The sequence below is a fragment of the Methylopila turkensis genome, assembly GCF_027922325.1.
Classification (GTDB): domain Bacteria; phylum Pseudomonadota; class Alphaproteobacteria; order Rhizobiales; family Methylopilaceae; genus Methylopila; species Methylopila turkensis.
Genome location: NZ_BSFL01000002.1, coordinates 55,900 through 277,731 on the forward strand (window position 1 = coordinate 55,900; position 221,832 = coordinate 277,731).

Sequence of the window (221,832 nt, forward strand, 5' to 3'; positions counted from 1 at the left end):
GCGTCATGGCCGTTCGGCGACAGCGAGACCACCAGCGGCGCGCCGGCGTAGTGGTGCCAGACCTCGACCGCGTCGACCTTGTGCCAGGCCGAGACCTCGCCTGCGGCCAGCAGAAAGTAGATCGCGGTCGAACGCGATCGTCCGCCGGCGTCGGTGGCGGGATCGCGGAACGTCTCGCGGAAATGCCCGCCCTCGGGATGCGGCTGCAGCCCGAGGCGGGCCACGACTTCGGCGGCGGACAGTCCGGTCAGGTCGCTCATCCGCGGTTCTTCCGCTCGCGCAGCTCCGCGAAGGTCGCGGCCGGATCGTCGCCCTCGAGCCCGACCGCCGCCGCCACCTTGCTCTCGGCGGCGCGGAGAAAGACGTTGGTCGCCTTCTCGGCGCCGATCGTGGACGGCACGGTCGGCCGCCCCGCCGCGCGATCGGCTTCGACCCGCTTCAGCCGCTCGGCGATCGCCGGATCGTCCGGCAGCACGCCGGCGCAGAAGCGCGCGTTCGAGAGCGTGTATTCGTGGCCGCACCAGAGCCGCGTCTCGTTCGGAAGCGCCGCGAGCTTGGAGAGCGAGCGCCACATCGCCTGCGGCGTGTCCTCGAACAGCCGGCCGCAGCCCATGACGAACAGCGTGTCGCCGGCGAAGAGCCAGCGTTCGGTCGGCTCGTGATAGACGATGTGGCCCTTGGTGTGTCCGGGCGTCGCGATCACCTCGAACGACCATGGTCCGACCTCGGCCACGTCGCCCTCGCTGAGCGTGACGTCGAGCCCCGGGATCGCGGCAGCCTCCGCGGCGGGGCCGAACACCGTCGGCGCGAAGCGGCGCTTCAGCTCGGGCAGGCCGTCGATGTGGTCCGGGTGCTTGTGGGTGATCAGCACGTGGGTCAGCGTCCAGCCGCGCGCGTCGAGCGCGGCCAGGATCGGTCCGGCCTCCGGGGCGTCGACCAGCGCGACCGTTCCGCTCTCCTGGTCGGAGAGCAGCACGGCGTAATTGTCGGACAGGCAGGGGATGAGGACGATGTCGGCGGGCATGCGGTCTCCAGCGTTCGCCGCCTAGACTGGGCCTTGCGTCCGGCAGGTCAAGGCGGCGGTCTCGTGAGTCGCCAGCGGGCGACCAGACCGCTACATAAGCCCCATGCCGCTCGACGTCGTCGACCTTCGCGATTTCTACGCCCGGCCGCTCGGCGAGATCGCCCGGCGCATCCTGCGGGCCAAGCTGCGCGCGCGCTGGCCTTCCGTGAACGGCCTGCGCGTGCTCGGCGTCGGCTACGCCAGCCCCTATCTCGGCGTGTTCCGGAGCGAGGCGGAGCGGCTGCTGTCGTTCTCGCCGGCGCAGCAGGGCGTGATCGCCTGGCCGGAAGCCGGCCCCAACGGCTCGGCGCTGGTGGAGGCCGACATGTGGCCGCTGCCGGACGCGACCGTCGACCGCGTCGTGGCGGTGCATGCGCTCGAAACCAGCGACGCGGCGGGCGAGGTGCTGCGCGAGGCTTGGCGCTGCCTCGCGCCCGGCGGCCGGCTCATCGTGGTCGCGCCCAACCGGCGCGGCGCGTGGGCGCAGACCGACACGACGCCGTTCGGCCACGGCCGCCCCTTCAGCCGCAGTCAGCTCACCGACCTGCTGCGCGAAGCCCTGTTCACGCCCGAAGGCTGGGAGGAGGCGCTGTTCATGTGGCCGGTCGAGCGCGGGCTGATGCTGCGCTCCGCCTTCGCCTTCGAACGGATCGGCGCGCGGCTGTGGTCGCCCTTCGCGGGCGTCCACATCGTGGAAGCGACGAAGCAGGTGATGCGCCCGCTCCCGGCGCGCTCGACCCGGCGGGTCGTGCGGTCACCTGCGCTCAATCCCGCGCCGGCGGGCGTGCCCGCGCCGGCGCCGGGCGGCTGACCGCGAGACGTCAGCTGCGGCTGAGCAGAAACACGCCCTGCGCGCCGAACAGGTTCCACACCCACCACGGCGCGTTGACCCGCACAGGACGGCCGGTGGCGTCCAGCGCCACCGCGCGCTCGATGCGCGCGCCCAGAAGCTCCACCAGATCTACGAAGTCGCGGATGGTGCAGAGGTGGATGTTCGGCGTCTCGAACCAGGTTTCCGGCAGATTGGCGTTTTGAGGCATCCGCCCGCGCAGGAAGAACTGGGAGCGCGTGCGCCAGTGGCCGAAGTTCGGGAACGAGACGATCGCCCGCCGGCCGATGCGCAGGAGATCCTCCACCACCGCCTTCGGCCGGCGCGTCGCCTGCAGCGTCTGCGACAGCACCACGTAGTCGAAGGCGTCGTCGGGGTAGTAGCCGAGGTCCGCGTCGGCGTCGCCCTGGATCACCGACAGGCCGTGGGACACGCAGGCGTTGACCCCGGACTGCGACAGCTCGATGCCGCGGCCGTCGACGCCGCGCCGTTCGATCAGCAGCCTCAGCAGCGCCCCGTCGCCGCAGCCGACGTCGAGCACGCGGGAACCCGCCGCGACCATTTCCGCCACCAGCAGATGATCCGGCCGAGGCGCGACCGCGAGCGTCTCCGGGGCGACGATAGGATCGGTCGTTGCGAGGGTCATCACGCTCATGTTCACGGCGACGCGACGGGAAAGGCTGGACGCCGCCGGCCTGTGTTCTAAACCCCGTGTGGATAATCGATCCTGCGCAAACCGCATAGACCGCCGACGCGCCCTCCGCGCCGGCGGTTCTTACATGTCGGACGACCCAAGGAGCCTAGCTGAATGACGACCGCCGACGACGCCGTGCCGACCGCCCCGCATGGAACCGGTCTCCCGACGTCCGATCCGGCGACGCCGGTCAGCGCCTGGGGCCTGCCGTTGCTCGGCCTCGCCTTCGTCGCCGTGCTGAAGCTCACGGGACTGGACGGCGGCTATGACGGCTCGGCGCTCAGCCTCGGCGTCGCGATCGCGCTCGTGCCGGTGCTGTTCGGCGCGGTGTTCGCCGCGGTCTACCACGCCGAGCTGATCGCCCACCGCACCGGCGAGCCGTTCGGCACCCTCGTGCTCGCCATGGCGGTGACGGTGATGGAGGTGGCGCTGCTCGCCTCCGCGATGCTCGGCGAGAACGCCAACCCGGCGCTCGCGCGAGACACCATCCTGGCGGTGGTCATGATCGTCGGCAACGGCCTCGTCGGCCTCTGCATCCTGATGGGCGGCCTGCGCCACAAGGAGCAGAGCTTCCGCGTCACCGGAGCCAACGCCTATCTCGCCGTCCTGATCCCGCTCTGCGCGCTCTCGCTCGTGCTGCCAAACCACACGGTGGCGGCGCCGGGCGGGGCTTACTCGCCGGTGCAACTCGCCTTCGCCGGCGCGGCGACGCTCGCGATCTACCTCGCCTTCCTTTACACGCAGACCGTGCGCAACCGGGAGTATTTCGCGGTCGTCATCAAGGACGACGAGGTCGCGGACAAGGCGCACAAGCCGAGCAACCGAGCGACGCTGATCTCGTTCGGCTTCCTGATCGCGTCGCTGCTGGTGGTGATCCTGCTGTCGAAGACCTTCACCGCGACCGTCGACGTCGGCTTGCAGGCCGCGGGCGCGCCGGCGGCGGTGGCCGGCGTCATCGTCGCGTTCCTGATCCTGCTGCCGGAATTCAGCGCGGCGGTGCGCGCCGCCCGCGCCGACAAGCTGCAGAAGAGCGTCAACCTCGCGCTCGGATCGGCCTGCGCGACCATCGGCCTGACCATTCCGGCGATCGCCACGCTCTCGATCGTGTTCGGCGCGCCGCTGGAGCTCGGGCTCGATTCGAAGGACACGGTGCTCCTGCTCGTGACCTTCGGCGTAGCGCTGCTGACCTTCGGCACCGGCCGCACGAACATCCTCTACGGCCTGATCCACCTGGTTCTGTTCGCGACCTTCTGCTTCCTCGTGGTCAAGCCCTGAGGGCAGTCACCACAGGGTCGTCGCAGCCTTCGCGGGCCATGCGCGGTCATAGGCCTCGCCGTCGATGCGGACGTCCGTGATCGCGGCGAGGATGCGTCCGGGCGTCGGGATGTCGCCCGGCGCCACAAAGCCGGCGGGGTCCCACAGTTTCGACCGGATGACCGCCCGCGCGCACTGGAAATAGACCGCCTCGACGGCGATCACGAGCGCCGTGCGCGGCGCGGCGCCGTCGACGGCGAAAGAGGCGAGAAGATCGGGGTCGACCGAGATCTCCGCCCGGCCGTTGACGCGCAGCGTCACGCCGGCGCCGGGGACGAGGAACAGCAGCGCGACGCGCGGGTCGCGGAGCACGTTGCGCAACGAGTCGATGCGGTTGTTGCCCTTCCGGTCCGGCAGGATCAGCGTCCGGTCGTCCGCGATCCTGACGAAGCCGCGGCCGTCGCCCCGCGGCGAGCAGTCGAGTCCTTCCGGTCCCGAGGTCGCGAGCGCGGCGAAGGGCGAGGCCTCGATGATCGCGCGGTACTCGGGCGTGAGCCGCGCGACCTGCTTGACGAGCGACGGTTCGGCGGGCGCGCCGTAGATCGCCTCGAGTTGCTCGATCGTCGCGACAATATTGGCTGACATTTAACCCGCGGACATCACGATGCGCACGAGGTCGGCGGCGTTCCGGGCGCCGATCTTCTCCATGATCCGCGCCCTGTGCACCTCGATGGTGCGGGGGCTGATGCCGAGCGCCCTGCCCGCTTCCTTGTTGGATTGGCCGCCGGCGATCAGGGAGAGCACCTCCTTCTCGCGCGGGGTCAGCGCGGAATTGCCCGAGAAGCCCGCCGCCACGCCGTCCTGCCGCGCCTCCGCCCGCGCCGTCGCGCCCGCAAGCGCCTCGTTCACCCGGCGCACGATGGTGGCGGGATCGAAGGGCTTCTCGATGAAGTCCAGCGCCCCGTGCCGGATCGCGTCGACCGCCATGGGAATGTCGGCCGAGCCGGAGATCATGATCACCGGCGCGCCGTAGCCGCGTTGGTTCAGCGCCTTGAGCACCTCGAGGCCGGAGACCACGGGCATCATCACGTCGAGAAGCAGGCAGGACGGCGTTTCAACCGTCGCGCGTGACAGGAAGGCGGCGCCGTCGCCAAACTCCTCGACCGCGTAACCATCGGCCTTGAACACGGCGGACAGCACGTCGCGGATGGTTTCGTCGTCGTCGACCACGAAGACGCTGCGTCCCGTCTCTGCTGCCGTCATAAGCGTCCCCACGCTTCGCCCGCGCGCATTAACTACGTGAAAACCCGCAAGCGTTCCATCTAACTGCGCGAACTGGACGAAAGGCGCAAGGCATTCGTTTAGCGAGTGTTAACGCCAACAGTTCATGAGCGCGCTCCGCCCGGAGCGCGTCTGCGGCGATTGGGTCGGCGCTGCGTTTGGCGCGTCAGGCCGCCGCGATCTCGGCGATGATCGCTTCGGCCGCGGCGCGGGGATCGGGCGCCGACAGGATCGGCCGCGCCACAACCAGCCGGTCGGCCCCGTTGCGGATCGCATCCGCCGGCGTCGCGATGCGCTTCTGGTCGCCGGCCGCCGATCCCGCGGGGCGCACGCCTGGCGTCACCGCATGGAACGGCCGCGGCGCGACCGAGCGGATCACCGGAAGATCGGTCGGCGCGCAGATCACGCCGTCGACGCCCGCCTCAAGCGCATGGCGCGCGCGGCGCGCCACAAGCTGCTCAGGCGTCTCGCTGAAGCCCGCCTCTCTGACGTCCCCCGCGTCCCAGGAGGTCAGCACGGTCACGCCCAGCACTTTGAGGCCGCTTGCACCGCGCCCTTCCGCCGCCGCCTTCAGCGTCTGCGGGTAGGCGTGCACCGTCAGATAGGTCGCGCCCAGCTTCGCGACCTGCCGCGTCGCCTTCTCGACCGTCGCGCCGATGTCGTGCAGCTTCAGGTCGACGAACACCTTCTTGCCCGAGCCGGCGAGCCGTTCGGCGAGCACGAGGCCGCCGGCCAGCGCCAGCTCGAAGCCGACCTTGTAGAACTGGACGGCATCGCCGAGCCGGGCGACCATGGCCTCGGCCTCTTCGACAGTCGCAAGATCAAGCCCGACGATAAGCCGGTCGCGCGCGTCGTCCTGCGTCACGCCACCTGCCCCGCCTGCGCGACGAGGCGCCCCACCAGCGCCTCCAGAAAATCGGCCGTGCGCGCATTGGCGAGGCCGCCCTCGGGCGTGAACGCGTCGGCGCCGCCGCCGACCGCCGCCATTTCCGGAAGCACCAGGGCGCCGAGGCCGAGCTCCATCATCGCGCGGAGTTGAGTCAGGCCACGGTAGCCGCCCATGGCGCCGCCCGACACCGCGCCGAGCGCGAAGACCTTGGTCTTGAAGGCCGGCAGCGGCGGCCGTCCCTCAATGTTCACGCGCGACATCCAGTCGAACGCGTTCTTCAGCAATGGAGAGAAGCTTGCGTTGTATTCGGGGCTCGCGACAAAGGCCCCCTGCTGGGCCACGAACAGATCGACCAGCCGCTTCGCCGCTTCGGGAACGCCCGACTGGCTCTGCAGATCGCCGTCGTAGATCGGCAGCGGGTAGTCCTTCAGCGAGATGTGGGTCACGTCGGCTCCGGCGTCGCGCAACGACCGGGCCGCGAGCGCGGCGAGCTTCTCGTTGAGCGACCCCGAACGGATCGAGCCGGCGACGACGACGATTTTAGGATTGGCCATGGCGTTCCGTCGTTGGGCGAACGCGCGGCCTGCGCGCGCCCTTGCGCAGAATGGATAGTCAGGAGCGCGCGTCCTCGCAACTTGCGCCGCGGATTCCCGCCTTCAAATCGGGCGACGGTAGATCCAGACGCGGGCCGGCGGCAGGTTGAGCCAAACGCGCGGGGAGCCGACGGTGGAGACTGAGCCGATCGCCTCGCGGGGTATCGGCGGCGCGACGCCATATGTGAACTGGATGAAGGGCGCGCCCGGACGGGACATGTCGAAGCACTGATCGAGCAACGCGACCCGCTGGCGCACGGGCTTTGTCAGCAGCGGCAGGCTGGAGACGGTGGCGATCAGCGGCGAGTCGATCCGGCCGGAAAGAGTTTCGGCGGCGGAATAGGCGTCGCCCTGCACCACCTTCGCGCCCGGAAAACGCTTCTGGAGCAGCGGCACGAACTCCGCGTTGAACTCGATCAGCACCAGCCGCTCGGCAGGCACGCCGCGCTGGATCAGCGCCTCCGTAACGGGTCCGGTGCCGGGGCCAATCTCGAGCACCAGCCCGTCTTCCGTCGGGTCCACGTAGCGCGCCATCATTCGCGCCAACGCCTTGCCCGACGGGCTCACGGCTCCGGTGACGAGCGGCTTGTCGAACCACGATTTGAGAAAGCGCGCCTCGTCCGCGAGATCGATGCCCTTCGTGCGGGCGCCGAGGCGGCGTTCGTTGCGCCTTGCGGGCTCAAGCATACAGGGAAGCTCCGTTACGACGCGAAGAGCACAATCCGGACGTTACGATGGTCAGTATCGCGACGGTGTGACAAGAGCCACGACGTCACGCTCCTCCGAAAAACTCCTTCACCCGCGAGAAAAAGCCGCTCGATTCCGGATGGTTGGCCTCGGAGGATTCGGCCGCGAACGATTCCAGCAACTCGCGTTGGCGGCGCGTCAGCTTCTGGGGAATCTCCACGACCGCCTGAATGTACATGTCGCCGAACTCCTTGGACCGCAGCACCGGCATGCCCTTGCCCTTCAGCCGGAACTGCATGCCCGACTGCGTCCCTTCGGGGATCTTAACGCGCGTCCGGCCGCCGTCGATGGTCGGGGCCTCGAACGAACCGCCAAGGGCGGCCGTGGTCATCGGGATCGGCGCGCGGCAGTAGAGGTCGGCGCCATCGCGCTGGAACAGCGGGTGCGGTTCGATCGACAGGAAGATGTAGAGATCGCCGGCCGGTCCGCCCCGGGTCCCGGCCTCTCCCTCGCCGCCCAGGCGGATGCGCGTTCCGTCCTCGACGCCCGCGGGGATCGCGACCTCGAGCGTGCGTTCGCGGGTGACGCGGCCCGCGCCCTGGCAGGCGCCGCAGGGGTCGTCGATGATCTCGCCGCGCCCGCCGCAACCCGGGCAGGTCCGCTCCATCAGGAAGAAGCCCTGGCTCGCGCGCACCTTGCCGGCGCCGCCGCAGGTCGGGCACTGGCGCGGCTTGGAGCCGGCCTTGGCGCCCGTGCCGGAGCAGACCTCGCAGGTGATGCTGGTGGGAATACGGATCTGCGCGGTCTTGCCGGAGAACGCGTCGTCGAGCGTGATCTCCATGTTGTAGCGCAGGTCCGCGCCGCGCTCGCGCCCGCCGGACGACCGCGCGCGGCCGCCGCCGCCGCCGAAGAACGAATCGAAGATGTCGGACATGAAGTCCGACATGTCGGCGCCGCCGGCGCCGCCCCCGCCGCCGAAGCCGCCCTGCTCGAAGGCGGCGTGGCCGAAGCGATCGTAGGCCGCGCGCTTCTGCGGGTCCTTCAGGCAGTCATAGGCCGCGTTAAGCTCCTTGAACCTGGCCTCGGCGGCCGCGTCGCCGGGATTGCGGTCCGGATGCCATTTCATCGCCGACTTGCGGAACGCGGCCTTCAGTTCGGCGTCGGTCGCAGTCCGCTCCACCTCGAGAATCTCGTAGAAGTCGCGTTTTGACATTCCGTCACCAGCTTTGGACCGCGCCCGACCGCACGGTCAGATAAAGTGAACAGGGTCGACCCGCAAGAACGACGGCGTCGACCGTGATGAACATGCCGCCAGACCATGCCTAAGGACGGTCCGGGCGGATTATGATCTTCGCGCAGACCGTCAAACCTGCCCGAAACGCGCCGCAACGACGTTGAGCCGGGTGCGCGCCGCGATCTCGTAGCCGTTCGACCTCAGCAGGCCGATCATCGGCGCCGCCTCGGCCTCCGAGCGCCCGACCTCGACGACCAGGGTGCGCGGCCAGACCTCGACCGGCGCGGTCTCGAACAGGCCTGCGACCACGTCGAAATCCATGCCCTCGACGTCGACCTTCATGGCGTCCACCACGGCGAGACCGTGGGCGGCGAAAATCGCGCCGAGCGGCTTCACCTCGACCTCGACGCCGACGCCATGCCCGGGCTCCGTGAGATGCGACTCGCCGCGATTGCGCGGGTCGTCGACCATGCGCGCCAACCCCGCGACCCGTCCGACGGCCGCGGGCTCGACGGTCACGTCCGCGCCGCTCGCCGCCACGTTGGCCTCGAGGCGCGCGCGGTTGACGGGGTCCGGCTCGATCGCGAGCACCGAAACGCTTCGCCCCGCTCGCCTGCCCGCGGACGCGAGTGCGAGACCATAGAAGCCCGCGTTCGCGCCGACGTCGACGAAGACGAAGGGCCTCGCCGGGTCCGCCGCGAGCAGCGCCGTCTCGAGCGCGCGCCGCTCCTCCGCGTCCCAGAGATGGGCCGCGAGGAACACGTGCTTCTCCGTCCGGTTGGTCGCCGGACGGAGGCGCGCATGGATCGTCGGGAACACTTCGACGTCGTATGGGGCCGCGCTCGCCGCGAAACACACGCGCCTCAGCAGCGAGGCGAGTCTGCGGCCGACCGCATTATCCGGAACGCCGTCGGCGAGCGACCGCACCGCTTCGACGAAGCGGGACGCGCGGTGCGCGCCGTAGGGCGGCTCGACGGTCGCATCGGCGATCATTGGCGGGGTCCAGGCAGGCGATCGCCGCCCGCCCCCAGTTCTCCGGGGACGGACGGCGTCAGCCTGATCAGGCCGACTTCTTCTTGTCGTCGACCTCTTCGAAGTCGGCGTCGACGACGTCGTCCTTCGCCTGAGCGGAGGCGTCCGCCGAAGCTGCGCCCTCCTCGTTCGCGCCCTGCGCGTACATGGCCTCGCCGAGCTTCATGGAGGCCTGAACCAGCGCATTGGTCTTGGCCCTGATGGCCTCGACGTCTTCGCCGCCCAGCGTCTCGCGCAGCTCCGCGACGGCGGCCTCGATCGCCGTCTTGTCGCCGGCCGGAGCCTTGTCGCCCAGATCCGCCAGCGTCTTTTCGGTCGAGTGGATCAGGGCCTCGCCCTGGTTCTTGGCCTCGACCAGCGCGCGGCGCTGCTTGTCGGCCTCGGCGTTGGCCTCGGCCTCCTTGACCATCTTCTCGATGTCGGCGTCCGACAGGCCGCCCGAGGCCTGAATGCGGATCTGCTGCTCCTTGTTCGTCGCCTTGTCCTTCGCGGACACGTTGACGATGCCGTTGGCGTCGATGTCGAAGGTCACTTCGACCTGCGGCACGCCGCGCGGCGCGGGCGGGATGCCGACGAGGTCGAACTGGCCGAGGATCTTATTGTCCGCCGCCATTTCGCGCTCGCCCTGGAACACGCGGATGGTGACCGCGGTCTGGCCGTCTTCCGCCGTCGAGAAGGTCTGGCTCTTCTTCGTCGGAATGGTGGTGTTGCGGTCGATCAGGCGCGTGAACACCCCGCCGAGCGTCTCGATGCCGAGCGAGAGCGGCGTCACGTCGAGCAGCAGCACGTCCTTCACGTCGCCCTGCAGCACGCCGGCCTGGATCGCGGCGCCGATGGCGACGACCTCGTCCGGATTGACGCCCTTGTTCGGCTCCTTGCCGAAGAACTGCTTCACCGTCTCCTGGATCTTCGGCATGCGGGTCATGCCGCCGACCAGAACGACCTCGTCGATCTGGCCCGCCGACAGGCCGGCGTCCTTGAGCGCGGCCTTGAGCGGCGCGACGGTGCGCTGCACCAGGTCGTCGACCAAGCTCTCGAACTTGGCGCGGGTGAGCTTGAGCGTGAGATGCTTCGGGCCGCTCGCGTCCGCCGTGATGTACGGCAGGTTGACGTCGGTCTGCGCCGAGGACGACAGCTCGATTTTAGCCTTCTCGGCCGCCTCCTTGAGGCGCTGCAGCGCCAGCTTGTCGTTGCGCAGGTCAATGCCCTGCTCGCGCTTGAACTCGTCGGCGAGATAGCCGACGAGGCGCATGTCGAAGTCCTCGCCGCCGAGGAAGGTGTCGCCGTTGGTGGACTTCACCTCGAACACGCCGTCGCCGATCTCAAGGATCGAGATGTCGAAGGTGCCGCCGCCAAGGTCGTAGACCGCGATGACGCCCGCGGACTTCTTGTCGAGGCCGTAGGCGAGCGCGGCAGCGGTCGGCTCGTTGATGATGCGCAGCACCTCAAGGCCGGCGATCTTGCCGGCGTCCTTGGTGGCCTGACGCTGGGCGTCGTTGAAGTAGGCCGGAACGGTGATGACCGCCTGGTCGACCTTCTGGCCGAGATGGGCCTCCGCCGTCTCCTTCATCTTCTGCAGCGTGAAGGCGGAGATCTGCGCCGGGGAGTAGGCCTTGCCGTCCACTTCCACCCAAGCGTCGCCGTCGCCGCCGGCCACGATCTTGTAGGGGACGAGCTTCTTGTCCTTCTCGACGGTCGGGTCGTCGAAGCGGCGGCCGATCAGGCGCTTCACCGCGAAAATCGTCTTGTCGGGATTCGTCACCGCCTGGCGCTTCGCAGGCTGGCCGACGAGCCGCTCTCCGCCATCGGCGAAGGCCACGATCGACGGCGTCGTGCGCGCGCCCTCGGAGTTTTCGATGACGCGAGCCTGCGTCCCGTCCATCACGGCGACGCAGGAGTTCGTGGTTCCGAGGTCGATGCCGATGACCTTGCCCATGTGTCCCATTCCTCTCATTCAGCGTTCAGCGAACCGAAGCGGCCCCGAAGCGGCCCGCTGCGGGGCGGTTCTTGCGAACGCCCGGCAGCACCTCGGTTCCTCGAAAGAATTCCCGCGTCCCCGCGGGGTCGGCGGGGATATAAGGAGGCGATTTCAGGGCCGCAAGTCGCGCGATGACGCCGGCGTGAGGGACGGGGAAGGCGGCGTGCGCCGGGAGACGGGCGCGCGGCGGCTGGCCCCGTCCTGTCCGCTCCGGGACATCGACCGTCAAAGCCGAGACGCGGGTCAGCGCGTCCTGGTTTCCCGGAGCTGGGCGCGCCGCGTCGTCAGATCCTCGTAAGCGAGCAGAAGCTCGACCCGGCAATCGGCGGCGACCTCCCGTGGCGCGCCCATCGACAGCGTCACGGGCGCTGACTCGCCGCCGCCGCGCAGAGAGACTTCGCCGCGACCAGCCGCGACCGACGTCACCGCGACCCGCCAAGTCTTGCCGCAGATCGGCGTTTCGGAGCTGTCGGCGAGCGTCATGACCCGCCCCGCGGCGAGCGCGGCGGTCTTGACGCGTGTCTTTTCGAGGTCGGCGTTCAACTGACGCGCGCGGTCCAGCATGGAGCCGGCCGGTGCGTCACCAGTCGACGGGGGCGGCCCGGCCGACATGGACGTCGAGGGCGGGAGCGCCGGCTTGGGCGGCGCGACGTCTGCGGCGGACGGCAGACCGACCTTTGGCGCGGGCGACGCGACCTCCGCTTTCCGCTCCACCTGCGGTGGGGCCGCGGCGCGATCAGACGGAGCGGGCGCCGCGCGTTCCGGCGTAGCGGGGGCTTGCGGCGGCGCCTCTCCGCTCCTGAGGAGGCCGGTGATCGACTGAACGAGATCGTAGGCGACCGTGTCCTTCGGCGCGCTCAGCACGTTGGTGAAAACGGTCCCGACGAACCCGGCGACCGCGAGGGCCGCGGCGCCGATCGCGCCCTTGGCGAGCGCGCCCCAACCTGCTTTCGTCTCCCCGGACGTGGTCAAACGCGTTTCCTCCCACGCTGATCCCTCTCCGTAATTCTACGGATCAATCCTGCGCGCCTCAACCTCACATGAAGTTTGCTCCCGGCCATCTCTCCCCCGACGAACAGGTCGCCCTGCTGGCGGCGCTCCGCGCGGCTCTCGCGGAAGCTCCGTTGTTCACGCCGACCATGCCGCGCACCGGCAAGCCGTTCTCGGTGCGGATGAGCAATCTCGGCCCGCTCGGCTGGGTGTCGGACCGCGACGGCTACCGCTATCAGGCGACCCACCCGGTCACGGGCCGGCCATGGCCGCCGATCCCCGAGAGACTGCTGACGGCCTGGGACGAGATCGGCGGCTACCGGCTTCCCCCGGACGCCTGCCTTCTGAACTGGTATGAGCCCGGCGCGCGCATGGGTTTGCATCAGGATCGCGACGAGCAGGATCTCGACGCCCCCGTAGTTTCGCTGTCGCTCGGGGACGAAGCCGTGTTTCGCATCGGAGGCCTGAAGCGCGGCGACCCGACCCGCTCCTTCCGACTGGCCTCAGGCGACGGGATGGCGCTAATCGGCGACAGCCGCTTGGCCTATCACGGCGTCGACCGCATCGTTCCCGGCACGTCCGCCCTGCTCCGCAAGCAGGGACGGATCAATCTGACGCTGCGCCGCGTCCGACGCGGCTGACCAGACGGCCTTAAGCCGCGATCTCGGCCGCCTCGCGCTCCGGCGAAATGCAGCCGATCGGCGAGCCCGCGGGATCGCTCAGGATCGCGATACGGCCGACGTTCGGAATGAAGGTGGGCTTGCGTAACACGTTCCCGCCGGCGGCGACCGCCGTCGCGCAGGCGACGTCGACGTCGTCAACCTCGACGTAGGAGAACCAGTGCTCCGGCACGCCGTCGAACTCCGCGTCGTGCATGTGATAGAGGCCGCCCACGACCTTATCGTCCTTGAACACCAGCCAGTAATCCGCCGCTTCGCCAGCCTGGCGGAAGGTCCATCCCATGGTTGCGGAATAGAACAATTTCGCGCTGTCTGGATAGCGCGTGTTCAACTCAGTCCAGTAAAATGACATTTGCGCCGACCTTCGATGACCCAGAAACGCCAGCCCAACTCCAGCGCAGTGTCCCCACAATGCCAACAATCGCCAAAAGCACAAGCTCTGTTCAATAACTGATGGTCGTAAACATGGCACATGGTCCGAAGCGGGGCGAAACCGATCTTAAATCTCGTATAAGGAATTCGATCTGTTCCAAAATGACGCAGTTGCAGACAGAATAAAAAGCAGCTGTTTGACGTGATCGATCCCACTCCACGTGATCAACCTAACACTTGCAGAGGGAGCGTATCGGCAGCGATCCGTCCGCGCCATTGCTGAGGGTAGCCGAGCGACACCTCCTCGTAGCGTACGCCCTCGACGAACGTGGTCCCACGCATGTGCAGGTGACCCGAGATCACGAGTTCGGCGCGGAAGCGGCGGGGCCAGTCCGCGGTGCGCCGCGTGCCGCACCACAGCGAGAACCGCGGCGCCCGCGGCACGCGCACGAGCCCGGCCAGCAGCGGCCAATGATTGATGAGGACCGTGGGCGTCCCGTCCACGCAGGCCGCCGCAAGCCTGCGCTCCGTTAGATTGCACCGTTCGCGGCACCAGCTCGGACGGTCCGGATGCGGCGACGGATCAAGCATGATCTCGTCCGCGCAACGGACGCCCGCTTCGCGCGCCCACGCCACCGCCCGCTCGAATGGGACGTCGTCGGGACGAAAGCTGTAGTCGTAAAGCGTGAACAGCGGGACGACCCGAAACGTCCGCCCGCCGAAATCCGCCAGAGGATAGTCGTCCTCCGGGGTAAGGGCTCCATGCGCCCGGCACAGCTCCACCAGCCGCTCATAGCGGGCGCGCCCGCGCAACGAACCGGGCGGCAAGCTCCAGAGTTCGTGGTTGCCGGGGGTCCAGACGAGCCGGGCGAACTTTCCGCCGAGGGTGTCGAGGGCGAAGCGCAGATGCTCCTCCGTCTCGCCGACGTCCCCCGCGATCGCCAGCCAATCGTCCGGACGTGGCGTGATGGCCGCCAGCGCATCCCGATTTTCCGTCGAACCGAGATGGAGGTCGCTGATCGCGTAGAGCTTCAAGCAAGCTCGCTGCGCGATCGCGCATAGGGAGCAACGCCGACTTGGCGCCCCTCGGCCGCGATGGCGCGCCGCAGCCAGAGCAAAGCTTCCACCCGGCGCGCGAGCGCGTTCATCGCGGCGCGCTGGCGCGCGTTAAGCCCGCCCGGGCGGGGGTCACGACTGGCGACGCACATCAGCCCAAGGATCAGTCCATCCGGGGAACGCAACAGGGCGTTGGCGTAAAAGCGGAGATAGGGCGGTCCGTTGACGAAAATGCTGTCCTGGGTGCGCTCGTCCTCGTTCAGATCGTCGATGACGACCATCTCGCCGCTCGCGAGACTGAGCCGGCAGATCGAGTCGGCGATCGAGATGTTTTCGAGGTTGAGCCCGACGATCGCCTTGAACCAGATGCGGTCGCTGTCGACGAAGTTGATCGCGGCGAAATCCGCCCCGCACAGCTTTCCAAGCAGAACGGCGATCTCGTCGAACTCGGATTCGCGCGGGGTGTCGAGGATGCCGTAGCTGCGGAGGCTCCGGAGCCGGCGTGCTTCGTCCAACATGATCGTAAGGTTCCGATCGGTCCTGCAGTTCGATACGGTTAGGGCGCGCAGCGGATGATCGGAGGCCAGCCAGCGCTGAAACGGGATTCATTTCCATCACAACGGGATGCGCCGCAAGGGCCGCCCCGAAAAATGTGAGTATAACAGACGCCCACGCGGCATTTCCCGGCCCGCGCGGCGCGGGCGCTGGACGGCTCCGCCAGCGGGCGATAGCTCAAGGACATGGCGCTGCTTATAGATCCGAGACGCGGCGACATTGAGGACGACGCGTCCAGCACCAAGCTGTGGTCGCTCGCCTCGCTCGCCGCCTGGGTCCTGGTGGAGGTCAGCCTCCCCAAGCTGATCCTGTCCTGGCTGCTTCTGATCGTGCTGCCGTGCCTGCTGCTCGGGGCCGCGCCGCTCGCCGTCACCGCTTGGCTCTCGACCTTTTCGCGACACGCGGTTGACGTTTTCAGCGGCCTCGCCCCCATGCTCGCCTTCACCGGGTTGCTCGCGCTGGCGGCCTTTGGCGGCCGGCCAGCCTTCCGTCTCGCGGAGCGCAGCTTCTGGTCGTTGAACGCGCTCGCGGTGCAACCGAGCTTCGTGCTGTGCCGCGAAGCCATGAGGCATTTCGTCGGACGGCGCCTCTCGGTCTATTTTCGCCGCGACGGACAGCGCGTCGGACAGGTGACGGCGATCGCCGCGGCGCTGCTGATGTCGCTCGTCTCCGGCGCGGCGGCCTGGGCCGCATGGCCGCATTCGCGCTGGATCGGATCCTGGGGAGACGTCGCCGAGCCGTTTACGCTGCTTGTCGCCGCCTTTGCGAACAGCGTCGTGCTGTTCGGGGCCTATGTCGCCTGCGGCTCGCTCGCCTGGGGCGCGGCGGACGCCGCGATGGGCCAGCCGACCGGCCTCGGCGGCTACGATCCCGACCCCGGTCCGGACGCGAAGGTGTGGCGGGTCGCCCATCTGTCGGACCTCCACACCGTCGGCGAGCGCTTCGGCTTCCGGATCGAAAGCGGCCGCAGCGGTCCGCAAGGCAACGCGCGCCTGGAGCGGACAATGGAGGCGCTCGCCCGCGTCCATGAGGCCGAGCCGCTCGACCTCGTGCTGGTCTCGGGCGACATGACCGACGCCGGCCGCTCGTCCGAATGGGCGGAGTTTCTCGTCGCGCTCGAGGCCCTCGCTCCGTCGCTCCGGGACCGGATGCTGTTCCTGCCCGGCAATCACGACGTCAACGTGGTGGACCGGGCGAACCCGGCGCGGCTCGACCTGCCGTTCTCGCCTGGCAAACGCCTGAGGCAGCTGCGCGCGCTGGCGATCCTCGCGGGGCTTCAGGGCGAGCGGGTGTTCGTCCCCGACACGGCCGGCCGGCCGAAGAGCACGCTGTCCGCCTGGCTCGCGCCTTACGCCAGCGCGATGTCGAGCTTCGTGCGGACCGGCCGCGGCAAGCGCGTCTCGGCGATCAGGGCGTTGTGGGACGAAGCCTTCCCGATGGCGCTCCCGCCCGAGATCCCCGGCGGCCTCGGCGTCATCCTGCTGAACTCGAACGCCGACACCCATTTCTCCTTCACCAACGCGCTCGGCCTGATCCCCGCCGAACAGGAGCGCAGGCTGGCCGCAATCGTGAAGGCGCAGCCGGAGACGTGCTGGCTGGTGGCCTTGCACCACCACCCCGTCGAATACCCGCGCGCGACCCGCTCGCTGTCGGAGCGGATCGGCACGGCGCTGATCAACGGCAGTTGGTTCCTTCGCCAGCTCAAGCCCGCCGCCGGGCGGATCGTCGTCCTCCACGGCCACCGCCACGTGGACTGGACCGGACGGTGCGGCCCGCTGCGCATCGTGTCCGCGCCGTCGCCCGTGATGGGCGAGCCCTATTTCTACGTTCAGCGCTTCGTCTCCGCGAGCGGACGGTTGGCGCTGCTGAAGCCGCAACGCGTCGACCTGGAGAGGAACGCCTCAGCCATCGAAGCCTCCCGGCCCGCCCCCGCCTGGGCGGAGGCGCGGGACGAAAGGGTGAAGGAAGCCTGAACGGAGCCTCTGCGTTTTCAGCGCATCAGGCCCGCGCGCCACGGTCGCGCGCCGCCATCTTTCGACCGCAGGACTCACGGCAAGGTGCACGCTCACGTCGCGTCCGCATCTCCTACCGCCAAGCCGTCCTTCATGAGCCCGCCGCCTTCCATCGCCTCGGTCGAAACCGCCGAGGCCGTCGTCGTTTCTCCGCCCCGCATCCGGCTTCCGCTTCCCTCCGCGGACAACACGTCGCTGGCGATCGGGCTGGTGGTGGCCTCGACCGCCTTCTTCGCGGCCGGCGACGTGACGGCGAAGCACCTCGCGGCGACGCTTCCCGGCGCTCAGGTCGCGTGGATGCGCTACGTCGTGTTCGCGACCATCATGCTTGTCGGCGCGTTGGCCGTCAGCGGTCCCCGCGCGCTGCGGCCGAAGCGCCCCGGCCTTCAGGCGCTGCGCGCCATCGCGGTCGCCGGCTCGGCCCTGTTCTTCATTCTTGGGCTGAAGAGCCTCGACGTCGCGCAAGCGACGGCGATCCACTTCATGTCGCCGGTGTTCATCACCGCGCTGTCGATCCCGCTGCTGGGCGAACGCGTGGGCGCGAGCCGATGGGCCGCGGCGGCGGCGGGCTTCCTCGGCGTGCTGCTGGTGGTGCAGCCCTTCGACGCCCGCTTCACGCTCGCGGCGCTCCTGCCGGCCTGCGGGGCGCTGTCCTGGGCGCTCGGCGCCGTGGTGACGCGCAAGATGGCCGACGAGCGGCCGGAGACCACGCTCGTCTGCTCCGCTGTGATCGGCCTTGCGCTGCTGAGCGCGCTGGTCCCGTTCGTGTGGCGCACGCCGAACGCGCACGAGATCGGGGTCGCCGTCGCCATGGGCGCGCTGTCGACCGCCGGCCACGGGCTGCTGGTGCTCGCCTTCCGCAAGGCCGCGGCCTCGGCGCTGGCGCCGTTCTCCTACGTGCAGCTGCTGTTCGCGGGCGTGATGAGCTACATCGTGTTCGCGCGCGTTCCCGACGTCTGGACGATCGTCGGCTGCGCCGTCATCGCCGCGAGCGGTCTCTACACCGCCCGCCGCGAGCGCGCCTCCGCCAAGGCGCCTAAGGTCTCCAGCCGTTTCGCGGTCGAGCCGCACGCGATCGCCGACACGGAAGCGGCGCGCTAAGTTCAGGCCTGCACAGATAGAAATGGAAAAAGGCGACGCCGGAGCGTCGCCCTTATCTGGTGCGTACTGACGCTTGTTAACCGCCAGACCGCGATCTCTGAAGGCTGAAGGATAACCGATCAGAGATCGCGGTCAAGCGGGCGAAGAGATCACGGTCCAGCGGCAGCTAGTCTCGCTTCGGGAGGCTTCGGACACCAAAGCATGGCCCGGAAGCGCAGACCAGCAGCGCGGAGCGCCACAGCGCACGCAAGCAGAACGCGCATTCGACTAAATAATTGATCCATGCGCTTCGAAATTCCCTAGTCTCGCTTAGAGACGTCTGCCAGATTTTCGATCTGGCGAGTGCGCTTGACGATGCAACCCAAAAGCGTGGCGGCACAAGGGGAGTCTGCGATGCGATGGCGGCTAGCGCTCGATCTCGGAACAAACTCGCTCGGCTGGATAGCTTTGTCGCTGGACCAGAAGACGAAGCCAGACGGCATCGTCGCCATCGGCTCCCGCATCTTTTCCGACGGCCGCGACCCAAAATCCGGCGCTTCGCTCGCGGTCGACCGGCGCGACGCCCGCGCCATGCGGCGGCGACGGGACCGGTTCAAGCAGCGGCAGGCGGCCCTCCTCAAGCACCTGACGCGGCTCGGTCTGTTCCCGGAAGACGCCGAGGAGCGCAAGGCGCTGGAAACGCTGGACCCTTACGCGCTCCGGTCCGCCGCGCTGACGGAAAAGCTCCCCACTCTCCATCTCGGGCGCGCGCTGTTCCACCTCGGCCAGCGCCGCGGCTTCAAATCCAACCGCAAGGCCGACCGTGGCAAGGACGAGGATGCCGGAAAGATCGCGATCGGCGTCGAACGGCTGCGCGCCGCGATGGAGGACGACGGCGCCGAAACGCTCGGCGATTTCCTGCACAAGCGCCGGAAGCGCGCCGAGGAAAAGCGAGAGGCTGGCGAAGAGCCCGGCCGTGAAGGCTGGGTGCGCACCCGCCTGCGGGACGCCGCCGCCGACGGCTACGACTTCTATCCCTCCCGCGCGATCGTCGAGGAGGAGTTCGAGACGATCTGGGAGCGGCAGGCGCCGCATCATCCCGCCGCGCTGACGGCGGAGGCGCACGACTGTCTCTACGAGATCATCTTCCATCAGCGGCCGCTCAAGGCGCCGAAGATCGGCCGATGCACGCTGGTCCCGACCGACGATCGCCTGCCCAAGGCCCACCCACTGTTCCAGACGCGGCGCCTGCTGGAGGAGGTGAACGCGCTGATGGTGGTGCGCGTCGGCGAGGACCCGCAGCCGCTGACGCTCGAGCAGCGCGACCAATTGCTGCGGAAGCTTGAGGCCGCGAAGACCGGAAAGGTCACGTTCAGGACGCTTCGAGCGACGCTGAAGCTCGATCCGGACGCGCGCTTCAACAAGGAAAGCGACAACCGCCCCGATCTGAAGGGCGACGAGATCATCGCCGAGTTCGGCGCCGCCAAACGCTTCGGCAACGTCTGGGCCCACCTTTCGCCCGCGGAACAGTGGGAGGTCGTCTCCCGCGTCCGCGAGTTGGAGACCGACGCTCAGGAGGCGGACCTCCGCGCCTGGCTGCAGGAGACGCACAAGCTCTCCCCTGAGCAGGCCAAGGCCGTTTGCAGCGCGCGACTGCCGCAAGGGTTCGGGCGCTTTGGACAGGAGGCGACCGAGCGGCTGATCGCCGAACTCGAGAAAGACGTGGTCGTCTACAGCGAGGCGGTGCAACGCGCCGGCTTCGGCCACCATTCCGATTTCCGGACGGGCGAAGTGTTCACCGACGAGAGCGGCCTCCCAGCCCTGCCCTATTACGGCGTCGCGCTCGAGCGCCACATCATGCCCGGCACCTCCGACCCCAATGAGACCGACGAGGCGCTGCGGATCGGGCGTCTGACCAACCCGACCGTCCACATCGGCCTGAACCAGCTGAAGAAGGTAGTGAACGCCCTGATCCGCGCCTACGGGCCGCCGGAGGAGGTCGCGATCGAGCTCGCCCGCGAGCTGAAGCTCGACGAGGACGAGAAGAGGAAGCGCAACCGCGAGAACAACGACAATCGCATCGCCGCCGAAGCGCGCGCCAAAAAGCTCGCGGAGCTCGGGCAGCGGAACAGCGGCGCGAACCGGGCGCTGCTGAAGCTTTGGGAGGAACTCAACCCTGAAAACTGCCTGGATCGTCGGTGCCCTTACTCCGGGCAGCAGATCAGCGCGGCTATGCTGTTCAACGGCGAGGTCGACGTGGACCACATCCTGCCGTTCACCCAGACGTTGGACGATTCCAACGCCAACAAGACGGTGTGCCTGCGCGAGGCCAACCGGCTGAAGCGCAACCGCTCGCCCTACGACGCGCGCGCCGGCTTCGCAGCGAAATGGGGCGCCGCCGCCGAGTGGGACGCGATCGCCGCCCGCGCCGCCAACATGCAGAAGAACAAACGCTGGCGCTTCGAGCCGAACGCTATGGAGCGCTTCAACAGCGACGATCCCGAGTTCGGCAAGGGCTTCATCGCCCGCCAGCTCACCGACACCCAGCACCTCGCGCGGCTCGCCCGCGAGTATTTGTCCGCGCTCTACCCGCACAAGGGCGACGGCAGCTCCCACGTCTGGGTGTCGCCCGGCCGGCTGACCGAGATGGTCCGCCGCAAGCTCGGGCTGAACGATCTGCTGCCCGACCACAACTTCGGCGGCGGCGCCGACCAGCCTAAGAACCGTCTGGACCATCGCCACCACGCCATCGACGCCGCCGTGATCGGCGTCGTCGACCGCGGCCTGCTGCAGGAGATCGCCCGCGCCTCGGGCGAAGAGGGCAAGGACGGCCGCGAGAGGATCGTCATTCCCGAGCCGTGGGACGGCTTTCGCGACGACCTGCGCCGCGCCGTCAACGCGATCGTGGTGAGCCACCGGCCCGACCATGGAACGGTCTCGAAGGCGAGCCTGCCCAAGGGCCGCGACGCCACCGCCGGCCGGCTGCACAACGACACGGCCTACGGCCTGACCGGCGAAAAGGACGCGCGCGGCAGTGAGCTCGTCGTGCACCGCGCGCCGCTGTCGTCGTTCAAGAAGGCCGCCGATCTCGAGGCGATCCGCGACGACGGCCTGCGCCAGGCGCTGAAGGACTGGACCGCGGGCAAGGAGGCGCGCGCCTTCGAAGACGCCATCCGCACGTTCGGCGACCCGGAGAAAGGCCCCCGCAGCTATCCCAACATTCGCCGCGTGCGGGTGATGAAAGCGCTCTCGGTGATCCCGATCCGCGACCGCAACGGTCGCATCTACAAAGGCTACAAGGGCGACTCGAACTATCGCTACGACGTCTGGGAGTTGAGTGACGGTTCTTGGAAGGCCGAAGTCATCTCGATGTTCGACGCGCATAAGGCGGGCTGGAGCTCAACGCTGCGCACAGAGAACCCGACCGCGAAGAAGGTGCTGAGCCTGCGCCAGGACGACCTGCTCGCTGTCGAAACCGAAAGCGGCCTCGTTCTGATGCGCGTGGTGAAGTTCAACCAGATGGGACGGCTGTTCCTCGCGGATCACAACGAAGCCGGAGCGCTCAAGGCCCGCGACGCCGACAAGTCCGACCCGTTCAAGTATCTCGACACTGGAGCGACCGCGCTCCGCAAGCTCCGCGCCCGCCAGGTGCGTGTCGACGCCCTCGGCCGCGTCTCGGATCCCGGCTTTCCCGCCCGCACCGCGGTCCGGCGGACGCGCAAGCGCGCCCTGCATCCGGAGATCGCAAAGGACTCTTAAAGCACTTTATGATTGCATAACTCAGATCGAACACCCTGAGGGCGAGCCGCCATGGAGCGCGTCGTCGACATCGCGATCGACGGCCGCCATCTTTCGGCCTATCGCGGCTTTCTCGTCGTCTGCGAAGGGCGCGCCGAGGTGGGGCGGGTGCCGCTCGACGACGTCGCCGCGGTCATCGTCCACGCCCATGGCGTGACCTGGACCACCAACCTGATCGCGGCGCTGGCCGAACGCGGCGCGCCGCTGGTGCTGTGCGGCGCGAACCATGCGCCGGTCGCGGTCTGCCTGCCGCTCGACGGCCATCACGGACAGAACGCCCGCATCCGCGCCCAGTGGGACGCGGGGAAGCCGCTCGCCAAGCAGCTCTGGCGCGAGGTCGTCATGGCCAAAATTCGCTGGCAGGGCGCGGCGCTCGCCGCTCGTGGAACAGAGGCCGGCGCCTTCGAGCTGATGGCGCGCCGCGTCCGTTCCGGCGATCCCGACAATGTGGAGGCGCAGGCCGCGCGGCGCTACTGGCCCGCGCTGATGGGAGCCGACTTCCGGCGCGACCGCAGCCTGCCCGGCGCCAATTCGTTGCTCAACTACGGCTATACGGTGATGCGCGCCTTGCTCGCGCGCTCGCTGGTGGCGAGCGGCCTGCATCCCTCGATCGGCGTGCACCACGCCAACCGCGGCAACGCCTTCGCGCTCGCCGACGACATGATCGAGCCGTTTCGCCCGCTGGTCGATCTCGTCGCCGTCGCTCTCGTCGCCGGCGGCGCGACCGACGTGACGCCAGAAACCAAGCGCGCCTTCGCCGGGCTGATAGCGCTGGACCTGCCGGGCGAGGCCGGCCTCACCACCGTGACGGTCGCCGCCCAACGCGCCGCGCAGTCGCTCGCCCGCGCCTTCGAGACCGGCCGGGCGGCCGAGCTTGCGCTGCCGCGCCCGCCCTCCCCGCTGGAGCTCGCCCGTCTCGGCGCCGCGGCCGTGCCAGCGGACGCCGGGCCATGAGCGCGGGCAAGGCCATCGCCGCCCCTCCTTCCTCCTCGGTCTCGCAACTCAGCGGCTATCGTCTCATGTGGATCTTCGTGATGTTCGATCTGCCTGTGACGACGAAGGCGCAATCGAAAGCCGCGACCAAGTTCCGTCAATTCCTGCTCGATGAGGGATTCGAAAAAAGCCAGTTCTCGGTCTATGCTCGGTTCTGCAACGGCAAGGAGCAGTTCGAGGCCTATATGCGCCGCATCGAGCGCAGCCTGCCCGATCGAGGCGACGTGCACGTTCTGACCTTCACGGACCGGCAGTATGAAAACATCGTCCGATTCTCCGGCCAGCGCCGGCGCCGCCCGCGCAAAAATCCCGACCAGTTGGCGCTGTTCTAGCTATGTCCGCGAAGCGGTCGAGCCGAACACGGCCGCTATCGCCTTTGTTTTGAAAGGGATAGAGGCCGATCCAGAATAGCCGCTCAGAGATCGCGGTCCAGCGGCAACTTATCGCGGTGTTGAGCGGTTCGACATCGAGAATAGCCGCTCAGAGATCGCGGTCCAGCGGCAACCCGCCGAACAGCCGGAAGCGCAAGGGTCCGAGAATAGCCGCTCAGAGATCGCGGTCCAGCGGCAACTCGCGCAAGCAGCCTCCGAATTTGGGGTCAAGAATAGCCGCTCAGAGATCGCGGTCCAGCGGCAACGGCGTTACGAACATCCGAAACACGGGCTCGAGAATAGCCGCTCAGAGATCGCGGTCCAGCGGCAACGCGCTCTGCAGCGATGCCTTCGTCTTGTCGAGAATAGCCGCTCAGAGATCGCGGTCCAGCGGCAACGAAGCCGCCCAGCGTGATCGTCTTCAGGATAGAATAGCCGCTCAGAGATCGCGGTCCAGCGGCAACAGGGCATCCACATCTACGACGACGGGACGAAGAATAGCCGCTCAGAGATCGCGGTCCAGCGGCAACCACGTGATCGTCCGCGCCGACGGCCGCGTGAGAATAGCCGCTCAGAGATCGCGGTCCAGCGGCAACAAACGCGGCGGTCGAAGCCTTCTGGCGCCGAGAATAGCCGCTCAGAGATCGCGGTCCAGCGGCAACGCGGCCGCGCCGCGGCTCTCCAGCACCAGCAGAATAGCCGCTCAGAGATCGCGGTCCAGCGGCAACTCGTCGAGCGCGTGCCGCTCGTCAAGGGCCAGAATAGCCGCTCAGAGATCGCGGTCCAGCGGCAACGTTCCCCGTGTCGCACAAGCGCGACCAACAGAATAGCCGCTCAGAGATCGCGGTCCAGCGGCAACTTTACGACCGGCGTCTCCATCTTTTATGCCAGAATAGCCGCTCAGAGATCGCGGTCCAGCGGCAACCGCCTGGCGCACGATGTCCTGATAGATCGGAGAATAGCCGCTCAGAGATCGCGGTCCAGCGGCAACTCTCGCCTCTGCCCGCCGATCCGGAGGTGGAGAATAGCCGCTCAGAGATCGCGGTCCAGCGGCAACACGAGACCCGCATCACCGCCCTGACTTAGGAACAGCCGCGCGGGCTCTCCGCTCAAAGATTTCGTCCGTTCCCGCCGGCCCTACGCTATTGCCGGCTCGTTACCGAGCTTCACCAGCAGGACCTCCGGCGGCACGCCGAAACGCACGGGCAGGCCGCTCATGCCGATGCCGCCGGAGACGATGAGGTGGCGGCCCTCCTCAACGATGTGGCCGTAGCGGAAGCGATCGCGGTAGGCGGAGGGGATGAACGGGTTGGTGAGGCCGGGGATATGCACCTGGCCGCCATGAGTGTGGCCGCACAGGGTGAGCGAGACCCGCGCCGGCACGGTCACGAAGATGTCCGGCTCATGGGCCAGCAGCAGGACGGGATCGTCGGTCTTCACCCGGGCGAGCGTGCCGGCCAGATCGTCCTCGCCGCGGAAGCCGCCGCGGCCGAGCCAATGCGCGAGCTGGTCGCCGAGACCCGCGAGCCAGAAGCGCCGGCCGCGGTGCTCGATCAGTTCGACGTCGTTCTCCATCACCCGCAGACGCGCGCCGTCGAGCGCGGAGCGGATGCTCATGTGGTTGTGCCACCAGTCGTGGTTGCCGAGGATGGTGTAGAAGCCGAGCGGGGCGGCGAGGTCGGCGTAGGCGGCGGCCCACTCCTGCGGCGGCACGCGGCCCGAGACGAAGCGGTGCGTCGCCTCGTGGTCGCCGAGATGCACGATCAGGTCGGGCTTCAGCGCGTTGACCGTCTCGACGATGCGCTTGACCCGGGCCATCGGCACGTAGGGCTCGCAGACATGCACGTCGGAGACGACGGCGATCGTGAGAGGCAGGTCGGCCGGCCAGCCGGGGGGCGTCAACGCGTATTCGGTGACGCCGAGCATCAGCGCCGGTTCGATCAGCCCGGCATAAGCGCCGCCGCTGGCGGAGACGAGAAAGCCTGCGCCCGCCGAGGCGAGCAGGGCGCGGCGGGTGATCAGCGGCATGGACGGCCTTGAAGCATACGCGACGGCGGCGTCGCGCCGTACATCTGCCGGCCGATCACGGCGACGTCGAGGCGCTCCGCGGTCAAAACCGCGGGAGGCCCGGCGGATGGTCGGACGGCCCCGGCGAAGGCCGGCGCCACGTCATGCCGGCCCGACGAGACGCGACGCGGCGGCGCTGGGCGCGGACGCGCTTACGCGGTCTGCTTGAGCGCTACGCCCGCCGACTTCAGGTGGCTCTGCAGCTCGCCGGCCTGGAACATCTCGCGGACGATGTCGCAGCCGCCGATGAACTCGCCCTTGACGTAGAGCTGCGGGATCGTCGGCCAGTTCGAGAACTCCTTGATGCCCTGACGCATCTCGTCGCTCTGCAGCACGTTCACGCCGGCGTAGGGCACGCCGAGGTGGTCGAGGATCTGCACGACCTGGCCGGAGAACCCGCACTGCGGGAACTGCGGCGTGCCCTTCAGGAAGAGCACCACGTCGTTGGAGGCGATGGCCTCGGCGATCTGGTCCTTGGCGGTCATTGGCGGTCTGCCTTTCGAATGACGGTCATCAGGCTTCGGGCGCGCTGGTCTGCAGCGCGAGGGCGTGCAGCGCGCCGCCCATCTGCCCTTTGAGCGCCTGATACACGATCTGGTGCTGCTGGACGCGGCTCTTGCCGCGGAAGGCTTCGGAGACGACGACGGCCGCATAATGGTCGCCGTCGCCGGCGAGGTCGCGAATCGTCACCGCCGCGTCCGGCAGGGCGTCGCGGATCAGCTCTTCGATCTCGCGGGCGTCCATCGGCATCGTCGGTCGTCTCCTTGGGTTGGTCGTGGGGGCTTCAGGCCTCGACGGCCGGGCCGGCCATGAAGGCCGGGAACCAGCTCTCGTGGGTCTCCCGCAGTTCGTTCAACAGGATGGGGGCTTCGCGGCCCGGAATCAATCGGTCGCCGCCGGTCGCGCCGATGCGCGTCACGGTGACGCCGGCCTCGCTGCCCGCGGAGATGACCAGCGACGCCTTGCTCTCCTCGACCGTGACGACGTAGCGGCCCTGGTCTTCGCCGAACCACCAGCCATGAGCGGGCGTCCCGTCCGGCGCGTCGTCGAGCTTCGCCCCGAGCCGGCCCGCGAGCGCCATTTCCGCCACCGCCAGCAGCAAGCCGCCGTCGGAGACGTCGTGGACCGCGGTGGCGGCGCCGCTCAGGATGAGGCTGCGCACGAAGTCGCCGTTGCGCCGTTCGGCCGAGAGATCGACCGGCGGCGGTGCGCCCTCCTCGCGGCCGGCGACCAGCCACAGCCAGCAGGAGCGGCCCAGCCAGCCCTGCGCGTCGCCGATCACGAGGATCGCCTCGCCGTCGCGCTTGAAGGCGATGGTGGCGCTCTTCGCCACGTCGTCGATCACGCCCACGGCGCCGATGGTCGGCGTCGGCAGGATCGCGCGCCCCTGCGTCTCGTTGTAGAGTGAGACGTTGCCGGACACGACGGGGAAGTCGAGCGCGCGACAGGCCTCGCCGATGCCTTTGATGCAGCCGACGAGCTGACCCATGATCTCCGGCTTCTCGGGGTTGCCGAAGTTCAGGTTGTCGGTGACGGCGAGCGGGCGGGCGCCCACCGCGGTCAGATTGCGCCAGGCTTCCGCGACCGCCTGCTTGCCGCCCTCGAACGGGTCGGCCTCGCAGTAGCGCGGGGTCACGTCGGCGGTCATGGCGAGGCCCTTAGGACCGCCGTTTACGCGCACCACGGCGGAGTCGCCGCCGGGCCTCTGCACGGTGTCGCCGAGGATGATGTGGTCGTACTGCTCCCACACCCAGCGGCGGGAGGACAGTTCGGACGAGCCTACGAGCGCCAGCAGCGCTTCGCCGGTCGGAACCGGCGCCTCGATCGACGCCGGACTGAGGACAGGCGCCTTCGGGGTCTCCACATGGGGCCGGTCGTACTCCGGCGCCTCGTCGCCCAACTCCTTGATCGGCAAGTCGGCCTTGAGCTCGCCGTTGAGGTAGACCTTGAAGCGCAGATCATCCGTCGTGTGACCGACGACGGCGAAGTCGAGGCCCCACTTCACGAAAATCGCGCGGGCCACCTCCTCCTTCTCCGGGTGGAGCACCATGAGCATGCGCTCCTGGCTCTCCGAGAGCATCATCTCGTAGGCCGTCATGCCCTCTTCGCGCACGGGCACGTTCTCGAGGTCGAGCCGGATGCCGAGGTCGCCCTTGGCGCCCATCTCGACCGCTGAGCAGGTGAGGCCCGCCGCGCCCATGTCCTGGATCGCGACCACCGAGCCCGAGGCCATCAGCTCGAGACATGCCTCCAGCAGCAGTTTCTCGGCGAAGGGATCGCCGACCTGCACGGTCGGGCGCTTCTCCTCGGAGGCGTCGTCGAACTCGGCCGAGGCCATGGTCGCCCCGTGGATGCCGTCGCGCCCGGTCTTGGAGCCGAGATAGACCACGGGCAGACCGACGCCGGTCGCCTTGGCGTAGAAGATGGCGTCGGCCTTGGCGAGGCCGACCGCCATGGCGTTGACGAGGATGTTGCCGTCGTAGCGGGTGTGGAAGCCGACGAGGCCGCCAACCGTCGGCACGCCGAAGGAGTTGCCGTAGCCGCCGACGCCGGCGACGACGCCCGAGACCAGATGGCGCGTGCGCGGATGCTGGGGATCGCCGAAGCGCAGCGCGTTCAGCGCCGCCACGGGTCGGGCGCCCATGGTGAAAACGTCGCGGAGAATGCCGCCGACGCCGGTCGCCGCGCCCTGGTAGGGCTCGATGAACGACGGGTGGTTGTGGCTCTCCATCTTGAAGACCACCGCGTCGCCATCGCCGATGTCGACCACGCCGGCGTTCTCGCCGGGTCCCTGGATGACGTGCGGGCCGGAGATCGGCAGCGTCTTCAGCCAGATCTTGGAGGACTTGTACGAGCAGTGCTCGTTCCACATCGCCGAGAAGACGCCGAGCTCGGTGAAGGTCGGCTCGCGGCCGATGAGGGCGAGGATGCGCTCGTACTCGTCGGGCTTCAGGCCGTGGGCTGCGACGAGATCGGGCGTGATGGCGGGCTCGTGTGCGGTCATCGGACTCGTGGCGCGTGGCGGACGGCGTCTTGCTACGCCAACGAAGCGCGTCATGCTAGAGCGCGCCTCCCGCGGGAACGGGATGGGAGGCTCTCGCTATCGCCTGCCCTTCGCGCCGCGCGGCCATTTGGCGGGCCAGCTCACCATGCGGTCCTGCAGGTCTTCTTCGGCGATTTCGGTTTCGGAGCAGAACACCTTGCCGCGCACGGAGACGCCGGCGGCGTGGACGGTCGCCGGGTCGCCAGAGACCAGCGGATGCCACCAGGGCAGATCCTTGCCCTCCTCGATCAGGCGGTAGGCGCAGGTCGGAGGCAACCATCCGATCTGCTCGACGACGCCAGGGGTCAGCGTCACGCAGTCCGGCACCTTCTCGGCCCGGCGCGGATAATCGGAGCAGCGGCAGGTGTCCCGGTCGAACAGCCGGCAGGAGACGTCCACATAGGCGATGCGGTCGGTGTCCTCGTCCTGCAGCTTCAGCAGGCAGCAGCGGCCGCAGCCGTCGCACAGGCTCTCCCATTCCGGCGCGGTCATCTCGGCGAGCCGCTTCACCCGCCAGAAGGGTTTTGGCGGGTCTGATGGGGCGGCGCCCGGCGTCGGGCGCGGGCGGAGGGGCGCGGTCATGGGTCGGCTCTTGCGCGCCGGGACGTAACAGGTCAAGCCATTCCGGGGCGGAACGGCGATGGGTGTGAGGCGAGACGCGTGTTCGGCCGGGGCTCAAACGGGGACAAGCTCGACGCGAAGCGCAGGCTGCTCGCGCTCGATTCGTGGCTCGACCACACCTTCTGGCGCATCTGGCCGGCGGCCTCGCGGCGCTGGGACAGCGTCTGCGCCGCCTTCGACGGTTTCCGCGCGCGCGGGTGGCGGCGGTTCGTCGCCGAGATTCTCGGCGAGGGGGTGACGCTCGGCGCCGCAGGCGCGACCCTGGTGCTGGCGCTCGCGACGCCGGCCTTCCGCGAAACCGGCCCGGACTGGCTGAACCGCGCCGACCTGTCGGTGACGTTCCTCGACCGCCACGGCGTCGAGATCGGCAAGCGCGGGGTGATGCAGAACGACGGCATCCCCTTGCGCGACTATCCGGACCACCTGATCAAAGCCGCGCTCGCGACCGAAGACCGGCGCTTCTATCAGCACTTCGGCATCGACGTCGCGGGCACCGCCCGCGCGATCGTGCAGAACGCGCGCGCGAACGGCGTGGTGCAGGGCGGCTCCTCGATCACGCAGCAGCTTGCGAAGAACATCTTCCTGTCGAACGAGCGCACCATCGAGCGCAAGATCAACGAGGCGTTCCTCGCGCTCTGGCTCGAGCACCACCTCACCAAGGACGAGATCCTCAAGCTCTATCTCGACCGCGCCTATATGGGCGGCGGGGCCTTCGGGGTGGACGCGGCGGCGCACTTCTATTTCGGCAAATCCGCCCGCGACATCACCCTCGCCGAGAGCGCGATGCTCGCGGGTCTGTTCAAGGCGCCGACCAAATACGCGCCGCACATCAACCTCGCGGCGGCGCGCGCGCGCGCCTCGACCGTGCTCGACAATCTGGTCGACGCAGGGTTCATGACCGAGGGTCAGGTGCAGCCGGCGCGGTTCCTGCCGGCGACGCCGAAGCCGACCGCTGTGGTTTCGAGCCCGGACTATTATCTCGACTGGGCCTATGGCGAGGTTCGCGCGCTGGCGGGCCAGGGCGCGTTCGGAGGCAAGCGCGTGCTGCAGGTCCGCACCTCGCTCGATCCGGCGCTGCAGCGCCACGCCGAGGCCTCGGTCGAGCAGATGCTGCGGCAGTACGGCGACCAGTACCGCGTCGACCAGGCCGCGGCGGTGATCATGGAGCCCGAGGGCGCGGTGCGGGCGATGGTCGGCGGGCGCGATTACGGCGTCAGCCAGTTCAACCGCGCCGTCGACGCCCTGCGCCAGCCCGGCTCGTCGTTCAAAACCTACGTCTATGCGGCGGCGTTCGCCTCGGGGAAGTACACGCCGGAGAAGGTCGTCACCGACGCCGCGATCTGCATCGGCAACTGGTGCCCGCGCAATTACGGCCGCCGCTTCGCCGGCCGCATGCCGCTGATCACGGCTTTCGCGAAGTCGATCAACACCATCCCGGTGCGCCTTGCGCTCGACGTCGGGCAGAAAAACGTCATCGAGATCGCGAAGCGCATGGGCATCCGTTCAAAACTCGACGTCGGCCGCGCCTTCGCGCTCGGCGTCGAGGAGATCACGCTGCTCGACCACACCTCGGCCTACGGAACGCTTGCGAACGGCGGCCGCCGCACCCCGCCCTACGCCGCGATCGAGGTGACGGACTCGAAGGGCGGCGTCCTGTGGCGGCACGACCGCGACACGCCGCAGCCGCAGCAGGTGCTCGGCCCGCACGTGGTGGCGGGCATGAACCGCATGATGCTCGCCGTCACCGAGGCCGGCACCGGCGGGCGCGCCCGGCTCGACGGCTACCAGGTGGGCGGCAAGACCGGCACCTCGCAGTCCTATCGCGACGCGTGGTTCGTCGGCTTCACCGGGTCGCTGGTCGGCGGCGTCTGGTTCGGCAACGACGACTTCACGACGACGCGGGAGATGACGGGCGGCTCCCTGCCCGCCATGACCTGGCGCGACATCATGGCCTTCGCCCATCAGGGCCTTGCTCCGCGTCCGATACCCGGCGTGCCGATGCCGACAGGACAGCGCCCCGCGGTCGCTTCCGCCGCGCCCGCTGCGCAGGAGGCGCCCGCGACCTTCACCCGCAACCTGTCGGAGCGTTCGACCCGGGTGCTGAACGCGATCCTGTCCGACGTGGCGGCGGCGCGGCAGGCGAGCGCCGGGCGCGCCTCGGCCGACCATGACCCAACCTTCGCGGCGGCTCCCTCGCCCGCCGCGCGCTGAACGGTCGCGATGCGGCTGATCCTCCAGGTGGTGCTGGCGTTCACGATCGCGGCCGGTCTCGGGCTTGGCGCGACATGGTGGTCTCTGACGCAAGCTTCGCCGCCGTTCGGCGCGCTCGCGATCGGCCCGTGGCGCGCGACGCCCGACGTCGGCGGGCTCGGCGCGGATCCCTACCTCCGGGCGTGGATCGCCCGCAGCGGCGAGGCGCCCCTGGCCTATGGCGACGGACTGAGCTTCGACGCCACGACCGACGACGCCGGCCGCCCGCTCGACGCGGCCTGCGACTACCGGCTCGAAGGCGACCTGCCGGCGGCCCGGCTCTGGACGCTCGCGGCCTTCACGCCGACCGGCGGTCGGCTCGCGAACCCGCTCGGACGCTTCGCGACCTCGAGCGCCGAAACCGTCCGCATGGCGGGCCGGCCGATCGCGATCGAACTCGCGCGCGACGCCCGTCCGGGCGACTGGCTGCCGCTCGGCGGCGAGGGCAGCTTCACCCTCCGGCTGGCGCTCTACGACACCGCGCTCGGGACGCCGCTCGCCCGCTCGGCGCCGACGGCTCTGCTCGCCATCATCCGCGGGACCTGCCGATGATCCGGCTCATCTACGCCGTAGCGATCGGGCTGGCGCTCGCGGGACTGATCCACGTGGCCTCGCTGCTCCGCGTGCCGCAGCTCGCGCCGAACGGGGCCTATGACCGGCTGGCGTCGCTCGAAGCGGACGGGCGGTTCGTGGTGCTGCCGGACGAGGGCGAGGCGGCGGACCGGCTGCCGTTCCGCGATCCTGCCTTCGTCACCGCCGCGTGCCGCTACGATCTTTCGCAGGGCCCAGTGACCGTGCGCGCCAACCTGCCGTCGTCCTACGGCGCCGTCGTGTTCCACAACCGCGGCGGCCAGCCGTTCTACGCGCTGAGCGATCGCGCGGCGACGAACGGCGCGGTCGAGGTCACCGTCCTCGACGCGGACGCCGCCGAGGAGGCCGAGGCGGACGAAACCGTCGAGGAGCGGCCGAACATCCGCATCGCCTCGCCGACGGAAACCGGATTCGTTCTCGTGCGTCTGTTCGCGCCGGCGCCGAGCGCGCGCGCCGGGCTGGCGGCGATCGCCGCCGGCGCAAGTTGCGCGCGCCGCGTCAGCCCTTGAACACGCCGCGGGGCGGTCCGGCCGGGCGCAGGCTGCGCAGCACGCTCTCCAACCGCGCGAGCGCGGCCTCCACGGCCACGGAGGCCCGGTCCGGCGTCTCGAGCACCAGCCGGTCGAGCGCGTAGCGGTAGGCGACGACGCGCTCCTCGAAGGCGATCTGAACCCAGGCCTCCAGCAGTCGGTTCTCCTCGACGCGGCCCTCGGCGTTCGCGACCTCGTCAGGCTCCACCTCGGGCACGGCGGCGAGCGCGCGCAGCCGGACGCGGTCGTCCTCCGCGACGCGCGAGGCGGCCTGGAAGAACGGCTCGACGCGCGCGGTGTCCGCCTCGATGTCCTCCTGCAGCCGGGCGTAGCGGGCGACGCTCGAGCGGTAGTCGACGCGGAGCAGCGCCCGCACGTAGTCGGCCTTGTCGATGCGCGCGCGCTCCTGCGGCAGGATGCGGGTGCGGCGAAGCTCCGCGAGCACGGCGCCGATCCGCTGGCCCTCATGCGCCGGCATGACCACCGCCCAGCCGAGCGCGCGCATGGCGTTCTCGTTGTCGGTGTAACGGTAGGACGAGACCGGCTCGCCGCGCGCCTGGGCGGCTTTGCGGCCGGCGAGCGGCAGCAGCCGGTCGTTGACGAGGCTCGGCTCGGCCCGGCCGAAGTCGCCCCGCGGCGGCGCGCAGGCGACGAGCGTCGCGGACAGGCAGGCGACGAGGGCGGCCGCTCGCGCTCCGGGCGCGAACGCCCGGAACGCGCGGGCGGTCACGAGGTCGGCTGCTCCGTCCGCGCCGGCGCGGACGACGCGGCCGACGCCCGGCCGGCGTCGCCGTGGCGCTCGTAGCGGACCCCGGTGAAGAACAGGATGTCGGCCCCGCGCCGTTCGGCGCGGCTGCGGTTCGCGGGCCGGGCGGACGGCCGCGGCGACGACTGGAATGCGAGCACGAGACCCATAATGGCTCTCCCTGCGGGGCGGGGATCGGATCGGTTCGTCTCGACCCGGGGCGGATCGACCGCCGGCGGGCCTTCTGAGGGGTAATTGGGCGACCGCGATGGTTAACGAGCGGTTACCGACGGGGTTAAGATCCCGATCACGCCTCCGGTGTGACCGCCGCGCCACGGCGAGGCCCCCTCCCCGGCGTCGGACTTGGCCGGTTTCCGACGAACATCCCGCTCTGGGACACTGGCGCGCGCTTTCCGTTCGCGCTTTAACGCGGCGCTAATCATAAGCGGCCTAGCGTTCCCGTACAGAAGCGACGGGATGGAACGCCGCCCCTCGCGCCCGCAGCGCCGGACAAAGGCTCGATGACCGACGAACTGCTTCCCGTCGAAGCTCTCGAGCGCCTGTCCCGGCAGGACGGCGTCGACGTCCGTCCGATCCTGCTCAGGGTGCTGACCGACCTGTTCATCCAGAAGCCGCACCACGCCCCCGAGGAGATCGCCCGCTACGAGGAGCTGGCGCTGCAGCTTCTGGATGTGGTCGGCGTCGAGACCCGCGCCGTGGTCGCCCGCAAGCTCGCCGGCGACCCGCACGCTCCGCAAGCCGTGATCGCGCGCCTGCTGAAGGACGACGTGTCCGTGGCGAGCCCGATCCTGGCGCGCTCGGACAAGGTCTCGCGGCATCATCTTCTGACGATCGCTCTCGACGGCGGCGTCGTGGAGGCGAGCGCGGCGGCGCAGCGCGCCGACATCGACGCCGACCTGGCCCGCATTCTCGCCCACCACAGGGACGAGCGGGTGGTCGAGACGCTGATCGCGAACCCCGCGCTCCAGCCGACGCCGCAGACGCTCGCGACGCTCGTCCGCCGCGCGCACTCGGCGCCCGTCCTCGCCGCCTCCCTGCTGCGGCGCTCCGATTTCGACCCGGCGGCGCTGTCGCCGCTCTATCTCGCGGCCGGCCCCGAGCAGCGCTCCCAGATTCGCGAGGCGATCGCCGCTCGCCCCGGCCGCGCCGCCCGCGCGGGCCGCATGACCGACCAGGCCGACGCCGCCATGGTGGAGGCCGCCGTCGCGAGCGGCGACCACGCGCTGATGGCTGAGGCGCTGTCGGTCGCGCTCGGCGTCAGCCCGACCGCCGCCGCGACGCTCGCCGCGGAGCCGAGCGGGGAGGCCTTTGTGTTCATGCTGCGCGGGCTCGGCGTCGAGCGCGACCAGATCGGACGCGCCCTGCTGCTGGCGCAGCCCGAGATCGCCCGGTCGGTCAACCGCTTCTTCCACCTGGTGGAGCTTGCCGAAACGACGCCCCGCGGCGTCGCGCTGGAGCTCGTGGGCGCCCTCGCCGGGCTTCAGGCCCCAACGCCGGCCGCGAAGCACGAGCCGCTGTTCGATCCCTCCGGCGCGCCTGAGCGGGCGGGCGCGGCCCGATCCGCGGCGCGGGTGCGCCGCCCGCTGACGCGGACGAGCGAGCCGAACCGCGGCCGCGGCTGAACGTTTCACCAGCGAGCGCTTGCGGCGCCGATCGCGTCAACGATGCGGAACGTTACTTGCGGGAGCTGCGACGAGCATGACCGACGACAAGACCAAAGGCCCGGCGTCCTATTTTCCGTCCATCGAGAAAAAATACGGAAAACCGATCGCTGAATGGAAGGCGCTGGTGCGCGCGGCACGGCCCGCCAAGCATATGGAGTTGGTCGCCCTCCTGAATGAGCAGCACGGAATGGGGCACGGCCACGCCAACGCGATCGTCGCCCATACGCTCGCCGAAGACGGCGCGTAGGCCGCGCGGACCTGTCTGTCGCCGGACATGGCTAGTCCAGAAACGCGCGTCCCTCGCGGTCTTCGATCGCCACGATCCAGACGTCGGGATCGAAGCGCAGCTCGCGCGCGAGCCGCGCCTCGACCTTGAGGCCGTCGACGCCCTCCAGCACGCGTTCGAACGAACGCGCGCGCGTATCATCGGCCTCGCTCTGCGCCGCCGGGACATAAAAGTCGTTGCGGCCGTCAAGCCGGTCGACGATCAGGAAGATCGCGCCGGCCTCCGCGGCGCCCCGACGCCGCACCATCGCGTAGGCGCCCTCGAGGTGGCACCGCCGGACATGGGCGGCGACCCAGAACTCCGACGTCAGCCGGGCGGTCATGACCTGGCGCCGGTCATTCCAGCGCCATGCCCGAGACGGCCTTCAGCTCCCGCAGCACCTGCGGGCCGGGTTCGCCGGTCTGCGGCAGCTTGCGGTCGCGCTCGAAGCTCAGCAGGGCGGCGCGCGTGGCGGCGCCCATCTTGCCGTCGATCGCGACCGGGCCGTAGCCGAGCCGCGCCAGCGCGCGCTGCACGGCCATGAGCTTCGGGGCGGAGATCGAGCCGGTGGTCGCGGGCTGGGGCTTTGGCGCCGGCGGCTCGGCGCGCGGCGGCAGCGGCGCGACGCGGGCCGCGTTCGCCGGCGCTACCAGCAGCGCCGCCAGCACGCGATCGGACGCGACGCCGGTCACGGCCGTTCCGGACGCCTGCTCGAAGGCCGAGATCGCCGCGCTGGTCTTCGCGCCGAACACGCCGTCGACGGCGCCGTCGTAATAGCCGCGGGCGAGCAGCGCCTCCTGGATCTGGGCCACCAGTTCGCTGCGCTGGGGCGCGGGCGCCGCGTCCGTCCGGGCGCCATGCTGGGCCGGCGCCTCGCGCTGAAGCGCCGCCGGGTGGCGACCCTGCTGCAGCGCCAGCGCATTCACGAGGATGGTGGCGACGCCGGCCGCGGCGACGAGGGCCGCGAGCGTGTCGACGGGCCGACGGCGGGCGACCGCAAACACCCTGCCCGCCAGCCCGGTCGTGGCCGACGCGTCGTCGTCATAGGTGCGGGCCATGGCTTTAGGCACTTTTCTTCACCTTCAACTCGAGCGGGGAAACCGGGCGCGAGCGGCCGAACGCGGGGCGCTCGACGGGGGATTCCGTCAGGGGCCGCGCGGGATCGAGCGGCAGGCTGACGGTCACGCGCGTGCCGCGGCCGACGACGCTTTCGAAGCTGATCCGGCCGCCGTGCAGGTCGACCAGCCCGCGCGTGATCGACAGGCCGAGGCCGGAGCCCTGGCGGCTCCCGCCGCCGGCGTTCGGAACCTGGAAGAACGCTTCGCCGAGCCGACCGACATGGTCGGGCGCGACGCCGACGCCGGTGTCGCGCACCACGATCAGCGCCGCGTCGCCGCTCGCGCGAAGCGAGACCGCGACCTCGCCGCCCGAGGGCGTGAACTTGATCGCGTTCGACAGCAGGTTGAGGATCACCTGGGTCAGCGCGCGACGGTCGGCCGCGATCTCCGGCACGTCGGCGCCGACATCCGCGACCACCCTGACGCCGCCTCGCTCAGCGTCGAGCGCGAGCAGCCCGACGCAGCGCGCCACGAGCGGCGCCAGCGCGCAGGGCTCGGACGCCACGGGAAAAGCGCCGGTCTCGATCTTCGCCATGTCGAGCACGCCGTCGACGATCTCCAGCAGGTGCTGGGCGGACTGGTGGATGAGCCGGCCATAGTCCGACCGGCGGCCGACCACCTCGGACGGCGCGGGGCTTTCGGACAGGATCTCGGAGAAGCCGAGGATGGCGGTCAGCGGCGTGCGGAGCTCATGGCTGACCGACGCGAGGAACCGCGATTTCTCGTCGGTGGCGAGCGCCGCGGCCCGCTCAGCCTGCTCGACGCGCTCGGCCAGCGCCTTGCGCTCGGTGACGTCGCGGAACATGGCGAGGGCGACGCCCGCCTCGGCGCCGGGGCGCGCGGTCATGTCGAAACAGCCGAAGCGCGGCGGGCAGCCGGCCGGCGCGGCCCGGCGCAGCCTGACCTCGACCGAGGAGCGGCGCTCGCCGGCGGCGGCCGAGGCGATGGCCTGAAGGAAGGCGGGGCGGTCGGCGATGTGGACGCGATCGAACAGGCCGGAGCCGTGCAGGTCGCGGGCGGAGGCGCCGAGCAGCCGCTCGCTCGCGGCCGAGGCGAAGGTCACGGCGCCGTTCGGGCCGTGGCGGGTGGCGAGATCCTCGACCGAGCCCGCGATCATGTCGAAACGCGCCTGCGCCTCCCGCGCCGAGGCGGCGGAGCCGGCGATGGCGGCGCAAGCGCGGACGGCGAGGCCGAGGGCGCAGAGCCCGGCCCACAGCGCGCCCGCCGCGGCGTAGCCGGGCGTCGCGGCGACCGCAGGCAGAACCGCGCCGGCCGCCGCGGCGGCGACGGCGCCGGCGAGCGCCGCGGCGACGCCGGCGAGCGTGATGCGGCGCGAGCCGGACAGCGCGGCCTCGAGCGGCGCGAGCGCGAGCCAGGGCAGCGCCGGCGAAGCGAGGCCGCCGGTCGCGGCGGCGACGCCCGCGATCAGGACGGTCAGCGCCAGCGACGAGAGAAGATGCGCGCGGGCGAGATCGCCGGTCGCGGAAAGCCGGAGAGCGATCACGATCGGCGCGACCAGCCAGGCGAGGACGCCGAGTTCCAGCGCGCCGGGCGCGCCGGCGAGCGCGAGCAGCATCGGCAGCGCCGCGAAGGGCAGCACGCCGGCGGCCATATGGGTGGCGAGAAAGGTCGCGTGCCGCGTCAGCGCAGCCGAATCGTCGGACGCCGAAGGATGGACCTTCGCGGCGACGTGCCCGGCCAACGCCTTGAGGGAAGCGAGCTGAAGCACGCGTTTACTCCGACGGCCGCGCCGCGCCGGAGCGCGTCGCGGAGGCCGCCCCGCGGGACGGCCGACACTCAATTCACGATCCGCAGACTGGCAGCGCAGGCTTAAGCGAACGCTAAAACGGCGAGGCGCGCCTGTCGCCAAATGCATTCGGCGAAGCCCGCGCGCCGGGCGCCGCCTCATACATTGACGAAAGCTTGATGAAAACTTTCAAAGGTCTGAACTGCTCGGGTCGAATGCAGCGCTTCCGGTTCAACGCGATTTAGGCCGACGGTGCTAGCGTCTGTACTCGACGCGCCGCAGGACGGGCGCGGGACGCGAAGTCAAGGTCCACGACGATGATGTTTCTTGTGCGAGCCGCCTTCTGGATTTGCGTGATGCTGATGATCCTGCCGGTCGCGGGTCCCAGCGCCGACGGCCCCACCGCTTCCGAGAAGGCCTCCATCGACGCGTTGTCGGCGCTCGCCGCCGCCGGCGCCACCGTCTCCGACGTCAAGGGCTTCTGCGAGCGCCAGCCGGGCGCCTGCGACGTCGGCTCCCAGGCGCTGAAGCTGATGGGCGAGCGCGTCGGCGTCGGCGCCGCGATGCTTCAGGACTATTTCGGCGGCGAAGCGACCACGGGGGCGGCCGCGACGCCCGCGGCGAAGCTCACGGCCCCCGCCCGCGACACGCTGACCCCCGCCGACCGCAAGCCGGCCTGGCGCGGCCAGCCCGCCGGCGCGCGCGCCGCCTGAGCGCTTTAGAGACCCCGCCGGACGCGACGGATCGGGGGCCGCCGCAGCCTTTTCCTTTGCAGCGGCGGCGCGAACGACTTACCTCGCGGGGAACAGCGAGGACGCCATGGCCGCCGGTATTGACGAGATCGTCGAGGGCTTCGAGTTCATCGACGACTGGGAGGAGCGCATCCGCTACCTCATCGAGCTCGGCCGCGAGCTCGAACCCCTGCCCGATTCGGCCCGCACCGCCGCGAACAAGGTGCAGGGCTGCGCCAGCCAGGTCTGGCTGGAGACCAACGTGGGCGACGGGCCCGACCCCGTGCTGACGTTCCGCGGCGACAGCGACGCCCATCTCGTGCGCGGGCTGGTGGCGGTGATGATCGCGCTCTATTCGGGCAAGCGCGCGGGCCAGATCCTCGCGACCGACGCCGGCCAGCTGATGGACCGCATCCAGCTCCGCGAGCATCTGACGCCGCAGCGCTCCAACGGTCTGAAGTCCATGGTGGAGCGGATCAAGCGCGAGGCGGCCGCCGCAGCCGGCGTCACGTCCGGCGCGGCCTGAGTTCGTCGGCCGCCGTCTCCGGCCAGCCGACGATCCGGCCGCCCCGGTCCGGGCCCGTGGCGCTGTCGCCGTAGCCGTAGTGCCGCGCGAGGCTCGCGAGCGCGAGGCCGAGCACCAGCTTGCCGCCGCGGGCCGGCCATCCGCGATCGCGCTCGACCGCCTCAATGCCCTTGAGGAAACAGCAGACGTCGAGCAGCGCGCCGGACAGCTCCGGCCCGACCGCCTGCAGCGCGCGCGTCACGCGGTCCCGCGCCGCGAGCGCCGCATCCGCTACCTCCGCCCCCGCGCCGGCGCCGCCCCGATGCGCGCGTCCCGCGCTGACGTCCCAGTTCGCGGTGACGCGCGGGCTCATCTGGCCGCGGGAGAAGTCGGCGCGCAGGCGCTCGCCCGCCAGCACCTCGTGAGATGCGAGCATCGGACGGCCGTCGCGGCCCTTGCGCCGGGCGAGCCAGGCGAGCGGGCTCTCGTCGAGATTGACCAGCGCCTCGGCGGTTTCGCCGTCCACCTCCACGGCGCGGCGCTGCAGCGCCTGATGCTGCGCCCGGAAGCCGTTCTCGCCTCCCGTCTCGCGGGCCGCCCGGGCGCGGCCGAGGGCGGTCGCGACGACGCGGCCGTCGGGCCGCCGCGCGATCAGCCCGCGCCGCGACAGCGCCTCCGCGGCCGCTTCCCCGACGTCGCCCGCCAGGCCTTCGGGGCCGGCGGCGAGAACGCGGCGCAGCAGCCGCCTCTCCGCGGCCTCTAGCCGGATGGACGACTCAGCGGCAGGGCGGCTCGGCGGCATCGGTGTTCTCCACAATCTATGAGCTATTATTCCTTTATAGGATTATATTCTAGACTCGACAAGCCGTCGGCTGGACGCCGGCGCGCTAACGAAAACGCCGCCCGGACCCGAGGTCCGGACGGCGTGGCGCACCGATCGTAAAGGTTGGTCGCCGCAAGAGGCGACCCGGCGGTCAGTCGCGCTTTCCGCGCTGCTGGCCGAGGCCCATCTTCTTCGCGAGCTCCGAGCGCGCGGCGGCGTAGTTCGGCGCGACCATGGGATAGTCGCTCGGCAAACCCCACTTCTCGCGGTACTCCTCCGGCGACATGTCGTACTGCGTGCGGAGATGGCGCTTCAGCGACTTGAACTTCTTGCCGTCCTCGAGGCAGACGATGAAGTCTGGCGTCACCGACTTGCGGACCGGCACCGCGGGCTTCGGCGCCTCCGCGACCGGCTCGGCATCGCCCTCGGAGACGCGGCTCAGGGCCACGTGCACGTCCGCGATCAGCGCGGGAAGGTCGGCCGCCGGAACCGAATTGTTGCTCACATAGGCCGACACGATATCGGCGGCCAGTTCAATGTAATTCGCGGTCGTCGCGTTCTCGCTCATAAAAACCCCAAATCCGTGCCTGTGAACGAGCCGGAGGTTCCGCCAACGGGACCGTCCGCTCGATGAATTGACGCAAGCATCTCTCGCAGGACGTCGCACTACGACAGCATTCCCAAATCCGGGGACGCTGCATTCCCGCCTTACATAGCTAGGGAGGCAAACGCCGGCAAGTTGTTCTGGTGCAAGCCTCCACACTTATTGCGCATAATCGCCGGAACACTGGCGCAGGTTCGCGAGGCGACCGAGCGCGACGCAAAGTCGCGGGCGCGGCCGGCGGTTCCTTGTGGCGGGGGCGAGCGCTGTCTAACGTCCGCCTCCCGCCAACGCACGCCCCGGAGCGCCTCGCCCGATGGTCGCCGCCCCCCTGCCCCCGCCGCCCGTGGCGGAACGCCGCCCGCATGTGACCGCCGCGCATGGCGTCCGCCTCGAAGACCCCTACGCGTGGCTGAGGGCGGACAATTGGCAGGAGGTGATGCGCCGCCCGGAGACGCTGCCGGCCGACGTGCGCGCCTATCTCGAGGCCGAGAACGCCTACGCCAAGGCGCTGCTGGAGCCGCTCGATCCTCTGAAGGCCGCGCTCGTCGCGGAGATGCGCGGCCGGATCAAGGAGGACGATTCCACCGTCCCGACCGCCGACGGCCCGTTCGCCTACGCCGTGCGCTACCGGACGGGCGGACAGCACCCGATCGTGGTCCGGCGTCCGGCGGACGACGCGTCCGCAGAGGAGACCGTACTGCTCGACGGCGACGCGCTGGCGGAAGGCCACGCCTTCTTCCAGCTCGGATCGTGGTCGCCCTCGCCCGACCACCGCCGGCTCGCCTGGAGCGCCGACGAGGCCGGCTCCGAGTTCCTGACCATCCGCGTGCGCGATCTCGCGACCGGCGAGGATCTGGCCGACGCCGTCCCCGACGCCACCGGCGCGGCGGTCTGGGCTGAGGACGGCTCGGGCTTCTGGTACGTGCGGCTCGACGCCCAGCACCGGGCGCTCGAGGTCTACCGCCATCGCCTCGGCGAGGATCCCGTTTCCGACGAACTCGTGTTCCGCGAGGCCGAACCCGGGTGGTTCGTCGGCGTCGACCGCACCCGCTCCGGCGCGTTCTGCGTCGTCACCGTCTCGGACCACGACACCTCGGAAGCCCATCTCATCGACCGCGCGACGCTCGACGGCGCGCCCCGGCTGGTCGAAGCCCGCAAGGCCGGAACCCGCTACGACGTGGACCACCATCCCGCGCTCGACGGCCGCTCGACTCTGGTGCTGCGCACCAACGCGGGCGGCGCCGTCGACTTCAAACTCACGGTGAAGCCGGTCGACGGCGGGCCGGAAAGCGACCTCGTCCCGCACCGTCCGGGCGTCTACGTGCTCGACCACGCTGTAACCGCCCGCCACGTCACGCGGCTGGAGCGCGAGGACGGCCTGCCCCGGATCGTGGTGCGGGAGCTCGCGACCGGCGCCGAGCACGCCATCGCCTTCGCCGAGGAGGCCTACGCGCTCGGCATGGACGCGGGCCCGACCTTCGACGCCGACCTCGTCCGCTTCGTCTACTCCTCGCCCGCCACCCCGTCCGAGACCTGGGACTACGATCTCGCGACGCGGGCGCGCACGCTGCGCAAGCGGCAGGAGGTGCCGTCGGGCCACGACCCGGACGCCTATGTGGTGCGGCGCCTGCAGGCGCCGGCTTCCGACGGCGCGCTGGTGCCGGTCACGGTCATCCACAGGAAGGGCCTCGCCCTGGACGGCCGCGCGCCCTGCCTGCTTTACGGCTACGGCGCCTATGGCATCTCGATGCCGGCGTCGTTCTCCGGCGGCCGGCTGTCGCTGGTCGACCGCGGCTTCGTCTACGCCATCGCCCACATCCGCGGCGGCGCGGACAAGGGCTGGGGCTGGTATCTCGACGGGAAGCTGGACAAAAAGACCAACACCTTCAGTGATTTCATCGCCGCAGCGGAGACTTTGGTTAACGAAAGCTTCACCTCGGCCGGACACATCGTGAGCCATGGCGGCTCGGCCGGCGGCATGCTCATGGGCGCGGTCGCGAACCTGCGGCCGGACCTGTTCGCGGGCGTGCTCGCAGACGTGCCCTTCGTCGACGTGCTCACCACGATGATGGACGAGAGCCTGCCGCTGACCCCGCCGGAATGGCCGGAATGGGGCGATCCGATCCGCGACGCGGCGGCCTTCGCGCGCATCCGGAGCTACAGCCCGGTCGACAACGTGGCGCCGCGGCCCTACCCCGCGATCCTCGCGCTCGCCGGCCTGACCGATCCGCGCGTCACCTATTGGGAGCCCGCCAAATGGGTCGCGCGTCTGCGCGCCGCGACCACGTCCGGCCGCCCGATCGCGCTCAGGACCAACATGGACGCCGGCCACGGCGGCGCGTCGGGCCGGTTCGACCGGCTCGAAGAGGTGGCGCTCGCCTACGCTTTCGCGCTCGCCGCCGTCGGCCATCCGGACGCCGCAGCCGCGCCGCCCGCCTTCGGCGCGGCCGGCTGAGGCGCGGAGCGCCGCGTTCTGACGACAAATCTCTATCGCCGCCTTGAGCGGCTAGGCGGGGTTCTTGGCGGTGGTCCGGTCGGAGGGTCTGAAGCGTCCGAAAAGCGACGACGACAAGCGCTGAGGACGCATGACGACTTCAGCTGAGCACGATCGGATGCAGCCAGTTGTGCACAGGCCAGGCGTTGTCCAGCCGCATGGGGTTTCCGGAGCTTCGAATGACGCCGCGCCCGCGACCATGATGATGACGACGGTGGGTGACCGTCGTGGCGTAAGCCAATTCGGGCGCGCCTATGATCTCGCGGCTAAATCTCAGAACGATCGTGTCCGGCGACAGGCTGTCCTGGAATTCCGGGCCATGAAGCACGGACTCGACTGTGAGAGGAAGGCCGCCGCGTATCGACTCGCCATCGCGCGCCGTCCATCCTCCGCCAGAGCCAAGCCCATAGGGCTCCTTAAATTTTACGATAGCGTTCGTCCAATCGACGGCCGCAAAGGTCTGGTCCGGCGTACGGAGCTGCACCAGAGCCGTGCGCGCGTCGAACATTCGCCACGTCTCGACGCTCGTCGCCACATGGCCGAGCCCCGCCATGCGGCGGCTGATGGCGTTGCCAATCTGAGCGCCCAGCATGCGGTATCCCATTACAGTGGGATGACCGCCTTTGCCGCTCAGCGTGTGCTGGATCGCATACATGGCGCCGGCGTTGACGTGCTTGAGCGGTGATAGCCGCCCCGCCTGTTCCGCCGCCATGGCCACATCCGGAAAGGCCCAACCGTCCGCGCCGGGCGGAGCGGTGTTGCCAGGATCCGTGTGGAACATGGGCACGCTACGGCTTTGCCCGGTGATGCTTCGAACAACATCCTCAAAGGCTTCCTGAAGCTGAAGGACCTGCCTCAAGCGGGTCCAGTGGCGCGTGCCGGTCTTGTGTTCCGCCTGGCCCTGCAAGAAAACGATCGCAGGCACGATCAGCCTTCTGCCCTGCGCCGCGGAAACGCGGTGGCAGCGTTCCACGAGCGTCGTCAACTGCGCGAAATAGAGGCCACCCTCGACGAACGTCTTGAACGCCCGGCCGCCCCGGCCGACCACCGCCATGACGATGCGGCTCGACACGTCGCCACGCTTCTCGAGGCCGACGACGATCTGGTGGCCGCACTCCGAGCAGATCGTCTCCGAAACGGCTGCGCCGTACAACTCGTCTCGGCGCCTTTCGACCAGCGGCTCATAGCTGTCGAACGCCCGGTCGGCCGGAAACACGTAACCCGGAGCTCCGGGCATCAGCAGGCGGTCGGGGTGCTTCGCTTCCTCATTGTAGGGCCTGTCGTCGCTGTCAATTAAGCCCAATGCGTAAGATTGACCGTAGACCGGGATTAAATAATCGACGCTAGTCATCTAGTCTCCGTCATGCGCGCACAGAGGAGATGCGTAAGCCGCCATATGTTGGCCTGCAAGTTTCCAGCGCGCGGCGCCTCGCCTCAGTCAGGTTCTGGCCCGAGCTTAGCCGAGATACGCCGAAAGGGCCGTAAGCCCGCCGCCAAGCGATCCGCGCTCCTCCGATTTCCGCCGTCTTCTCTTCCAGGCTGTGCCGTGACGACCAATCAGTTCGTACAGCTTTTGCCGACCAGGCCTTAGCGCGTCCTGTCAGGCCCCGCCGGTTCGCCGGACGGGCGTCCTTCGAGCGCCGCGAGCGCGGCCTCGAACTCCTCGTCGCCGCCACGTTTCGGATCGGGCGTCGGCTCCGGTTCGGGCTGCGGTTCCGGCTCGGCGTCCGGCTGGGGCTCCGGTTCGGACGCGCGCGGCGGATCGAGCGGTTCGGCGGCGTCCTCAGCCGCGGGAACGTTCTCCGCTTCCACAGTCGCCTCCGTTTCAGCCGCAGCAGGGTCCGCCGCGTCGTCTTCGTCCAGGCGGCCGCGCGCCGCGATGATGGTGGCGCGCAGCTCCTCGATCGAGGCGAACCGGCGGGCCCCGTGCTCGCGCTGGGCCTCGATCGAGCCGTCGGCGAAGAAACGGTAGAAGACGCCGTTGTGCTCGCCCTCGCGCACCACCTGCCGCGATGGATCGGTGTCGTCCGCGACCTCCGAGGGAGACGCGTCGTCAGGCTCCAGTTCGCGGGTCTCGGCGACGGCTTCCGCGGTCGCCGTCTCGGGCTCAGCTTGCACCGGCTCATCCGCGACCTGCGGCTCCGGCGCGTCGTCGTCGCCGGCGGGCCGGTCGTCGTCAGGCTGGACCTCAGGCTCCGACTGCGCGCGCGCTTCGCGGCGGGCGCGGGCTCGGGCGAGCCATTCCGGCACGCGCGGCTCGGGCTTCTCCGGCGCGGGCGCCGCAATGGGCTCCGGCTCGATGTCCGCCGCCACGGGCTCGACCGGCTGCGGATGCGCCGCAGGCTCCGGCTCGTCGGCCTCATGGCGGATGTCGTCCTGGCGCTCGCGCTCGGCGCTCGCCGGCGCGCCGGCGCCATAGGCCGCGGCCAGCACGCCGCCGCCGAGGATCGGCGCCACTACGGGCGGCGTCTCCACGATCGGCGGCGCCGGCTCGGCACGCTCGGCCGCCCTCGCCGGCGCGGGGACGCTCGGCGCGAGCTCCGCCACGCGCGGAAGCCGCGGCTCGCGCCGCCCGGAAGGAGCGACGGGCTCAGGGTCAGGCTCAAGCTCGCGCGGAGACAGGTCGCCGAAGGCGGGCTCGGGACGCGGCGGCGCGAGCGGTTCGGCCGGCGGGGCCGGCGGGGCGTGGCGGACGAAGGGCAAGGCCGGGGCGATGTCGGCGTGAGCCTCGACCGGCCGGCTGGCGACGGCGCGGGTCAGGCGCCCGATCGCGTCGGCCACCGCGCCGAGCCCGATCGCGAACGCGCCCGAGCCGGCGAGGTTGGCGGCGATGTCGAGCGTCGCGATCATGTCGCCGGTGACGAGCAGGAAGCCGCTCCACAGCAGCAGCAGCACGCCAAGGGCGTAAAGAACGACGGACATGAGCGGCGACCCCCCGTCATCCGGACTGATTCCAGCGGGCATGTTGCCGCCATCGTGGTTATTAGAGCGTAAAGCCTCGAATTCCACGGCTCGGGAACGGCGAACAGGCGTTGTCCCGGCCCGAATGCGGGCCTATGTACCGCGAGCACGCCGTCCGCCGGCGCGGTCGGCTCAAGAGACATCCGTTCTGGAGATTTCCATGTCGTTCAAGCTGCCTGACCTGCCCTACGCCTACGACGCGCTCCAGCCCTACATGTCCAAGGAGACGCTGGAGTTCCACCACGACAAGCACCACAACGCCTATGTCGAGACGGGCAACAAGCTGCTCGAGGGCTCCGGGCTCGAGGGCGCGACGCTCGAGGAAGTGGTGAAGCAGAGCCACGGCAAGAACGCGCCGCTCTTCAACAACGCCGCCCAGCATTACAACCACATCCACTTCTGGCACTGGATGAAGCCGAACGGCGGCGGCGCGATCCCGGGCGCGCTGGAGAAGAAGATCGCCGAGGATCTCGGCGGCGTCGAGAAGTTCAAGACCGACTTCCAAGACGCCGGCAAGGGCCAGTTCGGCTCGGGCTGGGCCTGGCTCGCGCTCAAGGGCGGCAAGCTCGAGATTCTCAAGACCCCGAACGGCGAAAATCCGCTGATCCACGGCGCGGTCCCGCTGCTCGGCGTCGACGTGTGGGAACACTCCTACTACATCGACTATCGCAACCGTCGCCCCGACTACCTCAAGGCGTTCATTGAGAACCTGGTGAACTGGGAATACGTCGAGAAGCTCTACGACGAAGCGAAGTGATTTTCGGGAAGGGCGGGCCGGCTTAGCGGCCCGCCCTTCCCTCCGCGTACAGAGCTAAGGCCGGAGACAGATGTCTCCGGCAGGCTGCAGCGGAAGAGCGCGGAACTTGATGGCGGCGCGGTAGTCGTCCTTCGGAGCGAGAGCGCCCTCGAACACCATCGCGACTTGCCCAGCCCGCACCAAAGCCAGATCGCTGTAACCCGCCCCACGCCGGTCGATCAGGCAGGACGACCACGTCCGCCCATCGTCGCGGCTCACCGACAGCGTCAGATCCTTTCGGTCGCGCCCTTTTGCGCGCCCGTTCGTCGGTCCGTCTGACGTCGGGTGCGACAGCGCCTGGACAGGTCCATCGACCAGAAATCCGGGCGTGACAGGCGGGATGGACAGATCGTCGTCCCGAGTCACCGACGCGTATGTCTCGCCGCCATCCAGGCTGACGGCCGAAATGCGATAAGGCCTGCCGTCGCCGGTCATCTGGAACGCCGCGCCGGTAGGGCGAAGACTGGCGACCAGGCGGACGCCGTCCGGCGAACCGATCACGGTTTCACCGCCCTGAAGCGCGCCCTCGCCGTGCGTGGTGGCCCCTTCGCGCCAAGTTCGACCGCCGTCATCCGACAGCAGCAGTCTGGGATAGGCCGGAACGACGATTCGCCCGCTCGCAAGCCGCACGCCATGGCCCGGTCCCGGCTGCTTGATGCGCGTGGACGGACCAACGAACGTCAGCGGCTCAGCCTTGGACCATGATCGGCCGCCGTCTGCGCTCCGCGACATCCACAGCGCCTGCTCGGCGCGCACCCCGTCGCATTCCGCCCTGTCGCTCGCCTTGAACCGTACGCAGCGGATGCTGTTACGCGGGCCCTTGGAGCGGTTTACGGAGAAAACCAAGAGAACATTGTCGTCGCCGGCCGGCGCCAGCGTGGCGTTCCCGGCCAGCGCCACCGTATAGCCATCGGTCATAAACGTCTTGTGGTCGACGACCACGCTCAGGTCGCTCCATGTTTCGCCCCCGTCGGTCGAACGTCGGGCGACGAGATCGATTGAACCGGAATCCGTGCAGCGTTGCACTTTGCGGCGGGCCGGCTTGAGATCGGCGGCGGCGGCGACGTCTTTTTCGTAACCGAAGCGGCGCTCCACGATGACGGTCAGCGCCCCTTTTGAGTTGATGAGGGCGGGAGCGCGATAGCAGACGCTGAACGATGACGTGAAGAGCGCCTTCTCCGGCGTCGCCGAACCGGCTTCCGACGGGGCGGCCAAGGCGAGCCCAATCGAGGCAAGCAGGGACGCCGCGACCACGATCGGTCGGAGCTTTCGCCGGCGCAGCGCAAACCAGCGCGGAGCGCGTGACTTCGGTAGGGCGTTCATTCGCTCTTCCTGATGCTGAACTTCGGCCCAAACGGAGCGAAGGACTGTGGCGCCGCCATGGTCCGGAGGGTCGCGCTCGGGGCGCGAATCGTCACGTTGGCGCGACGCCGCCCGCTTGCCCCGCCCGGCCCTGCGCCCTATCCAAAGGGATAAATGGTAACCCACCACCTGCAGGAGGGCTGATGAGGCTGCGTCTTCCGTCGCTCTGCGCGACCGTTCTGGCGCTTCTGTGCGCCTCGCCGGCCGACGCCGCGGGATCGACCGTCAAGCGCAGCCTCGAATTGCCGAGCGCGGCTCTCGGCCAGCCGCTGCGCTACTCGATCTACCTGCCCGACGGCTATGAATCCAGCGCCCGACGCTACCCCGTGATCTACCTGCTGCACGGCTTCGGCGGCGACGAGGTCTCGTTTCTCGACGACGGCGACTTGCAGGAGGTCGCCGACCGGCTGATCGCTACGGGCAAGCTGCCGCCCGCCATCCTCGTGACGCCGTCCGCCAAGAAGGGCTGGTACGTGGACAACGCCGCGACGGGGCGCTGGCAGACGGCGCTTCTGGACGACCTGATCGACGGCGTCGACGCGACCTATCGCACGGTGAACGCGCGCGAGGGCCGCGCCATCGGCGGCTACTCGATGGGCGGCTACGGCGCGCTGCGGTTCGCGCTTCTGGAGCCCGACCGCTTCGTCGCCGCCGGTAGCCTGTCGGGCGCGCTGTTTCCCGACGTGAAGGCGGCGAGCGACTTCCCGGCCTTCCAGCTCGCGTTCTTCGGCCACGCCTTCGGGCCGAATTTCGATCCGAAGGCGTTCAACGCCGCGAGCCCGTGGCGGAGCCTCGCGACCGACGCCGCGGCGGCCGAAACGCCAGCGCTCTACATGAGCGTCGGCGACGACGACATCAAAATCCTGCTCGCCGGCAACAACGCCTTCGACAAGGCGCTCGACGACGCCGACATCCCGGTCGTCTATCATGTGGTTCCCGGCCGGCACGACTGGAAGCTGTGGTCCTCGGAGCTGACGCCGATGCTGAGCTTCATCGGCGAGCGCCTGAAGAGCGCGCCGCCGGCGCCGGCCACCGATCCGGCGGCCCGCATCGCGGACCGGGTCGGGGCGGCCGCCCGCGTCGAGCAGGTCGGAGCGCCGGCGACGCCCGCCGCGCCCACGCCGCAGCCCGCGGCGAGGCCTATCGTGCTGCCCAGGCCGTAAAGCTACTCCGCGGCCTGCGCGTTGGCGTAGCCGAGCCGCTCGTTGAGCTGCGCGATCAGGCCCTTCGCGGCTTCGGCCACCACCGTGCCCGGCGGGAAGATCGCAGACGCGCCGGCCTCGCGCAACGCGGGGTAGTCCACCGGCGGAATGACGCCGCCGACCACGATCATGATGTCCTCGCGGCCCTCGTCCTTCAGCGCGTCGCGCAGCGCCGGCACCAGCGTCAGGTGGCCCGCCGTCATCGACGAGATGCCGACGACGTGCACGTCGTTCTCGATCGCCTGTCGGGCGGCCTCCTCCGGCGTCGCGAACAGCGGCCCGATGTCAACGTCGAAGCCGAGATCGGCGAAGGCGGAGGCGATGATCTTCTGCCCGCGATCGTGCCCGTCCTGCCCGACCTTGGCGACCAGGATGCGCGGCCGGCGGCCGTCGGCGCGCTCGAACGCGGCGACCAGCTTCTGCACCTCTTCGATCACGCCCATGTTGCGCGCCTCCCGCTTGTAGACGCCGGAGATCGACTTGATCTCGGCGCGATGGCGGCCGAACACATTCTCCATCGCGATGGTGATCTCGCCGACCGTCGCCATCGCCCGCGCCGCGTCGATCGACAGCGCGAGCAGGTTGCCGTCGCCGCGCGCGCCGTTCTCAAGCGCCGCGAGGGCCGCCTCCACCTTCTTCGGATCGCGCTCGGCGCGCAGCCGCTTCAGCTTCGCCTCCTGCGCGGCGCGCACCTCGGCGTTCTTGATCTGCCGGACCTCCAGAGTCTCGTTCTTCAGCACCTTGTAGGCGTTCACGCCGACGACGGTCTGATCGCCCGAGTCGATCCGCGCCTGCGTGGTGGCGGCGGCCTCTTCGATGCGGAGCTTGGGCACCCCGGCCTCGATCGCCTTGGCCATGCCGCCGAGGCGGTCGATCTCGGCGATGTGCTCCAGCGCCTTGGCGGCGAGGTCGTGCGTCAGGCGCTCCACATAGGCCGAGCCGCCCCACGGGTCGATGAAGCGCGTCGTGCCGCTCTCCATCTGCAGCACGAGCTGGGTGTTGCGGGCGATGCGCGCCGAAAAATCGGTCGGCAACGCCAGCGCCTCGTCGAAGGAGTTGGTGTGCAGCGACTGGGTTCCGCCTTGCGTCGCGGCGATCGCCTCCAGCGTGGTGCGGGTGACGTTGTTCCAAACGTCCTGGGCCGTCAGCGACCAGCCGCTGGTCTGGGAGTGGGTGCGCAGCGGAAGCGACTTCGGGCTTTTCGCGCCGAGGTCGGTCATGAGCTTCGTCCAGATGAGGCGCGCGGCCCGCATCTTGGCGATCTCCATGAACACGTTCATGCCGATCGCCCAGAAGAACGACAGGCGCGGCGCGAACGTGTCGATGTCGAGGCCCGCCGCCATGCCGGCCCGGACGTATTCCGCGCCGTCGGCGAGCGTGTAGCCGAGCTCCAGATCGGCCGTCGCTCCCGCCTCCTGCATGTGGTAGCCGGAAATCGAGATCGAGTTGAACTTCGGCATGTTCCGCGACGTATGCGCGAAGATGTCCGCGATGATCCGCATCGAGGGCTGCGGCGGGTAGATGTAGGTGTTGCGGACCATGAACTCCTTCAGAATGTCGTTCTGAATGGTTCCGGCCAGCTTCTCCTGCGGCACCCCCTGCTCTTCCGCCGCCGCGATGAACAAGGCGAGCACCGGCAGCACCGCGCCGTTCATCGTCATCGACACGGTCATCTTGTCGAGCGGGATGCCGTCGAACAGCGTGCGCATGTCGTAGATCGAATCGATCGCGACGCCCGCCATGCCGACGTCGCCGGCGACGCGCGGATGGTCGCTGTCGTAGCCGCGATGGGTCGCGAGGTCGAAGGCGACCGACAGGCCCATCTGGCCCGCCGCGAGGTTCGCCCGGTAGAACGCGTTTGAATCTTCCGCGGTGGAGAAGCCGGCGTACTGCCGGATCGTCCACGGCTGCGCGGCGTACATCGTGGGATAGGGACCGCGGATGAAGGGCGGCAGTCCCGGCCAAGTGTCGAGGCCCGCGAGCCCCTGAAGGTCGTCCTCGCCATAGAGCGGCGGCACGACGATGCCCTCGGGCGTGGTCCACGGCTCGCCGGCGCGCGCCGGCGGGGCCACATCGGGACGGCGCCAGTCGATCTCCGCGAAATCAGGCAGGCGGGCGGTCATCGGGCGGCTCCGGCGCTCTGGCGGTTCGGCAGATCGACGACGGAGCGCAAGATGTCGAGCGCGTCGTCGCCGGCCGCGACGAAGCGGGCTACGCCCGCGGCCGCGAGTTCGTCGCGACCTTCTCTCGGCTTGCCGGCGAGCCATACCGTCGCGCCGCGCGCCTTCAGGGCCGCGGCGAGCGCCGCCCCTACCTGGGCGTAGCCGTCGTCCGAACCGCACAGGATCGCGAGCGGGGCGCGCGTCGCGCTCCAGGCCTCGGCGACGGCCTCGGGCTCGGCGCCGACCGGCCCGTCGACGGCGTCGACGCCGCCGGCGACCAGCAGGTTGCGGATGAACCCGGCCCGTCCGGAATGGCGCGCGATCGGCCCGACAAGCGCGAGAAACGCCGAGGGCGGCGACGGCGCCGCCTCGTTGCGGGCCCGCAGCGTCTCGAACGGCTCGGCGAGCCGCTCGGTCGCGATCGGATGCGCCACCACGCTCGGGATCGGCTTCGACGCCGCGCGAATGTCCGCAAACGAGGCGCCGTCGTGGTACGCGCTGACCATGGCGTCGAACCCTGCGACGTCGTCGGTGATCTCGACCGCGAGCGGCTTCAGCGCCGGGGCGGCGGCGACCGCGGGCCCCGCCTCCGACACGACGGCGAGAGGCGGCCCGGCCTGCGGGAACTCGCTGACGCCGACGATCGGCGCGCTGCGCCTGGCGATCGCGGCGGAGCGGGCGGCGCGGGCGTCGGCGAGGCGCTGCTGCCAGCTCCCCTCGGTGAGCGCGGCGAGCATGCCGCCGCCGGCCTCCACCTCTCGGAACAAGCCCCATGCGGCGTCCGCCAGCGCGTCGGTGAAGGCTTCGATCGCGCCGGCGCCCGCGGACGGATCGGCCACGCGGTGGACGTTGCTTTCCTCGAGGATGATCGCCTGCGCGTTGCGCGCGATCCGGCGCGCGTCCCAGTCAGACGCGCCGAACGCGCTGGTGAAGGGCAGCACCACGATCGAGTCGGCGCCGCCGGCCCCGGCCGCGAAGGCGGCGATCGTGGTCCGAACCATGTTGGTGTGCGGGTCGCGCAGCGTCATCATGCGCCGCGACGTCTCGACATGGATGTGGACCGGGCGGTCCGGCAGCCCGCTCTCGCGCCGCCACGCCGCCCACAGCAGCCTCAGCGTCCTGAGCTTCGCGATCGAGGCGAACTGCTCGGCGTCGCAAGCGAGGGTGAAGGAGACCGCGTCGGCGGCGGTTTCGACGGACAGCCCGGCGGCGACGAGGCCGCGCACATGCTCGGTCGCGGAGGCCAGCACGCCGGCGAGCTCCTGGACCTCGCTCGCGCCGGCGTTGTGCCAGGACCGACCGCAGATGGTCAGCACCGGGCTCGTGAAGCCGCGCCGCGACAGCCCCGTGATCGCGCCGGCGACGCGGCCGCACATCGCCTCCCAGGAGCGCGGCAGCGCCCCGGTGCGGACGAGGTCGCGCAGCACGTCGACGCCGAACAGGATCGACACCGACGCCGGATCGATCTTGCGGCGCTCCACAAGCGCGGTCGCGAGCGCCGCGCTCTGCCTGCCGCCGAACGGCGCCACGTCGAGATGGATCGGCGCGAGATCGAGCAGCACGCCCTCGAGTGCCTGATCCAGCCGGTCCAACGTGTCGGCGGCGACGCCGGCGCTTGTCCCCGGCTCGCCGAACACGAGCGACAGACCGGCCGCGCCGTTGTTGAGATCCTCGAGCGCCTGGGCGTTGGCGGCGGCCGGATCGCCGATGTCGATGCGGGTCATCGCGACCCAGCGCGCGCCGGCCGGGCGACCGACGACGACCCGCGGCGGGACACGTTCCGTGATCGCGTCCACCGCAAGGCCGTCGAGCGTGCGGCGCGAGATGACGCCGTCGAGCGGGCGGCCCTTCAGCGCGGCTTCGGCCGCGGCGAGCCAGGCGTCGCGGCTCGCGTTCGCGAAATCTCCGGCGAAGGCGGTCGCCGACGCAGTGGTCGATGCGGTCGTCATACGGCTCTCATGTCGGCGGGCGCGCCCGCTTTCATCACGTTCCGGCGCACATCTTGGCGTGCGAAGAAGCCGGATCCGCGCGCCGAGGCTACGGCGGCGGCCGGCGACGCGCCATAATGCGCCGCAGCATAAGGAGCAGCATAGCGCCGCGCGCGACACCCGGCAGATAGTATATCGCCGAAGGGAGGAGAGCGCCGCGCCCTAGAACGACACGCCGAGCCGGCCGCGGGCGGCGTGGGTGGCGAAGCCGTCGCGGGATCCGTAATCGTAGCCGAAGTTCAGGTCCACGCCCTCGGCGAGCGACGTCCCGACGCCCAGTCCGCCGACCACGCCGCGCCCGGTCGGCGCGCCTTTCCACGACTGCCGGATGCTCGCGCCCGCCGCGGTCGACGCCCGCAGCGGCGTGCTGTCGAAAGCCAGCATCTCGTCCGCGCCGACGAAGGCTTCGAGCTTCACGGCGTGGGTCGGATCGACCTTGAACGAGCGCGCCGCCTTGAGCCGGAACGACCCGATCGCGGCCTGCGCCAGCCGGGAGCGGTAGCTGAAGTTCGTGGCGCCGCCGTGCTCCCTGTAGCCGGACAGGGCGTTGGCGTAGAGGCCGACACCGATCGAGGGCGAGACCTTGACGCCCTCGACGTCGAACGTGGCGCCGGCCTGCGCCGCGACGCGCGCGTTGCGGGCGATCGCCCGGCCGCGCGAGCGGCTCTCGTCAGGCCCGCGATCGATGGCGCGGAAGCCGATCACCGAGCCGCCAAACAGCAGCTTCGCGAAGGCGGAGCCCTTCTGCACGCGGCCATAGACGTCGACGTGCTGGGACAGCGTGCCGCCGACGAGATCGCCCGAGGACACCTCGCCGACCCCCGACGCCGTCATCGCGCCGAGGACGACCCCGTTGCTGACCTCCCGGTCGACGCCGACGCGGAACTGCGACGCGTTGCCGCCATATCCCAGACGCTCGCCGCGCTCGGCCTGGCCGAACGAGGCCGCGCCGAGATCGACGAAGGTCTTCAGCTCCGTGACCGGAGCCTTCTCCTTGCGCTCGGCGTCGAGACGGCTGAAGGCCGCCTCGGTCTCCGCGTGGGCTAGAAACACGCCGGCCTCGACCAGCGACTGGGCGCCGCGGAGGTCATCCGCCCGCGCGGGCGCCGAAAACGCCAAGGCGATCGCGCCGAGCCCGAGCCCCGCGCGTGTCCAAAACGAAAGCATTCCGCGACTCCGAAGATTCCGATCGGGCGGCCCGCACGGCGCGCCGATACGTGTCGTTCGCAGTCGCAGTATGAACGATCATTCAGAGTCCGCACCCCGCCTAGGGTCACAACCCTGTCATGCGGTAACCAGAGGGGGCTGATTGTGGCTTTTCGGACTCGGACCGGCTATCGGCCGACAGGATCATGCTGCATTGCAGCGTAACCGCTCAGGCCGCCAGCGCCGCAAGGATGCGTATCCAGGAGCGCGTTCCCTTTCGGAAACTTTCGAGATCATACTTCTCGTTCGGGGAATGAATGCGGTCGTCGTCGAGCGCGAAGCCCACGAGAAGCGTGTCGAGGCCCAAGAGGCGTTTGAAGTCGCCGACGACCGGAATCGAGCCGCCCGAGCCGATCGTCACCGGCTCGGCGCCCCATTCCTCGGCGAGCGCGGTCCGCGCCTTGGCGAGCGTCGGGCTGTCGAACGGCAGCCGGATCGCGCGCGAGCCTTTGTGACCTTCGAACTCCACCGCGCAGTCGGCCGGAAGCCGCTCGCGCACGAAAGCGCGGAACGCCTGCCGCACCTGCGCGGGGTCCTGATCGCCGACGAGCCGGAACGACACCTTGGCGTGGGCCTCGGACGGGATCACGGTCTTGGCGCCGGCGCCGGTGTAGCCGCCCCACAGGCCGTTGACGTCGCACGTCGGGCGGGACTGGATCTGCTCGATCACCATCCGGTCCGGCTCGCCGGCGGGAATGGCCAGCCCGATCGGCCCGAGGAAGCTGTCCGCGTCGAGCCCGAGGCCGCGCCACTGCTCGCGCACCTCCTCCGGCGTCTCGGGCACGCCGTCGTAGAAGCCCGGCAGCGTCACCTTGCCTTCCGGCCCGTGCAGCGCGGCGACGATGCTCGCGACCACGTGGAGCGGGTTGCGCGCCGCGCCGCCATAGAGCCCGGAATGCAGGTCGCGGTCGGCGGCGCGGACGGTGATCTCCTCATAGACCATGCCCCTGAGCGCCGAGGTGATGGCGGGGCGCCCCTCGCCCCACATCGCGGTGTCGCACACCAGCGCGACGTCGGCGGCGAGCTCGTCCTTCGCCTCCTCAAGGAAGCCCGGAAGGTTGAACGAGCCCGATTCCTCCTCGCCCTCGATCAGCAGGGTGACGCCGACCGGCAGTTCGCCGGTCGCCGCCTTCCAGCAGCGGCAGGCCTCCACGAAGGTCATGACCTGGCCTTTGTCGTCGCTCGCGCCGCGCGCCACGATGACCTTCCTGCCGTCTTTCGCCGTGACGATCCGCGGCTCGAACGGCGGCGTCGCCCACTTCTCCAGCGGGTCCACCGGCTGCACGTCGTAATGGCCGTAGAACAGCACGTGCGGCGCGGACGGCTTCGGCTGGGAGGCCAGCACGACCGGATGCCCCGGCGTCTCCCGCAGGGCGGCCTGGAAGCCGAGCGCCGCAAGATCGCGCTTCAGCCAGTCCGCGGCCTCGCGGCAGCCGTGCTTGTAGGCGGGATCGGTCGAGATCGAGGGAATCTTCAGCAGCGCGAACAGCCGCTCCAGACTCTTGTCGAGCCCTTCGTCGGCGGCCGCGAGCGCGCGATCGAGGTCGGACATTTGAAACATTCCTTCAGACGAGCGGGTGCTGACGCGACTGGCTTCGCGATCAGGCGAGATCTGTGTGGACGAAATCGTCGCCCTTGTAGAGCAACGGAACGGCGTGAGCCTGCGCACAGGCATAGGCGAAGCAGTCGCCCATGTTGAGGCGGGCGGGGTGGCCCGTGCCTTTGCCGTAGCGGGCGCGGGCGGCGACGGCGAGGCGGCCGATCTCGGCGGTGACGGGAATGGTTTCGACGCCGATGGCCTTCAGATAGCCGAGCACTGGAATTTCCGCCGCAGCGAAGGTCAGGGCGCGTCGCGTCGACACGGCGAGAGTCGTCTCGAATATGGCAAGCGGCGATGTGATCGCCGTCGAAGACGTCTCAAGCAGCCGGCGCTCCAGCTCGTCGCCGTCGCTTTCGGAAACCAGGATCGCGACCAACGCCGATGCATCGACAAACAAGACTTACTCGTCGTTCAGAGCGTCAAAGAACGCCTTGTCAGTTTTGACGCCGGTATCCGGCATCCCCGCCAGCTCCTCGCGGATCGCCCGCATGCGGGCATAGCGCTCGTCCTTGGTCATGTCGCGCCGGGCGTTCCGTAGCGCCTCGTCGCAGGCGGCGCGGATGGCCTCGGTCAACGTCACGCCCTTGGTCGCGGCGAGTTCACGCACGACCCGATCCGTTTCGCGATCCCTCACATGAAACGCCACCGTCTACACTCCATGGCTCTTCAGTGTAGATAAGTAGCGCTCGTTCGGGCGCCCATCAACGTCAGCGCTTCAGCAGGCTCCCGAGCACGCCGCGCACCACCGACCGGCCGATGGCGGAGCCGGCGGAGCCCGCGATCGACTTGCCGATCTGGGCCGCGATGTTGCCGGCGGTCTGGTTGACCACGGTCCGGGTGACGTCGCGGGCGATGGTCTGGGTGGGCGACAGCGTCTTCCCCCGGCCCGCGCCCGTACCGAAGATCGTCTTGAAGATGCCGCCGAAGCCGCCGGCGTCCGCCTCGACCGAGGCCTGCTCGGCGGCCACGGTCTCCTGCGCCTTGCGGGCGAGCATCTCGTAAGCCGAATCCTGATCGACGACCTCGTCGTAGCGGCCCGCGAGCGGCGACTTCTGGATCGCGGCGCGGCGCTCGTCCGGCGTCAGCGGCCCGATGCGCGCCGCGGGCGGACGGATCAGCGTCCGCTGCACGATCGAGGGCACGCCCTTGGCCTCCAGCGTCGAGACCAGCGCCTCGCCGACGCCGAGCTCGGTGATGACCTGCGCGGTCTTGAGCTCGGGGTTCGGACGGAACGTCTCCGCCGCCGCCTTCACCGCCTTCTGCTCCCGCGGCGTGAAGGCGCGGAGCGCGTGCTGCACGCGGTTGCCGAGCTGGCCCGCGACCTCCTCCGGCACGTCGATCGGGTTCTGCGTCACGAAGTAGACGCCGACGCCCTTCGAGCGGATCAGCCGCACGACCTGCTCGACCTTCTCGATCAGCGCCTTCGGTGCCTCGTCGAACAGCAGGTGGGCCTCGTCGAAGAAGAACACCAGCTTCGGCTTCTCGACGTCGCCGACCTCCGGCAGGGTCTCGAACAGCTCGGACAGCAGCCACAGCAGGAACGTCGCGTAGAGGCGCGGGCTCGCCATCAGCTTGTCGGCGGCGAGGATGTTGACGACGCCGCGGCCGTCGCGCTGCGTGCGCATGAGGTCGGCGAGCTCCAGCGCAGGCTCGCCAAAGAATTTGTCGCCGCCCTGTTGCTCCAGCACCAGAAGCTGACGCTGCACCGCGCCGACGGTCGCCTTGGCGACGTTGCCGTATTTCGTCGTCAGGGTCGCGGCGTTCTCCGCGACATTGGCGAGCAGCGCCTGCAGGTCCTTGAGGTCGAGCAGCAGCAACCCCTGCTCGTCGGCGACGCGGAAGACGATGTTGAGCACGCCCTCCTGCGTGTCATTCAGGTTCATCAGACGCGCCAGCAGCAGCGGGCCCATCTCCGACACGGTGGCGCGGATCGGGTGGCCCTGCTCGCCGAACAGGTCCCAGAACACGACCGGGAACGCGTCGTTGACGTAGGGCGTCAGGCCGATCTCCTCGGCGCGCTTCTGCAGGAAGTCCTTTGGCTGACCGATCGCCGCGATGCCGGACAGGTCGCCCTTGATGTCGGAGGCGAACACGGGCACGCCGGCGTCCGAGAAGCCCTCGGCCAGCGCCTGCAGCGTCACCGTCTTGCCGGTGCCGGTCGCGCCGGTGACGAGGCCGTGCCGGTTGCCGAACTTCAGATCGAGATACTCGCCCTTCAACCGAGCGCCCTTGGCGTCGAAACTCGTCCCGATGAAGATCTTGCCGTCCTGAAGCATCGATTCCGTGTCGGTCATGGCAGCCGTCCTGTTCGCCGGGTGGGCGAACCTGCCACGGAGCGCCTGCGGAACCAAGATCGCGTCCGCCGTTCGGACCGCTTGTCTTCGCCTCCCCCCAGTGCTCAACATGCGGCCCACGAAACGACGGGATGAAACCTATGGACGAACTCGTGACGCGCCTTTCCGGGGCGGCCCATATCGAGCCGGCCAAGGCCGTCTCCGCGGTGAAGACGATCCTCCTTTTTCTCGACAAGGAGGCGCCGTCCGACGCGGTTCAGGAGCTCGTCCAGGCGATCCCCGGCGCAGACGCGGCGCTGTCGGAGGCCAAGGCCGAACAGGACGAGGACGCCGGGTTCGCAGGCTTCGGTGCCATGGCCGCCTATCACGCGTTGACCGCGGTCGGCCTGTCCGGGTCGGAAGTGCAGATCGTCACCAAGGAGCTGCTCGCGCACGCCCGCGAGAAGGTCGGCGAAGAGACCACCGGCCGGATCGTCGGCGCGATCCCCGGGCTCGAGGCGTTCATCTGAACGCTCGGGGCCGCGACGCGCCCCGCGTTTGAGGCAGGCTCCGCGTCGCCCGCCGGGGTCCTTGCGTTCCGCAACGTGAAACCTCGCGCGGGAGGCGCAGACATGTCCTACCCCATCCTCTCCATCGAAGGCGTCGGCCCGGCCCTCGCCGAGAAGCTGAAGGCCGCAGGGATCGCCACCACGGCGGCCCTGCTCGAGAAGGCCAAGGACCCGAAAGGCCGCAAGGCGCTGGCGGGCGAGACCGGGATCGACGAGCGAAAGATCCTCAAGTTCGCGAACATGGCCGACCTGATGCGGATCAACGGCGTCGGCGAGGAGTATTCGGAACTGCTCGAGGCCGCAGGCGTCGACACGGTGAAGGAGCTCAAGACGCGCAACGTCGCGAACCTCACCAAGGCGATGGCGGAGGCCAACGAGACGAAGAAGCTCGTCCGGCTGGCCCCGTCGGAAAAGACAGTGGAGAAGTGGGTCGAGCAGGCGAAGTCGCTGCCGCCGGTCATGACCTACTGACGCAAGCGTCTTCAGACCGGCGCGCTTTGGCCTTATGAAACGACGCTGCGGGGGGGACCCCCGCAGCGTCGTTTCACGGCCACAGCGAGCCTCCATGACCTCCACAGCCCCCTTCGCCGCCGCCCGCCTGTTCGACCGGGCCGGGGGGCCGCGCGTCATGGGCATCCTGAACGTGACGCCGGATTCGTTTTCGGACGGGGGCCGGTTCGCCGCGGTCGAGCAGGCGGTCGCCCACGCGACCCGCATGGCGGCGGACGGCGCGGACATCATCGACATCGGCGGAGAATCGACCCGGCCGGGCTACCAGCCCGTCGACGCCGAGGAGGAGATCCGCCGCGTCGTTCCGGCGATCCGCGCCGTGCGGCGGACGACCGACGCGCCGATCTCGATCGACACGATGAAGGCCGCGGTCGCGGAGGCCGCGCTCGACGCCGGCGCGGCGATCGTCAACGACGTCTGGGGGCTGCAGCGCGATCCCGACATCGCCCGCGTCGCCGCCGAGCGCGGCGCGCCCGTCGTCGTCATGCATCATCGCACCGAGGTCGATCCGACGCTCGACATCGTCGAGGACATGAAGCGCTTCCTCGGCCGCTCGATCGACATCGCGCTCAGGGCCGGCGTGCCGGACCATGCGATCTGCCTCGATCCCGGCGTCGGCTTCGGCAAGACGGTCGAGCAGAACCTGATCGCGATCCAGCAGGTCGGCGCGCTCGCCGCCATGGGCTTCCCGGTGCTGCTCGGGACCTCGCGCAAATCCCTGATCGGACATATCATCCAACGCGCGCCCGAAGAGCGGGTTCACGGCACAGTGGCGACCTCGGTGCTCGGCTGGGCCGCGGGCGCGACGGTGTTCCGCGTTCACGACATCCGCGAGAACCGCGACGCCCTTCTCGTCGCGAAAGCCGTGCTGGACGCGCGATAGTTTCGAGTTTCGTCGGTCCGGTTAAGCCGCGGGCAAGACGTTTCTTCGGAGGGTGCGGACGGCAACCAGACATCGGACGCACATGAACCGGGTTCCCGAACGAGAGGCCGAACGCCTGACGGCGCTGCGCGCGGCGCATATCGTCGGGACGCCGACGGACCAGGCGTTCGACGCCATCGCGGACATAGCCCAGCGGGTCTGCGGAACCGCCATCGCGTTCGTGTCGCTGCTGGATGAGAAAGACGCCTGGCTGCACGCCCGGCGCGGCGTTGACGAGGTGAGTTGCCCGCGGGAGCAGGCGCTGTGCGCCACGACGATCCTCGCCGATGACTTGCTCGTGGTCGAGGACGCGGCCCACGACGAACGATTCGCCCGGCTTCCCATCGTGGCGGAGCGCGGCTTCCGCTTCTATGCCGGCGCGCCGATCCTCGCACGCCCCGGCGTCGCCTACGGCGCGGTCTGCGTGATGGACGTCGAGCCCCGCCTCCTGTCCGCCGAGGAGGCCCGCACGCTGACCGACCTCGCGACGCTCGCCGTCCGGCTGATCGACGAGCGCCGCCGCCGACGCGAGACGGCCGACGCCCACCGCGCGCTGGACGAACAGACCCGGGAGCTCGCCCTGCGCGCCCGCCGCTTCGAGCAGACGGAGCGGCTGGCCCACGTCGGCGGCTGGACCTTCGACCTCGACACGAACATCGGTGAGCTGTCCGAGGAGACGAGCCGCATCACGGGGTTCCCCGGGGGCGGCGACGTGCATTGGGACGACATCCTGCTGCTGCTCACGCCCGAGGATCGCCAGCGCCTTGACGCCGATCGTCGCCGGATCGTGGAGGAGCGGCGGTCCGTCAGCAGCGAGTACCGGATCAGGACCCCCGCCGGCGAGGAAAAGTGGGTCTACGTGATCGGCGACCTGGAGTGCGTCGACGGCGCGCCGCGCCGCCTGTTCGGCATCGCGCAGGACGTCTCGGAGCGCCGGCGCGAAGCCGACCTGCTGGAGCGCGCCGCCCAGACCGACTTCATGACCGGGCTTGCGAACCGGGCCCGGCTGAACGCCGTCGCCGAGGAGCTTCTGGCGCGCGACGGCCGGCCGTTCGGCCTGCTGCTGCTCGACCTCGACCGTCTGAAGACCGTCAACGACACGCTCGGCCACGCCCGCGGCGACGCGCTGATCCGCACGGCCGCTAGCCGGCTGGCCGCGGCGGTCGACGGCGAGGGAATGGCGTTCCGCTGCGGCGGCGACGAGTTCGCGGCCGTCCTGTACGATTGTCCGAACGCGGCGGCGCTGCGCGGCGCGGCGCGGCGGCTGGCGCGGGCCATCAACGTTCCGTTCGAGGTCGACGCCCAGACCATCGTGCCGGCGGTGACGATCGGCGGAGCGCTGTCCGGCGTCGACGGCTCCGATCTGGAGACGCTGACCCAGAACGCGGATTTCGCCCTGTTCGAGGCCAAGGACAACAACCGCGGCGGCTATGTGAAGTTCAAGCCGGGCCTCAGGACGACGATCACCCAGCGCATCACCATGGTCCGCGACCTCGACGCCGCGCTAACCGAGCGGCGGATCGTCCCGCACTACCAGCCGATCGTCGATCTCGCCACGGCGCAGATCTCGAGCCTCGAGGCGCTGGCCCGCGTGCGCACGCCGAAAGGCCGGCTGCTGTCCGCCGCCGACATCGCGCCTGCCCTGGCCGACCCGAAGGTCGCCTACCAGCTCACCAGCGCCATGATCGCCATGGTCACGAGCGACATCGCCGCCTGGGACGCCGCCGGGGTCGACTGCTCGCGGGTGGCGGTGAACGTCTCCATGGCGGACTTCCGAAAAGGCGACCTCGAGGCCCGGCTCAGCGCCGCCACGGCGCGGCATGGGCTGCCGCTGAGCCGCCTGACGCTCGAAGTCACCGAGACCGTCCTGCTGGACGGCGCGGACGCCAATGTGCCGCGCATGGTGCGCCGTCTGAGGGAGCGAGGCGTGCGGGTCGCGCTCGACGACTTCGGCACCGGGTTCGCCTCGCTCTCGCACCTCCGCACGCTTCCGGTCGACGTCATCAAGATCGACCGCTCGTTCACGCGCGCGATGGAGACGGACCGGCCAAGCCGCGCCATCGTGCAGGCGCTGATCGATCTGGCGCTGAAGCTGAACGTGAAGATCGTGGCGGAAGGCGTTGAGACGCCTGAGCAGGCCGACATGCTGCAGACGCTTGGCTGCCACTTCGCGCAAGGCTACCTGTTCGCCCGCCCCGCCTGCGCGGACGACACCCGTCGCATGATGGCGTTGTTTTCGCGCTCGGGACCGTCGGCGGGCGTCGGTTTCGAGCGGTGGAAGGCCGTGCGATCCTGAGCGTCAGGCGCCGATGCGGCGGCGCGGCGCGAAGCTTGCGCGGGCGCCGGCCATGGCGCGGCCGAAGCTCGCCTGCGCCGAGCCCGCGATTTCAGACGCGCGGCCGCGCAGTTCCAGCGCATGATCTCCGACCATGCGACCCCAGGCGCGCTGAAGCTTGCCCTTGAGCTGCTTGACCGAGCCTTCGAAACGATCGCGGTTCATGGCGCACTCCCTGGCGAGCTTGATTGCTCGATCATCGATTGTGCAGCGGAAACGTCGACGCCGTGATGACAGTTGCAGCGACGGGCGAAAATCGTCGCTGACTTTTGGCCCGGTCGCATGGCGCCGGCCGGTCTGTTAGCGTCCCAGTCGTTCCCATCCAGATCCGAACGGCCCGTTGAGCTCACACGCCTTTCCCCGCGACGCGTCCGACGTCGCAACCTTCGCCGACCGCATCCGTTCCGGAGACCGGGCCGCCCTCGCGCGGGCGATCACCTTTTCGGAATCGCGCCGCGCGGACCATCAGGCGGCCGCGCGCGCGCTGGTGCAGGAACTGCTGCCCGCGACCGGCCACGCGATCCGCGTCGGCGTGACGGGCGTTCCGGGCGTCGGCAAGTCGACCACGATCGACACGCTCGGCAGCCGTCTCACCGCGGCCGGCCGCAAGGTCGCGGTGCTCGCGGTCGACCCCTCCTCCACTCGCACCGGCGGCTCGATCCTCGGCGACAAGACGCGGATGCAGCGGCTCGCCATGGACCGCAACGCCTATGTGCGCCCCTCCCCCTCCGCCGGCACGCTCGGCGGCGTCGCGGCGAAGACGCGCGAGAGCATGATGCTGGCGGAGGCCGCAGGCTTCGACGTGATCCTGGTCGAGACGGTCGGCATCGGGCAGTCGGAGATCACGGTCGCCGACATGACCGACGTCTTCCTGGTGCTGATGCTGCCGGGCGCCGGCGACGAGCTTCAGGGCATCAAGAAGGGCGTGATCGAGATCGCCGACATCATCGCCGTCAACAAGGCGGACGGCGACGGCGCGGCGCGCGCCAGATCGGCGGCGGCGGATTATCGCGGCGCGCTGCGGATCCTGTCGACGCAGGGCGGCGCCTGGACGCCGGAGGTGCTGACCATCTCGGGGCTCGCCGACGAGGGCCTCGACGGGCTCTGGGCGCGCGTAGAGGCCTGTCGCGACGCTCGCCTCCGGACTGGGGAGCTTGCGAAGCGGCGCGAGGGCCAGCAGGTGCGCTGGATGTGGACCATGGTCGAGGCCCGCTTCCGCGAGCGACTCGCCGACGATCCCCGGCTTGCGGAGCGGGTTCCGGAGCTTGAGCGCGACGTCGCCTCCGGCGCGCTGGCGCCGACGCTCGCCGCCGACGAGATCGCCCGCGTGCTGGGCTTCTGACGCCGCGACGCGGTCAGCGTTTCGGCGACCACGCGGCGTGAGCCGCGCGAGCGGCGGCGTCGAGCAGGAAGCCGAGCGCCCCGATCACCAGCACGACCGCCGCGAGCTCGGAATAGGCCAGCCGATCGCGGGTATCGAGGATGAAATACCCGAGGCCTGCCGAGACGCCGAGCATCTCGCACGGCACCAGCACGATCCACAGAATGCCGATCGACAGGCGCACGCCCGTCAGCACATGGCCCGTCACGCCGGGCACGATCACGCGCGACAGGACTTCCCAGCGCGTGGCCGCGAGGCTTTCGGCGAGCAGCAGCCATCTGCGGTCGAGCGCGCGGACGCCGGCGGCGGTGTTGAGCAGGATCGGCCACACCGCGGCGAAGGTCAGCAGGAAGTAGATCGGCGCGTCGCCGACGCCGAGCGCCATCACCGCGATCGGCATCCAGGACAGCGGCGAGATCATCCTCAGCAGCTGGAAGGCGGGCGTGGTCGCGGCGTCGAGCGCCTTCGAGGCCCCGACCGCGAGCCCGACCGGCACGCCGATCAGCACCGCGAGGCCGAGCCCGACCGCGATCCGCTTCAGGCTGAGCGCGATGTGGGTCCAAAGATCGGAGCCGGAGGCGAGCTCGATCAGGCTGGAGAACGCCGCCGCCGGCGCGAACAGGCGGGCGAAGGAGCCCGGCGCCGAGCCGAACTCGATCGCCGCCCACCAGATCGCGACCAGCGCCGCGAGCCCGACCGCTCCGTAGACGGCGCCGTAGGAGCGCGCCCGGAGCTGCCGAACGGCCGTCCCGCCCGCCGCTGCGCCCTCCGCCCCGGCCGGGACCGCCGCTTGGCTCACGCGACGACGACCTCCTCGCGGGTCCAGGCGTCGGCGAGGCCGAAGCTCTTCAGCCCGCCCGCGGCCTCGACCGCCTTGCGCACGAAGCGGTCGTCGACCAGCTCGCGCGCCGCGACCGCGGGATCGAGCTCCGCGAGGAAGCGGTTGTCGCCCTCGATCGCGGTTTCCTTCAGCCGCTTCACCAGCTCCTCGGTGTAGCTCGGGAACGGATAGGGCTGGAAGTCGATGCGCCGCTCGCGCCAGTCCGGATGCTTGATCGCGCCGGATTTCACGTAGGCGTCGTAGTCGGCCTCGGCCGGCGCCAGCACCTTCTGGAGCACCGCCTTCGCGTGCGGGGTGTACTTGTTCTCGCCGTCCTTCGATAGCAGAGCCGCGGTCTCGGCGCGGTTTTCGCGCGTCCAGAGCTGCGCCTTGACCATGGCGTCGACGACCTTCTGCGACCATTCCGGGCGCTCGTTCAGGTCGCGCTCCTGCATGAACACGACGCAGCAGGCGTGGTCCTTCCAGACGTCGCCGGTGAAGCGCAGCACCTTGCCGACGTTGAGCGCCTCGGCCGCGGCGTTGAACGGCTCCGCCACGATGTAGCCCGCGATCTGCTTGGCCGCGAGCGCCGGGACCATGTCCGACGGCGCCATGATGACGAGCTGAACCTCGTCGGGCTTGAGCTCCCCGCCCTTCTTGGTGACGGGCGTCAGGCCGTTCTCCTTCAAGAGCGCCTGCAGCACGACGTTGTGGATCGAATACCAGAACGGCACGGCGACGGTCTTGCCGCCGAGTTGGCGGACGTCGGTGATGTCGTGGCCGACGGTCAGCCCGGAGCCGCCGGTGTGGTTCCAAGCCACCACCTTGGCGGGGGCCTTCGAGCCGAAGCGCGCCCAGACCGTGATCGGCGACAGCAGATGCACGACGTTGACCTGGCCGGAGATGAAGGCCTCGACGATCTGCGACCAGCTCCGGAACAGCACCGGCTTCTCGGCCTTGAGGCCTTCCTTGTCGAAGAAGCCCTTGCCGTGCGCGACCAGCAGCGGGGTCGCGTCGGTGATCGGAAGGTATCCGATCCTCACGGGCTCGTCGGGGCTTTGCGCGCGCGCCGCGGCCGCGCGCAGCAGCGGGGCGGCGCCCGCAGCCGTGAACAATGCGGCCAGCCGGACGGCGTCGCGGCGGGAGAAGATGAAATCGTCGGTGGGCATGGGACTGATCCGTCAGTGTCGGCGCACGGCCGAACGCAGGGCGGTGAGGATTTCGATGCGAAGCGCTCCGGTCTCGGCGATCGCCCCGTCGCGGGGATGGGGCAGATCGACCCGCCAGACCCCGACGACGCGCGCAGGAGCGCCCCCGAGCAGCACCACGCGGTCGGCGACGTTGAGCGCCTCGTCGACGTCGTGGGTGATCAGCAGCGCCGCGGCGCGCCGGCGCGCGACCACCTTGAGCAGCAGCGCCTGCATCGCCGCGCGGGTGACCTCGTCGAGCGCGCCGAAGGGCTCGTCGAGCAGCAGCACGTCCGGCTCGCGGGCGAGGCAGCGCGCGAGCGCCGCGCGCTGCGCCATGCCGCCGGACAGCGCTGCGAGATGGAGCCGGCGCGCCGCCTCCAGCCCGACCTCGGCGATCGCAGCGTCCACCAGCGCCCGCCGCTCGGCGGCGGAGCGCTTCGGCTGCCGGCGGAAATCAAGCCCGAAGGCGACATTGCCCTCAAGCGTCAGCCACGGCAGCAGCGCCGGGTCCTGAAACGCGACCGCGACGCGCGGATGCGGAGCGGCGAGATCCGCGCCGCCCGCGAGCACGCGTCCCGAACTCGGCTTCTGCAGGCCGCCCAGCACCCGCAGCAGGCTCGACTTGCCGACGCCGCTCTGGCCGAGCACCGCGACGATCTCGCCCGGCGCGACCGCGAGCTCCAGATCAGCGAGCACCGGGGCCGGCGCGCCGGGATAGCGGATCGAGACCCCGCGGGCCTCGAGCGCGGCCCCCGCCCCGCTCACGCCGCGCGGCCCGCGTCGCGCTGCGCCGCGAGCGCCGCCTTGAGCTGCACGAGGCTCGGCGTGATCACCGGCAGGAAGGCCGCCTCCCGCCAGCGCCGCGCGAAGCCCGCGCCGGGCTCGGTCAGGTAACATTTGCCGCCGTTGGCCTGCAGCTCCAGCAGGGCCGCGGCGGTGGCGGCGTCGCAGAGCGCGATGCGCAGCCGGAACAGCTCGGCCGGCCGCCCCTTGAACGAACCGTCGTCGAGGCCGTCGTAAAGCGCGCGGGTCGCCGCGGCCAGCCGTTCGCCGACGGCGTCGATCTCCGGCTGCAGCACGTGGCGGCCGGCGCCCGCGGCGGCGCGCGCCTCGGCGAGCGTCCGGCGGGCGAGGCCGATCGACATGCCGCACTGCAGCCCCAGGAAGGCCGGCCGCACCGCCGGCAGCCACGCCTGCGCGTCCGGCGCGATGACGTCGTCCCGCGCGATGGACACGTCGGACAGCCGGATCGCCGCCGTCGCGGTCGCGCGCATGCCCATCAGGTCGAGATCGGGAGAGCGCTCGACGCCGGCGAGATCATGCGCGATCGAGGCGACGAACGGCTTTCCGTCCCGTCGCTCGACGGCGGCTGCGACCACATAGCTGCCCTGCTGCAGGTTGGTGACCCACGGCAGCTTTCCGCTGAGACGGAAGCCGTCGCCCTCCGGTTCGGCGACGATCTGAAGCTCTTCGAGCCCGGCGAGGAACTTCATCGCGTTCGACAGCCCGGTCGCGCCCGCGACCTCTCCGACGAACAGGCCGTCGAGCAGCCGCTCGCGGAGAGCGCCGTTCGGGCTCTGCAGCAGATACTCGATGTAGGTCCGATGGCCCCAGGTCACGAAGCCCGCGGCGAGTGACAGCTCCGACACCTGCGCGAGCGCCTCGACGGCGCTGGAGAGCGCGCCCCCGGCGCCGCCGGCGTCTCGCGCCGCGCCGATCCGGAACAGCCCGGATCGGCTGAGCCGGCGCAGCAGCTCCGCGGGCTCGGCGGCCCCGGCGTCGAGCGCCGGCGCCGCGCCGTCGAGCCAGCCGGAGAGATCGCGATCAAGCGTCATGGCTGTCGCTCACTCGGCGGCGCGCGCTTTCGCGCCGTCCCAGCGGAAGGCTTCGAGCTGCGGGTTGAGCGGCGGCTGGCCGAGATTGTTGGCGAAGTTGCACAGCGTCGCGAGGCTGACGCCGAGCACGACCTCAAGCGCGGCCTGGTCATCGTAGCCCGCGTCCTTGAACGCCGCGAGGTCGGCGTCCGCCACCTTGCCGCGGGTCGCGATGACCGCGTTGGTGAAGGCCTGGACGGCGTCCAGTTTGGGATCGCCCGTGCCGTCAAGCGCGCGCAGCGCCTCGACCTTGGGCTCCTCGATCCCGGCCTTGGCGAGCGCGACCTTGGTGTGGCCAGCGACGCAGAAGCCGCAGCCGTGGGTCGCCGCCGCGGTGATCTGCACGACCTCCCGCTCGGCGAGGCTGAGCGACGCCCGGCCGTTGATGCCCCCGACCGTGAGATAGGCCTCGAGCGCGGTCGGCGCGTTGGCCAGAACGCGCAGCAGGTTCGGCAGGAAGCCGTTGGCCTTCTCGGCCTTCTCAAGCAAGGGCTTCGCCGCCTCAGGCGCGTCCTCGATGGTGCGAAGCGGAAGTCTGCTCACGCGAATGTCCTCGTCCAGATCCGAAATCCCATGGCGAAACCGCCCGCCGGACCAGCCGGACGCGCGGCGACGCCACCCTACGCCAGATCGGCGGGAAACGGGCTCACAATAGGGAGGAAATTCGGCCTTTAAACAATCGTTTTTGTAGAAATATAGGCGACGTCCGCAGGCCGGCCGCCTCGCCGCCCGCCGCTCGACAGCCGCGACCTGCGGTGCGACCCTGAGCCCGCGGGGGCGACGCTTCGGAACGGCATCGGACAGGACCCATGGCGAAATTCACGCTCTGCGCGCTTGGGGCCGTCGCGCTCGCCCTCGTCGCGGGCCAAGCGCGGGCGGAGGACCCGGTACAGGGCACCTGGTCGCCCACCTGCGCGCCTTCCCCGGCCCAGGAGATCGACAACAAGCTGGCGACCATCGTGTTCTTCCAGGGCGCCGTGAAGTTCCGCGACCAGGAATGCACGATCAACGGCTGGGGGAAGAAGCGCAAACAGGTCCGGAGCGAGATCACCTGCTTCGCGAGAAAGGGCGGCAAGCCCGCGACCTACACGATCGCGGTGCAGCCAGATGGCGAAAAGCTGCGCGTCATCGTAAGCGACCGCATGTACAAGCACGTGGTCGAACGCTGCGATCGGTAGCGCCCACGCCTGGAACGAAGGACGAGAGCTTGGCCCTGAACGACTGGAAGAAGCACCCCGGCGGCGGATTGGCGATCAACCCCATCGTCGGCTACGAGACCGCCGCCATGGTCGACGGCATGGCCGGCATGATCCGGCTGGAGTTCGCGCTCGACCCGACGATGCAGCGAAGCGACGCGGTTCAGCTCGTCGCGACGCCGAAACAGCTCGAGGATCTCATCCTCGCTCTGCGCGACCTCGCCGACAATCTGAACGTCTCGCAGGCCGTCGGCAGACCGGCGGGCAAGCTGAGCTGACAGGGCCTGAAACCGCGCCGCAAACACAAGATGCGGCCCGCCGTCGGCGGTCCGCGTTTGGTCTCGGATCGGAGTGTGCGGGAATGGTGCCCGGGGGCGGATTCGAACCACCGACACGCGGATTTTCAGTCCGCTGCTCTACCAACTGAGCTACCCGGGCGGGGCTGGCGCGCCGGTTCGGCGTGCGAGCGAGCCGCCTTATAGGGGGTCGCCCGCGGGCTGTCCAGACGTCCCGCGCGCGGTCTTCACAGCAGCAGGATTCCGACCGCGACGGTCGCGACGGTCAGCGGCGCGCCGACCCGGAGATAAGTCCAGAACGACAGCTCCACCCCGAGCTTGCGCGCGCGCTCGGCGACGATGAGATTCGCGACCGAGCCCACCAGCGTGAAGTTGCCGGCGAGCGTCGAGGCCATGGCGACGACGAGCCAGGCCCGCTGGGGGTCGGCGAGCGGCGCGACGAACGGCTCCAGCACCAGCACGGCCGGCACGTTGCTGACGACGTTCGAGAGCGCGGCGGTGACGAGGCTGAGGGTCGCCACATGGTCGAGGCCGAGGCCCGCGACCCAGGCGACGAGCTCGGGCGTGACCGCCACCTTCTTCAGCCCGGCGGTGACGACGAACAGTCCGGCGAACATCACGAGCAGAGGCCAGTCGATCTCGGCCCAGACGCGCGCGGGCTTCACCCGGCGCGTCAGCAGCAGGGCTGCGCCGGCGAGAATCGCCGCGGTCGCGACCGGCGCGCCTGCGAAGAAGGCCGCGATCATCGCGACGGTGACGAGCGCCGTCTTCGCGGCCAACGGCCGGTTGACGCGCGCCGGCGCCGCGTCGCCCGCCGGCGCGGGGAACCGGACGCCGGCGAAGAACTCGCGACGGAACGACAGCGCGACCGCCGCGAAGGCGAGCGCGAGCCCGACTGCGGCCACCGGCGCAAGCGCGGCCGCGAAGTCGAGATAACGCGCGCCCGACAGCGACCCGATGATCATGTTCTGCGGATTGCCCGTGATGGTCGCCACGCTGCCGATGTTCGAGGAGACGGCGATCGCGATCGCGTAAGGGACCGGGTCCCGGCCGAGCCTGAGCGCCAGCGTCACGACGAGCGGCGTCAGCACCACGCAGATGGTGTCGTTGACGAGGAAGGCCGACAGCACGCCCGAAGCCGCGACCACCGCGGCGAGCAGCGTCAGCGGCCGCCGCACGCGGGCGACCACGGCGCGGATCGCGAGCTCGAAGAAGCCCGAAAGCTGGAGATTGGCGGCGACGATCATCATGCCGAGGAGCAGGATGATCGTGTCGTAGTCGATCGCCGCGAACACCTCGTCATGGCTGAGCGCGCCGAGGCCGAACATCAGCGCGCCGCCGACGAGCGCGGCGCCCGCCCGGTCGATCCTGAGCGGCGGCGCGGCCCCGAAGGCGACGACCGCGTAGGTCGCGACGAACACGGCGATGGCGGCGAGGGATACGACGTCGTGAGGCACGGGGGACCGCCAGCGGGCATGCGCGGACGAGGCTCCGCGGCGGCCTAACTAGACGACCGCCGCTGGAACGCAACGTCCGGGCGCATCAGCGGCCTTCGGCGTCGTCCGCAGGCGGAAGCGCGTCGTCGTCGGTTTCGACCGCCGGCACGGCGTAGACGCCCTTCAGCCAGCGCGACAGGTCGATGTCGGCGCAGCGCTTCGAGCAGAACGGGTGGAACTCGGCGAGCGACATCTTGCTGCAGATCGGGCACGGCCGCGCCGCCGGCCGCCGCGGCGCTTCGGGGGCCGCGGTCATGCCCGCCCCGTCCATCCGCGGTGCAGCGGATAGCCCTCGCCCGCGAGCAGGTTCGCGGTCTCGCACAGCGGCAGACCGACGACCGCGCCGTAGGAGCCGGTCAGCTTGGCCACGAACGCTCCGGCGAGCCCCTGGATCGCGTAGCCGCCCGCCTTGCCGCGCCATTCGCCGGAGGCGAGGTAGGCCTCGATCTCCCTCTCCGACAGACGACGGAAGCGGACCCGCGTCTCGACCAGGCGGCTGCGCAGGCCGCCCTTGCGCGTCGTCAGGCAGATCGCGGTCTGGACACGGTGGGCTCGGCCCGACAGCAGGCGCAGGCAGTCCGCCGCCTCCTCCTCCGTCTCCGCCTTCGGCAGGATGCGGCGCCCGACGGCGACGACCGTGTCGGCGCCCAGCACCAGCGCGTTGGCGAGTTCCGGGTCCTGCGCGGCCATGACGGCGCCGGCGCGGGTCTTGGCCTCGGCGAGCCGCAAGGCCAGCGTCCGCGGGCGCTCGTTGCGCTCCGGCGTCTCGTCGACCGTGGTCGGCAGCAGAGCCGCCGGCTCGACGCCGATCTGCTCGAGGAGCGCGAGGCGGCGCGGGCTCGCGGAGGCGAGGACGAGTTTCACGCGATCCGTCACCGGGCTTGCGGGTTCAACGGGGCGGGGGCCGGCGTCGGAACGTCCCGGCCCGCTCCGCTCACTTGAAGCGGTACGTGATGCGACCCTTGGTCAGGTCGTAAGGGGTCATCTCGACCAGGATCTTGTCGCCCGCCAGCACGCGGATGCGGTTCTTGCGCATGCGGCCGGCGGTGTGGGCGATGATCTCGTGATCGTTCTCGAGCTTCACCCGGAAGGTCGCGTTCGGCAGGAGCTCGATCACGGTTCCGGGGAATTCGAGCAGCTCTTCTTTCGACATGTGCTCTCGGCGGTGCGTACGGCCGAAGCGCCGCACGATGCGGTGGTCGGTCGCAGTGAATACGATAGGGAGACGGGGTGATACCGGAATCCAGATGGTTCCACAACTCGGCAGACGCAAGCCCGTGAAGCGGGCCCCGCCTCACACCCGCGCCTTGGCGGCGTAGCGGAAACGGTCGCGGACGCGGTCGACCAGCGTGTCGCGCAGCGCGCGATAGGCGTTCAGGGTCTGCTCGCGCGATCCGCCGGCGGCGAGCGTCGGATCCATGGTGGGCCAGTATTCGACCTCGACGGGGTAGCGCGCGGTGAGGTCGAGCGCGGCGTGGTGCGCCTCCGGCGCGAGCGTCACGATCAGATCGAAGTTCAGGTCTTCGAGGTCTTCGAGCGAATGCGGCCGGTGCTTGCCGATCGTCAGGCCGAGCTCGTCGAGCGCCGCCTCGACGAAGGGGTCGTTGTCGCCCGGGCGGACGCCGGCGGAGGCGACGTAGAGCGAGCGGCCGAAGTAATGCTTGGCCAACACCTCCGCCATCACCGAGCGGATGACGTTCTGCCCGCACATGAAGAGCACCGACTGGGGGCGCCCCGCTTCAGGCCCTCCGTCGGCCACGAAACGTCAACCCTTCCAGCTGAGGGCGGCGATCAGCGTGAACAGGCGCCGGGCGGTGTTGTGGTCGGTCTCGATCTTGCCGGCGAGCCGCTCGACCAGCACCTGCGCGCCCTCGTCGTGCAGCCCGCGCCGTCCCATGTCGATCGCCTCGATCTGGCTCGGGCTCGAGGTGCGGATCGCGGCGTAGTAGCTCTCGCAGACCAGGAAGTAATCCTTGAGGATTTTGAGGAACGGCGTCAGCGAGAGAAAATGCGTCACCACGTCGTCGCCGCCCGCCGTTCCCACGTTGAGCGCGAGCTTGCGGTCGATCAGGCCGATCCGCAACGTGAAAGGCCCGTTGTCGGCCCCTGCCGGCGCGAACACGTTGTCGGTGACGAGATCGTAGATCGCGACCTGCCGCTCGTGCTCGATCTCCGGCGCCGCCCGGCCGATCGACGCCTCGTCGAGCGTCACCGAAACGAGCTTGCGGTTGGCGTCGGGGGCCGGGTCGGTCATCGCCGCTTTCGGTCCTAGTTCATACGGATCGCGACCGAGCGCGCGTGGCCGTGCAGGCCTTCGGCCTCGCCGAGCCGCATGGCCGCCGCGCCCAGCGCCCGGAGCTGTTCCGGGCCGCAGCGCAGGATCGACGTCCGCTTCAGGAAATCAAGCACCCCGAGACCGGAGGCGAAGCGCGCGGTGCGCGCGGTCGGCAGCACGTGGTTGGACCCGCCGACATAGTCGCCGATCGCCTCGGGGGTGTGCGGCCCGAGGAAGATCGCGCCGGCGTGGCGCACCTGCTCGCTGAGGCCGTCGGCGTCCTCGGCGATGATCTCGAGATGCTCGGCCGCGATGCGGTCGGCAAGCGCGGGAGCGTCCGCGATGTCGTCGACGACGATGATCGCGCCGAAGTCGCGCCAGCTCGCGCTCGCGATCTCGCGCCGGGGCAAAAGGGCGAGCTGGCGCTCGACCGCGGCCTCGACCGCGTCGGCGAGGCTCGGGTCGCTGGTGATCAGCAGCGACTGCGCCGCGACGTCATGCTCGGCCTGGGCCAGCAGGTCGGCCGCGATCCAGTCGGGATTGCCGGTGTGGTCGGCGATCACCAAAACCTCGGACGGCCCCGCGATCATGTCGATGCCGACGGTCCCGAACACCCGCCGCTTGGCGGCGGCGACGAAGGCGTTGCCGGGGCCGACGATCTTCGCGACCGGGCGGACCGTGGCGGTGCCGTAGGCGAGCGCGCCGATCGCCTGCGCGCCGCCGATGCGGAAAACCTCGTCGACGCCCGCGAGCTTCGCCGCGGCGAGCACCAGCGGCGACAGCTTCCCGTCCGGCGACGGCACCACCATGGCGACGCGTCCGACGCCCGCCACCTTGGCCGGGGCGGCGTTCATCAGCACCGAGGACGGATAGGCCGCGGTGCCGCCGGGAACATAAAGGCCGACGCTGTCGACCGCGGTCCAGCGATGCCCGAGCTGCACGCCGATCGGGTCGTGATAGGTCTCGTTCGCCGGCATCTGGCGACGGTGATGCGCCTCGATGCGGTCGCGCGCGAAGGCGAGCGCCTGCAGCGTCTCGGGATCGCAGTCGCCTTCGGCGGCGTCGATCTCCTCCGCCGTGACGCGGATGCCGGTCGTTTCGAGGTCGATCCGGTCGAAGCGCCGGGAATGATCCACCAGCGCGGCGTCGCCGCGGACGCGGACGTCCTCGAGAATGGCGGCGACGGCGGCGTCGACGTCTTCCGCCACCTCGCGCTTGGCCGCCAACAGCGCGTCGAAGCGTTCGGCGAAGTCGGCGTCGCGCGTGGAAAGTCGGATCGCCATGGCGTCAGGCCTCGCTGTCGTGGGCGGGCTCAGCCGAGGCCGCCCAGACCGGACCGAGATCGGCGGCCTGGCCTTCGACGCATTCGACGTCGAGCTGGAGGCTGGCGCCGCCCGAGAAAACGAACTCGATCACGCCCGAAGGCTCGTCCGAAGCCGTGAAGCCGATCGCGAGCAGGTTCAGCACCGCGTCGGGCCGCGAACGGTCGACGCCGCGCGCGCGCACCGCGGTGACGCGGTCGAAATGCGCGGCGGTCCGCCGGCGGCGCACCTCGCCGGGCGCGCGCCGGTCGATGCGGTTGCCGACGAAGGCGAGCCGCCGCTCGCGCGGCAGATAGACGATGTCGCCGACCTTGAGCACGAAGTCCTGCAGATGCGCCGACAGCACGGCGAGATCCTCGTCGTCGAGGGCGAGGAGCTTGAGCGGAGCGTCGTCGGCGGGATCGGTCATGGCTCTTGCGGCGTCTCGGCGGGCTGATGCGCACAGGTAGCGGCCGGCGGCCGCGACGGCAACCGGCCGCGCGTGGCCCGGTTCGCCGCCGTCAGCCCGAAACGCGCTCGATCGAGGCGCCGCAGCGGGAGAGCTTGGCCTCCAGCCGCTCGAACCCGCGGTCGAGGTGGTAGACGCGGTTGACCATCGTCTCGCCTTCCGCGACCAGACCCGCGATCACCAGCGAGACCGAGGCGCGCAGGTCCGTCGCCATCACCGGCGCGCCCTTGAGCGCGTCGACGCCCTCGATCGTGGCCGTGTCGCCGTCGAGCTGGATGCGGGCGCCGAGGCGGGCGAGCTCCTGCACGTGCATGAAGCGGTTCTCGAAGATCGTCTCGGTGATGGTCGACGAGCCCTTGGCGCGCGCGGTCAGCGCCATGAGCTGGGCCTGCAGGTCGGTCGGGAAGCCGGGATAGGGCGCGGTCGTCACATTGACCGGGCCGATCCCGTGGCCGTTTCGGGCGACGCGCACGCCGTCGTTGAGCTGAGTGATCTCGGCGCCGGCCTCGACCAGCACGTCGAAGGCGGCGTCGAGCAGGTCGCGCCGCGCCCCCTCAAGCACCACGTCGCCGCCGGCCATGGCGACGGCGATGGCGTAGGTGCCGGTCTCGATCCGGTCCGGCAGCACGCTGTGCCTGGCGCCGTGCAGGCGCTCGACGCCCGCGACCACGATGGTGGAGGTTCCCGCGCCCTCGATCTTCGCCCCCATCTTGATGAGGCAGTCGGCGAGATCGACGATCTCGGGCTCGCGGGCGGCGTTCTCGATCACGGTCTCGCCGCGCGCGAGCGCCGCCGCCATCAGGATGGTGTGGGTGGCGCCGACCGAGACCTTCGGGAACGTGACCCGCCCGCCCCTGAGCCCGCCGGGGGCCTTCGCGATGACGTAGCCGCGGTCGATCTCGAGCTCGACCCCGAGCGCCTTGAGGCCGGTGAGGAAGAAATCGACCGGCCGCGTGCCGATGGCGCAGCCGCCCGGCAGCGACACCGTGGCCTCGCCCATGCGCGCGAGCAGCGGGCCGATGACCCAGAAGCTCGCCCGCATCTTGGACACGAGATCATAGGGAGCGGTGGTGTCGACGATCTCGCGCGCGGTCAGGCGCACGGTCTCGCCAAGGAACTCGTCCTGGCCGGCGCGCTTGCCCTCCACCGTCACCTCGACGCCGTGGTTGCCGAGGATGCGCTTCAGCAGCGCGACGTCGGCGAGGCGCGGGACGTTGTCGAGGATCAGGGTCTCGTCGGTGAGCAGGCTCGCGATCATCAGCGGCAGCGCCGCGTTCTTCGCGCCCGAGATCGGTATGCGGCCGACGAGCGGCGGACCGCCCGTGATGCGGATGCGGTCCATCGGACCTCCTCGACAGTCTGGACGCGGACGGAGGAAACGAGGGACGGCCGCGCGAAAGCGTGGGTCTAGCGCAAGCGCCGCGCCCGCACAAACGGCGGGGCCGGCGTCGTCAGCCGCCCTCCCCGCCGCCCTCGTCTCGCGGCGCCGCGGCCTCCTTGCGGCCGCGCGCCTGCGCCTTGCGCTTCTTGAGGTTCTCGCGCAGCGCCGCGGCCGCGCGCTCGCGCCGCTCGGCCTCGCGGCGTTCGGCGTCGGGTCCGCGGCCGGGCGCGGCGGGCGGCTTGGGCGAATCGGAGCTCATCGGGCGCCGAGATTACAGCAGATCGGCGCGCGGCGGCGGGTCTCGCCCCCGGGAGCGTCCCGCGAGCCCGGCGCAAGCGCCTTCGCGTGGCATGGTTGCCGGCGAGTGAACCGCCCGGTTCCAGGTCCCGTGCGCCCGCGCGTCCGTCCCCAAGAAGGCCAAAGGTTTCGATGGTGAAGAAAGCTCGAATTTACGTCTCGTTTGAACTTCATTTAACTTGGATTTACGTCGACTTTTAATCGCATCGTATATGTCTGCGCTCAGACTGATCTTCGAGCCGGGGAAGCGCTCCCCCACCAAGTATTCGGCCGCCGACGGCGCAGGAACCGGGCGGACGGCCATGACGAAGGATCAGGTCCGATGGCGCGTTACGAGATGTCTTCGATCGATTGCGGCGCGATGGGCGCGGCGGCGACCGGCACGGTGCTGTTCCAGCTCGGCCTGATGTACGCGGTCGGCCGCTCGGTCCCCGTCGACCGGGTGGCGGCGCACAAGTGGTTCAACCTCGCCGCCCGCGAGGGCGTCGCGGAGGCCGCCCGCCTGCGCAAGGAGCTGGCGCTGGAGATGGCCGCGGACGAGATCGCGGAGGCGCAGCGCGCCGCCCGCCGTTGGCTCGGCCAGGCCTGACGCGACCGCCCCGCGCTTCGCCTCGGGCTGGATCGCGATCGAACGAGGCGTCGGCCTTGTCGGCGCGCGCCCAAGGCGCTTGACCAACGCTCGAACGAACGCCGCTCGCGGCCGCCGTGGCGCGCCGGCGCGGACGCCCTCAGGCGCCATGATCGCCCCCCGCCCTGCGAGGCCTTTCCGACGCCGCTCGCGGCCGTTGACCCCGGCCCGCGCTTCGCGTACCCCTCGCTGCGCCGGAGACGTGGCCGAGAGGCTGAAGGCACTCGTTTGCTAAATGAGCAGACCTGGAAACGGGTCTCGAGGGTTCGAATCCCTCCGTCTCCGCCACCTGCCTTTTCCACAGCCCCAAGACGACTGAAATCTGAGGACTTTTCGAACGTCAGGCGACGTCCGTGCATCCCGAAAAGTATCCCGCTTTTCGTCCGGATCAGGTTCTCTTCCGCCGAATTTTAAGTCCGCCCGGCCGCCGCCTTGCCGTCCTTCGCCGCCGCGTCGAGCGGCGCCTTCCGGCTGGACGGCATTCTCCATCGAGCCGCGACGAGTTTTCGGCCCTACACGCCGTTGCGGACGATTGGCGCCTCATAGCCTATGGAAGATGCTCGGCATCGACGGCAGATCGCCCACGCGGTCCAACATCGCCCGCCTCCGTTCGCTGGTCGCGGCTCGACCCTTCGTCCGCGAGCGGAGGTCGCACATTGAACAGTTTGCTCCGCCGACGCGTTTTCCCGGCAAGCCGCACAACCGGCGCTTTCATGGGAAGGAGACCCGGAGATGAGACGCTACGTCATTGCCGTTCTGGCCGTCGGTTTGATGACCCCTTTCGCCGCGTTCGCGAAATGCTCCGACGAGATAAAAGCGCTGCAGCAACAGGCGAGCGCCGCTGACGCAAGAGACAAGCCGGGCAATCAGGCGAAAGCCGATAACCCAGCCGCGTCCCCGAGCGGAAACGAGGGCGGCGGAACGAAGAGCGCGTCCGCCAAGGTCCTCGAGGCGCAGGCTCATGACCAGCGGGGCGACGAAGCGCTCTGCATGAAAGCCGTGGAAGAGGCTAAAACGTTGATCTGGAAATGATCTGGACGGCGGCGGAGCCTGGTCGACGGTTTAACGGCGTCACCGCGCAGCGGCGGGCTGAGGATTTCGACGCCCTGCTTTTCCGTGGAGCGGCTGCGCCTCCTGTTTTCCTCCCTTGGGCACGACGACGGGCAAGCTGGATTGGGCCGGTGGGGCCGCCATCAATCAAGCTAGCGCCTAAGGACGAGGACCGTGGCCGCGATGACGTTCGCAGCCGCGACCGCCGCCAGCGCCTCGAGCGTCGTCTCCGGTCCGGCTCGTGCGATCACCAGCCCGGCGGCGAACGGCGCGGCTGCCTGCACGACCAGGTTCGGCGCAGCGAGTCGCCCCATCACGACCGGGTAGCGCTCGGCGCCGAACAGCGCGAGCGGAACCGTGCCGCGGGCGATCGACCACACGCCGTTGCCCGCGGCGTAGAGCACGACCGCGACGGCGGCGGGTCCGGCGCCGATCGCGAACAGGATCATGCCGACTGCGACCAGCGCGCCCGCGCAGGCAAGCGTTGCGGTCGGGTGGAGGCGGTCTCCGACCAGCATCTCGACCACGCGGGCGCCGATCTGCGACGGACCGATGAGCGCGCCGACCGCGACCGCCGCGGCGAGCTGCATGCCCTGGGCCTGCAGGATCGTCAGCAGGTGCACCGACACCGTCGTCTGGACCGCGCCGTTCGCCATCAGGATCGCGGCCAGAAGCAGAAAGGTCCGTCGCTCGCGGGAGGTCGTCACGCCGGCGCCGGCACGGTTGGGTGCGGCCGGGGCTTTTCGCGCCTCGCGCGGCAACAGAAGGAACAGCGCCGGAGCCATGGCGAGCACCTGGACGGCGGCGTAGGCGAAGCAGGCGCCGCGCCAGCCGACATGCTCGACGGCGAGCGCCGACAGCGGCCAGCAGACCGTGCTGGCGAAGCCGCCGAACAGCGTAAGGTTGGTGATCGCGCGCCGCGCCGACGCGCCGTAGATCCGTCCGAGCGTCGAAAACGCCGCGTCGTAGAGCCCGGCGCCCATGCCGAGGCCGAGCACGGCCCAGCCGAGCAGATAACCCGCGAGGCTCGTCGACGAGCCGATCGTCGCAAGGCCCGCGCCCATCAGCAGTGAGCCGGCGGCCATGGTCGGCCGCCCGCCGAAGCCGTCGATCATGCGGCCGACGAAGGGCGCCGCGAGCCCGGAGCAGAGCAGCCCGACCGACCCGCCTCCGACCACCCAAGCGAGCGGCCAGCCAGTGTCGGCCGAGATCGGCGTCGCCAGAACCGCGAGCAGGTAGAAGCTCGAGCCCCAAGAGACAATCTGCGCGATCCCAAGCAGTGAGACCGCGATCCGGCCGCCGGGCGGCGCCGAGGCCGTCTCCACGCCTCAGACGGCCTGCTTGAGGTTCACTCGCGCCTCGAGCGCCGCGGCGCTCTCCTTGCGCTCGCTGTAGCGGTCGGTCAGGTGGTCGGACACGTCGCGGGTGAGGAGCGTGAACTTCACCAGCTCCTCCATCACGTCGACCACCCGGTCGTAATAGGCGGACGGCTTCATCCGGCCGTCCTCGCCGAACTCCTGGAAGGCCTTCGCGACCGACGACTGGTTCGGGATCGTCAGCATGCGCATCCAGCGCCCGAGCACGCGCATCTGGTTCACGGCGTTGAACGACTGCGAGCCGCCGGAGACCTGCATCACCGCGAGCGTGCGCCCCTGCGTGGGGCGCACCGATCCGACCGCGAGCGGGATCCAGTCGATCATCGACTTCATCACGCCCGTCATGGCGCCGTGGCGCTCCGGGCTCGTCCAGACCTGCGCCTCGGACCACAGCGACAGCTCGCGCAACTCCTGGACCTTCGGATGGTCGACCGGGCCGTCGTCCGGCAGCGGCAGGCCCGCGGGGTCATAGACGCGCGTCTCGCAGCCGAAGCGCTTCAGCAGGCGCTCGGCCTCCAGGGTGAGCAGGCGGCTGTAGGAGACGGGCCGGAGCGAGCCGTAGAGCAGCAGCACCCGCGGCGGATGGGTTTTCCGTGGGCCGTGGAGCCGGGAGAGATCCGTCGGGCGGAACGAGCCCTCGTCGAGGTTCGGAACATCGCTCACGAGGCGGGTCCCGCCTTCACGACCTCGCCGTCCTCCTTCGTGAAGTCGTCGGCCAAGGGCGCCGGCAAGATCTGTAGGACCAGCTCCGAGGGGCGGCAGAGCCGCACGCCGCGCGAGGCGAACACGAACGGGCGGTTGATGAGGATCGGGTGGGCCAGCATGGCGTCGAGGATTGCGTCGTCGGTGACGGACAGATCGCCTAAGCCAAGCTCCGCGAACGGCGTTCCCTTCTCCCGGGCGGCCTCGCGCGGGGTGAGGCCTGCGGCGGCGATGGCCTTCGTGAGATCGTCACGCGACGGCGGCGCCGTCAGATATTCGACGACGGTCGGCTCGATGCCGGCCGCCCGGATCATCGCCAGCGTGTTGCGGGACGTGCCGCAGGCGGGGTTGTGCCAGATGGTGACGGCCTCGGTCATCGCGGCCTCCTCAGGAGCGGGTTTCGGGGGCGGCCGCGCGCACGCCGCGGGCCTCGTACCAGGGCTTCGAGCGGTTCACGATCCAGACGACCGAGAGCATCACGGGAACCTCGATCAGCACGCCGACGACGGTGGCGAGGGCCGCGCCGGACTTGAACCCGAACAGGCTGATGGCGGCCGCCACCGCGAGTTCGAAGAAGTTCGACGCCCCGATCAGCCCGGACGGCCCGGCGACGCAGTGCGCCTCGCCGGTCGCGCGGTTCAGCAGGTAGGCGAGCCCGGAGTTGAAGTAGACCTGGATTAGGATCGGGACCGCGAGCAGCGCGATGACGAGCGGCTGGGCGATGATCTGCTCGCCCTGGAAGGCGAACAGCAGCACCAGCGTCGCGAGCAGGGCGACGAGCGAGAGCGGCTGGATGCGCGCGAGCAGACGATCGAGCGCGGCCTGTCCGCCGGAGGTCAGAACCTGCCGCCGCAGCGCCTGCGCCGCGATCACCGGCACGACGATGTAGAGGCCGACCGACAGCAGCAACGTGTCCCAAGGCACGGTGATCGACGACAGCCCGAGCAGCAGCGAGACGATCGGCGCGAAGGCGACGATCATGATCGCGTCGTTGACGGCGACCTGGCTCAGCGTGAACAGCGGGTCGCCCTTGGTCAGGTTCGACCACACGAACACCATGGCGGTGCAGGGCGCCGCGGCGAGCAGGATCAAGCCGGCGATGTAGCTGTCGATCTGGTCCGCAGGCAGGTAGGGTCGGAACAGCCAGCCTATGAACAGCCAGCCGAGCAGCGCCATCGAGAACGGCTTGACCGCCCAGTTGATGAACAGGGTCACGGAGATCCCCCGCCAATGCGAGCCGACTTCGCGCAGCGCCGCGAAGTCGACCTTGACCAGCATGGGGATGATCATCAGCCAGATCAGCAGGGCGACCGGCAGGTTCACGTTCGCGACCTCGAGCGAGCCAATCGCCTGGAACAGGCCGGGCGCGACGTAGCCGAGGGCGACGCCGACGATGATGCAGAGGAAGACCCAGACGGTCAGGTAGCGCTCGAACAAGGACATGACGGGCTTTCGGATGAGATCAGGCGGCCGAGGGGTGCGTCTTGCCGATCTCGTCGAGGCGGCGCTGCAGCGAGAGCTTGTCGATGGTCTTGAGCGGCAGGTTGACGAAGACCGAGATGCGGTTCGTCAGGCCGCGCATCGTGTCGGCGAAGGCGAGCGCCTTATCCGTGTTCGAGCCTTGGTAGGCGGCGGGGTCCGGCATGCCCCAGTGCGCCGACATCGGCTGCCCCGGCCAATAAGGGCATTCCTCGCCGGCGGCGTCGTCGCAGACCGTGAACACGAAATCGAGTTCCGGCGCGCCGTCTTGTGCGAACTCGTTCCAGGACTTCGACCGCAGCCCGGAGACATCGAAGTTGGTGCGCTTCAGCAGGTCGAGCGCGAACGGATTCACCTCGCCGCGCGGGTGGCTCCCGGCCGAGTAGGCCCTGAAACGTCCCTGGCCCTCCCGGTTCATCACGCACTCGGCGATGATCGAGCGCGCGGAGTTCCCCGTGCACAGGAACAGGACGTTGAAGGGACGAGCGGACTCATCGGACATTGGCGGTCTCCATGAGGTCGGTGTTTTCGCAATCGCAACGGTCGGAAAGGGCCTCGAACACCGGCGCGCAGACCTCGGGACGCCCGGCGCAGCAATCCTCGAGCAGGTAGTTCACGAGGCCGCGCATGCCGTCGAAGTTGGCGGCATAGAGGATCGAGCGCCCGTCGCGGACGCCGGTGATCAGCCCGGCGCGCGCGAGGATCGCGAGGTGGGTCGAGAGCGTGTTCTGGAGACAGCCAAGCGCCTCGGCGATATCGCCCGCAGGCTGGGGCTCCGGCGCCGTCGTGACGAGGCGCCGGAAAATGCGGAGCCGGGTCTGTTGGCCGAGCGCCGACAAGGCGTCGAGGGCCGAGGCCTCGTGGTCGCTGAGCGTGTCGGGCATGTCGCCTCCTCAAGTCATGGAGGACTTTATATCGATAAATCGGCGATTGTCGATATTTTAGGCGATCGTCGCCAGCGACGCCATCGCGGGGTCCGGGGCCTCCTGGGCGACCTTGCGTCTCGCCCGGCTTCGACGTCCTGAATCCAAGACAGCGGCTGGTGGCAGGACCGCGAAAGCCGCCCCTTTCATCGGCCGCCCGCGGCTACGTCCATTCCAAGGTCGGGGCGGGCGACGCACGTCGCGTTCGCGCGCCGCCTCGCGCCTCAGATCATCGATTTCGGCAGCATCATGTGGATGCCCTTATTGCCGTCCACGAGCTGCGTCACCCGCAGGTCGCCGGCGAGCGAGCACAGCATGTAGGCCTCGTTGCGAGTGAGGTTCGAGCGGAGGCAGACGTGCCTCACCATCTCGCGCACCGCCTGCTTGGCGGCGTCGTCGAGGTCCTCGTCGAGGCCGATCGACATCAGGTGCGTCTCGCTTTCGGCGAAGGGGAAATCGACCGCCATGTCCTTGCGGACGGTGAGGCGGAACGTGCCCTCGATGCCCATTTCGAGCGCCGTGATGCAGACCTCGCCGTCGCCCTGCACGCCGTGTCCGTCGCCTGCGAAGAACAGGGCGCCCTCGTTGAACACCGGCAGGTAAAGCGTCACGCCGGGCTTCAGCTCCTTGTTGTCCATGTTGCCGCCGAAGGCGCGCGGCACCGGCGAGCCGACGCGGCCCCAGGCCGGGGGCGGGGCGACGCCCATGATGCCGAAGAACGGGTCGAGCGGGATGTCGACGCCCCACGGCATGGTGCAGACGTCGCCCGCCGGGCTGATCTTGGGGTGGATGGTCTCGTAGTCGGTGAACTCGTCGGGAAGCGTGCCGAGCAGCGGCAGGATCGCCACGAAGCCCCAGTCCATGGTGGGCTTGGCTTCGAGGATGTCGACCTGCAGCGTGTCGCCGGGCTTCGCGCCCTCGACATAGACCGGCCCGGTGATGAAGTGCGGGCCGCCGCCTTGGCGGAGCGTGTCGAGCGCCGCCATGTAGTCCGCCGGCACGCGGCTCGCGTCCGGCGGAAGGCACTCTTTCCCGCCGGCCGGAAAGGAGGTCAGCGTGACGGTGTCGCCCGAGGCGATCCTGATGACCGGCTCCAGCGCCGAGTCGAGATAGCCCCAGACCATGTTTTCGGGCGCGGACGAGATCGTATGATGGCGGGCCATGGGCTCCCCTCGCTGTTCTTCAGACGGACATGAATTTCGAGAGCCGCTCGCGGCTCATTTCCGCGCGCTCGCCCTGATCGACGAGCCGGCCGCGCGAAAGCACGACGAAGCGGTCCGCGACCGCAGTCGCGAAATCGAGATACTGCTCGACCAGCAGGATCGAGAGCCGGCCCTTGAGGCCTGTCAGCACGGTCTCGATCAGCTGGACGATCGAGGGCTGGACGCCTTCGGTTGGTTCGTCGAGTACCAGCAGTTGTGGCTTGGTCACGAGCGCCCGGGCGAGCGCGAGCTGCTGCTGCTGGCCGCCTGAAAGCGCGCCGCCGCGCCGGCCCGCCATCTCGCGCAGCACGGGGAAGAGGCCGTAGACCTCCTCAAACGCCTCGTCGGTCGCGGCCCCGTGCGGGCGGGCGGCGGCGACGAGATTCTCCTTTACGGTCAGCTCCGCGAAGATCTCCCGGCCCTGAGGCACGTAGGCGAGGCCAGCGCGGGAGCGCCGGTGGCTGGCCGCGCGCGCCATGTCCACGCCGTCGAACGCGATCGCGCCGCGCGTGACCGGCAGCACGCCCGCGAGGCATTTCAACAGCGTCGACTTGCCCGCGCCGTTGCGGCCGAGCACCGCGAGGCATTCGCCGGGCGCGATCTCGAAGCTGACGCGGCGGAGCGCCTGAGCCGAGCCGTAGTGCTGGTCGAGGTCGCGGACGGAGAGCTTCATGGCGGTCACCGGCCCAGATAGACGTCGACGACGCGGGCGTCGGCGCGGGCGCGGGCCATCGAGCCCTCGAACAGCGTGCGGCCTTCGTGCAGCACGGTGACCCGGTCCGCGACGGTCTCGACGAAGTCCATGTCGTGCTCGACCACGATGACGGCCCGTTCCGGGCTCTTGAGCGCCCGGATCAGCGCGGAGGTGCGTTCGGTCTCCTCGTCGGTGAGGCCCGCGACCGGCTCGTCGAGCATCAGCACCTTGGGCTCGGACACCACCACCATGGCGATCTCGAGCCACTGCTTCTGGCCATGCGCGAGCTCGCCCGCGAGACGGCCGGCCTCGGCCGCGAGGCCGACGGTTTCGAGCGTCTTGTCGACGCGCTCGCGGGCGACGGCGTCGATCGCGCCGCCGAGCCCGATCTCGACATTGTCGCGGACGGTCAGCGCCTCGAACACGCTCGGCTTCTGGAATTTTCGGCGCACGCCCGAGCGCGCGATCTGGGCTTCCGAGGCGCGTGTCAGCTCGAGCTTCTCGTCGAACAGGATCCGGCCCGTCTTGGCGCGGCTCACGCCGGAGATGACGTCGAGCAGCGTGGTCTTGCCGGCGCCGTTTGGCCCGATCACCGCGCGGACCTCGCCGTAGTCGATCGCGAGCGACAGGTCGTCGATCGCCCGGAAGCGTCCGAACTCGACGGTCAGCGCCTCGACCAGAATAGCGACCGTCACGGCTTGGCGTCCCCCGGCTGAAGGACGTCAGGGCGGGAGATCCACGTCGGCCGCCAGCGGCCAATGTCGAGCAGCCCGTTCGGGAAGATCAGCGCGACCAGGATCACGAGGCCCGCCAGAACGAAGGGCCAGAGCTCCGGCATAGTGGCGGAGAGCGAGAACTTGATCGCGTTGACCAGCACGGCGCCGATCACCGCGCCCGCGAGCCGTCCGCGTCCGCCGATCGCGCACCAGACCGCGATCTCGAGCGAGAGCTCGGGCGACAGCACCCGCGGATTGATGATGCCGACCTGCGGCACGTAGAGCAGGCCCGCGATGGCGGCGAGAACGGCCGACAGACACCAGACCCCGAGCTTCAGCCGCAGCGTCTCGTAGCCAAGCGAGCGCAGCCGCGTTTCGTCGTCGCGGGTCGCGACCAGCAGGCGGCCGAACCGGCCGATCATCAGCAGGCGGCAGGCGACCAGAGCCGCGAACAGCACGAGGAGCGACGTCGCCGCCAGTCCCTTGGCGACGCCCGGCGTCTGGAACGGCGCGCCGAAGATCGTTTGGAAGCCGGTCATGCCGTTGTTGCCGCCGAAGCCGGTGTCGTTCCGGAACATCAGCAGCATCGCGACATAGACCAGCGCCTGGGTGATGATCGCGAAATAGACGCCGCCGACGCGCGAGCGGAACGACACCCAGCCGAACACGAAGGCGACCGCGAACGAAACGCCGAGCGCCGCGACGAGCGCGACCGGAAAGCTTTCCAGCGGGCCCCACCAGTCCGGCAGCGCCTTCCAGCCCATGAACTGGACGATGTCGGGCGTGACGCCCGTGGTCGCGACGGCATGCTCCAGCAAGTGCATGCCGATCACGTAGCCGCCGATGGCGAAGAACAGGCCGTGGCCGAGGCTGAGGATTCCCGCGTAGCCCCAGATCAGGTCCAGCGAGAGCGCGAGCAGCGCGAAACAGGCGAGCTGGCCCGCGATGTTGACGCGGTAGCCCGACAGGCCGGGGAACAGCGCCACGACGACCGCCGCGAGCGCGACTGCGGCCGCGACGCCGACGAAGATGCGGTCCTCGAACGCGCGGCTGAGGATGTGCGCCTTGTCGGTCACTTCCGGCGTCCCTTCACGGCGAACAGCCCATCGGGCCGCCACTGGAGGAACGCGATGATCATCAGCAGCACGATGACCTTGGCGGCCACCGCCCCATAGAGCGGCTCGATCAGCACGTTGATCTGGCCGACTCCGAGGGAGGCGATCACCGTGCCGGCGAGCGTGCCGACGCCGCCCAGCACCACGACCATGAAGCTGTCGACGATGAAGTTGGAGCCCATCTGCGGATTCACGTTGTAGATCGGGCAGAGCGCGAGCCCCGCCAAGCCGGCGAGGCCGGAGCCCAGCCCGAACGCCATCATGTCGACCCGCCGGGTCGCGATGCCGAGGCAGCCCGCCATGGCGCGGTTCTGGGTGACGGCGCGGATGTTCAATCCGAGCGGCGTGCGTTTCAGCACGACCCATGTGAGGACGAGCGTCGCGGCGGCGAAGACGATCGCGAACAGCCGGTTCCAGGTGACGATGAAGTCTCCCATCAGCAGATGGCCGCCCGACATCCAGCTCGGCGTTACGAACTGCAGGTTCTGCGTCCCGACGCCCACGCGGACGAGATTGACGATGAGGAGGCTCACCGCCCAGGTCGCGAGCAGGGTCATCAGCGGCCGCGTGTAGAGCCGCCTCACGAGCGTCGCCTCCAGGAACACCCCGACGCCCGCGGTCGCAAGAAACACGATCGGGATCGCGACGATCAGGTACCAGTCGAGCAGGTCGGGGGCCGCGGCGCGAAGAACCTCCTGCACCGCGTAGGTGACATAGGCCCCGATCATGATGAACTCGCCTTGGGCGAGGTTGATCACGCCCATGAGCCCGAAGATGATCGCGAGCCCCGCCGAGGCCATGAACAGGATCGAGGCGAAGGACAGCCCGTTGTAGAGCGTGTTCAGCGCGTTCGAGATCTGGAGCCGCCGCTCGATCGAGGCGACCCCGGCGTCGACCGCCGCCTTGAAGGCTTGATCTGTAGCGTAGGCCGGATCGGTCTTCAGCCCCGCGACCTGCGTGAGCGAGCGGCGGTCGGCGCTCACCGAGATGCGCTCGATCGCGGAGATCCGCTTCGAGACGTCCGGCGAATTGAGCAGCGCGGCCTGGCCGACGCCGAGGATGCGCTCCTTGAGGCCGACGTCGGTTTCGGCATCCGCCGCCTTCTCGAACAGTTCCGGCGGCAGGGAGCCGGCCCGCCGCTCCAGCGCCGAGAGCGCCGCGCCGCGTTCGCCTTGGGTTACGCCCGAAAACAGCGTTGCAGCCGCGCGGGCGGTCTCGAACAGCGGCCGGTTCTTCAGGCTGAGCAGCGGAGAGGTCCCATCGGCAGACGTCGCCGGCGCGAGCGTCGCGGCGTCGCGCGCGCCCGCGGGCGCGGCGATCACGGGCGGCGAACCGCATTTCAGCGTCCGCTCGATCGCGGCGCCTGAGAGCGTCGCGGCCCAGGCGGCGTCGTCTTTCGACGCGGTCGCGACGCCCGCCGTCAGCGCGGCCGCGGCCTCCGTCATGCTCCCGGGTCCGCCGCAGGCTTGAGCTACGATCGCGGCGCGGTCGAGCGCGAGAGCGGGCGCCGCCATGAAGGCGATCGCCAGGACGATCGCCGCCGCTTTCCGAATGAACCGCGTCATGCCCCGGCTCGTCCGGGGCATCCAGCTTTCCGTCGCGCGGCGCTCGACGATGGAGCCTGGATCCCCCGGACAAGCCGGGGGATGACGGGCGTCGAGAGTCGGGGACTTGCGCATGCGGACGCTGAGGCGGTCTCGGCTCAGTACTGGCTCATCGGCACGGGCTTGGGCGTGTCCGGCGACTGCCACAGCACGTCGAAGCCCTGGGTTTCGTTGACAGAACCGATGAACACGCCGCGCGACACGTAGTTGTTCTCGGCCGTCATGCCGATCTTGTAGCCCGAGGGACAGTCGAAGCTCAGTCCGTCGAACGCCTTGCGCACCTCTGGCACGTCGAAGGATCCTGCCTTCTTGGCGGCCATCGCCCAGAGATGGACGGCGTCGTAGGTCGAAACCATCGGGTCGATCGCGACGTCCTTCTTGAACGGCGCGCCGGTCTTGGTCACGTAGTCCGACCAGCTTTTAAGGAACTTGACGTTGGCGTCGCCCTTGGCCTGCTGGAGATAGGCCCAGCAGTTGAGGTGGCCGACCATCTTCGCCGTGTCGAGGCCCTCGAGATCGGCCTCCACCATGTCGAGGCCGAGCACCGGCACGTCGGACGACGAGATGCCCTGATTGGCGAACTCGCGCATGAAGTCCGGGATCGAGGAGCCCACGACCGTCAGCACCACCACGCACTTGCCGCCGGGGGCGTCCGCGAAGGCGCGGATCTGGTTCACGATGGTCTGGAAGTTCGAGAAGGAGAACGGCACGTACTCCTCCTTCCAGGCGCTCTCCTCGATGCCCTTCGACTTCCAGTAGCCCTTGAGCTGCTTGTTGATGGTGCGCGGCCAGACGTAGTCCGAGCCGATCATGAAGAAGCGCTTCGCCTCCACCCCGTCCGGGCTCATAAGGTAGTCGACGGCGGGCAGCACGGAGCTCGCGGGCGGCGAATTCACGTAGACGACGTTCTTGGAGTTCTCGTCGCCTTCGAAATGAAGCGGGTAGAACAGCAGCCCGTCGTTCTGTTCGACGACCGGCAGCACAGACTTGCGCGAGACGGACGTCCAGCAGCCGAACAGCGCGGCGACCTTGGTCTCGGCGAGCATCTGGCGGCCGATCTGGGCGTAGAGCGGCCAGTCCGACGCGGGGTCGGACGTCACCACCTCGATGGTCGAGCCGTTGACGCCGCCCGCGGCGTTGATCTCGTCGGCCGCCATCTTGGCCACGAAGTTCATGCGGCCTTCGAGGTTGGCCATCGTGCCGGAGGAGGAGAACAGGCAGCCGAGCTTCACCGGGCCGGCCGCGCGGGCGGAGCGGATCAACGGCGGAGCGGCGAGCGGCAGGGCTGCGCCGGCCGCGAGGCCCGCGGTGGTCATGAGGAAGCTTCTGCGGTCGAACTTGCTCATCGCCAAACGCCTTCGAGAGAATTTCGGGCGCTTGAAGCTGAGAGCCGGATCCCTTGAGCGGCAAGGCCAAATAATCGGTCGTGGCGCGCGCGGATTGGGCGCCTCGGGGTCGTGTGAGGCGCAATGTCAAAATTGACAGACGTCGCGGCTGCGCCGACGTGCGCTGTCGTGCCGGGCGCGTCGCGCCGGACCTTGCATCTGAGCGGGCTCGCCTGCGTTCCGGCATCGCCCGACGCGGGTGGAAGGCTGTTGCCAGCGCTTCCGTTCCGGACCATTCTGCACCGAGATTGTGCATGCCTGTTCGCGCGGCGCGACGCCGAGCGGAGAGCGTGAAGCCGCGAGGTTCACGAGATGGCCGCGTCGCGTCTGACCGACGAAGAGATCGCCGTTCTTCTGAGCGAAGTCTCGAACGGCGCGTCCATGGAGGCGGTCTGCGCGGCCGCCCACGTCTCGGTGCGCACCTTCTACCGCTGGAAGCGCAAGTTCGACGGGCTGACGCCGTCGGGCGTTCGTCAGCTGAAAGCGCTGCGCCGGGAGAACAGCGAACTCCGCCGGCTTCTGGCCGAGCGAAGCGCGCGCCCGCCGCTCAACGCGTCGCCGGCGGCGGACGCGTCCGAACGCCGTGCGCAGGAGGCCCGCCTGCGCGAGATGCACGGCGTGAATCTCGGCCGCTTCGCGACCGTGCGCGTCCACGGCGGATAAAGCCCGAAGCGCCGTTCGAACCCCGCGTTGAGCCGCGGCCCCTCAGCCGGATGACATCGGGCGGCGCGGGACCCCGCCGCGCGCCCGGTCGCGGACATCGGCGAGCGGAGGCGGCGACGATAATGCCGACTAGATCGATCGTTTGTCTGCGGCGAACATATTGGCCGTAATAATGAATTGGATCGAAAGCGAGGGGATCGCGATGCTGCGCCGAACGATTGGAGATCGTCGTGGCCGCAGTCGCCGATTCAAATGCGAAGATCGTCCGGACCGACGGGGACGCGCGTCGCGGACCGGTCGCGGCGCTTCTGCCCGGGATCGCGCTCGCGGGTTTGATCACGGCGGCGGCCTATGGCGTTCGCCTCGCCCCCGGCATGGGCTCGCTCAGCCCGATGATCCTCGCGATCGCGCTCGGCGCCGTGATGAGCAATCTGATCGGCGTGCCGGACGTCGCGCGGGCGGGGCTTACCTTCGCCATGCGCCGGCTGCTCCGCATCGCGATCGTACTGCTCGGGCTTCAGCTCACGATCTCTCAGGTGATCGCGGTCGGGGCCGGCGGCGTCGTCGCCATCGTCGTCACGCTGATCGCGACCTTCGCGGTCACGACCTGGCTCGGCCGCCGGCTCGGCGTCGACCGCGGCCTCACCCAGCTGATCGCGGCCGGCACGTCGATCTGCGGCGCCTCCGCGATCATGGCGGCCAACACGGTGACGCGCGCCCCGGACGAGGACGTCGCCTACGCGGTCGCCTGCGTCACCCTGTTCGGCACGGTCGCCATGCTGGCCTACCCGCTGCTGCCGGGCGTGCTGAACCTCGATCCGCTGGCCTATGGGCTCTGGACCGGCGCCTCGATCCACGAGATCGCGCAGGTGGTCGGCGCAAGCTTCGCGCAGGGGCAGGCCGCCGGCGAATTCGGCACGGTGGCGAAGCTCGCCCGGGTCATGATGCTCGCGCCCGTCGTCATAGCGCTCGGCCTGATCGCGGCCCGCGCGACGGGGGCGGGCCCGGCCGGCCGCGCGAACGCGCCGACGCCCTGGTTCGCTCTCGGCTTCGTGGCGCTGATCGTCGTCAACAGCGTGTTCGCGATCCCGGTCGAGGTGAAGGAGTTCGCGGCCCCCGTCACTACTCTCCTGCTGACCGTGGCGCTTGCGGCCATGGGGATCGGCGCGAACATCGCGGAGCTGCGCGCGCGGGGCTTCCGCCCGCTTCTGCTCGGGCTCTGTTCGTTCCTGTTCATCGCCGTCTTCAGCCTGGGGCTGGTCAAGCTGCTGACCTGAGGCCCCGACCGTGACGCTGGAGCAGCTCCGCATCTTCGTCGCGGTCGCCGAGCGCGAGCACGTCACCAACGCGGCCGCGGACCTCCGCCTGACCCAGTCGGCGGTCAGCGCCGCGGTGTCGGCGCTAGAGGCGCGTTACGCCACCAAACTGTTCGACCGGGTCGGCCGCCGCATCGTGCTGAGCGACGCTGGCTCGGCCTTTCTCGGCGAGGCCCGCGCGGTGCTGGCGCGGGCCGCGGCGGCCGAGGCGGTGCTCGCCGACATCGCGGGCCTCAAGAAAGGCCGCCTCGCGCTCGCGGGCAGCCAGACGGTCGCGAGCTACTGGCTTCCGCCGCTCATCCACCGGTTCGCGAGCGCCTATCCCGGCGTCTCGGTCGCGGTCGAAATCGCCAACACCGAACGCGTGGCGGCGCTGGTCCACGACGGCGAGGCCGACATCGGGATCGTCGAGGGCGAGGTGGACGACCCGGCGCTCGCGGCCCTCACCGTGGCCGAAGACGAGATGACGCTCGTGGTCGGCAGGAGCCACCCCTGGGCGGACGGACGGACGATCCAGGCCGGCGATCTCACATCCACGCGCTGGGTGCTGCGGGAGCCTGGGTCCGGCACGCGGTCGGCGCTGGAGGCCGTCATGAGGGCCGCGGGAGGCGGCCTTTCGGACCTCGACGTGGCGATCGAGTTCTCGTCGAACGAGGCGGTGCGGACCGCGGTGGAGGCCGGCGCGGGCGCCGCCGTCATGTCGCGGCTCGTGGCGGCGTCGTCGCTGTCATCCGGCGCGCTGGTCGAAGTCGCCATGGCGCTGCCGCGCCGCCGCTTCACCGCGCTCAGGCACAAGAGCCGCTACGCCACCAAGGCCGCGACGGCCTTCCTCGACACGATCGCGGCGGGATAGGCTTTCAACCTGACTTGAGGCGGCCATGGAGCGCGGAGCCACCATTGACGCTCGGCCGGACGGCGCGCGGTCCCCTCGCCTCACGACATCGGCGGCGGGGGAGGCGCCGGCTCGTCCGGAAGGGGAATGAACTCTTCGTCGTCGGCGTCGGGCAGCTTCATTCGTCCGGCCTTCCAGTCCGATGCCGCCTGGGCGAGGCGGTTCTTCGAGGACGACACGAAGTTCCAGTGGATGAAGCGTTCGCCGACGGGCTCGCCGCCGAGCACCATGACGGCCGAGCGCTCCAACGCCTTCACGCGCGACGCCGCGGCGCCGAGCACCAGCATCTTGCCAGCCTCGTAGCGCAGCCCGTCCATCTCCACCGCCCCGGTCGCGACATAGACCGCGCGCTCCTTGTGCTCGCTCGGAATCTCGGCGGTCGCGCCAGGCTCCATGTCGAGATGGGCGTAGAACAGCGGCGAATGCGTCCTGGCGCCTGCGGTGAGGCCATAGGCGCTCCCGGCGATCAGCTGGCCATGGACGCCCACGTCGCTCCACTGCGGCAGATCGAGGCCGGCGTGGTGCGAGAAGGACGGCGCGGTCTCCTCGAACTCGGTCGGCAGCGCCACCCAGGCCTGGACGCCGTGCAGGTGGTCGCCATGGACGCGCGCATGCTCGAAGCGCTCGCTGTGCGTGATGCCGCGTCCCGCGGTCATCCAGTTCACCTCCTGCGGGCGGATCGCCTGCTCGTAGCCGAGACTGTCGCGGTGCATGATCTCGCCGGAGAACAGGTAGGTGACGGTCGACAGGCCGATATGCGGATGCGGGCGGACGTCGAGGCCGCGATCGACGCCGGGCGCCAGATCAAGCGGTCCCATGTGGTCGAAGAAGATGAACGGACCGACCATGCGCCGCTTCGCGAAGGGCAGCACGCGGCCGACCTCGAAGCCGCCCAGGTTCTTGCGCCGTTGCTCGATGATGAGCTCAATCATCCCTTCCCTCCTGCTTCATTGGGATCGAACGTCGAAACGCCGCCGCGGAACGCCGGCGCCTCGTCCTGCGGCGTCCCTCATGGCGCGGGCCGGGCGGCGCGGACGATCGGCGCGACTTCGGCGCCCAGCAGTTCGATCGAACGCTTCATCGCCGCCGTCTCAAGCGAGGCCGTGCTCATCTGGAAGGTGATCCGCGACACGCCGCCCAGCGCCTCGCTCGCCCGCACCATCTTGGCCGCGACGGTCGCCGGATCTCCGATCAGGAACGCGCCTTCCGGCCCAGCCATCGCTTCGAACTGCTGACGCGTCGGCGGCGGCCAGCCGCGCTCGCGCCCGACCGTCGACATCAGATGCGCCCAGCCGGGGAAGAAGGCCTCCCTGGCCGCTTGCGCGGTCTCGCCGACGAAGCCGATGGCGTGGACGCCCACCGTCAGCTTGGCGGGATCGTGGCCGGCCGCGAGCCCCGTTTCACGGTAGAGGTCGACCAGCAGCCGGAAGCGCTCGAACGTGCCGCCGATGATCGCGACCATCAGCGGGAGGCCAAGCGCGCCGGCGCGCGCGAAGGACTGCGGCGTGCCGCCGACGCCGATCCAGACCGGCAGCCGCGCCTGGTGTGGGCGCGGAAAGACGCCCTGCCGGGTGAGCGCGGGGCGGAAGCGGCCCTCCCAGGCGACCTCGGTCTGTTCCCTCAGCTTCAGAAAAAGGTCGAGCTTCTCGGCGAACAGGGCGTCATAGGAGCGCGTGTCGAGGCCGAACAGAGGATAGGCCTCGCCGAACGACCCGCGGCCGACGACGATCTCCGCGCGGCCCTTCGAGATCAGGTCGAGCGTCGCGAACTCCTGGAACACCCGCACCGGGTCGGCGGCGCTCAGCACCGTCACGGCGCTGGTCAGCCTGATCCGGTTCGTGCGCGCGGCCGCCGCGGCCAGAATGACCGCAGGGGCGGAATCCAGGAACTCGGCGCGGTGGTGCTCGCCGATCCCGAAGACGTCCAGCCCGACGCGGTCCGCGACCTCGACCTCGCCGAGCAGATCGGCCATCCGGTCGGTCGCGGAAGGCGGCCGGCCCGTCGCAGGGTCGGGAAGGATGGCGGCGAAGCTGTCGATGCCGATGTCCATACGATGTCCTTGCGGCGTCTATGGCGGCGGACCGCCTGCGCCCGCGCCGCGGCGAAGGGCGTCGCCATCCAAGCGACGCCCCCGACCAGGCGCTACCCTGCCATCAGGTTTCGATCAGCGCACGGCCTTGGCGGGCACCGGCGTGTTGAGCAGCTGCTGCTCCCACAGGAAGGCGATGCCGCTGGCGCCGGCGTACTGCTTCATCACCTCGACCGCCGCGGGCAGCTTTTCCGTCCGCGCCCAGTCGCGCTGCCATTCGCCCAGCACGGCCATCCACGTGATCATGTTCACGCCGGCGGCGATCATGCGCTGGATCGCGACCTGATGCGCCTCGAGCGACACGCCGCCGGAGGCGTCGGTGACCACCGTGACGTCCCAGCCTTCGCCCGCGGCCTGGATGGCCGGCATGGCGACGCAGATCTCGGTGTAAAGGCCGGCGATGATCAGCTGCTTGCGGCCCGTCGCCTTGACGACGTCGACCACCTTCTGGTCCTCCCAGGTGTTGATGAAGGTGCGATTGATCACCTCCTGACCGGGGAACTGGCTCGTGATCTGGGGGAAAATGACGCCGCCCTGAGCTTCGAGCACGCTCGTCAGCACAACGGGGACATCGAACGCCTTCGCGGTCGCGGCCAGCGCCGCCGCGTTGTTGATCGCCATATGCGGGTCATGGCTATTCAGATTAGTGAGCTGGAAAGGCTGGTGGTCGATCAGCACAACAACCGAGTCTTCGGGGCGCAAAAGGGAATCAAGTCCGTTACGAAACGTCACGACTACATCCTTGGATATCGAATTGATGAGCTTTATCTGCATAGACATCCGCCGATTGCGTCGCCGAACGCCGGGCGAGACGTTGCCATTGTGGAATGCGCGGCGGTAGCGTCGGTTTGAGCTAAACTGTGTCGCGCAACGGGGAACGCCGACGTGGACATCGAGGACCTGCGGACGTTCGTGGAAGTGGCCGACGCGGGAGGCGTCACGGCGGCCGCGCGCAGGCTCGGCGTGTCGAAGTCGATCGTCAGCCGGCGGCTTCATCGCATCGAGGAGGAGCTCGGCGTGCAGCTTCTGGCGCGCACCACCCGCGGCGCCGCCCTCACCGAGGCCGGAGCCACGTTTCGGGACCATGCGGCGCGGGTCTGCGCCGAGATGGACGAGGCGCGCGAAACGATCCTTCCAACCGGACACCTTCGCGGCCGGCTGAGGGTCGCGGCGCCGCTGACCTTCGGGCCGACCCACTTCGCCCCGGTGCTGGCGGAGATGGCGCGGCGCCACCCGGAGCTCCACGTCCACGCCTGCTACAGCGACCGCTTCGTCGATCTCGTTTCGGAAGGGTACGACTGCGCGATCCGCGTCGGCTACTTGCAGGGCTCCAACCTGATCGCCAAGCGGGTCGGGCCGATGTACGGAAAGCTCGTCGCGAGCCCCGGCTACATCAAGGCTCACGGCGCCCCCGAGACGCCGGACGAGATCGTCGAGCACCAGGCCCTCATGCAGGGGACGGAGACCTGGCAGTTCGAGAATGGAAACGAGGTGGTCACGGTCCACCCGCAGGGGCGGTTCAAGGCCGACAACGGCGTCGCGCTCGCGGCCGCGGCCGCGGCGGGTCTGGGGGTCGCCCGGCTGCCGGACTGCGTCACGCACGACCACATCGTCTCGGGCGAGCTCGTCCCGATCATGACGCGCTATCCGCCGCCCGCGGCCGGCGCTTATGTGGTTCGTCCGAGAGGACAGCACCCCGAACGCAAGGTGCGGGTTCTGACCGACCTGCTGATCGAATACTTCGGGAAGCCGCCCCACCTCGCTCAAAGCGGTCACCGAAGCCGGCCCCGCGAGGGCTGACGGCGCCGTCCGCCCGACGCGGGATCGTCGTCGATCCGCCGAACGGCGCGGCTCCTCGCCGCGCCTTAGCGCGCTATATCCGTCTCATGCATGGACGCGACTTTGACTGTTGACGATCTGAAAGGCCGCTTGGCCGCGCTCGAGGAGCAGCTCCGCGAACGCGACCGCGAATTGCGTCGGCTGAGACCTATCCTCGAAGCGATCGACACCGGCTTCTGCGTGATCGAGGTGATCTTCGACGACGCCGGCGCGCCGATCGACTACGCTTTCCTCGAAACCAATCCGGCCTTCGTCGCGCAGACCGGCCTGACCGACGCCATCGGCAAGCGCATCCGATCGCTTGCGCCGAGCCACGAGGCGTTCTGGTTCGAGACCTACGGCCGGATCGCCCTCACCGGGCGGCCGGAACGGTTCGAGCATCGCGCCGACGCGCTGGGGCGATGGTATGAGGTGTGCGCCTTCAGGATCGACGAGCCGGAACAGCGCCGCGTCGCGGTGCTGTTCGAAGACATACGGGAACGGCGATGCGCTGAGACCAGCCTTCGCGAGAGCGAGCAGCGATTCCGGGCCTTCGTGACCGCCAGCTCGGACGTGATCTACCGCATGAGCCCTGATTGGAGCGAAATGCGGGCCCTGGACGGCCGGGGCGTCCTGGCCGACGCCGCGACCCCTACGGATGAGTGGCTCGAGCGGTACATCGAGCCTGCGGATCAGCCGATGGTGCTCGCCGCGATCGACGAGGCGATCCGCTCCCGAGCGGTCTTTGAACTTGAGCACCGCGTGCGGGACGCCGAAGGCCGGCTGAGGTGGATCTCGTCCCGGGCGGTTCCGATCGCGGACGACAACGGCGCCCTCCGCGAGTGGATCGGGACAGCGACCGACGTGACCGAGCGCAAGGCGTCGGAACGGGCGCTGCTGGAGAGCGAGGCGCGCTACCGGTCGCTGGTGCAGGCCTCGAACCAGGTCCTCTACATGCATGACCCCAACTGGACGGAGATGCGCCAGTTGTCGGGCGGCGGCTTCCTCGCAGACACCGAGACGCCTGATCCGGACTGGTTCGATTTCTATATCCCGAAGGAAGATCAGGCCCACGTTTGGTCCGTCATCCAGAAGGCGGTCGAAGCTCGGGGCGTGTTCGAGCTCGAGCACCGGGTGCGCCGCGCGGACGGCACGATCGGCTGGACCTCCTCCCGCTCGGCGCCGGTGTTCGGCGACGACGGCGAGATCGTCGGTTGGTTCGGCGCGGCGAGCGACGTGACCGACCGCCGGGAGGCGGAGGAAAGACTGCGCGAGAACGAAGAGCGGCTGAAAGCGGGCGCGGCTCGCATGGAGATCATGGTCTCCGAGCTTCATCACCGCACGCGCAATATTCTGACCGTCGTTCAAGCGCTGTTCGAGCAGACCGCGACCGGCGTTCCGACCGACGTCCGCGAGCGGTTCAACGCCCGTCTCGGCGCGCTATCGCGCGTGAACAGCCTCCTGTCGCATCTCGAAGGGGCCCAGCGGATATCCTTCGACGAACTCATCCGCGAGGAGGTGGCGGCGATCGCTGGCGAGAACCGGGGAAACCGCGTTTCGCTGGAAGGCCCGCGCGGCATCAAGCTGCGGTCGTCGTCGGTCCAGACGTTCGCGCTCGCGCTGCATGAGCTCGCGACCAACGCCGTGAAGCATGGCGCGCTCGCGCGACCGGACGGGCAACTGCGGGTGACCTGGCGGTCGACCCGCAAGAGCGACGGGAACCGGTGGCTTCACATCGAATGGCGGGAGACCGGCCTGGTCGGGCGGCCTGACGTTCGCGCCCCGGCCCGCGGCGGAGGCGCCGGACGCAAGCTCATCGAGCGGGCGCTGCCGTACCAGCTCGGCGCGACCGTCGATTACGACCTGACCGCTGATGGGCTCGTCTGCCTCATCAGCCTGCCGACCTCGCAAGAGCATTGAACGCGGGCGGCCTCCGCGTCGGGCGGTGAGACCTCGCCCGACGCCTCAATTGTCGCGGCGCGGGAACGACCGCCGATTTGAACTGTTCTGATGTCGAGACCACCTGTCGCGCGGGTCGATGGACGGCGCGGCGTTCCAGTTTTGGGAGATGTCCCGGTGTCGCCAGCGCAATCCGGCTCGGCCCCCGAGCCCGTGTCCGTCACGCTCAGCGTGAACGGCCAGACTCACACCCTGTCCCTCGAGCCGTCCGTGACGCTGCTCGACCTGCTGCGCGAGCGGCTTCACCTCACCGGATCGAAGAAGGGCTGCGACCAGGGCCAGTGCGGCGCCTGCACGGTGCTCGTCGACGGACGGCGGGTGAATTCCTGCCTCCAGCTCGCCGTCATGAAGGACGGCGCCGAAATCACCACCATCGAAGGGCTCGGGACGCCGGACCGCCTGCATCCGATGCAGGCCGCCTTCATCGCCCATGACGCCTTTCAGTGCGGCTACTGCACGCCCGGCCAGATCTGCTCGGCGGTCGGGATGCTCGGCGAAGGCCATGCGCACGGGCCGGAGGAGATCCGCGAACTGATGAGCGGCAACCTCTGTCGCTGCGGGGCCTACACCAACATCGTGGACGCGATCGAAGACGCGCGCCGCGGGCGCGAGGCGCCGACGCTGGGAACGCCCTCGCTGGAGGCCGCGGAATGATCAACTTCGGCTACACGCGCGCCGCCACGATCGGCGAGGCGATCCAGGCGGTTGCGGGCGATCCGCAGGCGCGCTTCATCGCGGGCGGCACCAACCTCGTCGACCTGATGAAATACGGCGTCGAGCGGCCGGGCCGCCTGGTCGACATCACGCGTCTGCCGCTCAAACATATGGAGGATACGCCGGGCGGCGGGCTCAAGATCGGCGCGCTCGTGCCGAACTCCGACCTCGCCTATGACGCCCGCGTCGAGCGCGACTACCCGCTGCTGTCGAGCGCCATCCTCGCGGGCGCCTCGGCTCAGCTCAGGAACGCCGCGACCACCGGCGGCAACCTGCTCCAACGCACCCGCTGCTACTATTTTTACGACGCCGCAGCGCCCTGCAACAAGCGCGAGCCCGGCTCCGGCTGCTCGGCGATCGGCGGCGTGACCCGCGTTCACGCGATCCTCGGCGCGAGCTCGTCCTGCATCGCGACGCACCCGTCCGACATGTGCGTCGCCCTCGCGGCGCTCGGCGCGACCGTCCATGTCGAGGGACCGGACGGCGCGCGGACGGTCGCGTTCGAGGACTTCCACCGCCTGCCCGGCGACGCGCCGGAGAAGGACAACACGCTCGCGCATGGCGAGATGGTGACGGCGATCGAGCTGCCCGCGCCGCGGTTCGGGTCGAACCACAGCTACCTCAAGCTTCGCGACCGGCTGTCCTACGCCTTCGCGCTGGTCTCGGTCGCCGCCGCGGTCGAGCTGGACGGCGACCGAATCGCCGAGGCGCGCGTCGCGCTCGGCGGCGTCGCGCACAAGCCCTGGCGTGTTCCCGAAGCCGAGGCGCTGCTGAAAGGCGAGACGCCGTCTCCGGACGCGTTCGGCAAAGCGGCGGACCGTCTGCTGGAAGGCGCGGTCGGGCAAGGCGAGAACGACTTCAAGATCGAGCTCGCGCGCCGCGCCGTGATCCGGGCGCTGTCCCAGGCCGCCGCCGGAACGCCGCAGGTCCAGTCCAACAAGATCGTCAACTGAAGGGACGGAAAGACATGTCCAACGTCCATCCCTATGTCGGCCGCGCCGAGCCGCGCGTCGACGGCGCGCTCAAGGTCACGGGCCGCGCGAAATACGCCGCCGAGTTCCGCGCCGACGACATGGTCTACGCAGCCGCCGTGCCGGCGACGATCGCGAAGGGCCGGATCGTCGCCCTCGATCTGTCGCGCGCGCTATCCGCGCCCGGCGTGCTCGACATCCTCACGCATGAAAACCGCCCCGAGATCCCCGAGAGCGACGAGCCCTATCTCAACGACATGGTGGCGGTGCCGGGCAGCCCGTTCCGGCCGCTCAAAGACGACCGCATCGTCTATGGCGGTCAGGCGATCGCGCTGGTGATCGCCGACACCCATGAGAACGCGCGGCACGCCGCGTCCCTGGTCGCCGCGGAGTACGAGGCGGAGACGCCCGTCGTCGACGTCGCCGCGGCGCGCGGGGAGGCCTACGACACGTTCGAGCCTCGCGACGGCATCCCCCCGCCCCCGCCGCCCCGCGGCGACGCCGAGGCTGCCTTCGAGGGTTCGGCGATCCGCCTCCGCCACGACTACCGGGTCGCGCCGGAACATCACAATCCGATGGAGATGATGGCGACGACGGTGGTCTGGGAGGGCGAAGGCCGCCTGACGATCCACACCAAGACCCAGGGCGTCATCAACCCGAAGAACTACATCTGCGCGGTGTTCGGGCTCGATCCGGACAAGGTCATCGTGAACTCGCCCTTTGTGGGCGGCGCCTTCGGCATGGCGCTCCGGCCGCATTACGACCTGATGCTCGCGACCATGGCGGCGCTGAAGCTGGAGCGTTCGGTGCGGCTCGTGCTGACCCGCGCCCAGATGTACACGATGGGCTGGCGCCCCGACACGCTGCAGACCGTCGCGCTGTCGGCGAGCGCGGACGGCGCGCTGACCTCGATCAGCCATCACGCCGTCCAGGCGACCTCGCGCTACGAGGACTATCAGGAGCCGACCGTGAATTGGTCCGGCCTGCTCTACGACTGCCCGAACGTCAGCCTGAAGTACGAACTCGCGAAGATCGACACCGCGACGCCCTCCGACATGCGCGCGCCCGGCGCGACGCTCGGCGTCTATGCGCTCGAGGCCGCGATGGACGAACTGTCCTACGAGCTCGGGATCGATCCGCTGGAGCTCCGGCTCAAAAACTACGCCGAACGGGACGGCAACGACGACAAGCCGTTCTCGTCCAAGGAGCTCAAGGCGGCTTACGCGCAAGGGGCGGAGCGTTTCGGCTGGTCGAAGCGGAGCCCCGAGCCGCGATCGATGCGCGACGGCAAAGAACTCGTCGGCCTCGGCATGGCGACGGGCTGCTGGGAGGCGATGATGCAGCCGCATTCGGCGAGCGCGACGCTCTCTGCCGACGGCAGGCTCGAGGTCGCTTGCGGCACCGCCGACATCGGAACCGGCACCTACACCATCCTGTCGCAGATTGCCGCCGACGAGTTCGGTCTGGACATCGGCGACGTGACGGCCAGGGTTGGCGACACGACGCTGCCGATGGCGCCTGTCGAGGGCGGCTCCTGGGGCGCCGCATCCGCCGGCAACGCGGTTCGCGCCGCGTGCAAGGCGCTGAAGGAAGACCTGCTGAAACACGCCCGCGGGCTCGACGGCAGCCCGCTCTCCAACGCCGCGATCGACCATGTCGCGTTCGCGAACGGACGGATCGCGCTCGGCTCGGACGAAAGCCAGTCGGTGAGTTTCGCCGACGCGGTCCGCGCCTCGGGGCAGGCGGCGGTGTCGGCCAAGGCGGACTTCGCGCCCGACGAAGACTTCTCGAAAAAGTTCGCGGCCTACACGCATTCGGCGGTGTTCGCCGAGGTCAAGGTCGACGAGGAGTTGGGCGTCATCCGCGTGACCCGCGTCGTCAGCGCGATCGCGGCCGGCAAGATCCTGAACCTCGCGACCGCACGCAGCCAAATCCTCGGCGGCGTGGTGATGGGGATCGGCATGGCGCTCCACGAGGAGACCCTGTGGGACAAGCGCCTCGGCCGCGTGGTGAACGCCAATCTCGGCGAATATCACGTGCCCGCGCACGCCGACATCCAGAACATCGACGTCATCTTCGTCGAGGAGGACGACAAGGCCAATCCGCTCGGCGTGAAGGGTCTCGGCGAGATCGGCATCGTGGGCGCGGCCGCGGCGATCGCGAACGCGGTGTTCCACGCCACCGGCAGGCGTGTGCGCGACCTGCCGATCACGATCGAAAAGCTGCTCTGAGGCGCACAGGCGGCCCGCATCGTCCACGGCGCCGGGCCTGCTCCGTCATCATCGATCGGGAGGGGACGGAACCCCTCCCCTTGCGCCTGCGGACCGGTCTTGGCCTCCCAGCAGCGGGCGTCTCGCGCCCGCGGTCGACCGCCTGCGCCAAGATCCTACGGCGGTCGCGATCTCCCGATTGCCCCGGCGCGCGCCTTCGGCTAGGGTCCGCCCGGCTCAGGCACCCGTAGCTCAGCTGGATAGAGCGCTGCCCTCCGAAGGCAGAGGTCAGAGGTTCGAATCCTCTCGGGTGCGCCAGAATTTCCCTTATCTGTCAATGACTTACGGGCAGTCGCCGGGTCGACGATCGTTCGTCCCACACAGGCGTCCCACAGCCGTCGCAATGCGGCGGCGCTTGCGGCTGTCGTCGTAGCCGACCCGGCTGACCGCCGGCCTCGAGTGCCTCGAAGGCCTGTCGATGGCGTTCTTTATCGCCAAGGACCACCGTGACATCCGCCATGCCGCGCGCGTCGGCCTGCCGGCCGCCGATCTCGACGCGGCTGCCGGAACCCGCCCCCGCGGCCGGAACGGCGGACGTCGGGATCATCACCGGCACGTCGCGCACGGGCGGCGTTCGTTGTCGACGGGGGGCATGGCTTTCGGGCGGACCGACGCAACGACCGCGTTCTCTGCGAAAGGTCGTCGTCACGAGAACAATATCGCTGCTAACCTCAAGTCAGGTTCGCCCCGCATCTTCAAAAAGTCGATATCGTCGGATGTACTGAAGGCGGTTGACTTTTAGATATTATCATCCATCGCCTTATAATTAAAATTCAAGCCTCGGCTTCAAAACGCTGACGCTAAGCCCAGGAACGGCGAAGCGCCGAATAATCGGAAAAGTTGTACGCATTCGTACGTCTAGCGCGCTGCTTTCTTTTCGCGGATTTTCCCGACGTGCGGGGAGAAGGCGAACGGAGCCGGCATGCGGTACGCATATGACGCTTTCTCGGCCGGCGCTTTCGTAACCGCCACCGGCTTCCTCGACGTAATCCGTCTCCCCTCGGGCGGTTTCGTCGTTTTCACTTTCACTTCCGCCGCAGGCGCCATCGTGCCGACGGTGACGACATTCGGCTCCGACGGCGAGCCGACCGGCGACTCGGCGACGTTGACCGGCGCGCATTCGAGCCATGCGCTTATCGACGTCGTGATGAGACCGGACGGCGGCTTCCTGGCCGCGTTCGGCATCAGCGGCGCCGCCTATTTCCGACGCTACGGCCCTGACGGAACGCTGTTGCAGGACAAGGACGGAGACACTGACATCCCCGTCGCGCCGCCGGTCGGCGCGTCCTTGGCGTCTATGGAGACGCTGTCCGACGGACGGGTCCTCGCGGTCTTCATTCAGCATTCGTCCGGCGGGTCGTCGATCCATCGGCAGATGTTCTCGCCCGACGGCGTCGCCGTTGGAGCCGCCTCGGTCGCCGTTTCAGGCGTCGCGCCTGCTCCCGGAAGCCTGCAGAGCGCGAACGCCGTCGCACTCTCGAACGGCGGCTATCTCCTAGAGTACGTCGTCAACGTTTCGTCCAACGGGCAGACGCGGCATGTGCAGGCCTTCGCCGGCGACGGCTCGGCGCTAGGGTCGCCAGGGGCCTTCGAAAGGTATTCATCGAGCGTGACCGCTCTTTCCAATGGCGGTTTCGCCGTCGGGTACATGGAGGAGGTCGGAAGCAACGATCTCCTGCGCGTTCAGCTCTACGGCGCGAATGGCGCGGTCTCGGGCGGACCGATCACCGTGGGCCTGTCCGTGGACAATGGGTATGCCCACTACCAGTCGTTGATCGAACTGGTGGCGATGCCCGGCGGCGGCTTCGCCGTCATCAAGACGAGCTATGACGAAGAGCGCATCGTCATACAGTCGTTCAGCGCCGCAGGCTCCGCCACGAGCGCCGAGGTCGAGATTTCGGATCCGACCGGCGTCGATCATCGGTATCCCCAGGCGACCGCGCTGTCGGATGGTCGCATCGCGGTGGTCTGGACATCGGACGTCGACGATTTTTCGTTTCCAAGCGCCGTCGGGACCCGCACGAACGGCGTCATCATATCGCTTCCGGGCGTCAGCGATCCTTACTTCACCAATGGCGGCGACCTGATGGTCGGCACGTCCGGCGGCGACACCTTCTTCGCTTTCGGCACAGCGTTCGGCGCGGGCGATCGGGTCGACGCCGGCGGCGGTTCGGACACCATCCTGGTGCTTGACGCCGGCGTCCTCGACGCTGCGGCGGCCGATCTGCACAGCGTCGAGACGCTGCAGGGCAGCTTCGGCGACGACGTCATCATCGTCTCGCAGAAGGTCCTGGACGGCGTGTCGACGATCGACGGCAACGAAGGGATCGACGTCCTGCGCGTCGTCGACAGCGTTGATTTGCGCCCCGAGGTCCTCAGCGGCATCGAGCGCATCGAGGCCGCCGGCGCCGGGCCGATCGTCGTCCGCGTCGCGGACGCCGCGACGGCGACGCTGGTCCACGCCGCGCCGGACCAGCACGTGACGGTCCGCGCCCCCTCGACGACCTTCGACCTGCAGCAGCGCAACGCGCTGTTCGCGAACGGCGTCGACGTCGTCCACGGCGCCAACGACATCCTGTACTACAGCGACGGCTCGGCGACCGCGATGCTCGCAGAGGTCCGCGCCAACACCATCACGGCCAACACGCAGATCCAGCCGGTCGGCGCGACGCTCGCCTCAGGCGGCTGGGTCTCGGTCTGGTCGTCGATGATCTCCGGCTCGTACGACGTCAAGATGCAGCTTTACGGCGTCGACGGCGCGCCCGTCGGCGGCGAGACGCTGGTCCATACCGCGACCTCGGGAGCGCAGAGCCAGCCGGCGGTGGCGGCGCTCGCGGGGGGCGGTTTCGTCGTGGTCTACGCCGGCGCGAACACCGTGCACGTGCGGCGCTTCGACGCCGACGGCGTCCCGCTCGCCACGCAGACGACGCTGTTCACCGCGAGCGCCTCCAGCCTGATTGTGGAGCCGTCCGTCACGACGCTCGATAACGGCTCCTACGTCGTCGCGTGGCAGACGACGGGGTATGACGGGTCCGGCTACGGCCTTGCGCTGCGCATGTTCGCCGAAAACGGCGTCGCGCTCGGCTCGGCCGTGAGGATCAACACCACGACTTTCAACGATCAGGCCGCGGCCTCGATCGCCGCGACCGAGGACGGCGGCTTCGTCGCGGCATGGCTGACGGGCAGCCATCTGTCCGCGGAGGTCGCGTTCCAGCGCTTCAGCGCCGCGGGCGCTCGCATCGGAACCGAGACGCTCGCCAGCACAACCCCGTTCGCGTTGGGTGTCCCGATCTCCGCGGAGACGCCGGTCGCCTTGTGCGCGCTCGCAGGCGGCGGCTTCGTCATCGGCTGGTCGGCCCCACGCGAGCACGCCCTGCGCGAGGCTGTCCTTCGCCGCTTCGACGCCGACGGTCAGGCCCTCGGCCCTGAGGTCGTGGTCAACCTGCAGCGGCAGGGCGACCAGACCAGGGTGTCGCTTTGCGCGCTCGACGACGGCGGCTTCGTGGCGAGCTGGGTGTCGCGTACGCCGGACGATCCGAACTATGACCACATCTTCGTACAACGCTTCGACGCCTCCGGCGCGGCCGTCGGCGAGCAGTTCGACACCGGACGCGGCGTCGGTGCGTCGCTCGTGGCGCGGCCGGACGGCGGCTTCGCCGTGCTCGTCGAAATGTCCGACGGCGTCTCGACCTACCGCGACATCGTCGTGCGCGAGTTCCGCGCGCTCGACCATCACGTGCTCACGCCCGGCGGCGATCTCGTCGCGGGCGACGGCCGCGCCACGACGATCATTGGCGCGCCGGGCGATCTCGGCTCGCAAGACCAGATCGACGGCGGCGGCGGGACCGACATGCTGCAGCTGGCGAGCTCGGGGCGGATCGACCTGACAGCGCCGGCGATGTTCGCGAATGTGGAGCGCATCGTCGGCGCGTCCGGCGACGACATCGTCGTGGTCTCGACCGCCCGGCTCGCGGATGTGGAGATCATCGACGGCGGCGAAGGGACCGACACGGTCGAGACGGGCGACGAGACGCTCGACCTGCGCGGAGTGACGCTCCTTAACGTCGAGCGCGTCACGAGCACGCGCGCGGTGGGCACGGCCTATCAGGTCGACAGCGCGGCGACGGCGCTGCTGATCGACGGGGGCGCCGGCGGCTGGACCGAGATCGACGCGACGTCGATCACGCTGACCGAAGCCCAGATCGCGAACATTCTCGCCAATGGCGTGAACCTCGTCCGCGACGCCAGCGGCGCATACGGGGTGGTGACGCCCCGGCCCGACGTGATCGCCGCCGTCGAGGGCGCGCCGGTGGTGTTCAACGTCTTCGCCGACAACGGCTTCGGCCCGGACCTGGGCGGCGCGGGGCTCGAGATCGCCGCCGTCAACGGACTGCCGATCTCGGTGGGCGAGACGATCTGGCCAGTGTCCGACATTTCGCACGGAGGCTGGCTGACCTACCTTGGCGGCGGGTCATTCTCGTTCGACCTCTCGGTCTTCGACTACACGCCGGCGCCGGGCTCCGGCGCTTCCAACATCGTCGCGCACCTTGGCTTCTACTACACCCTCGCGGGCGGCGACACGACCTCGGTGCGCGTCGACTTCACGGGCGCCGACAGCAACGACTTCCTGCTCGGCGCCTCCGGCGTGGCCGATACGCTGCGCGGCGGCCTGTACGACGACGTCTACAACATCGACGAGTCCGGAGACCGGGTGATCGAACGCGACGGCGAAGGCCACGACACCGTCCAAAGCTCGGTGTCGTTCTCCCTCGCCGGCCAGTTCATCGAAGCGCTGCACCTCCTCGGCGACGGCGCCATCAATGGGACCGGAAACGCTCTCGACAACGCGCTTCACGGCAACTCCAACGCCAACACGCTGCTGGGGCTCGGCGGCGACGACAATCTGGACGGCTATCTCGGAGCGGACCGCCTCGAGGGCGGCGAGGGTTCCGACTCATACTTCATCCGCGATTCAGCGGCGCGGGTGATCGAGGCCAACGTCGCCGGCTACGACACCGTCCACAGCTCGGTGTCGTTCTCGCTGGCGGGACAGTTCATCGAAGCGCTGGTCCTGGTCGGGTCCAGCGCGCTCAACGGAACCGGCAACGCTCTCGACAACGCGATCACCGGCAATGACGGCGCCAACACATTGCTCGGGCTCGGCGGCGCCGACGTCCTCGACGGCGGCTCGGGCGCCGACCGCATGGAGGGCGGCGAGGGTTCCGACACCTACTACGTCGATTCCACAGGCGACCGGGTGATCGAGGCCAATGTCGCGGGCTACGACACCGTCCACAGCTGGGTGTCGTTCGCGTTCGGCAGCCAGCACCTCGAGCGCCTTTACCTGAACAGCGGCGCCGGGGCGATCAGCGGAACCGGCAACGGCTTGGCCAACGCCATCACCGGCAACGAAAGCGCAAACACGCTGCTTGGCCTGGGCGGCGACGACATCCTCGACGGCGGCGCCGGCGGGGACCGGATGGAGGGCGGCGAGGGCTCCGACACCTATTACGTCGACCATTCCGGAGACCGGGTGATCGAGGCCGACGTCGCCGGCCTCGACACCGTCAACAGCGCGGTGTCGTTCTCGCTCGCGGGGCAGTTCATCGAAAAGCTCGTGCTGACGGGCGAGGCGGCGATCAACGGAACTGGCAACAGCCAGGCCAACACGATCATCGGCAACGGCGCGGCCAACACCATCAACGGCGGCGGCGGCGCGGACCGGATGGAGGGCGGCGCCGGCGACGACGTCTACGTCGTCGATGATCTCGGCGACCGGGTGGTCGAGGCCAACGTTGCGGGCTTCGACACCGTCAACAGCGCGGTGTCGTTCTCGCTCGCGGGTCAGTTCATCGAGAAGCTGGCGCTGACCGGAACCGCCGCGATCAACGGAACCGGCAACAGCCAGGCCAACACGCTGGTCGGCAACGCCGCGGCGAACACCCTGAACGGCCTCGCGGGCGACGACCGGCTCGACGGCGGCCGCGGCTCGGACATTCTGACCGGCGGCGCCGGCGCGGACGTGTTCGTGTTCTCGGCCGCGCTCGTCGGCGGCGAGGTCGACAGCATCACTGATTTCGTGGTGGTGGACGACACGATCGAGCTTAGCCGTTCGACGTTCGCAGGCCTCGCGCTCGGCACGCTCGCGACTGGCGCGTTCAACGCCGGAACGGCGGCCACGGAGGCCGACGACCGCCTCGTCTATCACGCCGCGACCGGGCGGCTGTTCTTCGATCAGGATGGCCTCGGAGGATCCGCGGCCGTCCACTTCGCGACCCTGTCGCCGAACCTCGGCGGCCTGTCCGGGCTCGATTTCGTCGTCGTGGGTTGAGGTTTCGACTTCGGTTCGCACGGCGCGGCCGCCTCCTCGTCCGTAGCGCTCGATGACAGTTCGCCCGCCACTCGAAGCTTTCAGGTCTGCGGACGCCGGATATCTCTCGGCCCAGACGACCGCGCTGATCAGGGCGAGCTGGCGGAATTGCTGAGGAGTATCGCCGATATGCGCCGCGCCGAGCACGAACGTCTCGGCGATCAGACCGACGTGATCGCCATGGACTGACGCTGCATGGAAGCGTCGTTCTGAGCGACGTCCGCCTAGCGCGGATTGGTGAAGCCAGTGATCGGAGCGACATTTCCCTTGGCGCGGATGAATGAGGCGCACGAGCTCGCAGAGAACGGGTCAGCAAGGGCCCTACGTGGAAAGATCGCGATCGATGTGGCGGGCGGCGCGCAGGCTTAGCGCGTGGTGGAGCCGGCGCGTCCGGGCGCGGGGGGCGGCGCAGCGCGGCTGCGTCGACCTTGGGGGAACGGCTACTCGCGCCGGCTCCAGCGAGCCTCGATCCGCTCCTTCTCGTCGTCGGCGGACAGCGGGCCGGCGCTTCCCATGGCCTCGAGGGCGTTTTCGACGACGCTCGCGCCCGACGCCGCGGCGTAACCCTCGGCTTCAGCCTTGCGGGCGACAATCTCCGTCCGCCAGCCGCCGTCCGACAGCCGGCAGCCGAGGGCGACCAGGCCGCCGGCGCGTCCCTCGACGCTCGCTTCGTATTCCCGGCAGACGCCCTGCCCGACGGCGTGGGTCGCGATGACCGAAACCGCGCCCTTGATCGTGTTGGCGGAGGTCGACCAGGAAACCGCCTCTCCGCTCGGCGTCCGCTCGAGCGCCGTGGAGATGGCCGCGGTCACCGCCGGGTCGCCGAGCGCCGCGACCACGTCGCCAGCGGAGCCGCTCCCCGGCGCTTCCCCGCGGCCGACCGCGAAGCCGAGCGCCCCGCCGACGACGAGCGCGAGCGAGGCCGCGAGCGCCGGCGTCGCGTACCGGAAGCGCGCGGCCGGGCGCGCGCCTGGGCGGGCGGCCGCCGGCTGCCGCTGCGCCGGCGCCAGCCCGCCCTCGATCAGCGAGAGCGCCGGAGTTCTGCGCGCTTCGGCCCCGGAGGCGCGGATCGCGGCCGCGAGGCGGTCGAGGCCCGCCTCCGCCTCCGCGGCGGGCTCAGGCGCGAGCAGCGCGCGCGTCTCGACGAAGACCGCGAAGCGATCGGCGAGCGCCGCGTCGCGGTCGATCCGCGCGCGCAGCGCCGACGCCTCATCGGCCGGCAGCTCGCCGTCGGCGAGCGCCGCAAGCCGGTCGTCGGGAACCGAGGTCTTGTCCATCGCCTGCGTCCTCAAGCCTATCCTTGCGTCGCGCCCGCCTCGGGTCACTCCAGCAGGGTCTCGCCGTCGGCGAGCCCGAGTTGCCTCGCGAGCGCCAGCCGCGCGCGGCTGAGGCGGCTCATCACGGTGCCGATCGGCGCGCCGATCGCCTCCGCCGCCTCGCGGTAGCTCATTTCCTCCACGCAGACGAGCGTCAGCACGCGTCTGTGCTCGTCGGCGAGCCGCCCCATAGCTTCGGCGACCGCGCCGGCCGCGAGCGAGGCGTGGGCGACGTGGCGTCCGTCCTCGCCTGCGAGGTCGAAGGCGTCGTCGATCGGTTCGGTCGCGCCTTCGCTCCGGCGCTTGCGGATGCCGTCCAACCACACGTTTCGCAGGATGCGGAACGTCCACGCGTCGAGGCGCGTGCCGGGCTCATAGAGGTCGCGCGCCTTGAGCGCCCGTTCGCAGGCGAGCTGCACCAGGTCGTCTGCGAGCGCCGCGTCGCCGCACAGCGAGCGCGCGAAGCGCCGCAGGCGCGGCAGCAGCGCGACAAGCTCCTCGGCGAAGGGCGGCGATGTCATCCGGCAACGTCCTCATCGCGCGGAGAACGCTCCGGCGCACCGGTTTATTCCGGGCGCGGGGCGTTCGTGTTCACGAAGCCGCGAAACGGTCGGGCGGCGGGCGGCGGAAGAACGGCGGCCTCGCTAACGTTGGGTCGTCAGTCCCGCACTGCCGAAAGGCCCGCGCCATGCTCGCGCTGATCCGTCTCCTCGCACTCGGTCTCGCCGCTCTCGTCCCCGTCGCCGCGATCGAGGCTGCGGCGCTGGGGCGGGGCCCGGTTTTCCTGGCCGCGCCGGCGCTCGCGGACGACGACGATGATGATGACGACGATGACGATGACGACGATCGCCCCGTCACCCGCTACAGGTCCGCCCCGCGTGAGCCGCGGGCCGAGCGGCCCACGCGCCCGCGCCGGGCGCGGCCGGAGATCGTGGCGTCGGGCGTCGACGCCGCCGCCCTCGATCGAATCCGCGCGGCGGGCTTTCGCGTCCTCGCCGAGCGCCGCCTGTCCGTCCTGCCGGAGGCGACGGTCCGGCTCGCGCCGCCGCCCGGCCTGTCCGACGCGCGGGCTCGCGCCCGGGTGGGCGAGCTCGCCCAGGGCGCGATCGTGGACGTCAACGCGATCTACCGGCCGAACGCGCGGGAGCGCTGCGCGCCCGGAGCGTGCTTCCCCTATCGCCGGGAGGGCTGGAACGTCCCGGCCTGCGAAGCGCGCGGCCTCGTCGGCCTGATCGACACGCGCGTCGACGTCCGCCATGCCGCGCTCGAAGGCCGGTCGGTGGAGACGCTGGTCTCGCGCGGCGACGGACGGGAGCCGTCGTCCGCGACGCACGGCACCGACGTCGCGATTCTTCTGACGAGCGGTGGAGAGACGACTGGCGATCTGCGACTCGTCGCCGTAGACGCCTTCCACCGCAAGGGCGCGACGGACCAGGCGGACGCGTTCGACCTCGTGACGGCGATCGACATGCTGGCGCAGCGGAAGGTCGCGGTCGTGAACCTCAGCCTTGCGGGACCCGAGAACGCGCTCCTCGACCGCGCCGGCGCGAAGGCGGCGGAAAGCGGAATGCTGCTGGTGGCGGCGGTCGGCAACGAGGGTCCGAAGGCGAAGCCGCGCTATCCGTCGGCCTACCCATGGGCGGTCGCCGTCACCGCGATCGACGCGCGGGGGGAGCCTTATGCGCGCGCCGGCCGAGGCGCCCACGTCGCCTTCGCGGCGCCGGGCGTGCGGCTGGAGCTTCCGGACGCAGCGATGAAGCCTGGCAAGACACGCTCCGGCACGTCCTACGCGGCGCCGCTCGTCGCGGCGGCGCTCTCGGCGATCCGCGCCGACGGCGCGGACAGGCCCGTAGCCGAGACCATCGCGGCGCTCGCCGGTCATGTCGAGGACAAGGGCGCGCCCGGCCGCGACCCGGTGTTCGGATGGGGCGCGCTGACCAGCGCCAAGGGGTGCCCTGTGCGCGCGTCGCAGTTGGACTGAGACGAGGCGCCGCTCTCCCCTCGCCTCGCCCTCCGCAGGCGAGGTCGAAAGCCGGGACGACGCTCATCTTGCATCTCGGAGCGAGCAAAACGCTGGTCCACCGCCGCGAGCCTTTCCGCAAGCGCGCGACGTCCCGGGAATAAGCCTGCCGCTCCCTTCGTTGGCCTCTCGAACGGCAAACGGGAGGAGACGAGATGGCGGCGATCGCCTTCGAACGCGACACGGCGAAGGGAGCGGGTCGACGGCTTCGAAGCGTCGGCGGCCGCGCCTTGGCCGCGCTGCGCGCGCGGCCCGCGCTTGCGGTCTCGCTCGTCTCGGTCGCCCTCGTCGAGGCGGGCTTCGCCGGTCTCGAGCCCGAGGCGCGCCGGGCTCTCCAGATCTTCCTCCTGGCGCTCGTCGGCTGGACGCTGACGCGTCTTGACGACGCCTTCGTGGCGCTCGCCGCCGCGCTCGGAATGGCGATCTTCGTACTCGACGAGCCCGACGAGATGTTCGAGGCGCTCGGCCACGAGATCGTCTGGCTCATGGTGGCGGCATTCGTCCTGGCCGCCGCCGCCCGCGCGGCGGGCCTGACCGATCGGCTCGCGGCCTTTGCGCTCGCCAGGGCGCGGACGCCCCGTCAGGCCTTCCACGCGCTCTCCGCCATCATGCTCGCGAGCGCCTTCGTCGCGCCGTCGACCTCGGGCCGCGCCGCCATGATGGTCCCGATCTTCGAGCGGGTCGCGAGCGGCCGGGACGCGGCCGGCCGCAAGGCGCTCGCGCTGCTGTTCCCGACCGTCATCCTGCTGTCGGCCTTCGCGTCGCTCACCGGCGCCGGCGCCCACGCGCTCGCCGCCGAGATCCTCGACGAGATCGGCGACGGCGAGATCGGCTTCCTTGGCTGGGCGCTCTACGGGCTGCCCTTCGCCGCCGCCTCGACGGCGCTCGCGGCGGAAACGATCCTGCGCCTCTTCGCGCCAAAAGACCCCGCCGCGGCCTTCGCGGCGCCCGCCCTCGACGTCGCTCCGCTCGACCGGCGCGCCTGGTCCGTGCTTGCGATCCTCGCCGGCGTGCTGATCGGCTGGCTGAGCGAGCCGCTCCACGGCGTCGACGAGACGGTCGTGGCGCTGATCGGCGCCTGCGCGGCCGCCACGCCCACGGTCGGCGCGGTGGACTTCAGGTCCGCCGTGAAGGGCGTCGAGTGGCCCCTCATCGTCTTCATGGCCTCGACTGTGGTCCTCGCCGAGGGACTGGACGACAGCGGGCTCGTCAAGACGGCCGCCGGGGCCGCCTTCGCGCCGCTCCGGGAGATCGGCCTGCCGCCGCTCGCCTGGCTGGTCGCGCTCGGCGCCGTCGGCCTCCTGTCGCATCTCGTGATCCACAGCCGCACCGCGCGCGTCGCGGTGCTCCTGCCGCCCGCGCTGATCGCCGCCGAGGGAGCCGGCGTCTCGACGCTCGCCGCGATGCTGACGCTCGTCGCCGCCACCGGCTTCTGCCAGCTCCTGATGGTGAGCGCCAAGCCGGTCGCGCTGTTCGGCCAGCTGCCTGGCGGCTCCTACGGCGCGGCTGACCTGCTTCGCCTCGGCGCTGCGCTGCTGCCGCTGCAACTCGCCCTGATCGCCCTGTTCGCAGGCGTCGTCTGGCCGCTTCTCGGCCTCGACCTCGCGCGCTGACGCCCTCCCCCCTAACGACGAGAAGGAGCCTTCCCATGTCGATCCGGCCCATCCGCGTCCTGCTCGCCCCCTCCGGCTTCAAGGAGAGCCTCGGCGTCTCCGACGTCATCGACGAGATGGCGAAAGGCGTCGCCGCCGCCGCGCCCGACGCGGAGATCCTGCGCGCGCCGATGGTCGACGGGGGCGAAGGCTTCACCGAGACGCTGGTGGAGCTCACCGGCGGATCGATGCGCCCCGTCACGGTGACCGGCCCGGTTGGAGCGCCGGTCGAGGCTTTCGTCGGCTTTCTCGGAGGTCTGGACCGACGGACCGCCGTCATCGAGATGGCCGCGGCCGCGGGGCTCCGCCTGGTGCCGCGCGACCTTCGCGACCCGGGCGCGACGACGAGCTTCGGCGTCGGCGAGCTGATCCGCGCGGCGCTTGACCTCGGGGCCGAACGAATCCTCATCGGTTGCGGCGACAGCGGTATCAACGACGCCGGCGCCGGCATGGCGCAGGCTCTCGGCGTGAGGCTTCTGGACGCGGAAGGCCGCCAGATCGGACGCGGGGGCGCAGAACTCGCGCGGCTCGCCCGTGTCGACCTTTCGGGTCGGGACCCGCGGCTTGACGGCGTCACGATCGACGTCGCGGTGAACTGGCACAACGTCCTGCTCGGTGAGCGCGGGGTCGCGCGCGTGTTCGGGCCGCAGAAGGGCGCGACGCCGGCGCAGGTCGAGGAGCTTGCGGCGGCGCTGGAGACCTTCGCTTCGGTGGTCCGACGGGACCTCGGCGTGGAGTTCGACGGCATGCCGGGCGCCGGCGCGTCCGGCGGCCTCGGGGCGGGCCTCCACGCGCTCATCGGCGCGACGCTCCGTCCACGCTGGGACGTGGTGATGGCCTACATCGATCTCGACCAGAGCCTCGCGATGGCCGACCTCGTCATCACGGCCGAGGGCAGCCTCGACGGGCAGACGCCCTTCGGCAAGGCGCCGGCCGAGATCGCCCGCCGGGCGAAGCGCTGGAACCTGCCGGTGATCGCGCTCGCGGGCACGGTCGGCCAGGGCGCGGCCTCGACGCTCTCGGTCGGCGTCGACGCCTATTTCTCGATCCTGACGCGGCCGTGCTCGATGGACGAAGCGGTCGCCGACGCGCGCCGGCTCGTCCGCGAGGCCACGGAACAGGCCGTTCGCCTGTTCGCGCTCGGCCGTCGGCTGGACGCGCGGGGACGGGTCGCGGCCTGACTGACGAGTTTCGAGCCGGAATGACCCCCCGCTTCGCGACCGACCTCATCGGCTCGTGATTAGATTGCAACTCGTTTGCACTTGCAAAGCGGCCCGGACGCCGCGATAGTGCGTTTGCAAGTCAATCGCAAAAAGGATCGTACATGTTGATGGGCTCGAGGCGTTGGGCCGGAGCGGCCCTCGCCGGCGCGATCTTCGCCGGGCTCTGGCCCTCCGCGGCCGCCGCCGAGAAGTTCAAGGCCGTGACGACCTTCACGATCATCGCCGACATGGCCCGCAACGTGGCTGGCGACGCTGCGATCGTGGAGTCGATCGCCCGGCCCGGCGCCGAGATCCACAATTACGCGCCGACGCCGGGCGACATCCGCCGGGCGCAGGGCGCGAAGCTGATCCTGTGGAACGGGCTCAATCTCGAGCTCTGGTTCGAGAAGTTCTTCCAGAACCTGAGCGACGTGCCGGAGGCGGTGGTCTCCAAGGGCGTCGAGCCGATGAGCATTTCGGACGGGCCCTATGCGGGCAAGCCCAACCCCCACGCCTGGATGTCCCCGGCGAACGCCCTGATCTACGTCGACAACATCCGCGACGCCTTCGTGGCGAACGACCCCGGCAACGCCGCGACCTACAGAGCCAACGCCGAGGCCTACAAGGCGAAGATCCAGGCGGCGATCGGGCCGATTCGGGAGAAGCTCGACCGGATCCCGGAGGAGAAGCGCTGGCTGGTGTCGAGCGAGGGCGCCTTCTCCTATCTCGCGCGCGATTTCGGCCTGAAGGAGCTCTACCTCTGGCCGATCAACGCCGACGAACAGGGCACGCCCCGACAGGTGCGAAAGGTGATCGATACGATCAGGGCCGAGAAGATCGTCGCCGTGTTCAGCGAGAGCACGGTGTCCGACAAGCCGGCGCGCCAGGTCGCCCGCGAGACCGGGGCCGTCTATGGCGGGGCGCTCTATGTGGACTCCCTGAGCGACGCCCGTGGCGAGGTTCCGACCTATGTCGACCTGCTGCGCGTCACGTCGGACACGATCGCGAAGGGCCTGGCGGAAGGCCTCACGCAGTGACGGCCCACGTCGTCGCGCCGGCTCAAAGCCCGGACGCAGGGTCCGGCGTCGCGGTCCATGGCGCGACCGTGACCTATCGCAACGGCGTCACCGCGCTCCGCGACGCGAGCTTCGAGATCCCGACCGGCGCGATCGCGGCGCTGGTCGGCGTCAACGGCTCCGGCAAGTCGACGCTGTTCAAGGCCATCATGGGATTTCTGACGCTCGCGGCGGGCGACATCCGCGTGCTCGGCATGTCGGTCCCCGAGGCGCTGCGGAAGAACTTGGTGGCCTATGTGCCCCAGGCCGAAGAGGTCGACTGGAACTTCCCCGTTCTGGTCGAGGACGTCGTGATGATGGGCCGCTACGGCGGCATGGGTTTTCTGCGCATCCCGCGCGCCGCGGACCGCGCCGCGGTCGAGGCCGCGCTCGCCCGCGTCGACATGAGCGCGTTCCGCAAGCGCCAGATCGGCGAGCTTTCGGGCGGCCAGAGGAAGCGCGTCTTCCTCGCCCGCGCGCTGGCGCAGGAGAGCCGCGTCATCCTGCTCGACGAGCCCTTCACCGGCGTCGACGTCAAGACCGAGGACCAGATCATCGCGCTCCTGCGCGAGCTGCGCGACGAGGGCCGGGTGATGCTGGTCTCGACCCACAATCTCGGCTCGGTGCCGGAATTCTGCGACCGCGTCGTCCTGATCAAGGGCACGGTGCTGGCCTATGGGCCGACCGAGGAGACCTTCACGCAGGCGAACCTGGAGCGCGCCTTCGGCGGCGTGCTTCGGCATTTCGTGCTGAACCAGCCGCCCGGCGGCGGCGCGCCGACCCCGTTCGGCGTGTTCACCGACGACGAGCGGCCGCTGATCCTGCATCAGGGCCGGGCCGCCACGCGCGCGCCCGAGACCGCCGCGGCGGACCGGCCGTGACCGCCGGCCTGCTCGAACCCTTCGGTTACAGCTACATGCTGAACGCCATGTGGGTGTCGGCGCTCGTCGGCGGGGTCTGCGCGTTCCTCTCCTGCTACCTGATGCTGAAGGGCTGGTCGCTGATCGGCGACGCGCTGTCCCATTCGATCGTGCCGGGCGTCGCCGGCGCCTACATGCTCGGCCTGCCGTTTTCGATCGGCGCCTTCTTCTCCGGGGGGCTTGCGGCCGCCGCCATGCTGTTCCTCAACCAGCGCACGAAGCTGAAGGAGGACGCGGTCATCGGCCTGATCTTCTCCTCCTTCTTCGGGCTCGGCCTGTTCATGGCGTCGCTGTCGCCGATGTCGGTCAACATCCAGACGATCGTGCTCGGCAACGTGCTGGCCATCACCCCGGAAGACACGCTTCAGCTCGCCGTCATCGGCTTCGTCTCGCTCGCGATCCTGCTGGCCAAGTGGAAGGACCTGATGGTCGTGTTCTTCGACGAGAGCCACGCGCGTACGATCGGACTGAACCCGACGCGGCTGAAAATCCTGTTCTTCGCGCTGCTGTCGGCCTCCACCGTCGCCGCGCTGCAGACGGTCGGCGCCTTCCTCGTCATCGCCATGGTGGTGACGCCCGGCGCGACCGCCTATCTGCTCACCGACCGCTTCCCGCGCCTGCTCGCGATCGCGGTCGCGATCGGCGCGATCAGCAGCTTCGCGGGCGCCTATCTCAGCTACTTCATCGACGGCGCGACCGGCGGCGTCATCGTCACGCTGCAGACCCTGATCTTCCTCGCGGCGTTCCTGCTCGCGCCCAAGCACGGCCTGATCGCCGCCCGCCGGCGCGCGGCGCGGACCGCGGAGGCGGCGCGATGAGCGTCGTCGAACTTCTGGTCGAGCCGTTCCGCTTCGACTTCATGGTGACGGCGCTCGTGATCGCGACGCTGATCTCGATCCCGATGGCGTTGCTGTCCTGCTTCCTCGTCATCAAGGGCTGGTCGCTGATGGGCGACGCGATCAGCCACGCGGTCTTCCCCGGCGTGGTGATCGCCTACGTCGTCGGCCTCCCCTACGCCGTCGGCGCCTTCGCGGCCGGCATGCTCTGCGCGGTCGCCACCGGATTCCTCAAGGACAACAGCCGCGTCAAACAGGACACCGTGATGGGGGTCGTGTTCTCCGGCATGTTCGGCTTCGGGCTGGTCCTGTACGTCAAGGTCCGGCCGGACGTGCATCTCGACCACATCCTGTTCGGCGACATGCTCGGCGTGTCGTGGCTCGACATCGGCGAGGCGGCGCTGGTCTCGGCGATCACCGCCGGGATCATCGGGCTGAAATGGAAGGACTTCCTGCTGCACGCCTTCGACCCGACCCAGGCGAAGGCGGTCGGACTGCGGGTCGGACTGCTGCATTACGGCCTGCTCGCGCTGATCTCGCTGACCGTCGTGGGCGCGCTGAAGGCCGTAGGCCTGATCCTCGCCATCGCCATGCTGATCGCGCCGGGGGCGATCGCCTTCCTGGTCACCCGCCGCTTCAGCGCGATGCTGATCGTCGCCGTGGCGGTCGCCGCCGTCGGCTCCTTCGGCGGCGTCTACCTCTCGTTCTTCATCGACAGCGCTCCCGCGCCGACGATCGTGCTGACGCTTTCGGCCGCGTTCGTCGTGGCCTTCGTCCACGCCACGCGCAAGGCCGCCCGCATCGGTCGGACGCAGGCGGGTCCCGGAACGGCCGTCCAGACCGACGCGTAGCGCGCGACGGCGCTCGCGCTCACGCGCCGCGCCCGAGCGTCGCTTCCGCCGCGCCGCGTCGATGCGGCGCGGCGGAAGCCGGGACGATCACTCGATCTGGATCCGGCTCTCCCGGGCGACCGTCGCCCAGCGGCTGTAGTCGGCCTCGAGCAGCTTCTCGAACGCGTCGCCGGTCCTTGCGGTGACCACCGCTCCGTCCTTGGTGAAGAGGTCGGAGACCTTGGGCATGCGCATGGCGTCGCCGGAGACTTTGGCGATCCGATCGACGATCGGCTGCGGCGTGCCGGCCCGCACCATGATCCCGAACCAGGCGCCGACCTCGAAATCCGGATAGCCGGATTCCGCCATGGTCGGCACGTTCGGCAGGATCGACGAGCGCTGCTTCGAGCTGACGGCGAGCGGCCGCAGCTTGCCGGCGCGGATGTTCGCGATCGAGGCCACGATGTTGTCGAACATCATGTCGACCCGGCCCGTCGTGAGGTCGAGCTGCGCCGGCGCGCTGCCGCGGTAGGGCACGTGGACGATGTCGATCCCGGCGGTGAGCTTGAGCAGCTCGCTCGCCATCTGGTGCGTCGTGCCCGGCCCGGAGGACGCGAAGCTGACGCCGCCGGGCTTCTCTTTGGCGAGCGCGACCAGCTCCTGCACCGAGTTCGCCTTGACGTCGGGGTGGACCACCAGCACCAGCGGCATCGTGGTGAGCTCGATGACGGGGATGAAGTCCTTCCGCGGATCGAAGGCGAGCTTCTTCATCGTGACGGCGGTGATGGTGTGCGCGGCGGTCGCCATCAGCAGCGTGTAGCCGTCGGCCGGAGCGGCGGCGACCGCCCCGGTGCCGATGGCGCCGCCGGCGCCCGGCTTGTTCTCGACCACGATCGGCTGGCCGAGCATGTCGCCCATCGGCGCGCCGAGGGCGCGCGACAGGATGTCGGAGGCGCTCCCCGGAGGAAACGGAACGGTGATCTGGATCGGTTTGTTCGGCCAGTCCGTCTGGACGGCCTGCGCCTTGGTCAGAAGGGCCGGCGCCGCAAGTGCGCCGGCCCCGAGCGCGAGAAACTCTCTACGCCTCATGTCAGTCCTCCCAATGATCGGCTTCTTGTTTTTTTGAGCTCGCGGATCAGGCGGTTCGGCGCTGTCGCGGCTCCTCGGTTTCGCCGAGGAACGCGCCGTCCGCGATAAGCCGCTTCTGGAGGTCCGCGACGTCGAGATGGGCGACCGGCGCGTTGCCGCGCGCCGCGAGCGCCGCCGCGGTCCCGGCGGCCTGGCCGGTGACGAGGCAGGGCGCCATGTTGCGCGTCGCCCCATGGGCGAAGTGGGTCGCGGAAAGGCAGCGGCCGGCGACGATCAGATTGTCGATCCCCTGCGGCAGCAGCGAGCGATACGGCACGTCGAACGCGCCGTCGCCGCCGACGTCCACGAAGTAGGCCTGGCCGGTGTCGGGGTGGTGGATGTCCACGGGGAAGCAGATCTGGCCGACCGTGTCGTCGAACTTCCGGCCCTCGAGCACGTCCTCCTTGGAGATCTCGTAGCGCCCGAGGATGTTGCGGCTCTCACGAACGCCGGCGACGACCTGCGGCGCGAAGTAGCCGCGCTCGAAGCCGGGAACGTGCTTCACGAGGAACTCGCCGGCCTTCACGCACTGCCGGGTCAGGTCCTGGAAGGCGCGCGACATGGCGAGCGGGTCGGTGCCGTCGACGCCGAACACCGCGGAGGTGTTCACGTTGATGCGGTCCGGCCAGACCGTGTTGAAGAACACCTTGTGGTCGCGGTTCGGGAAGATCTTCTCTTCCGCGATGATGTCGTTCCACGCGCTGAACGTGCCGTTGAAATAGACCGGGATCGGCTCGCTCTCGCCGGGCTTGTCCGCCATCGCCGGCGCGACCTCGCCAAGAGTCTTGGCGATCAGGCGGGTGTCGACGCGGTGGAAGTGCATCAGCATCGAGACCGGCTGCATCTTGCCGGTGCCCTCCTCGCCCTTGCGGGTCGGGGCGCCTGCGAGCGCCGCGATGTCGGCGTCGCCGCTGGTGTCGATGTAGGAGTTCGCGATCACGCGGCGCAGGCCGCCCTTCATGGCGACGGTGAGCGCGTCGATCGCGTCGCCGTCGCGCTCCACGCCCACGACGCTCGCGCCGTAGATCACCTGACAGCCGGCCTCGGCCAGCATCTCGGCGGCGAGGATGCGGAACCAGTCGCCGTCGACCGGCGTCACGGCGCTGACGAAGCCGTCATAGGGGATGTGGCCGACGGCGGCGCCGACCGTCTTCAGACGATCGACCATCTCCTGCGCGAGGCCGAACACGGTCTGGCGGCGGTCGCGGGTCAGGAAGCTGTGGAGGCAAAGGCCCGTGGTGGCGTTGCCGCCGACGAAGGGCCTCGGCTCCAGCACCACGGCCTTGGCGCCGGCGCGCGCCGCGGCGACGCCCGCCGCGACGCCGGTCACGCCGCCGCCCACCACCACCACGTCGAAAGTCATCTGGTCCATGTCACGCGTCTCCCTGCGCAGCTTTGTCGGTCGCGCGCTCAGCGCGCGTCCTCGTCGAGGCTTTCGAGATTGGCGAGCTGACGCGCGGCTTCGCCGTCGTCGCCCGCCGGGTCGATCTGCAGCACCGCGTCGGTGATGCGGCGGCCGGCGCGCGCGATGTGGGCGCGCATCAGCGCCTCGGCGCGGTCGCCGTCGCGCGCAGCCAGCAGGTCGATCAGGCGTCCGTGCTCGTCGATCGACGCGGCGCGATGGCCGGGCGCGAGCAGCGAGAGCCGGCGATAGGTCGCGACCAGCGGGTCGAGCGCCATCAGGCTGTTCTCGGCCCTGACGCTGCCCGCGACCGCCGCGATCGCCGAATGGAACTCGCCGTTCAGCGCGACCAGCGAGGCGATGTCGTCGCGGCCGTTGGCCTCGAGCGTCCTCGTGTGGATCTTCCGCAGCGCGGCGATCTCGTCCGGGGCGACGCGCGCGCACGCGGCGCGGATCATCGCGCCCTCGATGGCGGCGCGCAGGAAATAGACTTCCGCAACGTCCTGGGGTTTCGGCCGGAACACCCTGAGGCCGCGCGGCGTGCTCTCGACCAGCCCGTTCGCCACCAGCCGCTTCACCGCCTCGCGCACCGGCGTGCGGCTGATCGCGAGCTCCTCGGCGAGCTTGACCTCGGAGATGACGTCGCCGCCACGCAGACGCCCCGAGATGATCATCTCGCGCAGCGTCTCGTACGCCTGCTCGTAGCGGGTCGGGGCCGGGCCGGGGCGGTTGGAAACATCCTGCATGGCGACCTGCATACAGGTCTGCATGCGACTCTTCAAGCCGCCCGACGGCCTGCTGGCCGAAGGTCGAAAGGGCGGCTCAAACGGCTTGCGACCGCGAACGGCCGGCGATGTCCGTCTCCGGTCACGCACGGCCGCGAAGCGGCCGCGAGCGCGGTCGTTCAGAAGCCGTCGTCGAGCAGCGCCGCGAAGGGGCCGAGCGCCGGATTGCGGTTGTCGTCGCTCCAGACCGCATGCAATTCGGCGCGCGCGGCGCCGAGATCGAGCGGGCGGAAGACCACGTTGTCGAAACAGGCGTTGCGCGCCTCGCTCGGCACGATCGCGAGGCCGAGCCCGGTGCTCACCAGCGCAAGGATCGCCTGGGCGTGCTTCATCTGCTGGATGCGGACCGGCTCCACCCCCGCCTCCGACAGCACCCCTTCGACGATGTCGTGGAGATGCCGGGCCTCCGGCGCATAGGCGATGAAGGGCGCGCCCGCGAGCAGGCCGAGCGGCGGGCGCCGGCGCGCGGCGAGCGGATGGTCGGCGGGGAGCGCGAGCGCGAGCGTCTCGCGCATCACGCAGCGCGACCGCACCCGCCGCGTCTCCGGGATCGGGCGGACGAGTCCGAGATCGATCCGGCCGAATTCGAGCTCCACCACCTGCTCGGCGGAATCGAGCTCCCTCCATGTCAGCGCCACGTCCGGCAGCTCCCGCCGCGCGCGCGCGACGAGCCGCGGCAGGTAGCCGTAGCAGGTTGTGCCGATGAACCCGACGGTCAGCGCGCCGGCGCTGCGGCCCGCCGCGCGCCGCACGGCCTGGACCGCGTCCTCGGACCGCCGCAGCAGCGCCTGCGCTTCGGCCATGAAGGCCTGGCCCGCCGGCGTCAGCGTCACGCTGCGGGTGGTGCGCTCAAACAGCCTCGCGTCGAGCGCGCGTTCCAGCGCCTGCACCTGCCGGCTGAGCGCCGACTGGGTGAGATTGAGCCGTCGCGCTGCGCGGCCGAAATTCAGTTCGCCTGCGACCACCAGAAAGGCGCGGGCTTGGGCGAGCTCAAGCATTGATGCGCTTCCCGCATGAAATTCATGAAAACATAGCCTTGGACGCGCACGAATGACAAAGCCTATCCATCGTCCCGAGACGCCGGCGGAACAGCCGGCCCGCAACGAGGAGACGCCAGATGACCGCCGTCGATCAGCCCGAAGCCCTGACCATCGCCGCGACCGCCCCCGGCGGCGACCGCATCGCCTGGGCGAAGCTCTCGCTCTGCTTCCTGCCGCTGAAGACCCCGATTTCGGACGCCAAGGTTCTCACGGGCCGCCAGAAGCCGCTCACCGAAGTCGCGATCCTGTTCTGCGAGATCGAGACCCGCGACGGCTTCCGCGGCATGGGCTTCTCCTATTCGAAGCGCGCCGGCGGTCCCGGCATGTTCGCGCACGCCAAGGAGATCGCCGACCGGCTGATCGGCGAGGACCCGAACGACATCGAGAAGATCTGGACCAAGCTCGTCTGGGCGGGCGCCTCGGTCGGACGGTCCGGCCTCGCGACGCAGGCGATCGCCGCGATCGACATCTGCCTCTGGGACCTCAAGGCCAAGCGCGCGGGCCTGCCGCTCTCGAAGCTCATCGGCTCTCATCGCGACAGCGTGCGCTGCTACAACACCTCCGGCGGCTTCCTGTCGACTCCTCTCCCCGAGGTTCTGGAGAACTGCGCCGCGTCCCGCGAGAAGGGCATCGGCGGCATCAAGATCAAGGTCGGCCAGCCGGACTGGTCCAAGGACTTCGAGCGCGTGAAGGCGGTGCGAAAACTCCTCGACAACGGCTTCCCGCTCGCCGTCGACGCCAACCAGCAGTGGGACCGTCCGACCGCCATGCGCGTCGGCCGCGCGCTGGAGGACTTCGACCTGTTCTGGATCGAGGAACCGCTCGACGCCTATGACGCCAAGGGCCACGCCATGCTCGCCGCGGATCTCGCGACCCCGATCGCGACCGGCGAGATGCTGACCTCGGTCGCCGAGCATTACGAGCTGATCCGCAACGACAGCGTGGACTTCATCCAGCCGGACGCCGGCCGCGTCGGCGGGATCACGCAGTTCCTCAAGATCATGAACATGGCCGACCACGCCGGGCTGATGATGGCCCCGCATTTCGCCATGGAGATCCACCTCCACCTCTGCGCCTGCTATCCGCGCGAGCCGTGGGTGGAGCATTTCGACTGGCTGGAGCCGCTGTTCGACGAGAGCCTGGAGATCAGGGACGGCCGCATGGTGGTGCCGGACCGCCCCGGACTCGGCGCGACCATCAGCGAGCAGGCTCGCGCCTGGGTGGTGGACGCCCATGAGGTCGGCAAGCGGGCTTAATCCCTACACGCCGTCATGGTCCGGCTTGACCGGACCATCCATGTCAGGCGTCGAGCGCTACGCGGACCATGGGTTTTCCGGTCAAGCCGGAGGACGACGCCTCATCCTGAGGCGCCCCCTACTCCGCCAGCGCCTCTTCGCGCTTCCGCGCCACCTTCGGCGAGAACATCGCGACCAGCAGCAAGGCGACGACCGCAAGGATCGTCGCGGAGATCGGCGACGTCACGAACACGGTGACGTCGCCGTCGGCCAGCAGCATCGCGCGGCGGAAGTTCTCCTCGAGCTGGGGGCCGAGCACGAGGCCGAGCAGCAGCGGGGCGGGCTCGACGCCGACCTTGATGAAGAAGTATCCGATCGCCGCGCAGCCCAGCATCAGCCAGACGTTGAACATAGAGTTCGAAATGCCGTAGGCGCCGATGCAGCAGAACAGCACGATCGCCGGGAACATCAGCCGGTAGGGGATCTTCAGCATCGAGATCCAGATGCCGATCATCGGCAGGTTGATGACCAGCAGCATCAGGTTGCCGGTCCACATGCTGGCGATCAGGCCCCAAACGAGCTGCGGCTGTTCGGTCATGATCTGCGGACCGGGCTGGATGCCGTGCATCATCAGCGCGCCGATCATCAGCGCCATCAGGGCGTTGGACGGGATGCCGAGCGTGAGCAGCGGGATGAAGCTGGTCTGCGCGCCGGCGTTGTTGGCCGCCTCCGGTCCCGCGACGCCCTCGATCGCGCCATGGCCGAAGCGCGAGGGATCCTTCGCGAACTTCTTCTCCAGCGCGTAGGCGGTGAAGGGCGGCAGCGCCGCGCCGCCGCCGGGCAGCACGCCGAGGAAGGAGCCGATCGCGGTGCCGCGCAGCATGGCCGGGAAGGCCCGCCGCAGGTCGGGGAGACCCGGCATCAGGCTGCCGACCTTCTGCGCCACGATACGGCGCTCGGCCGGGCGTTCGAGGTTGGCGATGATCTCGCCGAGGCCGAACAGGCCCATGGCGATGGGCACGAAGTCGAGCCCGTCGGCGAGGTTCGGGATGCCGAAGGTCATGCGCGAGGCGCCGGAGGAGACGTCGATGCCGACGATGCCGAGGATCAGCCCCAGCACGATCATGGCGAGCGCCTTGGCGACCGAACCATGGGCGAGCACGACCGCGGCGATCAGTCCGAGCACCAGAAGGCTGAAATACTCGACCGCCGTGAATTTCAGCGCGAGCGCCGCGAGCGGCAGCGCCAGCAACGCGATGACGACGGTGGCCACGGTGCCGGCGAAGAACGAGGAGATGGCGGCGAGCGCCAGCGCGTGGCCGGCGCGGCCCTGCTTCGCCATCTGATGGCCGTCGATGCAGGTCACGACCGACGAGGTCTCGCCAGGCACGTTAACCAGGATCGCCGTTGTGGAGCCGCCGTATTGCGCGCCGTAGAAGATGCCGGCCAGCATGATGAAGGCGGTCGAAGGCTCCAGCCCGAAGGTGAAGGGCAGCAGCAGCGCGACCGTCGGGATCGGCCCGATGCCGGGCAGCACGCCGATGGCCGTGCCGATCAGGACGCCGAACAGGCAATAGAGCAGGTTCTGCGGCTCGACCGCGACCTGAAGGCCGAGGAACAGGTTGTCGAAGAGCTCCATGCCGTCACCAGGGCCAGGCGGGAATGGGAAGCGCGAGCGCCGTCACGAACAGCAGCACCGAGGCGACCGCGAGCGCGACCGCGAACAGAACCGCCTCGACCGGCCGCGTCTCGTCGCTCCCTGCGGCGGCGACCAGCACCGCCGCGAGCGCCGCGACCGCGAGACCCGCCTTGACGCCCAGAAGCGCGAACACCGCGATCGCGCCCAGCACCGCCGCGAAGGGACGAAGATGGGGGCGCTCGATCGCCTCGCCGCCGCGGCTGAGGCCGCGCGCCACGAAGAACAGGCCGAACGCCATCGCGATCCCCGCCAGCACGCGCGGCATGAAGCCGGGGCCCATGTCGGCGGGCGAGCCGAAGGTCAGCGTCCGCGTCGCGTAGAAGGTGAGCGCCGCGACGGCGACCAGGAACGCGCCGAACAGCGCGTCCTGCAGGTCGAAGCGGGTGGTCACGGCCTCACTGGCCCTTGATCCCGGCGTCGGCGATGATCTTGCCCCAGCTCTCGGTGTTGGTCGCGAGCCAGGCCTTGAGATCGTCCGCAGGTCCGCCGACCACGCGGCCGCCCTGCTGCTTGATGCGCTCGATCACCTCGGGGCGCTTCAGCGCCTCGTTCACCGCGGCGTTCACCGCGGCGATCTTCTCAGGCGGCGAGCCCGCGGTGGTCAGCAGGCCCTGCCACGAGCCGACGTCGGGCTGCGGCAGCTTCGCCTCCTTGAAGGTCGGGAGATCGGGCGCGGCGGCGACCCGCTCGTCGCCGGTCACCGCGAGGCCCTTGAGCTGGCCGTTGGTCACGAAGGGCAGCGTCGCGGTGGCGCCGTTGATGATCACCTTGCTCTCGCCGGAGACCACGGCCTGGGTCGCGGCCGCGCCGCCCTTGTAGGGCACGGTCTTCCACTGGACGCCGAGCTCCTTCGCCATGGCGACCGCGGTGATGTGGTTGACGCCGCCGATCCCTGAGTTCGCGACCGCGAGCTTCCCCGGATTGGCCTTGGCGTAGGCGAGCAGGCTCGCGACGTCGGTCACGCCCTCGAGCTTGGGGTTCACCGCCAGCACATAAGGCGAGAACATCACCATCGTCACCGGCGCGAGGTCTTCGAGAGGCTTGTAAGTGAGGTCGGCGAAGAGGCCGGGAGCCGAGGCCACGGTCCCGACGTCGGTCAGCAGGTAGGTCTGCCCGTCCTTGTCGGCCTTGGCGACGGCGTCCGCGCCGATGTTGCCGGCCGCGCCCGGCTTGTTCTCGACGACGACCGTCTGGCCGATTTTCTCCGAGAGCAACGGCGCAATGATGCGGGCGAGGGTGTCGGAGGTGCCGCCGGGCGCGTAAGGCACCACGATGCGGACCGTGCGGTCGAAGGCTTGGGCCGCGGCGGGCGCCGCGCCGAACGAGACGCCGGAGAGCGCGATGGCGCAGGCGAGCGCGCAGGCCGCGCGGCGAGTGACGGTCATGGATTCCTCCCAGGGAACGCTGCGTTTCGCAGACTGTTGGGAGGAGCGTCCCTGCAAAGACGATGGCCGTCCAAGACAAATCCGGCATGGATCGATGCCGAAATTGGATCGATGCCGTCCTAAGCCTCGTCTCCGAGGATGATCGCGAGAGCCCGCTCGGCGGCCGGATTCTCGTTGTCGCGCCGCCAGACCGCGCCGAGTTCGGCGGTCTCTCCGGCTTTCGCGATCTCGCGATAGGCCACGCCTTCGAAATGAAGCTGGCGCGCCGCCTCCGGCACCAGCGCGACCCCGAGCCCGATCCTGACGAGCGCCAGCACCGAGTGGATCTGGCTGACATGCTGGGCGATCGTCGGCTGGGCGCCTGCGGCCGAGAACAGCCTGAGCGTCAGGTCGTGGAAGTAGCGCGCCTCGAACGGCGAATAGCTGATCAGCGGATCGCCGCCGAGGTCGGCGAGGTCGATGGCGGCGCGGTCCGCCAGCCGATGGTCCGGCGGCAGCGCCACGATCATCGGCTCGCGCAGAACGATGCGGAACTCGAGCTCCGCGTGACGCACCGGCGGCCGCACCAGCCCGATGTCGATGCGGCCGTTCGCCAATGCGTCGAGCTGGGCGGAGGTGACGGCCTCCCTCAGCGCCACGTCGACGCCGGGCAGGCGCCGCTTCAACCGCTGGAACACGTCGGGCAGAAAACCGTAGCCGGAGGCCGCGGTGAAGCCGATCGTCACCGCGCCGGCGTCGCCCTCCGAGACGCGCCGGATCGACATGGCCGCGCCCTCGGCGAGCGACAGCAGACGGCGCGCTTCGGGCAGAAAGGTGCGCCCCGAGGACGTCAGGGCCACGCGGCGGTGGGAGCGCTCGAACAGTCGCGCCTCGAGCAGGTGCTCGAGCAGCTGGATCTGCCGGCTCAGCGGCGGCTGCGTCATGTTCAGCCGACGGGCCGCGCGGCCGAAATGCAGCTCCTCGGCCACCGCCACGAAGCAGCGCAGGTGGGTGAATTCGAACATGCGCTCGCTCGATACCCAATGAGCATCGATCGATGCCTCCTATAGCTTAGACCGGAATGACGGGGCTGGCTACGGTCCCTGCCAGCGAGCGAGCGCAGCTCCTAAGACTGCGCGGCTCCGAGGAAACGACCGGGAGAGGATCGATACTGATGCGCGCATTCAAGCTTCTGGCGACCGCCGCAGCGGCGCTCGCCTTGGTCGCGCCGCAGGCCGCGGCGGCGACCGAATACCCGACCCGCAACATCACCATGGTGGTGCCGTTCCCGCCCGGCGGCGCATCGGACACCGCGGCCCGCGTCGTCAGCCAGCAGCTCGAGAAGCAGCTTGGCAAGAACATCATCATCGAGAACAAGCCTGGCGCGACCGGCAACACCGGCGCCCGGCTCGTCGCAAGCGCGACGCCGGACGGCTACACGCTGCTCTGCGCGGCTTTGTCGGTCTGGTCGATCAACGCGGCGCTGTTCCGGGAACTGCCTTACGACCCGGCCAAGGACTTCGACCACCTGACCATCGCGGTGCGCACGCCGAACGTGCTGGTCGTGCGAAAGGACTTCCCGGCGAAGGACTACAAGGAGTTCGTCGAGTACCTGAAGGCCCATCCCGGCGAAGTCACCTTCGCGAGCTCGGGCAGCGGCTCGTCGGACCATCTGACCGCCGAACTCTGGTGGCAGAAGACCGGCACCAAGGCGAACCACATTCCCTACAAGGGCGGCGGACCGGCCATCGCCGACCTGATCGGCGGCCACGCCGACGCCTCGTTCGCGAACCTCGGCAACATCTATCCGCAGGTGAACCTCGGCAAGGTCCGCGCGCTCGCCATCACGGCTGAGAAGCGCGATCCGCTGCTGCCGGACGTCCCGACGCTCGCCGAGCTCGGGCTCCAGGGCGGCGAGGTCTACTCCTGGCAGGCCTTCGGCGGCCCGAAGGGCATGCCCGAGGACGTGCGGACCAAGCTCGCGACCGAGATGGTCAAAGCTCTGAAGGAGCCGAGCGTGAAGGAAGCCTTCGCCAAGACCGGCTTCGAGATCGTGGCCAACACGCCCGAGGAGTTCCGCGAATTCCAGGCCGGCGAGATCGCGCGCTGGAAGGAGGTCGTGGCCAAGGGCAACATCCCTTCGCCGTAAGCCCCTTCGCGACGCTTCACCTCGCCCGCTCGGCGGGGTGAAGCCCTCCGCCCCTCGTCGACCTATCCGGAGCCGTTCCTGTGACCACCCTCGCAGAAGACGTCCAGCGGCAGTCCTCGGCCCGCGCCGCGACCCCCGTGGTGACCGACCTCAAGGTCGTCCCCGTCGCCGGCCACGACTCCATGCTGATGAACCTGAGCGGCGCCCACGGTCCGTTCTTCACCCGCAACCTCGTGGTCCTGACCGACAGCGCCGGCCATACCGGCCTTGGCGAGGTGCCGGGCGGCGAGAAGATCCGCCAGACGCTGGAGGACGCCCGCGAGCTGATCGTCGGCCGCCCGATCGGGGCCTGGAACGCGGTCCTGAACGAGATGCGCTCCGTCTTCGCCGATCGTGACAGCGGCGGCCGCGGCCTCCAGACCTTCGATCTGCGCATCACCATCCATGCGGTGACGGCGGTCGAGAGCGCCTTTCTCGATCTTCTGGGCCAGCACCTCGACGTGCCCGTCGCCGCCCTTCTCGGCGAGGGCGTGCAGCGGCCGGCGGTCGAGATGCTTGGCTACCTGTTCTATGTCGGCCCGCGCACGAAGACCGACCTGCCCTACCGCGCCCCGACGGCCGCGGACGGCTGGCTTAGGCTTCGCGACGAGGAGGCGATGACGCCAGAGACCGTGGCGCGGCTCGCGGAAGCCGCGAAGGAGCGCTACGGCTTCAACGATTTCAAGCTCAAGGGCGGCGTGCTCCGGGGCGACGAGGAGATCGCGGCCGTCACCGCGATCAAGGACCGCTTTCCGGACGCCCGCGTGACGCTCGACCCGAACGGCGCCTGGTCGCTCGACGAGGCGATCCGGCTCTGCAAGGGCCAGGGCCATGTGCTCGCCTACGCCGAAGACCCCTGCGGCGCCGAGCAGGGCTTTTCCGGCCGCGAGATCATGGCGGAGTTCCGCCGCGCGACCGGCCTTCCGACCGCCACCAACATGATCGCGACCGACTGGCGCCAGATGCGCCATGCGATCCAGCTCGGCTCGGTCGACATCCCGCTCGCCGATCCGCATTTCTGGACGCTCGCAGGCGCCGTCCGGGTCGCGCAGCTCACCCGCGACCACGACCTCACCTGGGGCTCGCATTCGAACAACCACTTCGACGTCTCGCTCGCCATGTTCACCCACGCGGCGGCGGCGGCGCCGGGCAAGGTGACCGCGATCGACACCCACTGGATCTGGCAGGACGGCGAGCGGCTGACGAAGCAGCCGCTCGAGATCAAGGGCGGACTCGTGGCGTTGCCCGAGCGGCCGGGCCTCGGGATCGAAATCGACTGGGCGGAAGTCGAAAAAGCCCACGAGCTTTACAAGCGCCATGGCCTCGGGGCGCGTGACGACGCGGCCGCCATGCAGTTCCTGATTCCGAATTGGACCTTCGACAACAAGCGCCCGGCGATGGTGCGCTAGGCGCAGGATCTACAGGCCGTCATGCCCGCCCTTGCGGTCTTGACGCAACGGGAATGACGGCGAGAAGACAACGAGAAGGCGATCAGCCATGGACATGCCGAAAAACACCTTCAAGGCCGCGATCACGTCCGGCCGCCAGCAGATCGGCCTGTGGTCGAGCCTCGCGAGCAACATTTCGACCGAGGTGATCGCAGGCTCGGGCTTCGACTGGATCCTGCTCGACATGGAGCATTCGCCGAACGACCTCGGCGACATCTACGTCCAGCTCCAGGCCATGATGGAGAACGCGACGCAGGCGGTGATCCGCATGCCGAGCGACGACCCGATCGCGATCAAGCGCATCCTCGACGCCGGCGCGCAGTCGCTGATGATCCCGAACGTCGAGGACGCCGGACAGGCGGCCCGCGTGGTGGCGGCGACGCGCTACGCGCCCCGCGGCGTGCGCGGCTTCAGCCAAGCCCCCCGCGCCGCCCGCTTCGGCCGCGTGCCGAACTACCACGCGACCTGCGAGGCCGAGATCTGCGTGATCGTGCAGATCGAGAGCCAGAAGGCGCTGGACAACATCGAGGAGATCGCGGGCGTGGAGGGCGTCGACGCCCTGTTCGTCGGCCCGGGCGATCTGTCGACCAGCCTCGGCTACATCGGCAAGCAGGGCCACGCCGACGTCGTCGCCGCGATCGAGAAGACCATCGCGCGGATCACGGCGACGGGACGCGCCTGTGGTATCCTCACCGGCGACGAGACACTCGCGCGCCGCTACATGGCCGCCGGCACGATCTTCACCGCGGTCGGCTCCGACATGACGCTGCTTGCGCGGTCCACCGAGGCGCTCGCGGCGCGGTTCAAAGGCTGACGAAGAAGCGCCGCTTCCCTCGTCCACTCCCTCTCAACAGCTTCTCCACAGCCTTACCCACAGACGGGAGACCATCATGAACGTCGGTTTCGTCGGCCTCGGCATCATGGGCAAGCCCATGGCGGGCCATCTCATCGCGGGCGGCCACACGCTCTTCCTCAAGACCCGCCGCGAGGTTCCGGCCGAGCTGGTTTCCGCCGGCGGAACCGCCTGCGCCACCGCGAAGGAGGTCGCCGAGAAGTCCGACGTCGTCATCACCATGGTGCCGGACACGCCGGACGTCGAAGCGGTGCTGTTCGGCGACAACGGGATCGCCGAGGGCTTGTCGGCCGGCAAGATCGTCGTCGACATGAGCTCGATCTCCCCGATCGCCACCAAGGCCTTCGCCGAGAAGATCGCGGCCAAGGGGGGATCTTACCTCGACGCTCCGGTCTCCGGCGGCGAGGTCGGCGCGAAGAACGCCTCGCTCACCATTATGGTCGGCGGCGACGAAGCGACCTTCGACAAGGTGAAGCCGCTGTTCGAGCTGATGGGCAAGAACGTCACGCTCGTCGGCCCCACGGGCGCGGGCCAGTCCACCAAGGTCGCGAACCAGATCATCGTGGCGCTCACCATCGGGGCGGTCGCCGAAGGGCTGCTGTTCGCCTCCAAGGCCGGCGCCGATCCGGCCAAGGTCCGGCAGGCGCTGACCGGCGGGCTCGCGACCTCGCGCATCCTCGAACTTCACGGCGAGCGGATGATCAAGAGGACCTTCGATCCGGGCTTCCGCATCGAGCTTCACCAGAAAGACCTGAACCTCGCGCTCGAAGGCGCGAAGTCGCTAGGCCTCGCGCTGCCCGCGACCGCCGTCGCGCAGCAGCTGTTCTCGGTCTGCGTCGCGAACGGCGGCAAGGCCTGGGACCATTCGGGCCTCGCCCGCGCGCTCGAGATCATGTCGAACCACCAGATCGCCGACGCCTCCTGACGACGCTCCTCGACGGGGCGCGCGACGCCGCGCGTCCCGTTCGCCTTCGGCGCGACTGCGCTAAAGCCCGGCGCCGCGCGTGTGATTCGACAGTTCGCCGCATTTACGCCACATATGTGTCAAGCTCCCGCGAGGGCGGCATGTTTAGGGCGTGGATCATGATGTCGAACAGGATCATGGGCCTGCTGGCCCTCGGTTTCGGGCTCGCCTTCGCGGCGCCCGCGCAGGCCACCGTGGTGGCGCAGATCAGCCTCTCGCAGCAGCGCATGGACGTGATGGTGGACGGGGTCCGGGCCTATTCCTGGCCGGTCTCCACCGCGCGCCGCGGCTATGTCACGCCCACCGGCAGCTACCGGCCGTTCCGCACGGAAAAGATGTGGCATTCCCGGAAATACGACATGTCGCCGATGCCCTATTCGGTGTTCTTCCGCGGCGGCTACGCCGTGCACGGAACCACCTACGTGCGCTCGCTCGGCCGCCCCGCGAGCCACGGCTGCGTGCGCCTGCAGACCGCGAATGCGGCGAAGCTCTACGCGCTGGTGCAGAAGAAGGGCATGGCGCGCTCGCGCATCGTCATCACGCGCTGAAGCCGCGACCTGACGCGCCGCTCAGGCCGCGACAGGCGTCGCCCGCGTGACGATGCGCTCGCCCTCCACCTCGGCCTCGATCGTCACCTCCATGTTCGCCGCCTTGGCGACGAGGCCGGCGTAGAACGGCTGGATGACGTGGGCGTCGACGCGGTCTTCCGGCGCGCGGCCGGCGATCAGGTCGACCACGTTGGCGGGCACGCGCGCGGTCGGTCCGGTCGCGACGATGCGGAACGCGGTCGCGTCGCCCTCGCCCTCGGCAGAGACCGCGATGACGCCGCCGCGCGGGATGGTGGTGGTGGCGACCAGCACGAGGTTGAGCAGCAGCTTCACCTTGTTCTTCAGCAGAAGCTGGCGGTTCGCCTCCCAGGTGAGCTTGGTCTTCTGGTCCTCGATGAAGCCGCGCGCCACCTGCTCGGCGTCGCCGAGGTCGAGAACGGACGCGGCCGAGCCGGCCGCACCGAAGGCGATGCGGCAGAACTGAAGGCGCGCGGAGGCCTGCGCCGCGCTCTTCTTGATCAGGTCGAAGGCGAAGCCGCGCATGCCCTCGTCCTTCTCGTCTTCGAGGATCTCGAGGCCGTTGACGATGGCGCCGACCGGGCTGATCACGTCGTGGCAGACGCGGCTCGCGATCAGGGCCGCGAGGTCGAGGCCGTCGAGCGTGATGATCTGCGAGGGCGGCGAGGCGTCGGAGGTTGACATGGGAGCTCCTGCCGAGGCTTGGAGAGGACCTGAACGCCGAGCCGACTCAAAGCTGTCCACGAACGGCTTCGAGCCTGATACACGCTACGTTGCGCGCCCTCAAGGCGACGCCGTCCCCTCCCCCGGAGCCCGATCGATGCCCCAGCCCGCCTTCGACGCGCGCCTGCTTGCGGCCCTGTCCGAGCTGTGCTCCGAAGCCGGCCGGGCGATCCTCGACGTCTACGACGCAGAAGCCGTGATCGTGCGCGAGAAGGGCGACCGCAGCCCCGTCACCGACGCCGACGAGAGGGCGGAGGACATCCTGCACGCCGGCCTCGCCAAGCTGCTGCCGGGCGTCGCCGTCATCGCCGAGGAGGCCGCGTCGCGCGACGGCGTGCCGGACGCCGCCCCCGACGCCTTCCTGCTGGTCGATCCGCTCGACGGCACCCGCGAGTTCCTGTCGCGCAACGGCGAGTTCACCGTGAATGTCGGGCTGGTGGTCGCCGGCCGGCCGGTCGGCGGCTGCGTGCACGCGCCGGCGCTCGGCGCGACCTGGATCGGCGCCGACGGCCTCGGCGCCCGCAAGGCGGTCGCCCCAATCCGCGCGACGCCCGCGGACGACGCCTTCATCGGCATCTCGGTCCGGCAAGCTGCGCCCGGCGCGCTCTGCGCGGTCGCGAGCCGCAGCCATTCCGACGCCGAGACGGAAGCGTTCCTCGAACGGCTCGGCGTCACCGAGCGCCGCTCGGCCGGCTCGTCGCTGAAGTTCTGCCTGGTGGCGGAGGGCGCGGCCGACGTCTACCCCCGCTTCGGCCCGACCATGGAATGGGACACAGCCGCGGGCCACGCCGTGCTCGCGGCCGCGGGCGGGGCCGTGACCGCACCCGACGGCGCGCCGTTCCGCTACGGCAAGTCCGAGGCTGGCTTCCGCAACGGCGGCTTCGTCGCCTGGGGCCGTCGGGGCTGAGCGCTCAACGCGCCAGTTGGGCCTCGACGCGCGGCCAGGCCTTCTCGGCGGGGCGCGGATCGCGGAAGGCGTCGCGCTCGCCGGGCGAACGGAACAGATAGAGGGCCTCGCCGCGCACGGCGAAAATCAGCGGATGCCCCGCCGCCGGCGCGCCGTTCGCGACCGCCGCCGGATCGTAGCCGCCGAAGCGCGGGGCGTAGACCTCGGGCGCGGACAGAAAGGCCGCCATGTTCGCGGCGCTGGCGAAACGCCACGCGGCGCCGTTCCATTCGGCCTCGTGCTCGCGCTGTCCCGGCACGGCGCGGCCGTCGGTGAAATAGGCGACCGGATCGTAGCCGTAGAGCGCGATGCCGTTCGCGGGGTCGGACACGTAGCGCTCATCGACGCCGGGCGTCGCCGCGGCGGGAACGATCCCGCAGAGACCCACGATCGCCAGAGCTCCGAACACGCTACGCACGATCGTCGAACTCCCCCGCCTGCGCCATCGCGGCTTTTTCCGTCACGTTCCTTCTAAACCCGCCGCGTTCACCTTTGAGTAAACCCGATCGCTCAAATTCGACGCATCGGCGCGTCTTCCGTGATTCGCACGGCTTCGAGCGCGCCCACGGACGAGAAGGATGAACGCGATGTCGTGGAACGCGATCGTCGCCGCCGCAGCGCTCGTGGCCGGCATGACCCTCCCGCACGCCGCCTCGGCGCAGTACGCCGGACCCGAGGCCACCCGCGCCGCCTATTCCGATGGCGAGTACGGCGGCGCCCGCCAGACCTATTCGAGCCAGGAAATCCTGGACAAGGGCCACGCCTTCTTCGGCTCGATGTCGCGCGGCCTCGCCGGCATCGTAGAGAAGGCCACCAGCCAGTGGGGCGAGCCCAACGGCTACATCCTCGGCGAGGAAGCCGCGGGCGCCTTCGTCGGCGGCCTGCGCTACGGCGAGGGCAAGCTGTTCACCCGCGGCGGCCAAGAGCAGCGCGTCTACTGGCAGGGCCCCTCGCTCGGCTTCGACTTCGGCGGCGACGGCGCCCGGACCATGATCCTGGTCTACAACCTGCCGGCGAACGAGGCGATCTTCAGCCGCTTCGCCGGCATCAACGGCTCGGCCTATCTGGTCGGCGGGCTCGGCATGACGGCGCTGAAGGACTACAATACCGTGCTGGTGCCGATCCGCACCGGCCTCGGCGTCCGGCTCGGCGTCAACGTCGGCTATCTCAAGGTCACGCCGCACTCGACCTGGAACCCATTCTGAGCCGCGCACGGCGCTCCCCCGGCTTGGCCTCGGGGGGCGCCTGTGCCATGCTCCAGCGACGAACGCCACCGGCGCTCGCCGGGGCGGCGGCGCTTGCGCGGAGGCCCCGCATCGCATTCCGCGAGCACGCCTGAATGGTCGAGCCTGCCCTCTACGCCGCCTTCGGCGCCTGCGTCGCCACGCTGCTCCTGCTGCTGTTCCTGCCGCTGTTCTGGAACCGCGCGGTGCGCCTCACCACGCGCCGTCTGGCGGGCCGGCTGCCCATCTCCGTCTCCGAGATCGTCGCCGCGCAGGACCGGCTTCGCGCGGAGCACGCCGTCTCCCTGCGCGCGACCGAGCGGCGGGCGGAGACCATGCTGGCGCAGGCCGCGCGCGAGCGGGTGGAGGCCGGAGCGCTGCGCGCCGGGCAGCTCGCGCTCAAGGCCGAGGCGGCGGACCTGCGCGAGACGGTGAAGCGGCTCGAGACCCAGAACGCGCTTCACCGCGGCGATCTCGACCGCACCAGCGCCGAGTTCGCCGACGCCCTCAAGGCGCTCGACGCCGCCAAGCTGGACGCGCGCGCCGCCAACCGCGGCCGCGACGTGGCCCGCAAGGAGGCGCTCGCGGCCCAGACCACGGCGGATGCGCTGCGCGTCGACTTGGCCGCCGCCGAAGCCGCGCTCGCCTCGGCCCGCGCAGGCCTCGCCGAGACCGAAGCGCGCCTCGCCCGCACCCAGAACGCGCTGACGCTGGTCGAGGCCAAGGCGGCCTCCGCGGCCGTGCAGCTCACGGAGGCGCAGGCCGGGCGGCTCGCGGCGGAGAAGCGCCTCGTCGAAGAGACGGCGGCGCTGGTCGCGGCCCGGGCGGAAAGCGCGCGCGGCGGCGCGGCCCCGTCGCCGGCGTCCGCTTCCGACGACGACCTCATGATCGAACTGCGCGCCAAGCTCGACGAGCTCGCCGACGCGATCGTGCGGGCCGAAGACGGCCGGCCGGCCGAGCCCGCCCGCGCGAAGACGCTGCCGCCGGCGGCTGCGTCCGGCGTGACCGGGCTGCTGCCGAGCCACGCCTAATCCCGTCAGACGGCGCGCGCCTCGCGCGCGCGGCCGGCGCCGAAGCCCAGCCCCAATGCGAGGCAGGCGGCCAGCGACGCGGCCGCCACGACCCCGAAGCCGGCGGCGAAGCCGAAGGCGTCGCCGAGCGCGCTGACGAGCCACCAGCCGACCACCGCCACGATGGCGTCCATGCTTTGGAACAGAGTGAAGTCGACGCCGGCCTGATCGGGCGAGGCGCGTCCCATCAGCTCGGAATAGACCGCGACGAAGCCGAGCGACAGCGTTCCCGCCGAGACGACGGCGATGGCTGAAAGCAGCGCCGGGGAATGGATCTCGGCGTAGGCGCACAGCGCGAAACCCGCGGTCGCCGCGGCCTGGGCCGCGAGCGCGGCGGCCATGACGCCGAAGGCGCCGTAGCGACGCACCAGCGCGCCGCCGCCGGCCGCGCCGGCGAGCCCGACCACAGTGACGCCGACGCCCTGGAGAACGCCGAGCAGCGTCAGGCTCAGGCCGGCGTCGATCAGGAACGGACCGATCAGCACCGAGGCCCATTTCTGGCCGAGCACATAGAAGGCGATCAACGCAAGGCCGGACCGCATCTCCGGGCGCTTCAGCGCGGCCATGATCGACTGCGGCGGCCGGTCCGGCCGGGCCGCGCGCGCCCCGTCGGGCGCGAGCAGGAACGGCAGCGCGAGCCCGACCAGGATCGCGGCCATGACCAGCGTAGACGGCGTCCAGCCGAGATGGTCGATCAGCACGAGGAACAGGCCGCCGCCGATCGCCGCGCCGAGATAGGCGCCGCCGACCTGGGCCGCGTTGCCCCAGCCGCGGTCCTTCTCCGCGAGGCTCTCGACCGCATGGCCGTCGCAGGCGATGTCGACGGTCGCCGAGCAGAACGACGCGATCACCATCGCGACCATCAGCGGAAGGAGCGCCGCGGTCCCGATCACCGCGCAGGCGGCGATCGCGCCGGCCCCGAACGCGCCGACCACGCCGACGACCAGCCGCGACCGCCGCCGCCCCACATGCGGCGAGCGGAAGCGCTCGACCGCCGGCGACCAGAGGAATTTGAACGACCACGGCAGCACCGTGATCAGGACGAGCGCGATGTCGTTCAGCGACGCCCCGCTCTGGCGCATCACGGCGGGGAGCCCCGTGAAGATCACCCCGCCGATCACGCTCTGGGCGGTGTAGAGCCCGCCGAGCCCGACCAGAAGCCGGACCGGCGAGGCGTCTCCGCGCCGCGGGCCGTTCGCCAGATTCACCAGCGGTACTTCAGGCTGGCGATCACTTTACGGCCCTCATCGAAGTAGCAATAGTTCGACGAGCAGACCTGTTCGACCTTGTCGAGCAGGTTGGTGGCGTTCAACTGCAACTTCAGCCCTTTCAGCTTGGGATTCAGGTTCTCGAGCTCGTAAGACGCCTTGGCGTCGACGAACGCGCGGGCCTTGTTGGCGATGACCGAGCGGTTCGCGTTGTCGCCGAAGTTGCGCCCCGTGTAGCGGACGCCGGCGCCGAGGCTCAGCCCCTTGGCCGCGCCGTCCGGCACGTCATAGCCGCCCCACAGCGAGAACGAGTGCTTCGGAATGCTGGTGAGGTTCTTGCCCTTGATGCTGTCGGGCTTGCCGATCTTCGTGTCTACATAGGCGTAGGAGGCCAGCAGGTTGACCCCGTTCGCAAGCGTCGCCGTACCCTCGAGCTCGAAGCCGCGCGACCGGAAGTCGAGCTGGGTCTGGCGGTTGCTTGAGCCGGACGAGTCCGTGACCACCGCGTAGACGATGCCATCATCCTGCTTCAGGTTGAAGACGGAGGCGTTGATGGTCGCGTTGGCGTCCGGGAACTTGTACTTGACGCCCGCCTCGACCTGCTCGCCCACGGTCGGCTTCGTCACGGTCCCGTCGATGACGGTGCCCGGATTCGGAACGAAGGACGTGCCGTAGCCGACATAGGGCGTGAGGCCGAACTCCGTGACGTAGCTCAGGCCGACGCGGCCGGTGAACTTGCCCTCGTTTTGCTTTTGCGTGTCCTTCGTGCGGACGCCATCAAACGCTGTCGTATCAGATTTGTACGTGCTGTCGAACCAGTCGTAACGGCCGTTTAGCGTCAACCGCCAAGCGTCCATCTTCAGCTCGTCCTGCGCATAGACGCCGATTAGGCTCTGGTCCTGCTTGGCTCTGAACGGCGTCGCAGCGTCCGAGCCGAAGTCAGGAATCTCGATCTCATCGGGATCGGAATAGTAGCTCAGCGCATATTTCGACGAGTACTTCAGCAGGCTGACGTCCACGCCGGTCAGCAGCGTATGCGAGACCGGACCTGTCTGAAGCTCGGTCTTGAGATAGGTGTCCGCCGCCAGAGCGACGAACTGCTCCTTGACCAGCCCGGCGCCACCCGCTTCCGAGAGTTCGCTGTACCGGCCATTGTATTCCTCGCGCTGGGTGAGCGCCGACCCGCGAACGTTCTGGTGGATGCTGACCATGTCGCTGAAGCTGTGCTTGAACTCGTAGCCGACCCGGCCCTGATCCTGCGTGAAGTTGTTGAACTTGCCATTGGCGAGCTGCGTCTTTACCGCGCCGATCGAGTTAAAGTCGGCGTCGTAATGGTTCACATAGGCGGCCGATCCGCCGGTCCGGCCATGCATGAACTCGGTCAGGATGGTGAGTTCGGTGTCGTCGTTCGGCCGGAAGGTGACGGCCGGCGCGATGAACACGCGGTCGTCCGGCACGTATCTCATCTCCGTGTTCGCGTCGCGCGCGAGGCCGGTCAGCCGGTAGAGCACCGTGCCCTGCTCGTTCAGCGGCCCGCCGATGTCGAAGCTGACCTGCTTGCGTGCGTGAGAGCCCGTCTGGACCTCGACCTCGCCGAACTTGTAGTCGGTAGGACGCTTCGAGATCAGGTCGATGACGCCGACGGACGCGCTCGCGCCGTACAGCGCGGAGGACGGCCCCTTGAGCACCGTGACTGATTCCAGCCCGTAGGGCTCCAGCCGGAACAGACCGCTCGGGCTGCTGAACTGGCGGAGGCCGTCGCGGAACACGCCGGTGTAGGTGACGTCGACGCCGCGGATGAAGAAGCTGTCGAAGCGCGGGTCGCCGCCGTAGGCGCCCGTGCGAACGCCCGGGGTGTAGTTCAGCGCCTCCTGGAGATTCTGCGGCCGGCGGTCGTCGAGCTGCTTCTGCGTCACCGTCGATATGGTCTGAGGCGCCTCGTTCACCGGCGTGTCGGTCTTGGTGGCCGAGCGCGTGGTCTTGGCGACGTAGCCGTCGTTGGTGGCGACGCCCGGCGCGCCGTCGACGCGGCGGGTCTCCGTCCCCTGACCCTCGACCGAGATTTCCTCGAGCACCGTCGTCCCGCCGGCCGCGCCTTGAGCCTGCGCGCCCTGCGGAAGCGACAGAACGGCGAGCGAGACGCTCGCAAGCATAGCGTGCGACAAACGTGACATGAAACGGAACTCCAGCGCGAAACGATGTCCGCCCGTACAGGAGACTCCGCAGAACACTCAAGAGCTCTCGCAAATATTCGAATTCGAACAATTCAAATCTATGTCCAGCTCTCGCACCACACATAGAACTAAGCCGGATTTATCGGGGATAAGGAGCTTATGTTGCTGTCTTCCTATGGCGACGCGGCAAGATCATCGTCGCTTTCGCCGCCCCGCGGGATGATGTCGCCGCGCAACATCACAGGAGCGTGATCCCCGAGGCGGCCGATGCGAAAGACGAGGCCGCGGCGACGACCGGGCCGAGGCGTCGCGCGCCGGCCATGGCATTTGGCATAACTTGGAGACCGACCCATGAACCCCGAGTCGCTTTTCGGCCACAGTTCGGCGGCGATCGTCCGCGGCCTAGCCAGCGCGCTCGCCACGGCGGCCGTCGTCGCGCTCTCGCCTGCCCCCGTGGCCGCGGGCGAGGCCGTGGTGCGCGTCGCCCGGCAGCCCGGCGTCGACACGCGCCTCTTTCGTTCCGCGCGCGAGCGGGACGCGGCGTTCGCCGCGCTGTCGCGGCATCTCGCCCGGCTGGCCGAAACCCGGCTCCCGGCCGGGCAGTCGGTCGCGATCGAGCTGATCGACATCCGGCCCGCCGGCCAGTTCGAGCCGTGGCGGGCGACGTTTCAGGACGTGCGCGTGCTGCGGGACGTCACGCCGCCCCGGGTCACCCTCGCCTACACGCTGAGGGAGCGCGGGCGGACGCTCGCCCGCGGGCGCGAGACCCTGACCGACATGAGCTACCTCGCGAGCCCGGCGGCGCGCTCGTCGCTGTCGAGTTGGCCCTACGAGAAGGAGCTGCTGTCCGACTGGTTCCGGTCGCGGCTCGTGCTGCGCCGCCCGGCGCCCTGACCATCTGCGGCCTTACGCCGTTCGGAGGGCGTTTCCAGCGGCCGCGGATGCGTGTAAGGCGATATTGCAGTGCGGTCACATCATCAGCGGACGGGCGGGCGATGGCGCTTTCCAATTCCACGGCGACAGCGGTTCAGGCCCCCCTCAAGGCGCTCTGGACGCGCATGGAGGCGCGTCGCGTCTACGCGCAGCCGTTCATGGACCTGATCCTGCAGGCGCAGACCGTCCATCGCCGCCATTTCCCGGCCAACGAAGTGCAGATGAGCCAGCTTCTGTCGATCAAGACCGGCGGCTGCCCCGAGGACTGCGGCTATTGCAGCCAGTCCGCCCGCATGCCGGGCGAAAAGCTGTCCGCCTCCAAGCTGATGGAGGTCGAGCGGGTGCTCGCGGAGGCGCGCAAGGCGAAGGACGGCGGCGCCACGCGCTACTGCATGGGCGCCGCCTGGCGCTCGCCGAAGGAGCGCGATATGGAGATGGTCGTCGCCATGGTCGAGGGCGTGAAGGCGCTCGGGATGGAGACCTGCATGACGCTCGGCATGCTGTCGCCGGCGCAGGCGATCCGCCTCAAGGACGCAGGGCTCGACTACTACAACCACAACATCGACACCTCGGAGCGCTATTATTCCGAGATCATCACCACCCGCTCCTTCGCCGACCGGCTTGAGACGCTCGACAACGTCCGCCAGGCCGGCATGAAGGTATGCGCCGGCGGCATCCTCGGCATGGGCGAGACCGAGGACGACCGCATCGACATGCTGGTGACGCTCGCGAACCTGCCCGAGGCGCCGGAGAGCGTGCCGATCAACATGCTGATCCCGATCCCCGGCACCCAGCTCGAGAACGCCGCGCCGATCGACCCGATTGACTTCGTCCGCACGGTCGCGCTCGCCCGCGTCATGATGCCGACGAGCCATGTGCGGCTCTCCGCCGGCCGCACCGAGATGTCGGACGAGACCCAGGCTCTGTGCTTCCTCGCCGGCGCCAATTCGATCTTCGTCGGCGAGACCCTGCTCACCGCCGACAACCCCGGCGAGGACCACGACGCGGGCCTGTTCCGCCGCCTCGGGATCAAGCCGGAGGCTCCGGGCGCCGCGGGATGACCGCCGCGGGCCTGGCGCGCTACGCCTCCGCGCTCGACGGGCTGGAGCGCCGCAGCCGCCGCCGCGCGCTGATCCCGCGCGCAGGCGTCGACTTCGCCTCGAACGACTATCTCGGCCTGAGCGCGTCGCCGCGCCTCGCCAACGCCGTGCGCGACGCGCTCGCGCGCGGGGTCGCCGTCGGCGCGGCGGGCTCGCGCCTGCTGCGCGGCAACGATCCCGAGCACGAGGCGCTGGAGGCCGAGGCCGCGGCCTTCTTCGGCGCTGAGCGCGCGCTGTTCCTCGGTTCGGGCTACGCAGCCAACGTCGCGCTGGTCGCGGCGCTGCCGCAGCGGGGCGACCTCGTCGTGCACGACGCGCTGGTCCACGCCAGCGTGCATGACGGCCTCAGGCAGACCAAGGCCGATGTCGCGAGCGCGCCTCACAACGACGCGCAGGGCTTCGACGACGCGATCCGCGCCTGGCGCGCGGCCGGCGGGCGCGGGACCCCGTTCATCGCGGCCGAAAGCATCTATTCCATGGAGGGCGACGCGGCCCCGGTCGCGGACCTGCTTGCGATCGCCGAGGCCCATGACGGCTTCCTGCTGCTGGACGAGGCCCACGCCACCGGCGTGTTCGGCCCGGGCGGGCGCGGCCTTGGCGAGGCCTTCGAGGGGCGCTCCGCGCTGATCGCGGTCCACACCTGCGGCAAGGCGCTCGGCGCCTCGGGCGCGCTCGTCACCGGCCCTGCGCCGATCGTCGACTTCCTCGTCAACCGCGCCCGGCCCTTCATCTACGCCACCGCGCCCTCCCCGCTGATGGCGGCGGCGGTGCGCGAGGCGCTCAGAATCGTCGCCGACGAGCCCGAACGCCGCGCGGCGCTGGCGCGGATGGTCGAACTCGCCGGCCGCAGGCTGGGCGTTCTGGGCGTCACGCCGACGGGCACGCAGATTCAGCCCGTGATCCTCGGCCTCAACGCCCGCGCCGCGGCGATCGCGCGGCGGCTGCAGGCCGCGGGCTACGACTGCCGCGCCATCCGCCCGCCGACCGTGCCCGAAGGCACCGCCCGGCTCCGGATCTCGCTCACGCTGAACGCGGACGAGGCGGCCGTGACCGGCTTGACCGACGCCATCGCGGAGGCCCTGACGGCGGCCGCGGCATGACCCCGATCGTGGCGACAGGCACCGACACCGGCGTCGGCAAGACGGTGGTCGCGGCGGCGCTCGCGGCGGCGCTCGGCGCGCACTACTGGAAGCCGGTGCAGGCCGGGCTCGACGAGGCGACCGATTCCGAGACCGTCGCTCGCCTCGCCGGGCTTAACCCCGAACGCGTTCTGCCCGAGGCCTACCGGCTGCGCACGCCTGCCTCGCCGCACCTCGCGGCCGAACTCGACGGCGTCGCGATCGAGGTCGATCGGCTCGACCCGCCTTCCGTCGACGGCCCGCTCGTGATCGAGGGCGCCGGCGGGCTGCTCGTCCCGCTGACGCGCGACGTCCTCACCATCGACCTGTTCGCGCGCTGGGGTTTTCCGGCGGTCCTCGTCGCCCGCACCGCGCTTGGCGGCATCAACCATGCTCTGCTCTCGCTGGAGGCCCTGAAAGCGCGCCGCATCCCGATCGCCGGCGTCGCCTTCGTGGGCGACGACAATCCCGACACGATCGCGACCATCGCCGCCTTCTCCGGCGCGAAGGTCCTGGGACGCCTGCCGCGGCTCGACCCGCTGACGCCCGAAACGCTGAAGGCGGCCTTCGCGGCGGGCTTCGATATCCGTCCGCTCCGATGACATCGCCCTCCCCCGTCTGGCGTCCCTTCTTCCAGCACGCGCTCGAGCCCGACCCGCCGACCGTCGTCCGCGCGCAGGGCGCGTATCTGCACACCTCGGACGGGCGTGCGCTGCTCGACGCCATTTCGTCGTGGTGGGTCACGACCCACGGCCACGGCCATCCCCGCATCGTCGCGGCGATCCGGGAGGCGGCGGAGAGCCTCGACCAGGTGATCTTCGCGAGCGTCACCCACGAGCCGGCCGAGCGGCTGGCGCGCGAGCTCGTGGCGCTCGCGCCGGCCGGCCTGACGCATGTGTTCTATTCCGACTCCGGCTCGACCGCGGTCGAGGTCGCGCTCAAGATGGCGCTCGGGGCGTTCTCCAACCGCGGGGTCGCGCGGACCAAGATCGTCGCGATGGAAGGCGCCTATCACGGCGACACGATCGGGACCATGAGCGTGGGCGAGCGCGGCGTGTTCAACGCGCCCTACGCCCCGCTGCTGTTCGAGGTCGGCCGTATCCCCTTCCCCGCCGCGGGCCGGGAGCAGGCGACGCTCGACGCCTTCGAGGCGCTGGCGCGGGCGGGCGACGTCGCGGCGCTGATCGTCGAGCCTCTGGTGCTGGGCGCGGGCGGCATGCGTATCTACACGCCACAGGTTCTGGCGGAGCTGAAGCGCATCGCCGAAAAGCATGGAGCCTACTTCATCGCCGACGAGGTGATGACGGGATGGGGCCGGACCGGAACGCTGTTCGCCTGCGAGCAAGCCGGCGTCTCGCCCGACATCCTGTGCGCGTCGAAGGGGCTCACCGGCGGCGCCGTCCCGCTCGCCGCGACGCTCGCGAGCGAAGAAATCTTCGCCGCGCATCATTCGAGCGACCGCGCAAAGACCTTCTTCCACTCCTCCTCCTACACCGCGAATCCCATCGCCTGCGCGGCGGCGGTCGCCAATCTGGAGATCTGGCGCGAGGAGCCGGTGACGGAGCGGATCGCGGCGCTGTCGCGATGGCAAGCCGCGCGCATCCGCCGCTTCGAGGGCGATCCCCGCTTCCGCGCCCCGCGCGCCTGCGGCACGATCGCGGCCGTCGACCTCGCGGTGCCCGATCCCGGCTATCTCGCGGAGGTCGGGCTGAAGCTGCGCCGGTTCTTCCTCGAGCGCGGCCTGCTGCTGCGGCCGCTCGGGGATACGCTCTACGCCATGCCGCCCTATTGCGTCACCGAAGCCGAGCTCGACCGCGTGTTCGACGCCTTCGAGGAGGCCGCGGACGTGGCGGGGCTCGTGCGATGAGGTCGCCCGGCGTCCAGCTCGCGGGGCTCGGCTGGGCCGCGCCCGAGCGGCGCGTGACGAGCGCGCAGATTGAGGCCGATCTCGGGCTGGAGCCCGGCTGGATCGAGCGCCGCACCGGCATCCGCGAGCGGCGCTGGGCCTCCGACGGCGACACGCTGTCGGACCTCGCCGCGGCCGCCGGCGAGCGGGCGCTGGCGAGCGCCCGGATCGACCGCGGCGCGATCGGCCTCACCCTGCTCGCGACCTCGACCCCCGATCACCTGCTGCCGCCGAGCGGCCCGCTGGTCGCCCATCGCCTCGGGCTCGAACGTTCCGGCGCGGTCGATCTCGCGGGCGCCTGCGCGGGCTTCCTCTACGCGCTCAGCCTCGCCGACGCCCATGTCAGGGCGCGCGGGCAGGCGGTTCTCGTGATCGCGGCGAACCTTCTCAGCCGCCGCATCAACCCGGCCGAGCGCGGCAGTTCGGTGCTCTTCGCGGACGCCGCCGGCGCGGTCGTGCTCGCGCCCGACGCCGACCCGACCCGCGGCGCGGTCGCGGTCTCGCTCGCCTCCGACGGCGCGGGCTACGGCCTCGTCGGCATACCGGCCGGCGGCAGCGCGCGCCCATTCGCGGCGGACACGCCGATCGAGGACACCCGCATGACCATCGCCGACGGCCGCGGCCTGTTCGCGGACGCGGTGAAGCTGATGACGGCCTGCTCGCGCGAGGTTCTCGAGGAGGCCGTCGTCGCGGCGGAGGCGGTCGACCGCTTCGTCCCCCACCAGGCCAACGCCCGGATCTTCTCGGCCGTCGGCGCGAGGCTCGGCGTGCGCGACGAGGCCATGGTCTCGTCGATCGCGGAGTTCGGCAACTCCTCCGCCGCCACCATCCCGCTCTCGCTCGCGCTCAGCGCCGAGGCGCGGCCGATCGCGCCGGGCGAGACGCTGCTGCTCGCCGCCGCCGGCGCGGGGCTGACCGGCGGGGCCATGCTGCTCAGGGCGTGAGAGGTGGGGATGACGGCGGGTAAGCGCCGGCCTGCGCCTCGTCCTGCGCCTTCGCGCCATGGTAGGGATCGGCGTCCGCCATCCGGCTCGAAGAAGGCTCCATGACCGAAGTCCGCGATACCGCCCCCGCGCGCGTGACGCCGATGATGGAGCAATACGTCGAGATCAAGACCGCCAATCCCGACAGCCTGCTGTTCTACCGGATGGGCGACTTCTACGAGCTGTTCTTCGAGGACGCGGAGATCGCGAGCCGGACGCTCGGCATCACGCTGACGAAGCGCGGCAAGCATCTCGGCGAGGACATCCCGATGTGCGGCGTGCCGGTGGAGCGCGCCGACGACTACCTGCAGCGCCTGATCGCGGCCGGCCACCGCGTCGCGGTCTGCGAGCAGACCGAGGACCCGAAGGAGGCGAAGAAGCGCGGGGCGAAGTCGGTCGTGCGGCGCGACGTGGTCCGCCTCGTGACTCCCGGCACGCTGACCGAGGACGCGCTGCTGGAGCCCCGGCGCGCGAACCTGCTGGTCGCGGTGGCGCGCGCCCGCGCGGAGACCGGCGGCTTCGCCTTCGGCCTCGCCCATGTGGACGTCTCGACCGGAGCCTTCGCGGTCGGCGAGGCGGCGGCGGAGACGATCGGCGCGGCGCTCGCCCGGCTCGATCCGGCGGAGATCCTCGTGCCCGAAGCGCTGGTCGCCGAGCTCGCGCCTGCGACGGCCGAGACCCGCGCGGCGGTGACGCCGGCCGCCCGCGACCTGACGGACCCCGCCCGCGCCGACGCCCGGCTCGCCGGCCATTTCGGCGTCGCGACGGCGGACGCCTTCGGCGCGCTCACCCGCGCGGAGCTCACCGCCGCCGCGACCGTCGTCGGCTATCTCGAACGCACCCAGCTCGCGAGCCGTCCGCCGCTCGCGCGGCCCGTGCGGGAGGGGCGCGGCGCGACCATGGAGATCGACGCCGCCACCCGCGCCAATCTGGAGCTCACCCGCACGCTCGGCGGCGATCGCGAAGGCAGCCTGCTCAGCGTGATCGACGCCTGCGTCACCGCCGGCGGCTCGCGGCTGCTGGCGAGCCGCCTCGCAGGACCGCTCACCGACGTCGCGGCCATCGCCCGCCGGCACGACGCGGTCGAGGCCTTCGTTGAGGCGCCCGACCGTCGCCGCGCGGTGCGGGCGGCCTTGCGCGCCGCGCCCGATCTCGCGCGCGCCGCCCAGCGCATCGCCTTCGGACGCGGCGGCCCGCGCGACCTCGCCGCCATCCGCGACGCGCTGAAGGCGGCGGAGCAGCTGGCCGCCCGCATCGACGGCCTCGCCGAGGAAGGCGCCGAGATCGCCGGCGTCGCCTCCACGCTCGCCCGCGCCGACCACGCGCTGGCGCGCGATCTCAAGGCCGCGCTCGCCGACGACCTGCCGCTCCTGAAGCGCGACGGCGGCTTCGTGCGGCCGGGCGCCTCGCGGGAGCTGGACGAGGCCCGGAGCTTGCGGGACGAGAGCCGCAAGGTGATCGCGCAGCTTCAGGCCGGATACGCCGATGCGACCGACGTCCGCACGCTCCGGATCAAGCACAACAACGTGCTGGGCTACTTCATCGAGGTCCCCCAGCAGCATGGCGAGCGCCTGCTCAAACCGCCCCATGGCGAGACCTTCGTGCACCGCCAGACCATGGCCGGCGCCATGCGCTTCACCACCACCGAGCTCGGCGATCTCGAGCGCCGGATCGGCGAGGCCGGCGACACCGCGCTGAAGCTGGAGCTCGATCTGTTCGAGACGCTCGCCGCCCGCGTCTCCGCCGGCTGGGACGGGCTCGCCGCCTGCGCCGGGGCGCTCGCCGTGCTCGACGTCACCGCAGGCCTCGCCGAGGTCGCGGTCGACTGCGGCCATGCGCGCCCGCATTTGGACGCCTCGCTCGACTTCAAGCTCGAAGGCGCCCGCCATCCCGTCGTCGAGCGGGCGCTGAAGAGCGCCGGCAAGCCGTTCGTGCCGAACGACGTCGCGCTGTCGGAGCCGGAGCTCGACGCCGGCCTCGTCCAGCTCGTCACCGGCCCGAACATGGGCGGCAAGTCGACCTATCTCCGGCAGGCGGCGCTGTGCGCGGTGCTGGCGCAGGCCGGCGCCTTCGTCCCGGCCAAGGCCGCGCATATCGGGGTGGTGGACCGGCTGTACAGCCGCGTCGGCGCGGCCGACGACCTCGCCCGCGGCCGCTCCACTTTCATGGTGGAGATGGTCGAGACCGCCGCCATCCTGAACACCGCGGGGCCGCGCTCGCTGGTGATCCTCGACGAAATCGGCCGCGGCACCGCCACCTTCGACGGCCTGTCGATCGCCTGGGCCGCGATCGAGCACCTGCACGAGGTCAACCGCTGCCGGTCGCTGTTCGCGACCCATTTCCACGAACTGACGGCGCTCGCCCGCCGCCTGGGCCGGCTGCGCAACGCGACCGTGCGCGTGAAGGAGTGGAAGGGCGAGGTGGTGTTCCTGCACGAGGTCGCGCCCGGCGTCGCCGACCGCTCCTACGGCATCCAGGTGGCGAAGCTCGCCGGCCTGCCGCCTTCCGTCGTGCGCCGCGCCAAGGCGGTGCTGGACGAGCTGGAGGCCGCCGACCGCGCCTCGCCGGTGGAGCGCATGATCGACGACCTGCCGCTGTTCGCCGCGACCCGGCCGAAGCCCGAGGCCGGCCCCGACCCGCTCGCAGAAGCGCTCGACGCCATCGACCCCGACGAGCTGACCCCGAAGGGCGCGCTGGAGGCGCTCTACAGGCTGAAGGCGCTGCAGAAGGAATGATGGGCGCGGCGCAGTCGGAAACCGCTGCGATGAAGATCGGCGATCTGGTGAAGGTCGCGAGCCTCCCCGCAATACTGCCCGCGGACAGCCGCGCGATCTTTCACCTCTGCGTCGGCCGGGTGTTTCCGATCGTCGGCAGGCAGGGCGACCTCGACGAACTCGAGGTCGGCGAAGTCGTCGGGCTCCCTCTTGCGATGCACTCGATCTGGCTGGAGCCGGAGCATCTCGTTCCGCAAGATTCGGCTGCGTCCTGATCAGCCGGGTTTGGGGCTTTCTTCGCGTTCAACCCTCGCTGGAGGTCCCACGCATGGCGCTTTAACGCCTGTCCCCTTATGTTCCGCGCCCGAACCGCCCGATCGTCCGCTTCGACGCCTGCGAGTCCCGATGTCCACTGTCCGTCAACGCCTGCGCGCCGCGCGCGACGCCCGCGAGCTTTGCGACGCCAAGGCGCTCGCGGCCGATTTCGCGGCGATCGCCGCGAAACGGAAGGGCGACGGCCAGACGCGGCACAACGAGGTGGTGGCCCGGGTCAAGGAGGCGCTCGCGAGCGGGCGCGCCACCGCGCGCAAGTGGCTCGAGGAGGACGCCGCCGGCATGCTGTGCGCGCAGCGCCTGTCCGGCCTGATGGACGCGGTGCTGCGCGCGCTGTTCGCCCACGCGACCGAGGACCTTTATCCCCGCCAGAACCCCTCCTCCGGCGAGCGGCTCTGCGTCGCGGCCGTGGGCGGCTACGGGCGCGGGGCGATGGCGCCGGGCTCCGACGTCGACCTGCTGTTCCTGCTGCCCTACAAGCAAACCGCCTGGGGCGAGAGCGTGGTCGAGGCCATGCTCTACGTGCTGTGGGACGCCGGCCTCAAGGTCGGGCACGCCACGCGCTCGGTCGACGAATGCGTGCGGCTGTCGCGCGCCGACATGACGATCCGCACCGCGGTGCTCGAGGCCCGCTACCTCTGCGGCGACGAGGAGATCTTCGCCGAGAAGATGCGCCGCTTCGACGCCGAGGTGGTGGAGGGCACCGGCGCCGAGTTCGCCGCCGCCAAGCTCGCCGAGCGCGACGACCGGCTCGGCAAGTCCGGCGCCTCCCGCTACCTGGTGGAGCCGAACGTCAAGGAGGGCAAGGGCGGGCTGCGCGACCTCAACACGCTGTTCTGGATCGCGAAATACGTCTACCGCGTCCACGACGTGGAGGAGCTGGTCGGGATCGGCCTGTTCTCGGCGGCCGAGCTGAAGCTGTTCCACAAGTGCGAGGACTTCCTCTGGGCGGTGCGCTGCCACCTGCACTTCATCACGGGGCGGCCCGAGGATCGGCTGTCGTTCGACCTGCAGCGCGAGATCGCGATCGCGCTCGGCTACACCGAGCATCCCGGCCTGCGCGACGTCGAGCGCTTCATGAAGCACTACTTCCTCGTCGCGAAGGACGTGGGCGACCTGACCGCGATCCTCTGCTACGCGCTGGAGGAGCGCGAGGCCAAGCCCAAGGCCAGGCTCGACCGCTTCCTGACCCGGCTGAAGCCGCGCCGCAAGCCGAAGGCGCTCGGCGACTTCATCGTGGAGCACGAGCGGCTGAACGTGGCCGACGATCAGGCCTTCGCGCGCGATCCCGTCAACCTGATCCGCTTCTTCCAGCTCGCCGACGCCCACGGGCTCGCGCTGCACCCGGCGGCGGTCCGGCTCGTCACCCGCTCGCTCAAGCTGATCGACGGTGAACTGCGCGACGACGCCGAGGCCAACCGGCTGTTCCTGGAGATCCTGACGTCGCGGCGCTCGCCGGAGGTGACGCTCCGGCGGATGAACGAGGCCGGCGTGCTCGGCCGCTTCATCCCCGACTTCGGCAAGATCGTCGCGATGATGCAGTTCAACATGTACCACCACTACACGGTGGACGAGCACCTGCTGCGCTCGATCGGCATCCTGTCGGAGATCGAGCGCGGCGAGGCCGGCGACCAGCATCCGCTGGCGAACGAGCTGATCGCGGTGGTGCGCGATCGCGTCGTGCTTCATGTGGCGCTGTTCCTGCACGACATCGCCAAGGGGCGGCCGGAGGACCATTCCGTCGCCGGCGCGCGCATCGCCCGCAGGCTCTGCCCGCGGCTCGGCCTCAGCGCGGCGCAGACCGAGACGGTCGCCTGGCTGATCGAGCAGCACCTCACCATGTCGATCGTGGCGCAGTCGCGCGACCTGTCGGACCGGCGCACCATCGCCGACTTCGCCAAGATCGTGCAGAGCCCGGAGCGGCTGAAGCTGCTGCTGATCCTGACGATCTGCGACATCAAGGCGGTCGGGCCGGGCGTGTGGAACGGCTGGAAGGGCCAGCTGCTGCGCACGCTCTACTGGGAGACCGACAACGCGCTCACTGGCGGCCGCGAGATCGGCGACCGCAAGAGTCAGGTCGAGGAGGCGCGGCGGGAGCTCAGGGCCGCCCTGCCGGACTGGACCGACGAGGCCTTCGAGGCCTACGCCCAACGGCACTACCCGCCCTACTGGCTCAGGGTGGAGCCGCAGCGCGCCGTCGCCCACGCCCGCTTCCTGAAGGAGGCCTGCGTCGACGGCTGCAAGCTCGCGACCGAGGTGAAGACCGACGCCTTCCGCGGCGTGACCGAGCTGACCGTGCTCGCGCCCGATCATCCGCGCCTGCTGTCGATCATCGCCGGCGCCTGCGCGGCCGGCGGCGCGAACATCATGGACGCGCACATCCACACCACCACCGACGGCTTCGCGCTCGATTCGATCTTCATCGGCCGCGCCTTCCCGCAGGACGAGGACGAACTGCGCCGCGCCCGCCGCATCGCCGAAAGCGTGGAGCGGGCGCTGACCGGCGACATCTGGCTGTTCGACATCGTCGAGCAGAAGGTGAAGGGCCATAAGGGGCGCCCGCGCGCCTTCCAGGTGACCCCCGAGGTCAACGTCACCAACGCATGGTCCGACCGGCACACGGTGATCGAGGCGGTCGGGCTCGACCGGCCCGGCCTGCTCTACGAGCTCACCACCGCGATCTCGAAGCTCAACCTCAACATCGTCTCGGCCCATGTGGCGACCTTCGGCGAGCGCGCGGTCGACGTGTTCTACGTCACCGACCTCACCGGCGCGAAGGTGAGCTCGACCGCCCGGCAGAACACCATCCGCCGCCACATGACGGCCGCGCTCGAAGCCGGCGACAGGGACCGCCACAAGGCGAAGGAACGCGCCTGAAACTCCGCCGCGTCCGGGCCGCCGGTCCAGGCCGGCGCGTCCCCGCCGTCATGCCCGCGCCTTCGCGGGCATCCACGACTTGAGCGTCGCGCGCTACGTCAAAGTCGTGGATGCCCGGCTACGCCGGGCATGACGCGAGATCAAATGTCCCGACACGCTCTTGGGCTTTCCCCCTCAGCCGCCCGTCCGCGCATGACAGCCTCCGCGCCGACGCGTGTCTTGGCCCCGACGAAATGCTAAGGTGCGCCCGAAGCGCCGCCGTAAGCGGCGCAAATCCCTGACGCGAGCGCGCAGCCCCTTGTCCGCACCCGACCAGAACCTCGTCGCCTCCGCCCACAAGCTCTGCGCCGACCTCGCGGCCGCGCGGCCTGCGGTCTACTGGACCGACCTGATCCTGACCGCCGCCGTCGCCTACGCCAGCTTCGCCGGCGTCGTGCTGGCGCCCGGCCTCGGCCTCAAGGCGGCGTTCTTCGTCGTCGCCACCCTCGCCTTCTACCGCGGCGTCAGCTTCATCCACGAGGTCAGCCACCTCAGGCCGCAGGACGTGCCGGGCTTCCGCGCCGGCTACGACGCGCTAATCGGCGTGCCGTTCCTGACGCCCTCGCTGATGTACGAGGGCGTGCACAACCAGCACCACGCCAAGTCGCGCTACGGCACGAAGCTCGATCCGGAGTACCTGCCGCTCGCGAACGGCGCGCTGGCGCAGGTCGCCGTGTTCCTGGCCGTCTCGGCGCTGGCGCCGCTCGGCCTGCTGATCCGTTTCGCCGTGCTCGCGCCGCTGTCCTGGATCTCGCCGAAGCTCCGGACCTTCGTGATCGAGCGCTGCTCGGCGCTCGCGATCAACCCAGAGTTCAAGCGCGACATGCCCGCGGGCGATCAGGCCCGCCGCTTCCGCCTGCTGGAGACGCTCTGCGCGGTCTGGGCGCTCGCCTTCCTGGGGCTCACCGCCGTGGGCGTGATCGCGCTGCCCGTGTTCGTCACCGCGCTCGCGCTCGGTTCGGCGGTCGCGGTGGTCAACCAGTTCCGCACCCTCGTCGCCCATCACTGGGAGAACGAGCACGGCTCCGAGATGACCGCGACCGAGCAGTTCCTCGATAGCGTGAACGTGCCGCCGCCGGCGACCCTGCCGATGCTGTGGGCGCCGGTCGGCCTGCGCTACCACGGCCTACACCACCTGCTGCCGCGCCTGCCCTACCACGCGCTCGGCGCGGCCCACGCCCGCCTCTGCGCGACGCTGCCGCCCGACAGCCCCTATCACAAGGGCAGCCACCGCGGCTTCTGGCACGTCACCGGCCGCCTGCTCGGCGCGATCCGCTCGCGGAAGAACGCAGTCGCGGAGGTGGTTCCGGGAGAGTAAGGCGCGCCGTGGCCTGTCACACCCGCACGCGTTGCAGGATCTCGTAATAGGCGTTCAGGTCCAGCCATTCGATTCCTGAGACGACCTTCCCGTCCTTGATCGTCATGATGTACATGTAGCCGTTCCTGTAGGGCTCGCCGTCGATGGCCCGGCTCGAACTGTCGATCTGCGCGAACACCTTGTCCCCGTCGGCCCAGACGCCGCGGGTCGTGATCTTCAGCGGTTCCGCGAAGCGCGCGAAGAGCGCCTCCTCGGCGTTGTCGAAGAGATCCTTCAGGCCATGATAGGTGCGCGCGACCGGACCATGTCCGGCGATCGTCCATTCAACGTCGGGCGCAAACGTCGTTTCGAAGAACCGCGTGAAATCCTGCGACGCGTCGTTCAGCGCTTCGGTCACGAGGCGGCGGTTCGCGTTTTCCTGTTCTGAGTAAGCCATATCGAGTTCCTTTGGAGTTGGAATCGAACGACCTTGACCGGCGGCGGGCGCCGGCTAAACTGATCGTTCCAGAATTAGAGCTATACCGATCGTTCCAAAAGTCAACCGGGATGATGGCGGGGCGGCGGGCGTGTGGTCATGAGCGAACGCGATGCGACGCCGGCGACGACGGGAGGCTCAGCGGCGCGGGGGCGGCCGCGTCAGTTCGACAGCGACGCCGCCTTGGCGGCGGCGATGCGCGTGTTCTGGCGCCACGGATATGCGGGAGCGAGCGTCGGCACGTTGATCGAAGCGATGGGGATCAGCCGCGCCACGCTGTACGCGTCCTTCGGCGACAAGGAGAACCTGTTCCGGAAGGTCATGGATCTCTATGAGCGGGAAAAGACCGCTTACATGCTCGAGGCGCTGGACCAGCCCGATGCGCATGGCGTCGCCGAACATCTGCTTCACGGCACGATCGCCCTTCAAACCGGCACGGCGGATCCCAAGGGCAGCATGGGCATCGTCCACTCGCTCAGCCATGCGCCTGGTGACGAAAGCATCCGCGAATTCGTCACCGAGCGTGGCCGCTACTGGCGCGACAGGCTGATCGCGCGCATCGAGCAGGCGGCCCGCGATGGCGACTTTCCGCCCTCCTACGAACCGCGCAGTCTGGCGCTGACCCTCAAGGCCGCGACGGACGGCCTGCTGGTCGCCGCCGGCAGCGGGGCGAGCGAAAGCGAGCTGCGGGCGATCGCCGAGACATTTTTGGACATGTGGCCCGGCCGGCGGGCGTAAGCGATCGCAGGCCTGACGGCGAGGGCCAACTCCGGTCGCGGGAGAACGCGGTTGCGGAGGTGGTTCCGGGGGAGTGACCGCGGCCCGACCGCCTCACGCCATGGCCGCCGGGTCGCCTCTCCCGTCGCGTAGCGTCTCTTTGACGATCGAATGCGGGCCTCAAATGCTGGATGATCGGCGTCTATCGGCACTGCGGCGAGGCGCTGTCACAGCAACGACGGTATGCGCCGCGCGGAAACGCTTAAGGCGATCAGCCAAGCGCGTCTAATGTCAGAGTTTGGCGTGGCCGGGAAAACCCCGTCAGAAATTCCGGCCCTCTTTTCTCTTGGTAAAGCGAGAAACCCCACGTTCTAGCCAGAACTTTTCCAATCTCGGATTCTCGGCGAGAGTTGGGCATGCTCTTCAACACGTCGTCTTGGTTCTGGTCGCCTGCGAGGCTGATATGACAGAAAAACCCTCTGGTGGCGGTGGGTACTACGCGGTGAACACAAATGACGGCCGGACGACGACTTATTTTAACGGTGCCCTTATCCAAAGCTATTCGCAGGAAACTCAATCATTAACTACGTTTCGTCCTGTCAAACCGACCGATCCATCGAAGCTCATCGGGCCGAAATTAAAAGTCGAACGCGCCAAGCGTCACATTGCGGAATTAGCAAACCTAGCAGCCGACTTCGCTACTCGAAACGCTTATGAACTCACTCACGACATTGATCCGCAGACTGGTGAGAATGTCTTTCGCATGCTGGTCCACGAACCGATCCCACGGGATGTGAGTTCCATTGCCGGGGATGCGGTTCATAACTTGCGAACAGCTCTCGACTATCTTGTGTGTGATCTAGTCCGCGCGAATGGAAAGACGCCCCACCAGAATGGGGGATTCCCTATAGAGGCCAGAGCTAAGCGATCGAAGCCCGGAACTATCTCGAAAATACAGGGTGTTAGAGCATCAGCTGAGAAACTTATCCTCCGGATAAAAGCTTGCGAAGGAATAAACGCTGCACTTTTCAGGCTTAATATTCTCGATGTATTCGACAAGCACAATGGCATTGTAGCCGTGGCCGCGGCCACTGTTCAACTGAGCGCTAGGGTCGAAGTCCCCGGCGTGTTCATCGGGCCGAACGGAACCTTCTGCATCGGCGGCGGCTTAGCATCGCTCATGATCGACGCCGGAACACCCACTCAGTTTCGCAAAATCTGCCCGCTTGAAAACGATGTTGAAATTCACCGATCTCCGGGAGAATTCCGCGAGGAAATTCAGGCATCTATCGCCATATCGTTTGGAAAAACCAGCATTATAGACATCGAAGGCGAGCCAATTATCGAAACACTAGAACTCGTCACGAACATCGTGGAGAGAATTATTGGCATGTTCGAGCGCAGGGCGTTCTAGCTCTGGCCTTTTCGATCGTCACCGCCTCCCTCGCATTTAAACGATTCGATCTTAGACAAACAATTGGCGAAATCGCCTTCTCGCTTACTTTTAAGGAATATAATCCTTGACATTCGCCCCCTCCTCAGCCACGCTTTCCCCGCCTCCTCCCAACCATGGAGGCGTCGGCGGGCCGTCCGCCGGCGCGGGAGGAGGGCGGAGCCTGCGCCAGGGGGGACCGGCTTCCCTGTCCCGGGAACCTGTTCGAGGGACGGATCGCGAATGGCCCGTCGGCAACACGTCAAACCCCCGGCACTACGACCGGGGCGTGGCCAGAGCGTCTCGACTTGCCGAAAACCGTGCGCGGGGCGCCGCAGCGTCCCTCACTCAACCCAAAGCATCGACGTTGCGGCGTTCCCGCGCCTCCATCCGTCCGATCCCAAGCCCGTCCCGACCACAAGCCCCGCCCGACACGCTTCCGCCCCCGCGGAACGCTTCCCTGCGACCGGAGGCGGGTCGGGCGACCACGCGATCATGCCGCATCAGGGAACGGATTTGTCGGCGCCACGCGCAGGGGGCATGACGGCCGGACTTGGGACATGTCGGAAACCGTCGCCCCGGCCGCACGGCGCGAACCGTTCGCGGAAAAGCCCCGCGGCGAAGGTGGCGCCGCAGAAGTCATGGAGCCGCGGTGCGCTCCGAAAACCTCAATCGTCGTCGGCGTTTATGGCGCCCAGTTCGCCATGCGCCTGATCGTCCGCAAGCGCGCGGTCGATCGCCTCGATCGCGTTCTGGATCTGCGTGAGCCGTTCCGCGTTCGAAGCCGTCGCGCCCGACCGCCCGGCTTTCGCGCACCGTCGGACATGGCGCACGCGTTGCTCGACGAGCGTGGCGCGGAACCCGGCGAGATCCTGGCTGGCCGTGCTCATGACGCGACCGGGGCCGCAAGGCGCAGGGCGTTCGCCTGCACCACGCCGCGGTAGTCGTCGATCATCCGGTCGAACGATCCGCCGGCGAGCAGCGCCGGACCGCAACGAAACGCCGACGCCGTCTTTTCGGACATCATCAGCTGAATCTCTTCGCCGACCTCGGCGCCGCCACGGGCGACCATCGCCATCCGCAGGCCGATCACCTGCTGGCATTCGATCGTCAGCATCGCGAGTTTCCACATTGTCTCGAACATCAGGCGGCGTCTCCGGTGCGCGGCGCGACCACTCACGCCGCCTTGACCAACGGTATCCAGGCGCCGTCGTTCCATGTCCTGCGGTCGGGGCGGACGCGCCCCGGCGGCGGGCGTCGGCGCCACGACCGTCGCGGCGCGGAACGAACCGCCGCGCGCCTTGGTTCTGACCGAGCCCCCGCCAACCGCACCGGAGCGCCGCGCATGATTTTTCCCGCCCTCACCGCCTTCTACGGCGCGCTGCTCGCGCTGATCTTCGTCGGGCTTTCGGCGTGGGTGGTCGCGGGCCGGGTCGGGGACCGGACGCTGCACGGCGACGGCGGCCACAAGGGGCTTTCGAAGCGCATCCGGTCCCACGGCAATTTTGCGGAGTACGTGCCGTTCGCGCTGCTGCTGATCGGGCTTTACGAGGCCGGCGGCGGATCGACGGGGCTGACGCGCGCCCTGCTGCTGGCGCTGGTGGTCGCCCGGCTGCTGCATCCGATCGGCATGTTCGCAGCCCCCAACACGCCGCTCCAGTTCGCGTGCCGCGGCGGCGGCATCCTGACGACCTTCGCCGTGATCGCGGCGGCGGCGGTCGCCCTGCTGCTGCGCTGAGGGCCAAGGCCGCCGCACGCGCCGCGGGCGCTCGTCCGCAAGGGCAACCAACCGACTGGCCGGAAAGCGCTTTCGTCGGCAGGTGGCGCCGCGTTTGCGTCGGTCTCCCCGCCGGCGTTCCGGGCCGGCGGGAAGAGACAAGGACGACACGCCATGTGCCGCGGCGACGATGCGAACTGCCCACAATTCGAGCTGCACTACCGCGCCTTCCGCGAGGATCTCGACCACGAGCGTCGCGGCTTCCTGAAAAGCTCTTTCGTCGCCGCCGGCGGGATCGCCACCCTCGGCGCGGCCGGCGCCTCGCTGGTGACGCCGGCGCTCGCCCAGGCGACCGCCGCGAAGTCGCCCGCGGTCCCGAAGTCGCATTACCTGCCGGCCAACGCCGACACCGTGCACTGGGGCTATTTCTCGAAGTCGCTGAAGCCGCGGGTGGAGGTGGACTCGGGCGACATCGTCACCATCGAGACGCTGACCCACCACGCCAACGACGACGCCGAGCGTATGGTCGAGGGCGATCCGGGCGCCGAGAGCGTGTTTCTCTGGACCAAGGACAAGAAGGGCGTCGACCGCCGCGGCGCCGGCCCGACCGACCCGAAGGTCTACAAGAAGGGCTCCGGCGAGGGCCAGGGCGTCCACGTCATGACCGGGCCGGTCTATGTGCGCGGGGCCGAGCCCGGCGACGTGCTGGAGGTGCGCATCCTCGACTGCGTCCCCCGCCCCTGCGCCAACCCCAAGTTCAAGGGCAAGGCCTTCGGCTCCAACGCCGCCGCCTGGTGGGGCTACCACTACAACGACATGCTGAGCGAAAAGCGCGAGGTGGTGACGATCTACGAGGTCGACGCCGCGGGAGCCAAGAGCTGGGCGCAGGCGGTCTACAACTTCAAATGGGTGCCGCAAACCGACCCGTTCGGCGTCGTTCACGAGACCATAGACTATCCCGGCGTGCCGGTGGACCACGCCAAGACGAGCCGGAACTTCGACGTGCTGAAGGGCGTGCGGGTGCCGATCCGCCCGCATTTCGGCACGCTCGGCCTCGCCCCCTCCGAGGTCGAGTTCGTCGACACGATCCCGCCGAACTATGTCGGCGGCAACATCGACAACTGGCGCATCGGCAAGGGCGCGACGATGTACTATCCCGTCGCGGTCGAGGGCGGACTGCTGTCGGTCGGCGACCCGCATGCGAGCCAGGGCGACAGCGAGCTCTGCGGCACGGCGATCGAGTGCTCGCTCACCGGCGTGTTCCAGCTCGTCCTGCACAAGAAGGGGGATCTGGCCGGCACGCCGCTCGAGGAGCTGAACTACCCGATGCTGGAGACGAAGGACGAGTGGCTCGTCCACGGCTTCTCGTTCGCGAACTACCTGAAGGAGCTCGGGGCGGAGGCCCAGTCCGCGATCTACGGCAAGTCGTCGGTCGACCTCGCGATGCGCGACGCCTTCCGCAAGATGCGCCATTTCCTCATGACCACGCAGAAACTGACCGAGGACGAGGCGACGTCGCTGATGTCGATCGGCGTCGACTTCGGCGTCACGCAGGTGGTGGACGGCAACTGGGGCGTCCACGCCGTGGTGAAGAAGGCGATCTTCGCCGGCCGCGCCTGACCCGAGGACGGAGGAGCGCGGCGGCGGGGGCCGCGCTCCTCCGTATCTCAGCGCTGGCCCCCGGAGACCGCCAGCGTTTCGCCGGTGACCCAGCCCGACGCGTCGGAGGCCAGGAAGACCGCGACCTTGGCGATGTCGTCCGGCTGGCCAAGACGGCCGAGCGGGGTCGAGGCGATGATCTGCTGCTCGAACTCGCCGCCGATGACGCCAGCCGCGTGCGTGCCTTCCGTCTCGACGCCTCCGGGATTGACCGCGTTGACGCGGATCTTCTTCGGGCCCAGCTCCGCGGCCAGGATCCGTGTGAAGTGGTCGACCGCCGCCTTCGTCGCGCTGTAGACCGAGACCGTCGGATACACGCCGCGGCCCGCGACCGACGACACGTTGACGACCACGCCGCCCTCCGGCCCGAAGCGCTTGGCGGCCTCGCGGATCGTAAGCAGCGAGCCGAGCACGTTGATGTCGAACTGGCGGCGGTAATGCTCGACCGTGAGGTCCTCGATCGCGCCGAATTCGTAGACGCCGGCGTTGTTGACCAACACGTTTGGCCGACCAAGGGTCGCCTCCGCCTCGTCGAACAGGCGGAGCACGTCCGCCTCCTTCGAGACGTCGCCCTGCACGGCGACCGCCTTGCCGCCGGCGGCCTGAATGTCCGCGACGACGCGCTCGGCGCCCGCCTTGTCGGACGCGTAGTTCACGACCACGGCGGCGCCCGCGGCGCCGTACGCCCGCGCTATGCCCGCGCCGATGCCCTTCGAGGCCCCGGTCACGATCGCGGTTTTGCCCTTGAGTTCGCTCATTTGGATTTACCCTGCAGCGAGTTGCTTCGATAGTTAGATGAATGTCGAACTATTGAAGCGCAAGAGGCCCGCTCCGGGGATTTTTCTGGGGCGTCAGATGGCGGCGAGCCGCGCGAGATAGGCGGCGAGAACTTCGCGGTTCAGCGTCAGGTTCGCATAGCGTCCGTCGCGCTGGATCGAGATCAGCCCGGCCGTCTCGAGCTCCTTCATGTGGTGCGACAAGGTGGCGGCGCTGACGGCTTGGCTCTCCAGCAGGGCGCTGCAGGGCGTCGGATCGGAGGCCGCGCCGATCTCCTTCAGGATCTGCACGCGGCGCGGCTCCGCCAGCGCGCGCGCGATGCGCTCGGCCTGCCGGTCGGAGAGGTCGTCGCCGTTTGTCGTCATGCCCGATAGGTAGTGCGTCACGCCGCTGCGCGGAAGCAAGGATGGACTGCGGAGCCGCGACCGCTTCCTCTCGCCAACCCGCCTCGACGCGAAAGAATGGCGCCGCCGGGCTCCACGCGTGTCCTCGGAGCCCTGATCTCCTTGCCGACTCCGCCCGTCCCTGCTATCCGCGCGGCCATGGCTTCCGCACCGCAAGACAATATCCGCAACTTCTCGATCGTCGCCCACATCGACCACGGGAAGTCGACCCTCGCCGACCGCCTGATCCAGACCACGGGCGGCCTGCAGGCGCGCGAGATGACGGAGCAGGTGCTCGACTCGATGGACATCGAGAAGGAGCGCGGCATCACCATCAAGGCGCAGACCGTGCGCCTTACCTACCCTGCGCAGGACGGCAAGACCTACATCCTGAACCTGATGGACACGCCGGGCCACGTGGACTTCGCCTACGAGGTGTCACGCTCGCTTGCGGCCTGCGAAGGATCGCTGCTGGTGGTGGACGCGAGCCAGGGCGTGGAGGCGCAGACGCTCGCCAACGTCTATCAGGCGCTCGACAACAATCACGAGATCGTGCCCGTACTGAACAAGATCGATCTGCCTGCGGCCGAGCCCGACCGCGTCAAGGAGCAGATCGAGGAGGTGATCGGCCTCGACGCCTCCGACGCGGTGCCGATCTCCGCCAAGTCCGGCCTTGGCATCGATCTCGTTCTGGAGGCCATCGTAAAGCGTCTGCCGCCGCCGAAGGGCGACCGGGACGCGCCGCTGAAGGCCATGCTGGTCGACAGCTGGTACGACGTCTATCTCGGCGTCGTCGTGCTGGTGCGGATCGTCGACGGCGTCCTGAAGAAGGGCATGAAGATCCGCCTGATGGGCACCGGCGCGGTCTACGACGTGGACAAGGTCGGCGTGTTCACGCCGAAGATGACGGATGTCGAGAGCCTCGGCGTCGGCGAGATCGGATTTCTCACAGGTTCGATCAAGGAGGTGGCGGACACCCGCGTCGGCGACACCATCACCGAGGACAAGCGCCAGACCAAGGACATGCTGCCGGGCTTCCGCCCCGCCCAGCCGGTGGTGTTCTGCGGATTGTTTCCGGTGGACGCCGCCGATTTCGACGACCTGCGCGCCGCCATGGGCAAGCTCCGGCTCAACGACGCCAGCTTTTCCTTCGAGATGGAGAGCAGCGCGGCCCTCGGCTTCGGCTTCCGCTGCGGCTTTCTCGGCCTGCTGCATCTCGAGATCATCCAGGAGCGGCTGGAGCGCGAGTTCAACCTCGACCTGATCGCGACAGCGCCCTCGGTCGTCTACAAGATCAAGCTGACGGACGGCGAGGAGATCGAGCTTCACAACCCGGCCGACCTGCCGGACGTGATGAAGATCGAGGAGATCGCGGAGCCGTGGATCCGCGCCACGATCCTCACCCCCGACGACTATCTCGGCTCTGTCCTTAAGCTCTGCCAGGATCGGCGCGGCCTGCAGATCGACCTGTCCTATGTCGGCAAGCGCGCCATGGTGGTCTACGATCTGCCACTGAACGAGGTGGTGTTCGACTTCTACGACCGGCTGAAGTCGATCTCGAAGGGCTACGCGTCGTTCGACTACAACATCACCGACTACCGCGTCGGCGACCTCGTGAAGATGTCAATCCTGGTCAACGCCGAGCCGGTCGACGCGCTGTCCATGCTGGTGCACCGCACTCGCGCCGAAGCGCGCGGCCGGGTGATGTGCGAGAAGCTCAAGGAGCTGATCCCGCCGCACCTGTTCGTCATCCCGGTGCAGGCGGCGATCGGCGGCAAGATCATCGCCCGCGAAACCATCCGGGCGCTGCGCAAGGACGTGACCGCGAAGTGTTACGGCGGCGACGCCAGCCGCAAGCGCAAGCTGCTCGACAAGCAGAAGGCCGGCAAGAAGAAGCTGCGCCAGTTCGGCCGCGTCGAGATTCCGCAGGAAGCCTTCATCGCCGCGCTCAAGATGGACGAGTGAGCGGCGGGTCCAGCCTGTCCGCGCATCGGCGCCGGAGGTCGCGGTTACAGGAACTCGACCTCGATATGCCTGTGCGCCACGCGCACGACGCGACACGGGTGGGCTAAGTCTTCGGCCCCGATGGCGAGGTCGAAGCGTTCCGGCACCTCGGCGGCGCTTGAAACGTCGATGCGGGCGCCGCGGCCCGACAGCGAACGCACGGTGCATTCGACGGCGGCGGCGCCATGCCCGGTCAGGATGCGGCCGTTCTTGAGCACCCGGCTGAAGCCGGTCGCCTCCGTCTCCCTCTCCTCGGACCCCGCGGCGACGCACCGGTTCCGCCCTTGCGCCTTCGCGAGGTAGAGCGCCGCGTCGGCGTCCCGCAGCAGTTCGTCGACGTCCGCCGACGACGGTCCACGGGAGGCCACGCCGAAACTCGCGGTCATCTGAATGGTCGCGCCGCCGAACGTGTGGGTCTCGGCCACGATCGCCTGACGCAATCGTTCGGCCACCTCGAGCGCCGCGCGTGCGCCAGCATGGGGCAGCGCGATAGCGAACTCTTCGCCGCCAAGGCGGCCGATGACGTCCGATCCCCTCAATTGACCGACGCAGGCCGCGGCCGAGCGCCCAAGCACCGCGTCGCCGGCGGCGTGGCCGAAGCGATCGTTGACGCTCTTGAACCGGTCCAGATCGACCATGAGAATCGACAGGTCGTGGCCATGCCGCACCGCCAGTCGCAGCGCGCGTTCGGCCTCTTCGCGGAAGGCGCGGCGCGACAGCACCCCGGTCAGCGCATCCTGCGTGGCGAGCAGCCTCAGCTCCATCTCGTCCATGACGATCTTCGCCAGATCTTCGAGGATCGCGACTTCGGCGCGTCCGAACGCGCGGGGGTGCTGATCGATCACGCAGAGGGCGCCGATCGCGTGGCCGTCGGGCGTCATGAGGGGCGCGCCGGCGTAGAAGCGGATGCGGGGATCGCCGACGACGAACGGATTTTCGGCGAAGTCCGGATCGATCGACGCGTCCGTCACGACCAGCGGAGCGGCTCGCTTTACGGTCGCGTGACAGAAGGCCGGCCAGCGTGGCGTCTCGGTCGCGTCCAGACCTTCGCGCGCCTTGAACCACTGCCGATGCCCGTCGACCAACGTGACGGAGGCCGTCGACGTGCCGAAGATGCGCCGGGCGAGACGCGTGATGCGATCGAACGTCTCTTCGCGCGGCGTCTCGAGAATGTCGTAGCGATCGAGCGCCCGGAGCCGAGCGCCTTCGTCGTCGCCCTGCGCCATCCGCTGCGCTTCTGACGCCGTGGACCGCATCGTGTCCGACAGGATGAAAGCCATCGTGATCCTCGCAAGTGGTCGCGCCACGGATCTGACGACGGCTTAGCAGACCAAAAGCTTATCGAACGTTTACGGTTTCGAGGAATCGCGCGCCGCGCCAGGCGCGCCGAGAAAGCCGCGCAACAGGCAGGCTACCGCGTCGGCGTCCTTGAGCGCGCACTCCCACAGCACCAGCGCCTCCCAGCCGAGGGCGGCGAGATCGTCCACAGCGCGAGCGTCGCGCGCGCGGTTCCGCTCAACCTTGGCCCGCCAGTAGTCGGCGTTCGCCTTCGGCGTCCGGGCGCCGCGCGCGCAGTCATGCCCGTGCCAGAAACAGCCATGGACGAAAACGACCTTCTTCCGCGTCGGGAAAACAAGATCGGGAGTGCCGGGCAGATCCTTACGGTGCAGCCGGAACCGGTAACCGAGCGCATGCGCGAGCCGGCGCACGGTCCGTTCAGGCTTGGTGTCGCGCGCCTTCACCGCCCGCATGACGGCCGATCGCGCGGCCGAGGTCTCGACGCTCAACGTGCGTGCCCCCTGCGATCCGGCATCAGTCTTTCTCACCTTAAGCGAGCCCGCCTGACACGACGATCTCCGCGGGTTGAATGGAACAAAATATGAACGTATGCTACGGCTCCCTCGCCGGAGACGTTATCTCGTGGACATCGCCGCCAAGCTCGCCATCCTCGCGGACGCCGCAAAATACGATGCGTCCTGCTCTTCGAGCGGAACGGAAAAACGCCATTCCGCCGGCGTGAAGGGCGGTCCGGCGCGCGGAATCGGCTCCACGGAAGGCGCCGGCATCTGTCATTCCTACGCACCCGACGGGCGCTGCATCTCGCTGCTGAAGATCCTGCTCACCAACGCCTGCGCCTTCGACTGCCTCTATTGCGTCAACCGGTCGAGCAGCAACGTCGCGCGCGCCCGCTTCAGCGTGGAGGAGGCGGTGAAGCTGACGCTCGACTTCTACCGCCGCAACTACATCGAAGGGCTGTTCCTGTCCTCGGGGATCATCCGCAGCCCCGACTACACCATGGAGCAGGTGGTGCGGGTCGCGAAGGCGCTGCGCGTCGACCACGGCTTCCGCGGCTACATTCATCTCAAGACGATCCCGGACGCGTCGCCGGAGCTGATCGCGGAGGCCGGGCTCTACGCCGACCGTCTATCGATCAACGTGGAGCTGCCAAGCGAGACCAGCTTGAAGCGGCTCGCGCCCGAGAAGGACCTGCGCGCCGTGCGCCGCTCCATGGGCGGACTGCGCAGCCGGATCGAAGAGGCGAAGGCGGACAAGCGCGCGCCGCGCTTCGCGCCGGCGGGCCAGAGCACGCAGATGATCATCGGGGCCGACGGGTCGGACGACCGCGCCATCCTCGGAACGAGCGCGAATCTCTACGGGTCCTACCGGCTGAAGCGGGTGTACTATTCGGCCTTCAGCCCGATTCCGGACGCCAGCGCCAGTCTGCCGCTCGCGGCCCCTCCTCTGATGCGCGAGCATCGGCTGTATCAGGCCGATTGGCTCATGCGGTTCTACGGCTTCTCCGTCGGCGAAATTACGGAGGCTGGCGGCATGCTCGACCTCGCCGTCGATCCGAAGCTCGCCTGGGCGCTGAGGCGCCGCGACCGCTTCCCGCTCGACGTGCAGCGCGCCTCCCGCGAGGAGCTGCTGCGCGTTCCGGGGCTCGGCAAGACGGTGGTCGACCGCATCCTGTCCGCCCGACGCTTCCGCGCGCTGCGGGTAGAGGACCTCCGGCGCATGCGGGCGCCGGTCGAAAAGGCGCTTCCCTTCATCGCGCTCGCCGACCACCGCCCGTCGATCAGCCTGCTGGACGGCCCCGGCCTGCGCGAGCGGCTCGCGCCGCGACCTCGCCAGATGGCGCTGGCGCTATGACGCCGCGCCGGGTCGCGCTCGACGGGCCCGCCGACGTCGCGGGCTGGCGATCCGCGGCGCGGCGCCTGCTCGCCGCCCGCGTGCCGCCGGAGGCCGTCATCTGGAGCGCGGGCGATGGCGGCGACGACCTGTTCGCGCAGACAGAGCCCCTGCCGCCCGTCGCTCCGGAGAACGGCGCCGTCCATGTGCCCCGCGCGTTTCTCGACCTCGCCGAGACCGCGCTGCTTCATTCGGATCCGGGCCGGTTCGACCTCGGCTATCGTCTCCTGACGCGCGTCGTGGCCCGCCGCCACCTGATCGAGGACGAGGCCGATCCGGACGTGGCGCGCCTGCGCGGGCTCGCGAAGGCCGTGCGGCGCGACAAGCACAAGATGACGGCCTTCGTTCGCTTCCGCGAGGTCGCGACCGACAACGGCCCATGGTTCGTCGCCTGGTTCGAGCCCGAGCATCATATCGTGGAGGCGACCGCGCCATTCTTCGTCCGCCGCTTCGCCGCCATGCGCTGGACAATCCTCACGCCGGAGCGTTCGGCGCATTGGGACAGTCAGGAGCTCAGTTTCTCGGCCAGCGCGTCCCGGAGCGAGGCCCCGGCCGAAGACGCGCTGGAGGACGTGTGGCGCACCTATTACGCGAGCATCTTCAACCCGGCGCGGCTCAAGGTCGCCGCCATGCGCTCCGAAATGCCGAAGAAATACTGGCGCAACCTTCCGGAGGCCTCGCTCATTCGTCCCCTGATCGCGTCCGCCGCGCGCGTGACCGCGGAGATGGTGGACGCCCCGCCCCCTGAACCCAAGAAAGGGCAGCGCCTCATGGCTCACAACGCCCCGACCGTCGACCGCGACACGGACGCGCTCGGCCGGTTGCGCGACGCCGTCGACGGTTGCCGCGCCTGCCCGCTCTGGGAGCCCGCGACGCAGGCCGTGTTCGGCGAGGGCCCCGCCGACGCGGCGGTGGTGGTCGTCGGCGAACAGCCCGGCGACAAGGAGGACGTCGCGGGACGTCCGTTCGTCGGTCCCGCGGGCGCGTTGTTCGACCGCGCCGCCGTCGAGGCGGGCCTCGAGCGACGCAAGGTCTACGTCACCAATGCGGTGAAGCACTTCAAGTTCGAACCGCGGGGGAAATTCAGGCTGCACAAGACGCCGGCTCCGGGCGAGATCGCGGCGTGCGGCCGATGGCTCGATCAGGAGATCTCGACGATCCGCCCGAAGCTGGTGGTCGCGATGGGCGCGACCGCCGCGCGCGCGGTGCTGGGCAAGGCGGTGAAGGTCGGGGAAGCCCGCGGCCATATCCTGCGGCGCGCCGACGGCGCGGAGGTGCTGGTGACCGTCCACCCGTCCTACCTGTTGCGCCTGCCGGACGAGGCCCGCAAACGGCAGGAATACGCCCGGTTCGTCGACGACCTGAGAAGCGCCCTGCCCTATCTCGACGCGGCGTGAGGTCGTGAGACCGCTCAGGCGGCCCGCAGCGCGCGCTTTTCGCGCGCCTCGAGCCAGAACGACAGCAGCGCGATGGCCAGGCCGCCGACGGCGAGCAGCGCGCCGACCCATCCCGGCGCGGTCCAGCCGAGGCCGGCGGCCACCGCCGCGCCGCCAAGCCATGCGCCGAGCGCGTTGGCGAGGTTGAAGGCGGAGTGATTGAGCGCCGCCGCAAGCGTCTGCGCTTCGCCCGCGACGTCCATCAGCCGCGTCTGCAGCGCAGGCCCGATCGCGATGCAGGCTCCGATCAGGAACAGGTTGACGGCCGCGAGCCAGACCGAGGACGACGTCACCACGAAAAGCGCGAGCACCGCGCCGTTCCACACCAGCGCGCCGAGGATGGCGGCCTTGAGCGCACGGTCGGCGAAATAGCCGCCCGCGATGTTGCCCGCGATCATGCCGAGCCCGAGCACGCCGAGCATCAAAGGCACCGCGCCGACGTCGAGGCCGGTCACTTCGGTCAGCGTCGGCGAGATGTAGCTGTAGACCGCGAACATGCCGCCGAAGCCGATCGCCGCCACGCCGAGGGTCAGCCAGACCTGCGGCCTGAGGAACGCGCCGAGTTCGCGCCGCGCGCTCGCGCCGGCGGCCGCCGGAACCGCGGGAATGAACGCGCGGACCAGCGCCGCCGTCAGAATCCCGAGGCCCGCGACCGCGATGAACGTCGCCCGCCAGCCGAATTCCTGTCCGAGCCAGGTCGCCGCCGGCACGCCGACGACGTTCGCGATCGACAGGCCGAGCAGGACGTTTCCGGCCGCTTGCGCGCGGCGGTTCGCCGGCACGAGCGAAGCCGCCACCAGCATGGCCACGCCGAAATAGGCGCCATGCGGCAGACCGGAGAGAAAGCGCGCGGCGTTGAGCGAGAGATAGCCCGGCGCAAGCGCGCTCGCGAGATTGGCGAGGGCGAACAGCAGCATCAGGCCGACCAGCAGCGCGCGCCGGGCCGTGCGGGCGAACAGAATCGCAAGGACGGGCGCCCCGACCACGACGCCGAGCGCATAGGCGCTGATGGTGTGGCCGGCCGCGGGAATGGACACGCCGACGTCGCGCGCCACGCCGGGCAGCACGCCCATCGCGGCGAACTCGCCGGTGCCGAGCGCCAGTCCGCCGACCGCAAGCGCGAACTGGCCTGCTGCGGCGCCGAATGGAGCGGTCTCGGCCGGGCGTTCGGCGGCGGACTCGACGAAGGCGTCCGCGCAGATTGGATTTGGGCTTGCCATAAGCGCCTCCAAGAAAAAAAGGCCGGCTTGCGCCGGCCCAAGTCTAGGGAGGAAACGCCCAAGGAGGGCTGCGCCCGACAACCGCCGGGCACGTTGAGAACGTATCCCACCCGCGATCTTTATTGCAACGCAGCACGGCGCATCGCTGGCATGCGTTTGCGCCGTCCGACATGTTGTCGCGGGATTATCGGAAGGGAGCGTCGAGGGGGGCGCAGCTTCCTCGACTGCCGGAGAGGTCAAAAAAATTCCGGCGCGGTTCGCCTGTTTTGGCGTCGATAGGCGTTCTAGGTCGAGGGCGCGGCGATTCCGGAGGACTCAGACGTGACTGGAAGCGAAGCTCCGCGGCGCGGGGATGGGCCGGTGACGGTCGATCCGCTCGCCGCTCGCATGGCCTCGGGCGGCGGCGCCGCACGGCCGATCGGCGCGGCTGCTTTCGTGGCGCGCGAGCGCCGCCGGCGCGAGCGCGCGCGCAATCCTGCCAGCGCCCTGTTCGGGGCTGGGATCATAGCGTTGGCTGCCGGGGGCTGGGTTGCGTTCGCCTGGGCGCCCGCGCCGACCTCGGCCGGATCGGTTGACGCCGCGCCGCCGCAGGCGGCCGGGGATCGCGCGAAACTCGATGAGGACGTCCGGCGGCTGTCGCACGAGCGCGCAGCGCAGGCGGAAGAAGTCGCTGAACAGGAGAAGCGCATCGCCGAGCTTGTGGAGCGGCGAAAGACGCTTGAGAAGCAGGTGGCGGACCTTGCCGCCCCATTGTCTGACCCGGGGAACGCCGAGCGCGCCCCGACCGAACGCTCTGAGCCCGCGGCGAGAGACGACACTCCGGTGGAGGAGAGTTCGAACGCCGCCCGCGAGCGCGCGGCCGTCATGACGTCAACCGACGCGCCGGAACGGCCAGGGGCGACGCCGCCTTTGGAAACTGCGAACGCGGACCCGGGCGCCGAAGCGACCGCAGCGCCGGGCCCGGTGCGGGTGTTCATTCATGTTCGCGCTGGTGATCCCACGGCCCGCGCCCGCGCTGACGCCCTCGCGCAGGCGCTGCAGGACGACGGCGTCGAGGTGGCGGGCATCCGGGGCGTCCCCCGCGCCGTGCGGCGGGACACGGTCCGCTACTACTACGACGACGACCAACTTGCGGTCGGGACGCTCGAACGCGCGCTGCGCGGCGCGTCAAGCCGGAGCTCCGCTCCGCTGACGCAGGACTTCCGGAACCGCCGGATCGCTCCTCGCAAGGGTACGCTGGAGATATGGCTGTCATAGCCATGCGCATGAACGGGCGGGGCACCGAAGCGGCCCACCCGTTCATAGCCATGCGCATGAACGGGCGGGGCACCGAAGCGGCCCACCCGTTCATATTCAACTAAAGCGTAAAGAAATTACGCTGTGACGGGTCTATATCAGCGACGGAGCGCTTCCGTCCAAAACGCCATAGCCGTCATCCAGAATGCGATGTGCGTTCCAGCAAGAGGATGCATCACGCGAACTCTCCTGACAACGTTTCGATCCGAGGGCCTGTGCGGCGTCTCGTCTCTTGTGTCGGTAGAAAAACTCCCGCGCAACTTGGAAGTTCCGACGTGCGACGAAAGCACGACGTCACTCGCGCTGCATGATGACCGCCGCCGCCCGTCCCGCTATGAAGCCTTGGATGGCTATCGAGGAGGGTCGGATGATTTGGGAAATCGCTGAGATCGACGTGAAGCCGGGCTCGGAGGCCGCGTTCGAAGCCGCGGCGGCGAAAGCCGTCCCGCTGTTCAAGCGGTCGAAGGGCTGCCGCGGCATGCAGATCCAGCGCTCGATCGAGCATCCGAGCCGCTACAGGCTGATCGTGGACTGGGAGTCGGTCGAGGATCACACCGTCGGGTTCCGCGGCTCGGAGGAGTTTCAGGAGTGGCGGCGACTGGTCGGGCCGCACTTCGCAGAGCCGCCGCGGGTGGAGCACACCGAGAAGCTCACTCTCGGCTTCTGACGCCGGATCACGCGGCGCGCGCTTCGCTCAGGCGTTCGGCCAGCGCGGCGACGTTGCCGTCGAGGGCGCCAAGCGAATAGGCGAGGCTGAGCGCCGCCATGGCGCGGGCCGGATCGCGCCCCGTTTCGGCGCCGGCGACCCGCAACGCCTGGACCGCCTCGTCGAGCCGCCTGCGAATCTCGGGCGCGGGGGGTGGAACGGCGGCGTGCGGCCCCTTCGCCGCCGCCATGAGACGCTGCGACGCGTCGGCGAGCGCGGCCTTCGCGGCCGCCTTCACGTCTGGCATGTCGGCGCTCGCAATCGCCGCGCAGGCCCGCCCGATGGCGGCGCTGTCATTGCGGACGCGCCAGAGCGCCCGCACCAGAGCGCCGCGCTGCTGGCCGAGCGCGCTCGACCCGGGCGCCTTGCGCGCGTCGAGAACCGCCCGCTCGAAGGCCGACAGCCGACGGCGGATGCGGTCATGGGCTCCGAGCAGCTTGTGGGCGTCGTTCGGGTTCGACGCCCAGTTCATCAGGTCGCCGAGGAGACCCGCGATCTCGCGGGCAATCTCCTCGGCCTCGCTGGTCAGTTCGTGGTGCAGCTTGGTCGGGAAGATCGCGAAGGTGACGGCGATGCCGATCACGCAGCCCAATAGAATCTCGGCGATCCGCTCGTAAACGAGGTCGAACGAGCCGCCGGGGCTCGCCGTCGCGACGATGAGGATCGCCGCCGTGACGGGCGCGACCTTGAGCGCCGGACGGCCGGCGGCGAGAAAGGCGAGAGCGGCGACGCTGAGCGACAGCGCGAGCGACGTGGAGAGCACCGTCTGCGGATGCAGCAGCGCGACGGCTCCTCCGAAAAAAGCGCCCACCACCGTGCCGGCCGCACGCTCCCGTGCGGCGACGATGGTGCCCGCCACGCTGCCCTGGACGACGAGCACCGCGGTGATCACGCTCCAGTAGCCTTGCGGCAGTTGGGCCAGAGTGGCGAGCACGAAGGCGAGGCCCGCCGCCACGGCCACCTTCAGCGCGAGGCGCATGTCGCGGGTTCGGCTGGCGAAGATCGACGACGGCCGGATCATGGGCTTGGGCCTTCGCAGGGGAGCCGCCGGGCGGCTTCGTACGGGGCTCGGGCGCGTCGTGGCGGGGAAACCGCGGCCGAGGGTTGCGGAGCGACGCCGCTCGGCTCAAAACCACGGCGACTTTCGAGTTGAGAAGCTGTGTCACACGCCCAAGACCAACGCGCCACCCGCCGGCTGGGTCCGGACGAGACCATTGAGGCTGGCAGGCTGCTCGCGGCGGGCCGCCTCGTCGCGTTCCCGACCGAGACCGTCTACGGCCTCGGCGCGGACGCCACGGATGGGCTCGCGATCGCCGCGCTCTACGCCGCGAAGGGCCGTCCGTCGTTCAACCCCTTGATCGCGCATGCGGCGTCGGCGGACGACGCCTTGAAACTTGGCCTGTTCAACGCCGACGCGCGGCGGCTTGCGCAGGCGTTCTGGCCCGGACCGCTGACGATCGTGGTCCCCGCGAGCCACGGCGGCCCCGTCAGCGACATCGCGCGGTCCGGCCTCCCGTCGCTCGCGCTGCGGGTCCCGGACCACGCCCTCGCCCGCGCGGTGCTCGCCGCCGCCGGACGGCCGATCGCCGCCCCGTCGGCCAATCTCTCGGGCCGCGTCAGCCCCACGACGGCCGCGCACGTTCTGGAGGATCTCGACGGCCGGATCGACGCGGTCATCGACGGCGGGCCGACCGTCGTCGGGGTCGAATCCACCATCGTCGCGTGCCTCGGCGAAGAGGTCCGGCTGCTGCGGCCCGGCGGCCTCGCGCGCGACGCCATCGAGGCCGTGATCGGACGACCGCTTGTGCAAGCGGAAGAGAGCGGGCGCCCGATCGCGCCTGGCCTGCTGGGCTCGCATTACGCACCAAACGCGGCGGTCAGGCTCGACGCCCGAAGCGTCGCCCCCGGCGAAGCCCTGCTCGCCTTCGGGCCGCTTCCAGACGGGGCCGATCAGGCGGCCGCGATCGAGAACCTCAGCCCGTCCGGCGATCTCGCGGAAGCCGCCGCCCGGCTGTTCGCGGCCCTGCGCGCTTTGGACGCCAGCGGCGCGCCTACGATCGCCGTCGCCCCGATCCCGTCGACCGGGCTCGGTGAAGCCATCCGCGACCGGCTGGCCCGCGCCGCGGCGCCGCGGACCATGCCGTAGATAAAAAGAAGCCAGCGAGCCGAGGAGAACGCGATGTCCGAGACCATGCCGCACGAGGTCGCCGCGCGCTTCAGGGCGCTGGTGGCGGAGCGCGACCAGCTCGACGCTGAAGCCGCCGCGCCCAAGCTCGTGGAGCCGCGCGGGCTGTACCAGGGGCGCGCGGCCTTCGTGCTGACCCCGCGCAGCGTCGACGAGGTCGCGGCCATCGTAAGGCTCGCCCATGAGACGGGGACGACGGTGGTGCCACAGGGCGGAAACACCGGCCTCGTCGGCGGACAGACCCCGGACGGGAGCGGCCGCGCCATCCTGCTCTCAACCGCCCGGCTCGATCGCATCCGCGAGGTCGACGCCGAAGGCAATCTGATGGTGGTCGAGGCCGGCGTGACGCTGCAGCGCGCGCAGGAGGCGGCGGAGGCCGCCGGGCGGCTGTTTCCGCTCAGCCTCGGCTCGGAGGGCACCTGCACGATCGGCGGCAACATCGCGACCAACGCCGGCGGCACCGCGGTGCTCGCCTATGGCAACACTCGCGACCTCGTGCTCGGCGTCGAGGCGGTGCTGCCGGACGGGCGCGTCTGGAACGGCCTGCGCCGTCTCCGCAAAGACAACACCGGCTACGACCTGAAGCACCTCTTCATCGGGTCCGAAGGAACGCTTGGGATCGTCACCGCCGCAGTGCTCAAGCTCTTCCCGGCGCCGCGGGAAACGGCGACGGCCTTCGTCGGTCTCTCGTCGCCGCAGGCGGCTCTCGCCCTGTTCCAGATCGCGCGCCTCCACGCCGGTCCGGCGCTCACCGGCTGCGAGATCATGCCCCGCATCGGCGTCGACTTCACGCTGCGCCACATGGCCGGGGCGCGCGACCCGCTCGAGGCGGTTCATCCCTGGTACATTCTGCTGGAATTGTCCTCGCCGCTCGCCATGGGCCTCGGCGAAACGCTGGAGGCGATCCTCGCGGAGGCGTTCGAGGCGGGGGTCGTCGACGACGCCGCGATCGCGGCGTCCGGCGAGCAGAGCGCGTCGTTCTGGCGGCTGCGGCTCGGCCTGTCGGAGGTTCAGGGGCACGAGGGCGGCTCGATCAAGCACGACGTCTCGGTGCCGCTTGCCCGCGTCGCCGCCTTCATCGAGGAAGCGACGGCGGCGGTCGAGGCCCATCTGCCAGAGGCGCGCGTGGTCGCCTTCGGGCACATCGGCGACGGCAACATCCACTTCAACGTCTCGCAGCCGGTCGGCGCCGACAAGGCGCAGTATCTCGCGGGCTGGGACGCGATGAACCGCGTGGTGCACGCGGTCGTCGCCGCGCATGGCGGCTCGGTCGCGGCCGAACACGGCGTGGGACGGCTGAAGCGCGGCCTGCTGGAGGACGTCAAGTCGGACGTCGAGCTCGATCTCATGCGGGCCGTGAAGCGCGCGCTCGACCCCAAGGGCGTCTTCAATCCGGGAGTCGTTCTGGCGGAAACGCGCTCTTAACGGCGAAAAGGCCACTATCGGGCGCGTTTGTGTACAGGAGTAGCCCGATGAGCCGTCTCGCCGGACGTATGATGATCGCGATCATGCTTCAGCTGATCGTGACGGGAGGCGCGAAGGCCGGCTCGCTTCACGAAGGCGATTGCGCACCGGCGCAGATCGTCACCGCGCCCTACAAGGAGCAGATCTGCTACGCCGGCGCGCACGGCTATGCAGCGTGCCGCTGGGTGAAGCGCGAGTACGCCGTGCGCATCCCGCCGGAATGCGTCCGCCCTGGCGAGATCGAGGACGCCTACAAGATCCGCTGGCGCGACCGCACCGGCGTCGTCGCCAAGGGCTGACGGCGCGTCAGATCAGGCGCGGCTGCGCCAGCTCCAGCGGCTCGGCGGGCTCCTGGACCGGCTCCTGAACCTGCGGATCGTCGTTGGACGTCTGGTTCACCCGCGCGCCGATCGCGACCATTTCGAAATCACCGACCGGCGCCGGGTGCAGACCGCGCAAGGCGAGGCTGCGCCCGTCGACCCGGGTGTCGAGCCAGGCGTCCCAGGCCTCCGGCGGCAGCACCGCCGGCATGCGCTCGTGGATCGCGGCGAGATCCTGGTTCGCGGTCACGGTGACGATGGTCATCGACCGGAGCTGAGCGCCCTCGGAGCTGGTCCAGCTTTCCCACAGCCCCGCGAACATGAAGGGCGCCCGGTCGCGCCGCCGCACGAGGTAGGGCTGCTTGAAGCGGCCGACCGCCCGCCACTCGTACCACCCGTCCGCCGGCGCGAGGCAGCGGCGGCGCTGCAGCGCGGAGCGAAACGCCGGCTTCTGCGCCAGCGTCTCGGCGCGCGCGTTGAACAGCAGCGGCGTCGAGCGCTCGTCGCTCGCATAGCCCGGCACGAGCCCCCAGCGGTGCAGCGCGATGCGGCGCTCGCCGTCCTCGGTCAGCACCACAGCCGCAGGCTGCGTCGGCGCGATGTTGAAGCGCGGCGCGATGTCGGCGACTGCGACCGCGCCCAGCAGAGCCTCCAGCGCCTTCACGTCCGTCGTCTGGGCGTAGCGACCACACATACGAAATTTCCCCTACGTCACTGCGCGCCAAGGTTAACCGCGACGAAAGCGGATGCCCATGATCATCGCATTTCCGTCCACGTCGACCGTATCGCGACGCCCATCTTCCATGACAGCCGCGCCATTTCCATACGCCACCGCGCCCGAAGGGCTCGCGCTTTCGCCGGACGCGCTGAAAGCCGCGAACGTCGATCCCGTCACCGGTCTCGCGACGGACTATCTCAACCATTTCAACGAAGTGGTGATGCTGCTCGACATGCTCCCGGACATGCCGGAGATGCGTGAGGACGTGCTCGCCTGGACGCCGGCGTCCTATCGGGAGCATTTCGAGCGCTCGGGCTTCAGCGGCCGGGCCGTCGCCATCGCCGCCTACGCCGCGGCTCCGATTCCGATTCGGACGGCGTTCGACACGACCGTCGCTGCCATCGACGCCCGCCTCGTCGCGGCGCAGGAGGCGCTCGCGGCTGCGGACGACGCGGCCGTCGCCTTCATAGCCCCGGCGCGCGCGGCGGAGGTCCGGCCTCTGCTCGCCCGCGCCGACGCGCTGATCCACGGCGCGACCTACGAGGCTGCGCTTGCGGCCGGCGTGGCATGACCGAGGCCGACGACCGCCTTCATCCCAAGCGCCCCCTGCTTGCGGCCAGCATCGCCTGCTTCCGCGACGGCAAGGTGCTGGTCGCCCGCCGCGGCAAACCGCCGTCGGACCGACTTTGGTCCCTCCCCGGCGGCATGGTCGAACTCGGCGAGACGCTGGCGGCAGCCGCCCTGCGTGAGCTCGAGGAGGAAACCAGCGTGACGGCGGAGGTCGTGGGACTCGCGGACGCCGTCGACGTGATCGCGCGCGACGGCTCCGGCGCCGTCGAGCGGCATGTGGCCGTGATCGCCTTCGCAGGCCGCTGGCGTTCGGGCGACGGCGACGTCGGACCTGAAGCCGTCGAGATCGCCTGGGTCGCGCCCGAAGAGCTCGTCGCCATGGACACGACGCCGGGGCTCGCGGCCGTGGTCGCGCGCGCCGCACTGCTGGTTCCATGAGGCCCGGCTTGCGCGCTCTCCGACGACGGGCGAAAATCCGCGCCATGTCGGCGATGCGGCTCTGCTTTCTCCTCCTGGTCGCGCTCGCCGTTCCGGCTGCGGCGCAGCCCTCCGCCGACCGCAAAGCTCCGCCCCGCGCCGCGCCGGCGGAGCCCGCGCCTCCGCCTCCTCAACAGCCTCAGGCGGCGCCCTACGAACGGCAGTTGCTGCGGCTGTCCGAAATGCTCGGGGCGCTGCATCATCTGAGATCGGTGTGCTCGGCGGCAGACGCCAACACTTGGCGCGACCGCATGGCGGCGCTGATCGAGGCCGAAGCCCCGGCCCCGGATCGCCGCGACCGGCTGGCGGGCGCCTTCAACGACAGCTACAGGGCCTGGGCGCGCGGCCACCGCACCTGCACCCCCGCCGCAGAGCTCGCGGTCAGGCGCTTCCTGGACGAGACCTCGCAGCTCGTGGCCGACGTCAACGAGCGGTACGGACAGTAGGCATTTCGCTCAAACTGTCGCCGGGGCGTTAACCCTTTCTTCGAGAATCGACCGCGCCCTGCGCGGGATTCCGCTACTGTCCTTCCGGGACAGGGAAGGACCCTTGATGGGACACGACGATTCGACGATGCATGAGGACGCGGTCGACGGCCGTCGCGCCGCTCTCGCCTATCTCGACGAGGCCTGGGAGGAGGCGCTGCTGGACGGCATAGCGCCGGACTGCGTCGCGCACGCCGCGCTGTTCGCGGCGCTCAAGGAGCTGGTTCTGGCCTTCGGCGAGGAGGCGACCGCGAGCTTTGTCGAGCGGCTGCCGGAACGCATCCGCACCGGGGGCTACACCCTGCCGAGCCTGCCGCACTGACGCCGGCTCAGTAGCCGAGAGCCACCCCGAGAAGCACGATCAGGCCAAACAGGGCCAGCCCGCCGCCGGAAATGGCGTTGATCCGACTGAGCCAGCGTTCGGCGATCCGTTCGCGCAGGCGGCTCGCGCCGGTGGACAGGGCGAGCCACCACGCCGCGCTTCCGATCGCGACGCCAAGCGTCAGCAGCGCCGCGGTGCCGAAGTCCCCCGGCTTCTGGCCGATGCCGGCGAGGCCGCCGAAAATGGCGAAGAATCCCAGCAGCACGGCCGGGTTGGTCACCGTCAGCGCGAATGAGGTGAAGGCCGCCTTGAACAGCGAAAGCCGCGTGTCGTTGGCGGGCGCGGCCGCGCTGGAACGCGGCGCGTAGAGCAGCTTCACGCCGAAAGCCAGCAGGATGGCGCCGCCGAGCACCTTGATGACCGCCAGATGCCCCTCGACAAAGGTGGAGATCGCCGTCACGCCGAAGGCGGCCATGCCGGCGAACAGGACGTCCGCCACGAAGGCCCCCGCCCCGGCCGCCATCGCCGACGCCGCTCCGTTGCGCACCGCGCGATGGATGCACATGACGTTGACGGGTCCGACGGGGGCGTTGACCCCGATTCCGATCAGGATTCCCGTCGCGATCAGCGATACCTCGTCGATCACGCAGGGGTCTCCGTTTCTGACGCAAGGCGTTCCGTCGAATGCGGCGTCTTAGAACGCGGCGGCGATGCAGGGCAACATGGGGCTGAACCGCTAACGAACAACCAAACGCGAGCGCCGGCAGCGCTCTTCTGGCCGATCAATAGCCGCGGACACGATCGACCACCGCCGGAACGGCGCCCGTTTGCCGGTAAGCGCGCACGTTGGCCGCGACGATCGCCGCCGCGCTGTCGCGATCGGTCGGGCCAGACACATGCGGCAGCACCGTGACGCGGTCATGACTCCAGAGCGGGGATGACGCCGGCAGCGGCTCGACGTCGAACACGTCGAGCACCGCATGCGACAGCCGTCCCTGATCCAGCGCGGCGAGCAGATCGTCCACGACGACGATCGGGCCGCGCGCGAAGTTCACCAGCGCCGCCCCCGGCTTCATCGACGAGAACCGTTCGGCGTTCATCAGGCCTCGGGTGTCCGGCGTGAGCGGCACGAGGCAGATGACGATGTCGGCGCCGGCGAGGCACTCGTCCAGCCCTGCCTCACCCGAGAACGTCTCGACGCCCGCAAGCGCCTTCGGCGACCGGCTCCAGCCGCGGACGACGAAGCCCGCGTCGCCGAGCCGGGCGGCGGCGGCCCGCCCGAGAGCGCCAAGGCCGAGCAGCGCGACCGTGACATGGAACGGCGGACGATAGTCGAGCGGGCGCCAGACGCCCCGACGCTGTTGCGCGGCGTAGGCCGGCATGTCGCGCTGGAGATAATAGGTCCAGGCCAGGGCCGCCTCGGCCATGGTCCGCGCCAGCTCCGGATCGACCAGCCGCACGATCGGCGGCGCGTCCGCTCCGAGTTCGGCGACGAGGCGTTCGACGCCGGCCCACAGGCTGTGCACCCAGCGCAGGCCCATCAGGCCGGCGAGATCGGCGGGATCGGGATCGGCCACGATGGCGATCTCCACTGCGGCCCGGAGCTCCGGTTCGATCGCGCGCAGCGGGACGACGTTCTCGCCAGCCAGCGCCTTTGAAAGCGTCGCCAGCCAGGCCTCGTCCGCCGCGGCGTCGAGCCGCGTCACCAAGGCGATCGGCGCCGGACTCAACGGACGGACACGGCGTCGAGGGCGAGCGCGGCGCAGTCCTGACCGGCGGCGTTCGGATCAGAGATGGGACGATAAGATCGGTGCGAAGAACGCATGCGGGCCTCTCGGGACGCCCCGCCTTCCTTAGACCAAAGCCGTTTTGGTCGCTAGTTCGCCGCTCAGACCGTGACGCTCCAGGCGAACTCGGCGCTCTCGCCGGGCGGCAGAAGCACGACGCCGGGCTTCTCGGCGAAATCGCCGTCCCAGCCGACCGGGCTCGCCATGCCGCGCCAGGGCTCGATGCACAGAAACGGAGCGCCGGACGGCTTCGACCACACGCCGAGATCGCGGTAGCCGCGCCACGCGACGGTGATCTGGCGCAAGGCGGCGCCGTCCGCCCCCAGCGCCACGTAGCGCACGAAGCGGCTCGCCACGTCGGGGAGAACGAGCGCGTCGGCGGCGAACAGCTCCGGGCTCAACGGCAGCGTTTCCCCATCGAACGGCAGCGGCATGTCGGGGCCGAGCAGCCCGCCGTCGATCGCGCGGGCGGTCCCGGTCTCGCGCGTCTCGAAAATGAGCGCGTGGCTCTCCTTGGCGGCTCCGTCCACGAGCGGCCAGCGGAAGGCCGGATGCGCGCCGACGCAGAACGGCAGCGTCGTCTCGCCCGGATTCGAGACGCGCGCGGTCTGCGTCACGGTCGCGCCTTCGACCGCGTAGGCGAGGTCGAGCACGAAGGCGAAGGGGTAGATGGCGCGGGTTTCGGCGTCGTCGGTCAGCCGCAGCGTCATGCGGTCCGCCGCGCGCTCGATCCAGGCGAAGGTCCGGTCGCGCGCGAACCCGTGCTGGGTCATGCGGCGGGCGACGCCTCCGCTCCGCAGCGTATCGCCGGTCAGCTTGCCGACGATGGGGAACAGCACGGGCGCGCGCCGCGGCCATTCCGGACCCGCCTGCCACAACAGCTCCACGCCGGCCGCGTCCCGGATGCTGGCGAGCTCGGCGCCCGCGGCGGACACGACCACCTCGACGGCGTCGGTCGCGATCCTGTGGACGTCGCTCAAAGCCCGCCTCCGCTCAAGCCGCGGCGGCGGACAGGCCGCCGGCGCGCGCGATGAAGCCCACGATCGCGTCGAGGCCCTCGCCGGTCTTCATGTTGGCGAACACGAACGGACGGCCCCTCCGCTGCGCCGTCGCGTCGCGGTCCATCACCTCGAGGCTCGCGCCGACGTGGGGCGCGAGATCGATCTTGTTGATCACCAGCAGGTCCGAGCGCGTGACGCCGGGACCGCCCTTGCGCGGAATCTTGTCGCCGGCCGAGACGTCGATGACGTAGATCGTGAGGTCCGCGAGCTCCGGCGAGAAGGTCGCCGCGAGGTTGTCGCCGCCGCTCTCCACCAGCACGAGCTCGAGATCGGGGAAGCGCGACGTCAGATCGTCGATCGCCGCGAGATTGATCGAGGCGTCCTCGCGGATCGCGGTGTGCGGGCAGCCGCCGGTCTCGACGCCTATGATGCGGTCCGGCTCCAGCGCGCCCGAGCGGGTCAGGAACTCCGCGTCCTCCTTGGTGTAGATGTCGTTGGTGATGGCGGCGAGCCGCACCCGGTCGCGCAGGCGCTTGCAAAGCGCGTCCATCAGGGCGGTCTTGCCGGAACCGACCGGCCCGCCGACGCCGACGCGCAGCGGGCCATGGGGCGATCGCGTCATGTTCGGAACAGCCTCGTGCGTTGGGTTTCGTGGCGCATGGACGCGATGTCCGACCGGAGCGCGGCGCCCGACAGCCGGTCGAGCGCCGTGGCCTCGCCGCGCGTGACGGCGCGCAGCGTCGCCTGCTCGAGCGCGGCGATCGCGCGGAGCCCGTCGGTCTGGCCGAGCGGAACGAGCCGCACCGCGGCGGAGACCAGATTGGCGACGCCCGCGGTCAGAAAGGCGGCCAGCGCCGGCCGACGCGGCAGGCCGTGGCCCGCGGCCGCGACGGCGACCGCGACGGAGTACGCGACCGGCCCGCTCCAGCCGGCGCCAAGCCGGTCGACGGCGGCGCAGGGCGCGGTGGCGCGGATCGCCGCGAGAAACGCCCCGCCCTGACCGAAGCTTTCGGTCCGCCGCTCCCGCGACGGCTGGAACGCCGCCGCAAGCTCCGCGACCTCCCGCAGGGCGTCGTCGTCCTGCTCTTCGGCCGCGTCGTGGGCGCGAGCGAACAGGACGGCGTCGGAGCCCAAACCGCCCATCTCCAGCAGCGCGTCGATCCAGTCCACAAGCGCCGCGCGATCGGTGACGTCGCCCTGCTCGATCGCCCATTCCAGCCCGTGACTGTAGGAGAACGCGCCGACGGGAAAGGCCGGCGAAAGCCACGTCATGAGCTTGAGCAGCGCGGCGTCGTCCGCGGCGCCGGTCCTTCGGTCGAGCATCAGCCGTGGCCGTGGGCGTGATAGGCCCCGCGCTCCGGCGCGAACGGCCTTTCGACCTCGCGCACGGCGCCGCCAAGGCCCCGCACCATCTCGGCGAGCACATGGTCCGGCTCGATCAGGATGGCGTCCTCGCCGATCTCGGCCGGCGTGTGCCGGTTTCCGATGTGCCATGCGAGGCGTGCGAGGCGCAGCGGGCTGCCGGCCGTGATCTCCATCAGGCGCTGCGGCGCCGCCCGGACGAGCACCAGCCGGCCGTCCTCCAGCCGCAGGGCGTCGCCGTCCTGGATGTCGGCGGGGCGTTCGAGATCGAGCAGCACGTCGAGCCCGCCCTCGCAGGCGAGCGTCAGACGACGGCGCTGGCGGCCGTCGTGGTCAAGCGTGACGCTGTCGACGGTCTGGTCGGGACGCACGGCGGCGCGGCGAAGAACGGAGACGGCGCGGATCATGAAGCGGCGACATGCGAATGGTGGGAGGCTCGGACTATGGGCGGCGTGCGCGCCGCTGTCCACGCGCGCGGCAGCCGCGATGACGGGCGCCTGCCTCACGGGGCGCCCAAGCGATAGGCGCCGGCGTAGCTCGACGTTCCGGCTTGCGCAGGAGGCCGCGGGTCGCGACGCGATGGCATGGCGCTTGCTCTCATTCTGGCGTGCAGAGCGTCTAGGGTTCCGGCCGCCTCAGGCGGCGCTGGTCCAAGAGACGCACTTTCCGCTGCCTCTCATGCGGAAAGACACGGCGGGGCAAAATCCCGGGAGGTCACTGCACGGGTTCGTCGCCGCGGACCGACCTCCGATTCCGTGCGCGCGAACTCCTTGACGACGACACCGGCCGCCGCGGCCGACCGACCGAGGAGTGCTCATGCTGCGCAGTCTCATCGCCGCTCTCGCCCTGTCCGCCGCCGCGCTCGTCGCGCCGGCCGAAGCGGCGCCCAAGAAGAACTTCGAGATCGCCTGGACCATCTATGTCGGCTGGATGCCATGGCCCTACGCGGCCGACGCCGGCATCGTGAAGAAATGGGCCGACAAGTACGGCATCGACATCAAGGTCACGCAGATCAACGACTACGTGGAGTCGATCAATCAGTACACCGCCGGCAAATTCGACGGCGTGACGCTGACCAACATGGACGCGCTCACCATTCCGGCCGCCGGCGGCGTCGACACCACGGCGTTGATCGTCGGCGACTTCTCGAACGGCAACGACGGCATCGTCTCCAAATCCGCGAAATCCGTCGCCGACCTCAAGGGCGAGAGCATCAACCTCGTGGAGCTGTCGGTCTCGCACTACCTGCTCGCCCGCGCGCTCGAAGGCGCAGGCCTCGCGGAGAAGGACATCAAGGTCGTCAACACCTCCGACGCCGACATGGTCGCGGCCTTCAAGGCGCCCGACACCAAGACGGTCGTCACCTGGAACCCGCTGCTCGCGGAAGTGAAGACCGAGCCGGGCTCGACCGCGCTGTTCGACAGCTCCAAGATTCCGGGCGAGATCATCGATCTGCTCGGCGTCAACACCGAGACGCTCAAGGACAATCCGGACTTCGGCAAGGCGCTCGCCGGCATCTGGTACGAGACGCTGGCGCTGGTCGTGGACCCGGGCGAGAAGGGCAAGGAGGCGCGCGCGGCGATGGGCAAGCAGTCCGGCACCGACCTTGCGGGCTTCGACGCCCAGCTCGCGGCGACCAAGCTGTTCGCAAAGCCCGCCGAGGCCGTCGCCTTCGTCGAGAGCGCCGATCTGGTCAAGACCATGGACCTCGTGCGCACGTTCTCGTTCGACCACGGCCTTCTTGGCGACGGCGCCAAGTCGAAGGACGCCGTCGGCATCGGCTTCGCCGGCGGCAAGACGCTGGGCGACCCCGCGAACGTGAAGCTGCGCTTCGACCCGACCTTCATGAAGATGGCCGCCGACGGGAAACTGTGACGGCGCCGCGGCGATGCGCTCCGCGCGCGTCATCCCGGCCGAGCGCAGCGAGAGCCGGGATCGTCGTCCGCGCGGGGCGCAACGGCTTCGCGCCTTCGCCGTCGAACGATCCCGGATCGGCCTTCGGCCGTCCGGGATGACGGCCTAACCCCCGGGAGTCCCCATGCGTCGCGCAATGAACGTCCGGCCCGCCGCCGGCGCCCGGATACTGCTTGCGATCATCCCCTTTCTGCTGATCGCGGTCGTCTACGTGCTCGGTTCCGCCGAGCGCCGCGCGGCGAATCCCAACGACAAGCTTCTGCCGCCCGTGTCCGAGATGGTCCAGACGACGACGCGGATGGCGACGGAGCCCGACCGGCGCACCGGCGAGATCACCATGGTGGCGGACACCGTCTCAAGCCTGCAGAGGCTCGCGCTCGGGCTCGGGATCGCCACCCTGACCGGGCTCACGCTTGGCATCGCGCTCGGCATCCTGCCCGCGTTCAACGCCGCCGGCGGCTCGCTGGTCGCGGTCATCTCCATGGTGCCGCCCATGGCGATCCTGCCGATCCTGTTCATCATCTTCGGGCTCGGCGAGCTGTCCAAGGTCGCGCTGATCGTCATTGGGGTCGCGCCCCCGATCGTGCGCGACATCGCGATGACGGTTCAGGCGATCCCGGTGGAGCAACTGGTCAAGGCCCAGACGCTGGGCGCCTCGACCTGGCAGACGGTTCTGCGCGTCGCCCTGCCCCAGGCGCTGCCGCGGCTGATCGAGGTGGTCCGGCTCCAGATCGGCCCGGCCTTCCTGTTCCTGATCGCGGCGGAGGCGATCGCGGCCGACAGCGGCCTCGGCTACCGCATCTTCCTCGTGCGGCGCTATCTCGCGATGGACGTCATCCTGCCCTACGTGGCGTGGATCACGCTGCTGGCCTTCCTCATGGACTGGGCGCTGGCGAAGCTCGCCCGCTCCGCCTTCCCGTGGGCCTATGCGGAAGAGCGGCGATGAGCGCGATCTCGGTCCGCAACGTCTGGGTGGAGTTCGGCGACCAGGTCGTCATCGAGAACCTGAACCTCGAGATCGCGTCCGGCTCGTTCGTATCGGTCGTCGGGCCGTCCGGCTGCGGCAAGAGCACCTTCCTGCGCATGGTTCTGGGCCAGGACCGGCCGACCCGCGGCGCGCTGCTGCTCGACGGGCGACCGCTGCGCGACGAGCCTGACGCCGACCGCGGGGTCGTGTTCCAGCGCTATTCGGTGTTTCCGCACATGACGGTGCTCGCCAACGTCGTCGCGGGCTACGAGTTCGCGCAGTCGCCGCTGCTGGGCCGCCTGTTTGGGCGCGCGAAGCGGCAGGCCGTGGAGAAGGCGGAGGAGTTGATCGAGGCCGTCGGTCTCGCCGCCCACCGCCACAAGTATCCGCTCGCGCTTTCGGGCGGCATGCAGCAGCGGCTCGCGATCGCCCAGGCGCTCGCCAAGGATCCGAAGATCCTGCTGCTCGACGAGCCGTTCGGCGCGCTCGACCCGGGCACGCGCGCGCAGATGCACGCCCTGCTGAAGCCGCTCTGGGCGCGCCTCGGCATGACGGTCATCATGGTGACGCACGACCTGCGCGAGGCGTTCGGGCTCGGCACCCGGGTGGTGGCCTTCGACAAGGTGCGGCACGATCCGCAGGCTCCGGGACGGTTCGGGGCGCGCGTGACCTACGATCTCGACCTCACCCGCGAGGGACCTGTGCCAGTGCTCGGCTTCCAGAAGCCGCCGGCGCCGCAGCCTCTCGTCGCATCGGATTAATCTCCCGAGCCTGATCCGGGCGCGCTAGCATCCCGTCCGGACCCCGACCGAATCCCGGCCAGTCCCGCCGTTCAAAGGAGACGCCTATGCGCAGCCACCTCCTTCGCCTCGCCGTCGTGACCGCGGCGACGCTCGCTCCCGCCCTCGCCTTCGCCCATGTCGGCGCCGGCGCCCATGGCGGCTTCGCCCACGGCTTCGAGCACCCGCTCGGCGGTCTCGACCATGTGCTGGCGATGGTGATGGTCGGCGTGTTCGCCTACCAGCTCGGCGGCCGCGCGGTCTGGGCCGTGCCGGCGACCTTTGTGCTCGTGATGGCGGGCGGCGGCGCGCTCGGCGCGGCCGGGATCAACATGCCCTTCGTTGAGACCGGCATAGCGCTCTCGATCGTCGTGCTCGGCGCGGTCGTGGCGTTCGGCGTCCGGGCCCCGGTCGCGGCGGCCATGGGCCTCGTCGGCCTGTTCGCCATCTTCCATGGCTACGCCCACGGCGCCGAGATGCCGGCGTCGGCCGGCGGGGCGGCCTATGCGGCGGGCTTCATGCTGGCCACCGCGCTGCTGCACGCGGCCGGCGTGGGCTTCGGTTTCGCGATCGGCCGGATCGCCGAGCGTCGCGGCGATCTCGTGACCCGCGCCGCCGGCGGGGCCGCCGCGCTCGCGGGCGTCGCGATCCTCCTCGGCGCGGTCTGACCGACCGTCGAATCCCGGGCGGCGCAGGCGCCGCGGCGGGAAATGGCCGGCGGATCAGACCGCGACGCGGCGGCGGAGCTCCTCTTCGGAAATTTCGGACTTCGGCCCGTGGAGCACGATCTCGCCGCGCTCCATCACCGCGATCTCATCGGCGAGTTCATGGGCGAACTCGACATACTGCTCGACCAGCAGGATCGCCATGTCGCCGCGCGAGCGCAGCAGGTTGATGGCGCGGCCGATGTCCTTGATGATCGAAGGCTGAATGCCCTCGGTCGGCTCGTCGAGGATCAGCAGCTTCGGCCGCATCGTCAGCGCCCGACCGATCGCGAGCTGCTGCTGCTGGCCGCCCGACAGGTCCCCCCCGCGGCGGCCGAGCATCGACTTCAGCACCGGGAACAGGTCGAAGATCTCGCTCGGAACTGTGCGGTCCTTGCGCTTCAGCGGTGCAAAGCCGGTCTCAATATTTTCCTTCACGGTCAGCAGCGGAAAAATCTCGCGGCCCTGCGGGACGAAGGCGACGCCGCGGCGCGCCCGCTCATGCGGCGCGAGCCGGTCGATCGTCTCGCCGTTCAGCGTGATCGAGCCGGCCTTGATCGGCCGGACGCCGGCGACGGCGCGCATCAGCGACGTCTTGCCGACGCCGTTGCGGCCGAGCACGCAGGTGACCTTGCCAAGAGCCGCGGTGAGGGAGACCTTCTTCAGCGCCTGGGCCGCGCCGTAATAGAGGTCGAGATCGGTTACGGTAAGAGCGCTCATCGGCCGAGATAAACCTCGATTACGCGTTCGTTCGACGAGACATGGTCGAGGCTGCCCTCGGCCAGCACCGAACCCTCGTGCAGCACGGTGACCTTCACGTCGAGATCGCGCACGAAGATCATGTCGTGTTCGACGACGACGACGGAGCGGGTTTCGGCGATTTCCCGCAGCAGCACCGCGGTGTCGGCGGTCTCGGCGTCGGTCATGCCGGCGGCGGGCTCGTCGACCAGCAGCAGCTTCGGCTCCTGCGCCAGCAGCATGCCGATCTCGAGCCACTGTTTCTGGCCATGGCTGAGGTCGCCGGCCCGGCGGTGGCGCGCGTTCTTGAGCCGGACCCGCTCGAGGATTTCGTCGATCCTCTCCTGCACCTGCGGCGTCCGGCGGGAAAACAGCTTGGCGAACGGCCCCTTGTCGGCCTTGAGCGCCAGCTCGACGTTGGTCTCGACGTCGTGGTTCTCGATCACCGTGGGCGTCTGGAACTTGCGGCCGATGCCGAGGCCCGCGATCGTGGCCTCGTCGAGCCTGGTGAGATCGTGGACGCCGCCGTCGAACAGCGCCGTTCCGACGGTCGGCCGAGTCTTGCCGGTGATGACGTCCATCATCGTGGTCTTGCCGGCGCCGTTCGGACCGATGATCGCCCGCATCTCCTTCTCGCCGATGGTGAGCGAGAGGCTGTTCAGCGCGCGGAAGCCGTCGAACACCACCGAGACGTCGTTGAGATAGAGCAGCTCCGGCGAGATCTTCTGGTCCATCGGCCTCACTCCGCCGGTTTCGCGACGGCGCGGCGGCGGGTCGTCCACGCCTTGACGCTGTCCATGGAGCCGATGAGCCCCATGATGCCCTTGGGCAGGAACAGCGTGACGACCACGAACAGGCCGCCGAGCGCGAACAGCCAGAGCTCCGGAAAGGCGCCCGTCAGCCAGGTCTTGGCGAAATTGACGAGGACGGCGCCGAGGGCCGCGCCCACCAGCGTGCCGCGGCCGCCGACCGCGACCCAGATCACCGCCTCAATCGAGTTCGCAGGCGAGAACTCGCCAGGATTGATGATGCCGACCTGCGGCACGTAGAGCGCGCCGGCGACGCCCGCCATCATGGCCGAGATGACCCAAACCACCAGCTTGTAGTTCTCGACCTTGTAGCCGAGGAACCGGGTGCGGCTCTCCTGGTCGCGGACGGCGACCAGCACCTTGCCGAAGTTCGAGGTCACGATGTAGCGGCAGAGCAGGTAGCCGAGCCCGAGCGCGAGCGCGGAGAGCGCGAACAGGCTGGCGCGCATTCCCTGGGTTTGCAGCGGAATGCCGAAAATATCCTTGAAATCGGTCAGGCCGTTGTTGCCGCCCATGATCATGTCGTTGCGGAAGAAGGCGAGCAGCAGCGCGAAGGTCAGCGCCTGGGTGATGATCGACAAGTAGACGCCCGTGACGCGCGAGCGGAACGCGAACCAGCCGAAGACGAAGGCGAGCGCGCCGGGGACGAGCAGCACCATCAGCGCCGCGTAGGGGAAGAAGTCGAAGCCCCACCACCAGACCGGGAGCTCCTTGAGATTGAGGAACACCATGAAGTCGGGCAGTTCGGGATTGGCGTAGACGCCGCGCGGACCGATCTCGCGCATCAGATGCATGCCGATGGCGTAGCCGCCGAGCGCGAAGAACGCGCCGTGGCCGAGCGAGAGGATGCCGCAATAGCCCCAGACCAGGTCGACGGCGAGCGCCAGCAGCGCGTAGGTCAGGTACTTTCCGAGCAGCGGAACGAGGTAACTCGGGATGTGAAACGGGTTATCCGCGGGCAACAACAGGTTAAGTCCCGGGACAATGACAACCGCCGCCACCAGCACGGCGAGGAACACGTAGCCCTTAAAGTCGATCAGGCGCGTCGACGTCATGCGCGGGCTCCGCGAACTGCGGCGGGGACGCCGGGGATCGGACGAGGCGCGGTCGTGGAGAGCATCGGACGGGTCCTCATGCGTCCACGAACCGGCCCTTGAGCGCGAACAGGCCGCGCGGCCGCTTCTGGATGAACAGGATGATCATCACCAGCAGGATGATCTTGCCGAGCACGGCGCCGGCGAAGGGCTCGAGCAGCTTGTTGGCGACGCCGATGGTGAGCGCGCCGACGAGCGTGCCCCAGAGGTTCCCGACGCCGCCGAACACCACCACCATGAAGCTGTCGATGATGTAGCCCTGGCCGAGGTTCGGGCTGACGTTGTCGATCTGGCTCAGCGCCACGCCGGCCATGCCGGCGACGCCGGAGCCGAGGCCGAAGGTCAGCGCGTCGATGCGGTCGGTGCGGATGCCCATGGACGACGCCATGCGGCGGTTCTGCGTCACCGCCCTCACCTGCAGGCCGAGCGTGGTCTTCTTCAACACGAGCTGCAGCGCGAAGAACACGGCGAGCGCGAACAGCACGATCGCGACGCGGTTCCAGGTCAACGTCAGCCCGAACAGGTCGAGCGAGCCCGACAGCCAGTCGGGCGTCGAGACCTCGCGGTTCGACGGCCCGAAGATCGAGCGCACCGCCTGCTGAAGCATCAGCGAGATGCCGAAGGTCGCGAGCAGCGTCTCGAGCGGGCGGCCGTAGAGGTGTCGGATGACGAGGCGCTCGATCGCGACGCCGACGGCGCCCGCGACCAGGAAGGCGGCGGGCACGGCGATCGCGAGCGAGCCCTCCATCAGGCCCGGCGCGAAGGTCCGCAGCAGATCCTGCACAAGGTAGGTCGTGTAGGCGCCGAGCATGACCATCTCGCCATGGGCCATGTTGATGACGCCCATGACGCCGAAGGTGATGGCGAGGCCCACCGCCGCGAGCAGCAGCACCGAGCCGAGGCTGACGCCGTAGGCCACGTCCTGAACGCGCGCCAGCATCGCCTGCCGGGTCTCGATCGCCTGGATCGCGCTCGCGGCGGCGGATTTGACCGCCGCCGGCGCCGTCTCGGAGAGGCCGCGCAGCAGGACCAGCCCGTCCTGGTCGCCGCGTTCGGCGACGAGCCCGACGGCCGCGACCTTGTCGGCCTCGGGCGCGTCCGTGGTCAGCGTGATCGCGGCTTTCGCGCGCCGCATCGCCGCGAGGACGCGCTCGTCCTTCTCGGCGGCGAGCGCCTTGTCGAGCGCGGGAAGCGTCTCGGGGTCGCGGCCGCGGAACACGCTCTCGGCGGCGCGGAGCCGCGCCCTCGCGTCCGGCGACATCAGCGTCAGCGTGCCGATCGCCGTCGCCACCGCGCGGCGGATGCGGTTGTTGACGCGGACGGGCTTCAGTCCGGCGTCGGCCCCGGCCGCGGCGGGCGCGTTGGTGGCGACGTCGATGGTCGTGCCCATCGGCGTCTTGAACAAAGCCGGCTTCCCCGGCGCGACCAGCAGGCGCCCGTCGAGCGCCGCGGACAGCGCGTCGGCCGCGGCCGGCAGGCCGCTGGTCGCAAGGTCGCCCACGCCCGCTTCGATGTCGTCGTACTTCGTGCTCGCGAGCCTGTCGAAGATCGCCTGCGGCTCGGCCGCGCGGGCGACGCCCGCAAGCGCCACGAGACAGAGAAGGATGCGGAGAAGGGTCATGTGCGGTCCGGCGCCAGACAGACGGGCGAGCGAGGCTGTCGCTCGGGTCCCGGCGTCGGGCCGGGACCGCCAAGCCGTCGCGGGCCTATGTGGAGGCCCGCGACGGGTCGTTCGGCGAGCGCGGCCGGCGTCACGCCGGCCGGGCGCGGCTCACTGCGAGGCCTTGGCCCCGCCGCCGCACTTGCCGGTCTTGACGTTGAAGTTTCCGCAGGAGAGCGGCTTGCGCCAGTCCGCGATCAGGTCCTTCGAACCCTCGAGATACGGCGACCACTCGTTGGCGACGAGCAGGCCCGGCGTCTCGAACACGGTGTCGAACTGCCCGTCTTCCTTGATCTCGCCGATCAGCACCGGCTTGGTGATGTGGTGGTTCGGCATCATGGTGGAGTAGCCGCCGGTCAGGTTCGGCACCGAGACGCCGATCAGCGCGTCGATCACCGCGTCAGGCTCGGTGGTGCCGGCCTTCTCCACCGCCTTCACCCACATGTTGAAGCCGATGTAGTGCGCCTCCATCGGGTCGTTGGTGACGCGCTTGTCGTTCTTGATGAACGCCTGCCACTGCTCGATGAACGCCTTGTTGGCGTCGTTGTCGACGCTCATGAAGTAGTTCCACGCCGCGAGGTGGCCGACGAGCGGCTTGGTGTCGAGGCCGGCGAGCTCTTCCTCGCCCACGGAGAAGGCCACCACCGGGATGTCGGTCGCCTTCACGCCCTGGTTGCCGAGCTCCTTGTAGAACGGCACGTTGGCGTCGCCGTTGATGGTCGAGACCACCGCGGTCTTCTTGCCCGAGGAGCCGAACTTCTTGATCTCGGAGACGATGGTCTGCCAGTCGGAATGGCCGAACGGCGTGTAGTTGATCAGGATGTCCTCCTGAGCGACGCCCTTCGACTTGAGATAGGCCTCGAGGATCTTGTTGGTGGTGCGCGGGTAGACGTAGTCGGTGCCGGCCAGCACCCAGCGCTGCACGCCTTCCTCGTTCATGAGGTAGTCGACCGCCGGGATCGCCTGCTGGTTGGGCGCCGCGCCGGTGTAGAACACGTTCTTGGAGCTCTCCTCGCCCTCGTACTGGACGGGGTAGAACAGGATGCCGTTGGCCTCCTCGAACACCGGCAGCACCGACTTGCGCGAGACCGAGGTCCAGCAGCCGAAGGTGGCCGCGACCTTTTCCTTGGTCAGAAGCTCGCGCGCCTTCTCGGCGAACAGCGGCCAGTTCGAGGCGGGGTCGACGACCACCGGCTGCAGCTTCTTACCGAGCACGCCGCCCTTCTTGTTCTGCTCCTCGATGAGCATGAGCATGACGTCCTTCAGCGTGGTCTCGCTGATCGCCATGGTGCCCGAGAGCGAGTGCAGGATGCCGATCTTGATCGTCTCCTGAGCAGTGGCCTGGGCGGGCGCGAAGGCCGCCCATCCGAGCGCGGCGGCCGCAGCTATGGCCCGCCCGAACGTTCCGAAAGTCATTGTTCAGCTCCCCGAGTCGCGGCGCGCGCCATCCCGGCTCACACGCCCGTTCGCGGGGTGAAAGGCATCATCCGTGCCACCGCAGGACGAGCACCGCGCCTTCTGATCAGGCGCCCCGGGAGCAAACCGACGGCAGTCCAGAATTGCCTATTTTTTCATCATTCGCGCCCGCTGGTGGGCGCCAGGGTCGGCGTGGAAGCGACGCCCTCTCTCGCCCAGCTTTGCCTGGGCTCCGACGTCTCTGCGCGTGATCGATCATGACGGCGTCGTTTCAGGCGAGATCGTCGTCATGCCCGCGCTTTTGCGTGGGTATTCAAAGACTTGCCGCTGAGCTCGGCGCCCAAGTCGTGGATACCCGGCTGCGCCGGGCATGACGGCGCGAGCGATCCGAGGCGATCGCGCCTCAAGATGGGGCCCGGCCGAGCGCGCCCATGCCGGCGCGCGCGTGGTCGAAAGCCGGCCTCAGCCGCCGGAGGACGACAGGACCTGCAGCAGATCGAGGCTGGGGTAGCCGTCGGCGGGAAGGTTGTGCTTGAGCTGCGCCTTGCGCGTCGCGCGGCGGGTGTCGCCGCCGAGCTTGCCGTCGATCTCGCCGACGGGGAAGCCGTCGCGGGCGAGCAGGGTCTGGAGCTGCTTCAGCTCGGCCGCGTCGAGCACGCGCACCGGCGCGTTTCCACTCGAAACAGAGGGCGCGCCCTCGTAGCGGGTCGCGAGATAGGCCGCCGTCATCGCGTAGATGAAGGACTGGTTCCACTTCCGGTAAATGTCGAAATTGTCGTAGGCGAGGAAGGCGGGTCCGTTGCGGCCCATGGGCAGCAGCAGCGCCGCGTTGGCCTCGGCGGGCGCGAGGGAGCCGTTGCGGGCCTTCACGCCCCATTCCGTCCAGCGCGCCACCGAATGCTTGACGTCGATGTCGGCCTCGACCCACGGCATTTCCGCCGGCGCGACGACCTCCTGCAGCCAGGGCTGCCCGCGCCGCCATCCGAGATCGGACAGGTACTTGCCGGCGGTCATCATGGCGTCGGGCACGCTGCGCATCAGGTCGCGACGGCCGTCGCCATCGCCATCGACGCCGTCGCGGACATAGTCCACCGGCATCATCTGGGTGTGGCCGAGTTCACCCGCCCAGGCGCCGCGCATGTCGCCGGGCGCGAGGTCGCCGCGGTCGACGATCTTGAGCGCCGCGATGAGCTGCGGCCGGAAGAAGGCCGGTCGGCGGCAGTCGTGGCTGAGCGTCGCGAGCGCGTTGCGGGTGTCGAACTTGCCGAGATTGGCGCCGAAGTCGGTCTCGAGACCCCAGAAGGCCGCGATCACCGAAGCCGGCACGCCGTATTCCGCTTCGACCCGCTCGAACAGCGCCGCGTTCTGCTTGATGACCTGCGGGCCTTTGGTCACGCGGGCGCCGGCGACCATGCGGCCGGCGAACTGCAGGAAGCTCTGCTGGAACACCGACTGACCGCGGTCGAGCTGGAGCACCTTCGGGTCGATCGCGACGCCGTCGAGGCCGGCCGCAATCGCGTTCTCCGACACGCCGGCCTCGCGGGCCTCGGCGCGCACGCCGTCGAGAAAGGCGGCGAAGTCTCCGCCGCAGGGAACGGTCGCGGCCGGCGGCGCGGCGGGCGCCTGCGCCAGCGCGGGGAAGGCTGCGAGGACGAACGCAGATGCGAGACGCACGACCAGAGACATTGCGACTGCGGGCCTGTTGGAGCGGAGGCGCATGGTTCGGCCGGAACGCTCTGCGGGTCAACCCTCGGGCGCGCGCTTCAGCCGGCGGACCAGCCGCGCGAGCGCGGCCTCGGCGCGGCGCAGGCCCGGACGGCCGCGCGCGTCGTCGTAGGCGCGGCGCAGCGCGCCGGCGCCGAAGGCGTCGACCACCAGCGCGTGGACATAGGACTTGCGCACCACCGCGGGCGTGTTCGCGAGCCGCTCCGAGATCGCGCGCATAACGCCCGCGAGCTGTCTCCGGCGCGCGGTCTCGCTGGTCGCGGGCTCGAGGTCGGCGAGGTGCTCGGCGGCGTTCGCGCTCGCGCCCAGCATGCGCAGGTCCTTGGCGGTGACGGGCAGGCCGGTCGCCTCGCGGATGTAGGCGTTGACGTCGACCGCCGTGATGCGGCGCACCGCGCCGTCGTCGCCGCGGTACTGGAACAGCCGGCGGCCCGGCAGCCCGCTGAGGCGGCCGAGCGCCCGGGCGAGCCGACCCGAGCGCATCGAGCATGCGATGTCCTTGCCGCCCTTGCCGCGGAACGACAGCCGCACGGTCTCGCCCGAGATTTCGACGTGGCGCTTCAGCAGCGTCGACGCGCCATGGGCCTTGTTGGAGCGCAGATAGGCTTCCGAGCCGACGCGGATGTGGGTCTCGTCGATCAGGGCGACGGCGGCGGCCAGCGCCTTGGCGCGGCTCAGCTTCGGGCTCGCGAGGTCGCGCGCCACCTGGCGGCGCAGCTTCGGCAGCGCCTCGATGACGCGGTCGAGACGCTCCACCTTGCGGGTCTCGCGCACCACGTTCCAGTCCGGGTGATAGCGGTGCTGGACCCGGCCGGCCTCGTCGCGGCCGATCGCCTGCAGATGACAGCGCGGGTCCGATGCGACCCGCACGTCCTCGTAGGCCGGGGGGATCGCGAGCGATCTGATGCGCGCGACCGCCTCGGCGTCGGTGATGCGCTTTCCCCGGCGGTCGAGATAGACGAAGCCCTTGCCGGCCCGCCGGCGCGTGATGTCGAGGTCGCGGGCGCCGGAGAGCCGAAGGCCCGCCTGCCGCGCGATCTCCTCGATCGTGAGATCCGTCTCCTCGGCCATCAGTGCGACCGCAGCGCGTGGATGAGGTCGCCCTTGGTGGCCCGCGAGACGCCCTTCAGTCCGATCTCGCGCGCCTTGGCGTAGAGGTCGTCGCGCCGCCAGTCCTCGTAAGGCGGCGACTTGCCCCCTTTGGACGACGGCGCGTTGGCGCCGCGGTCGCCGTATTTCGCTTGCGCATTGGAGATGCGCGCGGCCTTCTCGGCGCTCGCGCCCTGCTCCCGCAGAGCCTCGTAGACTTCCGGGTTCTTGATCGAAGGGTTTTTGGACGTGGCCTTTTTCGACGACGTCGCGCGCTTCGCAGCCATTGCCGTTCTCCCTGACCTTTGCGCCGCCGCCGACCAAACACGCGGCGCGGCCTGCGGGTTCCGGCCGTGAGCGCGGGCGAGATCCTGGTCGAGGTCACGCGCGGGATCGCGGTGGAGAGCCGGCACGCGGGCTCGGTCGCGGTCTCCGACGCCGCCGGCCGGCTCGTGTTCGCGCTCGGCGACGTCGCGCGCCCGACCTTCCCCCGCTCGGCCGTCAAGGCGCTGCAGGCGCTGCCGCTGGTCGAGAGCGGCGCGGCGGCGCGGTTCGGGTTCAGCGACGAGGAGCTCGCGCTCGCCTGCGCCTCCCACAGCGGCGAGCCGGAGCACGTGGCGACGGCGGCCGGCGCGCTCGCCCGCCTCGGCCTCGGCGCCGAGGCGCTCGAATGCGGCGCGCATTGGCCGACCAGCGACGCGGCCGCCCGCGCGCTCGCCGCAAGCGGCGTCGGCCCGACCGCGCTCCACAACAACTGCTCCGGCAAGCACGCCGGCTTCCTGTGCCTCGCCTGCGCGATGGAGGTGGAGCCGGCCGGCTACATCCAGCCTGAGCATCCCGTCCAGCGCGAGGTGACCGCGGCGCTCGAGGGCGCATTGGGCATGAGCCTCGCGGAGGCGGCGGTCGGCGTCGACGGCTGCGGCATCCCGACCTACGCCGCGCCGCTTGGCGCCGTCGCGCACGCCTTCGCCCGGTTCGCGACCGGCGAGGGCTTCGGCCCCGCCCGCGCCGCGGCGGCCAAGACGCTGATGCGGGCGGCCTGGTCGGCGCCGTTCCAGGTCGCCGGCACGGGACGCTTCGACACCGAGGCGATGCAGGCGCTGAAGGACCGCGCCTTCGTGAAGATGGGCGCGGAGGGCGTCCACGTCGCCGCCCTGCCCGAACTGGGCTTCGGCGTCGCGCTCAAGATCGAGGACGGCGCGACCCGCGGCGCGGAGGTCGCGATGGCGGCCGTGCTCGCCCGGCTGCTGCGCCCCGAGGGCGAGCAGGCCGCATGGCTCGCGAGCCGCATGCGGCGCCGGCTGATCAATTGGGAAGGGGTCGAGGTCGGCGAGCTGCGGCCGGGCCCGGCGCTCAGCGCCGCCTGACCCAGGCTGGAAGCTTCGGCCCCGTCGACGCTCGACGCCGCGGTCGCCCCCCCCCCGGCCCCCGGCCGCTCCGGCGTCGCCCCGTTCAAAACGAAAACGGGGAGCGCCATGGGCGCTCCCCGTTCCGTCAGTCTCGAGATCAGATCTGCGAGGCTGTCCGTTCGTCTCAGTACTTGGTGACGAGCGGAGCCATCGGCTTCTCGGGCGACCACAGCGGGATCACGATGCGCGACCAGAAGCGGGTGTCGTCGCCCGAGTTCTTCGAGTAGATGCTGGTGGTCAGAGCCGCCTGCAGGATCACCGGGCCGAAGTTGTAGCCGATGAGCGGGCCGACCGCGAAGGTCTCGACCTTGCCGGGGCCGCCGTTGCTACGCTTCTGCGCGTCCGGCAGGTCGTACTCGGTCGAGCCGAAGCCGATCGCGCCGATCTCCCACTTGCCGAAGGTCTTGGTGGCCGTCAGGTCGAGGTTGAAGCCGTTCGAGGTCTTGCCGCCGACCGCGCGGTCGGTGTCGAACGTGTTGCCCCAGATCAGGTTCGCCGTCAGGTTCCAGCCGTCGTTGGTGTAGCTGACCGCGAAGTCCTGACGCCAGGTGGTGGCGCGGACCGAGACGTCGTTGTCGCCGATGTTGAAGTAGATGCCCGACAGGTAGCTGACGCCGAGGCCGCCGCCGAGGTCGAACGCGATGCGGCCGGCCAGGAACGGGTTGTAGAAGCCATACGCGTCAGCGCCGAACGGGCCGTCGGCATGGATCAACGGGGTCGCGGCCAGAACCTGGATGTTGCCGCCGAAGAGCTGCCACGGGGTCGACCACGCGATCAGCGGGATGTCGACCAGAAGCTTGGTGTCCGGTCCCGGGTTGTCGATGACGCCCCAGCTGAAGGTGTTCACGAAGTACAGACCTTCCGGCAGCGGGGCGCCGGCGGCGAGGCCGGCCGTCTCGCCCGGCTGCGCCGTCGCGGCGGCGAAGGCCCCCGTCGTCATGGCGCCGAGGGCGAAAGCGCCCGCAGCCGCGATCTTCATCACTTGCTTCATTTCTCTTTTCCTCCGATCGGCGGTCCAGAGGGCCGCCGCCTACCCGAGCTGATTTTCGATCACGCCTTCGGTTCGTTTCTTTCGCGATTTAAATCGAAAGTCTTATGAACCCGAACTTTAGACGCAACAAGCGCCCCCGACTCGGCGCCGCCACATGAAGAGGACAGTTTTTGACCGCCGATTGCTATAGGAATGATCTCATTCTGACCTCATTCCCGCCCGAGTGTCGCGGAAATGTCGCAGCGTGGCCATGCACATGGCGCCGTTAACTTTGTTAACGTTCGCGTTGTTTGCTGCACCGCCACATTGAGGTCTTTCTAAGAACATCAACGGGTTGTCAGACGCCCGTGAGCGCTTTGGATCACGCCGGCGTTAACGAACGGACGTCGGCGGGCTATCGGACGGTGTTCTGCGCCACCGTCAGCCCGGGCAGCCCGCCGGAGCCCGCGGACCCGAGATCGGGGGTCGCGGCGTCCGCCCAGCGGTAGCCGACCACCGCGCCCTTGCGCGAACCCGTCACGGTGTTGCCGACGATCGTCGCCGGGCCGACGCCCTCGACCACCGAAACGCCGATTCCCACCTCGCAATTGCGGACGATGTTTCCGCTGATCGCGACATCGCGCATGTACGGCCCCCAGCCGGCGTGAACGCCGAACGAAGCCGCGTTTTCGATCACGTTGCCGGTCACCGCCACGTCGGCCTCGACCCCGATCCCCTGGCCGTAACCCTCGCCGGGCCGATCGAGATGCTTTCGGCGGAACAGGTTGCGGACCACGTTGCCGGTGACGGCGGCGAGGCGCCCGCCCTCGTTGAAGTTGGCGATCGACACGCCGTTGGCGGCGCCGTCGACCAGGTTTCCCGAGACGACGGCGCCGGAGAAGCCGTATTCGACGTAGAGGCCGGTCTCGCCGCAGTCGAGGCACAGATTGTCGGCGATGACGACGTCGCTCGATTCGTGCGCGCGCACGGCGGTGAAGGCCGAGCGACGGATGGCGTTGCCGGAGACCACGACCCCCGACGCCTTGGACACGTTCACCGCGTTGCCGTTCCAGCCGAGCCCGCCGTCGAGCGCGCCGGTGTCCTCGATGCGGTTGCGCGAGACCACGGCGCCGTCGTCGCCCTTGGCGGTGCGGCGGATCACGACGCCGTTGTTGCGGCAGCCTCGAATGACGTTGTCGGCGACGGTGATCCCGCGGCCGTCCATCGCGAACAGGCCGGACTGGCGGGCGTTGGCGATGCGCGATCCGCGCAGCGCGCCGCCGGAGCGGAACAGCGCGAGGCCGGAGCCGCCGGCGTCCTCGATCGCGAGTTCGTCGAAGGCGAAGGCGGCCACGTCCTCGAGCTGGATCAGGCCCGCCTGCAGGCCGCCCGGAAGGTTGGAGCCGTCGAGCAGCAGCCCGCGCATGGCGACGCGGCGCAGGCCTTTGCCCGTGAACAGCGGGCCGGGCTCGGACAGCTCGATCCGCGTCATCTCGGGCACGCCGACGATGGCCGCGCCCTCGGGCAGGGCGATGCGGGCCGCGCGGTAGACGCCGGGCGCGAGCGTGAGCGGCCGCCCCTCCCGCGCCGCCCGCTCCAGCGCGCGGGCGAAGGCCCGGCTCTGGTCGCCGCCGGCGCCGGGTTTGAGCCCAGCGGCCTCGGCCCCAAGCCCGCCGGGCGCGGCGTCCGCCAGCCGCGGCGCCGCGGCCGCGGCGAGGCCCGCCGCGAGGCCAAGCGCGAGGCGGCGCCGGGCCTGATCCACCGTATCGCGGAACCGTTCCGCCGCGCGCTCGCGCTTCATGCCCTGATCGTCCGCTGGTCGTCGTCTCTCCCGGAGCCTAACGCCGAACCTTTAAGCTCCGGCGCCGCCCCGCGCCGGCGGGCGAACCGGGGGCGCATCTTTTCGTGAGGCCTGAGGTTCGCGCATCCCGCGCTTCATGCCTATAGAAGCGCTCCGTTCCTCAACCCGCTCATCGCCGCGCCGCCCCGTGACAGCTTCGTCTCCCTCCCCGCGCCGCCGGGCCGACCTGCTGCTGGTCGAGCGCGGCCTGTTCGACAGCCGCGCGCGGGCGCAGGCGGCGATCGCGGCCGGCGGCGTGCGGGCGAACGGCGTGGCCGTCGCGCGCGCCTCCGACATGGTGCCGCTCGACGCCGAGATCAGCGCCGAGCCGGCGCACCCTTGGGTCTCGCGCGCCGGCGTGAAGCTCGCGCACGCGCTCGACGCCTTCGGCCTCGATGTGACCGGCTGCGAGGCGCTCGACGTCGGCGCCTCGACCGGCGGCTTCACGCAGGTGCTGCTCGCCCGCGGCGCGGCCCATGTGACCGCGGTCGACGTCGGCCGCGGCCAGCTTCACGCGCTACTCGTCGGCGACCCGCGGGTGACGAGCCTCGAGGCGACCGACATCCGCGACCTCGCCGCGTCCGCGCTGCCGCGCGCGCCGGACGTCGTCACCGTCGACGTCAGCTTCGCCCCGCTCGGCGTGGTGCTGCCGCCGGCCGTCGCGCTGGCTGCGCCCTCCGCAGCGCTGGTCGTGCTCGTGAAGCCGCAGTTCGAGGTCGGCCGCAAGGAGATCGGCAAGGGCGGCGTCGTCCGCAACGCGGAGGCGCGCGCCCGCGCCGCGGCCGACGCCCGCGCGCTCGTCGAGCGCCTCGGCTTCGCGATCCTCGGCGAACTGCCCTCCCCGATCCCCGGCGGCGACGGCAACATCGAGCACCTGATCGGAGCGCGACGTCATGGCTGAGCGGCTCGCCATCGCCCGGCTCGGCCATCGCGGGGACGGGGTCGCGGACACTGCGGCCGGGCCCGTGTTCGTGGCGCGGGCGCTGCCGGGGGAGCTGGTGGAGGCCGAGCGCGCGGGCGAGCGCGCGACGCTGCTGCGCGTGGTCGAGCCCTCCGCCGACCGGCGCGAGGCCTATTGCCCGGAGGTCGGCGTCTGCGGCGGCTGCGCCACGCAGGAGCTGGCGCAGGACGCGGCGCTCGCCTGGAAGCGCGCGTTGCTGATCGAGGCCTTCGCCCGCGAGCGGCTGGACGTCGCCGCACTGGTCGGCCCTTGCGTCGACGCCCACGGCGCCGGCCGCCGGCGCGCCACGTTCCACGCCCGCGCCGGCGCGGACGGCCGGGTCGTCGTCGGCTTCGCCGCCGCCCGCAGCCACGCCATCGTTCCGATCGCCGCCTGTCCGCTGCTGGCGCCGGAGATGGCGGGGGCGCTCCCCGCCGCGCGCGCGGTCGCCGCCGCGCTCGGAAAGATGCGCAAGCCGCTCGACCTCGCGGTGACGGCGACCGCCGGCGGGCTCGACATGGACGTGCGCGGGTCCGGACCGCCGCCCGAGGCGCTGAGGCTGAGGCTGGTGACGCTCGCGGGCGAACTCGACCTCGCCCGGCTCGCAATCCACGGCGACGTGGTGGTGGAGCGGCGCAAGCCGGTCGTCGTCATGGGCCGCGCCCAGGTGATCCCGCCTCCGGGCGGCTTCCTGCAGGCGACCGCCGCGGGCGAGGCGGCGATCACCGCGCTCGCGGCCGAGGCGGTCGGCCGGGCGAAGCGGGTCGCGGACCTGTTCTCGGGCGTCGGCGCCTTCGCGCTCCGGCTCGCCGAACGCGCGGAGGTCTACGCCGCGGAGGCCGACCGGCCGGCGGTCGCGGCGCTTTCCGCCGCGGCCCGCGCCACGCCGGGGCTCAAGCGGGTGACGGCCGAGGCGCGCGACCTGTTCCGCCGCCCGCTCGCCGGCGCCGAGCTCAAGCCGTTCGACGCGGCGGTGTTCGATCCGCCGCGCGCCGGCGCCGAGGCGCAGGCGCGGATGCTGGCGGAATCGCGCGTCGCCACGGTCGTCGCGGTGTCCTGCAACGTCGCGACGCTCGCCCGCGACGCCGCGATCCTGATCCGCGGCGGCTACCGGCTCGAGCGCGTGACGCCGGTCGACCAGTTCCGCCACTCCGCCCACGTGGAGGCGGTGGCGACGTTCCGGCGGAGCTGACGCTCGCCCCGCGCCTTACCGCGCCTTCTGGCGTTCGCGGGCCTGGGCGACGGCGTCCTTGAAGCCTTCGTAGTCGAGCGGGGCCGCCACCAGCTTGGGGCCGACGAGATAGACCGGCGTGCCCGGGAACCCCATACCCCTCGCCTGCGCGTCGTTGCGCTTCAGGAGCGTCACGATCTCGGCCTGCGACGCCTTGGCGTCCGCCAGCAGGCGGGGCATGTCGACGCCCGCCGCGGCGACCGCAGCGTCGAGGTCGGCATGGGGACGGGAGGCGCCCTTCAGCGCCATCAGCGCGCGGTGGGCCTCCTCGTACTTGCCCTGCCGCTTGGCCGCGAGCGCGAGCTTGGCGCCGTAGACCGAGCTCTCCGACAGGATCGGCCAGTCCTTGTAGACGAGGCGGATGCGGCCGTCGTCGCGCACCAGCTTCTCGAGCGCGGGCGCGGAGCTTTTGCAGTAGGGGCAGTTGTAGTCGAGGAAGGCGACGATGGTGACGTCGCCCTTGGGGTTGCCGGCGACCGGAGCCGCGGGATCGGCGACGATCATCTCGCGGCTGAGGTCGCGGTCCTGGGCGCGGGCGGCGGGGGCCGCCGCGAGAAGCGCGAGCGCGGCTGCGAGAGCGCGGACGACGACCATGGCTTTCCCATTCCCTGACATGACGACGGCGCGCCGAGGGGTGTCCTCGCGCGCGCCGCCTGTCGTACCGCGGATCGGGGTCGTCCCGAACGCAAAAAAGCGCGGGCTCCCCGATCGGCCGGGTGAGCCCGCAGTCGGCCTCGTCCCGAGGGGCGACGAGGCAGGGGTAGGAGATCGACCCGCGGCGCGTCCTCGAGGGCGCGCCGCGGGAAGCTTGGGGATGGCGTCAGGCGTTGGCGAGCACGCCGCCCGGCTTGCCGTCCGGACCGTCGAGGGTCGTGGGGTTCGTCACGCCCGAGCGGCGGACGTGCTCGGCGAGAACGGGGCGCAGGGCCACGATCGCGAGGAAGGCGGCCAGCAGGTCCATGCAGGCGACCGTGTAGAGCACGGTGGCCCAGGTGCCGGTCCACTCCATCAGCAGGTTGCCGACCGGCACGAACAGCGCGCCGATGCCCTTGGCGCAGTAGAGCACGCCGTAGATCTTGCCGATGTGCTTGGTGCCGAAGGCGTCGCCGGCGAGAGCCGAGAACAGCGAGTAGACTTCGCCCCAGGCCAGGAACACCACGCCGGACAGGATCAGGAAGGCGTAGGGGTTATGGCCCCAGTAGCCGAGCGCGATGATGCCGAAGCCTTCGAGGGTGAAGGCGATGACCATCGTCTTCTCGCGGCCGATGTTGTCCGAGATCCAGCCGAACAGCGGACGGGAGATGCCGTTCATGATGCGGTCGAGCATCAGGGCGAGCGGCAGGGCGGCCATGGTGAAGAAGTAGAGGTTGACGCTGTAGTTCTTGACGCCGAGGTCCTGAGCGATGACGCCGAGCTGCGCGACAGCCATCATGCCGCCGGTGACGACGCAGATGAACATGAAGAACATCAGCCAGAACAGCTTGGTGCGCAGAGCTTCCGTGAGCGTGTAGTCGCGACGCGACTGGGCCAGCTTGTCGGAGACCCTGACCTCGTCCTTGGACGGGGCGCGCAGGAACATGGCGGCGATGAAGGCGAGAATGCCCTGCAGGATGCCGAAGAACAGGAAGGTCGCCTGGAACCCGCTCGTGCCGATCATCGAGGCGATCGGAAGGATGGTCGCAGCGGAGCCCATGCCGTAGCCGCCGGCGGTGAGGCCGACCGCGAGGCCGCGGCGGTCCGGGAACCACTTCAGCGCGTTGTTGATGCAGGTCGCGTAGATGCAGCCCACGCCGATGCCGCCGACGGCCGCGCCGATGTAGAAACCCGTGAGCGAGGTCGCCTGCGAGTTGATGACCCAAGACAGGCCCATGAACACGGCGCCGAACGCGACCATGGCGCGCGGGCCGTACTTGTCGATGAAGTAGCCTTCGATCGGCGTCAGCCAGGTCTGCACCAGCACGAAGATCGTGAAGGCGATCTGGATCGAGGCGCGGTCCCAGCCGAAGGTCGACTGAATTTCGGGCACGAACAGCGTCCAGGCGTACTGGATGTTCGCGGTCGCGACCATGCAGACGACGCCGACGACGATCTGGGTCCAACGTTTCCGTTCGGATACGTTTGGCCTCAGCGCTGGATTGGAAGCGTGGCTCATTGGACTTTCCTCTCTCGGTGCACGGCCTCAGGGCCGTTTATGTCATTGTCGTTTTGGTCTCTGCCCGACTTCCGGAGCAGCCCCCTTCAGGGAAGCTTTCGGACCCGGGCCCAGCCTTGACATTCTTCTGAAAACCCCCGCCGCTCTCGTCCCCCAGACGGGGCGACCGCGCGGCCGGTGCGACGAATGGCGGAGAAAAATACCTCCGCCGCGACTTGCGGGCGCCCTCCAACGCGCCGAAAGTCTGATCCGCCCTCTTTGCGTCGGCGGCCGCGTCGCTTCGGTGCGACAGTTTGGCTTACCTAATGGCGCATATCTGGCATGCAAAATATGGCATGCCACTTTTGAGCGGATAAAGATGCCCGCGGGGGTCTAGAGGCTCACATTCTCGTGATAATCCGCGCTGCAGCGCACGCGCCGTTGTCGTCGCACTTCATTTTTCCATTTATAAGCAAGGCCTTGGGGCGGTGCGGCAGCGCGTCGCAGACCGTTGCGGGAAGCCCAAACTTTTCTATGGAACGATTGGCTCCGCCGTCGTCTGAGGCCCGCCAGGTATGCCAGCGGGCGGCAAACGGGGTCGGAATCGCCGCCGGCGGCCTCTTTCCATCAGCCGAGGGGCGCTGAGGGGCGGTCTTTCGCACGCCGCCCAGCCCTCTCCGGCGCGTCGGCGGAGGCGGTTGGAACGACCATCAGATCCAGCGCCAGCCGCCGGTGCCGAAAACCAGCGCGCGGCCCTGCCGGATCGCGATGTCCGAGACCTTGTCCCGCGCGACGCCACCGAGCGTCGCCAGCAGCACGCGGGCGACGCCGCCATGGGCGACGATCACGGCCGGGCCGGGCAGCGCCGCGACGGCCTCGCCCACGCGGGCCTCGAGGTCGGCGTAGCTCTCGCCCTCCTCCGGGCGGAACGACCACCTGTCGGCGTCGCGGGCGCGCATGGCCTTCGGGTCGCGCAGGCGCGCCTCGGCGAGGGTGGATCCTTCCCAGCGGCCAAAGGACAACTCCTTCAGCCGCGCGTCGGTCGTGAAGCCGTCCGCGTCGAGCCCCATGGCGGCGCGCATCCGGCGCATGGTCTCGGTCGCGCGCGACAGTGGGCTCGCGACGAACACGCGCCCGGCGGCGTCCGGCAAGGCGGGGCCCAGGGCGCGCCCGACCGCGTCGGCCTGGTCGCGGCCGCGGGCGTTCAGGGGGATGTCGGTCTGCCCCTGCAGCCGGCCGGAGGCGTTCCAGTCGGTCTCGCCGTGGCGGACGAAGACGACGTCCGGCGTCACGCCGGCGTCCGCGGAGCCGCGACGCTTCGCGTCACGGGCGCGATGACGCTTCGCGTCACGCGGGGGACATGTCGGGCGCGTCGGGGTTCTTCATGCCGACGATGTGGTAGCCGGCGTCCACATGGTGGACCTCGCCGGTGACGCCGCGGCCGAGGTCCGACAGCAGGTAGAGCGCGGAATCGCCGACCTCCTCGATCGAGACCGTGCGCCGAAGCGGCGCGTTGTACTCGTTCCACTTCAGGATGTAGCGGAAGTCGCCGATGCCGGAGGCCGCCAGCGTCTTGATCGGGCCGGCGGAGATGGCGTTCACCCGGATGGCGTTGGGGCCGAGGTCGGCCGCGAGATAGCGCACGCTCGCCTCCAGCGCGGCCTTGGCGACGCCCATGACGTTGTAGTGCGGCATCCACTTCTCGGCGCCGTAATAGGTCAGCGTCAAAATCGAGCCGCCGTTCGTCATCAGCTTCTCGGCCCGCTGCGCGACCGCGGTCAACGAGTAGCAGGAGATGAACATGGTCTTGTTGAAGTTGTCGGCCGTGGTCTCGACGTAGCGTCCGTCGAGCTGGTCCTTGTCCGAGAACGCGATGGCGTGGACCACGAAGTCGAGCCCGCCCAGCAGTTCGCCGGTCTTCTCGAACACCGCGTCTATGGTGGCCGCGTCGGTGACGTCGCAATGGCCGACCACTTCGGCGCCGAGCTCGGCTGCGAGCGGCTCCACGCGCTTCTTGAGCGCGTCGCCCTGATAGGTGAAGGCGAGTTTGGCGCCCGCGTTGGCGGCGGCTTTCGCGATGCCCCAGGCGATCGATCGGTTGTTGGCGACGCCCATCACCAGGCCCCGCTTTCCGGCCATCAATCCCTGAACGCCAGTCATGAAAACACCTCTTTACGACGCGCTGCGCGACGAGTGGGGCCCGCTATGGCATAGGGTCCGGGACCCTTCAAGCGAACGCGGGCGCCGCAGCATCACAGCGCGTTTCAGTGCGCGACAGGCCCGGCCGGCCCGCCGCCCCGTCCGGCGTCACGAGCGCGGGTCGTAGGCGCCCTCGTCGCGCATCTTGCGGGCGAAGGCCTCCAGCTCGCGGTCGCCGCCCTTTGGAAGCGCGATGCGGAGCTCCACCAGCAGGTCGCCGGCGGCGCCGTCCGCCCCGACGCCCTTGCCGCGCAGCCGCAGCGTGCGCGTGCCGTCGGAGCCCGGCGGGACCGTGAGCTCAACCGTGCCGTCGAGCGTGGGAATGCGGACCTTGGCGCCCAACACCGCCTCGTAGAGCGTGATCGGCGCGGTCACGCGCACGTCGCGGCCTTCGGCGCGGAACTGCGGATCGGGCAGCACGCGCACGGCGACGAGCGCGTCGCCGGGACGGCCGCCGAGGCCGCTGGGCTTGCCCTGCCCTTTCAGGCGGATGGTCTTGCCGCTCTCGATCCCGGCCGGGACGGCGATTTCCAGCTCCTTGCCGGTCGGCAGCCGGACCCGCCGCTTGGCGCCCAGCGCCCACTCCCGGAACGGGACCGCGATCTCGGCCGTCACGTCCTCGCCGCGCGGCGGCTCGCCGCCGCCGAAGCCGGCCCCGCCGCGGGGCGGACGCCGGCCGCCGAAGGCGCCGAGAATGTCCTCGAAGATGTCTTCCGTCCCAGCCCGGCCGCCGCGCGCGCCGCCGAAAGGCGAGCCGCCTCCGAACTCGAAGTCGAAATGGGCCCCGCGCGCGCCTGCGCCGCGGGCGCCGGCTCCGGCGCTTTCAAAGCTGTGGAAGCGCGGCTTGCCCTCGGCGTCGATCTCGCCGCGGTCGAACTGGGCGCGCTTGTCCTTGTCGGACAGCAGCTCGTAGGCCGCGCCGATCTCGGCGAAGCGTTCTTTGGCCTTGGGGTCGTCCGGCTTCTGGTCCGGGTGCCAGGTCTTGGCCAGACGGCGGAAGGCTTTCTTGATCTCGGCGTCGCTCGCCTGGCGCGTCACGCCGAGCACGTCGTAGGGATCGCGCATCGCGTCGTCACAGTCCGTCGTTCGCGTGGATCGGGCGCCGCCGGCTCGCGGCGCCGTCGCTCCACGGCAATGTGGGACGGCTGTGGCCGGAACGCAACAGTCCGGGCCTGCGCCTAAGACGCGCGGCCGCCGGACGTCCGGATCGACACCGCCTCCCAGTGCCCCGCCGCGGTGCGGCAGGCGGTGCCTTCGAGCCGCTGCTCGCGGCCGCCGGCGCTGTGGCTGGCGGCGAACGGGCGGCAGGTGGCGCCGTTCTCGATCACAGGGGCGGACGAGGCGGTGAACGAGCCGTAGGCGCCGCTGTCGGGATTGGCCCAGGGCACGGAGGCGTTGGCGGCCTCGGCCCCCATGGCGAGCCCAAGCGCGCCGCGGGCGTAGCTCCAGTCGTCGGGCGTCAGCGTGGACGGGGACGCCGGCGCGGCGGCGCCAGGCTGGGGCGCCGCATAGGCCGAGGGGGCGGCGCTGGGGGCCGCCGCCGGCGCGGCGCCCTCGATCGGGGCGAGCGGCGCGCGGCTGACCTTGTCGGCCGGAGCCGGCTGCGGAGCCGCGGCGTCGGAGCGCGCGATGCTGCCGGTCGGGATGTCGTCGTCCTTGCCGAACAGCGGATAGGACACGCTGCAGCCCGCGCATGCGAAGGCGGCGACGATCGCGAACGCCGCGGCCGCGTTGCGGCGCAGCGTCGCTCGCGGCCCGAGGCCTGCTCGTGTAGATATCGGAACGGCGCGCTGACGCTGATCGAGGCTACGCATCTTTACTCGGGAACTCCTTGATCATGCGGGGAATGGAACGGCAGGAGCGGTTAATGTCGAGTGACTTCCACGCAACGGACGATCCCTTCGCGACGTTCGCCGCCTGGATGGAGGAGGCCAAGGCCTCCGAACCCAACGATCCGAACGCCATGGCGCTCGCGACCGTCGACGCCGACGGCCTGCCGGATGTGCGCATGGTGTTGCTCAACGGCCTCGATCGCCGGGGGCTGGTGTTCTTCACCAACTCCGAAAGCGCCAAGGGCGTCGAGCTCGCGGGCCAGCCGAAAGCCGCCGTCGTGTTCCACTGGAAGTCGCTGCGCCGGCAGATTCGGGCGCGCGGACCGGTCGAGCCGGTCTCGGCGGAGGAGGCCGACGCCTATTTCGCGACGCGTCCGCGCATCAGCCGCCTCGGCGCCTGGGCCTCGCGGCAGTCGCGCCCGCTCGGCTCGCGCGCGGAACTCGAGGAGGCGGTCGCCGCGCGCGACGCCGAGTTCGGCGCGGCCGAGCCGCCGCGTCCGCCGCACTGGAAGGGGTACCGGATCGTCCCCACCTCGTTCGAATTCTGGCAGGACATGCCGTTCCGCCTGCACGACCGCGCGGTCTTCGACCGCGCTCCCGACGGGTCCTGGACCCGCACCCGTCTCTATCCCTGATCGGCCCCCCGCGTCATGAGCACCAGCGACTCCAAGCCCGACGACGCCCCGGCCACCTGCCCCTTCACCGGGGCTCGCGCCGGCGAGGCCGCGGCGGCCGACCCGGCGGCCGTCGGATCGACGGCGAAGGCGCCTCAGCCTGCGTCCCGGCCGCGGCCGTCGCCGTCCAACGAGCCGCGCAAGACGCTGCTGCTGACCGGCGCGAGCCGCGGCATCGGCCACGCCACGGTGAAGCGCTTCTCCGCGGCGGGCTGGCGGGTGATCACCTGCTCGCGCCACGCCTTCCCGGAAGAATGCCCCTGGGGCGCCGGCCCCGAGGACCACGTGCAAGTCGACCTCGCCGACGTCGAGGACACCGTCCGCGCCATCGCCGAGATCCGCAGCCGTCTCGACGGCGGCCTGATCCACGCGCTCGTCAACAACGCCGGCATCTCGCCCAAGGCGCCCGGCGGCGGCCGCCTGAACGCGCTCGCGACCGATCTCGACGACTGGAAGACCGTGTTCCAGGTCAACTTCTTCGCGCCGATCATGCTGGCGCGTGGGCTTTCGGAGGAGCTGACGGCCGCGAAGGGCTCGATCGTTAACGTGACCTCGATCGCGGGCGGCCGGGTGCACCCGTTCGCCGGCGCCGCCTACGCCACCTCGAAGGCGGCCCTCGCCTCGCTCACCCGCGAGATGGCGGCGGATTTCGGCCCGCTCGGCGTGCGCGTCAACGCGATCGCGCCCGGCGAGATCGACACCGCGATCCTGTCGCCCGGCACCGACAAGCTGGTGGCGCAGATTCCGCTGCGCCGTCTCGGCACCCCGGACGAAGTGGCGAAGACGATCTACTTCCTCTGCACCGAGGCGTCGTCCTACGTCACCGGCTCGGAGATCCACATCAACGGCGGCCAGCACGTCTGAGCGCCGAGACGGCGCTCAGCTCGCGCGCCGCGTCCTCCCCGGGCGCTCGAACGGCGAGTCGAACGAGACCAGCGGGCTCGGGCGTCCGACGAGATAGCCCTGGATCTCGTCGCACTGCAGCTCGGCGAGGAAGCTGCGCTGCTCGTGGGTCTCGACGCCTTCGGCGGTGATCGGCATGTCGAGGCTCGCGCCGAGCGCGACCACCGCGCGCACGATCGCCTTGGCCTGCGGGCTGGAGCCGAGCGTGCGGATGAACGAGGCGTCGATCTTGATGCGGTCGAACGGGAACGCCTGCAGGTAGGACAGCGACGAGTAGCCGGTGCCGAAGTCGTCCATGGCGATCTGGACGCCGAGCGCCTTCAGGCGGCGGAGCGTGCTGAGCGCGCCGGGCAAGTCATGCAGCAGCACGCCTTCGGTGATCTCGAGCTCGAGCCGGCCGGCGGGAAGCCCGGTCTCCAGCAGGATGCCGTGGACGAGCCCGACAATGTCGCCGTGCTGGAACTGGATCGGCGACAGGTTGACCGCGACCTTGCCCGGCCGCATCCAGCGCACGGCCTCGGCGCAGGCGGTCCTGAGCACCCATTCGCCGATGGGCACGATCGCCGCGGTCTCCTCGGCGACGGGGATGAACACGCCGGGCGGCACCACGCCGCGCACAGGGTGCTTCCAGCGCAGCAGCGCCTCGAAGCCGCGGATCTCGCCGCTGACGGTGTCGGCCTGCGGCATCCAGTGCAGGAACATCTCGTTGCGCGAGATCGCGGTGGCGAGGTCCTGCTGGAGCACGCGGCGCTCGCGCAGCGCGAGGTCCATGTCGGGCTCGAAGCCGCGCGCGAGCCCGCGGCCGTCGGCCTTGGCGCGGTAGAGCGCCGCGTCGGCGTTGGCGAACAGGGCGTCGATCGTGGAGCCGTGATGCGGGAACACGGCGAAGCCGACGCTCGCGCCGCAGCGGATCAGCGTGCCGCCGACCACGGTCTCGACGTTCAGGCGCTCGGTCAGCCGGCGCGCGAGCTTGTCGGCGTCGCCGGCGTCGGGCCCGGTGCCGATGGCGACGAATTCGTCGCCGCCGAGGCGGAACACCATCGCGTCCGGCGCCGCGGCCACGATGCGGCGCGCGGCGGTCTTCAGGATCTCGTCGCCGGTCGAATGCCCGAAGACGTCGTTGACCTCCTTGAAGCGGTCGAGATCGATGCAGAACAGCGCGACCTCGCCGCCCCGCTTGAGCGCGCCGGCCAAGGCCTCGTTGAAGGCGGCGCGGTTGGCGAGCCCGGTCAGCGGATCGTGGTAGGCGAGATGGCGAATCTGCGTCTCGCTGCGCCGCTGCTCCGAGACGTTGCGCAGCGTGAAGACGCGCCGGGTGCGGCCGAGCACCTGCAGGTCGCGGCTCGCGACCTCCACGGGCAGCGGTTCGCCGCCGGTGGTGCGCAGCAGCGCGTTCTGCGGCTTGGCGAGGCTCGCCGAGAGCACGCGGTCGGGATCGGGCGCATCGATGAAGTCGCGGAAGGCGCGCCGGCGCAGCACCGTGGGATCGAGCCCCATGAGGCGCGCGGCGGCCACGTTGACGTCGACGATCTTGAGTTCGTCGCAGACGACGAGGCCTTCGGAGGAGAGGTCCGACAGCGCCTGCAGGCGGTCCACCTCGCTGCCGCTGCGGTTCTCCAGCCGCCAGTCCAGCACGATCGCGAACAGCGCGAACAGCAGCAGGCCGCTCGCGGCCGCGGCCGCCGCGGCGAGCGCCTCGGTGTGGTCGACCGCGACCTCGGGGATGGCGACCCTCGGATCGAGCGTCGCGTCGACCGCGATCGCGCCGAGCGCGTGGAACGCGAAGGCGCCGACCGCGAAAACCGCGCCGGCCGCCATGCGGCCGTTCAGGCCCCGGAACGTCGCGGCGAGCGCGAAGGCCGCCGCCGAAGCCGCGACCGCCACGCCGCCGCCGACCAGGAACAGGGTTCCGAACATGTCCAGCCGCCCGGGGAGGCGGACGGCGTTGACGCCGACGTAATGGGTCAGCAGCAGCGCCGCGCCGACCGCGGCGCCGCCGGCGGCCGCGTTGAGCACGCCGTTCTCGGACAGGTTCGGGGCCGCTAGAGCCACGCCGCAGGCGACCATCACCACGGCGACGACGAGCGCCGCGCCCGCGATGCGCAGGTCGAAGCCGGCGTCCAAGCCGGCGCCGACCGCGAGCATGCCGCCGACATGCGCCGCCCAGATCAGAAGGCCGACCGCGCTCGCCGTGACGCCGACCCACAGGGACTTGCGCCCCGCGCCCTCCACGACTTCCACCCGCCGCATCAGGGAAAACAGCAGAATGGCTGCGGCCACGCTCGACGCGAACGCGAACGCCAGCGTCGCCGGGTCGAGCGGACCTGAGGTCAGGTAGGACAACGCCATGTTCTGTGGCCGCAACGAACCGGAATGATCGCGATCACACCTTGCGGTTTCCGATCATAAGAATCCGTAAAGCGCGGGCCCTGCGGCCGCCTTCGGAGGCTTCGTTTTCAATTGGAATCCGCGCGGGTCGCCGCGATGGCCTAAAGCCAGCGTCGCCACTTGAAAAAGAGGTATGGGACTATGGCGCTGATAAGCATCAGGGCCAGCGCGTAGGGGTAGCCGAACCGCCAGCCCAGCTCGGGCATCGCCTCGAAATTCATCCCGTAGATCGAGGCGACCAGCGTCGGCGGCAGGAAAACCACCGCCATGACCGAGAACAGCTTGACGATGTCGTTCTGCGCCAGCCCGACGAGGCCGAGCATGGCGTCGAGCAGGAAGGTGATCTTGTTCGACAGGAAATCGGCGTGTTCGGTGAGCGAGACCACGTCGCGCTGCAGCGGCCGGAGCTGCGCCTTGGTCTCCTTGGCCGGCTTCACGCCCTCGATCTCGGCGACGAGATAGTTCGCGACCCGCTGCAGCGTCACGAGGCTCTCGCGCGTCTTGGAGACGAGATCGCCCTTGCGGCCGATCATCTTGAGCAGCTCCTGGTAGGGCTTGCGGTAGGCCTGCGCCCCGGCGCGCTCGAACACGATCGCGGACAGCTCGTCCACGTCGGCGCCCACGTGCTCGAGAATGTCGGCGAGGCGATCGACGATGGCGTCGAACAGCCCGAGCATCACCCCTTCCGGCGTCTTCGGCGGCGTCACGCCGTTCGCCTTGCAGGCGCGGGCCGAAAACATCGCGAACGGGGTCGGATCGTCGTAGCGCACGGTGACGAGCGTCGAGCGCGTCAGGATGAAGGTGACGGCGGACAGCTTCGGCTGCCCCGACAGCACGTTGCAGAGCACCGACGCCGTCATGTAGCGGGCGCCGTCCTCGAGATAGAGCCGGCTCGAGGGCTCGATCTCGACCATCTCTTCGCGCGTCGGCACGGAGGCGCGCACGGCCGCCTCGACGAGCGCGTCCTCCTCGGGCGTCGGCGCGAACAGGTCGATCCAGAGCGCGTCGGCGGGCGGCGGCGCGCCGGGAGCCGGCTCGGTCCTGTGGAGCGAGCCGTCGCGCAGGACATACGCGTAGAGCATGGGCGACGGCTCCGGCGACGGGAAGGATGACGAAGGCGGCGGACGCGGCCGCGGCTCAGCCCGGATCGAGCGGGGCGACGCCCTTCGGCGCGCCGTCCGCGCCGGTGGCGATGGTCTCGACCCGCGCCTCGGCGCGCTTCAGCAGGTCGTCGCACCGCGCCTTCAACGCCTCGCCGCGGCGATAGTTCTCGATCGATTCCTCGAGCGGCACCTGGCCCTGCTCCAGGCGGCCGACGATCCGCTCCAGCTCCTGGAGCGCGGCCTCGAAGGTCAGGTTCGAAACGTCGTCGTTCGGCGCGTCCGTCACGGCGGGCCTCCCCTGTTCGCAGCCAAGGCGCGGACTTTTAGGCGCGCTTCAGCCCCGCATCAAGGCGCGGACATGGGCCGCGGTCGACTGGGCGAGGCCGGTCAGGTCGTAGCCGCCCTCGAGGATCGAGACGACGCGGCCGCCGGCGGTCTCGTCGGCGACGCCCATCAGCTCCTGCGTCATCCAGGCGTAGTCCGTGTCCCGGAGCATCAGGCCGCCGAGCGGATCGCGCGCATGGGCGTCGAAGCCGGCGGAGATCACGATCAGGTCCGGCGAGAAGGTCCGGAGCGACGGCAGGATCGCGTCGTCGAACGCCTCGCGGAACTTGTCGCCGCCGTCGCCGCCGCGCATGGGACAGTTCACGATGTTGCCGACGCCGGTTTCGCTGCGCGCGCCGGTGCCGGGAAACAGCGGCATCTGGTGCGTCGAGGCGTACATGATGGACGGGTCGTCCCACACGATCGCCTGCGTGCCGTTGCCGTGGTGGACGTCGAAATCGACGATCGCGACCTTCTCGACCCCGTGCGCCTTCTGGGCGTGGCGGGCGGCGACGACCGCGAAGTTGAAGAAGCAGAAGCCCATGGCCGTGGTCTGCTCGGCGTGATGGCCGGGCGGCCGCATGGCGCAGAAGGCGTTGCGGGCGCGGCCGCCGACGACCTCGTCGACCGCGAGCGTCGAGGCGCCGAGGGCGCGCAGCAGCGCCTCCCAGGTGCCGGGGCTCATGGTGGTGTCGCCGTCGATGCGGACCATGCCCTCGCGAGGGCGAACGCGGTCGAGCGCCTCAACGAAGGCCTCCGGGTGGGCGAGCGTCGCGACGGCGGCCTCGGCGAGCGGAGCTTCGACGCGGGCGAGCGCCTGAAACGCCTCGGCCTCCATCGCCTGCTCGACCGCGCGCATCCGCTCCGGCCGCTCGGGGTGGCCGGGGGTGACGAGATGGTCCCGGAAGGCGGGATGCGTGACGTAGAGGGTGCTCATGATGCTCTCGGATGCGTGCGTCGCCATGGTCAGTATGGCGCTGGCGCCTGGGATGCCAAGCTGAAACGCCAACCGCGCTCGTGGTTCAGATGCCGAGCGCGGCCTCCGCCGCCGCGCCGTCGAGCGCTCCCGCCCCCTCGGTGACCGACCGCGCGAGGCCCGAGGCCCCGGTCGCGATGTTCTCCGCGAAAAACCGCGCCAGCGCGACGCGGCCGAGCGCGCCCTCGCCGGCTCTCAGCTCCGCGAGCGCGTCCTCGACCAGCGCCGCGCCGCCGGCCGCCAGCGCGAACAGCCGGAGGTAAGGCGTCGCGCCGGCCAGCGCCTCGGCGGGGCTGCGGCTCGCGGCGGCGATCCAGGCGGTGGCGTGGTCGAGCGCGTCGATCGCCTCGGCGAGCCTCGGCGCGGCGGCGCCGAGCTCCGGCGCGTTCGTCTCGGCCGCGCGGCGCACGACGTCGCGCAACGACGCGATCTCGATCCGCACGGTCTCGCCGTCGGCGAGCGGCAGCTTGCGGGTGACGAGGTCGATCGCCTGGATGCCGTTGGTGCCTTCGTAGATCGGCGTGATGCGGGCGTCGCGCATGTGCTGGGCGACGCCGGTCTCCTCGATGTAGCCCATGCCGCCATGCACCTGGACGCCGAGCGAGGCCACCTCGCAGCCGACGTCGGTCGAGAACGCCTTGGCGATCGGGATCAGCAGGCTCGCCCGCTCGTGCGCCGCCTTGGCGACGGCGGGATCGGCGGCCGCGCGCGACCGGTCGATCTCGACCGCGGCGCGGTAGCAGATCCCGCGGGCCGCGGCCGTCATGGCGCGCATCGTCAGCAGCATGCGCCGGACGTCGGGATGGGCGATGATCGGGGCGGCGCCCTCGCTGCCGTTGGCGCGGCCCTGCCGGCGCTCGCGGGCGTAGGCCAGCGCGTCCTGGGTGGCGCGCTCGGCGATCGCGACGCCCTCGAGCCCGACGCCGAGCCGGGCGTTGTTCATCATGGTGAACATGCAGGCGAGGCCGCGGTTCTCCTCGCCCACGAGCCAGCCGACGGCGCCGCCGTTCTCGCCGTAGACCATGGTGCAGGTCGGGCTCGCATGGATGCCGAGCTTGTGCTCGACGCCGGCGCAGACGACGTCGTTGCGGCTCCCGTCCGGCAGCACCTTCGGCGCCAGGAACAGCGAGATGCCGCGCGTGCCGGCCGGGGCGTCGGGCAGGCGCGCCAGCACGAGATGGACGATGTTGTCGGTGAAGTCGTGCTCGCCGTAGGTGATGTAGATCTTCTGGCCGGAGATGCGGTAGGAGCCGTCGCCGGCGCGCTCGGCCTTCGCGCGCAGCAGCGCGAGGTCGGAGCCGGCTTGCGGCTCGGTCAGGTTCATGGTCGCGGTCCATTCGCCGCTGACCAGCTTCGGCAGATAGCGCTCTTTGAGCTCCTCCGAGGCGTGGGCCTCGATCGCCTCGATCGCGCCGTGGGTCAGCATCGGGCACAGGCCGAAGGCGAGCGAGCCTGACGCCCAGAGCTCCGTCGTCGCCGCCCACACCGCCACCGGCAGCCCCTGCCCGCCATGGGCCTCGTCCGCCAGCACGCCGTTCCAGCCGGCCGCCGTCCACCGCCGGTAGGCGTCGGCGAAGCCCGGCGGCGTCGTGACCGCGCCGTCCGCGAAGCGCGCGCCGTGACGGTCGCCCTCGCGCGACAGCGGCGCGACGACGTCGGTCGCGAAGGCGCCGGCTTCGTCGACGACCGCGGCCAGCGTGTCCGCGTCGAGATCGGCGTAGACGCCCTCCTCCCGCGCGCGACCAAGCCCCGCGGCGTGCTCGAGCGTGAAAAGGATGTCCGTCACCGGCGCGCGGTAGGTCATGGGGCGTCGTCTCCTGCCTGCTGCGGTCTTTTAGGGCGGAAGCCGGATCGGCGCCCCTCGCCGAAAGGTGGAGGCGTCCGCGGGCTGTCCGTAAGCGCCGCAGCTTGGGCGTCCTCGGTCTTCGATCGTAAACGCGCCAAAGCGGCGGCGTCGAGGCGATCCCGGCGGCCGGTCGCCGGCGGTCCCGGAGAGCGCCTATGTCCGCCGTCGGCCACTCCTACTACACGCTCGACGTCGGCGATCCCGCGCCGTGGTCCGGCCACACCGACGACGACTTGGGCCGGCGCCGCTTACGGGGAGCTAAGCAGATCCGAAAGGGGGCGAGCTCACGATGCATTGCAAGTAGTGAGACGATTTTCGCTGATGAACGTTCACCACTTACCGTTGCCATAGCGCACGAACGCAATCAAAATGGGCCCAGACTTGGCAAGGACGCCCGTTATGATCCGTCTCGCTTGCGCGCTGATCGCCTTTGTCGTGCTCGCAGCGGAAGCGCGAGCCGAAAGCGCGACGGGCTTCTGGAGGTTCGGCACAGTGACGCTGACCTTATCTCCCGTCCCCCGCGCGGGCCCGCGGTGCGATGCGCCAATGGTCCATTACGATCCCCGGCCGACTCCTGGCGGCACGTCCTCTCAAGTCATCGCCGTCGCCGCGTCGCAGATCGAGTTCAAAACGCCCCTTCTCGCTACGATCACCTTGCCTACGTTCAACATTTCGTACATCAAGGTCAATGAAGAGCCTGAAAAAGCGTCTTTTGGCGGGACAGCCTATATTGATCTGACCGCGCCGGAACGCGGTAATCTGAAATTTTTCGCGCGCGGAGTGGGTTTCAAAGGCGTGGCCGGGGAGCCACCTTTGTTTTATCCTGCAAGCTTCGCTCTCACCGGCTACGAAGCAACCACTGAAAACCAGTATCTGAACGTCAAGTTCCGGTTCAGAGCAGAGATTCCTTCAGCGCACTGCTACATCCACGTCGAGGGCAAGTTCATCCGCTGAGCCGGCGCGCGCCTCAGACCTTGCGGGTCTGGAACGGCGCCATGCCGTCGCGGGCGAGCTGGTCGGCGCGCTCGTTCTCGGGGTGGCCGGCATGGCCCTTGACCCAGCGCCAGTCGATGCGGTGGATCTTCAGCGCGGCGTCGAGGCGCTGCCAGAGGTCCTGGTTCTTAACCGGCTTCTTGTCGGCGGTGCGCCAGCCGTTCTTCTTCCAGCCGTGGATCCACTTGGTGACGCCGTCGCGCAGGTACTGGCTGTCGGTGTGCAGCACGACCTCGCAGGGCCGCGTCAGCGCCTCGAGCGACGCGATCGCGGCCATCAGCTCCATGCGGTTGTTGGTGGTCGGGCTCTCGCCGCCCTTGAGCTCCTTCTCCGCCGCCCCCTTGCGCAGGATGGCGCCCCAGCCGCCGGGGCCGGGATTTCCCGAGCAGGCGCCGTCGGTGAAGATCTCCACCGCGTCCGCCCCGACCGGAGCCGCGGGCTCCGGCGCGGAGGCCTTCGGCAGCGCGGGCTTCGCGCGTCGGGGGCGGGAGACCGGGCTCACGGCCGCCACCCGTAGTCGGCGACGCCGCGCGCGCGCTGGTGGAACTTGAGCTTCTTCAGATATTCAAGCGGATCGAGCTTTTTCACCAGCGCGCCGGGCGGGGTGTCGAGCCAGTCCACCAGCCGCGTCAGCATGAAGCGCAGCGCGGCCCCGCGCGCGAGGATCGGCAACGCGGCGATCTCGGCCTCCGACAGCGGCCGCGCGGCGTGATAGGCGGCGAGCAGCGCGCCGCCCTTGGTGACGTTGAACTCGCCATTCGGTTCGAAGCACCAGGCGTTCAGGCAGATCGCGACGTCGTAGGCGAAGACGTCGTCGCAGGCGAAGTAGAAGTCGATCAGCCCAGACAGTCGGTCGCCGAGAAAGAACACGTTGTTGGGAAACAGGTCGGCGTGGATGACGCCCGTCGGCAGGTCGAGCGCGGCGAAGGCCGGTTCGAGCGCGTCGAGCTCCTGCGCGATCAGCGCGTCGAGGCCGCCCGCGACCGCGTCGCCGCGCCCGCGCGCGCTCCGCTCCAGCGCCCGCCAGCCCGCGACCGACAGCGCGTTCGGCCGGGTGAGCCCGAACCCCCTGCCCGCCTCGTGCAGTTCGGCGAGCGCGCGCCCGAGCTCGGCGCAGTGCGCCGCCGTCGGCCGCCGCACCGAGACGCCGTCGAGGAAGGTGACGAGCGCCGCCGGCCGGCCGCAGAGCTCGCCCAGCACGGCGCCGTCGCGCGCCTTCACCGGCTGCGGGCAGTTGAGCCCCTTCGCCGACAGGTGCTCCAGCAGGCCGAGGAAGAACGGCAGGTCGGAGCGCTCGACCCGCTTCTCGTAGAGCGTGAGGATGAAGCGCGCCTGGGTGGTGACGAGCAGGTAGTTCGAGTTCTCGACGCCCTCGGCGATGCCCTTGAACGCGACCGCCTCGCCGATGTCGTAGGCCTTCAGGAAAGCGGCGAGGTCCTCGTCGGGGACTTCGGTGTAGACGGCCATGGAGAGGTCTCGGCTTCGGGGACGGCGCGTCGGCTGCTTAAGAGGTCGGCGCGCGGGCCGCAATGGCGACGCCTACTTGTCCCGGCCTTGAGCCGGGACCCGGACCCTCGACGCCTGAGATCGAAGCGTATCCGCGCTGGTCAACCAGAGGCGTTTCTGGGTCCCGGCTCAAGGCCGGGACAAGTGAGCCGCCCGTCTCACTCCGCCGCCGCGTCCCTGAGCTCGCGCGGCAGTGGGAAGAACACGCTTTCGTCCGCGGTCGTCACCGTCTCGACGGTCACGGCGTAGCGCTCGGCGAAAGCGTCGATGATCTCCTCCACGAGAATCTCCGGAGCCGAGGCGCCGGCGGTGACGCCGAGCGTGCGGAGGCCCGAGAACTCGTCCCAGTCGATGTCGCTCGCGCGCTGCACCAGCCGCGCCACCCGGCAGCCGGCGCGCTCCGCCACCTCGCGCAGCCGCTGCGAGTTCGACGAATTCGGCGCGCCGACGACCACCAGCCCGTCGCAGGCGGGGGCGACGCGCTTCACCGCCTCCTGCCGGTTGGTGGTGGCGTAGCAGATGTCTTCCTTATGGGGGCCGTGGATCGCGGGGAAACGGCTTTTAAGCGCCGCCACCACGCCCGCGGTGTCGTCGACCGACAGCGTGGTCTGGGTGACGTAGGCGAGCTCCTCGCCCTCGGCGGCTGCGAGGCCCGGCACGTCGGCCTCGGTCTCGACCAGCGTCACCGCGCCCTCGGGGAGCTGGCCCATGGTGCCGACCACCTCCGGATGGCCGGCATGGCCGATGAGCAGCACCCGGCGCCCCCGCTTGTGGTGGATCTCCGCCTCGCGATGCACCTTGGTGACGAGCGGACAGGTGGCGTCGATCGCGAACAGGTTGCGCGCCTTCGCCGCCGCCGGCACCGACTTCGCCACGCCGTGGGCGGAGAACACCACCGGCGCGTCGCCGTCCGGCGCCTCGTCGAGTTCGTCGATGAACACCGCGCCCTTCCGCTTCAGCGCGTCGACCACGTAGCGGTTGTGCACGATCTCGTGACGGACGTAGACCGGCGGCCCGAAGCGCTTCAGCGCCGCCTCGACCACGTCGATCGCCCGCACCACGCCGGCGCAGAAGCCGCGCGGCGCACAGAGCAGGATCGTCAGGGGCGGCTTGTCGGACATGCGCGGGCTCTAAGGCGTGCTCACGGGCGCTCGGGCGCGCTTTTCGCCCCCGCGTCTCCGGTGATGCGGCCGGGCGGCGGGGGGTGTCAAGGCGGCGTCCTTCCGCGCCGGCTCCCGCCTTGCTATAAACCGGCCAGCGTCGCGGGCGGGGCCGCGGCGCCGCGGGCGAAGGATGGTGGCGTGATGCGTTCCGGCGGTCTCAAGAGGCTCGGCCTCGTTTCGGGCCTTCTCGCGGGCGCGCTCGCGCTCTCCGCCTGCAGCACGGTCGGCGGCGACCAGCCGCAACAGGCCGGACAGGACGGCGGCCAGAACGCCAGCCTCGCGACCAAGCTGATCATGGGCACCCCCAACCCGCCGCCCTTGAGCGAGCCGGTCGACACCCAGATCAAGCGCGACTGCCCGCCGGTCGACGTGCTGGACGGCGCCGCCGCGTTCCGCGCCTACGCCACGCCCGGCTCCGCTGACCCGTTCGACATCCGCTACCAGGCCAGCATCGCCGACACCGCGCGCGAATGCTCGAGCCTCGGCGTCGAGGCCGCGATCCGCGTCGGGGTGACCGGCCGCGTCATCCTCGGCCCGAAGGGTTCTCCCGGCAGCTTCCGCCTGCCCCTGCGAATCGCGGTCGTCGACGAGAAGGGCGTGCCCGTCTATTCGCGCATGCACCCGATCGACGTGACGGTGCCCGCGGGCCAGACGCAGGCCGACTTCCCGCACATCGAGGACGGCGTGGTGGTGCCGATCCCGGCCAACCGCTTCCGCGGCTGGAAGATCATGGTGGGCTACGACCCCTCCGGCGCGACCCAGACCCGCGCCTCGCGCGCCCGCTGACGGCCTGCGGCGGCCTCGTCGAACGCAGGCCGCGAGCGGCCGCGTCGGCGACGTTTTCGACGGTCCCCCGCCCGAAGCGCCGCGCTCCCGTAGCGCCGGGAACGAGACCATCCCCGGCCGATCGGCGGCCCGGCCGCGGTCGTATCGCGCTTCCGCGCCGCCGGTTCGGGAGGGCCCGTCCCTAGCCTCGATCGCTGGGCCGTGCGGCCTTGACGCCGCACCGGCCGGAGCGCGCCGACGCCCTCGCCAGAACCCGGCGACGCCGGCGCGCCGCGCGGCTTGACTTGGCCCCCGCCGCTTTCTTATATCCGCCCGCGCCGCGCGCCCGTCTTCACAGGCCCCGCCGGGGCGGAGTAGCTCAGCTGGTTAGAGCAGCGGAATCATAATCCGCGTGTCGGGGGTTCGAGTCCCTCCTCCGCTACCAATCGATTCGTCTACGTCGTCATTCGACGCCCTCCGCGCCGGCGCTGGAGAGGTGCTGACGTTTCGACTCTCTCCGATCGCCCGATCGCGCCCGCTCGGCTTCGGCCGGCGGGGCGCTTTTTGCGTTATAAGGCCAGCGTGAGGGCTCCTAACTTGTCACCCGCTGATTTCTCGCCGAGGCTCGACTTCCAGCTTGGGGGATTGGAGCATGAAGTTTATCATCGTGGCGCTCGCTTTGGCGGGGATGACTAGTAACGCGTCAGCGCAGGCCTCTTCCGCTGATCAGCCGCCGCCGAGCACCTCACTGAAGCAAAGCGCGGTGCCTGGTGATCTGGGCATGGCGATCATGTCCGCCGTAGTCAGTTCAAACGGCAACCTTGCCCGCGGGGAAGGCGCGACGAACGCGTTCGAAATCCCCGGCGCTCCAGGAAGATACGAAGTCGTGTTCGGGCGCGATGTTACAAGCTGCACTTTCGCTGTAACAGGCACTAGTTCCACGGCTGTTATCGTATATGCACAAAATAGATTTGGCAATCCAAACGCAATTTTCGTCAACGCCGCTTCGGCGATCAATCAGTCTAATGTTCAGTCAGGTTTTACGGTTATTGTATACTGTGGTCGCTAAATAATAATCGATTGCGCCTGCTGCGGCTCTGGCTGGAGCGGGCGCTTTTGCGTTTCAGCGGGGCTCTGGCTTCGGCAGGTAGAGCCCTTCCTCAGCGTCCTGATTCACAAGTTCGTCGTGGCAGAGCTCCCCGGCTCCCGCTCGAGATCGGGCTCGGCAACCTCGGCCGCGCCTCCCCCCGCCCGATCACACCACGAAACGTAAGACGAACAGCGGCTGATCCGTCGGGGGGTGCGAGTAGAACGGGCCTCCGCTACCAATCGATTCGTCTACGTCGTCATTCGACGCCTCCACGCCGGCGGTGGAGAGGCGCTGACGCGTCGACGCTCTCCGATCGCCCGATCCCGTCCCGCTCGGCTTCGGCCGGGGGGCGCTTTTTGCTTTCCGGAATCACGCGCATGTAAGAGGCGTCTCGGCGGCGTTCCGCCGTCCTTGTCGCTCTCGCATGTCGGCCTAGATGAGCGGCCATGCTCGAGTCGAGCCAAGTTCTGCGGGGGCGCTATGAAATTCAACGTCGGTTGCCAGCTCGACTACACGATCGAAAGCGACACCGTTTTCATATTCAACTTCGAGGTCGCCCGGATTCCCAACCACAGCGATCTTGTCGAACGGCTTACGCTCAGCCCGGACGTCGCTCGGGTGACGCATGAATCGCCCGAAAACCTGAACCGCTATCTGCGGGCGGTGGCGACGCCGGGCGAGTTTTCGGCGAGCTATGAGGCGACCGTCGATCTCAACGTCTACAGA

The 221,832-nt window shown here is 69.9% G+C and carries 214 protein-coding genes, 4 tRNA genes, 1 CRISPR repeat array and 1 riboswitch (2 of these 220 cut by a window edge); of the genes, 95 read left to right on the forward strand and 123 right to left on the reverse strand.

From position 1 onward, the window contains the following. Positions 1-260, reverse strand: partial view of a cupin domain-containing protein gene (locus tag PKE78_RS06890; RefSeq protein WP_271200140.1) — the 5' portion only. The gene continues 202 nt to the left of window position 1, outside the view; only the first 260 of its 462 coding nucleotides appear in the window; its start codon is at positions 258-260; its stop codon lies beyond the left edge, outside the window. Then, positions 257-1,024: a hydroxyacylglutathione hydrolase gene (gene gloB, locus PKE78_RS06895; protein WP_271200141.1), complete on the reverse strand. Its 768-nt coding sequence runs from the start codon at positions 1,022-1,024 to the stop codon at positions 257-259. The genes PKE78_RS06890 and gloB overlap by 4 nt, the downstream gene beginning before the upstream one ends. 103 nt (positions 1,025-1,127) lie before the next feature. Here gloB and PKE78_RS06900 point away from each other — a divergent pair, with 103 nt between their 5' ends. Then, complete coding sequence (locus PKE78_RS06900) at positions 1,128-1,874, forward strand: methyltransferase domain-containing protein (protein ID WP_271200142.1); 747 nt, start codon at positions 1,128-1,130, stop codon at positions 1,872-1,874. A gap of 10 nt (positions 1,875-1,884) precedes the next feature. Here PKE78_RS06900 and metW read toward each other — a convergent pair whose 3' ends face one another. Next, positions 1,885-2,538 carry a methionine biosynthesis protein MetW gene (gene metW, locus PKE78_RS06905; RefSeq protein ID WP_271200143.1) on the reverse strand — a complete coding sequence of 218 codons (654 nt, stop codon included), beginning with the start codon at positions 2,536-2,538 and terminating at the stop codon, positions 1,885-1,887. Between the two features lie 162 nt (positions 2,539-2,700). Between metW and PKE78_RS06910 the strand changes: the two genes are divergently transcribed. Beyond that, a complete protein-coding gene (locus PKE78_RS06910; RefSeq protein ID WP_271200144.1) occupies positions 2,701-3,861 on the forward strand; it encodes a calcium:cation antiporter in 1,161 nt (386 codons plus the stop codon). Positions 3,862-3,867: 6 nt separating this feature from the next. Here PKE78_RS06910 and PKE78_RS06915 read toward each other — a convergent pair whose 3' ends face one another. The 9 genes from PKE78_RS06915 to PKE78_RS06955 form a co-directional block, all read right to left on the reverse strand. After that, a complete protein-coding gene (locus tag PKE78_RS06915) occupies positions 3,868-4,485 on the reverse strand; it encodes a pyridoxamine 5'-phosphate oxidase family protein (RefSeq protein ID WP_271200145.1) in 618 nt (205 codons plus the stop codon). Further along, entirely contained in the window at positions 4,486-5,103 is a 618-nt protein-coding gene (locus PKE78_RS06920; RefSeq protein ID WP_271200146.1) for a response regulator transcription factor, read from the reverse strand. A 184-nt stretch (positions 5,104-5,287) separates the two neighbouring features. Continuing rightward, positions 5,288-5,986, reverse strand: coding sequence for an orotidine-5'-phosphate decarboxylase (pyrF, locus tag PKE78_RS06925; RefSeq protein ID WP_271200147.1), 699 nt, complete (start codon positions 5,984-5,986; stop codon positions 5,288-5,290). Beyond that, entirely contained in the window at positions 5,983-6,564 is a 582-nt protein-coding gene (locus PKE78_RS06930) for an NADPH-dependent FMN reductase (protein ID WP_271200148.1), read from the reverse strand. The genes pyrF and PKE78_RS06930 overlap by 4 nt, the downstream gene beginning before the upstream one ends. Before the next feature lie 102 nt (positions 6,565-6,666). After that, positions 6,667-7,290, reverse strand: coding sequence for a class I SAM-dependent methyltransferase (locus PKE78_RS06935; protein ID WP_271200149.1), 624 nt, complete (start codon positions 7,288-7,290; stop codon positions 6,667-6,669). Positions 7,291-7,375: 85 nt separating this feature from the next. Next, on the reverse strand, positions 7,376-8,503 hold the full coding sequence (gene dnaJ, locus PKE78_RS06940) for a molecular chaperone DnaJ (protein WP_271200150.1): 1,128 nt from the start codon (positions 8,501-8,503) through the stop codon (positions 7,376-7,378). A gap of 150 nt (positions 8,504-8,653) precedes the next feature. Next, entirely contained in the window at positions 8,654-9,517 is an 864-nt protein-coding gene (locus PKE78_RS06945; RefSeq protein WP_271200151.1) for an FkbM family methyltransferase, read from the reverse strand. A 67-nt stretch (positions 9,518-9,584) separates the two neighbouring features. Then, entirely contained in the window at positions 9,585-11,492 is a 1,908-nt protein-coding gene (gene dnaK, locus PKE78_RS06950) for a molecular chaperone DnaK (RefSeq protein WP_271200152.1), read from the reverse strand. 285 nt (positions 11,493-11,777) lie between these two features. Beyond that, entirely contained in the window at positions 11,778-12,506 is a 729-nt protein-coding gene (locus tag PKE78_RS06955; protein WP_271200153.1) for a hypothetical protein, read from the reverse strand. A 68-nt stretch (positions 12,507-12,574) separates the two neighbouring features. Between PKE78_RS06955 and PKE78_RS06960 the strand changes: the two genes are divergently transcribed. Then, entirely contained in the window at positions 12,575-13,165 is a 591-nt protein-coding gene (locus tag PKE78_RS06960; RefSeq protein WP_271200154.1) for an alpha-ketoglutarate-dependent dioxygenase AlkB, read from the forward strand. A 10-nt stretch (positions 13,166-13,175) separates the two neighbouring features. Here PKE78_RS06960 and PKE78_RS06965 read toward each other — a convergent pair whose 3' ends face one another. The 3 genes from PKE78_RS06965 to PKE78_RS06975 all read right to left on the reverse strand — a co-directional run bounded on the left by PKE78_RS06965 (position 13,176) and on the right by PKE78_RS06975 (position 15,150). Next, the gene (locus tag PKE78_RS06965) at positions 13,176-13,556 is read right to left on the reverse strand and encodes a VOC family protein (protein WP_271200155.1); all 381 of its coding nucleotides are present in this window, start codon (positions 13,554-13,556) and stop codon (positions 13,176-13,178) included. Between the two features lie 245 nt (positions 13,557-13,801). Continuing rightward, positions 13,802-14,611 (reverse strand): metallophosphoesterase family protein, encoded by an 810-nt coding sequence (locus PKE78_RS06970; protein ID WP_271200156.1) that lies wholly within the window; start codon positions 14,609-14,611, stop codon positions 13,802-13,804. Further along, positions 14,608-15,150 carry a GAF domain-containing protein gene (locus tag PKE78_RS06975; protein WP_271200157.1) on the reverse strand — a complete coding sequence of 181 codons (543 nt, stop codon included), beginning with the start codon at positions 15,148-15,150 and terminating at the stop codon, positions 14,608-14,610. Before PKE78_RS06975 ends, PKE78_RS06970 begins: the two co-directional genes overlap by 4 nt. Positions 15,151-15,372: 222 nt before the next feature. Between PKE78_RS06975 and PKE78_RS06980 the strand changes: the two genes are divergently transcribed. From PKE78_RS06980 to cas2, 5 genes are all read left to right on the forward strand, one after another. Then, positions 15,373-17,160 carry a metallophosphoesterase family protein gene (locus tag PKE78_RS06980; RefSeq protein ID WP_271200158.1) on the forward strand — a complete coding sequence of 596 codons (1,788 nt, stop codon included), beginning with the start codon at positions 15,373-15,375 and terminating at the stop codon, positions 17,158-17,160. Between the two features lie 132 nt (positions 17,161-17,292). Then, positions 17,293-18,300 (forward strand): DMT family transporter, encoded by a 1,008-nt coding sequence (locus tag PKE78_RS06985; RefSeq protein WP_271200159.1) that lies wholly within the window; start codon positions 17,293-17,295, stop codon positions 18,298-18,300. Between the two features lie 393 nt (positions 18,301-18,693). Further along, complete coding sequence (gene cas9, locus PKE78_RS06990) at positions 18,694-22,038, forward strand: type II CRISPR RNA-guided endonuclease Cas9 (RefSeq protein WP_271200160.1); 3,345 nt, start codon at positions 18,694-18,696, stop codon at positions 22,036-22,038. A 51-nt stretch (positions 22,039-22,089) separates the two neighbouring features. Continuing rightward, positions 22,090-23,031: a type II CRISPR-associated endonuclease Cas1 gene (gene cas1, locus PKE78_RS06995; RefSeq protein WP_271200161.1), complete on the forward strand. Its 942-nt coding sequence runs from the start codon at positions 22,090-22,092 to the stop codon at positions 23,029-23,031. After that, positions 23,028-23,402 (forward strand): CRISPR-associated endonuclease Cas2, encoded by a 375-nt coding sequence (cas2, locus tag PKE78_RS07000; protein WP_271200162.1) that lies wholly within the window; start codon positions 23,028-23,030, stop codon positions 23,400-23,402. The genes cas1 and cas2 overlap by 4 nt, the downstream gene beginning before the upstream one ends. A 72-nt stretch (positions 23,403-23,474) precedes the next feature. Further along, a CRISPR array of direct repeats spans positions 23,475-24,498; the repeat unit is 36 nt; unit sequence AGAATAGCCGCTCAGAGATCGCGGTCCAGCGGCAAC. Between the two features lie 80 nt (positions 24,499-24,578). On the opposite strand, the gene PKE78_RS07005 is transcribed toward cas2, so the two are convergent. From PKE78_RS07005 to PKE78_RS07025, 5 genes are all read right to left on the reverse strand, one after another. Beyond that, positions 24,579-25,469 carry a metallophosphoesterase gene (locus PKE78_RS07005; protein ID WP_271200163.1) on the reverse strand — a complete coding sequence of 297 codons (891 nt, stop codon included), beginning with the start codon at positions 25,467-25,469 and terminating at the stop codon, positions 24,579-24,581. A gap of 191 nt (positions 25,470-25,660) precedes the next feature. After that, positions 25,661-25,993 carry a Grx4 family monothiol glutaredoxin gene (grxD, locus tag PKE78_RS07010; protein ID WP_271200164.1) on the reverse strand — a complete coding sequence of 111 codons (333 nt, stop codon included), beginning with the start codon at positions 25,991-25,993 and terminating at the stop codon, positions 25,661-25,663. A 28-nt stretch (positions 25,994-26,021) separates the two neighbouring features. Next, a complete protein-coding gene (locus PKE78_RS07015; RefSeq protein WP_271200165.1) occupies positions 26,022-26,258 on the reverse strand; it encodes a BolA family protein in 237 nt (78 codons plus the stop codon). A gap of 34 nt (positions 26,259-26,292) precedes the next feature. Further along, positions 26,293-28,512 (reverse strand): phosphoribosylformylglycinamidine synthase subunit PurL, encoded by a 2,220-nt coding sequence (purL, locus tag PKE78_RS07020; protein ID WP_271200166.1) that lies wholly within the window; start codon positions 28,510-28,512, stop codon positions 26,293-26,295. Between the two features lie 96 nt (positions 28,513-28,608). Next, entirely contained in the window at positions 28,609-29,133 is a 525-nt protein-coding gene (locus tag PKE78_RS07025) for a YcgN family cysteine cluster protein (RefSeq protein ID WP_271200167.1), read from the reverse strand. A gap of 78 nt (positions 29,134-29,211) precedes the next feature. Here PKE78_RS07025 and PKE78_RS07030 point away from each other — a divergent pair, with 78 nt between their 5' ends. Genes PKE78_RS07030 through PKE78_RS07040 form a run of 3 tightly spaced genes read left to right on the forward strand, consistent with a single transcriptional unit; the run spans position 29,212 to position 32,522 of the window. Further along, positions 29,212-31,383, forward strand: coding sequence for a transglycosylase domain-containing protein (locus tag PKE78_RS07030; RefSeq protein ID WP_271200168.1), 2,172 nt, complete (start codon positions 29,212-29,214; stop codon positions 31,381-31,383). A 9-nt stretch (positions 31,384-31,392) separates the two neighbouring features. Then, entirely contained in the window at positions 31,393-31,974 is a 582-nt protein-coding gene (locus PKE78_RS07035; RefSeq protein ID WP_271200169.1) for a DUF1214 domain-containing protein, read from the forward strand. Next, positions 31,971-32,522, forward strand: a complete 552-nt coding sequence (locus tag PKE78_RS07040) for a DUF1254 domain-containing protein (RefSeq protein ID WP_271200170.1) — start codon at positions 31,971-31,973, stop codon at positions 32,520-32,522. Before PKE78_RS07035 ends, PKE78_RS07040 begins: the two co-directional genes overlap by 4 nt. On the opposite strand, the gene PKE78_RS07045 is transcribed toward PKE78_RS07040, so the two are convergent. Both PKE78_RS07045 and PKE78_RS07050 read right to left on the reverse strand, forming a co-directional pair. Beyond that, the gene (locus PKE78_RS07045) at positions 32,512-33,273 is read right to left on the reverse strand and encodes a hypothetical protein (protein ID WP_271200171.1); all 762 of its coding nucleotides are present in this window, start codon (positions 33,271-33,273) and stop codon (positions 32,512-32,514) included. The genes PKE78_RS07040 and PKE78_RS07045 overlap by 11 nt on opposite strands. Next, on the reverse strand, positions 33,270-33,458 hold the full coding sequence (locus PKE78_RS07050; RefSeq protein WP_271200172.1) for a hypothetical protein: 189 nt from the start codon (positions 33,456-33,458) through the stop codon (positions 33,270-33,272). Before PKE78_RS07050 ends, PKE78_RS07045 begins: the two co-directional genes overlap by 4 nt. Before the next feature lie 351 nt (positions 33,459-33,809). Here PKE78_RS07050 and PKE78_RS07055 point away from each other — a divergent pair, with 351 nt between their 5' ends. Beyond that, positions 33,810-34,931, forward strand: coding sequence for a DUF2336 domain-containing protein (locus tag PKE78_RS07055; RefSeq protein ID WP_271200173.1), 1,122 nt, complete (start codon positions 33,810-33,812; stop codon positions 34,929-34,931). Positions 34,932-35,007: 76 nt separating this feature from the next. Continuing rightward, complete coding sequence (locus PKE78_RS07060; RefSeq protein WP_271200174.1) at positions 35,008-35,220, forward strand: DUF4287 domain-containing protein; 213 nt, start codon at positions 35,008-35,010, stop codon at positions 35,218-35,220. A 31-nt stretch (positions 35,221-35,251) separates the two neighbouring features. On the opposite strand, the gene PKE78_RS07065 is transcribed toward PKE78_RS07060, so the two are convergent. Genes PKE78_RS07065 through PKE78_RS07075 form a run of 3 tightly spaced genes read right to left on the reverse strand, consistent with a single transcriptional unit; the run spans position 35,252 to position 38,085 of the window. Next, positions 35,252-35,581 (reverse strand): DUF1491 family protein, encoded by a 330-nt coding sequence (locus tag PKE78_RS07065; protein ID WP_271200175.1) that lies wholly within the window; start codon positions 35,579-35,581, stop codon positions 35,252-35,254. 13 nt (positions 35,582-35,594) lie between these two features. Then, positions 35,595-36,308 (reverse strand): peptidoglycan-binding domain-containing protein, encoded by a 714-nt coding sequence (locus PKE78_RS07070; RefSeq protein WP_271200176.1) that lies wholly within the window; start codon positions 36,306-36,308, stop codon positions 35,595-35,597. Continuing rightward, complete coding sequence (locus tag PKE78_RS07075) at positions 36,301-38,085, reverse strand: sensor histidine kinase (protein ID WP_271200177.1); 1,785 nt, start codon at positions 38,083-38,085, stop codon at positions 36,301-36,303. The genes PKE78_RS07070 and PKE78_RS07075 overlap by 8 nt, the downstream gene beginning before the upstream one ends. 374 nt (positions 38,086-38,459) lie before the next feature. Here PKE78_RS07075 and PKE78_RS07080 point away from each other — a divergent pair, with 374 nt between their 5' ends. Together PKE78_RS07080 and PKE78_RS07085 are read left to right on the forward strand one after the other, a co-directional pair. Next, positions 38,460-38,816, forward strand: coding sequence for a DUF5330 domain-containing protein (locus tag PKE78_RS07080; protein WP_271200178.1), 357 nt, complete (start codon positions 38,460-38,462; stop codon positions 38,814-38,816). A 106-nt stretch (positions 38,817-38,922) separates the two neighbouring features. After that, positions 38,923-39,360: a SufE family protein gene (locus PKE78_RS07085; RefSeq protein ID WP_271200179.1), complete on the forward strand. Its 438-nt coding sequence runs from the start codon at positions 38,923-38,925 to the stop codon at positions 39,358-39,360. Here the strand turns inward: PKE78_RS07085 and PKE78_RS07090 are convergent. Continuing rightward, entirely contained in the window at positions 39,341-40,141 is an 801-nt protein-coding gene (locus tag PKE78_RS07090) for a DUF6456 domain-containing protein (RefSeq protein ID WP_271200180.1), read from the reverse strand. The two genes, PKE78_RS07085 and PKE78_RS07090, sit on opposite strands and share 20 nt — an antisense overlap. A gap of 172 nt (positions 40,142-40,313) precedes the next feature. Beyond that, positions 40,314-40,730 (reverse strand): Ros/MucR family transcriptional regulator, encoded by a 417-nt coding sequence (locus PKE78_RS07095; protein WP_271200181.1) that lies wholly within the window; start codon positions 40,728-40,730, stop codon positions 40,314-40,316. A gap of 349 nt (positions 40,731-41,079) precedes the next feature. On the opposite strand from PKE78_RS07095, the gene PKE78_RS07100 reads away from it, so the two are divergent. After that, positions 41,080-43,221, forward strand: a complete 2,142-nt coding sequence (locus tag PKE78_RS07100) for a S9 family peptidase (protein ID WP_271200182.1) — start codon at positions 41,080-41,082, stop codon at positions 43,219-43,221. A 139-nt stretch (positions 43,222-43,360) separates the two neighbouring features. Here the strand turns inward: PKE78_RS07100 and PKE78_RS07105 are convergent, their stop codons facing one another. Both PKE78_RS07105 and PKE78_RS07110 read right to left on the reverse strand, forming a co-directional pair. Beyond that, entirely contained in the window at positions 43,361-44,611 is a 1,251-nt protein-coding gene (locus PKE78_RS07105) for a hypothetical protein (RefSeq protein ID WP_271200183.1), read from the reverse strand. Between the two features lie 236 nt (positions 44,612-44,847). Beyond that, on the reverse strand, positions 44,848-46,182 hold the full coding sequence (locus PKE78_RS07110; RefSeq protein WP_271200184.1) for a hypothetical protein: 1,335 nt from the start codon (positions 46,180-46,182) through the stop codon (positions 44,848-44,850). Positions 46,183-46,381: 199 nt separating this feature from the next. Between PKE78_RS07110 and PKE78_RS07115 the strand changes: the two genes are divergently transcribed. Next, the gene (locus tag PKE78_RS07115; protein ID WP_271200185.1) at positions 46,382-46,978 is read left to right on the forward strand and encodes a superoxide dismutase; all 597 of its coding nucleotides are present in this window, start codon (positions 46,382-46,384) and stop codon (positions 46,976-46,978) included. 54 nt (positions 46,979-47,032) lie between these two features. Here the strand turns inward: PKE78_RS07115 and PKE78_RS07120 are convergent, their stop codons facing one another. After that, a complete protein-coding gene (locus PKE78_RS07120) occupies positions 47,033-48,340 on the reverse strand; it encodes a sialidase family protein (RefSeq protein ID WP_271200186.1) in 1,308 nt (435 codons plus the stop codon). 182 nt (positions 48,341-48,522) lie between these two features. Here PKE78_RS07120 and PKE78_RS07125 point away from each other — a divergent pair, with 182 nt between their 5' ends. Further along, positions 48,523-49,542 (forward strand): alpha/beta hydrolase, encoded by a 1,020-nt coding sequence (locus tag PKE78_RS07125; RefSeq protein WP_271200187.1) that lies wholly within the window; start codon positions 48,523-48,525, stop codon positions 49,540-49,542. A 2-nt stretch (positions 49,543-49,544) separates the two neighbouring features. Here the strand turns inward: PKE78_RS07125 and scpA are convergent, their stop codons facing one another. The 7 genes from scpA to PKE78_RS07160 all read right to left on the reverse strand — a co-directional run bounded on the left by scpA (position 49,545) and on the right by PKE78_RS07160 (position 58,831). Then, entirely contained in the window at positions 49,545-51,704 is a 2,160-nt protein-coding gene (scpA, locus tag PKE78_RS07130; RefSeq protein WP_271200188.1) for a methylmalonyl-CoA mutase, read from the reverse strand. Beyond that, positions 51,701-53,692, reverse strand: coding sequence for a methylmalonyl-CoA mutase family protein (locus PKE78_RS07135; protein ID WP_271200189.1), 1,992 nt, complete (start codon positions 53,690-53,692; stop codon positions 51,701-51,703). Before PKE78_RS07135 ends, scpA begins: the two co-directional genes overlap by 4 nt. A 201-nt stretch (positions 53,693-53,893) precedes the next feature. After that, positions 53,894-54,898, reverse strand: coding sequence for an autotransporter domain-containing protein (locus PKE78_RS07140; protein ID WP_271200190.1), 1,005 nt, complete (start codon positions 54,896-54,898; stop codon positions 53,894-53,896). A 208-nt stretch (positions 54,899-55,106) separates the two neighbouring features. Then, positions 55,107-56,489: a dipeptidase gene (locus tag PKE78_RS07145; RefSeq protein ID WP_271200191.1), complete on the reverse strand. Its 1,383-nt coding sequence runs from the start codon at positions 56,487-56,489 to the stop codon at positions 55,107-55,109. 49 nt (positions 56,490-56,538) lie between these two features. Next, positions 56,539-56,934 carry a type II toxin-antitoxin system VapC family toxin gene (locus PKE78_RS07150; RefSeq protein ID WP_271200192.1) on the reverse strand — a complete coding sequence of 132 codons (396 nt, stop codon included), beginning with the start codon at positions 56,932-56,934 and terminating at the stop codon, positions 56,539-56,541. A gap of 3 nt (positions 56,935-56,937) precedes the next feature. Next, complete coding sequence (locus PKE78_RS07155; RefSeq protein WP_271200193.1) at positions 56,938-57,183, reverse strand: type II toxin-antitoxin system VapB family antitoxin; 246 nt, start codon at positions 57,181-57,183, stop codon at positions 56,938-56,940. A gap of 61 nt (positions 57,184-57,244) precedes the next feature. Then, positions 57,245-58,831, reverse strand: a complete 1,587-nt coding sequence (locus PKE78_RS07160) for a helicase HerA-like domain-containing protein (protein ID WP_271200194.1) — start codon at positions 58,829-58,831, stop codon at positions 57,245-57,247. A gap of 140 nt (positions 58,832-58,971) precedes the next feature. Here PKE78_RS07160 and PKE78_RS07165 point away from each other — a divergent pair, with 140 nt between their 5' ends. From PKE78_RS07165 to PKE78_RS07180, 4 genes are all read left to right on the forward strand, one after another. Further along, positions 58,972-59,340: a hypothetical protein gene (locus PKE78_RS07165; RefSeq protein WP_271200195.1), complete on the forward strand. Its 369-nt coding sequence runs from the start codon at positions 58,972-58,974 to the stop codon at positions 59,338-59,340. Between the two features lie 102 nt (positions 59,341-59,442). Further along, a complete protein-coding gene (locus PKE78_RS07170) occupies positions 59,443-59,850 on the forward strand; it encodes a DUF4332 domain-containing protein (protein WP_271200196.1) in 408 nt (135 codons plus the stop codon). Positions 59,851-59,944: 94 nt separating this feature from the next. Then, positions 59,945-60,772: a dihydropteroate synthase gene (gene folP, locus PKE78_RS07175; protein ID WP_271200197.1), complete on the forward strand. Its 828-nt coding sequence runs from the start codon at positions 59,945-59,947 to the stop codon at positions 60,770-60,772. Between the two features lie 82 nt (positions 60,773-60,854). Further along, the gene (locus tag PKE78_RS07180) at positions 60,855-63,107 is read left to right on the forward strand and encodes a putative bifunctional diguanylate cyclase/phosphodiesterase (protein ID WP_271200198.1); all 2,253 of its coding nucleotides are present in this window, start codon (positions 60,855-60,857) and stop codon (positions 63,105-63,107) included. A 3-nt stretch (positions 63,108-63,110) separates the two neighbouring features. Here PKE78_RS07180 and PKE78_RS07185 read toward each other — a convergent pair whose 3' ends face one another. Further along, complete coding sequence (locus PKE78_RS07185; RefSeq protein WP_271200199.1) at positions 63,111-63,311, reverse strand: CsbD family protein; 201 nt, start codon at positions 63,309-63,311, stop codon at positions 63,111-63,113. Between the two features lie 175 nt (positions 63,312-63,486). On the opposite strand from PKE78_RS07185, the gene meaB reads away from it, so the two are divergent. Next, positions 63,487-64,488 (forward strand): methylmalonyl Co-A mutase-associated GTPase MeaB, encoded by a 1,002-nt coding sequence (gene meaB, locus PKE78_RS07190; protein WP_271200200.1) that lies wholly within the window; start codon positions 63,487-63,489, stop codon positions 64,486-64,488. 13 nt (positions 64,489-64,501) lie between these two features. Here meaB and PKE78_RS07195 read toward each other — a convergent pair whose 3' ends face one another. The 5 genes from PKE78_RS07195 to PKE78_RS07215 are packed head-to-tail and all read right to left on the reverse strand — an operon-like array spanning position 64,502 to position 68,954. Next, positions 64,502-65,326, reverse strand: a complete 825-nt coding sequence (locus PKE78_RS07195; protein WP_271200201.1) for an ABC transporter permease — start codon at positions 65,324-65,326, stop codon at positions 64,502-64,504. Then, positions 65,323-66,516, reverse strand: coding sequence for an ABC transporter substrate-binding protein (locus PKE78_RS07200; protein WP_271200202.1), 1,194 nt, complete (start codon positions 66,514-66,516; stop codon positions 65,323-65,325). Before PKE78_RS07200 ends, PKE78_RS07195 begins: the two co-directional genes overlap by 4 nt. 12 nt (positions 66,517-66,528) lie before the next feature. Beyond that, entirely contained in the window at positions 66,529-67,302 is a 774-nt protein-coding gene (locus PKE78_RS07205) for an ABC transporter ATP-binding protein (RefSeq protein WP_271200203.1), read from the reverse strand. Beyond that, entirely contained in the window at positions 67,299-68,372 is a 1,074-nt protein-coding gene (locus PKE78_RS07210; protein WP_271200204.1) for an acyl-CoA dehydrogenase family protein, read from the reverse strand. Before PKE78_RS07210 ends, PKE78_RS07205 begins: the two co-directional genes overlap by 4 nt. A 9-nt stretch (positions 68,373-68,381) precedes the next feature. Next, complete coding sequence (locus PKE78_RS07215) at positions 68,382-68,954, reverse strand: carboxymuconolactone decarboxylase family protein (RefSeq protein ID WP_271200205.1); 573 nt, start codon at positions 68,952-68,954, stop codon at positions 68,382-68,384. 266 nt (positions 68,955-69,220) lie between these two features. On the opposite strand from PKE78_RS07215, the gene PKE78_RS07220 reads away from it, so the two are divergent. Together PKE78_RS07220 and PKE78_RS07225 are read left to right on the forward strand one after the other, a co-directional pair. Further along, positions 69,221-69,589 carry a hypothetical protein gene (locus PKE78_RS07220; protein WP_271200206.1) on the forward strand — a complete coding sequence of 123 codons (369 nt, stop codon included), beginning with the start codon at positions 69,221-69,223 and terminating at the stop codon, positions 69,587-69,589. 29 nt (positions 69,590-69,618) lie between these two features. After that, positions 69,619-69,885 (forward strand): hypothetical protein, encoded by a 267-nt coding sequence (locus PKE78_RS07225; RefSeq protein ID WP_271200207.1) that lies wholly within the window; start codon positions 69,619-69,621, stop codon positions 69,883-69,885. Between the two features lie 84 nt (positions 69,886-69,969). Here PKE78_RS07225 and PKE78_RS07230 read toward each other — a convergent pair. The 11 genes from PKE78_RS07230 to PKE78_RS07280 all read right to left on the reverse strand — a co-directional run bounded on the left by PKE78_RS07230 (position 69,970) and on the right by PKE78_RS07280 (position 77,084). Next, positions 69,970-70,045, reverse strand: a tRNA-Phe gene (locus tag PKE78_RS07230). Positions 70,046-70,130: 85 nt separating this feature from the next. Then, positions 70,131-71,360, reverse strand: a complete 1,230-nt coding sequence (locus tag PKE78_RS07235) for an anion transporter (RefSeq protein ID WP_271200208.1) — start codon at positions 71,358-71,360, stop codon at positions 70,131-70,133. Positions 71,361-71,445: 85 nt separating this feature from the next. After that, positions 71,446-71,655, reverse strand: coding sequence for a DNA gyrase inhibitor YacG (gene yacG, locus PKE78_RS07240; protein ID WP_271200209.1), 210 nt, complete (start codon positions 71,653-71,655; stop codon positions 71,446-71,448). After that, complete coding sequence (locus tag PKE78_RS07245; protein ID WP_271200210.1) at positions 71,652-72,275, reverse strand: Maf family nucleotide pyrophosphatase; 624 nt, start codon at positions 72,273-72,275, stop codon at positions 71,652-71,654. Before PKE78_RS07245 ends, yacG begins: the two co-directional genes overlap by 4 nt. Positions 72,276-72,333: 58 nt before the next feature. After that, positions 72,334-72,552: a translation initiation factor IF-1 gene (gene infA, locus PKE78_RS07250; protein ID WP_128777136.1), complete on the reverse strand. Its 219-nt coding sequence runs from the start codon at positions 72,550-72,552 to the stop codon at positions 72,334-72,336. A 141-nt stretch (positions 72,553-72,693) separates the two neighbouring features. Further along, entirely contained in the window at positions 72,694-73,110 is a 417-nt protein-coding gene (locus PKE78_RS07255; RefSeq protein ID WP_271200211.1) for an arsenate-mycothiol transferase ArsC, read from the reverse strand. Positions 73,111-73,164: 54 nt separating this feature from the next. Further along, on the reverse strand, positions 73,165-73,653 hold the full coding sequence (locus PKE78_RS07260; RefSeq protein ID WP_271200212.1) for a UPF0262 family protein: 489 nt from the start codon (positions 73,651-73,653) through the stop codon (positions 73,165-73,167). A gap of 14 nt (positions 73,654-73,667) precedes the next feature. Next, positions 73,668-74,957, reverse strand: coding sequence for a histidinol dehydrogenase (gene hisD / locus PKE78_RS07265; protein WP_271200213.1), 1,290 nt, complete (start codon positions 74,955-74,957; stop codon positions 73,668-73,670). A gap of 4 nt (positions 74,958-74,961) precedes the next feature. Continuing rightward, entirely contained in the window at positions 74,962-75,405 is a 444-nt protein-coding gene (locus PKE78_RS07270; RefSeq protein WP_271200214.1) for a DUF2948 family protein, read from the reverse strand. A 91-nt stretch (positions 75,406-75,496) separates the two neighbouring features. Beyond that, complete coding sequence (murA, locus tag PKE78_RS07275) at positions 75,497-76,786, reverse strand: UDP-N-acetylglucosamine 1-carboxyvinyltransferase (protein ID WP_271200215.1); 1,290 nt, start codon at positions 76,784-76,786, stop codon at positions 75,497-75,499. A 109-nt stretch (positions 76,787-76,895) separates the two neighbouring features. Beyond that, a complete protein-coding gene (locus PKE78_RS07280; protein ID WP_271200216.1) occupies positions 76,896-77,084 on the reverse strand; it encodes a hypothetical protein in 189 nt (62 codons plus the stop codon). A 360-nt stretch (positions 77,085-77,444) separates the two neighbouring features. On the opposite strand from PKE78_RS07280, the gene PKE78_RS07285 reads away from it, so the two are divergent. The 3 genes from PKE78_RS07285 to PKE78_RS07295 all read left to right on the forward strand — a co-directional run bounded on the left by PKE78_RS07285 (position 77,445) and on the right by PKE78_RS07295 (position 78,782). Then, positions 77,445-77,711, forward strand: a complete 267-nt coding sequence (locus tag PKE78_RS07285; protein WP_271200217.1) for an SEL1-like repeat protein — start codon at positions 77,445-77,447, stop codon at positions 77,709-77,711. A 235-nt stretch (positions 77,712-77,946) separates the two neighbouring features. Then, positions 77,947-78,038, forward strand: a tRNA-Ser gene (locus PKE78_RS07290). A 444-nt stretch (positions 78,039-78,482) separates the two neighbouring features. Further along, on the forward strand, positions 78,483-78,782 hold the full coding sequence (locus PKE78_RS07295) for a hypothetical protein (RefSeq protein ID WP_271200218.1): 300 nt from the start codon (positions 78,483-78,485) through the stop codon (positions 78,780-78,782). Between the two features lie 170 nt (positions 78,783-78,952). On the opposite strand, the gene PKE78_RS07300 is transcribed toward PKE78_RS07295, so the two are convergent. The 12 genes from PKE78_RS07300 to PKE78_RS07355 form a co-directional block, all read right to left on the reverse strand. After that, positions 78,953-80,125 (reverse strand): MFS transporter, encoded by a 1,173-nt coding sequence (locus tag PKE78_RS07300; protein ID WP_271200219.1) that lies wholly within the window; start codon positions 80,123-80,125, stop codon positions 78,953-78,955. 3 nt (positions 80,126-80,128) lie between these two features. Continuing rightward, positions 80,129-80,839, reverse strand: coding sequence for an arsenical resistance protein ArsH (arsH, locus tag PKE78_RS07305; protein ID WP_271200220.1), 711 nt, complete (start codon positions 80,837-80,839; stop codon positions 80,129-80,131). Further along, on the reverse strand, positions 80,836-81,255 hold the full coding sequence (arsC, locus tag PKE78_RS07310; RefSeq protein WP_271200221.1) for an arsenate reductase (glutaredoxin): 420 nt from the start codon (positions 81,253-81,255) through the stop codon (positions 80,836-80,838). The genes arsH and arsC overlap by 4 nt, the downstream gene beginning before the upstream one ends. Before the next feature lie 10 nt (positions 81,256-81,265). Then, entirely contained in the window at positions 81,266-82,321 is a 1,056-nt protein-coding gene (arsB, locus tag PKE78_RS07315) for an ACR3 family arsenite efflux transporter (RefSeq protein WP_271200222.1), read from the reverse strand. A gap of 19 nt (positions 82,322-82,340) precedes the next feature. Beyond that, complete coding sequence (locus tag PKE78_RS07320; protein ID WP_271200223.1) at positions 82,341-82,859, reverse strand: arsenate reductase ArsC; 519 nt, start codon at positions 82,857-82,859, stop codon at positions 82,341-82,343. Beyond that, a complete protein-coding gene (locus PKE78_RS07325; protein ID WP_271200224.1) occupies positions 82,849-83,241 on the reverse strand; it encodes an ArsR/SmtB family transcription factor in 393 nt (130 codons plus the stop codon). Before PKE78_RS07325 ends, PKE78_RS07320 begins: the two co-directional genes overlap by 11 nt. Before the next feature lie 263 nt (positions 83,242-83,504). Beyond that, positions 83,505-84,443 (reverse strand): acetamidase/formamidase family protein, encoded by a 939-nt coding sequence (locus tag PKE78_RS07330; protein ID WP_271200225.1) that lies wholly within the window; start codon positions 84,441-84,443, stop codon positions 83,505-83,507. Positions 84,444-84,462: 19 nt separating this feature from the next. Then, entirely contained in the window at positions 84,463-85,155 is a 693-nt protein-coding gene (gene urtE, locus PKE78_RS07335) for an urea ABC transporter ATP-binding subunit UrtE (RefSeq protein ID WP_271200226.1), read from the reverse strand. A 5-nt stretch (positions 85,156-85,160) separates the two neighbouring features. Continuing rightward, a complete protein-coding gene (locus PKE78_RS07340) occupies positions 85,161-85,871 on the reverse strand; it encodes an ABC transporter ATP-binding protein (protein ID WP_271200227.1) in 711 nt (236 codons plus the stop codon). Beyond that, positions 85,868-86,968 (reverse strand): urea ABC transporter permease subunit UrtC, encoded by a 1,101-nt coding sequence (gene urtC, locus PKE78_RS07345; protein WP_271200228.1) that lies wholly within the window; start codon positions 86,966-86,968, stop codon positions 85,868-85,870. Before urtC (PKE78_RS07345) ends, PKE78_RS07340 begins: the two co-directional genes overlap by 4 nt. Then, positions 86,965-88,572 (reverse strand): urea ABC transporter permease subunit UrtB, encoded by a 1,608-nt coding sequence (urtB, locus tag PKE78_RS07350; RefSeq protein WP_271200229.1) that lies wholly within the window; start codon positions 88,570-88,572, stop codon positions 86,965-86,967. The genes urtC (PKE78_RS07345) and urtB (PKE78_RS07350) overlap by 4 nt, the downstream gene beginning before the upstream one ends. A gap of 137 nt (positions 88,573-88,709) precedes the next feature. After that, on the reverse strand, positions 88,710-89,957 hold the full coding sequence (locus PKE78_RS07355) for a transporter substrate-binding protein (protein ID WP_271200230.1): 1,248 nt from the start codon (positions 89,955-89,957) through the stop codon (positions 88,710-88,712). 351 nt (positions 89,958-90,308) lie between these two features. On the opposite strand from PKE78_RS07355, the gene PKE78_RS07360 reads away from it, so the two are divergent. The 3 genes from PKE78_RS07360 (at position 90,309) to PKE78_RS07370 (ending at position 92,828) form a co-directional block, all read left to right on the forward strand. After that, positions 90,309-90,659 carry a transposase gene (locus tag PKE78_RS07360; RefSeq protein WP_271200231.1) on the forward strand — a complete coding sequence of 117 codons (351 nt, stop codon included), beginning with the start codon at positions 90,309-90,311 and terminating at the stop codon, positions 90,657-90,659. A 260-nt stretch (positions 90,660-90,919) separates the two neighbouring features. Beyond that, entirely contained in the window at positions 90,920-91,936 is a 1,017-nt protein-coding gene (locus tag PKE78_RS07365) for a YeiH family protein (RefSeq protein WP_271200946.1), read from the forward strand. Positions 91,937-91,946: 10 nt separating this feature from the next. Further along, complete coding sequence (locus PKE78_RS07370) at positions 91,947-92,828, forward strand: LysR substrate-binding domain-containing protein (protein WP_271200232.1); 882 nt, start codon at positions 91,947-91,949, stop codon at positions 92,826-92,828. A gap of 80 nt (positions 92,829-92,908) precedes the next feature. Here PKE78_RS07370 and PKE78_RS07375 read toward each other — a convergent pair whose 3' ends face one another. The 3 genes from PKE78_RS07375 to PKE78_RS07385 all read right to left on the reverse strand — a co-directional run bounded on the left by PKE78_RS07375 (position 92,909) and on the right by PKE78_RS07385 (position 95,688). Continuing rightward, positions 92,909-93,799: a pirin family protein gene (locus tag PKE78_RS07375; RefSeq protein ID WP_271200233.1), complete on the reverse strand. Its 891-nt coding sequence runs from the start codon at positions 93,797-93,799 to the stop codon at positions 92,909-92,911. Positions 93,800-93,876: 77 nt separating this feature from the next. After that, entirely contained in the window at positions 93,877-94,917 is a 1,041-nt protein-coding gene (locus PKE78_RS07380) for an Atu2307/SP_0267 family LLM class monooxygenase (protein WP_271200234.1), read from the reverse strand. Positions 94,918-95,031: 114 nt separating this feature from the next. Further along, a complete protein-coding gene (locus PKE78_RS07385) occupies positions 95,032-95,688 on the reverse strand; it encodes an isochorismatase family protein (protein WP_271200947.1) in 657 nt (218 codons plus the stop codon). A gap of 153 nt (positions 95,689-95,841) precedes the next feature. On the opposite strand from PKE78_RS07385, the gene PKE78_RS07390 reads away from it, so the two are divergent. The 8 genes from PKE78_RS07390 (at position 95,842) to PKE78_RS07425 (ending at position 109,019) form a co-directional block, all read left to right on the forward strand. After that, complete coding sequence (locus tag PKE78_RS07390; protein ID WP_271200235.1) at positions 95,842-96,756, forward strand: LysR family transcriptional regulator; 915 nt, start codon at positions 95,842-95,844, stop codon at positions 96,754-96,756. 102 nt (positions 96,757-96,858) lie between these two features. After that, complete coding sequence (locus PKE78_RS07395) at positions 96,859-98,694, forward strand: sensor histidine kinase (RefSeq protein WP_271200236.1); 1,836 nt, start codon at positions 96,859-96,861, stop codon at positions 98,692-98,694. A 156-nt stretch (positions 98,695-98,850) separates the two neighbouring features. Beyond that, the gene (locus tag PKE78_RS07400) at positions 98,851-99,387 is read left to right on the forward strand and encodes a (2Fe-2S)-binding protein (RefSeq protein WP_271200237.1); all 537 of its coding nucleotides are present in this window, start codon (positions 98,851-98,853) and stop codon (positions 99,385-99,387) included. Then, positions 99,384-100,400 (forward strand): FAD binding domain-containing protein, encoded by a 1,017-nt coding sequence (locus PKE78_RS07405; protein WP_271200238.1) that lies wholly within the window; start codon positions 99,384-99,386, stop codon positions 100,398-100,400. Before PKE78_RS07400 ends, PKE78_RS07405 begins: the two co-directional genes overlap by 4 nt. A gap of 14 nt (positions 100,401-100,414) precedes the next feature. Next, the gene (locus PKE78_RS07410; RefSeq protein WP_271200239.1) at positions 100,415-102,649 is read left to right on the forward strand and encodes a xanthine dehydrogenase family protein molybdopterin-binding subunit; all 2,235 of its coding nucleotides are present in this window, start codon (positions 100,415-100,417) and stop codon (positions 102,647-102,649) included. A gap of 220 nt (positions 102,650-102,869) precedes the next feature. Next, positions 102,870-102,946 (forward strand) — tRNA-Arg (locus PKE78_RS07415). Positions 102,947-103,106: 160 nt separating this feature from the next. Further along, complete coding sequence (locus tag PKE78_RS07420; protein WP_271200240.1) at positions 103,107-103,430, forward strand: hypothetical protein; 324 nt, start codon at positions 103,107-103,109, stop codon at positions 103,428-103,430. A gap of 180 nt (positions 103,431-103,610) precedes the next feature. After that, the gene (locus tag PKE78_RS07425) at positions 103,611-109,019 is read left to right on the forward strand and encodes a calcium-binding protein (protein ID WP_271200241.1); all 5,409 of its coding nucleotides are present in this window, start codon (positions 103,611-103,613) and stop codon (positions 109,017-109,019) included. Positions 109,020-109,498: 479 nt separating this feature from the next. On the opposite strand, the gene PKE78_RS07430 is transcribed toward PKE78_RS07425, so the two are convergent. Then, entirely contained in the window at positions 109,499-110,335 is an 837-nt protein-coding gene (locus PKE78_RS07430; RefSeq protein ID WP_271200242.1) for a hypothetical protein, read from the reverse strand. Positions 110,336-110,379: 44 nt separating this feature from the next. Beyond that, a complete protein-coding gene (locus PKE78_RS07435) occupies positions 110,380-110,895 on the reverse strand; it encodes an RNA polymerase sigma factor (protein WP_271200243.1) in 516 nt (171 codons plus the stop codon). 167 nt (positions 110,896-111,062) lie between these two features. Here PKE78_RS07435 and PKE78_RS07440 point away from each other — a divergent pair, with 167 nt between their 5' ends. From PKE78_RS07440 to PKE78_RS07470, 7 genes are all read left to right on the forward strand, one after another. Continuing rightward, positions 111,063-112,355, forward strand: a complete 1,293-nt coding sequence (locus PKE78_RS07440) for a S8 family serine peptidase (RefSeq protein WP_271200244.1) — start codon at positions 111,063-111,065, stop codon at positions 112,353-112,355. A 194-nt stretch (positions 112,356-112,549) separates the two neighbouring features. Next, positions 112,550-114,007 carry an SLC13 family permease gene (locus tag PKE78_RS07445; RefSeq protein ID WP_271200245.1) on the forward strand — a complete coding sequence of 486 codons (1,458 nt, stop codon included), beginning with the start codon at positions 112,550-112,552 and terminating at the stop codon, positions 114,005-114,007. A 35-nt stretch (positions 114,008-114,042) separates the two neighbouring features. Beyond that, positions 114,043-115,227, forward strand: a complete 1,185-nt coding sequence (locus PKE78_RS07450; RefSeq protein ID WP_271200246.1) for a glycerate kinase family protein — start codon at positions 114,043-114,045, stop codon at positions 115,225-115,227. Between the two features lie 143 nt (positions 115,228-115,370). Next, complete coding sequence (locus tag PKE78_RS07455; protein WP_271200247.1) at positions 115,371-116,285, forward strand: metal ABC transporter substrate-binding protein; 915 nt, start codon at positions 115,371-115,373, stop codon at positions 116,283-116,285. Then, the gene (locus PKE78_RS07460) at positions 116,282-117,184 is read left to right on the forward strand and encodes a manganese/iron ABC transporter ATP-binding protein (RefSeq protein ID WP_271200248.1); all 903 of its coding nucleotides are present in this window, start codon (positions 116,282-116,284) and stop codon (positions 117,182-117,184) included. The genes PKE78_RS07455 and PKE78_RS07460 overlap by 4 nt, the downstream gene beginning before the upstream one ends. Further along, on the forward strand, positions 117,181-118,041 hold the full coding sequence (locus PKE78_RS07465) for a metal ABC transporter permease (protein ID WP_271200249.1): 861 nt from the start codon (positions 117,181-117,183) through the stop codon (positions 118,039-118,041). The genes PKE78_RS07460 and PKE78_RS07465 overlap by 4 nt, the downstream gene beginning before the upstream one ends. Continuing rightward, positions 118,038-118,910 carry a metal ABC transporter permease gene (locus PKE78_RS07470; RefSeq protein ID WP_271200250.1) on the forward strand — a complete coding sequence of 291 codons (873 nt, stop codon included), beginning with the start codon at positions 118,038-118,040 and terminating at the stop codon, positions 118,908-118,910. The genes PKE78_RS07465 and PKE78_RS07470 overlap by 4 nt, the downstream gene beginning before the upstream one ends. Before the next feature lie 87 nt (positions 118,911-118,997). Here the strand turns inward: PKE78_RS07470 and PKE78_RS07475 are convergent, their stop codons facing one another. The 4 genes from PKE78_RS07475 to PKE78_RS07490 all read right to left on the reverse strand — a co-directional run bounded on the left by PKE78_RS07475 (position 118,998) and on the right by PKE78_RS07490 (position 123,202). Then, positions 118,998-119,978 (reverse strand): tripartite tricarboxylate transporter substrate binding protein, encoded by a 981-nt coding sequence (locus PKE78_RS07475; RefSeq protein ID WP_271200251.1) that lies wholly within the window; start codon positions 119,976-119,978, stop codon positions 118,998-119,000. A gap of 46 nt (positions 119,979-120,024) precedes the next feature. After that, the gene (locus tag PKE78_RS07480; RefSeq protein WP_271200252.1) at positions 120,025-121,389 is read right to left on the reverse strand and encodes an FAD-dependent oxidoreductase; all 1,365 of its coding nucleotides are present in this window, start codon (positions 121,387-121,389) and stop codon (positions 120,025-120,027) included. Between the two features lie 38 nt (positions 121,390-121,427). Further along, the gene (locus PKE78_RS07485) at positions 121,428-122,189 is read right to left on the reverse strand and encodes a GntR family transcriptional regulator (protein ID WP_271200253.1); all 762 of its coding nucleotides are present in this window, start codon (positions 122,187-122,189) and stop codon (positions 121,428-121,430) included. A gap of 134 nt (positions 122,190-122,323) precedes the next feature. Next, on the reverse strand, positions 122,324-123,202 hold the full coding sequence (locus PKE78_RS07490) for a LysR family transcriptional regulator (RefSeq protein WP_271200254.1): 879 nt from the start codon (positions 123,200-123,202) through the stop codon (positions 122,324-122,326). A gap of 119 nt (positions 123,203-123,321) precedes the next feature. On the opposite strand from PKE78_RS07490, the gene PKE78_RS07495 reads away from it, so the two are divergent. Then, entirely contained in the window at positions 123,322-124,500 is a 1,179-nt protein-coding gene (locus PKE78_RS07495; RefSeq protein WP_271200255.1) for an L-talarate/galactarate dehydratase, read from the forward strand. 118 nt (positions 124,501-124,618) lie between these two features. On the opposite strand, the gene PKE78_RS07500 is transcribed toward PKE78_RS07495, so the two are convergent. The 4 genes from PKE78_RS07500 to PKE78_RS07515 all read right to left on the reverse strand — a co-directional run bounded on the left by PKE78_RS07500 (position 124,619) and on the right by PKE78_RS07515 (position 128,567). After that, positions 124,619-126,118 carry a tripartite tricarboxylate transporter permease gene (locus PKE78_RS07500; protein WP_271200256.1) on the reverse strand — a complete coding sequence of 500 codons (1,500 nt, stop codon included), beginning with the start codon at positions 126,116-126,118 and terminating at the stop codon, positions 124,619-124,621. 4 nt (positions 126,119-126,122) lie between these two features. Continuing rightward, on the reverse strand, positions 126,123-126,569 hold the full coding sequence (locus PKE78_RS07505) for a tripartite tricarboxylate transporter TctB family protein (protein WP_271200257.1): 447 nt from the start codon (positions 126,567-126,569) through the stop codon (positions 126,123-126,125). Between the two features lie 4 nt (positions 126,570-126,573). Continuing rightward, entirely contained in the window at positions 126,574-127,563 is a 990-nt protein-coding gene (locus PKE78_RS07510; protein WP_271200258.1) for a Bug family tripartite tricarboxylate transporter substrate binding protein, read from the reverse strand. 119 nt (positions 127,564-127,682) lie between these two features. Next, entirely contained in the window at positions 127,683-128,567 is an 885-nt protein-coding gene (locus PKE78_RS07515; protein WP_271200259.1) for a LysR family transcriptional regulator, read from the reverse strand. 149 nt (positions 128,568-128,716) lie between these two features. Here PKE78_RS07515 and PKE78_RS07520 point away from each other — a divergent pair, with 149 nt between their 5' ends. The 5 genes from PKE78_RS07520 to PKE78_RS07540 all read left to right on the forward strand — a co-directional run bounded on the left by PKE78_RS07520 (position 128,717) and on the right by PKE78_RS07540 (position 133,543). Next, entirely contained in the window at positions 128,717-129,691 is a 975-nt protein-coding gene (locus PKE78_RS07520; protein WP_271200260.1) for a Bug family tripartite tricarboxylate transporter substrate binding protein, read from the forward strand. A 137-nt stretch (positions 129,692-129,828) separates the two neighbouring features. Continuing rightward, entirely contained in the window at positions 129,829-131,139 is a 1,311-nt protein-coding gene (gene gudD, locus PKE78_RS07525) for a glucarate dehydratase (RefSeq protein WP_428981254.1), read from the forward strand. An 88-nt stretch (positions 131,140-131,227) separates the two neighbouring features. Continuing rightward, on the forward strand, positions 131,228-131,992 hold the full coding sequence (locus PKE78_RS07530; protein WP_271200262.1) for an HpcH/HpaI aldolase family protein: 765 nt from the start codon (positions 131,228-131,230) through the stop codon (positions 131,990-131,992). A 76-nt stretch (positions 131,993-132,068) separates the two neighbouring features. Beyond that, a complete protein-coding gene (locus tag PKE78_RS07535) occupies positions 132,069-132,956 on the forward strand; it encodes a 2-hydroxy-3-oxopropionate reductase (protein WP_271200263.1) in 888 nt (295 codons plus the stop codon). Between the two features lie 161 nt (positions 132,957-133,117). Beyond that, positions 133,118-133,543, forward strand: a complete 426-nt coding sequence (locus tag PKE78_RS07540; protein WP_271200948.1) for a L,D-transpeptidase — start codon at positions 133,118-133,120, stop codon at positions 133,541-133,543. Positions 133,544-133,564: 21 nt separating this feature from the next. Here the strand turns inward: PKE78_RS07540 and chpT are convergent, their stop codons facing one another. Further along, positions 133,565-134,245, reverse strand: coding sequence for a histidine phosphotransferase ChpT (chpT, locus tag PKE78_RS07545; RefSeq protein ID WP_271200264.1), 681 nt, complete (start codon positions 134,243-134,245; stop codon positions 133,565-133,567). 136 nt (positions 134,246-134,381) lie between these two features. Here chpT and cysQ point away from each other — a divergent pair, with 136 nt between their 5' ends. Then, positions 134,382-135,191, forward strand: a complete 810-nt coding sequence (gene cysQ, locus PKE78_RS07550; RefSeq protein WP_271200265.1) for a 3'(2'),5'-bisphosphate nucleotidase CysQ — start codon at positions 134,382-134,384, stop codon at positions 135,189-135,191. A gap of 4 nt (positions 135,192-135,195) precedes the next feature. On the opposite strand, the gene PKE78_RS07555 is transcribed toward cysQ, so the two are convergent. Beyond that, positions 135,196-135,648 carry a YHS domain-containing (seleno)protein gene (locus tag PKE78_RS07555; protein WP_271200266.1) on the reverse strand — a complete coding sequence of 151 codons (453 nt, stop codon included), beginning with the start codon at positions 135,646-135,648 and terminating at the stop codon, positions 135,196-135,198. Positions 135,649-135,817: 169 nt separating this feature from the next. Between PKE78_RS07555 and PKE78_RS07560 the strand changes: the two genes are divergently transcribed. Continuing rightward, the gene (locus PKE78_RS07560) at positions 135,818-136,435 is read left to right on the forward strand and encodes a DUF1134 domain-containing protein (RefSeq protein ID WP_271200949.1); all 618 of its coding nucleotides are present in this window, start codon (positions 135,818-135,820) and stop codon (positions 136,433-136,435) included. A 134-nt stretch (positions 136,436-136,569) separates the two neighbouring features. Next, the gene (locus PKE78_RS07565) at positions 136,570-137,484 is read left to right on the forward strand and encodes a coiled-coil domain-containing protein (RefSeq protein ID WP_271200267.1); all 915 of its coding nucleotides are present in this window, start codon (positions 136,570-136,572) and stop codon (positions 137,482-137,484) included. Positions 137,485-137,489: 5 nt separating this feature from the next. Here PKE78_RS07565 and PKE78_RS07570 read toward each other — a convergent pair whose 3' ends face one another. Both PKE78_RS07570 and PKE78_RS07575 read right to left on the reverse strand, forming a co-directional pair. Beyond that, entirely contained in the window at positions 137,490-138,731 is a 1,242-nt protein-coding gene (locus tag PKE78_RS07570) for an MFS transporter (protein ID WP_271200268.1), read from the reverse strand. Further along, positions 138,728-140,905: a TonB-dependent siderophore receptor gene (locus tag PKE78_RS07575; RefSeq protein WP_271200269.1), complete on the reverse strand. Its 2,178-nt coding sequence runs from the start codon at positions 140,903-140,905 to the stop codon at positions 138,728-138,730. The genes PKE78_RS07570 and PKE78_RS07575 overlap by 4 nt, the downstream gene beginning before the upstream one ends. A 351-nt stretch (positions 140,906-141,256) precedes the next feature. Between PKE78_RS07575 and PKE78_RS07580 the strand changes: the two genes are divergently transcribed. The 10 genes from PKE78_RS07580 (at position 141,257) to PKE78_RS07625 (ending at position 154,226) form a co-directional block, all read left to right on the forward strand. After that, positions 141,257-141,799, forward strand: a complete 543-nt coding sequence (locus PKE78_RS07580) for a DUF3016 domain-containing protein (RefSeq protein ID WP_271200270.1) — start codon at positions 141,257-141,259, stop codon at positions 141,797-141,799. Between the two features lie 164 nt (positions 141,800-141,963). Beyond that, a complete protein-coding gene (bioB, locus tag PKE78_RS07585; RefSeq protein ID WP_428981255.1) occupies positions 141,964-142,899 on the forward strand; it encodes a biotin synthase BioB in 936 nt (311 codons plus the stop codon). Next, a complete protein-coding gene (locus PKE78_RS07590; RefSeq protein ID WP_271200272.1) occupies positions 142,896-144,038 on the forward strand; it encodes an 8-amino-7-oxononanoate synthase in 1,143 nt (380 codons plus the stop codon). Before bioB ends, PKE78_RS07590 begins: the two co-directional genes overlap by 4 nt. Next, entirely contained in the window at positions 144,035-144,658 is a 624-nt protein-coding gene (gene bioD, locus PKE78_RS07595; RefSeq protein ID WP_271200273.1) for a dethiobiotin synthase, read from the forward strand. Before PKE78_RS07590 ends, bioD begins: the two co-directional genes overlap by 4 nt. Continuing rightward, the gene (locus PKE78_RS07600) at positions 144,655-145,923 is read left to right on the forward strand and encodes an adenosylmethionine--8-amino-7-oxononanoate transaminase (RefSeq protein ID WP_271200274.1); all 1,269 of its coding nucleotides are present in this window, start codon (positions 144,655-144,657) and stop codon (positions 145,921-145,923) included. The genes bioD and PKE78_RS07600 overlap by 4 nt, the downstream gene beginning before the upstream one ends. Continuing rightward, on the forward strand, positions 145,920-146,906 hold the full coding sequence (locus PKE78_RS07605; protein ID WP_271200275.1) for a beta-ketoacyl-ACP synthase III: 987 nt from the start codon (positions 145,920-145,922) through the stop codon (positions 146,904-146,906). The genes PKE78_RS07600 and PKE78_RS07605 overlap by 4 nt, the downstream gene beginning before the upstream one ends. Positions 146,907-147,007: 101 nt before the next feature. Continuing rightward, entirely contained in the window at positions 147,008-149,680 is a 2,673-nt protein-coding gene (gene mutS, locus PKE78_RS07610; RefSeq protein ID WP_271200276.1) for a DNA mismatch repair protein MutS, read from the forward strand. Positions 149,681-149,709: 29 nt separating this feature from the next. Beyond that, positions 149,710-149,934: a hypothetical protein gene (locus PKE78_RS07615; RefSeq protein ID WP_271200277.1), complete on the forward strand. Its 225-nt coding sequence runs from the start codon at positions 149,710-149,712 to the stop codon at positions 149,932-149,934. A 130-nt stretch (positions 149,935-150,064) separates the two neighbouring features. Next, positions 150,065-152,869 carry a [protein-PII] uridylyltransferase gene (locus tag PKE78_RS07620; RefSeq protein WP_271200278.1) on the forward strand — a complete coding sequence of 935 codons (2,805 nt, stop codon included), beginning with the start codon at positions 150,065-150,067 and terminating at the stop codon, positions 152,867-152,869. 298 nt (positions 152,870-153,167) lie between these two features. Then, positions 153,168-154,226, forward strand: a complete 1,059-nt coding sequence (locus PKE78_RS07625) for a fatty acid desaturase family protein (protein WP_271200279.1) — start codon at positions 153,168-153,170, stop codon at positions 154,224-154,226. A gap of 16 nt (positions 154,227-154,242) precedes the next feature. Here PKE78_RS07625 and PKE78_RS07630 read toward each other — a convergent pair whose 3' ends face one another. Next, on the reverse strand, positions 154,243-154,662 hold the full coding sequence (locus PKE78_RS07630; RefSeq protein ID WP_271200280.1) for a nuclear transport factor 2 family protein: 420 nt from the start codon (positions 154,660-154,662) through the stop codon (positions 154,243-154,245). A 138-nt stretch (positions 154,663-154,800) separates the two neighbouring features. Here PKE78_RS07630 and PKE78_RS07635 point away from each other — a divergent pair, with 138 nt between their 5' ends. Then, positions 154,801-155,439 (forward strand): TetR/AcrR family transcriptional regulator, encoded by a 639-nt coding sequence (locus PKE78_RS07635; protein WP_271200950.1) that lies wholly within the window; start codon positions 154,801-154,803, stop codon positions 155,437-155,439. 442 nt (positions 155,440-155,881) lie between these two features. Continuing rightward, positions 155,882-156,832 (forward strand): hypothetical protein, encoded by a 951-nt coding sequence (locus PKE78_RS07640; protein WP_271200281.1) that lies wholly within the window; start codon positions 155,882-155,884, stop codon positions 156,830-156,832. 686 nt (positions 156,833-157,518) lie between these two features. On the opposite strand, the gene PKE78_RS07645 is transcribed toward PKE78_RS07640, so the two are convergent. Together PKE78_RS07645 and PKE78_RS07650 are read right to left on the reverse strand one after the other, a co-directional pair. Further along, positions 157,519-157,740 (reverse strand): hypothetical protein, encoded by a 222-nt coding sequence (locus tag PKE78_RS07645; protein WP_271200282.1) that lies wholly within the window; start codon positions 157,738-157,740, stop codon positions 157,519-157,521. Further along, positions 157,737-158,069 (reverse strand): hypothetical protein, encoded by a 333-nt coding sequence (locus tag PKE78_RS07650; RefSeq protein ID WP_271200283.1) that lies wholly within the window; start codon positions 158,067-158,069, stop codon positions 157,737-157,739. The genes PKE78_RS07645 and PKE78_RS07650 overlap by 4 nt, the downstream gene beginning before the upstream one ends. A 126-nt stretch (positions 158,070-158,195) precedes the next feature. Between PKE78_RS07650 and PKE78_RS07655 the strand changes: the two genes are divergently transcribed. Both PKE78_RS07655 and PKE78_RS07660 read left to right on the forward strand, forming a co-directional pair. Next, complete coding sequence (locus PKE78_RS07655; RefSeq protein ID WP_271200284.1) at positions 158,196-158,588, forward strand: MAPEG family protein; 393 nt, start codon at positions 158,196-158,198, stop codon at positions 158,586-158,588. A gap of 153 nt (positions 158,589-158,741) precedes the next feature. Next, positions 158,742-160,187: an acetamidase/formamidase family protein gene (locus PKE78_RS07660; protein ID WP_271200285.1), complete on the forward strand. Its 1,446-nt coding sequence runs from the start codon at positions 158,742-158,744 to the stop codon at positions 160,185-160,187. Between the two features lie 47 nt (positions 160,188-160,234). On the opposite strand, the gene PKE78_RS07665 is transcribed toward PKE78_RS07660, so the two are convergent. Both PKE78_RS07665 and PKE78_RS07670 read right to left on the reverse strand, forming a co-directional pair. Further along, positions 160,235-160,984, reverse strand: a complete 750-nt coding sequence (locus tag PKE78_RS07665) for a glucose 1-dehydrogenase (protein ID WP_271200286.1) — start codon at positions 160,982-160,984, stop codon at positions 160,235-160,237. 93 nt (positions 160,985-161,077) lie between these two features. After that, positions 161,078-161,389: an ArsR/SmtB family transcription factor gene (locus PKE78_RS07670; protein WP_271200287.1), complete on the reverse strand. Its 312-nt coding sequence runs from the start codon at positions 161,387-161,389 to the stop codon at positions 161,078-161,080. A 156-nt stretch (positions 161,390-161,545) separates the two neighbouring features. Between PKE78_RS07670 and lepA the strand changes: the two genes are divergently transcribed. Then, positions 161,546-163,351 carry a translation elongation factor 4 gene (gene lepA, locus PKE78_RS07675; RefSeq protein WP_271200288.1) on the forward strand — a complete coding sequence of 602 codons (1,806 nt, stop codon included), beginning with the start codon at positions 161,546-161,548 and terminating at the stop codon, positions 163,349-163,351. A 44-nt stretch (positions 163,352-163,395) separates the two neighbouring features. On the opposite strand, the gene PKE78_RS07680 is transcribed toward lepA, so the two are convergent. Further along, complete coding sequence (locus PKE78_RS07680) at positions 163,396-164,670, reverse strand: GGDEF domain-containing protein (RefSeq protein WP_271200289.1); 1,275 nt, start codon at positions 164,668-164,670, stop codon at positions 163,396-163,398. A gap of 69 nt (positions 164,671-164,739) precedes the next feature. Next, on the reverse strand, positions 164,740-165,177 hold the full coding sequence (locus PKE78_RS07685) for a very short patch repair endonuclease (RefSeq protein WP_271200290.1): 438 nt from the start codon (positions 165,175-165,177) through the stop codon (positions 164,740-164,742). A 133-nt stretch (positions 165,178-165,310) separates the two neighbouring features. On the opposite strand from PKE78_RS07685, the gene PKE78_RS07690 reads away from it, so the two are divergent. Next, entirely contained in the window at positions 165,311-166,540 is a 1,230-nt protein-coding gene (locus PKE78_RS07690; protein WP_271200291.1) for a putative DNA modification/repair radical SAM protein, read from the forward strand. Then, a complete protein-coding gene (locus PKE78_RS07695; protein ID WP_271200292.1) occupies positions 166,537-167,976 on the forward strand; it encodes a UdgX family uracil-DNA binding protein in 1,440 nt (479 codons plus the stop codon). Before PKE78_RS07690 ends, PKE78_RS07695 begins: the two co-directional genes overlap by 4 nt. 14 nt (positions 167,977-167,990) lie before the next feature. Here the strand turns inward: PKE78_RS07695 and PKE78_RS07700 are convergent, their stop codons facing one another. Beyond that, on the reverse strand, positions 167,991-169,235 hold the full coding sequence (locus PKE78_RS07700; RefSeq protein ID WP_271200293.1) for an MFS transporter: 1,245 nt from the start codon (positions 169,233-169,235) through the stop codon (positions 167,991-167,993). A 387-nt stretch (positions 169,236-169,622) separates the two neighbouring features. Here PKE78_RS07700 and PKE78_RS07705 point away from each other — a divergent pair, with 387 nt between their 5' ends. Further along, positions 169,623-170,492, forward strand: a complete 870-nt coding sequence (locus PKE78_RS07705; RefSeq protein WP_271200294.1) for a hypothetical protein — start codon at positions 169,623-169,625, stop codon at positions 170,490-170,492. A gap of 406 nt (positions 170,493-170,898) precedes the next feature. Continuing rightward, on the forward strand, positions 170,899-171,198 hold the full coding sequence (locus tag PKE78_RS07710; protein ID WP_271200295.1) for an antibiotic biosynthesis monooxygenase family protein: 300 nt from the start codon (positions 170,899-170,901) through the stop codon (positions 171,196-171,198). Positions 171,199-171,205: 7 nt separating this feature from the next. Here the strand turns inward: PKE78_RS07710 and PKE78_RS07715 are convergent, their stop codons facing one another. Then, a complete protein-coding gene (locus PKE78_RS07715) occupies positions 171,206-172,258 on the reverse strand; it encodes an FUSC family protein (protein WP_271200296.1) in 1,053 nt (350 codons plus the stop codon). 138 nt (positions 172,259-172,396) lie between these two features. On the opposite strand from PKE78_RS07715, the gene PKE78_RS07720 reads away from it, so the two are divergent. From PKE78_RS07720 to PKE78_RS07730, 3 genes are read left to right on the forward strand one after another with little or no spacing between them, the layout of a single operon-like run. Beyond that, entirely contained in the window at positions 172,397-173,383 is a 987-nt protein-coding gene (locus tag PKE78_RS07720; RefSeq protein WP_428981242.1) for an L-threonylcarbamoyladenylate synthase, read from the forward strand. Between the two features lie 33 nt (positions 173,384-173,416). Next, entirely contained in the window at positions 173,417-174,847 is a 1,431-nt protein-coding gene (locus PKE78_RS07725; protein ID WP_271200297.1) for an FAD-binding oxidoreductase, read from the forward strand. Between the two features lie 47 nt (positions 174,848-174,894). After that, positions 174,895-175,185, forward strand: a complete 291-nt coding sequence (locus PKE78_RS07730; protein ID WP_271200298.1) for a hypothetical protein — start codon at positions 174,895-174,897, stop codon at positions 175,183-175,185. Between the two features lie 7 nt (positions 175,186-175,192). On the opposite strand, the gene PKE78_RS07735 is transcribed toward PKE78_RS07730, so the two are convergent. After that, entirely contained in the window at positions 175,193-175,900 is a 708-nt protein-coding gene (locus PKE78_RS07735) for an SOS response-associated peptidase (protein ID WP_271200299.1), read from the reverse strand. Positions 175,901-176,009: 109 nt separating this feature from the next. Here PKE78_RS07735 and PKE78_RS07740 point away from each other — a divergent pair, with 109 nt between their 5' ends. The 4 genes from PKE78_RS07740 (at position 176,010) to PKE78_RS07755 (ending at position 177,778) form a co-directional block, all read left to right on the forward strand. Then, complete coding sequence (locus tag PKE78_RS07740; protein ID WP_271200300.1) at positions 176,010-176,495, forward strand: hypothetical protein; 486 nt, start codon at positions 176,010-176,012, stop codon at positions 176,493-176,495. Then, the gene (locus tag PKE78_RS07745; RefSeq protein WP_271200301.1) at positions 176,492-176,932 is read left to right on the forward strand and encodes an NUDIX hydrolase; all 441 of its coding nucleotides are present in this window, start codon (positions 176,492-176,494) and stop codon (positions 176,930-176,932) included. Before PKE78_RS07740 ends, PKE78_RS07745 begins: the two co-directional genes overlap by 4 nt. Positions 176,933-176,976: 44 nt before the next feature. Continuing rightward, positions 176,977-177,417, forward strand: a complete 441-nt coding sequence (locus PKE78_RS07750) for a TIGR02301 family protein (protein WP_271200302.1) — start codon at positions 176,977-176,979, stop codon at positions 177,415-177,417. Positions 177,418-177,523: 106 nt separating this feature from the next. Further along, the gene (locus PKE78_RS07755; protein WP_271200303.1) at positions 177,524-177,778 is read left to right on the forward strand and encodes a hypothetical protein; all 255 of its coding nucleotides are present in this window, start codon (positions 177,524-177,526) and stop codon (positions 177,776-177,778) included. A 7-nt stretch (positions 177,779-177,785) separates the two neighbouring features. Here PKE78_RS07755 and PKE78_RS07760 read toward each other — a convergent pair whose 3' ends face one another. From PKE78_RS07760 to PKE78_RS07785, 6 genes are all read right to left on the reverse strand, one after another. Further along, positions 177,786-178,424, reverse strand: coding sequence for a LysE family transporter (locus PKE78_RS07760; protein WP_271200304.1), 639 nt, complete (start codon positions 178,422-178,424; stop codon positions 177,786-177,788). A 136-nt stretch (positions 178,425-178,560) separates the two neighbouring features. Then, positions 178,561-179,493, reverse strand: coding sequence for a 2-hydroxyacid dehydrogenase (locus PKE78_RS07765; protein WP_428981256.1), 933 nt, complete (start codon positions 179,491-179,493; stop codon positions 178,561-178,563). 173 nt (positions 179,494-179,666) lie between these two features. Continuing rightward, entirely contained in the window at positions 179,667-180,545 is an 879-nt protein-coding gene (locus tag PKE78_RS07770; RefSeq protein WP_271200306.1) for an aldose 1-epimerase family protein, read from the reverse strand. A gap of 13 nt (positions 180,546-180,558) precedes the next feature. Further along, positions 180,559-181,188 carry an urease accessory protein UreG gene (ureG, locus tag PKE78_RS07775; protein ID WP_271200307.1) on the reverse strand — a complete coding sequence of 210 codons (630 nt, stop codon included), beginning with the start codon at positions 181,186-181,188 and terminating at the stop codon, positions 180,559-180,561. Further along, entirely contained in the window at positions 181,185-181,889 is a 705-nt protein-coding gene (locus PKE78_RS07780) for an urease accessory protein UreF (RefSeq protein ID WP_271200308.1), read from the reverse strand. Before PKE78_RS07780 ends, ureG begins: the two co-directional genes overlap by 4 nt. Next, entirely contained in the window at positions 181,889-182,335 is a 447-nt protein-coding gene (locus tag PKE78_RS07785) for an urease accessory protein UreE (protein ID WP_271200309.1), read from the reverse strand. Before PKE78_RS07785 ends, PKE78_RS07780 begins: the two co-directional genes overlap by 1 nt. A gap of 200 nt (positions 182,336-182,535) precedes the next feature. Next, positions 182,536-182,643, forward strand: a riboswitch (guanidine-I (ykkC/yxkD leader). Between the two features lie 101 nt (positions 182,644-182,744). On the opposite strand from PKE78_RS07785, the gene PKE78_RS07790 reads away from it, so the two are divergent. The 4 genes from PKE78_RS07790 (at position 182,745) to PKE78_RS07805 (ending at position 186,256) form a co-directional block, all read left to right on the forward strand. Next, positions 182,745-183,803, forward strand: coding sequence for a putative urea ABC transporter substrate-binding protein (locus PKE78_RS07790; protein WP_271200310.1), 1,059 nt, complete (start codon positions 182,745-182,747; stop codon positions 183,801-183,803). A 163-nt stretch (positions 183,804-183,966) separates the two neighbouring features. After that, the gene (locus tag PKE78_RS07795; protein ID WP_271200311.1) at positions 183,967-184,788 is read left to right on the forward strand and encodes an ABC transporter permease; all 822 of its coding nucleotides are present in this window, start codon (positions 183,967-183,969) and stop codon (positions 184,786-184,788) included. Further along, a complete protein-coding gene (locus tag PKE78_RS07800; protein ID WP_271200312.1) occupies positions 184,785-185,570 on the forward strand; it encodes an ABC transporter ATP-binding protein in 786 nt (261 codons plus the stop codon). Before PKE78_RS07795 ends, PKE78_RS07800 begins: the two co-directional genes overlap by 4 nt. Before the next feature lie 86 nt (positions 185,571-185,656). Continuing rightward, positions 185,657-186,256, forward strand: coding sequence for a HupE/UreJ family protein (locus PKE78_RS07805; protein ID WP_271200313.1), 600 nt, complete (start codon positions 185,657-185,659; stop codon positions 186,254-186,256). Positions 186,257-186,310: 54 nt separating this feature from the next. On the opposite strand, the gene urtE (PKE78_RS07810) is transcribed toward PKE78_RS07805, so the two are convergent. From urtE (PKE78_RS07810) to PKE78_RS07845, 8 genes are all read right to left on the reverse strand, one after another. Further along, positions 186,311-187,012 carry an urea ABC transporter ATP-binding subunit UrtE gene (gene urtE, locus PKE78_RS07810; RefSeq protein ID WP_271200314.1) on the reverse strand — a complete coding sequence of 234 codons (702 nt, stop codon included), beginning with the start codon at positions 187,010-187,012 and terminating at the stop codon, positions 186,311-186,313. Then, positions 187,009-187,764 (reverse strand): urea ABC transporter ATP-binding protein UrtD, encoded by a 756-nt coding sequence (gene urtD, locus PKE78_RS07815; RefSeq protein ID WP_271200315.1) that lies wholly within the window; start codon positions 187,762-187,764, stop codon positions 187,009-187,011. The genes urtE (PKE78_RS07810) and urtD overlap by 4 nt, the downstream gene beginning before the upstream one ends. A 5-nt stretch (positions 187,765-187,769) precedes the next feature. Further along, complete coding sequence (gene urtC / locus PKE78_RS07820; RefSeq protein ID WP_271200316.1) at positions 187,770-188,894, reverse strand: urea ABC transporter permease subunit UrtC; 1,125 nt, start codon at positions 188,892-188,894, stop codon at positions 187,770-187,772. A 76-nt stretch (positions 188,895-188,970) separates the two neighbouring features. Beyond that, a complete protein-coding gene (gene urtB / locus PKE78_RS07825; protein ID WP_271200317.1) occupies positions 188,971-190,554 on the reverse strand; it encodes an urea ABC transporter permease subunit UrtB in 1,584 nt (527 codons plus the stop codon). 150 nt (positions 190,555-190,704) lie between these two features. After that, the gene (gene urtA, locus PKE78_RS07830; RefSeq protein WP_271200318.1) at positions 190,705-192,009 is read right to left on the reverse strand and encodes an urea ABC transporter substrate-binding protein; all 1,305 of its coding nucleotides are present in this window, start codon (positions 192,007-192,009) and stop codon (positions 190,705-190,707) included. Between the two features lie 462 nt (positions 192,010-192,471). Beyond that, on the reverse strand, positions 192,472-193,695 hold the full coding sequence (locus PKE78_RS07835; protein WP_428981243.1) for a lytic murein transglycosylase: 1,224 nt from the start codon (positions 193,693-193,695) through the stop codon (positions 192,472-192,474). A 57-nt stretch (positions 193,696-193,752) separates the two neighbouring features. Then, positions 193,753-194,805 (reverse strand): DNA topoisomerase IB, encoded by a 1,053-nt coding sequence (locus PKE78_RS07840; protein ID WP_271200320.1) that lies wholly within the window; start codon positions 194,803-194,805, stop codon positions 193,753-193,755. Next, entirely contained in the window at positions 194,805-195,110 is a 306-nt protein-coding gene (locus PKE78_RS07845) for a DUF7218 family protein (protein WP_271200321.1), read from the reverse strand. The genes PKE78_RS07840 and PKE78_RS07845 overlap by 1 nt, the downstream gene beginning before the upstream one ends. 66 nt (positions 195,111-195,176) lie before the next feature. On the opposite strand from PKE78_RS07845, the gene PKE78_RS07850 reads away from it, so the two are divergent. Next, entirely contained in the window at positions 195,177-196,190 is a 1,014-nt protein-coding gene (locus tag PKE78_RS07850) for an asparaginase (RefSeq protein WP_271200322.1), read from the forward strand. A gap of 166 nt (positions 196,191-196,356) precedes the next feature. On the opposite strand, the gene PKE78_RS07855 is transcribed toward PKE78_RS07850, so the two are convergent. Together PKE78_RS07855 and PKE78_RS07860 are read right to left on the reverse strand one after the other, a co-directional pair. Then, entirely contained in the window at positions 196,357-197,223 is an 867-nt protein-coding gene (locus tag PKE78_RS07855) for a transporter family protein (RefSeq protein ID WP_271200323.1), read from the reverse strand. A gap of 394 nt (positions 197,224-197,617) precedes the next feature. Further along, on the reverse strand, positions 197,618-199,003 hold the full coding sequence (locus PKE78_RS07860; RefSeq protein WP_271200324.1) for a TIGR03808 family TAT-translocated repetitive protein: 1,386 nt from the start codon (positions 199,001-199,003) through the stop codon (positions 197,618-197,620). A gap of 187 nt (positions 199,004-199,190) precedes the next feature. Between PKE78_RS07860 and PKE78_RS07865 the strand changes: the two genes are divergently transcribed. Together PKE78_RS07865 and PKE78_RS07870 are read left to right on the forward strand one after the other, a co-directional pair. Further along, positions 199,191-199,943, forward strand: coding sequence for a TlyA family RNA methyltransferase (locus tag PKE78_RS07865; protein ID WP_271200325.1), 753 nt, complete (start codon positions 199,191-199,193; stop codon positions 199,941-199,943). Further along, the gene (locus tag PKE78_RS07870; protein WP_271200326.1) at positions 199,936-201,174 is read left to right on the forward strand and encodes a class I SAM-dependent RNA methyltransferase; all 1,239 of its coding nucleotides are present in this window, start codon (positions 199,936-199,938) and stop codon (positions 201,172-201,174) included. Before PKE78_RS07865 ends, PKE78_RS07870 begins: the two co-directional genes overlap by 8 nt. A 15-nt stretch (positions 201,175-201,189) precedes the next feature. Here the strand turns inward: PKE78_RS07870 and PKE78_RS07875 are convergent, their stop codons facing one another. From PKE78_RS07875 to PKE78_RS07900, 6 genes are all read right to left on the reverse strand, one after another. Next, entirely contained in the window at positions 201,190-201,807 is a 618-nt protein-coding gene (locus tag PKE78_RS07875; RefSeq protein WP_271200327.1) for a DsbA family protein, read from the reverse strand. A gap of 226 nt (positions 201,808-202,033) precedes the next feature. Beyond that, positions 202,034-203,365, reverse strand: a complete 1,332-nt coding sequence (gene oxlT, locus PKE78_RS07880) for an oxalate/formate MFS antiporter (RefSeq protein ID WP_271200328.1) — start codon at positions 203,363-203,365, stop codon at positions 202,034-202,036. Between the two features lie 689 nt (positions 203,366-204,054). Continuing rightward, a complete protein-coding gene (locus tag PKE78_RS07885; protein ID WP_271200329.1) occupies positions 204,055-204,636 on the reverse strand; it encodes a histidine phosphatase family protein in 582 nt (193 codons plus the stop codon). 55 nt (positions 204,637-204,691) lie between these two features. After that, the gene (fabI, locus tag PKE78_RS07890) at positions 204,692-205,504 is read right to left on the reverse strand and encodes an enoyl-ACP reductase FabI (protein ID WP_271200330.1); all 813 of its coding nucleotides are present in this window, start codon (positions 205,502-205,504) and stop codon (positions 204,692-204,694) included. A 147-nt stretch (positions 205,505-205,651) separates the two neighbouring features. Beyond that, entirely contained in the window at positions 205,652-206,608 is a 957-nt protein-coding gene (locus tag PKE78_RS07895; protein ID WP_271200331.1) for a DnaJ C-terminal domain-containing protein, read from the reverse strand. Between the two features lie 113 nt (positions 206,609-206,721). Further along, entirely contained in the window at positions 206,722-207,357 is a 636-nt protein-coding gene (locus PKE78_RS07900; protein WP_271200332.1) for an RT0821/Lpp0805 family surface protein, read from the reverse strand. A 53-nt stretch (positions 207,358-207,410) separates the two neighbouring features. Here PKE78_RS07900 and pdxH point away from each other — a divergent pair, with 53 nt between their 5' ends. Continuing rightward, positions 207,411-208,010: a pyridoxamine 5'-phosphate oxidase gene (gene pdxH / locus PKE78_RS07905; RefSeq protein WP_271200333.1), complete on the forward strand. Its 600-nt coding sequence runs from the start codon at positions 207,411-207,413 to the stop codon at positions 208,008-208,010. 15 nt (positions 208,011-208,025) lie between these two features. Further along, a complete protein-coding gene (locus PKE78_RS07910) occupies positions 208,026-208,913 on the forward strand; it encodes an SDR family NAD(P)-dependent oxidoreductase (RefSeq protein WP_271200334.1) in 888 nt (295 codons plus the stop codon). Between the two features lie 15 nt (positions 208,914-208,928). Here PKE78_RS07910 and PKE78_RS07915 read toward each other — a convergent pair whose 3' ends face one another. The 5 genes from PKE78_RS07915 to PKE78_RS07935 all read right to left on the reverse strand — a co-directional run bounded on the left by PKE78_RS07915 (position 208,929) and on the right by PKE78_RS07935 (position 215,547). Continuing rightward, positions 208,929-211,301, reverse strand: a complete 2,373-nt coding sequence (locus PKE78_RS07915) for a putative bifunctional diguanylate cyclase/phosphodiesterase (protein WP_271200335.1) — start codon at positions 211,299-211,301, stop codon at positions 208,929-208,931. Positions 211,302-211,441: 140 nt separating this feature from the next. Further along, entirely contained in the window at positions 211,442-212,422 is a 981-nt protein-coding gene (locus PKE78_RS07920; protein ID WP_271200336.1) for a magnesium transporter CorA family protein, read from the reverse strand. 55 nt (positions 212,423-212,477) lie between these two features. Further along, on the reverse strand, positions 212,478-212,729 hold the full coding sequence (locus tag PKE78_RS07925) for an exodeoxyribonuclease VII small subunit (RefSeq protein WP_271200337.1): 252 nt from the start codon (positions 212,727-212,729) through the stop codon (positions 212,478-212,480). A 48-nt stretch (positions 212,730-212,777) separates the two neighbouring features. Further along, positions 212,778-213,704 carry a histone deacetylase family protein gene (locus tag PKE78_RS07930; protein ID WP_271200338.1) on the reverse strand — a complete coding sequence of 309 codons (927 nt, stop codon included), beginning with the start codon at positions 213,702-213,704 and terminating at the stop codon, positions 212,778-212,780. 85 nt (positions 213,705-213,789) lie between these two features. Continuing rightward, a complete protein-coding gene (locus PKE78_RS07935) occupies positions 213,790-215,547 on the reverse strand; it encodes an acyl-CoA dehydrogenase family protein (RefSeq protein ID WP_271200339.1) in 1,758 nt (585 codons plus the stop codon). Between the two features lie 441 nt (positions 215,548-215,988). On the opposite strand from PKE78_RS07935, the gene PKE78_RS07940 reads away from it, so the two are divergent. Next, positions 215,989-216,543: a hypothetical protein gene (locus PKE78_RS07940; protein ID WP_271200340.1), complete on the forward strand. Its 555-nt coding sequence runs from the start codon at positions 215,989-215,991 to the stop codon at positions 216,541-216,543. Positions 216,544-216,556: 13 nt separating this feature from the next. Here the strand turns inward: PKE78_RS07940 and rnhA are convergent, their stop codons facing one another. From rnhA to ispH, 3 genes are all read right to left on the reverse strand, one after another. After that, positions 216,557-216,994, reverse strand: a complete 438-nt coding sequence (gene rnhA, locus PKE78_RS07945; RefSeq protein ID WP_271200952.1) for a ribonuclease HI — start codon at positions 216,992-216,994, stop codon at positions 216,557-216,559. A gap of 86 nt (positions 216,995-217,080) precedes the next feature. Then, on the reverse strand, positions 217,081-218,049 hold the full coding sequence (locus PKE78_RS07950) for a homoserine kinase (protein WP_271200341.1): 969 nt from the start codon (positions 218,047-218,049) through the stop codon (positions 217,081-217,083). Positions 218,050-218,246: 197 nt separating this feature from the next. Then, positions 218,247-219,209, reverse strand: a complete 963-nt coding sequence (gene ispH, locus PKE78_RS07955) for a 4-hydroxy-3-methylbut-2-enyl diphosphate reductase (protein ID WP_271200342.1) — start codon at positions 219,207-219,209, stop codon at positions 218,247-218,249. Between the two features lie 183 nt (positions 219,210-219,392). Here ispH and PKE78_RS07960 point away from each other — a divergent pair, with 183 nt between their 5' ends. The 4 genes from PKE78_RS07960 to PKE78_RS07975 form a co-directional block, all read left to right on the forward strand. Then, positions 219,393-220,037 carry a hypothetical protein gene (locus PKE78_RS07960; protein ID WP_271200343.1) on the forward strand — a complete coding sequence of 215 codons (645 nt, stop codon included), beginning with the start codon at positions 219,393-219,395 and terminating at the stop codon, positions 220,035-220,037. Between the two features lie 347 nt (positions 220,038-220,384). After that, positions 220,385-220,461, forward strand: a tRNA-Met gene (locus PKE78_RS07965). 207 nt (positions 220,462-220,668) lie between these two features. Beyond that, positions 220,669-221,085, forward strand: a complete 417-nt coding sequence (locus PKE78_RS07970; RefSeq protein ID WP_271200344.1) for a hypothetical protein — start codon at positions 220,669-220,671, stop codon at positions 221,083-221,085. Between the two features lie 501 nt (positions 221,086-221,586). Next, positions 221,587-221,832 carry the 5' end (the start) of a transglutaminase-like domain-containing protein gene (locus tag PKE78_RS07975; protein WP_271200345.1) on the forward strand. Its footprint extends 606 nt past the window's final position, so 246 of the gene's 852 nt are visible here — the first part of the coding sequence; its start codon is at positions 221,587-221,589; the stop codon falls past the right edge of the window.

What these genes read in the sequence shown, in the direction of transcription:
- PKE78_RS07655 (WP_271200284.1), top strand. Translation starts at nt 158,196, where the DNA reads ATGATTTTTCCCGCCCTCACCGCCTTCTACGGCGCGCTGCTCGCGCTG.
- urtA (WP_271200318.1), bottom strand. Translation starts at nt 192,009, where the DNA reads ATGACTTTCGGAACGTTCGGGCGGGCCATAGCTGCGGCCGCCGCGCTC.
- PKE78_RS07320 (WP_271200223.1), bottom strand. Translation starts at nt 82,859, where the DNA reads ATGTCCGATGAGTCCGCTCGTCCCTTCAACGTCCTGTTCCTGTGCACG.
- PKE78_RS07060 (WP_271200174.1), top strand. Translation starts at nt 35,008, where the DNA reads ATGACCGACGACAAGACCAAAGGCCCGGCGTCCTATTTTCCGTCCATC.
- PKE78_RS07355 (WP_271200230.1), bottom strand. Translation starts at nt 89,957, where the DNA reads ATGAGCAAGTTCGACCGCAGAAGCTTCCTCATGACCACCGCGGGCCTC.
- PKE78_RS07375 (WP_271200233.1), bottom strand. Translation starts at nt 93,799, where the DNA reads ATGATTGAGCTCATCATCGAGCAACGGCGCAAGAACCTGGGCGGCTTC.
- PKE78_RS07960 (WP_271200343.1), top strand. Translation starts at nt 219,393, where the DNA reads ATGCGTTCCGGCGGTCTCAAGAGGCTCGGCCTCGTTTCGGGCCTTCTC.
- PKE78_RS07495 (WP_271200255.1), top strand. Translation starts at nt 123,322, where the DNA reads ATGACCGCCGTCGATCAGCCCGAAGCCCTGACCATCGCCGCGACCGCC.
- urtB (WP_271200229.1), bottom strand. Translation starts at nt 88,572, where the DNA reads ATGACGCGGTTCATTCGGAAAGCGGCGGCGATCGTCCTGGCGATCGCC.
- PKE78_RS07120 (WP_271200186.1), bottom strand. Translation starts at nt 48,340, where the DNA reads ATGAACGCCCTACCGAAGTCACGCGCTCCGCGCTGGTTTGCGCTGCGC.
- PKE78_RS07085 (WP_271200179.1), top strand. Translation starts at nt 38,923, where the DNA reads ATGGCCGCCGGTATTGACGAGATCGTCGAGGGCTTCGAGTTCATCGAC.
- PKE78_RS07490 (WP_271200254.1), bottom strand. Translation starts at nt 123,202, where the DNA reads ATGCTTGAGCTCGCCCAAGCCCGCGCCTTTCTGGTGGTCGCAGGCGAA.
- PKE78_RS07080 (WP_271200178.1), top strand. Translation starts at nt 38,460, where the DNA reads ATGCTGATGATCCTGCCGGTCGCGGGTCCCAGCGCCGACGGCCCCACC.
- bioD (WP_271200273.1), top strand. Translation starts at nt 144,035, where the DNA reads ATGACCCCGATCGTGGCGACAGGCACCGACACCGGCGTCGGCAAGACG.
- PKE78_RS07185 (WP_271200199.1), bottom strand. Translation starts at nt 63,311, where the DNA reads ATGAACCGCGATCGTTTCGAAGGCTCGGTCAAGCAGCTCAAGGGCAAG.
- PKE78_RS07110 (WP_271200184.1), bottom strand. Translation starts at nt 46,182, where the DNA reads ATGTCCGTCGTTCTTTACGCCCTTGGCGTGCTGCTGCTGCTGTGGAGC.
- PKE78_RS07715 (WP_271200296.1), bottom strand. Translation starts at nt 172,258, where the DNA reads ATGATCCGGCCGTCGTCGATCTTCGCCAGCCGAACCCGCGACATGCGC.
- PKE78_RS07580 (WP_271200270.1), top strand. Translation starts at nt 141,257, where the DNA reads ATGAACCCCGAGTCGCTTTTCGGCCACAGTTCGGCGGCGATCGTCCGC.
- folP (WP_271200197.1), top strand. Translation starts at nt 59,945, where the DNA reads ATGACCTCCACAGCCCCCTTCGCCGCCGCCCGCCTGTTCGACCGGGCC.
- hisD (WP_271200213.1), bottom strand. Translation starts at nt 74,957, where the DNA reads ATGGCGATCCGACTTTCCACGCGCGACGCCGACTTCGCCGAACGCTTC.
- PKE78_RS07280 (WP_271200216.1), bottom strand. Translation starts at nt 77,084, where the DNA reads ATGAGCTCCGATTCGCCCAAGCCGCCCGCCGCGCCCGGCCGCGGACCC.
- PKE78_RS07065 (WP_271200175.1), bottom strand. Translation starts at nt 35,581, where the DNA reads ATGACCGCCCGGCTGACGTCGGAGTTCTGGGTCGCCGCCCATGTCCGG.
- metW (WP_271200143.1), bottom strand. Translation starts at nt 2,538, where the DNA reads ATGACCCTCGCAACGACCGATCCTATCGTCGCCCCGGAGACGCTCGCG.
- PKE78_RS07105 (WP_271200183.1), bottom strand. Translation starts at nt 44,611, where the DNA reads ATGACTAGCGTCGATTATTTAATCCCGGTCTACGGTCAATCTTACGCA.
- PKE78_RS06945 (WP_271200151.1), bottom strand. Translation starts at nt 9,517, where the DNA reads ATGATCGCCGATGCGACCGTCGAGCCGCCCTACGGCGCGCACCGCGCG.
- PKE78_RS06965 (WP_271200155.1), bottom strand. Translation starts at nt 13,556, where the DNA reads ATGTCATTTTACTGGACTGAGTTGAACACGCGCTATCCAGACAGCGCG.
- PKE78_RS07095 (WP_271200181.1), bottom strand. Translation starts at nt 40,730, where the DNA reads ATGAGCGAGAACGCGACGACCGCGAATTACATTGAACTGGCCGCCGAT.
- fabI (WP_271200330.1), bottom strand. Translation starts at nt 205,504, where the DNA reads ATGACTGGCGTTCAGGGATTGATGGCCGGAAAGCGGGGCCTGGTGATG.
- PKE78_RS07475 (WP_271200251.1), bottom strand. Translation starts at nt 119,978, where the DNA reads ATGAGGCGTAGAGAGTTTCTCGCGCTCGGGGCCGGCGCACTTGCGGCG.
- PKE78_RS07425 (WP_271200241.1), top strand. Translation starts at nt 103,611, where the DNA reads ATGCGGTACGCATATGACGCTTTCTCGGCCGGCGCTTTCGTAACCGCC.
- scpA (WP_271200188.1), bottom strand. Translation starts at nt 51,704, where the DNA reads ATGACCGCCCGCCTGCCTGATTTCGCGGAGATCGACTGGCGCCGTCCC.
- PKE78_RS07140 (WP_271200190.1), bottom strand. Translation starts at nt 54,898, where the DNA reads ATGCTTTCGTTTTGGACACGCGCGGGGCTCGGGCTCGGCGCGATCGCC.
- PKE78_RS07535 (WP_271200263.1), top strand. Translation starts at nt 132,069, where the DNA reads ATGAACGTCGGTTTCGTCGGCCTCGGCATCATGGGCAAGCCCATGGCG.
- PKE78_RS06910 (WP_271200144.1), top strand. Translation starts at nt 2,701, where the DNA reads ATGACGACCGCCGACGACGCCGTGCCGACCGCCCCGCATGGAACCGGT.
- cas1 (WP_271200161.1), top strand. Translation starts at nt 22,090, where the DNA reads ATGGAGCGCGTCGTCGACATCGCGATCGACGGCCGCCATCTTTCGGCC.
- PKE78_RS07710 (WP_271200295.1), top strand. Translation starts at nt 170,899, where the DNA reads ATGATTTGGGAAATCGCTGAGATCGACGTGAAGCCGGGCTCGGAGGCC.
- yacG (WP_271200209.1), bottom strand. Translation starts at nt 71,655, where the DNA reads ATGACCGCGGCCCCCGAAGCGCCGCGGCGGCCGGCGGCGCGGCCGTGC.
- PKE78_RS07210 (WP_271200204.1), bottom strand. Translation starts at nt 68,372, where the DNA reads ATGACGCTTGATCGCGATCTCTCCGGCTGGCTCGACGGCGCGGCGCCG.
- PKE78_RS07870 (WP_271200326.1), top strand. Translation starts at nt 199,936, where the DNA reads ATGGCTGAGCGGCTCGCCATCGCCCGGCTCGGCCATCGCGGGGACGGG.
- PKE78_RS07455 (WP_271200247.1), top strand. Translation starts at nt 115,371, where the DNA reads ATGTTGATGGGCTCGAGGCGTTGGGCCGGAGCGGCCCTCGCCGGCGCG.
- PKE78_RS07560 (WP_271200949.1), top strand. Translation starts at nt 135,818, where the DNA reads ATGTCGTGGAACGCGATCGTCGCCGCCGCAGCGCTCGTGGCCGGCATG.
- chpT (WP_271200264.1), bottom strand. Translation starts at nt 134,245, where the DNA reads ATGTCAACCTCCGACGCCTCGCCGCCCTCGCAGATCATCACGCTCGAC.
- PKE78_RS07270 (WP_271200214.1), bottom strand. Translation starts at nt 75,405, where the DNA reads ATGACCGATCCCGCCGACGACGCTCCGCTCAAGCTCCTCGCCCTCGAC.
- PKE78_RS07380 (WP_271200234.1), bottom strand. Translation starts at nt 94,917, where the DNA reads ATGGACATCGGCATCGACAGCTTCGCCGCCATCCTTCCCGACCCTGCG.
- PKE78_RS07630 (WP_271200280.1), bottom strand. Translation starts at nt 154,662, where the DNA reads ATGGCTTACTCAGAACAGGAAAACGCGAACCGCCGCCTCGTGACCGAA.
- PKE78_RS07780 (WP_271200308.1), bottom strand. Translation starts at nt 181,889, where the DNA reads ATGCTCGACCGAAGGACCGGCGCCGCGGACGACGCCGCGCTGCTCAAG.
- PKE78_RS07970 (WP_271200344.1), top strand. Translation starts at nt 220,669, where the DNA reads ATGAAGTTTATCATCGTGGCGCTCGCTTTGGCGGGGATGACTAGTAAC.
- dnaK (WP_271200152.1), bottom strand. Translation starts at nt 11,492, where the DNA reads ATGGGCAAGGTCATCGGCATCGACCTCGGAACCACGAACTCCTGCGTC.
- PKE78_RS07325 (WP_271200224.1), bottom strand. Translation starts at nt 83,241, where the DNA reads ATGCCCGACACGCTCAGCGACCACGAGGCCTCGGCCCTCGACGCCTTG.
- PKE78_RS07575 (WP_271200269.1), bottom strand. Translation starts at nt 140,905, where the DNA reads ATGTCACGTTTGTCGCACGCTATGCTTGCGAGCGTCTCGCTCGCCGTT.
- PKE78_RS06985 (WP_271200159.1), top strand. Translation starts at nt 17,293, where the DNA reads ATGAGCCCGCCGCCTTCCATCGCCTCGGTCGAAACCGCCGAGGCCGTC.
- grxD (WP_271200164.1), bottom strand. Translation starts at nt 25,993, where the DNA reads ATGACCGCCAAGGACCAGATCGCCGAGGCCATCGCCTCCAACGACGTG.
- PKE78_RS06930 (WP_271200148.1), bottom strand. Translation starts at nt 6,564, where the DNA reads ATGGCCAATCCTAAAATCGTCGTCGTCGCCGGCTCGATCCGTTCGGGG.
- PKE78_RS07160 (WP_271200194.1), bottom strand. Translation starts at nt 58,831, where the DNA reads ATGACCGACACGGAATCGATGCTTCAGGACGGCAAGATCTTCATCGGG.
- PKE78_RS07845 (WP_271200321.1), bottom strand. Translation starts at nt 195,110, where the DNA reads ATGGCTGCGAAGCGCGCGACGTCGTCGAAAAAGGCCACGTCCAAAAAC.
- PKE78_RS07405 (WP_271200238.1), top strand. Translation starts at nt 99,384, where the DNA reads ATGATCAACTTCGGCTACACGCGCGCCGCCACGATCGGCGAGGCGATC.
- PKE78_RS07840 (WP_271200320.1), bottom strand. Translation starts at nt 194,805, where the DNA reads ATGGCCGAGGAGACGGATCTCACGATCGAGGAGATCGCGCGGCAGGCG.
- PKE78_RS07750 (WP_271200302.1), top strand. Translation starts at nt 176,977, where the DNA reads ATGTCGGCGATGCGGCTCTGCTTTCTCCTCCTGGTCGCGCTCGCCGTT.
- PKE78_RS07480 (WP_271200252.1), bottom strand. Translation starts at nt 121,389, where the DNA reads ATGGACCAGATGACTTTCGACGTGGTGGTGGTGGGCGGCGGCGTGACC.
- PKE78_RS07640 (WP_271200281.1), top strand. Translation starts at nt 155,882, where the DNA reads ATGACAGAAAAACCCTCTGGTGGCGGTGGGTACTACGCGGTGAACACA.
- PKE78_RS07875 (WP_271200327.1), bottom strand. Translation starts at nt 201,807, where the DNA reads ATGGTCGTCGTCCGCGCTCTCGCAGCCGCGCTCGCGCTTCTCGCGGCG.
- PKE78_RS07910 (WP_271200334.1), top strand. Translation starts at nt 208,026, where the DNA reads ATGAGCACCAGCGACTCCAAGCCCGACGACGCCCCGGCCACCTGCCCC.
- PKE78_RS07470 (WP_271200250.1), top strand. Translation starts at nt 118,038, where the DNA reads ATGAGCGTCGTCGAACTTCTGGTCGAGCCGTTCCGCTTCGACTTCATG.
- PKE78_RS07795 (WP_271200311.1), top strand. Translation starts at nt 183,967, where the DNA reads ATGCGTCGCGCAATGAACGTCCGGCCCGCCGCCGGCGCCCGGATACTG.
- PKE78_RS07055 (WP_271200173.1), top strand. Translation starts at nt 33,810, where the DNA reads ATGACCGACGAACTGCTTCCCGTCGAAGCTCTCGAGCGCCTGTCCCGG.
- urtE (WP_271200226.1), bottom strand. Translation starts at nt 85,155, where the DNA reads ATGAAGCTCTCCGTCCGCGACCTCGACCAGCACTACGGCTCGGCTCAG.
- PKE78_RS07855 (WP_271200323.1), bottom strand. Translation starts at nt 197,223, where the DNA reads ATGAAGCAAGTGATGAAGATCGCGGCTGCGGGCGCTTTCGCCCTCGGC.
- arsB (WP_271200222.1), bottom strand. Translation starts at nt 82,321, where the DNA reads ATGTCCTTGTTCGAGCGCTACCTGACCGTCTGGGTCTTCCTCTGCATC.
- PKE78_RS07170 (WP_271200196.1), top strand. Translation starts at nt 59,443, where the DNA reads ATGTCCTACCCCATCCTCTCCATCGAAGGCGTCGGCCCGGCCCTCGCC.
- PKE78_RS07735 (WP_271200299.1), bottom strand. Translation starts at nt 175,900, where the DNA reads ATGTGTGGTCGCTACGCCCAGACGACGGACGTGAAGGCGCTGGAGGCT.
- PKE78_RS07930 (WP_271200338.1), bottom strand. Translation starts at nt 213,704, where the DNA reads ATGAGCACCCTCTACGTCACGCATCCCGCCTTCCGGGACCATCTCGTC.
- mutS (WP_271200276.1), top strand. Translation starts at nt 147,008, where the DNA reads ATGACCGAAGTCCGCGATACCGCCCCCGCGCGCGTGACGCCGATGATG.
- PKE78_RS07200 (WP_271200202.1), bottom strand. Translation starts at nt 66,516, where the DNA reads ATGCCCACCGACGATTTCATCTTCTCCCGCCGCGACGCCGTCCGGCTG.
- PKE78_RS07790 (WP_271200310.1), top strand. Translation starts at nt 182,745, where the DNA reads ATGCTGCGCAGTCTCATCGCCGCTCTCGCCCTGTCCGCCGCCGCGCTC.
- PKE78_RS07180 (WP_271200198.1), top strand. Translation starts at nt 60,855, where the DNA reads ATGAACCGGGTTCCCGAACGAGAGGCCGAACGCCTGACGGCGCTGCGC.
- PKE78_RS07050 (WP_271200172.1), bottom strand. Translation starts at nt 33,458, where the DNA reads ATGGGTCTCGTGCTCGCATTCCAGTCGTCGCCGCGGCCGTCCGCCCGG.
- PKE78_RS07895 (WP_271200331.1), bottom strand. Translation starts at nt 206,608, where the DNA reads ATGCGCGATCCCTACGACGTGCTCGGCGTGACGCGCCAGGCGAGCGAC.
- PKE78_RS07755 (WP_271200303.1), top strand. Translation starts at nt 177,524, where the DNA reads ATGGGACACGACGATTCGACGATGCATGAGGACGCGGTCGACGGCCGT.
- PKE78_RS07295 (WP_271200218.1), top strand. Translation starts at nt 78,483, where the DNA reads ATGAGACGCTACGTCATTGCCGTTCTGGCCGTCGGTTTGATGACCCCT.
- PKE78_RS07645 (WP_271200282.1), bottom strand. Translation starts at nt 157,740, where the DNA reads ATGAGCACGGCCAGCCAGGATCTCGCCGGGTTCCGCGCCACGCTCGTC.
- PKE78_RS07035 (WP_271200169.1), top strand. Translation starts at nt 31,393, where the DNA reads ATGCGGCTGATCCTCCAGGTGGTGCTGGCGTTCACGATCGCGGCCGGT.
- PKE78_RS07500 (WP_271200256.1), bottom strand. Translation starts at nt 126,118, where the DNA reads ATGGAGCTCTTCGACAACCTGTTCCTCGGCCTTCAGGTCGCGGTCGAG.
- PKE78_RS07520 (WP_271200260.1), top strand. Translation starts at nt 128,717, where the DNA reads ATGCGCGCATTCAAGCTTCTGGCGACCGCCGCAGCGGCGCTCGCCTTG.
- cas9 (WP_271200160.1), top strand. Translation starts at nt 18,694, where the DNA reads ATGCGATGGCGGCTAGCGCTCGATCTCGGAACAAACTCGCTCGGCTGG.
- PKE78_RS07740 (WP_271200300.1), top strand. Translation starts at nt 176,010, where the DNA reads ATGACAGCCGCGCCATTTCCATACGCCACCGCGCCCGAAGGGCTCGCG.
- PKE78_RS07785 (WP_271200309.1), bottom strand. Translation starts at nt 182,335, where the DNA reads ATGATCCGCGCCGTCTCCGTTCTTCGCCGCGCCGCCGTGCGTCCCGAC.
- cysQ (WP_271200265.1), top strand. Translation starts at nt 134,382, where the DNA reads ATGCCCCAGCCCGCCTTCGACGCGCGCCTGCTTGCGGCCCTGTCCGAG.
- gloB (WP_271200141.1), bottom strand. Translation starts at nt 1,024, where the DNA reads ATGCCCGCCGACATCGTCCTCATCCCCTGCCTGTCCGACAATTACGCC.
- PKE78_RS07665 (WP_271200286.1), bottom strand. Translation starts at nt 160,984, where the DNA reads ATGAGCGAACTCAAGGGCAAAACCGCGATCGTGACCGGGGCCTCGAAG.
- dnaJ (WP_271200150.1), bottom strand. Translation starts at nt 8,503, where the DNA reads ATGTCAAAACGCGACTTCTACGAGATTCTCGAGGTGGAGCGGACTGCG.
- PKE78_RS07125 (WP_271200187.1), top strand. Translation starts at nt 48,523, where the DNA reads ATGAGGCTGCGTCTTCCGTCGCTCTGCGCGACCGTTCTGGCGCTTCTG.
- PKE78_RS07590 (WP_271200272.1), top strand. Translation starts at nt 142,896, where the DNA reads ATGACCGCCGCGGGCCTGGCGCGCTACGCCTCCGCGCTCGACGGGCTG.
- PKE78_RS07700 (WP_271200293.1), bottom strand. Translation starts at nt 169,235, where the DNA reads ATGGCAAGCCCAAATCCAATCTGCGCGGACGCCTTCGTCGAGTCCGCC.
- PKE78_RS07510 (WP_271200258.1), bottom strand. Translation starts at nt 127,563, where the DNA reads ATGACCGTCACTCGCCGCGCGGCCTGCGCGCTCGCCTGCGCCATCGCG.
- murA (WP_271200215.1), bottom strand. Translation starts at nt 76,786, where the DNA reads ATGGACCGCATCCGCATCACGGGCGGTCCGCCGCTCGTCGGCCGCATA.
- ispH (WP_271200342.1), bottom strand. Translation starts at nt 219,209, where the DNA reads ATGTCCGACAAGCCGCCCCTGACGATCCTGCTCTGTGCGCCGCGCGGC.
- PKE78_RS07435 (WP_271200243.1), bottom strand. Translation starts at nt 110,895, where the DNA reads ATGACATCGCCGCCCTTCGCCGAGGAGCTTGTCGCGCTGCTGCCGCGC.
- infA (WP_128777136.1), bottom strand. Translation starts at nt 72,552, where the DNA reads ATGTCGAAAGAAGAGCTGCTCGAATTCCCCGGAACCGTGATCGAGCTC.
- PKE78_RS07935 (WP_271200339.1), bottom strand. Translation starts at nt 215,547, where the DNA reads ATGACCTACCGCGCGCCGGTGACGGACATCCTTTTCACGCTCGAGCAC.
- PKE78_RS07100 (WP_271200182.1), top strand. Translation starts at nt 41,080, where the DNA reads ATGGTCGCCGCCCCCCTGCCCCCGCCGCCCGTGGCGGAACGCCGCCCG.
- PKE78_RS07165 (WP_271200195.1), top strand. Translation starts at nt 58,972, where the DNA reads ATGGACGAACTCGTGACGCGCCTTTCCGGGGCGGCCCATATCGAGCCG.
- PKE78_RS07420 (WP_271200240.1), top strand. Translation starts at nt 103,107, where the DNA reads ATGGCGTTCTTTATCGCCAAGGACCACCGTGACATCCGCCATGCCGCG.
- PKE78_RS07025 (WP_271200167.1), bottom strand. Translation starts at nt 29,133, where the DNA reads ATGACCGCGCCCCTCCGCCCGCGCCCGACGCCGGGCGCCGCCCCATCA.
- PKE78_RS06915 (WP_271200145.1), bottom strand. Translation starts at nt 4,485, where the DNA reads ATGTCAGCCAATATTGTCGCGACGATCGAGCAACTCGAGGCGATCTAC.
- PKE78_RS07440 (WP_271200244.1), top strand. Translation starts at nt 111,063, where the DNA reads ATGCTCGCGCTGATCCGTCTCCTCGCACTCGGTCTCGCCGCTCTCGTC.
- PKE78_RS07330 (WP_271200225.1), bottom strand. Translation starts at nt 84,443, where the DNA reads ATGGCCCGCCATCATACGATCTCGTCCGCGCCCGAAAACATGGTCTGG.
- PKE78_RS07005 (WP_271200163.1), bottom strand. Translation starts at nt 25,469, where the DNA reads ATGCCGCTGATCACCCGCCGCGCCCTGCTCGCCTCGGCGGGCGCAGGC.
- PKE78_RS07900 (WP_271200332.1), bottom strand. Translation starts at nt 207,357, where the DNA reads ATGCGTAGCCTCGATCAGCGTCAGCGCGCCGTTCCGATATCTACACGA.
- PKE78_RS07605 (WP_271200275.1), top strand. Translation starts at nt 145,920, where the DNA reads ATGAGGTCGCCCGGCGTCCAGCTCGCGGGGCTCGGCTGGGCCGCGCCC.
- PKE78_RS07650 (WP_271200283.1), bottom strand. Translation starts at nt 158,069, where the DNA reads ATGGAACGACGGCGCCTGGATACCGTTGGTCAAGGCGGCGTGAGTGGT.
- PKE78_RS06900 (WP_271200142.1), top strand. Translation starts at nt 1,128, where the DNA reads ATGCCGCTCGACGTCGTCGACCTTCGCGATTTCTACGCCCGGCCGCTC.
- PKE78_RS07255 (WP_271200211.1), bottom strand. Translation starts at nt 73,110, where the DNA reads ATGTGCGGGCAGAACGTCATCCGCTCGGTGATGGCGGAGGTGTTGGCC.
- oxlT (WP_271200328.1), bottom strand. Translation starts at nt 203,365, where the DNA reads ATGAGCCACGCTTCCAATCCAGCGCTGAGGCCAAACGTATCCGAACGG.
- urtD (WP_271200315.1), bottom strand. Translation starts at nt 187,764, where the DNA reads ATGGACCAGAAGATCTCGCCGGAGCTGCTCTATCTCAACGACGTCTCG.
- PKE78_RS07220 (WP_271200206.1), top strand. Translation starts at nt 69,221, where the DNA reads ATGGCGAAATTCACGCTCTGCGCGCTTGGGGCCGTCGCGCTCGCCCTC.
- PKE78_RS07680 (WP_271200289.1), bottom strand. Translation starts at nt 164,670, where the DNA reads ATGGCTTTCATCCTGTCGGACACGATGCGGTCCACGGCGTCAGAAGCG.
- purL (WP_271200166.1), bottom strand. Translation starts at nt 28,512, where the DNA reads ATGACCGCACACGAGCCCGCCATCACGCCCGATCTCGTCGCAGCCCAC.
- PKE78_RS07805 (WP_271200313.1), top strand. Translation starts at nt 185,657, where the DNA reads ATGCGCAGCCACCTCCTTCGCCTCGCCGTCGTGACCGCGGCGACGCTC.
- PKE78_RS07015 (WP_271200165.1), bottom strand. Translation starts at nt 26,258, where the DNA reads ATGCCGATGGACGCCCGCGAGATCGAAGAGCTGATCCGCGACGCCCTG.
- PKE78_RS06975 (WP_271200157.1), bottom strand. Translation starts at nt 15,150, where the DNA reads ATGTTGGACGAAGCACGCCGGCTCCGGAGCCTCCGCAGCTACGGCATC.
- PKE78_RS07950 (WP_271200341.1), bottom strand. Translation starts at nt 218,049, where the DNA reads ATGGCCGTCTACACCGAAGTCCCCGACGAGGACCTCGCCGCTTTCCTG.
- PKE78_RS07940 (WP_271200340.1), top strand. Translation starts at nt 215,989, where the DNA reads ATGATCCGTCTCGCTTGCGCGCTGATCGCCTTTGTCGTGCTCGCAGCG.
- PKE78_RS07445 (WP_271200245.1), top strand. Translation starts at nt 112,550, where the DNA reads ATGGCGGCGATCGCCTTCGAACGCGACACGGCGAAGGGAGCGGGTCGA.
- PKE78_RS07915 (WP_271200335.1), bottom strand. Translation starts at nt 211,301, where the DNA reads ATGGCGTTGTCCTACCTGACCTCAGGTCCGCTCGACCCGGCGACGCTG.
- cas2 (WP_271200162.1), top strand. Translation starts at nt 23,028, where the DNA reads ATGAGCGCGGGCAAGGCCATCGCCGCCCCTCCTTCCTCCTCGGTCTCG.
- PKE78_RS07615 (WP_271200277.1), top strand. Translation starts at nt 149,710, where the DNA reads ATGAAGATCGGCGATCTGGTGAAGGTCGCGAGCCTCCCCGCAATACTG.
- urtE (WP_271200314.1), bottom strand. Translation starts at nt 187,012, where the DNA reads ATGAGCGCTCTTACCGTAACCGATCTCGACCTCTATTACGGCGCGGCC.
- bioB (WP_428981255.1), top strand. Translation starts at nt 141,964, where the DNA reads ATGGAGGCGCGTCGCGTCTACGCGCAGCCGTTCATGGACCTGATCCTG.
- PKE78_RS06980 (WP_271200158.1), top strand. Translation starts at nt 15,373, where the DNA reads ATGGCGCTGCTTATAGATCCGAGACGCGGCGACATTGAGGACGACGCG.
- PKE78_RS07660 (WP_271200285.1), top strand. Translation starts at nt 158,742, where the DNA reads ATGTGCCGCGGCGACGATGCGAACTGCCCACAATTCGAGCTGCACTAC.
- PKE78_RS07620 (WP_271200278.1), top strand. Translation starts at nt 150,065, where the DNA reads ATGTCCACTGTCCGTCAACGCCTGCGCGCCGCGCGCGACGCCCGCGAG.
- lepA (WP_271200288.1), top strand. Translation starts at nt 161,546, where the DNA reads ATGGCTTCCGCACCGCAAGACAATATCCGCAACTTCTCGATCGTCGCC.
- PKE78_RS06920 (WP_271200146.1), bottom strand. Translation starts at nt 5,103, where the DNA reads ATGACGGCAGCAGAGACGGGACGCAGCGTCTTCGTGGTCGACGACGAC.
- PKE78_RS07540 (WP_271200948.1), top strand. Translation starts at nt 133,118, where the DNA reads ATGTCGAACAGGATCATGGGCCTGCTGGCCCTCGGTTTCGGGCTCGCC.
- PKE78_RS07860 (WP_271200324.1), bottom strand. Translation starts at nt 199,003, where the DNA reads ATGAAGCGCGAGCGCGCGGCGGAACGGTTCCGCGATACGGTGGATCAG.
- PKE78_RS07260 (WP_271200212.1), bottom strand. Translation starts at nt 73,653, where the DNA reads ATGACCGACCCGGCCCCCGACGCCAACCGCAAGCTCGTTTCGGTGACG.
- PKE78_RS07040 (WP_271200170.1), top strand. Translation starts at nt 31,971, where the DNA reads ATGATCCGGCTCATCTACGCCGTAGCGATCGGGCTGGCGCTCGCGGGA.
- PKE78_RS07635 (WP_271200950.1), top strand. Translation starts at nt 154,801, where the DNA reads ATGAGCGAACGCGATGCGACGCCGGCGACGACGGGAGGCTCAGCGGCG.
- ureG (WP_271200307.1), bottom strand. Translation starts at nt 181,188, where the DNA reads ATGACGCGATCGCCCCATGGCCCGCTGCGCGTCGGCGTCGGCGGGCCG.
- urtC (WP_271200316.1), bottom strand. Translation starts at nt 188,894, where the DNA reads ATGACGTCGACGCGCCTGATCGACTTTAAGGGCTACGTGTTCCTCGCC.
- PKE78_RS07745 (WP_271200301.1), top strand. Translation starts at nt 176,492, where the DNA reads ATGACCGAGGCCGACGACCGCCTTCATCCCAAGCGCCCCCTGCTTGCG.
- PKE78_RS07695 (WP_271200292.1), top strand. Translation starts at nt 166,537, where the DNA reads ATGACGCCGCGCCGGGTCGCGCTCGACGGGCCCGCCGACGTCGCGGGC.
- pdxH (WP_271200333.1), top strand. Translation starts at nt 207,411, where the DNA reads ATGTCGAGTGACTTCCACGCAACGGACGATCCCTTCGCGACGTTCGCC.
- arsC (WP_271200221.1), bottom strand. Translation starts at nt 81,255, where the DNA reads ATGACCGAGGCCGTCACCATCTGGCACAACCCCGCCTGCGGCACGTCC.
- PKE78_RS07135 (WP_271200189.1), bottom strand. Translation starts at nt 53,692, where the DNA reads ATGACGACCGCATCGACCACTGCGTCGGCGACCGCCTTCGCCGGAGAT.
- PKE78_RS07430 (WP_271200242.1), bottom strand. Translation starts at nt 110,335, where the DNA reads ATGGACAAGACCTCGGTTCCCGACGACCGGCTTGCGGCGCTCGCCGAC.
- PKE78_RS07410 (WP_271200239.1), top strand. Translation starts at nt 100,415, where the DNA reads ATGTCCAACGTCCATCCCTATGTCGGCCGCGCCGAGCCGCGCGTCGAC.
- PKE78_RS06935 (WP_271200149.1), bottom strand. Translation starts at nt 7,290, where the DNA reads ATGCTTGAGCCCGCAAGGCGCAACGAACGCCGCCTCGGCGCCCGCACG.
- PKE78_RS07725 (WP_271200297.1), top strand. Translation starts at nt 173,417, where the DNA reads ATGTCCGAGACCATGCCGCACGAGGTCGCCGCGCGCTTCAGGGCGCTG.
- PKE78_RS07090 (WP_271200180.1), bottom strand. Translation starts at nt 40,141, where the DNA reads ATGCCGCCGAGCCGCCCTGCCGCTGAGTCGTCCATCCGGCTAGAGGCC.
- PKE78_RS06960 (WP_271200154.1), top strand. Translation starts at nt 12,575, where the DNA reads ATGAAGTTTGCTCCCGGCCATCTCTCCCCCGACGAACAGGTCGCCCTG.
- PKE78_RS07920 (WP_271200336.1), bottom strand. Translation starts at nt 212,422, where the DNA reads ATGCTCTACGCGTATGTCCTGCGCGACGGCTCGCTCCACAGGACCGAG.
- PKE78_RS07485 (WP_271200253.1), bottom strand. Translation starts at nt 122,189, where the DNA reads ATGCAGACCTGTATGCAGGTCGCCATGCAGGATGTTTCCAACCGCCCC.
- PKE78_RS07285 (WP_271200217.1), top strand. Translation starts at nt 77,445, where the DNA reads ATGGCGCGTTACGAGATGTCTTCGATCGATTGCGGCGCGATGGGCGCG.
- PKE78_RS07835 (WP_428981243.1), bottom strand. Translation starts at nt 193,695, where the DNA reads ATGTCTCTGGTCGTGCGTCTCGCATCTGCGTTCGTCCTCGCAGCCTTC.
- PKE78_RS07145 (WP_271200191.1), bottom strand. Translation starts at nt 56,489, where the DNA reads ATGTCCGACCTCGATCGCGCGCTCGCGGCCGCCGACGAAGGGCTCGAC.
- PKE78_RS07565 (WP_271200267.1), top strand. Translation starts at nt 136,570, where the DNA reads ATGGTCGAGCCTGCCCTCTACGCCGCCTTCGGCGCCTGCGTCGCCACG.
- PKE78_RS07530 (WP_271200262.1), top strand. Translation starts at nt 131,228, where the DNA reads ATGGACATGCCGAAAAACACCTTCAAGGCCGCGATCACGTCCGGCCGC.
- PKE78_RS07800 (WP_271200312.1), top strand. Translation starts at nt 184,785, where the DNA reads ATGAGCGCGATCTCGGTCCGCAACGTCTGGGTGGAGTTCGGCGACCAG.
- PKE78_RS07730 (WP_271200298.1), top strand. Translation starts at nt 174,895, where the DNA reads ATGAGCCGTCTCGCCGGACGTATGATGATCGCGATCATGCTTCAGCTG.
- PKE78_RS07450 (WP_271200246.1), top strand. Translation starts at nt 114,043, where the DNA reads ATGTCGATCCGGCCCATCCGCGTCCTGCTCGCCCCCTCCGGCTTCAAG.
- PKE78_RS07515 (WP_271200259.1), bottom strand. Translation starts at nt 128,567, where the DNA reads ATGTTCGAATTCACCCACCTGCGCTGCTTCGTGGCGGTGGCCGAGGAG.
- PKE78_RS07115 (WP_271200185.1), top strand. Translation starts at nt 46,382, where the DNA reads ATGTCGTTCAAGCTGCCTGACCTGCCCTACGCCTACGACGCGCTCCAG.
- PKE78_RS07600 (WP_271200274.1), top strand. Translation starts at nt 144,655, where the DNA reads ATGACATCGCCCTCCCCCGTCTGGCGTCCCTTCTTCCAGCACGCGCTC.
- PKE78_RS07705 (WP_271200294.1), top strand. Translation starts at nt 169,623, where the DNA reads ATGGCCTCGGGCGGCGGCGCCGCACGGCCGATCGGCGCGGCTGCTTTC.
- PKE78_RS07360 (WP_271200231.1), top strand. Translation starts at nt 90,309, where the DNA reads ATGGCCGCGTCGCGTCTGACCGACGAAGAGATCGCCGTTCTTCTGAGC.
- urtB (WP_271200317.1), bottom strand. Translation starts at nt 190,554, where the DNA reads ATGACCCTTCTCCGCATCCTTCTCTGTCTCGTGGCGCTTGCGGGCGTC.